Raw genomic sequence first — 228,205 nt, 5'->3', positions numbered from 1 at the left:
GATCTGTGGGGCAGCGCGACAATGCGCACGGCGGGCGAAGAATTCGCGATGGCGCTGCACCTGGCCGGTCTGAAACCGGTCTGGGACGCAGGATCGGGCCGCGTTTCCGGCGTTGAGGTGATTCCGCTGGCGTTGCTGGACCGCCCGCGCATCGACGTGACACTGCGGGTATCAGGGCTGTTCCGCGACACGTTCCCGGTGCTTGCGCAACTGTTCGAGACCGGTGCGGCGGCGTTGGCGGGGCGCGACGAGGCCTCGTCCGATAATCCCTATCTTGCGCGCGGCCCGCGCGTCTTCGGCCCCGAACCCGGTCAGTATGGCCTGGGGATGGGCGTCGCCGCCGGAACATTCACCGAAGCCGCGAGGCGGGCCGCCGCCGAGGCGTGGCTGGCGGCATCAAGCTGGGCGATCGGTCAGGACGGTGTGCCCCGCCGCGAACGCCCGGCTCTGGAAGCCAGGCTGGCACACGCCGACAGTTTCGTCCATGCGCAGGACCTGCCTGAAAGCGATCTGCTGCTGGCCGCCGACTATGCCGCGCACGAAGCCGGTTTTGCTGCGGCGATGGCCCGGATCGGCGCGGACGCGCCGGCGATGTATCACCTTGACACCACCCGACCGGACCGTCCCCGGGCCCGTGCCCTGACGGAAGAGATCGCCCGCGTGGTGCGCGCGCGGGCCGCCGATCCGCACTGGGCCGATGCAATGACGGCGCATGGGTTTCGCGGTGCCGCGGAAATCGCCGCGACGCTGGACCATATGGCGGCGTTTGCGCATCTGGCCCAGGCCGTGCCCCCGCATCTTTTCGACCTCTATCACGATGCAACGCTTGGCCGGGCCCGGATCGTGGCGTTCATGGCGGATGCCAACCCCGCCGCGCTGGCCGCCATGCGCGACCTGTTCCGTCGTCTGGCCGAGGCCGGTTTATGGGTCACACGGCGCAACTCCATCGCGGCCACGCTGGAGACCGGATCATGACGCCGATCAGGGGATGGTGTCCCGGAGCGCTGCGTCCGATGGAGTCAGGCGATGGCTGGGTGGTGCGGCTGCGGCCGCAAGGCGGGCGGCTGACATCGGCCCAGGCCGCGGGGATCGCACAGGCCGCGCGCCAGCACGGCAATGGCCTGATCGACCTGACCGGGCGCGCCAATCTGCAACTGCGCGGCGTCACGCCCGCCAGCCACACCCCGCTGGTGGCAAGGCTTCGGGCGCTGGAACTGATCGATCCCGACATTGCGTCCGAGGCGCGCCGCAACCTTGTCGTCACACCCTTCGCGGACGCCGAAACCGACCGGATCGCCGACGAACTGCAGGCCGCGCTGGCCTTGTGCGATCTGACCCTGCCCGCCAAATTCGGCTTTGCCGTCGATACCGGCCCGGCCCCGGTCCTGGCCGACACGCCCGCCGATATCCGGCTGGAACGTGGCGCGGATGGTTTGCCGATCCTGCGCGCCGATGGCATGACGCGCGGGCAAAGACTGTCCGGTGCGGCACAGGCCATCGCCATGGCCCGCTGGTTTCTGAGCCTGGGCGGCGCGGCTGATGGCCGGGGACGCATGGCGGCACTGATCGCGCGTGGGCCGCGCCCTGAGAATGCGGTACACGCCCCGGCTTTGCCGCGACGCGCCCCGGGTCCGGGACGGGTCGCGCAGGGCGTGCTGGTCGCGCCGGAGTTCGGCCAGATGACCGCCGACCTGCTGGAGGCGATTTCTGAACTTGGTCCGCTTCGCGTCACCCCGTGGCGCATGCTGCTGATCGAGGGGTTGGCGACCGTTCCGGCGCTGAGCGGCCTGGTTCTGTCTTCCGAAGATCCACGCCTGCGGCTGCGCGCCTGCACCGGCGCGCCCGGATGTGCGCATGCCTGTGCGCCCACGCGCAATCTGGCGCGACAACTGGCCCCCACGATACCTGATGGTGCGATTCTGCATGTGTCGGGCTGCGCGAAGGGCTGCGGATGGCCGCGTCCGGCCGATCTGACGCTGACGGCGACCCCGCAAGGTTTCGACCTGATCCGCAACGGTCGCGCGGGCGATGCCCCGCAGCAGTCCGGGCTGCGGCCCCATGAACTTCCAGGAATCCTGTGATGCGACATGTCTATGAAACCGACGGCGCCGCGATCTATCGCAGATCCTTCGCCATGATCCGGGCCGAGGCCGATCTGTCCCGCTTCAACGATGAAGAGGAGCCGGTGGTCGTCCGAATGATCCACGCGGCAGGCCTGGTCGGGCTGGAACGCAATGTCTGTTTCACCCCCGGCATGGCCGCCGCTGCACGACGCGCTTTGCAGGGTGGGGCGCCGGTGCTGTGCGACGCGCGCATGGTCAGCGAGGGGATCACCCGTTCGCGCCTGCCCGCAGAAAATGCGGTGATCTGCACGCTGCACGATCCTCGCGTCCCCGACATGGCGCGCGCGATGGCCAATACCCGCAGCGCCGCAGCGATCGAATTGTGGCGCCCCCATCTGGCCGGTGCGGTGATCGCGATCGGCAACGCGCCGACGGCGCTGTTCCACCTGCTGAACATGCTGGAGGACCCGGCCTGTCCCCGCCCCGCAGCCATCATCGGCTGCCCGGTCGGCTTCGTCGGGGCCGCGGAATCGAAACAGGCCCTGATCGACGCCGCGCCGGTGCCCGCGCTGATGGTCAGGGGGCGGCTTGGCGGCTCGGCCATCACCGTGGCCGCCGTCAACGCGCTGGCAAGCCGGAGGGAATAGGCGATGGGCAAGATCATCTGCGCGGGCCTTGGCCCCGGCGATCCCGACCTGATCTCGGTCCGCGCCGATCGGGCGATCCGGTCAGCGCGTCATGTCGCCTATTTCCGCAAGGCCGGACGACCGGGACAGGCGCGCCGCATCGTCGATGGAATGCTGGCATCGGGCGCCGACGAACACCCGATGGAATATCCGGTGACGACCGAACTGCCCTTCGACAGTCCCGCCTACAACAATCTGCTGGCGGCCTTCTATGACGACTGGGCGCATCGACTTGCGGCGCTGGCCGCCCACGAGGATATCGTGGTGCTGTGCGAGGGCGATCCGTTCTTCTACGGCTCCTTCATGCATCTCTATGTCCGGCTGCGCGACAGCGCCGCGATCGAGGTCATCCCCGGCATTCCCGGGATGGCCGGTTGCTGGAACGCCACGGGACAGCCGGTCACATGGGGTGACGATGTGTTGTGTGTGTTGATGGGTACCCTGTCCGAAGCGGATCTGACGCGGCACATGCAAGGCGCCGATGCGCTAGTGGTGATGAAGACCGGGCGCAACCTTCCCAAGATCCGGCGTGCGCTGGCCCGTGCGGGCCGATTGGATTCGGCGTGGCTGATCGAACGCGGCACCATGCCTGGTCAACGCGTCGCGCGGCTGGCCGAGATAGAGGACCGGGACTGTCCCTATTTCGCAATCGTGATGGTCCACGGCCAGGGGCGGCGTCCCATCCGATTGGCCGGGGCCGCGGAATGAGCGGCTGGATCACCGTCGCCGGAATCGGTCCGGGCGCCGAGGCGCAGATCACCCCCGAGGTCAGTGCGGCGCTGGCCGAGGCGACCGATATCGTTGGCTATGTTCCCTATGTGGCCCGCATCGCGCCGCGCCCCGGCCTGAGATTGCATCCATCGGACAATCGGGTCGAACTGGACAGGGCAAGATCGGCACTGGACATGGCCGCCATGGGCCGTCGCGTCGTGATCGTGTCATCGGGCGATCCGGGCGTCTTCGCGATGGCCTCGGCCTTGTTCGAGGCGCTGGAGGCGCATACCGGTCAGGAATCCGACATCCGCATCCTGCCTGGCATCACGGCGATGCTGGCCGCCGCCGCCCGCGCCGGTGCGCCGCTGGGGCATGATTTCTGCGCGATCAACCTGTCGGACAATCTCAAGCCATTCGCGATCATCGAACACCGGCTGCGCCATGCGGCACGGGGCGATTTCGCGATGGCGTTCTACAACCCCCGATCGGCCAGCCGGCCGGACGGTTTCGCCCGCGCGCTGGCCATTCTGCGCAAGGAATGCGGACCCGACAGGCTGATGATCTTTGCCCGCGCTGTCTCGACCCCGGCCGAGACGCTGCGCATCGTCACGCTGGCCGAGGCCACGCCCGACATGGCCGACATGCGGACCGTCGTACTGGTCGGCAACCGGGCCACGCGGCGCGTCGGGCGATGGGTCTATACACCGCGCAGCGATCGCGAAGGCCTCGTCTGATGCACCCAGTCCATCGCAGCTTCCGGGTTATCGACACTGGTGCATGGCGGCAGTGCCGGACGGTCGACCATCACGACCGGCAGGCCAAGTCGCCGTGCCGCGATCAGCTTGGCCTTGGCGCCGGTGCCGCCAGCGTTCTTGGTGACGATATGGGTGATCGCATGGTCACGCAGCAGCGCCTCGTCCGCGTCGGGCGTGAACGGGCCACGCGCGATGACAGCATGCGCGTTGCGCAAGGGCAGCGGGGCAGCGGGTGGATCCACCAGTCGCAGCAGCCAGTAATGCGGACGTTCCGCAAACGCCGCCAGATGTTGCCTGCCGATGGCCAGAAACACGCGCGCCGGTTCTTCGGGCAAAGCCTTCGCGGCTGCCTGCAAATCAGGCACATGCAACCAGTTGTCGCGGGCGTCGGGTTGCCATGGCAGGCGGTGCAACGACAGGATCGGAACCGTCGTGGCCTTTGCTGCGGCGATGGCATTGCGGCTGATCTGGTCCGCGAAGGGGTGCGTCGCGTCAATGACATGGCTGATCGCCTGCGCCCGCAGATAATCGGCCAACCCATCGGCACCGCCGAACCCGCCAATGCGGATGGGCAGCGGCTGATCCACCGGATACGTCGTCCGGCCGGCATAGGAATAGACCGCGTCCATCCCCGCATCGGCCAGCAACCGCGCCAGTTGGCCGGCCTCGGTCGTGCCGCCCAGAAGAAGGATGCGTGACATGGATGAACCCTGGCTGACCATCATCGGCATTGGCGAAAATGGCCTGTCGGGACTGCCGGATGCAAGCCGGTCGATGCTGTCGCGGGCCGATATCGTCTTTGGCGGTCCGCGTCACCTTGCGCTTGCCGAGGCGGGCGACAGGGGTCGGCAATGGCCGGTGCCGTTCGATATCACGCCGGTCCTGGCCGAACGAGGCCGCCGCGTCGTCGTTCTGGCGTCAGGAAATCCCTTCTGGTTCGGCGCGGGCGGCAGCCTGACGGCTCAGTTGCAGCCCGGCGAATGGCGCGCCCTGCCCGCGCCGGGCGTGTTCTCGCTGGCCGCCGCACGGCTGGGATGGCGGATCGAGGATACGACCTGCCTTGGCCTGCATGCCGCGCCGCTGGCCCGGCTGCGCCCCTATCTGTCGCGCGGTTGCCGGATCATTGCCACGCTGCGCGACGGTACGGCGCCACCTGGGCTGGCGCGGTGGCTTTCGGCGCAGGGTATGGGTGCGATGGGCATGGTGGTGCTGGAACGCATGGGCGGGCCGCAGGAACGGGTGCGCTTCACCCGTGCCGAAAGCTTTGGCGCGATCGGTGCCGATACGCCCGTCGCGGTGGCGCTGAACGGCGATGATCTGCCGCGAGAGATCGGCCTGTCCCGCGTGCCCGGCCGCCCGCAGGCGACATTCACCCATGACGGCCAGATCACCAAATCCGCCATCCGCGCGATCACGCTGGCCGCGCTGGGTCCACGCTCGCGCGAGATCCTGTGGGATATCGGCGGCGGGTCGGGTTCCGTCGCGGTCGAATGGGCGCTGGCTGGCGGACGGTCCTGGACGGTAGAGCCGCGCGAAAATCGACAGCGCAATATCGAGGCGAATATCAGGGCGTTCGGGATGGACAATCAGGTGACCCTGTGCCCGGGCGCCGCGCCTGAGGCGCTCGACGACCTGCCCGAACCCGATGCTGTCTTCGTCGGCGGTGGCGGCAGCCAGGCGCTGTTTCGCGATCTGTGGGCCCGGCTGCCGACGGGTGTGCGGGTCGTCGCCAATGCCGTGACGCTTGAAACCGAGGCTTTGCTGTTCGACCTGCAAGACCGCCACGGCGGCAAGTTGCAGCGGCTTGAGATCGCCGAAGCCGCGCCTTTGGGCCGAATGCGGGGCTGGCAGGCCGCCCGCCCCGTCACGCAATGGCAGGTGACGCGATGAGGATCGCGGGCATCGGGTGCCGCAGTGGTGCGTCGGCCAACGCGCTGCGCGATGCCTTGACCCAAGCCGAGGCGCGCGGCGGACCAGCCTGCGCGCTGGCGACCATCGACGCCCGCCGGACCGAGGTCGCCGCCTTGGGACGGCCCCTCCATCTGGTCGCCGTCGCAGGCATCACGACGCCCAGCCAGTCCCCGCGCGTCCTTGCGACCCATCGGACAGGATCGGTGGCCGAGGCCGCCGCCCTGGCCGCATGCGGTCCGGGCGCGCGGATCGTGGTCCCCCGCGTCATCAGCCGTTGCGGCAGCGCCACCGCCGCCATTGCCGAATCCCAGCCCGAAGGAACACGATGACCGTCCATTTCATCGGTGCCGGTCCCGGCGCCGCCGATCTGATCACGCTGCGCGGGCGCGACCTGATCGCCGCCTGCCCGGTCTGCCTTTACGCGGGATCGCTGGTCCCCGACGCGCTGCTTGCCCACTGCCCGCAAGGCGCGCGGATCGTGAATACGGCCCCCCTCAGCCTCGACCGGATCATTGCCGAGATTCGGGCGGCGGATGAAGCAGGCCAGGATGTCGCCCGGCTGCATTCGGGCGATCTGTCGATCTGGTCCGCGATGGGCGAACAACTGCGACGGCTGCGCGATCTGGGCATTCCCTGCCAGGTCACGCCCGGCGTCCCCGCCTTCGCCGCCGCAGCCGCCCTGCTGCAGACCGAACTGACGCTGCCCGGCATCGCGCAATCGGTCGTTCTGACGCGAACGCAGGGACGCGCCACATCGATGCCCGAGGCCGAGACATTGGCGAATTTTGCCAGAACCGGCGCGACGCTGGCGATCCATCTGTCCATTCATGCGCTGGACCGCGTCGTGTCCGAATTGACACCCCATTTCGGACCGGGCTGCCCTGCCGCTGTGATCTGGCGGGCAAGCTGGCCCGACCAGCGGGCGATCCGCGCGACACTTGAAACCATCGCCGATCGGGCACAGGGCATCGATCGGACCGCCCTGATCCTTGTCGGCCACGCGCTGGCGGCAGAAGGATTTGATGAAAGCCGCCTTTACGCCGCCGATTACGACCGCAGGTATCGCCCGGTCGGCCCCAGCCCGCGTTTTTCCGAATGACGCCGGGGCTGATGATATCGGCGCCGGCCTCGGGAACCGGCAAGACCACGCTGATGCTGGGGCTGCTGACCGCGCTGAGGGCGCGCGGCCTGTCGGTGCAGCCGTTCAAGTCGGGCCCGGACTATATCGACCCGGCCTTTCATCTGGCAGCATCGGGTCGCGCCTCGTTCAATCTCGACTCATGGGCAATGGGTGCCGCGCAGATCACATCTCATGTGGCGCTGGCGGATGATGCCGATCTTGCGCTGGCCGAGGGGTCGATGGGTCTGTTCGACGGGGTCGCGCAACCGGGCGAGACCGGCATCGGCGCCAGCGCCGAGATCGCGGCGCTGATGGGGTGGCCGGTGGTCCTGATCCTTGACGTGTCCGGTCAGGCGCAATCGGCAGCGGCGGTGGCACGAGGCTTTGCCTCGCTGCGGCCGGATCTGCCATTCGCGGGCGTGGTTCTGAACCGCGTCGCGTCGGTGCGGCACGAGGCGCTGATCCGCGAGGGCATGCAGGCGGCGGGTATCGCGGTTCTGGGCGTGCTGCCCCGGCAGGGCAATATCGATCTGCCCGAGCGCCATCTGGGCCTTGTGCAGGCCGAGGAAACCGCCGGTCTGGACGATATCCTGCAGCGCGCCGGCGACTTCATCGCGGCCCATTGCGATATTGACCGCATCGTCGCGGCGGCCGCCGCACGCGCCCTGCCCCCCTCCACCCCGCATCGCCCGCTGCCCCCGCCGGGCCAGCGGATTGCGCTTGCCCGTGATGCGGCCTTCAGCTTCGTCTATCCGCATCTGATCGCGGAATGGCGCCGCCAGGGCGCGACGATCCTGCCGTTCTCGCCGCTGGCGGACGAGCCTCCGGATCCCGGCGCGGATGCATGCTGGCTGCCCGGAGGTTATCCGGAACTGCACGCGGGCCGCATCGCCGCCGCGCAGGGGTTCAGAATGGGCCTGGCGAAGTTTGCGCAAACCCGGCCTGTGCATGGCGAATGCGGTGGCTACATGGTTCTGGGGGCCGGGCTGGTCGATGCGGCAGGCCTGCGGCACCAGATGACCGGATTGCTTGGTCTGGAAACCAGCTATCAGAAACGCCGGATGCATCTGGGCTATCGCCATGCCAACCTTGTGGCCCCGTTTCCGGGTCTGGCGCAAACTCTGGCGCTGCGCGGACACGAGTTTCACTATGCCTCGATCCTGTCGCAACCGGATGCGCCTTTGGCACAGATCCGCGACGCCAACGGCACGGTTTTGCCCGAGACCGGATCCTATCGCGCCACGTCGGACGGGGGCCATGTCACCGGCACGTTCTTTCACCTGATCGCCGGGGCGCAGAAGGCTTGACCGCAGGCAGGCTTTGCCGTCTATCTGACATTCTGATCGGTGCCCGACAGACGCAGGAAAGCGTCGGGCTTAATCGGGAATGGGGAAGGGCGGACCAAATCGCGGCGCCCGAAGCCCCAGCCGCCCCCGCGACTGTATGCGGCGAGCGTGGTTCGACATCGCCACTGGCCCGAAGGGGCCGGGAAGGCCGAACCTCACGCATCGACCCGCAAGCCAGGAAACCGGCCCTCAGCACGCAACCAGATGCCGTCGGGGATGACGGCAAAGGAGAAAGACATGCATATCGAACCCGGCGTCGTCAACGGCGCCAAGATCCTGCTCAGCTATGCGACCGCGGCCGGCGCGGGCGCATATACGATGAAACTGGCATGGGACGCGCTGCGCGAACGCGGTCCGGCGTCGCTGCTGATGCGCGGCGCGATCGCAACCGCGCTGGTCTTCGCGTTCTTCGAGATCCTGCCGCATTTCCCGGTCGGTGTCTCCGAGGTGCACTTCATCCTTGGATCGACACTGTTCCTGATCTTCGGCCCGGCCCCCGCCGCGATCGGACTGGCGCTGGGGCTGCTGGTGCAGGGGCTGTTTTTCGCGCCGTTCGACCTGCCGCAATACGGCATGAACCTGACCACGCTGCTGGTGCCGCTGTTCGCATTGCAGGCACTGGCCTCCAGGATCATCGCGCCCGGCACGCCCTATGTCGATCTGCGCTATGGTCAGGCGCTGGCGTTGTCCACGGCTTATCAGGGGGGCGTGGTCCTGTGGGTCGCGTTCTGGGCGATCTACGGTCAGGGACTGGCCGGGATCGATGGAATCGCGACTTTCGGCGCGGCTTACATGCTGGTCGTCCTGATCGAGCCGCTGGTCGATCTGGCTGTGCTGGCAGGCGCCAAATCATTGCGCGGGCTGCGCGACAGCGGCCTGGTGACACCGCGCCTATACGCCTGATCGAAACGGGGCGCCGCCGGCCATGATCACACTGACCCTGATCGGCATCGGCACCGGCAACCCCGATCACCTGACACTGGCAGCGGCGTCCGAGATCGCCGCCGCCGATCTGATCCTGATCCCACTGAAGGACGCGGGAAAAGAGGATCTGGCCGGACTGCGGCGGTCGATCTGTGATCGCCATGCCGGGCCGCGCACGGGAATCGTCGAATTTCCCCTGCCGCGTCGCGACAGCGACGACCCCGACTATTTTCAAGCGGTGGAGCGTTGGCACGATGCCATCGCGGTCGCGTGGCAGGACCAGATCACCGCGCATCTTCCCGACCTTTCGGGCCGGGTGGCGCTGCTGGTCTGGGGCGATCCGGCTTTGTACGACAGCACGCTGCGCATCGCCGACCGGCTGCGCCTGCCGGTCACGCGCCGCGTCATACCCGGCATCACCGCCATTCAGGCACTATGCGCCGCCCATGCGATACCCCTGAACCAAATCGGCGCGCCGGTTCAGATCACCACCGGCCGTCGCCTGCGCGACCATGGCTGGCCCGAGGGCGCGGACACTCTGGCGGTCATGCTGGACGGCGGCTGTGCCTTCCTGACCCTGCCCCCCGACGACCTGCATATCTGGTGGGGGGCATTTCTTGGCATGCCGCAACAAATCCTGGATCACGGACCCTTGCCCGAATGCGGTCCAAGGATCGCACGGACGCGTGCCACAGCCCGCGCGGCGCATGGCTGGATCATGGATATCTATCTGCTGCGCCGGGCCTGACCGGAACGTCCTGACAGGGATGCGCGTTCGAATAGGCTTTCGGGCTGACGGAAAGGAAATCCACCATGATGCGCCTTCTGGTTCTTGGGATCGGGCTGGCCGCCGCGGCTCCGGCGATTGCCGCCCCTGCGACCGATCCTTTCATAGATGATCGTTCTTCGGCCGAGCGTGTGGTCACATCGTTATACAACGCGATCGACCGGCAGGAATATCTGCGCGGCTGGAGCTATTTCTCGGAAAGCACCGCCCCGGCCTACGAAGAGTTTCGCGATGGATACGCGAACACCGAGGCCGTCGAACTTCGGATCGGCGAGGCGACCAGCGAAGGGGCTGCAGGGTCGATCCATTCGTCGGTGCCGGTCGCGCTGCGCGCCACGACGACCGATGGCACGACCACCGTCTATCAGGGCTGCTATCGCCTGACACAGGTTCAACCCGCGATTCAGGACGCACCGCCATACAGGCCGATCCAGATAGATAGCGGCGCGCTGACCCCGACCGACCAGCCATTCGACACCGCGATGGGGCAATGCGAATGACCAACGCGACCCGGCGCGGTCAGTACACGGCAGTCGGCGGGACGGCATCGGGGATCAGGATGAACTGCGACCCGCTGTTGAACGCATCGAAACTGTGGGTCCAGACATGCTGTGGCCACCAGACCTGCATCCGCCCCTCGGCCGGCATGTAGGCAGCGGTGTAAAGCGTGCCGAAGCCAGAGGCGAAGGCCGTGGAATACAAGGGTGGGCGCAGGAACACGCCAATGAAGCGATCCTGTGTCTCGGGGTGCATGGTCAGCCGGTTCAGCAGGAAACGCTGACGTTCGACCGTGGCGGTGAACCGGGCGTGGCTGGACCACTCCACCCGTTCCTGATGGTTCGTCGCAACCGGAGTGATCGAGATTATCGTCGGCCTGTCGGGCGTCAGATAGGCCGTGATGTATCGCCGGTGCCGGTCCAGAACCGTCACGTTATAGCTCATGTGGCAGGGTACGCGCTTCAGCACCGCTGCCGCCTCTTCCAGCGTTTCGCAGGTTTGCAGGATATAGCGCAGGATCAGCGGGATCCCGAACCCCTCACCCACCTCGCGTCGCCCGCCGAAAGTCAGCGACAGGCACAGCCCAGCATCGTTCATTCCGTCGATAAGGCCGAACATGCCATCGCTCATCCCGATGACGCGCCGGCCTTGCCAGCTGGTGGACAGAAGGATCGCATCGAACGCGGACGGGCTGTAATCGTAGTTCCTGACCAGCAGCGGGCGTTCGCCCTGCCAGATCGCCTGACTGCAGCCCGACAGATAGCGCGGCGGACAAAAGAAGCTGAGAAACCGCGCCTGGCTGTCACCGCCCCCCGCAAGCTCGCAAAGCTGTTCATAGAGGGGCAGGATCTCGGGCATGTGAGCCTTGAGCGCCAGGCGGCATTCGCGATAGGTCGGTCGCCCGGTCACCCCTTCCGAGGCCCACCATCGCCGGTAGGATGGCCAGAATGCACGGAAAAGCCCGGCCCATATGGGGCCGGGTTCGTCTTCGCTGATCGCTTTGAAATGCAGCGACATGAAACCTGCTACATGATCTTGAACGCGGGCGGTTCCAGCGCCTGTGCCGCAGGCAGCGGCCGGGCGGAATACGCGTTCTTGATGCCGTGGATCCATTTCTGCGCACGCTCGGTCAGCTTGAATCCGGTGGTCATCGAACGGCCGCGCATCACCAGGATGCCCAGATCGGCGCCCTCGTAGCGATAGTCATTGACGCCCGAGATACGCAGGAAGAACGCCTCGTTCTCGCTTTCGACCGCGCGGCGGTGGTAATCAAAGCGGTCGAAGACGACGCGCCCGTCCTCGAGCATCCGGTAGATCCCGCTTTGTGGTGCATCGGTGATGATGTCGACATTGTCGTCGGTATGCTTGATCACCATCTGCGACCAGCTGTCGATCATGTCGGGGTCTGCCCACCGCGCATTGATCTCGTCCACATCCAGCTCGAACGGTTTTTTCGAGAAGGCCAGCAGGTGGAACAGGAACAACGGCGCATCTGCATGCGCGAATGCCGCGTGATTGGTCATTGAACTGCAACCGGTGATGCGCGGGTTCAACTCGCCCAGCCACAGATCGCCGGTCTTCTTGTCGATCAGGAAGTCCAGTTCGAAATAGCCGCGATAGCCTTCCTTGCGCAGCTGTTCACCGAACTTGAACGTCAAGTCACGCGCCTGCTGACGCGCCTTGGGCGGGAATGATGTCGCGAAGATCTCGTTGCCGCACCAGCCGCCGCGATAGGGGGTCAGTTCCTTGAAGCCCACCAGTTCGGTCATCAGCGGACCGACGATGGTTCCGGCCTGCGTCACGCAGCCCTCGATCGCGGACCCACGACAATCGATCCGCTTCATGATCTTGATCTCGCCCTGTCCGACGATCTCATGCTCGTGCTTGCGGAAATCGGCCTCGGACTTGATGAAGAAGGTCGTGTGGCCGCTGTCGCCGAACGCCGACTGAAGCACCAGGTCATTGCCCAGACCGGCCTTTTCGCAGACCTTCTTCAGATGTGCGTAGTCCTTGACCTCGGACAGGGTGTTGGGAACCGACGGCACGCCGGCCTTGTTGCCGATCCGGACCGTCTCGATCTTGTTGTCGCAGCGCTCGCGCAGCTTCGCCTTGGGAAACCAGACCTCGCCGCCCAGTTCCTTGACCAGCATCTCGGTCTTTTCGTCGAACATCAGGAAGACGAATTTCGGCTTGCCGCCGCGCCGCTTGACCAGGTCGATGACCTCCTTGTGCTGAAGGAGATAGTTGTTGATATCCTCGATCGACTGGAATTCCTCATGCGGCATTTCCGAGGGAACGAACACGTTAGGGTGTCGGCCGTCGAAGCAATCCATGTAGCAGATATATTTGAAGTTCTTCACCCACTCGTCGATCCCCAGCAGGTTGAAGTTGGTCGCCGAGACGAAATAGATCGGGTCCTGATTCGTGTGGAAATAGCGCCGGATCTCTGAAATGTTCTTCAACATCTTCTTGGGCATTGGCGGTTCCTTCTCCCTGATTGTTTTTTTGTTTAGCCGTCCGCAGGGCGCCCCGATGGCACCTTGCGGCAGGTCGTTCTTGCCGTTTCCATCCCTGCCAGCCTTGCGCGCATCCGGGCGCGACGCAAGGGCGCAGTCTTGCCCCCGCGTCGCGGCGGATCATTCCTTTGTGCCCTGCGCCAGCGGGAAGGGCGCCAGATTATCGCGATATCCGGCACGGCCGAAGGCCTCGACCCGCGTCTGATCGGCGTTCTCCAGCGCGGTGCGGGGATCGGTGGATTGCAGTCCGGCCGCGGAACCCTGTACCGGCGTCACCAGCGGACCCAGCGTCTTCAGATAGGCGTCAACGCCGCTGTCGCGGTCATAGACCGAGAAATCGGCGTCCCGGTCGCGAAAGCTTTTCAGCACCTGCCCAAGGCCTTTCATGCCGGTTTCGCGCTGACGGCGAACCAATTCCAGATCGACCTCGATGGGGAAAATGTCTTCCTGCCCCGCAGACTGATGCAGGACCAGCGAAGACGGGTCCACGACCAGTGACTTGCCGACGCCGCCAGCGCCCAGTCCGTTCACATCGAAGACATAGCACTGGAACTGTGCCGCCGTCGCCCGCGCGATGGCCAGCTCGGCATCGCGGTCCGTCGTGCCTGTCAGGACGGGGTGCAGCAGCACCTCGACGCCCTGGCTGGTCAGTTGGCGGGTCGTTTCGGGGAACCAGATATCATAGCAGATCGACAGGCCGAAACGGCCCACCTCGGGCACGTCGAAGATGCAGAACTCGGTGCCTGCCGAGATGCCTTCCTCGTAGGGCCGGAACGGAAACATCTTGTCGTAGGTGGACACGATCTCGCCCTCGGGGTTGATCACCACCGAAGTGTTCATGATCCGCCCGTCCTGAAGCTTCTGAAACATCGAGCCGGGGATCAGCCACAGCTTGTATTGCCGGGCCTTTTCCTGGAACCGCTCAAGCGCCTCGTTCGGGAAGGGCTGGGCATAGCGATGCAGGGGACCATAGGGCGCCAGTTCGCTGAATAGCGCCATCTGGGTCCAGGGAAACCGGGCCATCAGGATATCGACGCGGTGCAGCATCGCCTCGACATTCGAGTGCAGCGCATCGACATGCATCTGGATGCCGGCAATCGCGAAGGGTGTCATTTTCGTTCTTCTCCAGTTTCGTCTCGCGCGTTGCGACCGCCGGGACGTGTTCATGCGTCGATTTGATGACGCTAGTTCTTGCCGGCCGCCGTCTCAAGCGCCGTTGTGGGGCGGGACAGCGGCGATCTCGGCCGACGATGCAACACCGCCCGAACCCATCCCGTTCCGCCAAGGCCGCTGCGTCCCTGAAACACGGCACCCCGCCGCGATGATGGCGGCGGGGCTGTGGGATCAGGCAAATGCGCGCAGGAACGGGGCGTTCAGATCAGGCTGCCGCCGCACGGGCGTCCTGCGCGGCCTTGGCGGCGCGCAGCGATTCGGACAGCGTCTCCAGCGCCTCGTCGAAGATCTCGTCCTCGATGGTGATCGGCGACAGGAAACGGATCACGTTGCCGTAAACACCGCAGGTCAGCAGGATCAGGCCGCGCGACATCGCCTCGTCGCGGACGGCGGTGGCCATCTGCGGCAGGGGCGTGCCATCCGCATCGATGAATTCGGCGGCAACCATGAAGCCCGGACCGCGCACATCGGCCAGTTCCGGCACTTCGTTTCTCAGCGAGGACAGCCGCGACTTCAGCGCATCGCCCAGTTTCTGGGCCCGCGCGCACAGATCTTCGTCGCGGATCACGTCCATGACCGCCAGCGCCGCGGCGATGCCAAGCGGGCTGCCGCCATAGGTCCCGCCCAGCCCGCCGGGCTGGGGCGCATCCATCACCTCGGCGCGGCCCACGACGCCCGACAGCGGATAGCCGCCGGCAAGGCTTTTCGCCATCGTGGTCAGATCGGGGGCGACATCGTAGTGCTGCATGGCGAACAGCTTGCCGGTGCGGGCAAAGCCGGTCTGCACCTCGTCGGCGATCAGCAGGATGCCGTGCTTGTCGCACAGCGCGCGCAGCGCCGTCATCAGTTCGGCCGGGGCCGGATAGAAACCGCCCTCGCCCTGAACCGGCTCGATGATGATCGCCGCCACGCGGGCGGGATCCACGTCGGATTTGAACAGCCCCTCGATCGCGGCCATCGAATCGTCTGCGGTGATGCCGTGCGGCGCCATCGGGAAGGGAACGTGCCAGACATCGCCCGGCATCGCACCGAAACCGGCCTTGTAGGGCTGAACCTTGCCGGTCAGCGACATTCCCATGAAGGTCCGGCCGTGGAACCCGCCGCTGAACGCGATGACCCCCTGCCGCCCGGTGAAGGCGCGCGCGATCTTGACCGCGTTCTCGACCGCCTCGGCACCGGTTGTGGCGAACAATGTCTTCTTGGCAAAATCGCCAGGCGCAGCGGCATTCAGCCTTTCGGCCAGCTCGACATAGTTTTCGTAGGGCGCGACCTGATGGCAGGTATGGCTGAAATGATCGATCTGTGTCTTGACGGCCTCGACCACGCGGGGATGGCTGTGGCCGGTGTTCACGACGGCGATGCCCCCGGCAAAGTCGATATAGCGATTCCCCTCGCTGTCCCACAATTCGGCATTCTTCGCGCGTTCGGCGAAGATCGGCGTGGCAACTCCCACGCCGCGCGCGATTGCGGCGGAACGGCGGGCGGAAAGTTCTGCGTTGGTCATGGCGTGACTCCTGAAATTCTGCTCAATATATTAATCACGGCGATCAGCGGGGCAAGATCTTTCGCGGCGTCGCACCAGGATGTGAGCTTTTCCCGCACCGCGACAGCGGCTCGGGAAAACCGGGTCGGACGAGGCAGGACATGAGCGATACGGATTTCGACATCGGCACGCGGCTGCGCCTTCTACGGCAGGACAAACGCCTGTCGCAACGCCAGCTTGCCGCCCGCGCGGGCGTCACGAACGGGCTGATCTCGATGATCGAACAGAACAAGATCAGCCCCTCGGTCGCCAATCTGAAGAAGATCCTGGACGGGCTGACGACCAGCATGGTCGATTTCTTCATGGAAACCGAAGAAGAGCCGCGCACCTTCTGGGCGCATGACGAACTGCCCGAGATCCGATCGGCAACCGTTCATGGCCCCGAGGCGACCGCCGCCAAGCTGTCGCTGCTGCGCATCGGTCGTGCGGATCGCAACAGCCTGATGATGCTGCACGAAACCTACGACCCCGGCGCCGATACGGGCGAGACGCTTTACAGCCACGAGGCGGAAGAGGCCGGGATCGTGATCGAAGGCCGGATCGAGATCACCGTCGGCGACGAGGTGTCGGAACTTGGACCGGGCGATGCCTATATCTTCGACAGCCGCCGTCCTCACAGGTTCCGCAACACTGGCAACACGCGCTGCGTGATCGTCAGTGCCTGCACGCCGCCCACATTCTAGGCCGCGCGCAGGACAGGCTCAGCCCTTTTCCTTTTCGACCCGCTTCAGTGCCTCGGCGGTGAAGACCCGCAGTCCAAGATCCGGCCGGTATCCATGGATCTCGCTGACATCCAGCGCCCGCATGAAGGTCAGGATTTCGCGGCTGATGACCTGACCGGGCACCAGGATCGGGAACCCCGGCGGATAGGGAATGATGAACGAGGCCGACACCAGTTCCTCGCCATTTTCCAGCTTTTCCTTCAGCGCCTGATCCAAGTCCAGATAGTCGCAATTGTCTTCGTCATAGGCCAGAAAGAACGCGCTGCGGATATCCCCCTCGGGTGTATCGCCGTCGCGGAACGCCGTGTGGAACCGGCTGAAATCGGGCAGCGGCGGAACCTGTTCGACAAGGCTGTGCACGCGCGCATCAAATGAACGACGTTCCATCTTGGACGCGTCGTCAAGCAGATCCTCGAGGTCCTTGGCGATGCTGACCAGCACTTCGATCAGATAGGCGATCGAGGATCGCGTCGTGCCGATATTGGTCATGAACAGCACGCTGTTGCGCGAGGTCTTGTTGATCTGGATGCCGTGCTTGTCCATCAGGATCTGGGTCTTGAACGTATCGCCGTCCCAGCCCGTGCCGCCGACGGCCAGCGTAACCTTGGTCGGATCAAGCACGAATTCGTCAGTCGCCCAGTGGTCCCAGCTGTCCTGCCAGCCGCGCTTTGAGTCGTAGTAGGCCTCCACCCCGCTTTCCCGATAGTCATCCGGGATCATGTCGGCCAGCGTCAGAACCTTGAAATACTTGGACAGCAACGGATGGGTGCCGATCGCGCGCCGCAGCGACATCGCACTTTCGATCTGGCGCTGGACGAATTCGTATCCCTCAAGCTCGACCTGACGGCGGCCGACATCCAGCGATGCGATGATCTGGTAGTTCGGCGAGGTCGAGGTGTGGGTCATGTAGGCTTCGTGGAAGGCCTGCTCGGTCTCGCCCTTGAAGTCCTGATCATAGACATGGATCATCGACCCCTGACGCAGCGAGGTCAGCGTCTTGTGCGTCGACTGCGTCGCATAGACCCTGACCCGCGCATCCGGGGGGGCGATCAGCCGCGTGTTCAACACCTCTTGGTCTTCGGCATCCTTCAGTTTTTCCTGTTGCGCTTCCCACGCATGCACGCGTTCCGGCGCGCGCAGGGCATGGCGCAGATTGGCAGCGGTGGCCATCGCGGTACGCTGACGGAACGCCGGATTGAAGCGCGCGAAGGCGAACCATGCCTCGTCCCACAGGAAGACGAGATCCTTCTTGATCGCCAGGCATTCCTCCATCACCCGTTCGACATTGTAGATCAGCCCGTCAAACGTGCAGTTGGTCAGCAGGACCATTCGGACCCGGTCCAGCTTGCCCTCGGCCTTCAGTTCCAGCAATTTGTGCTTGATCTCGCGGATCGGCACGGCACCGTACATGGAATACTGGTGCAGCGGATAGCTGTCCATGTAGACCACGTTCGCCCCGGCCAGCACCATGCCGTAATGGTGCGATTTGTGGCAGTCGCGGTCCACCAGCACGATGTCGCCCGGCCGGATCAGGGCCTGCACGACAATCTTGTTGCAGGTCGAGGTGCCATTGGTGGCAAAGAAGGTCTGCTTGGATCCAAAGGCGCGTGCTGCCGATTCCTGCGCCTTCTTGATCGGGCCGCGCGGCTCCAGCAGGCTGTCCAGGCCGCCCGACGTCGCCGAGGTCTCGGCCAGAAAGATGTTCGGGCCATAGAAGGCGCCCATGTCCTGAATCCAGTGGCTGCGGGTGATCGACTTGCCGCGACTGATCGGCATGGCATGAAAGACGCCGGTCGGCTGTTTGGAGTATTCCTTCAGCGCGGTGAAAAACGGTGTCTTGAAACGGCTGTTGACGCCTCGCAGGATGTTCAGGTGCAGTTCAAGGAAATCTTCCTGATTGTAGAAGACCCGCCGGCACCCGCCCAGATCCATCGCCGCGATCGTTTCGGCCGATCGGTCGGTGACCAGATATGTGTCCAGTTCGGGCCGGATACGATGGACCAGCCTGCATGTCTCGGCGCCGTATTCGTCGGGATGGAGGGCATCCACCTCTTCTTCGTCGCTGGCACGGCGCAGATATTTGTTCAGGATTTCGACATTGTTGCGCGACTTCAGCGCCAGCCCCGGGCGCACGACGACGGCTTGCACGTTGTAATTGAACAGAATGCCGATCAGCGCGTCTTCCAGGCTGGGGACGATGACCGGTTCATAGACAAAGGCATCCTCGGGGCGGCGGGCGCGCTGCAGGTTCGACCGCAGCCAGCGTTCCTGATGTTCGTTCAGATCATCGACGATCAGAACCTCGAAATACGGACGACCCAGCGCCCTGGCATCTGGCGACAGCGCGACTTCATCCTCGAAATCCTCGGCCTCGCCGTCTTCCGAGGTCAATTGAATCGTTCGCCGGCGATAGGCACCCGAAATCAGCGCCCGTGCGGCCCGCCGTACCGTATGCGAGAAATCGGGGATCTTTCCCTGATCCAGCAGCCGCCGCATATAGGCAAAGGCCGTCGCGCCGGGAAAGGCCCAATAGGTTTCGATCGGCGCCAATGCCTCGAACAGTTCCTCGGCCTCGGCAAGCCGTTTGCGTCCGCGCCGGCCTTCGACGCCATGCAGGGAAAGCTCTTCGGCGATGTCGCGCAACGCGCTCCAGCGGTCTGATCGCAACTGGGTGGCGCTGTAATAATCGCCGATGCGCGACAGTTTGTTGGCGATTGGCTTTGCCCCGTCGCGGTGTTGTTGGTCATTCATGTGCAGTTACCCCCGGGTCTTTCGCGTCATGCGCGGTCGGTGCTTTGGCACCTTGTTCACCAAGGATGGCCCACAAATACGGGAACACACAATCGCTAAAAACTTTGGCGCGACCGTGCGGCGCGGCAGCATGTTCAGTTTCGCGACGGGTAAATGCCCTCCAGCGCGATGATGAAGGTCACGCCAGGGACAAGGTCCGTCATGCGCGCGGCTGCTTGACCGGTCGATACCGGCTGCATCGGTCCCTGCTGTCTTGCGCCGTCACTGTCTGGTGCCTCGGCGGAGGGCCTCTGGCCTTCGGGATGCCGGCGCAGATCCGGCACTCCGAAGGTCTCGCGCCCGTCGCCGCCATGGGCCGTGCCAAGAAGGCTGTAGAGCAATTGATACCGCTCGATCGGCAGCAACCGTCCGTCGCAAGGGGCCCATCCGCGCGGCGCGAACGTCCCGGCGAACATCACGATTTGCCCGACAAGTGGTTCCATCGCCGCGCTCCGCACTCTGCCTATTGAAAGTCCCGCCGCATTCGGCGGCCAGTTCTGATTAATATGCAAGCAATCACGCTTCTGTGTCCCAGCGCACAGAAGCCGATCCTGTCTTGCACTAGCCTTATGGTTGAACCTGGGTCGGGCCCGAAGTTTCCCATTCGGCGCCATTAGCGGATCGGGTTCGATGTTCAGATGGGCCGGGGGTGCGGCCTGTCCGGTAAACGGTACTTTGACCTGCGGATTTTTCTGGGGCGCGGGTCGGCGGGCGGTCGTCGAAAGGCAACCGTCCGTTTCTTTTTGCGTCGTCACCGCGCTCTGACAGGAACTGAACCGTTTCTTTTCGCTTCACAAGCGTGCCCGATCTGGTCCATCTTGCCGCCAAGCTTCGATATTTTCACGATATTTATACAGACGGGGTCGAGATGTCTTCGCCACGCCAGAAAATCGCGATCATCGGTGGCGGAGTCGGTGCGATCACCGCGGCCTATGCCATCACGCAATTGCCGAACTGGCAGGATCGCTATGACCTGACCATCTATCAGATGGGCTGGCGGCTTGGCGGCAAGGGGGCCAGCGGTCGGAACGCGGAGATGGGCGAACGGATCGAGGAACATGGCCTGCATATCTGGGCGGGCTTCTATGACAACGCCTTCCGATTGATGCGCGACTGCTACGAGACGATGGCACGCGACGGTTTGCGACGGACCGACGCCCCGCTTGGCACGCTGGAGGCCGCGTTTCACGGACTGGACTATTTCTTTCTTGCGGAAGATGTGCAGCAACCTGACGGCACCATGGCGCTGCATCCCTGGCGCATCGACTTTGCGGCGAACAAAGAACAGCCAGGCAGCGGCGGGGTCGTCCCCTCTCCCTACACGCTGTTCCGGATGCTTTTGGACCGCATCGCGCAGCTTCTTGAGGGATCGGGCAGCCCGCTCTTCGGTGCATGCCAGGTGTCGACGCAGTTCCAACCCGCGTTCCGGGGGCGCGGACTGCCCCTTGTCGCGCCATCGCCCCTGCACCACCTGCGCGCTTATGCCGAAAGTCTTCCCACGGATGCGCGTCATCACAGCCGGTCCGAAAAGGCCGCTCTTGCGGCTTTGGTGGCCGAGACGCAGAACTGGCATGGCGACGTGTTGGCGCAGCTGCCCGAAGGCGACGCCTCGCGCCGGCTGCATTACCTGATCGACCTGTCGCTGGCCTTCGCGCGCGGCACGATTGCCAACGGCTGCTTTCTGCAAGGCTTCGACGCCATCGACGATTGGGAAATCAGCGCATGGCTGCTGCATTACGGGGCATCGCGGCAGTCGGTTTATTCCGCGGTCTTCCGGGGCTGCTACGATTATGTCTTCGGATATCCGGGCGGGGTCACGGATCACCGCAGCGTGGGGGCGGGCACAGCGATACGCGGCCTTCTGCGGCTGGCGTTCTGCTACAAGGGATCGCTGTTCTTCAAGATGCAGGCCGGCATGGGCGACACGATCTTCGCCCCCTACTATCAGGTCTTGCGCCATCGCGGCGTCAGGTTCCGGTTCTTCAATGCAGCAACCAGACTGGTGCTGAACCACGACCGCAGTGCGATCGATGCGGTCGAGATGGTCCGGCAGGCCAGCGTCGCCGGCGACGAATACCACCCGCTGCGCGACGTCGCAGGGCTGCCCTGCTGGCCGTCACAGCCGTTATGGGATCAGATCAGCGACTGGTCTGATCCCGATTTCGAATGCGAAAAATCGCCGCCACGCGGCCACGCCTATACGCTGCGGCGCGGGCAGGATTTCGACCAGGTCATCCTTGGTGCCTCCCTGGGATCCATGCCTTATCTGGCGACCGAGTTGCGTGATGCCTCGCCCCGCTGGCAGGCGATGATGGACAAGGTCCAGACCGTCGCCACCCATGCCGCGCAGTTCTGGACCGACAAGACGCCAAGGGAACTGGGGTGGAACGGGCTGGTGGCGCAGCACAATCCCGGCGACCAGACCCACCTGCAAACCGTCATCACCAGCTTTGCAGAGCCGCTGGACACATGGGCTGACATGTCCGACCTGCTGCCGCGCGAGACATGGCCGGATCCGCCGCCCAAGGCGATCGCGTATTTCTGCAGCCCCGCCCATGACGCCGGTGTCGACCATGGCACGATGGAACAGCGCAGCAGGGAATGGGCCGAGAGCCAGCTTGTCCGCATGTGGCCGGGCGCGCAGAAAGACGGGCGCTTCGACGGCCAGATCCTGCACAGCATCGACGGTGGCGATGACGATGCGCGTTTCGCCGCGCAGTATTATCGCGAGAATTTCTACGGCTCGGAACGCTATGTGCTTTCGGTGCCGAACAGCGTGCAATACCGGCTGCCGCCAGACGGATCGGGCTTCGAGAACCTGTATCTGGCGGGCGACTGGACGCGATGCGGCATCAACGCGGGATGCGTCGAGGCGGCGACGATCTCGGGGTTGATGGCGGCGCGCGGCCTGACCGGCGCGGATATCCAGATCACCGGTGAAGGTGATCTGGCACCTGATGCCGGGCCGGGCGACGCCGCGCGACTGGCCAGCCCCTATGCGCAGACCGCGCCCTGGCCCGTCACGCCGTTCTACGGCACGGGCAGTATCGATGGGTTCTTCAGCTTTCACGCGGTGGATTCCGCCGCCCTGCAAGCGGTGCTGCCGGACGGGATGCACCTGCTGCCGCAAGGCCTGACGCCACCGGGAACCCACCCGGTCGCCTTGCTGGCCAACCAGCAAGTCGGGGTGCGTATGTCGGTCCTTCCCCGCCTGCTGGGATATCGCGACTATTTCGAGGCGATCGTCGCGATCAACTGGGTGGGGATCGATGGTCAGGACGGCATCTTCAGCTATCTGCCGAACCTGTATCTGAACAGCCGCGCGCCGCAACTGGCCGGTGTGTGGATGTATGGCTTCAACAAGCGCATGGGCCAGCTTCGGATGGACAACAGCAGTTACCATGTCGCCTCGCCCCAGGCTGCGCCCATCTGGTCGGGACAATATCAGCAGCCGGGTTTCGCGCAGGCGCTGATGGATTCCCCCGAATGTGCTGCGGTCGAGGCGCTGTGTCAGCAGGTCGTGGTCAGCCAAAGCCGGTTCGGCGGTTGGCATTATTCGGCCTTCGACTTCAATCTCACCTCGGCACGCGTCGCACCGGTATCGGCCCTGATCACGGTGACCGATGCCACGCTGGCCAACCTGCCCGAAGGGGAAATGAGCGCCAGACCGTTGTCGATGCAGCCGGGCCCGGCGGCGTTTCGCGATCACGGGTTGCCCGGCGCCTTCCGCATCTGGACCAGCTGGACACTTTCGAATCCGTTCGACAGCCATCGCCTTGCGGTGCTAGAGGCAGAACGCTCCCGCTTGCCGTGACGCACGGGACGCGCGGGGGGGACAACATGCCGGCATCCGCCGATCCTGACATCCTGAACCGAAGAGGAGAGCGCCGTCAGGTGACGGCGATCTTCGTCGATGTGGTCGGCTTCAGCGATTTCGCCAGCACCGCCGACGCCGAGGATCTGCAGGACTGGCTGGACGGGTTCTATGGCAGCACCGGTCGGATCGTCGATGCGGGCGGCGGCGAGATCACCGAATTCCTTGGCGATGGAATCGTGGCGGTCTTTGGTCTGACACGGGCCGAGGAACTGGCCGCGCGCAAGGCCGTCGAGGCGGCCCTGGCGATCGCCCGCCTTCCCTGCTTCACCTTCCCCGACGGACGCAGCGTGGCATTGCGCGCCGGTGTCGCCACCGGCGAGGTCGCGACCCGGATGCGGTCCGCCAAGGGCACCGACGGTCCCTTGCCGCGCATGACCGGCATGGTGACCACCCTGGCGCAGCGGCTGCAATCCGCGGCCGCGCCCGGCGAGGTTCTGATCGCGGCGGAAACCCATGAACTGCTGCGCGGCGCGCTGCCTGCGCGCGCCCGACCAGATACCGTTCTGAAGGGGTTTGGCCCGATGACGGTCTATTGCGTCGATGCCGGACAGCAGACCGCGGGCGGCATGCCGGGCGAGGATCTGCGCGAACAACCGTTCATCGGCCGCACCCAAGAGCGGGACCGAATTCGTGACGCGACCGACCGGCCCTGCCTGCTGGTCGGGCCGGCCGGAATTGGCAAGTCGGCACTGGCGGGTACCTTTCTGACCGGCGACCAGCCCTGCGCGGTGTTTCAGGCCGATGCGCTGGAAGGCGGCGCGGGCCATGTTCCCTTCCGCCGCTGGCTGCGGTCGCTGTTCGGCGGCGCGCAGCCCGACTTCGGACAGCTGCGCGCGACCTTCTCACAACTGGATGACGATGCGGTTCTGGGGCTGGCGCTGATGCTGAACCTGCCGCAGGGCAACGCGCTGCTGGCGCGATTCGCCAGCGGCGCGCTTCGTGATCGGATCGAAGGCGCATTGTCTCAGGCCGTCCGGGCGCGGAACCCCTGTGGAATCCTGCTGTTCGAGGATCTTCACTGGCTGGACAGTGCCAGTTTCGGTGTGCTGCGCAGACTGCTGCGGGATATCCAGGGCGGACCGTGGCGCGTTCTGATGACCAGCCGCGAGACCAGCCTGATCGACCGCCACCTGTCAGACCTGTCGCTCGAAACCATCCGCCTCGATGCGTTCGACGCCGATGAATCCCGCGCCTATCTGGACGCGGTTCGCCCGGACGGGTTGTCGCCTGCCACGCGCGACGATGTGATCCGGCACGCGGGTGGCGTTCCGCTGTTTCTGGAACAGCTGATCCGCCACGCAGCCCAGCACAATCCCGCAGCGGGCGAGTTGCCGGCCACGCTCAGCGACCTGCTGACGGAACGGATCGACAATGCCGGACCCGCGCGGTTCGCGTTGCTGCAGGCCTCGGTTCTGGGTCGCGGCTTTTCGCAACGGCTGCTGCAGGCGCTGGCCGCCCCGGCGGATGACATACCGCAACTTCTGGCGATGGCGCACCGGGCCGATATCCTGCGTCCTGCGGGTCCGGATCGCTGGGTCTTCAGCCATGCGCTGCTGCAACGCGCCGCCTACCGGATGCTGCTGCGCGGCACGCGCATCGCGCTGCATGCCCGCGTCGCCGAACTGCTGCAAGGCACGTGCGCCGACCTGACCGAGGCCGGACCCGCCATGCTGGCCAATCACCAAAGCCGCGCACAGCTGCATCTGCCCGCCGCCCGCAGCTATCTTGCCGCCAGCCAGCAGGCCCTGCTGCGCGGCGCGTTCTCCGAGGCACAGGACCACGCGCAGTCCGCGCTGCGCATGTGTGCCGGCGTGGCGGTGGGGCAACCGGCGCGGGCGGACCTGGAAATCGCCGCCTATACCGCACTTGGTTCCACGCTGATGCAGTCGCAGGGCTATGCTGCGGCGCCGGTTCGTCGCGCCTTCGACCAGGTCATGCGACTGGCCAGCGACCAAGTCGCACCCGGTCACGAGAACGGCGCGGCACTGTTCGGCAGCTATGCCCACGCCATCATCGCGGGCGACCGCGCCGGCGCCGACCATCTGGGCCAATTGCTGCACCGGACGGCGGATGCCGCCGAGGCCCAGCTTCGGCCCGACCGGGTCGAGATCCGGCTGGCGGCCGAGGCCGCGTCCAATTGCGGCCGGTTCTATTCGGGCGAGTTCAGCGAGCAGTTCGACCATATCGCCCGCATCCGTGCGCTTTACGATCTTGAACGCCACGCGCCGATGATCGCGCAATACGGCATGGACATCTTTGCCGCCGCGCAGATGTTCGAGGTGCCCGCACGGGTTTTTTGCGGCGAGACCGACAGCCTGACCGCCCTTCTGGCCGAAACCGACGCCCATCAGCAGGCGCTGAACATTCCCGTCATGCAGCCATATGCGTTGATCTGGGGCAGCGTTCCGTTGCACGCCGCCGGGCGTGTCGACGAGGCGCTGGCGCGGCTGCAGCGCGGCATGGCGATCGCCGCCGAACAAGGCGCCGAATTCTGGGGGCTGATCGGCCAGTGCTGGCTGCACGTCATCCAGCCCACCAGCAGCGACAGCGTATCGGGACGCGAGGCGTTTGACGGCGCGATCCGCAGCCTGCGCGCGATCGGCGCGTTGATCGGTTTGCCCTATTTTCAGACCCATTATGCCGCGGCGCTGGCTCGGGCGGGCGAACTGACCCAGGCCTTCGATCTGTCCGCAGCCGCTGTCGAGGAGGGTCGGCAATCGCGACTGTGGTGCTGGCAGGCCGAGACAATGCGCCTGCATGCGGCCATCGCCCTGCGCCTTGGCCGGATCGAGGTGGCGCATCGCCATCTTCAGGACGCCGTGGCGCTGGCTGACCGCCAGGGTGCCCGGCTGTGGCAACTGCGCGCCGCGCTGGATCTGGCCGACCTGCCACAGGATGACGGCAGCGCGATGGCCGTCGCCCGCAGCTATTTCGCCACCGACTCGCACCTGCCCGAGATACGCGGCGCGCGTATCGCGCTGGCCGGTTGAGGTCTCGACATGGGACAGGCATTGCTGAGATATGATCTGCCGCTGCTGGCCGGGATCAGCGCCGAGGATCTGGACGCCCTGAATGTCCGCAGCCATGTCGTATCCCTGTCCGCCTGGGAAACCCTGTTCGAGCAAAGCGACGCCGCCTGTGATGTCTATTTCCTGATCTCGGGCGCGCTGATGGCGATCCACTGGACCGAGGACGGGAGAGAAATCATCTTCACCCGCTTTCAGATCGGCGATCACTTCGGGGAATTGTCCGCGCTTGACGGGGGCAGCAGATCGCTGGCCGTCGTGGCACGCGAGCCGTCGCAGGTGCTGGTGCTGGAACAGGCGTCGTTCCTGCGGATGCTGGATCGCCTGCCGCTGGTCCGGCAACGCATGTTTCTTTCCCTGACCGATCGCGTCCGCGTTCTGACCCGGCGTCATCTGCAGCTGGTGACGCAAAGCGTCGAGCAACGGGTCCGGTCCTATCTGGTCTCTTTCGCGTTTGAACGGGGCCTTCTGCATCCGGGCGCCGTGCTGACCGACATGCCGACCCATTCCGAAATCGCCGCGACCATCGGGGCCAATCGCGAGATTGTCAGCCGCGTGCTGTCGCATCTGCGCCGGCGGGGACTGATCCGCACCGGCCGCCGCCGGATCGAGATCATGCACCCCGGTGCCTTGGCCGAAGCCGAGATCTGACGGCAAACGCGAAAGCCGCAAGATCATGGCTGGGCCCGGCAAGGTTCCGACCATCGCCGGGCTTTCAAACCATCCGGGACGATGATAATGCGGCGACGCCCGCCCTGTCGGCGGGTCAGTTCGATGACCGGGCCCCTCTGGCGGATGCGGCGGCGCGTCCGTGATGTCGGCGTCGCAACTTTCCAGACGCCGCCGAGACATTCAATCATGCAGGACAACACCTCTTCCCCGGGCCGCCCGCCCAGTGATCACGCTGGAACCGGCGATGGCTCGACGCTTGGTTATTTTCGATGGGCCTTCATCGTCACCGCGCTGGGGCTGGCCCTGGGAGCGGTTCTTGGATGGCAGACGACAGGCAGCGCGGTCGGCACGCTGACAATCTTCTTCATCTGTGTGGTGCTGGCGGTTCTCGAGATCTCGCTGTCCTTCGACAATGCCATCGTCAACGCCAACAAGCTGAAGACCATGACGCCCGTGTGGCGGCGGCGCTTCCTGACCTGGGGCATCCTGATCGCGGTGTTCGGCATGCGGATCGTGTTCCCGCTGCTGATCGTGGTGATCGCCGCACGGATCGGGCCGTGGCAGGCAATGGTGCTGGCGGCAACCGAGCCGGGCGAATACGCACGGATCATGCATGACGCACATTTGCCGATTGCGGCGTTCGGCGGAACCTTCCTGATGATGGTCGGGCTCAGCTTCTTCTTCGATTACGAAAAGGACGTGCACTGGGTCCGCTGGCTGGAACGGCACATGGCCCGGTATGCCAGCATTCGCGGGGTAGAGGTCGCCATCGCCCTGATCGCCGTCATGGGCTTTTCGCGTCTGCAAGCCGATCCGGTTTCGCAGCAGGTGTTCCTGTCTGCCGCGATCTGGGGCCTGCTGACCTTTCTGCTGGTCGAGGTGCTGGGGGGTCTGCTGGACGACGCACAGAACACGCGCGCAAATGCCGCGAAGGGCGGGCTGGGCGCGTTTCTCTATCTCGAGGTGCTGGATGCATCGTTCAGCTTCGACGGGGTGATCGGGGCCTTCGCGCTGACGCAGAACCTGTTCATCATCGCCATCGGGCTGGGAATTGGGGCGATGTATGTCCGATCAATGACCATCATGCTGGTCGAACGTGGCACGCTGACCCAATACCGCTATCTGGAACATGGGGCGTTCTACGCCATCATTGCGTTGTCACTGATCATGTTCGTGCAGTCACTGGTGCATATCCCGGAAATCATCACCGGGCTGGGCGGCGCTGGCCTGATCGGGCTGTCGCTGTGGTCCTCGGTCCGGTCCAATCGGGCCGAGATGCAGGCAGCACAGTCAGACGCCGCCTGAACTGCAAGGCGGGTCGCGGCGTCAGGCGCGACCCGCAGCAGCCGACAGAAGCGAGGGGTCGATGCCCTGCGCCTTCAGCGCGGCCTGCCATTTCTCGTCATGATCATTGCCGAAGATCAGCTCTTCCGCGCCGTCGCCGGTCAGCCAGCCGTTCTGCAACATTTCTTCTTCCAGCTGGCCCGGCCCCCAGCCGGCATAACCCAGAGCCAGCACCGCAGATTCCGGGCCCTCGCCATGTGCCAGATCCTCAAGGATGTCGCGGGTCGTGGTCATCGCCAGCACGCCCGAGATCCGCAGCCGCCCTTCCGGATCTTCACCATGCTCCGGCACGTTGTGCAGAACGAAGCCGCGCCCCGGCTCGACCGGGCCGCCGAAGCGCACCTCGATCTGGCGGGCGGCATCATCCGCCTCGATCCCCAACTGTTCCAGCAGGTCCCCGAAGCCGATCTCCGGCAGCGGACGGTTCAGGACCAGCCCCATCGCCCCTTCGTCGGAATGCGCGCACACCAGCACCACCGACCGCTGAAAGCGCACATCCGCCATTCCCGGCATCGCGATCAGGATCTTTCCGGTCAGATTTCCGTCAACATGGTCGTCAGGCTGGTCGTCGGGGCTGCTGCTCATGGGGCCTCCTTTGTCTTCAAGATCGGCGCTTGGCGCGATTGTTGCAAGGCCCCCGCGCGTTTGTGACTTGGGCGCGCCCCCGGCTGCGGCTATCCAGCAAGGCATGAAACATCTGCCGGCCCTTGCATTCGTATTCCTGACAATCGGCGCATTGCCACCAATGGCGCAGGATCTGCCGCCGGGGCTGTCGTCGGCCAGCCTGCTGCCAGGCTGGACCGACCAGGACGGCAACCGGGTCGCGGCGCTGGAATTGCGGCTTGAGCCGGGTTGGAAGACCTACTGGCGCAGCCCCGGCGACAGCGGCCTGCCGCCCAGCTTTGACTGGCAAGGTTCAACCAATCTTGCCGGGATCACGCTGCACTGGCCCGCACCGCAGGCGATCAGTTCGGGCGGCGATCTGAGCCTTGGCTATCATGATCGACTCGTGCTGCCGTTCACGGCCCACCCCGCCGATCCTGCGCAGCCGATCGCCTTGCAGGCCGCCGTCGATTTCGGTCTGTGCGAGAATATCTGCGTGCCCGCCCATGTTGTCTTGCAGTCCGCCCCGGCGGCGGACAGCCCCGACCCCGTCATTCAGGTCGCCCTGACCCAGGCGCCGCAGTTGCTGGACACGAGGCCGCCCTGCCGCCTGACCAGCATCGACGACGGAATGCGCCTCAGCGCGGTGTTGCCCGATGAAGACCGGACCCAGGCGGCGGCGATGGAGCTGGTCGACCGGCCCGAGGTCTGGGTATCACAACCTGTCCTGACGCAGGACGGTGGCAGCGTTCGCGCGACGGCGGATTTCGTGGCGCCGTCCGGCGCGCCTTTCGACCTGCACCCCGAAAAGGTGCGGATCACGCTGGTCCGCGCTGACGGCGCGGTCGAGATGCAGGGCTGCGACCTGCAAGACTGACCGCGCCCGTCACCATCACCACCGCCAGCAACGCGCAGACATACCAGCCAAGTGCCGCCCAGATTGTGGGGGCCACGGGAACCCATTGCGGCAGCCCGACGCCAAGCGCCGGCAAAAGCGTCGCGGGCAGCAGGATCCCCAGGAACGACATTCCCGCAAGGCCTGTGCCAAGGCGCACCGGCCCACGCAGCGCGGGCGCGCGCAATCCCCGCCCAAAGCCCTGCCGCGATCGTCCGATATCCGCGCCGATCCCCAGCACTGCAGGCACGACCAGAAGCACGACGAACATTCCGAAGCCCAAGCCATAGGCCAGCGTCACCACGGTCGGCTTCAGAAACAGCGCCTGGGACGACCGTTCATACAGCAGCGGCGCCAGACCAAGAACCGTCGTCGCGGTCGTCAGCAGGACAGGTCGGAACCGGTTGCAGACGGCATCGACGATCGCAGGCCGCAGGCCTCGGTCGCGGGCGTATTCGTCGATGGTCGAGATCAGGACGATAGAATCGTTGATGATGATCCCCGACATGCCCAGCAGCCCGACGATCGAAAACATCGACATCGGCAGAGCCCAAAGATGGTGCCCCCAGACCGCGCCGACGAGGCCGAAGGGAATGACCGACATCACGACGAAGGGTCTGCTCCAACTGGCGAAGATCCAGGCCAGGACCATGTAGATGCCGGTCAGCGCCAGCCCGAAACCCAGCGCCGCGTCGCCCAGAAAGTCGCGTTCCTGTTCCGCAAGTCCGGTGGTCTGATAGTTGATGCCGTATTCCGCAGCGACCGCGGGAAGGATCTCGGACTGCAGAAGCGAGGTGATCTGGGCCGCGCGCGAGGGATCGTCGCCAGAGATATCGCCGGTGACCGAAATCATCCGTTCGCCATTCTCTCGGCGGATGATCGAGAAACCGGCCTCGGTCCCAACGGTCACGATGTCGCCAAGCGGCACCCATTGCCCGGACGATGTGCGCATCATCATCCGGTCCAGAAAATCTCCGCGGCGCTCATCCTCGGGCAGTTCCACGCGGATCGCCCCGGTTCGGGTGCCGACCGGATATGTCGCCGCCTCGATCCCCGCCAATCTCTGGCGCAGTTCTCGCGCCAGCATCTCGGTGGTGAAACCCAACGCCTTGCCCTGCGGGGTCAGTTGCAGCCCCAGTTCGTCCTTGTCATAGGACATGCTGTCTTCCAGCGCCGACACCTCGGGGAACGCGGACAGACGCAGCTTCAGCGCCTCGGCCGCGTCCTTCAGCCGCTGCGCCTCGGCACCGGTCATCCGCACCGAGATCGCGTCGCCGCCCGGCCCCGACATGAACCCGCGAAAGCTGATCGCCTCAAGCCTTGGATCGCTTGGCATCGCACGTTGCAGGGCTGCAACGAAATCGAAGCTGGAATAGGGCCGGAAATCGGGATCGATCAGCTCCAGCTGCACCGCGCCCAGAAGATCGGCGTCCTTGGTATCCGATCCGGGAAGCGGGCGGCCGGAATTGCTGCCGACCATGGTCATCGCATGCGTCACCGGGTTGACGCCGTATTCCGCCTCGTACTCGGCCGCCACATCGTCGACGGCGGCCTGGACCATATGCATGACACGGATCGTATCGTCGCGCGTGGCCCCCGGCAGCATCGCGAAATTCCCCGCCACGCTGCCCTGTTCGGGCGCATCGAAGAACCGCCACGGCACCTGCCCCATCATCAGCGCGGAAACCGACCAGGAAAACAGCACCACCGTTCCGGCCAGAACCGGATAACGCAGCCGCAGCACCCACACCATCAGCGGGCGCAGAACATGGCCGACCAGCCAGTCCAGCCCGCGGTTCACCACCCGCGAAGGCCGGTCATACCAGTTCCGCCGCGCCGCGCGCGTCAGGGCGTGGGACATGTGGTTGGGAAGGACCAGAAAACACTCGACCAGCGACGCGATCAGCACGAGGATCACCGTCATCGGGATATCCGCGATCATGTCGCCGAAACGCCCGCCGATGGCCATCAGCGCAGTGAAGGCGATGATCGTGGTCAGCGACGACGACACCACCGGCGCCGCCATGCGCCCCGCGGCACGCTCGGCCGCGACGACGGCCGGTTCACCCAGCTTCCGGGCGCGATAATCCGCGTGTTCACCCACAACGATCGCATCATCGACGATGATCCCCAGTGTCAGGATCAGCGCGAACAACGAGATCATGTTCAGCGTCATGCCCGCCGCATACATCAGCCCCACCGCCGCCAGCAGCGAGGCCGGAATGCCCGCAGCCACCCACAGCGCCGTGCGGGCGTTCAGGAACAGGAACAACAGCGCCAACACAAGCCCAAGCCCGACCACGGCATTGTCCAGCAGCAGTTCCAACCGCGCCGCGATCAGTTCCGCGCGCGCGCGGACCAGTTCGACACCCACCCCTTGGGGCAGGGTCGGCTGCATCTGCCCGACGACTTCCTCGACGCTGCGCTGCATGCCGATCGCATCACCCGATGCGCTGCGCTGCACCTGAACCATCACAGCAGGCTGCCCATCGACATAGTAGGCGGTGTTGCGATCCATGCCCGACAGGCGCACATCCGCGACATCGCCGACCGTCAACTGCGTGCCGTCCGGCAACGCCGTCAGCAGCAGGCCGGACACGGAGGCTGGATCGCGCGTCTCGACCCCCGTTCGGACCCGTGATGCGCCCGAGGCCACGTCTCCCGCAGGGCTGACCGAGGCCGCCGCGCCGACGACCGTCGCGATTTGTTCCAGCGTGATGTCATGGCGCACCAGATCGGCCATCCGCACCTCGACCAGAACCTCGGGGGCGGCAATGCCGGTGAGACTGAGCCTGGTGATTCCCTCGGCATAAAGCCGGTTGACGAAATCATCCGCAATCCGCGTCAATTGATCCAGTCCGACCGGCCCCGAGATGACCACGTCGGCGACCCGGTCGCGCCACGTGCTGCGCTCGATCTCGGGATCTTCGGCGGCCTCCGGCAGATCCCCCGCCCCGCTGATCGCGGTCTCGACATCGGACTTGGCACGCGACATGTCCCAACCGGGTTCGAACTCGACCTCGATGCGTCCGCTGCCCTGCACGGCGCGCGAGGTAGTCAGTGCGACGCCCTCGACCCCGATCAGGGCCGGTTCAAGAACCGCGATGATGGAATTGTCCACATCTTCGGGACCGGCGCCGTCCCATTGCACCCGCACGTCGATTTCCTGCACGACAGTATCGGGAAAGAACTGCGCGCGCAGTTGTGGCGCGGCATACAGCCCGCCCACCACCATCACCGCCATGACCAGATTGGCCAGCGTGCGGTGACGCGCAAAGACAGACAGCAGCCCGCGCCCCTCAGCCATTGCCCTTCCCCTGAGTGTTCAGGGCGCGCTGATCCTGTGCCGGGACGGGCGCGGCGGCATCGCGCACACGGATCCCTGTGCCAAGTTGCGGTGCGCGTTCGGCAACGATCCGTGCGCCCGCCAAAGCGGCTGGCACTTCGACGATCACATCGTCGCCCTGACGACGCAGCACGCTGACCGGCATGGCTGTCAGCCGACCCTCGGCATCGGCGACCAGAACTGATCCGTCATTGCCGACGGCAGCGGCGGGGAGCAGGGCGGCGTTCGCGATCTGCGGTTCGGATATCTCGACGCTGACGAAGTCGCCCGGCCGCAGGACGTCCGAATCGGACAGGATCCGGGCATAGACGATCCGGCCCGCCGACCCCTCGGCGACCGAGGCCGCGGCGCGGTCCAGCCGCGCCCGGGACGTCAGCCGACCGGCAGACCCATCCAGCACCACCATCGCGGGCAGATCCTGCAACCGGCCATTTTCCGTCAGAAGCCGCGCATATTGATCCAGCGACAACGGCACCTGGACCTCCAGTGACGCCGGATCGATGATTTCGGCCAGTTGTTCGTTCAGGCTGACCAGCCCCCCTTCAACCGCCGTGACCGAGGTCACGCGGCCCGCGAAACCGGCCCTGATTTCGGTATCTGCCAATTCGCGTCGCGCCTCGGACAGGTCGATTTCCGCGCGGCGCAGTGCATTCTGGGCCGCGGTGACGGCGGATTCCGCCGCGGCGAGGGCCGAGCGTCCTGCGATCACCGCCTGCTCGGCGGTCGAGACCGCCAGTTCGGCGGTTTCACGATCAGCACTGGTGCCAAGACCCCGGTCGGCCAGCGATTCCTGACGGGTCAGCGCCGCGCGGCGCAGTTCGGTCTGTCGCTCGGCCGCAGCCAGATCATCGGTCGCCACCTGCACGTTGCGTTCGGCATCGGCCAAGCTGGCCTGCGCGTCGTCCCTTGCGGCAAGCTGGTTGTCCAGCGCGGCTTGCGCAGCCGACGGATCGACACGGACCAGCAACTGACCCTGGCGGACCTGCCCGCCCTCCTGCATGGCGGGATCGAGATAGACGATCTGCCCCGCCGCGCCGGATCGCAATTGGAGCCGCCGCCGCGATTCGACGGTGCCAAAGACCTGCATGACGGGCTGAACCGCGCCCGGCGCGACGGTCAGCAGCCGGGCGGTGTAAACCTGTTCCTGTCCCTCGCGCGCCATTCCCCCGGATCCGCGCGACGACATCGCCTGAAACAGCTGAAAGCCCGCCACGAACAGCAGGCCGAAGGTCAGAAATGTGATGAACAGCCCGGACAGACTGCGGAAAAGAAAACGCATGCGACGGTTCCGTTAGGTGCCTGACAGGCTGTAGCCCATGATGCGGAAACGGAACCTAAACGGAAAGCCCGTCCAGCCGGTCGGCCAGCGACAGAAGGTCGCCCCATGCCTCGCGCTTTGCGACCGGGTTGCGCAGCAGATAGGCAGGATGGGTCATCGGCAGTGCCGGGCGCCCGAACGCCTGCGTCCACTGGCCGCGAAGCCGCAGGATGCCGCGCCGCCCCAGCGCCGCCTGACACGGAATATTCCCCATCAGAACGACAAGATCCGGGCCCGCCAGATCGATATGCCGCTTCAGGAACGGCATGCTCACAGAGATTTCATCGGCAGACGGATCGCGATTGCCCGGCGGGCGCCATGTCAGCACGTTCACGATATACAGCGCCTTTTCGGCATCGACCGCACTGCGCGACAGTCCGATCGCGTCGAACATGCGGTCCAGCAACTGCCCTGCGCGCCCCACGAAGGGACGACCCTGACGGTCCTCTTCGTCGCCCGGCGCCTCTCCCAGGATCAGGACGCGCGCCTTCGGGTTTCCGTCCGAGAAACAGAAATTGCGGGCGCCCTTCTTCAGCTCGATCCCGTCGAACGCCTCTTGAGCCGCTGCCAACGCGTCCAGACTGTCTGCTGCCGCCGCAAGCGCCTCGGCCTGGGCGATGCGGGCGGCTACGTCGTCGGCGGCATCGGCCAAAGGCGGCGCCGACCGAGCGGTTGCCTGCATCGGCAGGGGCGGCATCGGCGCGGTAGGCTTTGGCCGCGCAGCCAGTTCGAACCGGTCAACCGGGCTATCCAGAACCGGTTCGTCCACGCCCATCTCGACCTGCCATTCCAGCAGGGCCAGTGCGGTGTGGGCGTCCAGATCGATTCCCTGATATGTCGGATTTGCGTCCATCGGCGCGCAGGCTAGGCCGCGCGGGCAGGCGGGGCAAGATCAGTCAACTACCAGCATGTAGCCGGTGCCGCGTATGGTCTGCAGAAAACGCGGTTCCTTGGGATCTGTTTCGATCTTGCGGCGCAGCCGCGTGATCTGCACGTCGATCGCGCGTTCGGAATTTTCCGATTCATCGGCATTTCCGCTGCCCCGACCCAGGTCGTCGATCAACTCGGTGCGGCTGACCGGTTGGCCGTGACTTGCCGCAAGCCGACGCAGAAGGGCCTGTTCCGTCCCCGTCAGGCGCAGCAGCGCATCGCCCTGCCACAACTCGCCCTTGTCGGTGTCATAGCGCAGGTTGCCCATCGTCAGGAACTTTGGCTGGGCCATTTCCGCGACAGGCACCCGCCGCAGGATCGCGCCGATCCGCAACAGCAATTCGCGCGGCTCGAACGGCTTCGACAGGTAATCGTCCGCGCCGCTTTCAAGACCGGCGATCCGATCCTCGATTTCGCCCCTTGCGGTCAGCAACAGGATGGGGGTGTCCAGCCGCTCGCGCAGCGCTCGCGTCAACGAAATGCCATCCTCGCCCGGCATCATCACGTCCAGAACGATCAGGTCGAACTCCAGCCCCGCCAGAAGCCTGCGCGCCTGTGCCGCATCGCGCGCCATGGTGACCATGAAGCCGTTCTTGCGTAGGAACCTCCCCAGCAGGGCACGGATGCGTTCATCGTCATCGACGATCAGGACATGACTTTCCTGGCTGCTCATGGCGGGCCTCAATTCTCGTCGGGCAATTCCTTCATTGCCTGATACTGCGCGCGCGTCTCGGGGTCCATCATCGCTTCCAGCACCTGGCGAAAGCCGGCGACGGCTTGTGGCCCCGCGTTGCGATAGGCGGTGCGCATGCGCGCGCGCTGTGCCTCGGACAGGCGACGTTCAAGGGCTGTTCCCTTGTCCGTCAGGAACAGCCGGCGTTCGCGCCGATCGCGATGCCCGACCCTGCTTTCGACCAGTTGATCCTCGATCAGCGTCCGCAACACCCTGTTCAGCGATTGCTTGGTCACGCCCAGAACCGCAAGAAGCGACGTCACCGTCAGGCCCGGATCGCGGTTGATGAAATGCAGCGCGCGATGATGGGCGCGACCATAATCCATGTCCGCCAGGATCAGGTCGGGATCGGCGGTGAAGGCCCGATACGCGAAGAACATCGCCTCGATTCCGCGGCGCAGCTGGTCGTCGGTGAGGAACAGCAGATCCTCGCCAACCATCTGTTGGATGCGCGCCTTCTTCTGCATTCGGAATATCCTTTCGATGCTTCGCGCTTGATAGGGCAGCGTTGTTGACTTTCCAAGATTCGATTGCTAGCCGTCAAGTGCTTCGCGCAATAAAAGGGCCGGACTCGGGCGGACCCGCGCAAGATATGAAAAATCCCGATCCGAATGGAGACAAAAATGACGGCGGCTTACGACGATCGCGACGGCAAGATCTGGATGGATGGCGAACTGATCGAATGGCGCGACGCGAAGGTGCATATCCTGACCCATGCGCTGCACTATGCCAGTTCGGTATTCGAGGGCGAGCGCTGCTACAACGGCAAGATTTTCAAGAGCCACGAACATTCGCTGCGGCTGATTGAATCCGGTCGCCTGCTGGACATGCCGATTCCCTACAGCCCCGACGAGATCGACGCGGCGAAAGAGGCCGTTCTGAAGGCCAACGGCTTCGAGAACGCTTATGTGCGGGTCGTCGCATGGCGCGGGTCAGGGCAGGACATGGGCGTTTCGGCAAGCCGCAACCCGGTTCGCATGGCGGTCTGCGCTTGGGAATGGGGCAGCTACTACGGCGATGCAAAGATGCAGGGCGCCAAGCTGGACGTGGCCAAATGGAAACGTCCCAGCCCCGAAACCATCCCGACCGCAGCCAAGGCCGCCGGCCTTTACATGATCTGTACCATGTCGAAACATGCCGCCGAGGCGAAAGGCTGTTCCGACGCGCTGTTCATGGATTGGGAAGGATATGTCGCGGAAGCCACCGGGGCGAATATCTTCTTCGTCAAGGACGGAGAGATCCACACCCCGCTGGCCGACCGTTTCCTGAACGGGATCACCCGCCAGACCGTCGTGCAGATGCTGAAGGACAAGGGGCTGACCGTCCACGAGCGCCGCATCACCCCTGACGAGTTGGAAGGTTTTCAGGAATGCTTCCTGACCGGCACCGCAGCCGAGGTGACCCCGGTCGGGCAGATCGGTGACTGGCATTTTCAGGTCGGCCAGACCACCCGCGACATCGCCGAGGATTACGAACGGCTGGTCCGCAGCTGACACCGGCATATCTTCGCAGAAATGGAAAGGGCCGCAGCAAATGCGGCCCTTTTGCTGATCCGGCAGAACCATGTTCAGGCAAGCCGGTCACGTTCGATCCGCAGATATTCGGCGGTCTTGCGATTTTCCTGCCCGCGAGTCTGGGGGCGAGCGCGCAGCGCGGCGACCGCCGGATGGATGCCGGCCTCGCGTTCCTGCCGCGTGTATTCGCGCAGGCGTGTTCCGGCATGAGCGCGTGGCTGATCGCTGATATGCTTGGTCATCTTCGGCCCTCCTCTGGTCCTTGAGTCCCGAATATAGGTCCGAATCGGTCCGATTCAAAGACCTCAGGCGGCCTTGATTCCCTGCGCGGCAGCCAGAACGGCATGCAAAGCCGAGGGGTTGTCGTTGGCCCGCAACTTGCTGCGCAGGTCACCGTCGCGCAGCGTCCGGGATACTAGAGCCAAGGCCTTGAGGTGATCGACACCGCTGCTTTCGGGTGCCAGAAGGGCGAAGACCAGATCGACCGGCTGGCGGTCCACAGCGTCGAAATCCATGGGCTTTTCCAGTCTCAGGAACAGCCCAACCACCTTTTCCAGCCCGTGCAGCCTTGCGTGCGGCAGGGCCACGCCCTGCCCTACCCCGGTCGGGCCAAGGCTTTCGCGCTCTTGCAGGGCATCAAGAACTTCCGACGCGTTCAGCCGGTATTCGGCTGCCGCCAGATCGGCCAGTTCCTGAAACAACCGCTTCTTCGACGTGATCTGCCCTACCGAGCGCACGGCGCCGGGCTTCAGGATCTCGCTGAGTTGCATGTTTGCGCGTCTTCCCCAAGCTGTGCGCCCCCGGGCTTGAACCCGGGGGCGGCTCAGTTTCTGCTGGCGTGGCGGTTGGCGTCAGCCATTTCCGCGCGGATCGATCCAGCCCACATTGCCGTCTTCGCGGCGGTGGACGACATTCACGCCACCATGTTTCTCGTTGCGGAACACCAGAAGCGGCGCCCCCGCCAGTTCCATCTGCATGACCGCGTCACCGACCGACAATGTCGGCACACGGGATTCCATCTCGGCGATGATGATGGGCTGCAGTCCGCTGTCTTGCGTTTCCCATTCCTCCTCGTCGGCGGCCAGCACATATATCCCGGCCTGACCGAACACAACCGGTTCCGAGCGATCCTTGTGATGGTCCTTCAGGCGACGCTTGTAGCGCCGCAGCTGCTTGTCCATCTTCTCGCGGCAGGCTTCGAAAGCCGCATAGATCTCGGTCGCGACGCCCTTGGCCTGCACCGTCAGGCCGGTCGAAAGATGCACCACCGAATCGCACAGGAACTGATGCGCATCCTTGGAAAATGTCACCGTCGCGTCGGTCGGACGCTGCGAATACTTTGTCACCGTCTCGCCCAGCTCGGTCTCCACATGGGTACTGAGGGCATCACCGACATCAATGTGTTTTCCGCTGATGGTGTAGCGCATCGTCTTTCCTCTCCGGTTGCCCGTCCCTGCCGTATGCGCCGACCCGTTCAAGAAGCCGGCCTACGGCGGAAAACGGGGATGGCGGGGCACGGCGCGTCACCGCACCCGCGTAAGTCAATTTGGTGACAGCAAATCGGTTCTGTCAACGGGGGGCACGATTGCGTGAGCAGTTTCCGCATCCGGCGCAGCACACGATCAGACCATGCGAAAGCCTTCGCCCAGATAGACTTCGCGCACCTTCGGATCGGACACGATCTGTTCGGTGGTTCCCGACATCAGCACATGTCCGTCATGCAGGATATAGGCGCGATCCACGATCCCCAGCGTCTCGCGCACATTGTGGTCGGTGATCAGGACGCCGATTCCGCGCGATTTCAGATCGTGGACCAGTTCCCGGATTTCACCAACCGCAATCGGATCGACCCCGGCAAAGGGTTCGTCCAGCAGCAGGAATTTCGGATCCGACGCAAGGCATCGCGCGATCTCGACACGCCGCCGCTCGCCGCCGGACAAGGCCAGCGCCGGGGCGCCGCGCAGGTGCGTGATCGAAAAATCGCCCAGCAACTCCTCAAGCCGGTCGCGGCGATGCCGGGGATCGCGCAACGTCCCCTCCAGCACTGCCATGATGTTCTGCTCGACCGTCAGCCCGCGAAAGATCGACATCTCCTGGGGCAGATATCCGATGCCCATGCGCGCGCGACGAAACATCGGCAGGCGCGTCGCATCGCGGCCGTCGATCAGCACCTGCCCCGCATCCGGGGGCACAAGCCCCGCGATGCAGTAGAAACAGGTGGTCTTGCCCGACCCGTTCGGGCCCAGCAACGCGACGACCTCGCCGCGCGACAGCGACAAGGAAACGTCGTGGATGACCGGGCGATTGCGATATGATTTTCGCAGGCCCCGAACGATCAGGCCACCATCGCCCTGCTGTGAATCCCCGGTCATCAGTTTCCTTCAGGTTGCAGGACGGAACGGACCCGGCCATCGACCTGCGCGGTGCCGGAAACAAGATTGACCACCATCTTGTCACCCGTCAGCGCGTTGCGTCCCTGTGTCATGACGACATCGCCTGTCAGGGTGACATTGCCTGATTCCACGTCATAAACCGCCTCGCGCGCCTCGGCCGCATCCGCGCCCGATACCAACGTGACACTGCCGGTCGCGTGCAAGGACCGGATGCGGTTCTGCCCCCCCTCGGCGTATTCGACCGTGACGGTTTCCGCCGACAGCCGCATGTCGCCCTGTCCGATCACGACATTGCCAGTAAACACCGCGCTGCCGTCGGATTGATTGACAGACAGGCTGTCCGCGGCCACCTCGACCTGGGCCGAAGTATCGGCCTTTACACCACCGAAGGCGATATTCTGGGCCGTCGCCGGCGCAGCGGCCAGCAGCAAGGCGATGCTCAGGGGGCGAAGCATGGGTGGTCGGCTCCTTCGGCGGTTCATCAAGTGCTGGGGTTCAGGGTTGGTATATCAGACGGACATCGCCGGAGAAATTCAAGATTGCGGCCTCATCCGCGTCTGCTGCAGCACCGCCCTCTGGCAACAACTCCATCTTCTCGGCGGTGATACGCCCGAAGGGGGCGCTGGCATCAACGCCGTCACCGGCAGCCAGGCGCGATCGGTCCGTCGCCGCGTCCATCATTGGCGTTTCCAGCGTCCAGCCCGATGAAAGCGTCATCCGAACGCCACCCCGCAATCCGATCAGACCGTCGGTCAGCACCGCATCAGGGGCGGTCAGATCGGCGTTGAGACCGTCGGGACGACGCCAGTCCAGCCGCAGATCACTGGCATTTCCGTCAGATCCGTCATTTCCCGGCGTCGCCTGCCCGGCCTTCAGCGAGATCCGGGCCCCGTCACTGGTCACGCCGGCATATTCAGGCGCGATCACACGGGGACCGCGCGCCATGTTCTCGGCATCCACCTCGGCATAGGGAATCCGCGGCTCGGTGCCCGGCTGACGCGAAAACAGGAACATCGTCGACAGGATCGCAAGCGCAGCCAGCGGCAGAAGCACGCGCAGCCAGCGAACGATGCGGGTCCGATTCATCGCACTAGACCAGTCCCGCCCGCAGGCAGTCATGGATATGCAGGATGCCGCGCGGCGTGCCATTCTCGACGGCGAAAAGACAGGTGATCTTGCGATCCTGCATCTCGGCCAGCGCGGCTTCTGCCAAGGCGTCGGGTGTGATCACGCGCGGCTGTGGGGTCATCACCTCTGCGGCGCTGTGATCCAGCAGGCCCTGCATGTGACGCCGAAGATCGCCATCCGTGATGATGCCGATCAGATGCCCCGAACCATCCGTCACGCCGGTCACCCCATATCCTTTCTGGCTGATCACCAGAAGCGCGTCGGTCATGGGGGCATTCTCATCGACCAGCGGCATGTCGGCATGCATCAGGTCACCGACCTTCGACAACAGCGCACCCAGCTTGCCACCGGGATGGAAGGTGCGAAAATGTTCGGGCGTGAACTCGCGATGTTCCATCAGCGCGATCGCCAGCGCGTCGCCAAGGGCCAGCGTCATGGTCGTCGATGTGGTTGGAACGATCCCGTTTCCACAAGCCTCTTCGGCCGCGGGCAGGACAAGCGCAACGTCCGACTGCCTCAGCAATGTCGAATTCGGTCGCGACGCCACGCCGATCAAGGGGATCTGGAACCGCCGCGTATGCGCGATCAGGTCCGCCAGTTCAGGCGTCTCGCCACTGTTCGACAGAACCAGCGCCACGTCCGCACGTGTCACCATGCCCAGATCGCCATGACTGGCCTCGGCCGGATGAACGAACTGAGCCGGCGTCCCAGTCGAGGCCAGCGTCGCGGCGATCTTTCTTCCGACATGGCCCGACTTGCCCATACCGGATACGATCACGCGTCCTGTCGAACCAAGGATCGTCTCGACAGCCGCCAGAAATTCCGGGCCAAGCCCCGAGGCCAGCAGATCCAGCCCCCGGATCTCGGTCCGGATCACGCGCCGCGCGGTTTCGATGTAGTCGTTCAAGCCGAATGCCTCTTCTTCTTTGCCCAAATACCTGCCTGCAAACCCCCGCGGCATCGCGCCACGGTGCCACCTTCATCTAGTGATGAAAGATATCGTTTTCATCGCCCCAACCCAACAGGTCCAGATGCGCCCGCGCGGGCAGGAAATCGAAACAGGCCTGCGCCAGCCCCAGCCGGTTTTCGCGCTTCAGACGTTCTTCCAACGCATCTTTCAGCTTGTGCAGATGCAGCACATCGGATGCCGCGTATTCCAGCTGTGCGTCGGTCAGGTCAGGCGCGCCCCAGTCGCTGGTCTGCTGCTGCTTGCTGACATCGACGCCCACCAGCTCGTTCAGAAGATATTTCAGGCCATGACGGTCGGTGAAGGTCCGCACCAACTTCGAGGCGATCTTCGTACACCAGACTGGTGAGGTCACGACGCCGAAGGCGTTTTCCAGCGCCGCGATGTCGAAACGGCCGAAATGGAACAGCTTCAGCACCTTTGCGTCGGTCAGAATCCGGCACAGGTTCGGGGCTTCGGTCTGGCCGCGATCAATCTGGACCAGATGCGCGTCGCCGTCGCCCGAGGACATCTGCACCAGGCACAACCGGTCGCGACGCGGGTCAAGGCCCATGGTTTCGGTATCGATCGCCACCACTGAACCAAGGTTGACGTCGTCGGGAAGGTCGTTCTGATAAAGATGGATGCTCATTCTATTGCCTGCTTCTTCTGGCTCGCCCCCTCTGACCAGAAACCATTCGTTTGGTCCAGAACTAACGCCGTCGAAGCCGGGGTTTTGCCCACAACCGCATTGCCGCGGCAGGCCCGGGCTGCAAGGCGGACTTTCACCCGCGTTCCATCCTGTCTAAGGTCGCGGCAATTTCACGGGAACGGGCAGCATGAGCAGCAAGACCATCATCAGCGGCGATTCAGGCCCCAGGAAAGGCGCTCCGATCACGTCGCAGCCCAATCTTCTGATCGTTGCACAGGCGGGAAGGCTGGAATATCAGGCGCTGATCTTCATGGCCAGTCTGCGTCACGCGGCCCCGGACTGGACCGGGGGGGTCTTCGTCGCCGAACCGCAACCCGAGGGCGCATGGTCCGGCCACGACACCGCGATCACTGCCGAAACGCGCCAGGCGCTGCAGGATATGGGGGCGACGCTGCTGCCTTTCACCGCGCAGCATTTCGGTGCAGCCTATCCCTATGGCAACAAGATCGAGGCACTGCTGGCGTTGCCACCGCGCGAACCGTTCCTGTTTCTGGATACCGACACGCTGATCAGGGGGCCGCTTGACCGAATTGCCTTCGACGCCGCCCGCCCCTCGGCATCCATGCGGCGCGAAGGCACCTGGCCGATCCCGCCGCTTTACGGACCGGGCTTCGGCGGCATCTGGAAATCGCTCTATGACCGTTTCGGGCTGGATTTCGAAAGCTCTCTCGACACGACCCAGCCGGACGAACACTGGGAACGCTATCTCTACTTCAACGCGGGCTGGTTCTTCGGACCGGACCCTGCCGAATTCGGCAGGCGGTTCCTGAACTGGGCGATCGCGATTCGCGATCAGCCGGGCGACGAACTGGCCTGCCAAAGCCTTGATCCATGGCTGGACCAGGTCACGCTGCCGCTAGTGATCCATTCCTTCGGCGGCGGACGCCCCGGACCGGAACTGGCCGGGCTGGACGGTGACATCACCTGCCATTACCGCAACCTGCCGCTGCTTTATGCACGCGAGGAGGACGCGGTATTGGACGCGCTGGAAAGTGCTGTTGCCCCCAACCGGATCAAGAAATACCTGCGTGCATGGGAGCCGGCGAAGAAGCTTATCTACCAAGGCAAGGGTCGCGACAAGATACGGCCCATGTTCGACCAGACGAACCTGCCGACGAAGGAACAGCCGATTCGCAACCGGCTGAAGCACAAGGGCTGGTGGCTGGTCTAGACCTCAGCCCTCGCCCTCGCCCGCGCCCTCCGACGAACGTGCCCAGATATTCACGTCGCCCGAGGCCGACAATTCGTCGATCCGCGCCAGCTCTGCGTCGCTGAAATCGGTGTTGGACAAGGCCCCGACGCAATCCTCGACCTGCGATGGCCGCGAGGCGCCGATCAGCGCGCTGGTCACACGGCCGCCACGCAAGGTCCATGCCACCGCCATCTGCGCAAGGGTCTGGCCACGCTGTGCGGCAAGTTCGTTCAGGCCGTTCAGACGCGCAATCATGTCATTGGTCAGCCAGTCGGTCGCCAGCGACTTGCCCTGCGCGGCGCGGCTGTCCTGCGGAATGCCGTTAAGATACTTGTTCGTCAGCATCCCCTGCGCCAGCGGCGTGAACACGATGCTGCCCATGCCCAGATCGTCCAGCCTGTCCAGCAGCCCGTCATTCTCGACCCAGCGATTCAGCATGTTGTAGCTGGGCTGGTGAATCAGGCAGGGCGTGCCCAGATCCTTCAGGATCGCCGCAGCCTCGGCCGTGCGCTGGCTGTTATAACTGCTGATCCCTGCATACAGCGCGCGCCCCGACCGCACGATGTGATCCAGCGCCCCCATCGTCTCTTCCAACGGCGTCTCGGGATCGAAGCGGTGCGAATAGAAGATATCCACATAGTCCAGACCCATCCGCTTCAGCGACTGGTCGCAGGACGCGATCAGGTATTTGCGGCTGCCCCATTCACCGTAAGGGCCCACCCACATGTCGTAACCGGCCTTGCTGCTGATGATCAGCTGATCGCGATAGCCCGCGAAATCGGTCCTCAGGATCTCTCCGAACGCCTCTTCGGCGCTGCCGGGGGGCGGGCCGTAATTATTGGCAAGGTCGAAATGGGTGATGCCCAGGTCGAACGCCGTGCGGCAGATGTCACGCTTGGTCTGATGTGGGGTGTCATGGCCGAAATTATGCCACAACCCAAGGCTGATGGCCGGCAGCTTCAACCCCGACCGACCGCAGCGCCGATAGGTCATCCGGTCATAGCGGTCGCCGGCAGGCTGGTAACGCAGTTCTTCAACCATGGCTTAGCACCTCGTCGCAGCGGGCACAGACGCCCGGATGGCTGTGGCTGCCGACATCGGGCAGGATCTTCCAGCAGCGCTGGCATTTCTGACCTTCTGCCAGTTCGAACACGACGCCCAGGCCCGGCGCCTCGGACATGCGGAACGCCTCGTTCGGGGCGGGATCGGAGGTCAGCGCAAGATCCGAAACGATGCACATGTCGGTGAAGTTCACCGATTTCAGCGCCGCCAGCATCTCGGGATCCTCGACATGCACGATGGGCGCAGCCTCCAGGCTGGCGCCGATGGTCTTGTCGGCGCGCTTGACCTCCAGCGCCGCCGTCACCACGCGGCGCGCGCGGCGCACATGATCCCATTTCGCGGCCAGCGGCTCGTTCAGCCAATCGGCAGGCGTCACGGCAAAGTCCCGCAGATGGACGCTGTCGGATTCCGACGGGAACCGCGACAACCAGACATCTTCCATGGTGAAGGGCAGGATCGGCGCCAGCCACGTCACCAGACGGTGATACAGGATGTCCATGACCGTCCGCACCGCGCGGCGGCGGGTACTGTCCGGCGCATCGCAATACAGCGCATCCTTGCGGATATCGAAATAGAAGGCCGACAGATCGACGGTGCAGAACTGGAACAGGGTCTGGAACACACCCTGGAAGTCATAGGCGTCGTAGCCCTTGCGCACGGTGTGATCCAGCTGCGCCAGCCGGTGCAGGATGAACTGCTCCAGCTCGGGCATCTCGGCAGGGTCGATCTTCTCGGCGTCGTCGAACCCGGCCAGCGCGCCCAGAAGGAAGCGCAGCGTGTTGCGCAACCGGCGATAGCTGTCGGCCGTGCCTTTCAGGATCTCTTTGCCGATGCGGCTGTCGGCGGTGTAATCGACCTGCGCGACCCACAGACGCAGGATGTCGGCGCCGTATTGTTCGACGACCTCGGCAGGCAGGATCGTGTTGCCAAGCGATTTGGACATTTTCATGCCCTTCTCGTCCAGCGTGAAACCATGCGTCAGCACGGCCTTGTAGGGGGCACGCCCCTTGGTTGCACTGGCCTGCAACAGCGAAGACTGGAACCAGCCGCGATGCTGGTCGGTGCCTTCCAGACACAGATCGGAGATGCCATCCGGACTGCCGTCCTCGCGGTCGCGGATGACGAAGGCGTGGGTCGATCCGCTGTCGAACCACACGTCCAGCACGTCCATGACCTGATCATAGTCGTCGGGGTCGACGACGCCGTCCAGGATCTGCTCCTTGAACCCGTCGCGATACCATGCGTCGGTGCCGTCACGCTCGAACGCGGCGATGATGCGGTCGTTCACGCGCGGATCGCGCAGCAGGAAATCCTCGGCATCGGGCTTGGCGCCCTTCTTCACGAAGCAGGTCAGCGGCACGCCCCAGGCGCGCTGGCGCGACAGCACCCAGTCGGGTCGGTTCTCGACCATGGAATGGATGCGGTTGCGCCCGCTTTGCGGCGTCCACTTGACCAGCTTGTCGATCGAGGTCAGGGCGCGCGCCCGGATGGTGCTGCCATATTCGCCCATGCCGTCTTCCAGCGGCCTGTCGATAGCCGCGAACCACTGCGCGGTGTTGCGATAGATCAGCGGTGCCTTGGACCTCCAGCTGTGGGGATAGCTGTGCTTGATCTTGCCCTTGGCCAGCAAGGCGCCCGCCCAGGCAAGGTTCTTGATGACGCTGACATTCGCGGGACCATCCTTGCCGTCAGGCTGGATGATCGCTTCGCCGCCGAAGATCGGCAGATCGGTGCGATACGTGCCGTCGGGTTCGACGTTATAGGTCATCTTCAGACCGTGCTTCAGCCCAAGCTGATAGTCGTCATCGCCGTGGCTGGGCGCGGTGTGGACAAATCCCGTCCCCGCCTCGTCGGTGACATGGTCGCCAGGCAGCATGGGAACCGGATAGTTCCATTCACCGTCCGCGCCCTCTGCAGCGCTCAGCGGATGGGATAAAGTGAGACCATCCAACTCCGATACTGCTACATCACGCAGGCGGGTCCAGCCCTCGATCTTAGCAGCAGCTTGGACGCTGTCTGCAAGTGCATCTGCCAGCACGAGCAATTCGCCGGAAGTTGCAGTCGATGTCTCAACGAGAGAGTCAACTTGATAGAGGCCGTAGGAAATGTCTGGATTGTAGGCGACCGCCCGGTTCTGCGGAATCGTCCACGGAGTCGTGGTCCAGATGACAACTGAAGCATGGACCAGATCGCCCAAGCCTTCCGGAACCTGTTCGATGGTTGGTTGCGAAATATCAGCCGTTCCGCCTTCACCTTGAGCCAAGACACGGAACCGCACCCAGATCGTGTGGCTGGTGTGGTCGTGATATTCGACCTCGGCCTCGGCCAGGGCGGTCTTTTCGACCGGCGACCACATCACCGGCTTGCTGCCCTGATACAGGCTGCCGTTCATCAGCAGCTTCATGAACTCGGCCGCGATCACCGCCTCGGCGTGATAGTTCATCGTCAGGTAGGGATCGTCCCACTTGCCGTTGACGCCAAGACGCTTGAACTCGTCGCGCTGCACGTCGATCCAGTGATCGGCAAAGCGGCGGCATTCCTGCCGGAACTCGACAAGATCGACCTTGTCCTTGTCCAGGCCCTTCTGGCGGTACTGCTCCTCGATCTTCCATTCGATCGGCAGGCCATGACAGTCCCAGCCCGGCACATAGCGCGCGTCGCGCCCCATCATCTGCTGGCTGCGGACGATGAAATCCTTCAGCACCTTGTTCAGCGCGTGGCCGATATGCAGGTTGCCGTTCGCATAGGGGGGGCCGTCATGCAGGATGAAGGGCGCACGTTCCCCCGCCCCTTTGCGCAGGGTGTCGTAGATGCCGATTCGCGCCCACCGCGCCAGCCATTCGGGCTCGCGCGCGGGCAGTCCGGCCCGCATCGGGAAATCGGTCTGCGGCAGGAAGACGGTATCGCGGTAGTCTGGGGCGTCGGCGCGGGTATCGGCGCTCATCGGGGTGTTCCTTCGTCAATCGTTCGGACAAGACTAACCCGGCGGCGCAAGACCTCTTACGCCGCCGGGCCGCTAATTCGATGTCCGAACCCCGGAAATTCCATGCTGCTCTCTATAGAAAGCCGGGCAATCCGCTGCAAGCGCAAGGCAGGGATAAGATCGGATTATCCCCCAGAACATTGCCGACACGCCGCGCCTAGCCGCGTCCGCGATATCCCGGCACGGCCTGATCGGGCAGCCACAGCCCCGTGGGTGGCGTCCCGGTCTGCCAGAACACGTCGATGGGCATGCCGCCGCGCGGATACCAATAGCCGCCCATCCGCAGCCATGTGGGCGCAAGAAGGTCCACCAGTCGCCTGCCGATGCCGACGGTGCAATCCTCGTGAAACGCGCCGTGATTGCGGAAGCTGCCCAGATACAGCTTCAGCGATTTCGATTCGACCAGCCACGCATCCGGCACATAGTCGATCACCAGATGCGCGAAATCGGGCTGACCCGTGATCGGGCACAGGCTGGTGAATTCGGGCTGCGTGAACCGCACCGCATAAGTCTGGCCGGGCTGCGGATTCGCCACCCGCTCAAGGATCGCGGCATCGGGGTTGTCGGGCAGTTCGGCTTTCCTGCCAAGCTGGGTCAGCGCGTCGGTATAGTGGCTCATCTGATGCTCCTGTTTTGACCGGGTGGGCTGCGACCGGATGGCAAGCCATAGCAATCGCGCGCGATACGGCCAAGCCAGACGCGCGACATCCCGCCGCCTTGCAAACCGCCGCCCGGCACAGGATCCTGCGCCGATCATGATTGCCAGATTCGAGATCAGCTCTGAACAGATCGACTGCGTCGTTGCCGTGTTCTACGGCGCGGTACGGCGGCACGAGGTGCTTGGCCCGGTCTTCGCGGCCCATGTCACCGACTGGACCGGACACGAGGCCAAGATCGCCCGGTTCTGGAAACGCGCGATCCTGTATCAGCCGGTCTATGACGGCAACCCGATGCGGGCACATCTGCAGGCTGGCGACGTGATGCCCGAACATTTTTCGCACTGGCTGGCGCTGTTCGACGACACCTTGCGCCGGACGCTGAAACCGGAGCCCGCTGCGGCATGGTCGGCATTAGCCCATCGGATCGGTCGGGGGCTGCGCATGGGGGTCGAGGATATCCGCCCCGAAGTCGCCTTCGGTCCGCCGATCCTGCGCTGAGCGGTGCGATGCGATCAGCCGCGCGACCGGGGCGGACGCGGTCTGTAGACCGGCAGCCGCCATCCCCAGATCATGCTGCCCGCGCGCAGCACCCATGCGGCGGCCGCGCAGGCGATCAGCGCTTGGCTGGCCTGCAACCCAGCCCAGACCAGGATCACCGCGCTTGCCGCACCGCCGAACGCGGCAGTCAGATACAGTTCGCCCTGCTTCAGCACCAGCGGCACCTCGTTGCCGACCACATCGCGCATCAACCCGCCGAACGTGCCCGTGACGACCCCCATGATGATCACGATCACCGGACCAAGGCCGCTTTCCATCGCGACTCCGACCCCGGCCGCGACTGCCACGGCCAAGGCCACGCTGTCCAGCCAGACCAGCAGGCGGTAGCGGCTTTCGAAAAGATGCGCAGTCCAGAAGACCAGCAGCGCGGCGCCCGCCGCGATCAGCACATAGGCGGGCTGGGCCACCCAGAATACCACCCGCCCCAGGATCAGGTCGCGCAGCGTGCCGCCGCCAACCGCAGTCAGCGACGCCATGAAGACAAAGCCCACCGGGTCCAGCTGCGCCCGGCTGGCGACCAGCGCGCCGGTCAGCGCAAACACCAGGACCGAGCCATAGTCCAGCGCCGCGACCAGCGCATCAGGCGTCATTTGAACGGCGCCATCCCGGCGCGTGCAAGTTCGTCGGCGCGTTCATTCTCGGCATGTCCCGCATGGCCCTTGATCCAGCGCCATTCGACATCGTGACGCGCCTGCGCGTGATCCAGACGCTGCCACAATTCGACATTCTTGACTGGCTTCCTGTCGGCAGTGCGCCAGCCGTTCCGCTTCCAGCCATGGATCCACTGGCTGACCCCGTTCTTGACATAGGCGCTGTCGGTCACGATCACGATGCGGCTTGGTCGGGTCAGTGCCTCAAGCGCCGATATCGCGGCCATCAGCTCCATCCGGTTATTGGTCGTGGCCGCCTCGCCGCCCTGCAATTCGCGTTCCTTTACGACAGTCTCGCCGTCAAGGGCGCGCATCAGAACACCCCAACCACCGGGGCCGGGATTGCCGCTGCACGCGCCGTCGGTCCATGCAAACAGATCCGTCACGCGCGGCTGACCGCCAGTTTCAGGCCAAGTGCCGCGAAGGACGCCGCAAAGCCACGGCGCAACCAACGCATCGCGCGATCCGATGACAGGACCGCATCGCGGCCACTGGCGGCCAGCGCGGCGTAGCCGACAAACACCGCAAAGGTCATCGCCGCAAAGGCCAGACCCAGTTCCACCAGCGCGCCGGTCCCCGCCCCGGCGGGCAGGAATTGCGGCAGGAAGGCCATGAAGAACATCGGCAGCTTCGGGTTCAGCAGGTTCAGCATGATGCCGCGCCGGACGATGACACGTGCTGCCACACGATCGCCGGGGCGGAATTGCAAGCCGCCCTCAGCCTGCAGGATGCCCCATGCCATCCACAGCAGATAGGCGACGCCCGCGAACTTCACCGCCTGGAACAGCAATGCGCTGGCATGCAGCAACGCGGCCAGACCGGCCATCGCCATCAGCATGTGAAGGATCGGCGGGATGGTGCAGCCGATCGCCGCCCACAGCCCGGCCCGAAATCCGCCCGACAGCGTGGATGACAGCGTGTAGATGACGCCGACGCCGGGGGCGACACAGACGATGAAGGCCGTGAGAAGGAACTCGATGCTCATTGGTCCAGCCTTGTGAAACCGGGCATCCCCTCGACACGGGCCAGCCATGATGTGAGATCGGGAAATCTGGTCAGATCATAGCCGCCGCGCGTCCCGGCAGTGTGGGTATAGGCATACAGACACAGATCGGCCAGGCTGGCCGTCTGGCCGACCAGCCAGTCGCGCCCCTTCAACGCATCCTCCATCACCTGCAACAGCGCGTGACCGCGTTCCAGCAGATCGGCCAGCCTCTCGGGCGTCGCATCCGCGGCGCGGTGGGGATAGCTGACCAGCGCCTGACGGACGGCAATGACCGGTTCGTGATTGTATTGTTCCCAGAACATCCAGCCCAGCATCTGCGCGCGCAGCACGGCATCTTCTGGGATGAAGTCGCTTCCCTCGCCCAGATACCACAGGATTGCGTTGGATTCGCCCAGCACGCGGCCATCGTCCAGCAGCAGCGCCGGAACCTTGCCATAGGGCAGCGTTCCATCCGCCTTGGACCGCGCCAGCGCGTCCGAGCCGTATTCGCAATCGACGATCTCGGCGACGCGCCGGGTCAGAGCCAGGATCAGCCGGACCTTGTAACTGTTCCCCGAGGACGGCATCGAATACAGCCGCATGATCGCCCCTTTTCCCTGTCAGAACGGCCGAAGCCCGGTCTATGCCGGTTCGCGCAGCACGCGCGGAACCTTGAATTCAACGTTCTCTTGCGCGGTTTCCACCACTTCGACCGTCACATCGAAACGCGCGCGAAAGGCGTCGATCACTTCGGTGATCAGCACTTCGGGCGCGCTGGCGCCAGCGGTGACACCGACGGCGCGAATGCCGTCGATCGCGCGCCAGTCGATCTGATCGGCGCGCATGACCAGTTGCGAATAGGCGCAGCCCGAGGCCTTGCCCACCTCGACCAGACGCTTGGAATTGCTGGAGTTCTGCGCACCGATCACCAGCAGCGCATCGATCATCGGCGCCACCGCCTTGACCGCCGCCTGGCGATTCGTGGTGGCGTAGCAGATATCTTCCTTGGCCGGCCCTATGATCGAGGGGAAGCGCGCCTGAAGCGCTGCCACGATCCCGGCGGTGTCATCGACCGACAACGTGGTCTGGGTGATGAATGCCAGCCGGTCCGGATCGCGCGGGGCGATCTGCGCGACATCGGACGCCGTCTCGACCAGGATCACCTCGCCCTCCGGCAATTGTCCCATTGTTCCAAGGACTTCCGGGTGCCCGGCATGGCCGATCATGACCATCTGCAGCCCTGCGGCGTGGTGGCGTTCGGCCTCGACATGAACCTTGCTGACCAGGGGACAGGTCGCGTCCACGAACACCATCTCGCGCCTGCGTGCCTCGGCCGGGACGGCCTTGGGCACGCCATGGGCGGAAAAGATCACCGGCCGGTCATCGGGGCATTCATCCAGTTCCTCGACGAAGACAGCGCCTTTTTCACGAAGCGAATCAACGACATACTTGTTGTGGACGATCTCGTGCCGGACATAGACCGGGGCGCCCCATTTCTGCAGCGCCATTTCGACGATCTTGATGGCGCGGTCGACGCCGGCGCAGAACCCGCGCGGCGCGGCAAGATAAAGGGTCAAAGGCGGCTTGGCGTGTTCCATGCCGTTGACCTAGCGCGACCGGGCCATTTCGTCCAGCGTCAGGACGGTCACGATGCGTCCACCGCCGATGCACCGCGCGTGCACAGGCTGTACACAGCTGCCGGGCGTTGCGTGTTGCGTGTTGCGTCCCCGGGTCATGGGGCTTCGGGCAAGGAACAAGCATCGGATGCCACGGCCAGCAGCCCGGTGACATCCAGATGCGCCTCGAGATGGTCGGCCAGCCGGTCCAGCGTCGCCTCGACGCCCGCCTCGTAGCCCGGCTGTGATGTGGTGCCGAGCCGCGACAGATAGGCAGCGCGGAAGCCGTCATCGGAAAACAGCCCGTGCAGATAGGTGCCGGCGATACTGCCATCCGCGCTGATCGCGCCGTCAGGGGCAGGCATATGCGCGAAGGGTCGTGCGCAGTCGGGGCCGTGGCTGCGGCCCATGTGAATCTCGTAGCCGGTGACATTCCGACCCAGCGCGGTGCCCGAGACCCGTTCCAGCCGCTTGTCGGACGCCATGTCCGTGTCGATGCTCAGGAGACCCAGACCGGGCGTTTCGCCCGCGATGCCGTCGCGCCCCGAGGGGTCGCGGATCGTTCGTCCCAACATCTGATAGCCGCCACAGAGCCCCAGAACATGTCCGCCGCGGCGCACATGCGCGGCAAGGTCGATGTCCCAGCCCTGCGCACGCAGGAACGCCAAATCGCCAAGCGTTGACTTGGTGCCGGGAATCACGACCAGATCGGCATCGCCGGGAATCGGCCGTCCCGGCCCCAGCATCGTCAGGCGGACGCCGGGTTCCGCCGCCAGCGGGTCGAGATCGTCGAAATTCGCGATCCGCGACAGCGTCAGGCAGACGACATGGACCCCCTGCCCGGTCGAGGCGCGCAGATCCACCGCATCCTCGGCCGGCAGCCGGTGGGCGTCGGCAAACCACGGAACCACGCCGAAGCCGAGCCAGCCGGTGCGGTCGGCGATATGACGGTATCCGTCATCGAACAGGCGCGGATCGCCGCGGAACTTGTTGATCAGGAAACCGCGGATCATTGCCGCGTCGCCCGGGTCGATCACCGCCTGCGTGCCGACGATCTGGGCGATCACCCCGCCCCGGTCGATGTCACCGGCCAGCACCACCGGAACCCCGGCCGCGCGGGCGAACCCCATATTGGCGATGTCGCGGGGCCGCAGATTGACCTCGGCCGGGCTGCCCGCGCCCTCGACGATCACCAGATCATGCGCCGAGGACAGGCGATGAAAGCTGTCCAGCACCCCGGCCATCAGTCGTGCGCGCAGCGCCGCATAGTCGCGCGCCTCGGCCCGCGCGATGGCGCGGCCCTGCAGCACCACCTGTGCGCCGGTGTCCGTCTCGGGCTTCAGCAGGACCGGGTTCATGTCGGTCAGCGGATCAAGACCGCAGGCCCGCGCCTGCAGCGCCTGGGCCCGGCCGATCTCGCCGCCGTCGCGCGTCACGGCGGCGTTGTTCGACATGTTCTGCGGCTTGAACGGTGCGACCCCGATGCCGCGCCGCCGTGCCGCGCGGCAAAGACCTGCGACCAGCATCGACTTGCCGACATTCGAGCCTGTGCCCTGAATCATCACTGCCGGCATCACGGACACTCTGCTTGCCATCACCTGCATCGGTGACTAGATAGGCGCGTCCGCAAATGAAAGGCCGAATTCCGTGCAAAACGTCGTGCTGACCATCCACCTGATCCTGGCGGTGCTGCTGACCGGGGTCGTGCTGCTGCAACGGTCCGAGGGTGGCGGGCTTGGCATGGGCGGCGGCAGCGGCGGCGGCGTCATGAGCGGACGTCAGGCCGCCAATGCGATGACCCGGCTGACCTGGGTGTTCGGCATCGCGATCTTTTGCACGTCGATCGGGCTGACGGTGATTGCCGCCCGCGAGGCCTCGGACGGATCGATCATGGATCAGATTGGTGTGCCCGAACAGCAACAGGCCCCCGATTCGAACCTGCCGAACCTGCCGGCCTATACCCCGCCCCCCTCGACCGGCGGCGATCCGCTGACACCGCCGGCGCCGGATGCGCCCGCGGCCAGCGCACCGGCCCCTGCAGCGCCTGAAAACGAGGCGCCGGCAGCGGATGCGGTGACACCGCCCGCCGCCGAGGCACCGGCCGAAACCGCAGCCCCCGAGGCCGCGTCCGATCCCGCGCCGGAAGAACCAGCCGCCCCCGCGACGTCGAACTGACGCCATACAACAATTTGGGGCAGAATATTTCTGCCCTACATCAACTTGCGGTCCGTTGCGGCCACGGGGCGAATCGTCTATATCTTTAGTCCCGTGATGCAGACGCTTCGGCGGTCCGCAGATCATCGAATTTTGCACATCACGGGGTCTTCATGGCGCGTTACATCTTCATCACCGGCGGCGTGGTATCGTCCCTTGGCAAGGGGCTGGCCTCGGCGGCGCTGGGGGCGCTGTTGCAGGCGCGCGGCTTTACCGTCAGGCTGCGCAAGCTGGACCCCTATCTGAACGTCGATCCGGGCACGATGAGCCCGTTCGAGCATGGCGAGGTGTTCGTCACCGATGACGGTGCCGAAACCGATCTGGACCTGGGCCACTACGAACGCTTCACCGGCGTTGCGGCGCGCAGGACCGACAGCGTGTCCTCGGGGCGGATCTATTCCAACGTGCTGGAAAAGGAACGGCGCGGCGAATATCTGGGCAAGACCATTCAGGTCATTCCGCACGTCACCAACGAAATCAAGGATTTCATTGGCATCGGCGAGGACGAGGTCGATTTCATGCTGTGCGAGATCGGCGGCACGGTGGGTGACATCGAGGGCCTGCCCTTCTTCGAGGCGATTCGCCAGTTCACCCATGAACGCCCCCGCGGCCAGTGCATCCTGATGCATCTGACGCTGCTGCCCTATCTGGCGGCCTCGGGCGAGTTGAAGACCAAGCCCACGCAGCACAGCGTCAAGGAACTGCAGTCGATCGGCCTTGCCCCCGATGTGCTGGTCTGCCGGTCCGAGCATCCGATCCCGGAAAAGGAACGCGCCAAGATCGCGCTGTTCTGCAATGTCCGCCCCGATGCCGTGATCCCGGCCTATGACCTGAAATCGATCTACGAGGCGCCCCTGGCCTATCACCGCGCCGGGCTGGACCGCGCCGTGCTGGATGCCTTTGCGATCAGCCCCGCGCCGCGTCCGGACCTGTCGAAATGGGAAGACGTGATGGACCGGCTGGACAATGCCGAGGGACAGGTCAACATCGCCGTGGTCGGCAAATATACCCAGCTTGAGGACGCCTATAAGTCCATCGCCGAGGCGCTGACCCATGGCGGCATGGCCAACCGCGTCCGGGTCAAGGCCGACTGGGTGGACAGCGAACAGCTGGAAGGCGAAGGCGCGCATCTTCTGGACGGCTATCATGGCATCATCGTGCCCGGCGGCTTCGGTGAACGTGGCACCGAAGGCATGATCACCGCCGCGAAATACGCCCGCGAGAAGGACGTGCCCTATCTGGGCATCTGCCTGGGGATGCAGATGGCGGTGATCGAGGCGGCGCGGAATCTGGCCGACATGCCCGATGCCGGGTCCGAGGAGTTCGACCACGAGGCGGGCAAGACCCGCTTTACCCCGGTCGTCTATCACCTGAAGGAATGGGTGCAGGGCAATTATACGGTGCAGCGCAAGGTCGGTGACGACAAGGGCGGCACGATGCGGCTGGGTGCCTATACGGCGATGCTGGCCGAAGGGTCCAAGATCAGCGAGATCTATGGCGGCGCGACCGAGATGGAGGATCGCCACCGCCACCGCTATGAAGTGGACGCGAAATATCGCGAGGCGCTGGAGGCGGCGGGGCTGTCATTCTCGGGCATGTCGCCGGACGGCAAGCTGCCCGAGGTGATCGAGTATCGCGATCACCCTTGGTTCATCGGGGTTCAGTCGCATCCGGAACTGAAATCGAAACCCTTCGATCCGGCGCCCCTGTTCGCGGGCTTCGTGCGGGCCGCGATGGAGGAAGGGCGGCTGGTGTGAAGCTAGCCCGGCATCTCGACAGATCGGAGATGGCTTTCTCGAACCAGAGTTGTCGTGCACCAGCGTTGTGCTGCACATGCTCTTCCGAGCAGTAACGCAGTTCGTCATCGCTGGCGGCGCAGGAAAATTTTTCGACGTTAGCGATGGGAATCGAGATCAACGCTGACCTTCTATCCTGAGATAGATAGTTCAAGAGTTAGCTCTGTTCAGCTTTTGGTCTTTCTTTGACGGCCTGGCATATTCCTGCGGCGTCAGGTCAGCGAGGCTGGAGTGCGGGCGACAGTCGTGAAACGGAACCGCCGGAAACGTAGCTGGGGCGCAAAGTTCACCGCCGCCCTTCCGCCAATCGCTTCGCCTCCTGCATCCCGCGCAGCCGCAGCATCGCCCATGTGCCCACGACAGGCCCCGGCAGCAGGACGACAAAGGCCCATTGCCAGCCCCCCAGAAGTGCCGCGACCTGCGGCATCAGCCAGATCGCCAGAACGGTCAGCGCGAAACCGATGCTGACCTGCAACGTCAGGGCGGTGCCGATCAGACGGGGATCCGCAAGCTCGGTCACGGCGGCCGAGAACTGGGCGCTGTCGCCGATGATCGAGATACCCCAGATGACCGCGATCAGTGCCAGCAGCCAGGCGGGGCCGGTGAAGGCAAAGCCGATCAGCGCCGCACAGGTGCCGGACACCGCCATCATCCCGGCAGTCGTCAGGCAGCGGCCGATGCGGTCCGACAGCACCCCGCCAAGGATGCAGCCGACAACGCCCGATGCCACCACGATGAACGCAAAGAACGACGGTCCTCCGAACGGCATGACGCCGCTCTGCCCTGCCGCCGTCGCGAAGGCCAGGAACCACGCCCACATCGCATAAAGCTCCCACATATGCCCGAAATAACCGACATTGGCCAACAGGACCGGACGGTTGCGCAGGACGGCCAGCGCCTGACGCGGATCGAATGTCGCGCGACCGAAACCGTGCGGTCCCTCGCGCACCAGAAGCCCGAAGATCGCCGCCGAGCTGAGCGTGGCGGCGGTCGAGGCGATCACCACCACCCGCCAGTCGATGCCGCCGCCAAGGGCGCGAAACAGATGCGGCATCGACGATCCCAGCGTCAGCCCAGCAATCAGGAACCCCATCGCCAGCCCGCGTCCGCGCACGAACCATGTCGCCATCAGCTTCATGGCGGGCGGATACAAACCGGCCAGCGCCACACCGGTCACGAACCGCGCGGCAATCGCAGCCGCGAATCCCGGTTGAAGCAGCAGCACTGCGTTTGCCGCGGCGGCCAGCAGCGCCGACAGGGTGATCAGCCGCGTCATTCGCATGATGTCTGGCAGGTTCACCAGCGACGACGCAAGCGCGCCCAGGACAAAGCCGATCTGCACCGCGTTGGTCAGCCATCCCGCTTGAGCGGGGCTGAGGTGCCAGTCCCGGATCAGTTCGGGGATGATCGCGGTGGCGGAAAACCAGCAGGTCATCGCGCCGATCACGCCGGCGCAGATCAGCGCCAGCGCCAGCCAACGGTTTTCCGCGGCAGGGGTCAGGTCTCGGCCTGCTGAGGTTCGCGCGGGGGCCGGCCGATGATGTCGCGCAGGGCATCAAGTTCGATGAAGTTGTCGGCCTGACGGCGCAGATCATCCGCGATCATCGGTGGCTGCGACCGGATCGTGGACACGACCGAGACGCGGACCCCCTGACGCTGAAGCGACTCGACCAGCGGACGAAAATCGCCATCGCCCGAGAACAGCACGGCATGATCCAGACGCGGCGCAAGTTCCATGGCATCCACCGCAAGTTCGATGTCCATGTTGCCCTTGACCTTCCGCCGGCCCATGGCGTCGGTGTATTCCTTGGCGGGCTTGGTGACGACACAGTATCCGTTGTAGTGCAGCCAGTCGACCAAGGGACGGATGGGGGAATATTCCTCTCCGTCGATCAGGGCGGTGTAGTAATAGACGCGTGTCAGCTTGCCGCGGCGGTCGAATTCCTGCCGCAGTAATTTGTAATCTATATCAAATCCAAGCGATTTCGCGGCGGCGTATAAATTCGCGCCATCAATGAACATCGCCAGTCGATCATCCTTGTAGAACATTCGGTGTTGCCTTCAATCAGACTTCTTGTGTGTTATTTGCTTGGCGACGCGCAGTTTTTGTCCCAGCGACAGCTGGACCCGGGATGCGCATGTCGCAAGTGACAGGCTAGGATGGTTGGGCAGGCATGCGGAAGCTGTCTTTCGGTATCATATGTTTAGGCGCAAACCTGCCGTCGTCTGATCTTGGCGCAAGTGAGACGCTGCAATCAGCGGTAGGCATTCTGCATACTGAACCGGATATTTCAATAACCGCCGTCAGCAGAATCTGGCGGACCCCGGCGTATCCGCCTGGCTCGGGTCCGGATTACGCCAATGCGGCGGCGCTGATCCGAACGGCCCTGCAGCCCGAGGACCTGTTGGCGCGGCTGCACGCGATCGAGGCCCGCGCTGGTCGTGATCGCAGCACCGGACGCTGGTCGGCGCGCGTGCTGGATCTGGACCTGATCGCGCTGGACGACCTGGTGCTGCCCGACCCGCAGACGCATCGGCACTGGACCGGGCTTGATCCCGAACGACAGCGGCGCGAAGCCCCCGACAGGCTGATCCTGCCGCACCCGCGGATGCAGGACCGCGGCTTCGTGCTGGCCCCGCTGGCCGAGATCGCCCCGGACTGGCAACACCCGGTGACCGGGCGCAGCGTCGTGCAGATGCTGTGCGCGCTGCCGCCGGACGCGCTGGCCGGTATGGCACCGATGACGGCGGGCACGGCCACCTCAGCTTGACATTTCCCGGCTGCGCCATCACTACTCCGGTTTCGCCCCGGATACCCGATTCGCAAATGCACAGGTGACACATGGCCCGCGTAACGGTCGAAGACTGCGTCGACAAGGTTCCCAACCGTTTTGACCTGGTGATGCTGGCCGCGCACCGCGCGCGCGAGATCGCCTCGGGCAACGCGCCCACGGTGGACCGCGACAACGACAAGAACCCGGTCGTCGCGCTGCGCGAGATCGCCGAGGAAACCCAGCCGGTGGATGATCTGCGCGAGCGGATGATCGAATCGACCCAGACGCAGATCGAGGTCGATGAGCCAGAAGAGGACGCGATGGCGTTGCTGCTGGGGGCCGAGGTCGATCGGCCCAAGCCCGCCGACGAGGAATCCGAAGAGCGGATGCTGCGCATGATGCTGGAAGCCAACCAGCGCTAAGGCAGAACGGAAGAGGTCCTCGACAGGCATGATCGACGTCGAAGACCTCATTGCGCTTGTTCGCAACTACAACCCGCGCAGTGACGCGGAGCTGATCCGCGACGCCTATGAATACGGCATGCGGATGCATGAGGGGCAGTTCCGGCACTCGGGCGAGCCCTATTTCACCCACCCCATCGCGGTCGCCGCCATCCTGACCGAAATGCGGCTGGACGATGCCACCATCGTCACCGCCCTTCTGCACGATACCGTCGAGGATACCCGCTCCACCAAGGACGAGGTCTCGGCGATGTTTGGTGCCGAGATCGCCGAGCTGGTCGATGGCGTCACCAAGCTGACCAATCTGCAACTAAGCAGCGCGCAGTCGAAGCAGGCCGAGAATTTCCGCAAGCTGTTCATGGCAATGTCCCGCGATCTGCGGGTGATCCTGGTCAAGCTGGCCGACCGGCTGCACAACATGCGCACGATCCGCTCGATGCGGCCTGACAAGCAGGTGCAGAAGGCGCGGGAGACGATGGACATCTATGCGCCGCTGGCCGGGCGCATGGGCATGCAATGGATGCGCGAAGAGCTTGAGGATCTGGCCTTCAAGGTCATCAATCCCGAAGCCCGCAATTCGATCATCCGGCGTTTCGTCAGCCTGCAGAAGGAATCGGGCGATGTGATCGGCCAGATCACCGCCGATATCCGCGCCGAACTGGAAAAGGAACGGATCGACGCGGATGTGTTCGGCCGCGCGAAGAAACCGTTTTCCGTCTGGCGGAAAATGCAGGAAAAGCAGCTGGCCTTCTCGCGGCTGTCGGACATCTATGGCTTTCGGATCATCACCCGGAACGAGATGGACTGCTATCGCGCGCTTGGGGTGATCCATCATCGCTGGCGGGCGGTGCCCGGTCGGTTCAAGGACTATATCAGCCAGCCCAAGGCGAACGGTTATCGTTCGATCCACACCACCGTGTCGGGACGCGACGGCAAGCGGGTCGAGGTGCAGATCCGCACCCGGCAGATGCACGAGGTGGCCGAGGCGGGTGTCGCCGCGCATTGGGCCTATCGCGACGGCGTTCGCACCAAGAACCCGTTCGCGGTCGATCCGGCAGCCTGGATCGACAGCCTTGCCGACCGCCTGGACGGCGAGGATCACAACGAGTTTCTCGAGCATGTGAAGCTGGAGATGTATCAGGATCTGGTCTTCTGCTTTACGCCCAAGGGCGACGTGATGCAGCTGCCCAAGGGTGCGACGCCGATCGACTTTGCCTATGCCATTCACACGCGGCTGGGAAACAGCTGCGTTGGCGCCAAGGTGGACGGGATCCGCGTGCCACTGTGGACGCGGCTGAAGAACGGCCAGTCGGTCGATATCATCTCGGCCTCGGGCCAGCGTCCGCAGGCGACATGGCTGGACATCGTCGTGACCGGGCGGGCCAAGGCGGCGATCCGGCGGTCGCTGCGCGAAGAGGATCGCGACCGTTTCATCCGGCTGGGTCGCGAGCTGGTGCGCGTCAGTTTCGAACATGTCGGCCGCAAACCGACCGACAAGGCGCTGCGCACCGCCGCCAAACAGATGGGGTTGGCCAACGCCGATGACCTTCTGGCCCGGATCGGCAGTGCCGAGAATTCGGCCAAGGAAGTGCTGGACGTCCTGTATCCCGAACTGGCCGACGCGCCGCAGGATGAGATCGACCGCACGCGGCCCTTCGCGGGACTTGAGGCTGACGCGGAATTCCAGCGCGCGCCATGCTGCAACCCGCTGCCGGGCGAGCGGATCGTGGGCATCACCTATCGCGGCAGGGGCGTGGTCATTCACGCCATCGACTGTCCGGTGCTGGCCGAGTTCGAGGACAGCCCGGATCGCTGGGTCGATCTGCAATGGCGCGACGGACGCCATCCCGCCGCCTATTCGACCCTGCTGAATCTGACCATCCGGCATGATGCGGGGGTTCTGGGGCGCATCTGCGGGTTGATCGGGGCGCAGGGGGCGAATATCTCGAACCTCGAGTTCATTGACCGCAAGCCGGATTTCTACCGGATCGAGGTCGAGGTCGAGTTGCGGGACCATGAGCATCTGCACAACCTGCTGACCGCACTGGAGGCGGAAAGCGACGTGGCGCAGGTGGCACGGATCCGCGATCCGGCGCTGAAGCCGTAGGGCCGCGGTCGCGCGCCTTTGCGATAGATCGGGTGGGAAGTTGTTCAAGCGCCGCAAACCGCGCAGCTACGGCCAGATGGCCAGCGACATGATCTATCCGCGCGGCGGATGGCGCCGGGCGGGCACATATGTGCTGCACCGTGTGCGCAGGCTGCCGGATCAGCCGCACCGGATCGGCCGTGGCGTCGCGGCGGGCGTGTTCGTGTCGTTCACGCCGCTGTTCGGACTGCATTTCCTGTCCGGCGCGGCCTGTGCCTGGCTGATCGGCGGCAACATCCTTGCAGCTTTGCTGGCGACCTTTGTCGGAAATCCGGTCACCTTTCCCTTCATCGCCGTGCTGGCGGTCAGCCTTGGCCGGCAGTTGCTGGGCTTTGACGGCGATCTGGGCCCGCAGATGATCTTTGGCGAGTTCGCGCGCGCCAGCGCCGAGCTGTGGCACAATATCCGGTCGATTTTTGGCCCCGAAGAAGCCCATTGGGGCCATCTGGCCGAGTTCTTTCAACAGGTTTACTGGCCCTATGTCGTCGGCGGCACCATCATCGGGCTGGCGGTCAGCATCGCCGCGCATTACCTGACCGTGCCGGTGATCCGCGCCTATCACCGCAGGCGGCAGAAGAAGATGGCCGAACGGATCGCCAGGGTCACAGTGCATCGCCCGATCCAGACGACCGCGACGCCCGTGGCAACGCCAGACGATGACGATACGCGTCGCTGAGGGCTAGTATCCCTTCGTTCGGTCCACCAGATGCAGGATCGGCGCACCCGACATCGCGCGGCGCAGATTTTCGGCCACCACCGGGGCTGCGGTTTGAGGGCGCGTCTCGGCGGCGATGTGGGGGGTGACGGTCACGCCGGGATGGCCCCAGAACTGATGCGACGGCGGCAGGGGTTCGTCACGAAAGACATCCAGAACCGCGTGTCCCAGCTGCCCGCGATCCAGCGCGTCCAGAAGGGCGTCATCGTCGATCAACGTCCCGCGGCCTGGGTTTATCAGCCATGCCCCCTTGGGAAGATGCGCCAGCCGTGCCGCGTCCATCAGCCCGCGCGTGTCCGGGGTATCGGGCAGCAGCGTCACCAGGATGTCCGCCCGCTGCAATGCCTGATCCAGGTGGTCTCCGGGCAGGACCTCGACGCCGTCCACCGGTCGGCCCGACGCGCTGAATCCGGTCAACCGGAAGCCGATCGGCCGCAACATCGCGGCCACGGCACGGCCAAGTTCGCCCATGCCCAGAATCACGACATCGCGTTCCCGGGCCAAGGGCGGGATCTGACCGTTGCGCCAGTTCCCGTCCTGCAGATAGCGGTCCATCCCCAGATGCGCGCGCATGACCCAGCCCGTGCAGAATTCGGCCATGCCCTGTGCCAGCCCCGGATCGACCATCCGGGCCAGGGGTTGTGTCAGCGTCGGGTTGGTAACGATACGTTCGACCCCGGCCCAGAGGCTTTGGACAAGCCTTGCATTGCTGAAGGGGGACAGATCGTCGATCTCGCCGCCTGGGGCGTAGATGATGGCGTCGAAGCCTGCAGGGGCGCCGTCGCGCGCCAGATCCATCTCGGGGCAGGCCGACTGCAGGGCCGGCGCCCATTCGGACCACATCCTGTCGGGGGCTGCGAACAGGACCTTCATCGCGTCACCTTGGCCTGTGGACATGCGCGGACTGGACCATGCCGAAGCCCATCAGCAGGATCATCATCGCCGTGCCGCCATAGCTGACCAGCGGCAGCGGCGAGCCGACGACCGGCAGAAGCCCCATCACCATGCCCATGTTGATCGAAAAATAGACGAAGAACGTGCCGCTGATGCCGATGGTCAGCAGCGCGCCGAAACGGTCGCGGTTGGACAGCGCCGAGTAAAGACAGAAGCCGATGATCAGCGTGTAAAGCACCAGCAACGAGAACGCGCCAACGAAACCGAATTCCTCGGCCAGCACCGTAAAGATGAAGTCGGTCTGCTTCTCGGGCAGGAAGTTCAGCCGCGACTGCGTGCCTTGCATGAAACCGCGGCCCGACCAGCCGCCCGATCCCAGCGCGATCTGCGCCTGCGTGATGTTGTAGCCAGCGCCCAGGGGATCGACCGACGGGTCGATGAACGTATCGATGCGGCGGTACTGATAGTCCTTCAGCAACTGCCAGTCGGTTCCGCGGCTGGACATCACGGCATAGATCAGGCCACCGATCATGGTGAACACCGCGCCGAAATACCACAGCGACACGCCCGCCGCGAACATCAGGATTCCCCCCCCCGCGACCAGCATCAGCGAGGTGCCCAGATCCGGCTGCTTCAGCACCAGCGCGGTCGGCAGCAGGATCAGCGCCACCGGGATCAGCACCCAAAGCGGGCGGGACACACGGTTCACCGGCAGCATGTCGTAATAGGCGGCCAAGACCAGAACCAGCGCAATCTTCATCAGTTCCGAGGGTTGCAGCCGGATGGGACCGAATTCGATCCAGCGCTGCGCGCCCATGCCGATATCGCCGACCAGTTCCACCGCAACCAGCAGCAGAAGGCACAGCACATAGGAAAACACCGACACGCCGCGCCAGAACCACATCGGCACGAAGGCCAGCGCGAACATCGCCGCCATGCCAACGGCAAAGCGATACATCTGCGGTTTGGCCCAGGTGTCGGCCTGCCCGCCAGCGACGGAATACAGCATCACGAAGCCGAAACAGGCGACCGCCGACAGAAGGAACACCAGCGGCCAGTTCAGATGCAGGATCTTGCGCCACCCGGTCGGTGCCTGCGCAACCTGATAGTCAAGATAGGCCATCGCCGCCCCCTGTCACGCGCGGGTCCGGCCGGATTTCGGCGGATCGGGCGTGTAAAGATGCATGGCCTCGTGGCGCGCCTCCATCTCGGCGCGTTGGTCCGAGGGCACCGAATCCAGCGGCGGCAGCCCGCCTTCCAGCGCGAACAGCATGATGTCGCGGGCGATTGGTGCCGCGACCGCCGATCCGCCGCCGCCATGTTCGACGACCACCGACACGGCATAGCGGGGTGACTGAAACGGTGCATAGCAGACGAACAGCGCATGGTCGCGGCGATTCCACGGCAACTGTTCGTTGCGGACCACGCCCCGCGCGCGCTCGGCGGCGGTGATATTGCGGACCTGACTGGTTCCGGTCTTGCCGGCCATGCGCCAGTCGTCGCGCAGGATGCGGGACCGACGGGCCGTGCCATGAGCGCCGTTCATGACCGCGTCCATCCCGCCACGCGCCAGCCGCAGCCATGCCTCGTCGATCCCCAGCGGTTCTGCTTCGACCAGCGGCTGGGGAATACCGTCAAGCGCACGCACCAGACGCGGCACGATCACCCGGCCCGTTGCCACCCGCGAGGTCATGACCGCCAATTGCAGCGGCGACGCCAGCACATAGCCCTGCCCGATCGACGCGTTCAGACTGTCACCGATCTGCCATGGCTGGTCATAGCGGGCCTTCTTCCACGCCCGGTCAGGCGCGATCCCCTCGGCCACCGCCGACATCGGCAGGTCGTGCGTCACGCCGATCCCCAGCCGCCGGGCCATCGCCGCGATCCGGTCGATGCCGACGCGCTGCGCCAGTTCGTAGTAGAAGACGTCGCAGCTTTGTTCGAGGCTCTGGATCGGGTCCATCGAGCCGTGCCCGCCGCCCCGCCAGCAGTGGAACCGCCGGCCACCCACCTCGGTGAAGCCGGGGCAGTAGAAGCGCGACCCGCCATTGATCAGCCCCGCATCCAGCCCGGCCAGCAGCGTGACCATCTTGAAGGTCGATCCGGGCGGATAGACGCCCTGCACGGTCTTGTCGGCCAGCGGACGGTGATCGTGGCTCATCAGCGCGCGATAATCGGTACTGGAGATGCCGCGCACGAACTTGTTGGGGTCGAAGCTGGGCGAGGAACACATGGCCAGCAGATCGCCGGTCTGGACATCCATCACCACCGCCGCCGCGCTTTCCTGTCCCAGACGCTGCGCGGCATAGTTCTGCAACCGCGCGTCCACGGTCAGCTGCACCGTGGCGCCCTGTTCGCCCTCTTGCCGGCTCAGTTCGCGCATCTCGCGTCCGGCGCTGTTCACCTCGACCCGGCGGGCGCCGGCCTTGCCGCGCAGCACGCCCTCCAGCTTGGCTTCGGCACCGACCTTCCCAAGCTGGAATTCGGGCAGCATCAGCACCGGGTCCGGATCCTCGATCTTGGACAGGTCGTAATCCGACACCGGCCCGACATAGCCGACCACATGGGCCAGATCGCCGGCACGCGGATAGGCCCGCGACAGGCCGGATTCCGGCGTCACCCCCGCCAGCGACGGTGCGTTCACGGCGATCGAGCTGAACTGTTCCCAGCTCAGCCGGTCGGCCAACACGATGGGCGTGATCGCCGTGCGCCGGGAAAATTCCTCCATAAGCTCGGCCATGCGGGCGTCGCTGATCGGGATCAGCCGGGACAGTCGGCGCAGCACAGGCTCGACGTCGCCCCCAGCCTCTTCGCGGGTCAGGGTGACGCGGTAATTCTGTTCATTGCCCGCGATCACCAGTCCGTTGCGGTCATGGATCAGCCCGCGCGCCGGTGGCAACAGGCGGATCTTGATCGAGTTTCCGTCGGAGAGAAGGCGATATTCCTCGGCATGTTCCAGCTGCATCGACCGCAGCCGCAGCGCCAGCGTCGTCACCACCCCTAACTGGATACCGGCCAGCAACAGGCCCCGCCGACCGACCCGGCGGCTTCCGTCCTGCGTATCACGCGATGGTCTTTTCATCGGCTGTATCTCATCATTTCGGCCTCGGTCGCGGTGATCCGGCGCAGCCCGATCAGCCAGCGGGCCACGAACACCACCAGCGGATAGGCCGTCACCGTGGCGATCAGTTGCAGCATCACCTGTCCCAGCGGCGGGGGCTGCATCAGGAACAGCAGCAACACCACGCGATAGCCCAGCATCATCGCGCCGATCAGAATGGCGACGCGCAGCCATTCAACCATGAATGGCTGATCGCGCCAACGCCCCTCACGCAGCCGTGCGGCCTCGGTTCCCAGAAGAACCAGCACCGCCCACAACCCCAGCGGACGCAACAGCAGCACGTCTTCGGCCAGAAAGACCAGCGCGATCACCGGCGCGGCAAGTTGATCGGGGCGCCGCAGCACCCATGCGAAGGTCAGGCACAGCCCCAGATCCGGCCCCGGCCATCCGGTCAGGCCCGCCGACAAAGGCAGCAGCCGCACGAACAGCAGCGCGCCCATGCACAGCAAGAACAACGCCGTGCCGATCACCAGTTGCCGTCCCGGCGCCTCAATCATCTGCGCCCACCGAGGCCAGAGGGTCGGTAGCGCGGGCAGCCTCGACCGGCGAGGTCGGCAGTTCCGGCCCGATCAGGCCCTGATCGCCCGGACGGATGATCGCCCCGGAATCGACCACCGCCTCGGCGGGATGGGCGCGCAGCACGCGCAGAAACTCCAACCGGCCATAATCTGCTGCCATGCGCAGCCGCATCCGGCCATCGCTGGCCTGCACGACCTGTCCGACCAGAAGGCCGGGGGGAAAGACGCCGCCATCGCCCGATGTCACCACGCGATCGCCGGGTCGGACATTATCCGGCGCTTCGACGAAATCCAGCACCGGAAGCGGCGTGTTGTCGCCGTTCAGCAGCGCCCGGTCGCCCGATGGCTGGATCGTCACCGGGATGCGCGATGAAGGGTCGGTCAGCAGCACGACCCGGCTGGTCCGCTGCCCGACGCCCGAGATGCGCCCGACCAGACCCAGCCCGTCCATGGTCGCCCAGCCATCGACGATGCCGTCCTGCGCGCCCACGTTCAGAAGGACAGACTGGCGAAAGGCGGACCCGGAATCGACCATCACCACCCCGGTCACGCTGGTCAGGGCGGGGTCGATGCGGACATTGTTCTGCGCCAGCAGCTTGGAGTTTTCCTGTTCCAGCTGCACGGCGGCTTCTTTCCAGGCCTGCATCTTCTGCAGTTCGCGCCGCAATTCCTGGTTCTGTTCGTAGATGCGGGCATAGGACTGGAAACCCGCGACCATCTGGCTGAGCTGCGTGACCGGCGCGAAGGCCCATTCAAAGCTGGGCACGACACGGTCGATCAGCCCGGTCCGCATCCGTTCGGCACGCGGGCTGTCGATCCGCCAGAACAGGAACAATGCGATCAGCACAATCGCCAGCAGCGCGATCAGCACGCGCCTGACGGGTGTCGAGAAATCGGGTCCCTTGCGCGCCATTCAGGGCCTCCGCACGGGCGGCATCAACTGTCGTAGTCGATGACGTGGCGCAGTTGCTTTTCGAATTCAAGCGCCTTGCCGGTTCCCAGCGCGACGCAACTCATCGGCTGGTCGGCCAGGGTGATCGACAGACCGGTCTGCTCGCGCAGCGCCAGATCCAGATCGCCCAGCATCGCGCCGCCGCCGGTCAGCATCACACCGCGATCGACGATGTCGGCGGCAAGATCGGGGGGCGTCGATTCCAGCGCCACCATGACCGCCTCGCAGATGGCCTGCATCGGTTCGGTCAGCGCCTCGGCGATCATCGCCTGGCTGATCTCGATTTCCTTGGGGATGCCGTTCAACAGATCGCGACCGCGCACCATGATCGTGGCGCCCCGCCCATCGTCCGGCATCCGCGCGGTGCCGATCGAGGTCTTGACCCGCTCTGCGGTCGAATCGCCGATCAGCATGTTCTGGTTGCGCCGCAGATAGTTGATGATCGCCTCGTCCATGCGATCACCGCCGATCCGGACCGAACGCGCATAGACCACATCGCCCAGCGATAGCACCGCGACCTCGGTCGTGCCCCCGCCGATGTCGACGACCATCGACCCGGTCGGTTCGGTGATCGGCATGCCCGCGCCGATCGCGGCCGCGATCGGTTCGGCGATCAGGCCGGCCTTGCGGGCGCCGGCGGACAGGACCGACTGGCGGATCGCCCGCTTCTCGACCGGCGTTGCACCGTGGGGCACGCAAACGATGATCTTCGGCTTCGAGAAGGTGGTGCGCTTGAACACCTTCTTGATGAAATGCTTGATCATTTCCTCGGCGCTGTCGAAGTCCGCGATGACGCCTTCGCGCATCGGGCGGATCGCCTCGATGCTGCCGGGGGTGCGGCCCAGCATCAGCTTGGCATCCTCGCCCACGGCCAAGACCTGACGCTTGCCTTCCTTGACATGATACGCCACGACCGAGGGCTCGTTCAGGATGATGCCCTTGCCCTTGACGTAGATCAGCGTATTCGCCGTCCCGAGGTCGATTGCGATATCGGTCGAAAACAAACCGCCGAATGCCATGCCCGTATTCCTTTCGCGCCGGTTTCTCCGGCCCTGCCCGTTTCTGTAGCGCCCGATCAGGCTGTTGCCGTGCGGAATCGCCCGCGAAACGGCGTTGCCCCATATAGAAGGCTACGCGCCACCGGAAAAGCCCCGATGACGCGCGCCCCCACAACAAGGCCGCTCGCGCGCCGGATGTGCAACAGACCGCGCATGTCACGGGCGGTCCGTCGGTGATCGGCATTCGGTCAGTGCGAATACATGCTGATCTGCTTGTCATCGCGGCCCTGCTGCGCGCGCCGCACGATCAGATGGTTCAACGCACCGACATAGGCCTTGACGCTGGCCAGGATCGTGTCGGTGTCGGCGGATTGCCCGTTCACGATCCGGCCGTTCTCCTCCATCCGCACGCTGACGGTCGCCTGCGCATCGGTGCCCTCGGTCACGGCATGGACCTGATACAGCTGCAGCCGGGCGTCGTGCGGAAAGATCTGCTTCACGGCATTGAAACAGGCATCCACCGGACCGTCGCCGGTCGCATGAACGGTCTTTTCCTGCCCGTCCACGATCATCGTCAGGTCGGCAGACTGCCCGTCGCTGCCGCAGATCACGCGCAGATGCTTGACCTGCAGGTGATCGTCCTGGGTATTGGCGGTGGCGTCCTGCACCAGCGCCACGATATCCTCGTCATAGACCTCTTTCTTGCGGTCGGCCAAGGCCTTGAACCGCACGAAGATGTCCTTCAACTGGTTGTCGCCCACCTCGTATCCCAGGTCGGCCAGCTTGGCCCGCAGCGCGGCGCGGCCCGAATGCTTGCCCATCGCGATGTTGGTTTCGTTCAGCCCGATATCGGCGGGCTTCATGATCTCGAATGTCTCGACATTCTTCAGCACGCCGTCCTGATGGATGCCCGATTCATGCAGGAAGGCGTTCTTGCCGACGATCGCCTTGTTGAACTGCACCGGAAAACCCGAGACCTGAGCCACGCGGCGCGACAGGCCCATGATCTTCGTGGTGTCGATGCCGGTGTCGAAGGGCATGATGTCGTGGCGCACGCGCAGGGCCATCACCACCTCTTCCAGGGCGGTGTTGCCTGCGCGCTCGCCCAGGCCGTTGATGGTGCATTCGACCTGACGGGCGCCGGCTTCGACCGCGGCAAGGCTATTCGCCGTCGCCATGCCCAGATCGTTGTGGCAATGGGTGGCGAAGATGATGTTGTCCGCACCCGGCACACGCTCCAGCAGCATGCGGATCAGATCGGCGCTTTCGCGGGGGGCGGTATAGCCCACCGTGTCGGGAATGTTGATCGTGGTCGCGCCACACTTGATGGCGATTTCAACGACACGGCACAGGTAATCGTGTTCCGTGCGGGTGGCGTCCATCGGCGACCATTGCACATTGTCGCACAGGTTGCGCGCATGGGTCACGGTCTGTTCGATCCGCTCGGCCATCTGGTCCATGTCCAGATTGGGGATCGCCCGGTGCAGCGGCGAGGTGCCGATGAATGTATGGATGCGTGGACGCCTGGCGTGTTTCACCGCCTCCCAACAGCGGTCGATATCGGGGATCTGGGCGCGCGCAAGGCCGCAGACGACACTGTTGCGGCTTTGCCTTGCGATCTCGGAAACGGCGGCGAAGTCGCCTTCCGAGGCGATCGGGAAGCCTGCCTCGATGATATCGACGCCCATCTCATCCAGCATGGCGGCGATTTCCAGCTTTTCGGCATGGGACATGGTGGCGCCGGGCGATTGTTCGCCATCGCGCAGGGTTGTGTCGAAAATGAATACGCGGTTGTTGTCGGTCATGTGCGGGTCTTTCTTACGCAGAATGTCGTGTCGGGGATGATCCGGGCACTGACCTGACTGAGCGGCGGCCCGGAAGACCCGCTCAGCGCAGCGTAAGAAGCAGCAGACCGCGGAGTTGCACGGCCAGACACGCACCGAACGGTGCGGTCGAGGCGGTGGCGATATGGCGCATCCGAGTCATAGGGCGGAATATGCCGACCATGATCCGGTTTGAAAAGAAGAAAATGTCACAAGGCCATGCCCACGCAGCGCCGCGACCGCCTGCCTGCATCCCCTGCAACCCGCCAGCGAACCGTGCATACAACCCCGACAATAGGTGTCTTCACGGACCCGTCATGTTTTCCCTAGCCCAAACGGACTGACCGTGCCTATGATTTCATCACTGGCATAAGAAACAGAAAACACCACAAGGGGGTAACATGTCACGCAAGATCGTCGTCGGATTCGACGGCAGCGAAGCGTCACGACGCGCGCTGGATTTCGCGGTCAGTCGCGCAAAGGTGCTGGGCGATGCCATCGTCGTCGCTCATGTTCTGGAATGGTCACCTTACAGCTTCCTGACGCCGAACGAGATCGAAGAACGGCACAGGCGGCGCAACGAGGAGCTGCAGCGCGCCGAGCAGGCGATCATCGCGCCGGTCCTGAAGGCGGTCGAGGACGCCGGCGTTCCGGTCATCTCGGTGATGAAATACGGCCATATCGCCGAGACGTTGTGCAAGATCGCCGAGGATGAGGATGCCGCGCTGATCTTCATCGGGAGGATGGGCAATTCCGGCCTGTCCTCGCGCATCTTCGGTTCGGTCGCGGGCACGCTGGCGCAGGTCGCGCCGGTGCCGGTGACGATCGTGCCATGAACAACCGGAACAAGGAATCATCAGACATGAAAAATCATGCAAAGCTTCTGGCTCCGGCAACGCTGCTGGCCACACTGATCGGCGCCGCACCTGCGCTGGCGCAAAGTCTGGACGAGAGGGTGAACGAGGGCTTCGCCTGGGCCACCGGCTGGTTCGTCAACCTGATCTTCTATGCGATCCCGGTCAATGGAACCAACTTCAACCTGATCGTCGGCTGGCTGGTCATCGCCGCAACGATCTTCACGGTCTATTTCGGTTTCGTGCAGTTCCGCGCCTTCCCGCATTCCATCGCGCTGGTGAAGGGCGACTATTCCGACCCAAATGACGCGGGCGAGGTCAGCCACTTCCAGGCGCTGGCCACCGCCCTGTCCGGGACAGTGGGACTTGGCAACATCGCTGGCGTCGCAGTCGCGGTCGGCATCGGCGGGCCGGGCGCGACGTTCTGGATGATCGTCGCCGGCCTGATGGGCATGGCGTCGAAATTCACCGAATGTACGCTGGGGGTGAAATACCGCAACGAATACGCGGACGGCACCGTGTCGGGCGGTCCGATGTATTACATGACCAAGGGCTTTGCCGAACGCGGCGTGGGCGGCGGAAAGATCCTTGCCGTGCTGTTCGCGATCTTCTGCATCCTCGGCAGCTTTGGCGGCGGGAACATGTTCCAGGCGAACCAGGCACACGCCCAGCTTTCCAACGTGCTCGGCGAATACCCCGGCTGGATCACCGGCGTGATCTTCGCGGCGATCGTGTTCATGGTCATCATCGGTGGTTTGAAATCAATCGCCCAGGTGACCGAGAAGGTCGTCCCGTTCATGGGTATCCTGTATGTGCTGACCGCGCTGGTCATCATCCTGATGAATATCGGTCAGGTCGGGGCAGCGTTCGGACAGATCTTCGAGGGCGCCTTCACCGGACTGGGCATTGCCGGCGGGATGATCGGCGCACTGATCCAAGGCTTCCGCCGCGCCGCGTTCTCGAACGAGGCGGGCGTCGGTTCCGCTGCCATCGCGCACAGCGCCGTGCGCACCAAGGAGCCGATCACAGAAGGCTATGTCTCGCTTTTGGAGCCGTTCATCGACACCGTCGTGATCTGCACCATGACCGCGCTTGTCATCATCATCACCGGTCAGTTGATGGTGGACCCCGAAACCGGGCGCATGCTGCTGACCGAAGCGGGCGACGCCATCCAGACCGTTGATGGCAACACCGGTGTCGCACTGACCTCGGCCGCGTTCAGCAGCGCCTTTGGCGGCTTCCGCTACGTCCTGGCGATCGCAGTCATTCTGTTCGCGTTCTCGACGATGATCTCTTGGAGCTATTACGGCCTCAAGGCATGGACTTTCCTGTTCGGCGAGGGCCAGACCAAGGAGATCGCCTACAAGGTCCTGTTCTGCGTGTTCGTCGTCATCGGCGCGGCCGCCAATCTGGGCCCGGTGATCGACTTCTCGGATGCGGCGATCTTTGCGATGGCGATTCCCAACATCATCGCACTGTATGTCCTGATGCCGATCGTCAAGCGCGAGATGAGCAACTATCAGGCCAAGCTGCGTTCCGGCGAGATCAAGAAATACGTCTGATCCGGAATTGACAGGAAGCATTCGGGCGGGCGCAGTGATGCGCCCGCCCTTATTTACGCCTGAGGCACTGCCAGCGATAGCCGACGGTGCATTACCGTGCCAATATGCTGAAATTGATCGAGGTCTTGATCCGGGGGGAACAGAAAATGACCGAACGCCGCTTCGTGCACGCAGGCATGCGCATGCCCTTCATCCTGCTGGTCACCTGCTTTGCCGCATGGGGCGTCGCGGCCAACATGACCGACCCGCTGGTGCAGGTGTTTTCCCGGATCTTCTCGATGAGCACGCTGCAGGCGTCATTCGTGCAGTTTTCCTATTACGGCGCCTATTTCCTGCTGGCTTTGCCCGCCGCCTTCATCAACCGGCGCTTCTCGTACAAGACCGGCGTGCTGGTCGGACTTGGCTGTGCGATCTGCGGGGCGTTCATGTTCTATCCCGCCGCACAGGCGATGACCTTCGGGTTCTTCCTGATGGCGCTATTCCTGCTGGCCGGCGGGCTGTCGATCCTTGAGACATCGGCCAACCCGTTCGTGATCGCGATGGGGCCGGACGAGAACGCCACCCGTCGCCTGAACTTCGCACAGGCCTTCAATCCGGTGGGCACCAATATCGGCGTGCTGCTGGCCGCCACACTGATCCTGCCCAAGCTGAATACCGCCAGCGCCGAGGATCGCGCGGCGATGGCGCCCGAGGCGTTGCGCGCCGTCCAGCAATCCGAATTGCAGGCTGTGATGGTACCGTATGTCGGTTTTGCTTTCGTGCTGCTGGCGATCTGGGTCGCAATCGCGCTGATGCGGATGCCGACCGAGGCAGAGGTCGAACTGGAACCCGGTCACGAGGTGCATTTCGCGGCCACGCTGCGCCGGCTGATGCGCAACCGCCACTATGTTCTGGGCGTGATCGCACAGTTCTTCAACGTCGCCGCGCAGACCTGCACATGGACTTTCACCATCCAGTATGTGCTGGCCGCCACCGGCGGAACCGAGGCGCAGGCCGGCTGGTATCTGCAGGCCAGCCTGATCGTGTTCCTGATCTCGCGTTTCGTGATGGTCTGGCTGATGGGCTTTCTGCGCCCCGCAGCACTGCTGACGATCATGGCGCTGGCCGGCACCGGGCTGTGCCTGTTCGCGGTCTCCAGCCCCAATGTCGCGGGAATCTGGGCGGTCGTCATGCTGTCTGCCTGCCTGTCGCTGATGTTCCCGACCATCTACGGCATCGCGCTGCATGGGCTGGGCGAGGATACCAAGTTCGGCGCGGCCGGTCTGGTCATGGCGATCCTTGGCGGCGCATTGATGCCGCTGGTTCACGGCGCGGTTCTGGACGCACAGGGCGCGGCGCTGTCCTATATCGTGCCGGCGGCATGCTTTCTGGTCGTGGCGGGTTATGGCCTTTTCGACCTGAAGGCGAAGACGCGCCTTGGCCCGACGCCGGGCTAGGACCGGGCCAAGGCCGGAAAACGGATTGATCTGTCTTGCTTTTTTCGCGCCATGCACCTGCCGCAGGGCGGGGTTTCAGGATCGTCGCTTGTCTTGCGGGACGGCCGGTCCAAGATGGCGGGTATCGGGAGGACCAAACGAAGGAGACTCGCGATGCTTGGATATTACGCGATCTATGCCAGCCCGGCCGGACAGCGGATGATCCGCAACACCCAGGATGAAGGCGGATCAATCGGCCTTCTGCCGCACCAGATCGCCGCGCGGAACGCCGTGCCGAAGGGCGCGGGCTGGTTCGGCCTTCCGTTCATTCGTTACGCCAACCGCAACGCCTGACCGCGGTCTTGGGCGGCGCGTCCCGCCCCACCCTAATCCGTCCAGCGAACGTTTGTCAGGTCATTCGCCTGCGTCGGTGCGTTTTCCCAAAGCCCCTCGATTCGGGCGTCCGCCACGCCGGTCTTGGCAAGCTGGAACAGGAACGCGTTGACGAAATCCTCCGCGATCATCTGCTGCGCCTGCTTGTAAAGCGCGCTGCGCTGATCGGGGCTGACGGCTTGGTTCAATTCATCCATCAGGGCCACGAAATCCGGCTTGGCGTAGTGGAAATAATAGTCGGGACGGGCATAGATATCGATGTCCAGGGGCTCGGTATGGCTGACGATGGTCAGATCGAAATCGCCGCCCTTGAAGACCGTTTCCAGCCACTGCGCCCATTCCATATTGGTGATCTCGGTCTCGATCCCCACCGCGCGCAGCTGCGCCGCGACGATCTCGCCCCCGCGCCGAGCATAGCTGGGCGGGGGCAGCGCCAGGCGCAGCCTGACCGGCCCCACGCCCGCTTCTTCCAGCAGCTTTTTCGACAGTTCGGGATCATGCGCCGAGGTTGCGGTCAGATCGACATAATCGGGGTGGTGCGGTGCGAAATGGCTGCCGATGGGCGTGCCATAGCCGAACATCGCGCCGTCGATGATGTCCTGCCGGTTGACCGCATGGGCGATCGCCTGACGGATCTTGATATTGTCCAGCGGCGGCCTTGTGTTGTTCATCGCCAGGATCGTCTCGCCCTCGGTCGTGCCGACGATCACCTTGAAGCGCGGATCGGCCTCAAGCTGCGGCAGCGTCTCGGGGGCCGGGAAGTTCGGAAAGGCATCGACATCGCCCGCCATCATCGCCGCAAAGGCCGCCGTCGGGTCGCTGATGAAGCGGAAGGTCGCGCTTTTCAACGCAGGCGCTTCGCCCCAGTAGCCGTCATAGGCAGACAGAACCACACGGTCACCCTGTACCAGACGGTCGAATCTGAACGGACCCGTGCCCACGGGGTTGCTGGCCAGATCGTCGGCGCTGGCCGGATCGACCATCACCGCATCGCCCCAGGCCATCTTGAACGGGAAGTTCCCGTCCGGTGCCGTCAACGTCACCCGGACGGTCTGCGGGTCCACCGCGGCGACGCTTTCGATCCCCTCGAACAGCGTCTTCTGGGCATTGGTCGAATCTCCGGCCCGCGCGCGATCCAGCGTGAAGATCACGTCGTCGGCGTCGAACGCGCTGCCGTCATGGAAGGTCACGCCGTCCCGCAGATGGAAGACATAGACGCGGCCATCCTGTTCGACATCCCAGCTTTCGGCCAGCGCGGGCAGGATCGACCCGTCGGGGCCGAATCTGGTCAGCCCCTCGAATACATTGCCATAGACGACCTCGTCGATGGCCGCCGCCGCGCCGCCGGTCGGGTCAAGGTTCGGTGGCTCCAGCACCATGCCCAGTGTGATCGCGTCCTGCGCCGAGGCCGTCCCAGCCATCAAGGCAAGCGCCACCATGGATGATTTCAGTATGTCCGGCATTCCACCGCCCCCTGATCCCTGTTTGCGCCGGATCATCCGACGGAAAGGACCGTCAGGCAAGCATCAGCCGCGTCTGGGCATCAATTGCTGTGCCGGACCGGCCAGCAAAAGCCACAGCGATGTCGCAACCAACCCCCAGATCGCCCAGCTTGAGGGGTGAAAATCAACCCACGCAGCGCGGCCCGCGAAGATCACCCACAAGATCGCGACCGGCAACGAGATCGCACGCCAGCGTTCGGTGCGAACCGGGTGGATGAACTTGATGTTCGTGAACATCGCCACGGTCAGCGCGACCACGATCAGCAGTATGACGGTCCAGTGCGGCTTGGTTGCAAACAGCACCAGCACAACCATGTTCCAGCAGCCCGGAAACCCCGCAAAGGAATTGTCGGTGGTCTTCATCCGCGTATCGGCGAAATACACGACGCTGCCATAGGTAATGACGATGATCGCGAACCAGCCGGTCCAGCCGTCCAGCAGTCCCGACTGGAACAGCGCGAAGGCCGGGATGAACACATAGGTCAGATAGTCGATGATCAGGTCCATCAGGACACCATCGTAGTTCGACCAGTTCTTCTTGACATCGTATCGCCGGGCCAGAGGTCCATCGATGCCGTCAACAACAAAGGCAAAGACCAGCCACAGGAACATCAGCGACCATTCTTCCTTGACCGCCGCCAGCATCGCCAGCATGGACAGGACCGCGCCGGTGGCGGTCAGAAGATGGACGGACAGGGCCTTGTGACGCAACTGCATCCACCCGTTGTGTCAGGTCGGTGACGGCTGCGCAACACGCGCAGGAACCTTCAGCGCAGGATCGGCGGCCCATTCTGGCGTTTGGGTAACACCGGCACTTCGGCCGCGCCGAGATCGAAGCGCAGCGCAGCGGGCACCGGGGGCGCATCCGAAAAGCTGATATCAACGCCGCCTGGCTGCGCCGGCAGGAAGGCCAGCGTCTCGGACAGGGCCTTGGCGATGGCGTCCTGATGTTCCGGGGCTGCACCCACGATCACCAGCAGATGCGATGTTGCGCCGTCCACCCCGGCCAGCCAGGCGCCCGCAATCAGCCCGCGCATGTCGGCCAACCGCGCGCCCAAAGGCTCGGCCAGCGCCTCGACGGTCCCGGGCATGGGACCAGTCAGATGCAGTCGCGCCTGATCGATTCGGGGTGCGGCGGACAACGCCCCCGACAGCCAGTCCAGCATCGCGGCGTCCAGCAGCATCTCGGACCGGTGACCGGGATTGACCAGCAGCCCCGCCCCTTCCGTCCGCAGCAGTCCGGCCAGCACGCGGCCCGGCAACGCCGCATAGGCCACTGGCCCGCCAAAGAACCCCGCCAACCGATCCTCGGCGTCACAGGCCAGCGCGACAGGCCCGTGTTCCAATTGAAAAAGGCGCAGCTCGATCCTGTCGCCGATCGGTTCGTCGGTCAGCGCGACCGACAATTCGGTATCCGCCAGGCGCGACAACATTCGCGCGCGCAGGGGCGCGTCGGCGTCGTGAAACGGCGTGGCGGCAAGATCGTCAAGCGCGGTCATGGGCGATCCCCGGATGGCTGCTGGTGGCAACGGCCTATCCGCCCGGCACGGGACCGGCAAGCCCGCCCTGACGCAGCCGTGATTTCCGCCATCCCGCGCCCGCCCCCATACTCTGCGCCATGCTACGTCGAAACCTGATCCGCTGCGCGGCGCTGTCGCCCCTGCTGGCCGTGCCCGACATAGGGCGCGCCAGCCTGTCCCCGATCCTGTCCGAGGCCGCGGCGATGGACCGGTTGCGGGCCATCGCCGTCTGGCGCGACGGGGTCGAGATCGCGGCACGCGGCTATGGCGATTACACCCCTGACAGTCCGACGAACATCAAGTCCGCCTCGAAGTCGATCATTTCGGCGCTGGCTGGCATCGCCGTGGACAAGGGATATCTGCAAGGGCCGAATCAGCCCATCGCGCCGCTGCTTGAATCGGACCTGCCTGCCGAACCCGACCCGCGCCTGTCGCGTGTGACGCTTGGCAACCTGCTGTCGATGCAGGCGGGGCTGGAACGGCAATCCGGCGCAAATTACGGGCGCTGGGTCAGCAGCGGGAACTGGGTGCGCGCGGCGCTGGCCGCGCCATTCACACAGGATCCGGGCGGGCGGATGCAGTATTCCACCGCCTCGACGCATCTGGTGTCGGCGATCCTGACACGTGTCACGGGCCGGTCCACGCTGGATCTGGCGCGCGACTGGCTGGACCCGATCCCGGGCTTCCGGATCACCGGCTGGGAACGCGACCCGCAGGGCATCTATCTGGGCGGCAATCAGATGGCGATGAGCACGAGATCCCTGCTGGCCTTCGGGGCCGCCTATGCCACAGGCGGGCGCGCAGGCGGACGGCAGGTGGTGCCGCAGGACTGGATCGCGGAAAGCTGGCGGCGTCGCACCTCGTCGATCTTCAGCGGCCAGGGTTACGGCTATGGCTGGTTCATCGCCCGGATGGCCGGGCGCGATCTGCGCTATGGCTGGGGCTATGGCGGACAGATGATCTATGTCCTGCCGGCGGGCCGCGGCGCCCCGGCGATGGCCATCGCCATCACGTCGGACCCCGACCGGCCCTCGGCACGCACCGGATATCGCGATGACCTGCATCGGCTGGCAATGCGGATCGTCGAGGCGGGCTAGGGGCGGATGCCTGCGCCCCGTCGCCGGGCCGCAGCCGATCAGTCGATGAAGTCGCCAGCCTGGAAATTGCCCAGATTGCCAAGGATCTGGCGGATGAAGGACACTTCGGTCACGCTGCCCTCGGTCACGCGGCGCGACAGCACCACGACACGGCCGCGATCCAGGCCGAAGCGTTCGACATTGCTGACCCGCCCGGCGGGATCGAACGACACCGCGACGACTTCGCGGCTGATCTCTTCGGGTTCGTAGGCGCCGTAGTGCCGCCACCGCGACCCGACATAATACCAGCCCGATCCGGTCAGCAGACCCTGCGTCGAGGGACGTCCGATCAGTCCTTCCAGTTCGGCCATGCTGGTCTGACCGATCTGGATCTGCGACAAGTTTTCATCCGGTGGCACATAGCCGTGGTTGCGATAGACCGGCGAACACGCCGAAAGGCCCAAAACGGCCACGAAAGCCAGGATCAGAAGGTTCCTGATTGCAGCCATTTCAGCACTTCCTTTGCTCGGGCGGTTGACGCGGCCCGCCCGCCTTAGCAAACTCGGGCACCGCGCTCAAGAATATCCATCTTCGGCGGGGGCTTGCGCCTGATCCCGCCGACATCTTTTTTCGCGACAATATCCGAGGCCCGTCATGTCCGCCCCGTCCCCGCAGCCAGAACAGCCGCAGGCCACCCGCCTGCGCGTGGCCCATCTGAACCCGAACGCAGCCACGCCCTTCGCCCTGCAACCCGACGCCGAGACGCGTCAGGCCATCGCGCAGGAGCTGGGCATCGACGCCCTGCCGCGCCTTGCGTTCAAGGGCGAGGTCCGCGCGGCGCGCGGCGATGCCTGGACCCTGAGCGGCCGGTTGACGGCGCGCGTCGTGCAACCCTGCGTGGTGACGCTGAAACCGGTGCGCAGCGATCTGACGGATGAGGTCCATCGCCTCTATTCGCCGCATCTGCGCGAGCCTGAAGGCGATGAGGTCGAGATGCCGGACGAGACGCTGGAACCGCTTGGGCAATTCATCGACCTGTCCGCAGTCATGATCGAGGAGCTTGCCTTGGCCTTGCCCGAATACCCGCGGGCCGAGGGCGCGGACCAGGCCGGCGACGTGATCGAGGACGACACCCCCGATACCCGCCGTCCCTTCGCCGGACTGGACCGGTTGATCGGCGGCGACACGCCCGAGGATTGAGCTGCCGCTTCCGCTGCGACCTGCCGACCGGCTTGTCGCTCGGCGCTCTGCCGATCCGACGGCCGCCGCGGGCTGTGGCCCTGGCGCCCGATCTGCCGCAATTATTGCGGGATTGGCGTTGCCGGGGCTTGCGGGCGGTCGCTTCATCGCGTATCTGCGCGGTTCATTTGCGAATTCAAGACACACGGTGCCACGGCGTCCACGCGATGCGGCACCCCCTAACCGAGGTTGTGACATGGCTGTCCCTCAGAACCGCGTAACCCGCTCCAAGCGCAACATGCGCCGCGCGCATGATGCCCTGGTCGCCGGTAACCCGAACGAATGCTCGAACTGCGGCGAACTGAAGCGCCCGCACCACGTCTGCCCGTCTTGCGGTCATTATGCCGACCGCGAAGTGGTCGCGCAGGCCAATGAGATCGACCTGGACGACGACGCGGCCTGATTCAGGCCCGTAGCGTCACACGATGACCGTCGATTCCGCGACCAATCAGGAACCGCGCGCCCCCGAAAACCGGGGCAGCGTGGTGATTTCGGTTGACGCGATGGGCGGCGACCGTGGTCCGGCCGTCGTCGTCGCCGGCATGGCCGAAAGCGCGCGCAAGAACAACGAGATCCGCTTCGTGGTCCATGGCGACGAGTCCGAGCTGCGCCGTTTGATCAGCCGACGCCGCGATCTGTCCGACCGCTGCGACATCCGCCACGCCGACGGCGTGGTGACGATGGAGGACAAGCCCAGCCAGATCGTGCGCAAGGGCGCGGGCACGTCGATGTGGTCGGCCATCGAATCGGTCCGCAACGGCGAGGCCGAGGCCGCGGTCAGCTGCGGCAATACCGGCGCGCTGATGGCGCTGTCGATGCTGCGTCTGCGCAAGCTGCCGGGCGTGGACCGCCCCGCCATTGCCTGCCTGTGGCCGTCGCGGAACCCGCAGGGCTTCAACATCATGCTGGATGTCGGCGCGGATATCCGCGCGGATGCGCGTGACCTGCTGCAATATGCGCTGATGGGATCGTCCTATGCCCGCAACGGGCTGGGGGTCGCACAGCCCCGCATCGGCCTGCTGAATGTCGGCACCGAGGAGCACAAGGGCCGTGCGGAACTGAAGGAAGCCCACGACCTGATCGCCGCGCAAGCCGCCGAAGGCGGATTCGATTATGTCGGCTTCGTCGAGGGGGGCGATCTTCCGTCGTCGCGCGTCGATGTGATCGTCACCGACGGATTTACCGGCAATGTGGCCTTGAAGACCGGCGAAGGGACAGCCAAGCTGGTCGGCGAATTCATGAGAGCAGCTTTCGCCAATTCCATCATGTCCAAATTTGCCGCCGTTCTGGCGATGACATCCCTGAAGCGCCTGCAGAAGCGAATAGATCCGCGCCGGGTGAATGGCGGCATCTTCCTGGGTCTGAACGGCACGGTCATCAAGTCGCACGGATCGGCCGACGCAACGGGCGTTTCTGCGGCGATCAAGCTGGCCTTCACGCTGGCCAAATCCGGGTTCCAGGACAGGCTTGCCGCGCGCGTCGCGCAAGGTGCCGCAGCCGCCGCGGGCGGCGACGCGGAGACCGCATCTTGACCCGCCGTTCCGTCATCATCGGCACCGGCCATTACCTGCCCGAACGGGTCGTCGAGAACAGCTGGTTCGAGGACAAGCTGGAGACCAGCGACGAATGGATCCGCGCCCGCACCGGGATCGAAAGACGCCATTTCGCGGCCGAGGGGCAGACGACCAGCAACCTGGCGACGCGGGCTGCCCGCGCCGCGCTGGATCGCGCGGGACTGACACCCGACGATCTGGACGGAATCGTTCTGGCGACATCGACCCCGGATTTCACCTTTCCCGCCGTCGCGACGATGGTTCAGGCGGGTCTGGGCATGTCGCGCGGCTTTGCATTCGATGTGCAGGCGGTCTGCGCCGGGTTCGTCTTCGCCCTTGCCAATGCCGATGCGATGATCCGCGCCGGACAGGCCGACCGTGTTCTGGTGATCGGCGCCGAGACATTTTCGCGAATCATGGACTGGACCGACCGTTCTACCTGCGTGCTGTTCGGCGACGGTGCCGGCGCTGTCGTGCTGGAGGCGCAAGAAGGGGCGGGCGGGTCTGACGATCGCGGCATCCTTTCCAGCGACCTGAACAGCGATGGCCGCTATCGCGAGTTGCTGTATGTCGATGGCGGCGTGTCGACCACTGGCACGGCCGGTCAACTGCGGATGCAGGGCAATCTGGTCTTCCGTCACGCCGTGGACAAGCTGGCGAAGACGGCGCACACGGCGCTGACCAAGGCGGGGTTGTCCGCCGATCAGGTCGATTGGCTGGTGCCGCATCAGGCGAACCTGCGGATCATCGGGGCAACGGCCCAGAAAATGGGACTGCCGATCGAGAAGGTCGTGCTGACGGTCGCGGATCACGGCAACACCTCGGCCGCGTCGATCCCGCTTGCCTTGGCGGTGGCGGATGCCGAAGGTCGGTTCAAGCCCGGCGACGTCATCGTGACCGAGGCGATCGGGGGCGGGCTCAGCTGGGGCTCGGTGATTCTGCGCTGGTAGGCGCGCAAGCTATTTCAACTGCGAATCCTTGCTGGCGCGGCGATTGATCGCAGTCAGCGGCGCGCGAGACCTGTCCCGACCGGACTGGCATGCAACACACAGCTGAACACCCGGGATCGCGCGGCGGCGCGCCTCGGGGATGGGGTCGTCGCATTCGGCACAATATTCGGCCGAGGCTACTTGGGCGTTTCGTGCTGCACGCTGCCGCGCGCGGGCAATCGCCTCGGCCGTGCTGACCTCGATCTGTTCGTTCACCGCGTCGTCGCGGGCCCATCCACCAGCCATGATCCTCTCCTGCTTGCGACACAAAGATAGGTGCCGCAGCGTCATGTTTCAAATCCGAAAGGTTCCGGGCGTTTCAGTTGACACCCCGCGAACTGTTGGAAAGACTGCGGCATGAATGCAGGTGCAGAAAACGCGCCGCTGACCTTCGGGAGGGTCCACAACTTGCCGATCATTCGCCTGATCGACGGCATCAACGAGGTCGTCGGACGGATCGTGTCGATTGTCGCGATCGTCTTTGCCGGAATCATCATCTACGACGTCTTCATGCGTTATTTCATGGGCGAGCCGACAAGGTGGGCCTTTGATGTGACCAAGCAGCTTTATGGCTTCTATTTCATCATGCTGGGCGGCTATGCGCTGCGCCATCAGGCCCATGTGCGGGTCGATCTGGTGACCGAACGGCTGGGGCGCAATGCCCGCCGCTGGGTCGAGGCCGCAGGCTATGTGATCTTCTTTTTTCCCTTCGCGTGGGTCTTTGCCCGTCGCAGTTGGGATTTCGCGATGACCTCCTATGGGCAGGGCGAGGTGACCTATGGCGCCGTCCAACTGCCCGTATATCCGCTGAAAATGGCGATGTTCGTCGCGGCGGTCCTGTTGCTGATCCAGGGCGTCAGCGAATTCCTGAAGCTGGTCCTGAACAAGGCCGACCACCTCGAACCGATGGAGCCGCTGGATGTCCGGTGAATCGATTGCCTTGATCATGTCGGGCCTGCTGTTGCTGGGCCTGTTCATGGGACATCCGCTGGCCATGGTGCTTGGCGGCACCGCCGTCCTTGGCGCGATCATCGCCGGAAAACCGATGGTGCTGGGCATCGTCATCAACCGGATCTTCGGGGACGTTCTGGACAACTACGTCCTGATCGCCATTCCGCTGTTCGTGCTGATGGCGCGGTTCCTGTCCGACAGCGGCGTGACCGACCGCATGTTCGAGGCGCTGCGCCACCTGATGGCGCGGGTGACCGGCGGGCTGGGGCTGGCGGTCGTGTTCATTTCGATCCTGCTGGCGGCAACGACCGGGATCATCGGCGCCTCGATCACCGTCATGGGGATGATGGCGCTGCGCCCGATGCTGCAATACGGCTATGACAAGCGGCTTGCGACGGGGCTGATCGCCGCGTCGGGCTGTCTGGGCATCCTGATCCCGCCCTCGATCATGCTGATCCTGATGGCGTCCTATGCGCCGGGCCTGTCGGTCGGGCAGCTGTTCGCCGGCGCGATGATGCCGGGCGTTGTGCTGGGCGTCATGTATGCGATCTATGTCGCGGTGATCGCGTGGCTGCGGCCCGACTGGGCCCCGCCCGTCGCCGACGAGGAACAGATCAGCCGCGGCGCCATGTGGCGCATGCTGATCGTCGAGGCGGTGCCGCCGCTGGTCCTTATCCTTGGCATTCTTGGTTCGCTGCTGGCAGGCATCGCCACGGCGACCGAAGCCAGCGCCATCGGCGCGGTCCTTGCCCTGCTGATCGTGATCACCCGCGGGCGGTTCGAATGGAAAACCTTCTATTCCGCATTGCTGGAAACGGGGCGAACCAGTGCGATGATCCTGTTCATCGTCGTGGGCGCGACGGCATTCACCGGCGTCTTCAACATCACCGGCGGCCTGCGTGCCAGCCAGGATCTGATCCGCGGGCTGGCCGACGATCCTTATACGCTGGTCGCGGTGATGCTGCTGGTGGTGTTCATCCTGGGCATGTTCCTGGACTGGACGGGGATCGTGCTGCTGTCTTTCCCGATCTTCCTGCCGCTGGTCAGCGAAATGGGCATCGAGCCGCTGTGGTTCGTCGTGCTGATGGCCGTGGTGCTGCAGACCAGCTTCCTGTCGCCGCCATTCGGATACGCGCTGTTCTACATGCGCGCCATCGCCCCGCCCGAGGTGTCCACCACCGACATCATCCGCGGTGTCCTGCCGTTCATCGCGCTGATCATCGTCATGTGCGCGATGATCATCCTGTTCCCGGGTCTGGTCACCTGGCTGCCGACCACGCTGTATGGTGGCTGACCCTTCGTTCGCATTTCAAAGTCACTGAGGAGGTAGAACAATGAAACACCTGATGACGACCGCCGTTCTGGCGCTGGCCACCGCCGCGCCCGCAATGGCCGAAAACTGGACGATGACCAGCACCTGGCCGTCCAGCCTGGAACTGATCGAGATCGACAAGCACTGGGTCGAACTGGCCAACAGCCTGATCGACGACGACAAGCTGACCATCGAATTCTACGAAGGCGGCAGCCTGGTTCCGGCGGGCGAGGTGTTCGGTGCCGTCGAATCGGGCACCATTCAGGCCGGTGCCGACTGGCCGGGCTACTGGGCAGGCCGCGACAGCGCGTTCTCGCCGCTGGCGACCACCGCCAGCCTGTTCAACGCCGTGGACTATGTGAACTGGATCCAGGAATGGGGCGGCGCCGACCTTTATAACGAGGTCTATGGCAAGTTCGGCATGGTCTATCTGCCCTATGGCGTCACCAACAACGAATCCGGCTTCCGCACCGTGGACAAGCCCATCAAGACGATCGAGGACCTGAATGGTCTGCGCCTGCGCCTGTCGGGGCTTGAACAGGGCAAGCTTCTGGAAAAGCTGGGCGGCAACCAGGTCAGCATGGCCGGCGGCGAGATCTATCAGTCGCTGGAACGCGGCGTGATCGACGGGGCCGAATTCTCGACCCCGAACGTCGATTTCTCGGGCGGCTTCCAGCAGGTCACGAAATACTGGTCCACGCCGGGTTGGCACCAGTCATCCTCGGTCTTCGGGGTGATGATCAACAAGGCTGCCTGGGACGCGCTGGACGAAGAGACCCAGTCGCGGCTTGAGACCGCCGCAGACGCGACCATGCTGTGGTCGCTGGCCTTCACCGAAAAGCGCGCGACCGAAGCCTTCGCACAGTTCAAGGAAGCCGGGACCGAGATCAACCGCCTGGACGACGCCGCACTGGAACAGATCCAGAAGATGGCCAACCAGACCATCGAGGAAGTCGCCTGCGAGAACCCGCTGTCGGCCAAGGTCTATGCCAGCCAGATCGGCTATCTGCAGGACTATGCCAGCTGGCGAGACGCCTCGGCCCCCTTTAACCTGGGGCGCACTCCGAACGGTCCCGACCTTGCCAAGATCGAGGGCTGTGCGCAGTAATTCGCGCATTCCCTGATGCAAGTCACGGGCGGGGAACGATTTCCCCGCCCTTCTCGTTGACAGGGACCACATTCCGTCACATCCTTGCCGACACCAAAGAGGAAAGATCATGGGCGAAAAAACCCTGACCAGAATGGACCTGGCCGAAGCCGTGTTCCGCGACGTGGGGCTTTCGCGCCATGAGTCCGCTCAGTTGGTCGAAAGCGTCCTCGAACATGTTTCCGACGCGCTGGTGCGCGGCGAGCAGGTGAAGATCTCGTCGTTCGGCACGTTCAGCGTGCGTGACAAGAACGAGCGAATCGGCCGAAATCCCAAGACAGGGCAAGAGGTGCCGATCAAGCCAAGGCGGGTGCTGTCCTTCCGCCCATCGCATCTGATGAAAGAGCGCGTGGCCGCCGGCAACAAGCAGTAAGATGGCTCGACTGGCATGAAAAAGGGCGCTGACGCTTTCAGATCCATTGGCGAGGTCGCCAAGCTGATCGGCGTCGCCCCCCACGTCCTGCGTTACTGGGAAACGCAGTTTCCGCAATTGAAACCGATGAAGCGTCCTGATGGCCGGCGCTATTACCGCCCCGACGATGTGCGTCTGGTCGCCGGGCTGTGCGAGGTCCTGCGCGACGACGGAATGACGATCCGGGGCGCGAAGAAGATGATGTCGCGGGATCGCGGAGACGCTGTTCGCGCACGCGGGCTGGCACGCCTCGGCGACCGGCTGGAGGTCGCCGCGATGTCCTTGGACAGCGCGGCAGGCCGCGAGTCCGATGATTCCTTGCAGCAGATGACCGCCGAGGATGCCGGGCAGGCTGCGCCGCGCGCGAACGGCCCGGTCATCCGGACGGCCGCAGCCGATCACGACGACACCGTTCCGGAAGAGGAGACGCAGGACATGGCCGCCCACACGCCCCGCTCGCGGCATCGCCGCCGCGCTGCCCATGGCGTGGATCAGCGCGCGCTGCCCCTTTTCCCGGATCTGGACGGGGCCGATCGCGGATCGGCATGGTTGGCGCGGCTGGCCATGCTTGCCGACGCGCTACGCGATCTGCCCTCTGCCCCGACCACGCCGCCGATGTTGCCGCGCCGGCTTGCGGATTTGCGCGATCTGATCGCCTCGCATTACTAGATCGCCACGACCGATGCAGATTTCCGCTTCGCGGCCCTTGTGCAGCCCTCGTGCTTCGCTCTATATGGCCGGCGTCGGGCCGTGGCGCAGCCTGGTTAGCGCGTCCGTCTGGGGGACGGAAGGCCGCGAGTTCGAATCTCGCCGGCCCGACCATTCCGAAAACGCCCATCCCGTTTGCGGGGTGGGCGTTTCCATATCCGCCGACCGCTTGGGGAGGAAGGCATGAACGGTGTCCTGCCTGACAGCGAGATCCGCGATCTGATCGATCAGGGTGCGATCATCGCCGATCCGGCGATCACTCCCGAACAGATACAACCCGCCAGCCTTGACCTGCGCCTTGGCACGACCGCATATCGCCTGCGGGCCAGTTTCCTGGCCGGACGCGGCCGCCGGATCGCGGACCGGTTGGACGATCTTCAGATGCATCAGATGGACCTGTCCGGCGGTGCCGTTCTGGAACGCGGCTGCGTCTATCTGGTGCCGCTGATGGAACGGCTGACCCTGCCCGCCGGACTGACCGCGGTGGCAAACGCCAAATCCTCGACCGGCCGGCTGGACCTGCTGACCCGGCTTGTCACCGATGACGGAACCGAATTCGACCGCCTGCCCGAAGCATATGATGGCCCCTTGTATGCCGAGATCTGCCCGCGCAGCTTTTCGGTGCTGGTCCGCCCCGGCATGCGTCTGAACCAGCTTCGGCTGCGGCAGGGGCAGGCCGTGCTGACCGACGACGAATTGCGCGAACTGAACGCGCGTGAGCCGCTGGTCGGCGGTCCGGCGCTGATCGACCATGGGCTTGGCTTTTCGGTCGATCTGAAACCTTCCGGCGGCGATCTTGTCGGCTATCGCGCCCGCCCGCATAGCGGGGTGATCGATCTGGACCGGATCGGCGAGTATCCGGCGGCCGAATTCTGGGACGAGTTGCGCACCACCGAAGGCCGGCTCATTCTGGACCCCGGCGCGTTCTACATCCTTGTCAGCCGTGAATCCGTTGCAATTCCGGCCGATTACGCCGCCGAGATGGCCCCTTACCTGGCGATGGTCGGCGAATTTCGCGTGCATTACGCAGGCTTCTTCGATCCCGGTTTCGGAATCGGACGGGCCGGTGTCGGCGCGCGCGGTGTGCTGGAGGTGCGCTGCCACGAGGCGCCCTTCGTGCTGGAACACGGTCAGGTTGTCGGCCGGCTGGTCTATGAACGCATGTCCGCCCGTCCCGACCGGCTATATGGTGCCGGGATCAAGTCGAACTATCAGGGTCAGGGGCTTAAACTGGCCAAGCAGTTCCGGTAAGCGCGCCGCTATAGAGGCCCTGTCTGCCACAGGCGGACCTTCAAACCGCCATGCGCGATGATCGGTCCCGGCGGCTTCCACGGCAGGCCCGTCGCCCGGGCAAGTTGCTGATCGCTGGTCACGATGCCCACCGACCATCCCGCGAATCGTTCGCGCAAGACCTGCCCAAGTGCGGCGTGCAGGCCGAACAGGGGCCCCTTGTTGCCGATCCTCGCGCCATAGGGCGGGTTCACGATCACGATTCCCGCAGGTACTTCGGGCGGCTGCAGATCGGCGATCGCGCAGCAGTCGAACCGGGTAACGCCCGCAACGCCCGCGCGTTCGGCGTTCTGCTGGCTCATGCGGATCGCGCCCGCGTCCCGGTCGCTTCCGAAGAACATGGGCCGGGGATCGGGTTTGCTGTCCCGGCCCTGCCCGTCCCTGATCGCCCGCCACCCCGTCGCATCGAAACTGGCAAGAGACTGGAAGGCGAAATGCCGATCACGCCCGGCGATCAGCCCGGCAGCGATCTCGGCCGCCTCGATGACGAATGTCCCCGACCCGCACATCGGGTCCAGCACGGTCTGCTGGCCATCGAACCCCATCTCGCGCAGGAACATCGCCGCCATCGTCTCGCGCATGGGGGCCTTGGCGACGGCCTGCTTGTGACCGCGCTTGTGCAGCGATTCGCCGGTGGTATCGACGCTGATCGTCACCAGATCATCCTCGATCCGCGCCTTCACGACGATTTGCGCGTCCGCAGCGATCGGCGCACCCAGTTCCTCGCGGATGGCGCGTTCGATCCGCTGGGTCGCCGCGCCCGCGTGATAGATGCGGCTTGCCTTGCAGACCGTCTCGACCTTGACTGGTTGATCCGGGCGCAGAATTTCGGCCCAGGGAAACTTTCGCGCACGCTTGTCCAGCTGCGCCAGATGCAGCGCCCGGAAACTGCCCATCCGCGCCAGAACCCGCGTTGCACCGCGCAGCATCAAGTTGGCGCGCCAGACATCCTGCCAGCCGCCACGGATCGTCACCCCGCCCGTCTGCGGTTCAACTGCCCAGCCAAGCTCGCGCGCTTCGGCCGCCAGCGGCGCTTCCAGTCCCGGCGTCGCGACCAGGAATATGTCGAACTGTTCTGCAATCATCCGCGCAGCCCTAGCCGGTTCGACAAGGCTTGGCGAGGGTCATCCGCAGGGCACAGATACGGATCGGGAGGGCCGTGGCTATTCGTCCTCGAAAAGATCCTCGGCGGGCCCTTCCGCGTCACCCTCCTGATCTTCGTCGTCCGGGACGACAGGAACGGCCATTCCCTCGGCGGGCGGCCGCGATTCCAGCAACCCGGCGGCGCGCAGTTCGGAAAGCCCCGGCAGGTCGCGTGCCGATTCGAGGCCAAAGTGATCCAGGAACACCTCGGTGACGACGAATGTCGCGGGACGGCCCGGGGTCATCCGGCGCCGGCCCATCCGGACCCACTCCATCTCGATCAACTGGTCCAGCGTGCCACGGCTGACCGCCACTCCGCGAATCTCCTCGATCTCGGCCCGCGTGACCGGCTGATGATAGGCGATGATGGCCAATGTCTCGACCGCAGCGCGCGACAGGCGGCGCTGTTCGATCGTTTCGGTCTGCATCAGGAACGACAGGTCCGGGGCGGTGCGGAACGCATAGCCGTCGCCCAATCTCTCGACCGTGACACCGCGATCCGCGTAGCGGCGGCGCAATGCCGCCAGCGCCTCGGCCGGATCGCAACCCGCAGGCAGTCGCGCCGACAGATCGCGCACCGAAACCGGCTGTGCCGAGGCGAACAGGATCGCCTCGACCATCCGTTCCTGCTGGTCCATCGGCGGGGGCGGAAAATCCGGCGCCGACGACGATGCGTCGTCGTCATCTGTCCGGTCGGGCATGTCGTTTTGGGTCAGATCGGTCACGTCAGTTGTCGGCTGTGGGTTTGCGGCGGAAGCTGATCGGCGCGAATGTGTCGGATTGGCGTATCTCCAACCGACCCTGCCGCGCAAGCTCCAGCGAGGCGGCGAAGGTCGCGGCGGTGGCGGAACGACGACGCTTGCCGTCCGCCTCCCATCCATCGGGCAGAAAATCCGACAGGTCGGTCCATTCGCCCGCAAAGCCGATCATCCGGCGCATCCGATCCAGGGCCTGCTCCATGCTGAACACGTCATGCCGGTCGAATGCATAGGGGCGGAATTCGTCCTTGGTCTTCAGCCGCGCATAGGCCCGCATCAGGTCGATCAGCCCGGCCTGCCATTCGGTGCGGCGCTTGCGGGCGACGGATTCGGGGGCGCCGCGCTGAAAACGGCTGATGCCCAGCCTGTCCCGGCCCATCAGCCGGGCCGCTGCCTGACGCATCGCATCCAGCCGTTCCAGCTGAAACGCCAGATGCGCGGCCATGTCCTCGGCCGATGGTCCCTCGGCCTCGGGGTCGGGCGGCAGTAACAGACGCGACTTCAGGAACGCCAGCCAAGCGGCCATGACCAGATAGTCGGCGGCAAGTTCGATCCGCAGCTTGCGGGCCTGTTCGACGAAGACAAGATACTGCTCGGCCAGATGCAGGACCGAGATCTTCATCAGATCGACCTTCTGGCTGCGCGCCAGCGTCAGCAGCAGGTCCAGCGGACCTTCGTAACCATCGACATCGACAATCAGCGCCTCTTCCGCGCGCCGCGCGGCCACCGAATCCGCGTCGAAATCCGACGCAGCGGGCGGCGGCGCGTCCGGAACGGCACGCAGATAGGGAACATCTGTCGGATCTTTGGCCACAACAGCTCCGCTTCGGGTCAGGCTGTCAGCGTCCGCCTTCGGCAAGGGCAAGTCAAGCCGGGCTGCGTCTCAGGCGACCAGCACACGCCATTCGTCCAGCAGGGCAAGGCGGTCATGGTCCTTCGGCGACCGCCGCTGTTCCAGCGCCGCGGCGGCGCGACGCCGCGCGTCAACGCTTAGTGTGCCGGCGGCCGCGACAACCGGTTCCATGCTTGGAATCGTACCGTTGCAGTGCAGCACAATATCGCAACCCGCCGCGATTGAGGCAGCAGCGCGTTCCGCCTCGGTTCCCGACAGGGCGTTCATGGTGATGTCGTCGGTCATCAACAGCCCGTCAAAGCCGATCCGGTCGCGGATCAGCGCGATCATCCGCGCCGAAGCCGTGGCAGGCGCATCGTCCAGCGCGGTAAATCGGATATGCGCGGTCATCCCCATCGGCAGATCGTTCAGCGCCCGGAACGGCAGGAAATCCATATTCTCCAGCACATCCGGGGTGACCGTCACGGTGGGCAGGTCATGATGGCTGTCGGCGATAGCCCGCCCATGGCCCGGCATGTGTTTCATCACCGGCAGCACGCCCGCCGCCAGCAGCCCTTCAGCCGCAGCCCGACCCAGAGTCGCAACCGTATGCGGATCGGTGCCGAAACAGCGGTTGCGCAGGAACGGGTGGGTGTCGGGCTGCGCCAAGTCCAGGGTGGGGGCGCAATCGGAATCGATGCCCGCATCGCGCAGTTCCCGCCCGATCAGATAGTAACGCAGCCACATCGCGCGTGCGCCTGCCCCGGCCTGATCCAGCGGCGCGGGCCATTCGGCCCAGTGCGGCGCGCGCAAACGTTGAACCCTGCCGCCTTCCTGATCGATCGTGATGACCGCATCGCGGCCCACCGCGTCGCGCAGATCGCCCGTCAGACGGCGCAGCTGGTCGGGGGTATCGACATTGCGCCCGAACAGGATGAACCCCCATGGATCGGCCGACCGGAAGAAATCCCGCTCGGCCGCTGTCAGTTCGGTGCCTGCGATCCCGCCAAGGATCGTCGCGTTGCAGGCCATTACTGCGACAGCGCGAGGCAGTCCGTGCCGCCGGATTTCAACGCCGCGCAGAACTGCCGCGCTTCGCTGATATTTCCGAATCCCGCGACGCGCAGACGCCAGAAGGTGCGGCCATTCGAGTTATGCTGCTGGATCACCTGACCCTTGCCCGAGAACAGCGAGCCGAACTTGCCGGTCAGGCGGTTCCATTCGCCCGAAGCGATCGCGTTGCTGTCGAACGCGCCGATCTGAACCAGCGGACCGCTGGCAGAGGACGCCGCGGGTGCCGGTGCGGGTGCAGATGCCTCGGCCGGACGGGTTTCCGCAGCGGGTGCCGGGCGCGCGTCGCTGGCCGTCGTCGATGCGGAGGCCACGCGGGTCGATCGCGGGCGCGGCGCGGGTCGGTTGGACTGGGTCAGAACACCGGGATTCGCGGTAGCCTGGGCCTCAAGCAGCGCGGCGGTGATCGCGTCCGTCTGCGCCGGGGCACCGTTCTCGTCGGTCACGACCTCGTTCACCGGCCCCTCGGATGCGGGCGCGTCGATAATCGCGGCATTCTCGACGCTGCTGTTCAGCAGCGCCAGTCGCGAGGCCTCGGCGGCGGCTTCGGCCTCGGCAAGGGCACGGGCCTCGCTGTCCGACATCGGCGTGATCGGCTCTCCGTCGAAATTCAGCGGAGTCTCGGACGGGTTCACGGGCTCGCGCGCTGTTGCGCCCAGTTCACCCATCGCCACGTCTTCTTCGGTCAGATCGGTTGCCGAGGGCGCGATCGCCACCTGATCGGCTGGCTGCGGCTCTACCCCTTCGGCCACGCCGTTGACGGCATAGCCGGTATAGCTGGTCAGTTCGCCGCCCGGATCATCAGGCGTGGTGCGCGCCTCGCCCTGAATCGCCTTGATGACCGGCACGCCCGACACGTCGCGCGAGACAAGTTGCCAGCCCCATGCCATCAGCCCGACCATCAGCCCGACCGACGCCAGCGCGCCAAGATAATGCGTCAGCCGCGCGATTCTGGCCGAAAAGCCATCGGCGCCATCGGGATCGGCCGCGAACCGACGGTCATCCTGCGGCTGGCCCTGATCGTCCCAGCCGCCCTGATCGTAAGAGAACTCGCGCCGCACCTTGTGACGCGAGAACACATAGCCGCCTTCGCGGAAATCCATCACTGCCATAGCCTGCCTGCCTGCCGGTTGACCCGGTTTTACCGTTGATTGCTCGTTTTCGTCCGGCGGGGCACTTTATGAATCAGCGCATTTCCTCGACCGGAGTCACGCCAAGGATAGCGAGACCGGATGAAATGACAACGCCAACCGCCCGGACAAGCGCGATTTTTGCCTGAGAGGTTGCGGAATCGCCATCCTGCAGGAAGCGCAGCGAGGCGTCGTCATTGCCCCGGTTCCACAGCGAATGCAGGTCCGAGGCGATGTCATACAGGAAAAATGCGACCCGGTGCGGCTCGTGGGCGCGGGCGGCATGTTCGACAAGGCGTGGCCATTCGGCAACTTTCCGGGCCAAGTCAAGCTCGGCCTGATGGGAAAGGCTGGTCAGATCCGCCGCCTGAAGCGCCGCGTCCGAGACATCGATTCCCGCCTCGGTCGCGCGGCGCAGGACCGAATGGACGCGCGCGCTGGCATATTGCACATACCAGACCGGATTGTCCTTGGACTGTTCCAGCACCTTGGCAAAGTCGAAATCCAGTGCCGCGTCGTTCTTGCGCGTCAGCATGATGAAGCGGGTCACGTCGGCGCCCGCCTCTTCGACCACGTCGCGCAGCGTGACAAAGGTGCCCGCGCGCTTCGACATCTTGAACGGCTCGCCATTCTTGAACAGCTTGACCAGCTGGATCAGTTTGACGTCCAATGGCACGCGCCCGTTCGACAGCGCCTTCACCGCCGCATTCATCCGCTTGACATAGCCACCGTGATCGGCGCCGAACACGTCGATCAACTGGTCGAATCCGCGGTCGATCTTGTCCCAGTGATAGGCGATGTCGGGCGCGAAATAGGTCCATGCACCGTCCGATTTCTGGATCGGGCGATCCACGTCGTCGCCATGCGCAGTGGATCTGAACAGCATCTGTTCGCGCGCCTCCCAATCCTCGGGCAACTTGCCCTTGGGCGGTTCCAGCACGCCGCGATAGATCAGGCCCAGGCTGTTCAGCCGTTCGATCGCGGCTTCGATCTTGCCAGTGCCGTACAGCGCCTTTTCGCTGGAATACACATCCATGCGGACGCCAAGCGATGCCAGATCCTGCCGGATCATTTCCATCATCGCCTGGGTCGCGAACTCGCGGACATCCTCAAGCCAGTCTTCTTCGGGACGATCCAGCAGGCTGTCGCCATATTTGGCCTTCAGCGCCTCGCCCACCGGGATCAGATAGTCGCCGGGATACAGTCCCTCGCGGATTTCGGGTTCCAGCCCGTTGGCCTCGCGATAACGTTCATAGGCCGACCGCGCCAGCACATCGACCTGCGCGCCGCCGTCGTTGATATAGTATTCGCGCGTGACCTCGTGGCCCGAAAACGCCAGAAGATTCGCAAGCGCGTCGCCGAAAACCGCGCCGCGTACATGGCCCACATGCATCGGGCCGGTCGGATTGGCGCTGACGAATTCGACATTGACCTTCTGATCGCTGCCGATCGCCGAACGGCCGAAATCGCCGCCCGAGCCAAGCGCGGTCCGGACGACACCCCGCCAGACCGACGGCGACAGCCTCAGGTTCAGGAATCCCGGACCTGCGACTTCGGCCTTTTCGATCCGGGGATCCGTCAGCCGCGCTGCCAGCCGATCGGCGATGTCACGCGGCTTCATTCCGGCGGGCTTGGCCAGCACCATGGCAGCATTGGTGGCCATGTCGCCATGCGCTGGATCGCGCGGCGGCTCGACCGTGACATTGGCGTAATCGAGACCGGCAGGCAGCTCGTTCGCCTGCGTCATCTGGTCCAGCGCATCCACGACGACGCCGCGAAGATCGGTGAAAAGGTTCATATTCGGCTTCCTGACTGACCTGCGCGGGTTAACGCCTGCAACCGGTGAAGGTCAACAGCGACGCTTGCGATCCTGCATCCGGCACGCGCCCGTCAGGGCTTCTGGTTCTTCTTCTCGTCTGACGGCGCCTCGGCTTCCTCGTCGGTCAAGCCTGCGTCGGGATCGCGCTGTGGCGCATCTTCGCGTGGCGTCTTGCCGTCGCTTGCGTCGCCCTCGGTCTCGATCAGTTCGGGGTCGTCCTTCAGTTCCTCTTGCAGTTCCTCGGCCTGTTCCGTGGCGGCGCCGCCCTCGACGCTGCCATTGCCCTTGCCGCGCTTGACGGCCTCGGCCTCGGCGCGAGCCACTTGTTTCGCCTTCTGCTGTGGCTTTGCCTGCGCCTCGTTCTCGCGTTCGATCCTTTCCGCGATCTCGGGCGGCAGCATCGAGACGATGCGAATATCGGGCTTGTCGACCAGATCCTCGTCGCTGCCGACGAACCACATCTGGCCGCCTTGGACGACGGCCAACGGAATCGCCCCTTCCCGTGCTTCGCGCCAGTCGTCCAGCCGGTATTCCTCGGTCAGCCGCGTGGTGCGGAAGATCCAGCCCTCGGCCAGAAGATCCAGATACTGCGCCAGCGTCCGGTTTCCGTCGATGGTCTGTCCGCCAAGCTGCGTCGGCAAGGCGTGGCGGGCGCGATCCTCTTTGTGTCGGGCAAGCTGCCAGATATTTTCGCGCCCGAATTCAGGCGCAAGATCGGTGGCGACCAGCGTGTTATAGGCATCGTTGTCGGATGCGGCAAGGATCGCACCATAGGCGATGAATTCCACATTGTGTTCGGCCGCCTCGCCAAGGATGTCGCCATAGAAAGTCTGGATGCCGGCGGCGCGCGCGGTGCGCAGATGGTCCCGGTTGGTGTCGGTGATCAGCACGTTCACGTCGGCTTTCTCAAGCGCCTTCGCAAGGCTTGTGGCAAAAACCGATCCGCCCACGACCAGCAGGCCCGGCTTTTCGCCCGATGTCAGCCCCAGCCGCCGCGCGATAGGCGCCAGCGTGAAGCCGTGCAGCACGACCGTGACCAGCACCAGCACGAAGGCCAACGGTGCGATCAACGCCCCGTCGTCGATCCCCTCGGCCACCAGCCGTTCGGCAAAGATCCCTGACACGGCCACCAGGACCACCCCGCGCGGGCCGGTCAGCGCGATCAGCCAGCGTTCCTTCATGGGCAGGTTTGACCCGATCAGCGATGTCATGATCGTCAGCGGCCGGGCGACCAAGACAACCGCCGCGACGAACAGTCCCGCACGCAGCCAGTCCAGTTGCGCCAGCGTGTCGAATTCGATCCCTGCAGCCAGCAGGATGAAGACGCCCGACACCAGCAGGATGGTGGCATGTTCCTTGAACCGGTGCAGTTCGTGATAGCTGGGCAGATCGGCGTTCGCGATCACCAGCCCCATCACAGTCACGGCCAGCAGTCCGCTTTCGTGCAGCAGGCTGTCCGACCCCGCAAACACGCCCAGCACCGCGACGAACAGAAGCGGCACCTTCATGTATTCAGGCACCCAGCCGCGCCGGAATGCCTGCACCAGAAGATAGCCTGCGACAACGCCGATCACGACGGCGAAGCCGATGCCAAGCATCAGTTGCGCCAGCGCCTCGCCCCAGGTGACGCCGGTGTTGCGCACCAGCACGATCTCCAGCGCGACAACAGCAACCAGCGCGCCGATCGGGTCGTTGACGATACCCTCCCATTGCAATGTCTGGGCTGGGCGCGATGTCAGCTTGGCCTGTCGCAGCAGTGGCGCGATCACCGTCGGGCCGGTCACGATCATGATCCCGCCGAAGACGATGGCCGATTCCCAGCCAAGACCGGCGACGAATACCAGCGTCAGCGACGACAGCACCCAGCCAAGCGGCGCCCCGATATAGACCAGACGCCGGACAGCGGGACGGGCATCGGCCAGTTTCTTGAAGCTGAGCGTCAGCCCCCCCTCGAACAGGATCACGGCGACTGCCAGCGCGATCATCGGCGGGATGATGTCGCCGATGTCACGCGCCGGGACGAAGATGCCCGTCACCGGCCCCAGGAAAAGCCCGGCGGCCAGCATCAGCACGATCGCCGGCAGCCTGAAACGCCACGCCAGCCACTGCGCGCCAACGCCCGCGGCACCGACCACCGCAAAGGCCTGCATCGGGCTAAGCCCGCCGGTCAATTCTGTCGCCATCTCTGTCCCTGACTCGATCCTGTGATGTCGGAACCGGCCATCGCCTGACCGGTTCCCTGAAACATGTCATTTTGTTGAGGTTTTGTCCTGAAAGATTGACGTGTCGGCGGGTTTGGTCTAGGCGGTGCGTGGCCTGCATCCGGCAGGCCGACCGAAGGGGCGTGCGGAATTGCGTCCCATGACAGCCGCATAAGCGCCATACGGGCCCGCGGCATGGCACGCAACGCGCGATTGCGCGGCAATCTGGAAAGCCCCCGAATGACCAAATTTTCCGATCTCAAGCTTGATCCCAAGGTTCTCAAGGCCATCGTCGAGGCGGGATACGAGACCCCGACACCGATTCAGGCGGGCGCCATTCCCCCGGCGCTGGAAGGGCGCGACGTTCTGGGGATCGCCCAGACCGGCACCGGCAAGACGGCCAGCTTCACCCTTCCCATGATCACGCTTCTGGGACGCGGGCGCGCGCGCGCGCGCATGCCGCGTTCTCTTGTGCTGTGTCCCACCCGCGAACTGGCAGCCCAGGTCGCCGAGAATTTCGACATCTATGCCAGCCATACCAAGCTGACCAAGGCACTGCTGATCGGCGGCGTCAGCTTTGCCGAACAGGACAAGCTGATCGACCGCGGCGTGGACGTTCTGATCGCGACGCCGGGCCGGCTTCTGGACCATTTCGAACGGGGCAAGCTGCTGCTGACCGGCGTTCAGATCATGGTCGTAGACGAGGCCGACCGGATGCTGGACATGGGCTTCATCCCGGATATCGAACGCATCTTCCAGTTGACCCCGTTCACCCGCCAGACGCTGTTCTTCAGCGCCACCATGGCGCCCGAGATCGAGCGTATCACCAACACCTTCCTGCACGCCCCCGAGCGGATCGAGGTCGCCCGCCAGGCCACCGCAAGCGAGACGATCACGCAGCGCCTGATCGAGATCAGCCCGACGCGCAAGGACCAGACAGCCAAGCAGAAGCGCGAATTGCTGCGCGCACTGATCGACGCGGAAGGCCCCGAGACCGACAAGGGCGGCCTGAAGAACGCGATCATCTTCTGCAACCGCAAGACCGACGTCGATATTGTGGCCAAGTCGCTAGCCAAGCACGGATACGACGCCGCCCCGATCCATGGCGATCTGGATCAGAGCCACCGCACGCGCACATTGGAAAGCTTTCGCGACGGCACGCTGAAATTGCTGATCGCGTCGGATGTCGCGGCGCGCGGGCTGGACATTCCGGCGGTCAGCCATGTGTTCAACTTCGACCTGCCCAGCCACGCCGAGGATTATGTACATCGTATCGGTCGCACCGGTCGGGCCGGTCGCCAAGGCACGGCGATCAGCATCGCGACCCCCTCGGACGACAAATATCTGTCCGGGATCGAGAACCTGATCAAGCAGACCCTGCCGCGCGGCACGGTGCCCGAAGGTTTTGCGCCCTCCGAAGCCGCCGGTCAGGCGCCTCGCCGCGAACGCGAGGATCGTGGTGGCCGGGGCGGACGCGACAAGCGCCGTCGTGACCGGCGTGACGATGACGGCAAGGTGGACGCACAGGACGCGCAGACCTCGCGGAACGACGCCCCGCGCGCCAGCAAACCCGCCGAGCCCGAGGCACCGCGTCAGGAACGTCAGGAGAGCCGTGGAAATGATCGCCGCGACGACCGTCGCCGTGGCGGCGGGCGCGGGCGAGGTGACGACACGCGCGGTCCCGCCGTGATGGGGATGGGCGATCACGTGCCCGAGTTCATGCTGGTGAACCTGCGCCCGGCCGTCGACAGCGCGATCTCGACCGACAATGACGCGATCGAAGATGCCGCGGCGGCGTCTGTGGAAGACAGCAAGCCCGCGTCCGAGAAACCGGCCAAGCCAAAGCGCAGCCGGGGTCGCAGATCGGGCAAGTCCGCGCAGGACAAGGCCGCCGACGACCAGCAGGATTCGCAAGTCGCAGATACCTCGGCTCAGGACGACGCGCAGGAGAAACCGGCGCCGCAGGCAGAGCCCGAAGAAAAGGCACCGCCGAAACCCCGGCGCAGCCGTCGCAAGGCGACCGCCGAAAAATCGACCGAGCCCGAGGCAGATGCCGCCACCTCAGAGGCTATCAACGAGCCCGCGACCGAGGAAACGCCGAAGCCGCGCAAAAGCCGTGCCCGCAAGCCTAAGGCCGAGGAGACCAGCCCGGCTGACGCCGCAGCCGAGGATGCGCCAAAGCCCAAGCGGACTCGTCGAAAGAAGGCCGATGCTGCGCCCGCCGAAGCGGCTGATGCCGTCAGCGCGTCCGAGACGCCTGATGTGGCCAGTACCGAAAAAGCTGCACCCAAGCCCCGTCGAACACGGCGCAAGAAGGCCGACACTGCCGAGCCGTCGGAAGACCAGAAACCGGCCGGTCAGCCTCGGGACAATGCCGACGCCGAGATCTGATCCGGGCGATGCCTGACCGCACGCTTCCGCCACGATTGCACCACCGCCGACCGGGGATCACACGGCTGATACCCGATCTTGCCCTTGGGGCTGCAGCCGCCTTGGGCCTGCAGCCCTTCGGCGTGTGGGGCGCGACTCTGGCGGCCCTTGCCGTGATAATCTGGCGCCTTGCGCGGGCGCGCCCTGACGCGCTGCTCTGGCATGGTCTTGCCGCGGGGCTTGGTTGGTTCGGCCTTTCCCTGTCGTGGATCGTCGAGCCGTTTCTGGTCGAGCCCGAGATTTACGGCTGGATGGCGCCATTCGCGTTGTTCCTGATGGCGCTTGGCGGCGCGCTGTTCTGGGCGGTGCCGATCTGGCTGGCGGCGCGCGTGACACATGGCTGGCGCGCCCGCGCCGCGGCGATCCCGGCGGCGCTGGTTCTGTCGGACTGGCTGCGCGGCTGGATCTTCACGGGGTTTCCGTGGGCACGTATCGGACATGTCTGGGTCGATACCCCTGTTGCGCAGGGCGCGGCCTGGATCGGCGCGGTCGGGCTGAGCCTGATAACGCTTGGCCTTGCGTCGCTACCCGCGCTGGCATGGCGGCCGGGCAGACAGCGCGCGGTCGGCTTTCTGCCCGGTGCGGCGCTTGCCATTCTTGCGACCGGCGCAATCTGGGCAGCAGGTCTGTCACGCCTTGCGCAGCCCTTGCCGCCTGACCGCGACATCGTGCTGCGAATCGTCCAACCCAACGCCGAGCAGCGCCTGAAATGGGACCCGGAATGGTCGGCGGTCTTCTTTCGCCGGCTTCTGGACCTGTCGGCTGAACAGGGACGGCGCGATCTGGTGATCTGGCCCGAAACGGCGGTGAATTTCCTGCTGAACGACGCGGACGAGCTGCTTCCCATCATGTCCAATGCAGCAGGCGCGCCTCTGGTGCTGGGAATACAGAGACAGGAACGGGGACGTTTCTTCAACAGCCTTGCGCTGCTCTCCCCCGATGGATCGCTGCTGTCCAGCTATGACAAGTTCCACCTTGTGCCGTTCGGCGAATATATCCCGTGGGGCGACGCGATGGCCCGGATCGGCATCAATGCCTTTGCCGCGCAGCAGGGCAACGGCTATTCGCGCGGCACAGGACCTTCCATCATGTCGGTTGACGGGCTGCCGGATTTTCAACCGCTGATCTGTTACGAGGCAATCTTTCCGCAGCATCTGCGCGGACTGGACCACCGACCCGGCTGGATCCTGCAGGCCACGAATGACGGCTGGTTCGGACGCTTTTCCGGACCCTACCAGCATCTTGCGCAGGCGCGGCTGCGGGCGATCGAAACCGGCCTGCCGCTGATCCGCGCCGCCAATACTGGCGTCAGCGCGGTCATCGACGCACGCGGCACGATCCGCGACAGCCTGCCGCTTGGCGCCTCCGGCAAGATCGACGCGTCGCTGCCCGGCGCGCTGACCGCGACCTTCTGGCAGCAGACAGGACCGCTGCCGGTCGTGGCTTTTTCCCTGCTGGTCCTGTTCGGATCGATCCTGCTGCCGCGGCTTGGCCAGAGGGCCAGGAAAGGTCGCTAGATCGACGGCCTTTACCGCGCCTGAAGCCGCTGGTCAGTCGCGGAAATAGCGGCTGTCCTTGACCTGATCCCAGGCCCAGACCACCTCGGCCAGACGATCCTCGTCCGATCGGTCGCCACCATTCATGTCGGGATGCAGGTCCTTGACCAGCGACTTGTACTGCTTGCGGATCTCGGTCCGGGTCCAGCCGTCCTTGGCCTCGAGGATTTCCAGCGCCTTGCGCTCGGTCGGCGGCAGTTTCCGGGCAACCTTGGCGCGGGCCTCGGGCGAAGTGCCGTTCGCCCCCAGAATTTCGTGGGGATCCGCCACACCGTGCCGTGCCCAGGCCTGTTCCTGCGCCGCGCGGCTGAACGGCTTGACCGGCCGTTCCCACACCGTGGCGTTGTCCAGGAATTGCTGGAACTCTTCTTCGGACTGGCCCTGGAAATAGTTCCAGTTGGCGTTGTATTCGCGAACATGTTCCTTGCAGAACCAGAAATAGTCATCCAGATGCCGCGGGTTCTTGGGCGCACGGTATTGCCCAGGCTCATTACACCCCTCGCGGTCACAGATGCGCGTCGATGTCTCGAACGCGCCGGACATGCCTCGGCGGCCCTTGTTGCGCCGCTTCTTGTCCTTGGCGGCGGAAATGTCGAAACCGAACGGGTCGTTACTGCTCATGCTGGGGCACCTTTGCGACTCGGAGGCGGCAGTTTAGGCTATTTCACGCGACATGAAAGGTCTTGACGAAAGGATATGCGGATGATCGCGGACGAGATGCGGCAACGACTGGCCGAACTGCACCCCACCCGGCTTGAGGTGATCGACGAAAGCGAATCTCATCGCGGTCACGCCGGCTATCGCGAGGGCGGGCAAAGTCACTTCCGGGTGCGCATGGCCAGTCCGGACTTCGCGGGCACGGGTCGCGTTCAGCGACACAGAATGGTTCATGCGGCTTTGGGCGACATCGTGCCGCGGATCCATGCGCTGGCGCTGGAGCTGTCGGAAAGCTGAGCCGTTAGCGCCGTCAGGCTTGCCGCTCGTGGGGGGCACGCGTAGAAGCCGGTCAACGCAGTGGTAACGAGGGAAAAGGCCATGACCGCGCCGAAGGATTTCAATGATCGCATGCTGTCTCTGGGGCTGGCGCGCGTCAGCGAGGCGGCGGCACATGCTTCGGCCCTGCTGATCGGGCGCGGCGATGAAAAGGCCGCCGACCAGGCCGCTGTGAACGCCATGCGCGATCAGCTGAACATGCTGGACATCAAGGGCGTGGTGGTGATCGGCGAGGGCGAGCGTGACGAAGCCCCGATGCTGTATATCGGCGAAGAGGTCGGCAACGGAAACGGCCCCGAGGTCGATATCGCGCTGGACCCGCTGGAAGGAACCACGCTGACCGCCAAGGACATGCCGAACGCGCTGACCGTGATCGCCATGGCGCCGCGCGGCACGCTGCTGCATGCGCCCGATGTCTATATGGACAAGCTGGCGATCGGACCGGGCTATCCCAAGGATATCATCAGCCTGGACATGAGCCCCGCCGAACGGGTCACGGCACTGGCCAAGGCGCGCGGCTGCAAGGCCGGAGACATCACCGTCTGCATTCTCGAGCGTCCGCGCCACGAGGACATGATCGCCGAGGTACGCGAAACCGGCGCGGCGATCCGCCTGATCACCGATGGCGACGTCGCGGGCGTGATCCACACCGCCGAAGCCGAACTGACCGGTATCGACATGTATATGGGCTCGGGCGGCGCACCCGAGGGTGTGCTGGCGGCCAGCGCGCTGAAATGCATGGGCGGCCAGATGTGGGGCCGGCTGCTGTTCCGCAACGAGGATGAAAAGGGCCGCGCCAAGAAGGCCGGCATCACCGATCTTGACCGGATCTACGCCCGCGACGATCTGGTGACGGCGGATGTCATCTTCGCGGCCACCGGGGTGACCAACGGGTCCATCGTGGCGGGCGTCAAGCGCGAACCGGGCTATCTGCAGACCGAAACCATCCTGATGCGGTCTAAGACCGGATCGGTGCGTCGAATGATCTATCGCAACCCCATCAGGTAAGGGGGCGCGGCCCCCTCCCCTGCAGGGATGGCGGCAGGGTGTTTTTGAGAAAGAGGATGGCGTGGCGTTTCTGGGAATCGAGCAGTCGCTGAGCGGGCGACGCTGGATCGGCCCGGAGGCCGATCTGGAACGGCGGGCCGAAGGGCTGGCACAGAAGGCGTCCCTGCCCCTGGCGGTGGCGCGGGTTCTGGCCGAACGCGGCGTCGAGGCCGAAGCCGCCGAAGGATACCTGACGCCGAAGCTGCGCGATCTGCTGCCTGATCCCCTAAGCCTGCGAGACATGGGCGCTGCGGCCGAGCGCATCGTCGAGGCGGCGGTTTCAGGCGAGAAAATTGCGATCTTTGCGGATTATGACGTTGACGGCGGCAGTTCGGCCGCGCTGCTACTGGACTGGCTTCGTGTCCAGGGGCGCGACGCGACGCTGTATGTTCCCGATCGCATCGACGAAGGTTATGGGCCCAACGCGCCGGCGATATCGACGCTGGCCAAGACGCATGATCTGATCGTCTGTGTCGACTGCGGCACGCTTAGTCACGATGCGCTGGCCGCTGCCGGGGACGCCGACGTGATCGTACTGGATCACCATCTGGGCGGCGAAACGCTGCCGCCCGCGCTGGCCGTGGTCAATCCCAACCGCGCCGATGAAGATGGCTCGCTGGGGCATCTTTGTGCCGCCGGCGTCGTGTTCCTGACGCTGGTGCAGGCCGGACGGGTTCTGCGCAAGATTGGCCGGCCCGAACCCGACCTTATGGCGATGCTGGATCTGGTTGCGCTGGCGACGGTGGCGGATGTCGCGCCGCTGGTCGGGGTGAACCGGGCCTTTGTCCGTTCCGGCCTTTCGGTCATGGCGCGCCGCCAGCGGCCGGGCCTGGTGGCATTGTCGGATGTCGCCCGTCTGGACGGTCCCCCGAACGCCTTTCACCTGGGCTTTCTTCTGGGTCCGCGCATCAACGCGGGGGGCCGGGTCGGGCGCGCCGATCTGGGCGCGCTGTGCCTGTCGTGTCATGACGCCACCGCAGCCACCCGGCTGGCGGCCGAGCTGGACGATCTGAACCGCGACCGCCGCGCGATCGAGGCTGCCGTGCGGCAAGAGGCGCTGGCGCAGGTCGAGGCGCGCGGCGACACAGCCCTGTCATGGGCCGCCGGGGCGGGCTGGCATCCCGGTGTTGTCGGCATCGTCGCGGCACGGGTGAAAGAGGCGACCGACCTGCCTTCGGTGGTGATCGGTGTCGCGGGCGGGATCGGCAAGGGATCGGCCCGGTCCGTGTCCGGCGTTGATCTGGGCCGTGCGATCCAGCGGCTGGCGCAGGAAGGCATGCTGCTGAAGGGCGGCGGACACGAGATGGCGGCCGGGCTGACCGTCGAGGAGGCGAGGATCGAACCGGCGATGGCACGGCTGGCCGAATTGCTGGCCCGTGATCTTTCCAATCGCAGCGGCACCCGTGATCTTCGCATCTCGGGGCTTCTGGAAGGCGCGGGCGCGACACCGCAGATGTTCCGCCGGCTGGAAGATGCGGGTCCGTTCGGTCAGGCGGCCCCCGCCCCGCGCTTTGCCTTCGCCGATCAGCTGATCGACAGCGCCTCGACGATGGGCGACAGCCATCTGCGCCTGAACTTCCGCAGTCCGGGCAGCCCGCCGGTCGAGGCGGTGGCATGGGGGGCGATGAACGGCCCGCTTGGCCCCGGGCTGATCGGTGCCAAGGGGCGGCGCTTTCATCTGGCCGGAAAGCTGGAGCTGTCCACCTGGGGCGGGCGCGAAAGGCTGCGCCTGCGGCTGGACGATGCCGCCCCGGCCTGAGCGCGATCCGGCATCTGGTCAGCGCCGCGACGCACCGCTAGGCTGGCCGCGACATCCGATAGGAGGCAGCGATGAAACTGACCTGGCTTGGACATTCCGGCTTTCGCCTGGAAATCGAGAACGCGGTGATCCTGATCGACCCGTGGCTGTCCGGTAATCCCGTCTTTCCCGAAGACAGGCGTCAGGACGCGATCGGCGGCGCGACGCATATCCTGCTGACGCATGGCCACGGCGATCATTCGGGCGACACGCTGTCCATCGCCAAGGAACTGAAGATCCCCGTCGCCGGGATCTACGACCTGATCAACAGCTGGGGCAACCATCAGGGGATCGACGGCGTCGGCTTCAACAAGGGCGGCACGGTCGATCTGGGCGGCGCCAAGGTGACCATGGTCAACGCCTCGCATTCCAGTTCCCTCGATGGCGCGGACGGCCCGATCTATGCGGGACACGAATCGGGATACATGATCGCCGGGGAAGGTCGCGTGATCTATGTCAGCGGCGATACCGACATCATGGCCGACATGGCGTGGATGGGCGAATATCACCAGCCCGATATCGGCATCCTGTGCGCCGGTGGACATTTCACGATGGACATGCGGCGCGCGGCATTCGCGGCACGGAAGTATTTCGACTTCAAGACCGTCATCCCGTGCCACTACAAGACGTTCCCGCTGCTGGAACAGTCGGCGCAGGCGCTGATCGACGGCCTGCCCGGAGTCGACGTGATCGAGCCCGAGATCATGAAGGCGATCGAGTTGTGAGCTTTCAGTCCTTCGAGGATCCGGCAGGACAGGGCGACCACGCCGCCCGTCTGGCCGATCTGCGCAACCGCATGCGCGACATGGACCTGGATGCGTTCATCGTTCCGCGCGCCGACGCCCATCAGGGCGAATATGTCGCCGATGCCGATGCGCGGCTGGCATGGCTGACCGGGTTCACGGGCAGCGCGGGATTCGCCATCGTCACACGGGACCGCGCGGGCGTGTTCATTGACGGTCGTTATCGCGTGCAGGTCCGTCAGCAAATCGACACGGCGCATTTCACGCCCGTCAACTGGCCCGAAACGCGGCCTTCGGCGTGGCTGTGCGAGGCATTGCCCGAAGGCGGGCGGGTGGGCTTTGATCCATGGCTGCACACCCGCAAGGAAATCCTTGCGATGGAACAGGGGCTTGATGGCAGCGGCGTCGGACTGATCGGCGTCGATGCAAACCCGATCGATGCGATCTGGCCCGATCGTCCGGCCCCGCCAGTCGGCGCCGCCCGCGCCCATGACGATGCACTGGCCGGAGAGAGTTCGGCGCAGAAGCGCGCCCGGCTGGCCAAGTCCCTGCGCGACGACGGTCAGGCCGCGGCGTTCCTGTCGCTTCCCGACTCGATCTCATGGCTGCTCAACATCCGGGGCAGCGATGTACCCAAGAACCCGATCGTGCAAGGCTTTGCGGTCCTGTCGGATGACGGCCATGTCGCCTTGTTCGCCGACCCTGCGAAGTTCGATGGCGACCTGCGGGCGCATCTGGGCGACGAGGTTGCGATCCTGCACCCCGAAGGCTTGCCCGCGGCGCTTCTGGATCTGGAAGGCCCGGTCCGCATCGACCCCGCGACCGCACCCGAGGCTGCATTTCGCCTGCTGGAACGGGCCGGAACGGGCATCGCCCTTGCGCCGGACCCGGCCATCCTGCCCAAAGCCCGCAAGACCATGGCCGAACTGGACGGCATGCGCGCGGCCCATCGTCGAGACGGCGCGGCGATGGTGCGCCTTCTGGCATGGCTGGACGAACAGGATCCGACGACCCTGACCGAGATCGACGTGGTTCGCAAACTGGAAGCGCTGCGGATCGAACAGGGGATCATCGATATCAGTTTCGACACGATCATGGGTGCAGGCCCGAACGGTGCCATCGTGCATTACCGGGTGACCAAGGCCTCTGATCGCCGGCTGCAGACAGGCCAGATGCTGCTGATCGATTCAGGTGGCCAGTATCCGGACGGCACCACCGACATAACCCGCACCTTGCCTCTGGGCCAGCCTTCACTGGATACCATCGCACCCTACACAGCGGTGCTGCGCGGCATGGTCGCGGTCTGCCGCGCCCGGTTCCCCAAGGGTGTGGCGGGCGCCCATATCGACGCCCTTGCACGTCAGTTCCTGTGGCAGCAGGGGCTGGATTACGACCACGGCACCGGTCATGGCGTCGGCGCGGCCTTGTGCGTGCACGAAGGCCCAGTCCGGATCAGCCGCGCCAGCAACATCGCGCTGGAACCGGGTATGATCCTGTCGAACGAACCCGGCTATTACCGCGAGGGCGCGTTCGGCATCCGGATCGAGAACCTGATCGTGGTAAGGATAGTCGAGGCCGAGCAGGGGCGCGACATGCTGGGCTTCGAAACGCTGACGCTGTGTCCCATCGACATGCGGGCCGTTGATCGCACCGCGCTGTCGCGGGACGAGACCGCGTGGATCGATACCTATCACGCACGGGTCCGCGACGAAATTTCGCCGCTTGTCGATGCGGCGACACGTGACTGGCTTTTCAGGGCGACATCGCCGATCGGCTGACCGCGCTGGCCCTGTGACGACCGGATCGGCAGGGGGTCTGGGGGATGCAAACCCCCCAGCCATCGCGGGACGCAATGACCGGGCCTTGGGCCCGGTCCCTTACAGCGCCGCCAGGATGCGCGCGGCTTCGTCCTTGCAGGGCGTCAGCGCAGCGCGATCCTCACCCGGGAAGAAGCGTGCCCGAACGGCAGTTGGCATCGGTCTAGGTTCGGCGATCAGCACGCGCGGGCCGGTCCTGACCGTTTCGGCCTGCCAGCTTCGCGCCAGCGCGATCTGCGCCGCCTTGGTCGCGCCATAGGCGCCGAAGAACTTCTGCCCCGCGCGCGAATCGTCAAAGAACATCGCCGTGCCGTTGCGCGCCCGCAGAAGCGGCTCAAGCAGCGCGATCAGACCGCGCACGATCTCGACATTCACCAGCAGCGATTTCGCCCAATCCTTTCCGTCGATATGCGGCGCCGGCGACAGCGGGGCGGCATGGATCGCCGTATGCGCCCACAGGTCCAGCCCGCCCCAGCGTCCGGCGACCGCCTCGGCCAGTTGCTGCATGGCCGCCGCATCGGACGCATCCATCGGCGCCAGCGTGGCCGTCCCGCCCGCGGCCCGGATGCGATCGTCCAGCTCTTCAAGCCCGCCGACGGTTCGCGCCACCGCCAGCACATGATAGCCGCGCGCAGCCAATGCCTCGGCCAGTGCCGCTCCGAGGCCACGAGATGCGCCGGTGACCAGCGCCAGCCGGTTTCCCGAGCCAAGATCACGATCATTGTTCATGCCGGGTCCATGCCATCCGACTTCGGACTGCACAAGATACTACAACGCGGATCCTGCGGTTTTCGCCGTCTGACAAAGTTCTGTTCAGCCAACGCTTTTATTGTTAACATTAATTGTTAACAATAAAAGTGGCCATTCCGGACACGACAGCCAACAGAGGAACATCCATGCCTTCATTCCCCTTCTCGACCCTCCGCCCGATCCAACGCCTGCTGCCCGCGCTTGGACTGTTCACCGCCTTGATGGGCAGCGCCGTCCTTGCCGAGACCAAGGGCAACACGATCCTGCTGATCAACCCGAACTCGAACCAGACCGCGACACAGTCGATGACCGAACTTGCAGCCGAAGCCGCGGGCGAAGATGTCACTGTTCTGGGCAAAAGCAACAGCCAGGCTCCGGCCCTGCTGACCACGCCGCAGGACATGATCGACGCGGTGTCTGGCGTCGTGGCGATCGGTCAGGCGGCTGCCGAGGATCCTGCCATCGGCGCGATCATCGTCGCCGCCTTCAGCGATCCCGGCCTAGAAGAGTTGCGCAATGCGGTTGATCTACCGGTCTTCGGGATCGGCGAAGAAGTCTTTCACGAAGCCGCCCGTGACGGTCGCGATTTTTCGATCGTCACCGTCACCCCGAACGAAGACCTGATCGAATCATTCCGGCAGAAGGCTGCCTCGCTTGGCTATGAAGCACAGTACCGCGGGACCCGCGTAACCGAGGGCGATCCCAACGAACTGGTGCAGTCGCCCGAGAAACTGGACGCGGCCCTTGCCAAGGTGTTTCAGGTTGCGGTCGAACAGGACAATGCCCAAGCCGTCATCATGGGCGGCGGCCCCCTGTCCGCCTCTGCATTGCGGCTGCAACCCGACTTCGAGGTGCCGCTGGTGGTTGCGGTCAATGCCGCGGCACGCGCCGCCGCCGCCGCGATCGCGGCGCAGGACTGACCGAAAGCCCCCCAGGGCGCGAAAACAAAAGGGGGCCATACGGCCCCCTTTTGCATCAGCATTTGAGACATCAGGTTCAGCGCGCGCTGACATCCACATAATCGCGCTTGTCCGACCCGACATAAAGCTGGCGCGGACGACCGATCTTGTTCTGCGGATCGCTGATCATCTCTTTCCACTGTGCAATCCAGCCCACCGTGCGGGACAGCGCGAAGATCGGCGTGAACATCGAGGTCGGAAACCCCATCGCTTCCAGGATGATGCCCGAGTAGAAGTCGACATTCGGATACAGCTTCTTCGAGACGAAATATTCGTCCTCGAGCGCGATCTTTTCCAGCTCCTTGGCGACCTGCAGCGTGGGGTTGTCATGGATCCCAAGCAGATCCAGAACCTCGTCCGCCGATTCCTTCATCACCTTCGCCCGCGGGTCGAAGTTCTTGTAGACACGGTGTCCAAAGCCCATCAGGCGGAAGGGATCGTCCTTGTCCTTGGCGCGGGCGATATATTCGGGGATGTTTTCCACGCTGCCGATCTGACGCAGCATTTCCAGACATGCCTGATTGGCGCCGCCATGCGCCGGCCCCCACAGACAGGCGATGCCCGCCGCGATGCAGGCGAACGGGTTCGCCCCCGACGATCCCGCCAGACGCACGGTCGAGGTCGAGGCGTTCTGTTCGTGATCCGCATGCAGGGTAAAGATGCGGTCCATCGCCTTGGCCAGCGCCGGATCGACCTTGTATTTCTCAGCCGGGACCGAGAAGCACATGTTCAGAAAATTCGACGCGTAATCCAGTTCGTTGTCGGGATACACGAAGGGCTGACCGATCGAGTACTTATAGGCCATCGCGGCGATGGTGGGCAGCTTGGCGATCAGGCGGATCGAGGCAACCTCGCGCTGCCACGGATCACCGATATCCGTCGAATCGTGATAGAAGGCCGACATGGCGCCCACGACACCGACCATGGTCGCCATCGGATGCGCATCCCGACGGAAGCCACGGAAGAAATTGTGCATCTGTTCATGCACCATCGTGTGGCGGGTCACACGGCCTTCGAAATCGGTCAGTTGCTCGGCCGAGGGAAGCTCACCGTACAGCAGCAGATAACAGACTTCCAGATAGTGCGACTTGTCGGCCAGCTGTTCGATCGGATACCCGCGATACCACAACTCGCCCTTGTCACCATCGATATAGGTGATCGTCGAATCGCAGCTGGCTGTCGAGGTGAAGCCCGGATCATAGGTAAACACACCCGCCTGCCCATACAGCTTGCGAATGTCCAGAACATCCGGCCCGGCAGTCGGGCTGAGGATCGGCAGCCCGAACTCGGCATCTCCGACTAGCAACTTGGCGGTCTTGTTATCGGCCATCCAAAACGTCCTTTCCGGCTGAGCCGGGTCGATCACAAGGAAATGCTTGGGAACGACCCTGGCATGTGACGGCAGGCCTCAGCCTGCCAATTCCGTCTGGTCCTGAAGCCGGGCCAGCGATTCCTCGCGGCCTAGCGCCGTCATCATGTCGAACACGCTGGGGGTCGCGGTGCGCCCGGCCAGAGCGGCGCGCAGGGGCCCCGCAAGCTTGCCCAACCCGACGCCGTTCTCCTCGGCGACCTGCTTGGCCGCCTGCTCCAGCTCGTCTCGCGTCCAGCTAGCATGCTGCACCGCGGCAGTCAATGATTTCAGCATACCACGGGATACCGTGTCCAGATTTTTCGCCGCCTTCTCGTCCACATCGACGGGTCGTTCGACCAGTGCAAATCGCGCCTGATCCAGCAGTTGCGGCAGGGTCCGGGCCTTTTCCTTCAATGCCGGCAGCGCCGGCACAAGCCGTTGTTTCTGCGTGGCGGAAAGAGGCTGACCATCCGTTTCGGAGAGGTACAGTTCCAGCGCGGCCAGCAAGGCGGCGTCGTCCATCAGGCCGATATGATGTCCGCTGACATGTTCCAGCTTCTTGAAATCAAGACGGGCAGGCGCGCGCCCAATCCCTGACAGATCGAACCACTCGCGGGCCTGGGCATCGTCGAACAACTCGTCGTCGCCATGGCTCCAGCCAAGCCGTGCCAGATAGTTGCGCATGGCGGCGGCGGGATATCCCAGCGCCGCGAATTCGTGCAGCCCGACCGCTCCGTGCCGCTTGGACAGTTTCTTGCCGTCTTCGCCGTGGATCAGCGGGATATGGGCAAAGACCGGGCGCGGCCAGCCCATCGCGTCATAGATCTGGATCTGCCGGGCTGTGTTGGTCAGGTGGTCGTCGCCACGGATCACATGGGTCACGCCCATATCGTGATCGTCCACCACCACCGCCAGCATGTAGGTCGGCGTGCCGTCGCTGCGCAGCAGGACCATATCGTCCAGCTGATCATTTGCGACCCGGACCTGACCCTGCACCGCATCCTCGATCACCGTCTCGCCGCTGCGGGGTGCCTTAAGCCGGATCGCAAAGGGCGTGTCGGGCAGCTCAGTCGCGTCACGCCACGGGCTTTTGAACGGCTCGCGGGGATGCGCCTCGCGCCAAGCCGCGATTTCCTCGGTCGTCGAAAAGCACTTGTACGCCGCGCCCGCCGCCAGCATCTCGCGGGCCACCTCGGCGTGGCGTTCCTTGCGCGCGAACTGGCTGAGCGGCTCGTCATCCCAGTCCAGCCCCAGCCATTCCAGCCCCTTCAGGATCGCCGACGTCGCCTCGGCGGTCGAGCGCGCGCGATCTGTATCTTCGATCCGCAGCAGGAACTTCCCGCCCCGGCCACGCGCATACAGCCAGTTGAACAGCGCCGTCCGCGCCCCGCCGATATGCAGGTATCCGGTGGGTGACGGGGCAAAGCGGGTGACGATCTGGGCTTGGTCGTTCATGCGGGCCTTCCTGGTCGCGAATTCCGGGTCGGGCAGAACCGCGTTAACGCTTTGGTAAGCAGGTCGTGCCATGGTCGTGACGTAGAGATAGAGAAGCCCCTCAGAAAGGACAAGAATGACCGCCCCGGCCGGCAGCAGGTCAGTCCTGCCCGCAGCCACCACGGCGACAGCCGCGATGACGCCGCTGCCGGGATTTGCTCCGTCCCGTCAGCGCGCGGCACAGCCAGCGGCCGTCCGCCCTGCCCGCCCGGCCGCAGCAGGCCGGGCGGGACAGTTCGCGTGGGTCCCGGTCTGCCTGGCGGTCGGCATCGCGATCTGGTTCGTGCTGCCGGCGCGGCCCCTACTGTTCCAGTGGCTGGCCCTTGCTACGGTCGCAACCGTATCGCTTGGGCTGGCGCGCGCCGCGCTTCCGCTTGCCGAGGCCGGGCGCATCGGCTGGCAGGCGGCCGATGGCGCAAGACTGATCGGCCTGGCGCTGGCGCTGATTGCTGCCGGGATCGGCCTTGCCGGGCTGCGATCCGCTCAGGTCGCGGCACCGGTTCTGGAATGGCGCTACTATGGACCGATCGAGGGGCGGCTGGTCCAGATCGACCGTTCGGCCCGCGACCGGATCCGGCTAACGCTGGACCGCGTGGTGCTGCGCGACCTGGCGCCCGACCGCACGCCGGGCCGGGTTCGACTGTCGCTTATGGATGCGGCGGCGGATGCGCTGCCCGATCTGGGTCAGCGGGTCATGCTGACCGGCCATCTGGGACCGCCGCCGGGACCGGCCGCGCCCGGCAGCTTCGATTTTCGCCAGCACGCGTGGTTCGAAGGACTTGGTGCCGTCGGCTACAGCCGCACCCCGATCATGGCAGTCGGACCGCCGCAGGGCGGAATCTGGGGAATGCATCGCGCGCGCATGGCGATCAGCGCCGCGATCCAGACCCGCATCGGCGGACAAAACGGCGCGGTGGCCGCCGCGCTGATGACCGGCGACCGATCTGGCATCGAGGAAGCCACGAACGAGACGATGCGCGCGTCGAACCTGTATCACATCATTTCGATCTCGGGCCTGCACATGAGCATGCTGGCGGGCTTTGTCTATGCCGCATTGCGGCTGGCGCTTGTGCTGGCGCAGGGGCTGGGCGCCCCGCTGCCCCAGGCGGTGCACAAACTGGCCGCGTTCGGTGCGCTGGCGGCGGCTGCGGGCTATCTGTGGCTGTCGGGCGGCGGTGTCGCGACCGAGCGTGCCTTTGTCATGGTGGCGGTGATGCTGTGCGCGATCCTTGCCGACCGCCGGGCGATATCGCTGAGGACGGTGGCGCTGGCGGCGACGATCATCCTGATCTACAGCCCCGAGGCTTTGACATCGCCCGGTTTCCAGATGAGCTTTGCCGCCACGGTCGCGCTGATCCTGACCTATGGTCCTTGGTCGCGGATCTCTCCGCATCTGCCGTTCTGGCTGCGGCCGGTCATGATGCTGCTGATCTCGTCTTTCGTGGCGGCGATGGCGACGTCGCCGATTGCCGCGGCGCATTTCAACCGGATGGCCCAATACGGGCTTCTGGCGAATCTTCTGGCCGTTCCGGTGATGGGCACGCTTGTCATGCCGGCGGGGGTGATCGGCGCGGTTCTTGCCCCCATCGGACTGGCCGGGCCGGCATTGTGGGTGATGGGCGTTGGCACGGACTGGATGCTGCGCGTGGCCGAATTCGTCGCGGGGCTGGACGGCGCAGTCAGCGCGATCGCCTTGCCGCCTGCGCCTGTCCTGCCGCTGATCGGTTTCGGCGCCGTGCTGGCAGTGCTGTGCTGGCGACCGGGCAGCGGGCATCACCGTCTTTCCCCCATGACGGCGGGATTCGCCGCCGGTCTGGCCATGCTGGGCGCTGCGCTGGCATTGTGGCTGTCCGCATCGCGACCTAGCATCCTGATCGCACCCGAAGGCGAGGCGGTCGGCCTGATGACCGCGCAAGGGCGCGCGATATCGAAACCCGCCGGTGGCGCCTTCGTGGTCAGTTCCTGGCTGCTTGAGGATGGCGATACGGCAACGCAGGCCGCCGCTGCCGCCAGACCGGCGTGGTCGGGCGACGCACGAGACCGCCGGGCCGATTTGCCGCATGGCTGGCAGATCCTGCATTTCACCGGCAAAGGGTCAGGCGCGCGTGCCGCCGCGGCATGCCAGCCACGTCATATCGTCGTCGTCAACGAGGCTTTGCCCCCGACTGGCACCCCCGCGTCATGCCTGATCTTCGACCTGCGCCACCTGCGCAAGACAGGTGCCGTCGCCATCGACATGACGCCCGATGGGCCCGACATTGCCACCGTAACGGAACGTCACCGCGACTTGCGGTGACGCCATGCCAGCGCCGCGAGGCGTGCCCCGCTGCGATCAGGCGACCTCGGCAAAGACTTTGTTCAGCGCCTGTTCCAGCTTGTCGAACATCTCGTCCATCTGATCCTCGGTCAGCACGAAGGGCGGACACAACACGATCGACTGCCCCAGCGGGCGGCAGATCAGCCCCAGATCCGTGCAGGTGTTGGCGATGCGTTCGCTGACCGACAGATCCCCGTCAAAGGGGGTTTTGGTCGCCTTGTCCTTGACCGCCTCAAGTGCCCACATGAAGCCGATTCCGCGCAGTTCGCCGATATGATCGCTGCGATCCATGATCGCCCGCAACCCCGCCTCCATGCGCGGGGCAAGCCGCTGCACGTTCTCGGCGAGGCCCTCGTTCATCACCACGTCGATGGCCTTCAGCGCGATGGCGCAACCGACCGGATGGCCCGAGGCGGTGAAGCCATGCGGAAATTCCTCGATCTTCTCGATGGCGGCCTGCAGGCGTTCGGACAGATCCGGCCCCAGGATCACCGCGCCCATCGGGAACAGACCGGCGGTCAGGTTCTTTGAACTGATGATCGCATCCGGCGTGAAGTCATAGGTCTGGCACCCCCAGGTGTTGCCGGTCCGGCCGAAGCCGCAGATCACCTCGTCCGAGATCATCGGGATGTCGTGCTTCTTGAGAATCGGCAGGATCGCCTGGAAATAGCCGGTGGACGGCGGAATGACCCCACCTGCCCCCATGACCGGCTCGGCGAAGAAGCCGGCGATGGTGTCGGCACCCTCGCGTTCGATGGTTTCTTCCAGTTCGCGCGCCATGCGGGCGGTGAATTCGTCTTCGGTCTCACCCTCTTTGCCATTGCGCCAGTAATGCGGGCAGGTCAGGTGGATGAACCCGTCAAGCGGCAGGCCGAACACCTCGTTATAGGGCTTGCCGGTCATGCTGGCCGACACCACCGTCACACCGTGATAGGCATTCACACGGGTCAGGATCTTGCGCTTTTGCGGATTTCCCTCGCTGGCGTGCAGGAACCACAGCATCTTGACCATGGTGTCGTTCGCCTCGGACCCCGAGTTGGTATAGAAAACCTTGCCATTCGGGAACGGAGAGACCTCGACCAGCTTTTCCGACAGCATGACGGTCTGATCCGACATCCGCCCAAAGAACGCATGATAGCCGGGGAACTTGTCGTACTGGGCCTTTGCGGCCTCGGCCAGGCCCTTGTGATCGAAACCCGCGACCATGTTCCACAGCCCGGAATTGGCATCCAGATAACGCCTGCCGTTCACATCGACGACATAAGGCCCTTCGCCATGGGTCAGCACGACGGCGCCGCGCTTATGCACGCTTGGCAGGTCGGTAAAGCCATACAGCGAATATTCGTCGGCGCGGGCTTCCCAGCTTTGCGGTTTGTTCATCGTCATGCCTCCGTGGACGGATCTGAAGGCAAGCTAGCCGCGCCGCGAGAGGCGTTCAATGGGCGGCTTTCCCGCGCACACAAATTGCCAGCGTCCTGGCCGGTTTCGCGCCGGATCGCCCGTCGGACCAGACGAATTGCCGATTGCACGCCGCGGTCGGACCCGACTACGCTGGTGGGCAAGAGGTGAGATATGCGTAACGTCATCGCTGCGATGCTGCTTGCCGCCCTGCCCGCAACCACAGGGGCGCAGCAGGTCGGCATCCTGCCAGTCAAGCTGCTGGACACGTCCAGAGAGGCCCGCGATCAGCAGCAGGATCATCAGCGACGCATGGACATCCTGGCCGAGACGCTGCTGAGCGAGATCGACGGCGCGTCGCTGATCGCTGCCGATGCCGTGGCGACCTGTTCGCCCGAAACGACCGAATGCCTGCTGGGACTGGCGCGCGACAGCGGTGATGATCAGGCGCTGTTCATCGTCGCGCAGAAGACCAGCACACTGATCCTGCAATTGTTCGCCAATCTGGTCGACACCGAAAGCGGTGACCTGATCCTTAGCCGCAACCTGAATTTCCGCGGCGACAACGACGAGGCCTGGCGCCGCGCGGGCCGGTTTCTTGCCCGCCAGATGCGCGAGGCGGGCGAATGACCCCCTGACATTGCAGCGGCGCGGCTGATCCGGCTTCGCCTTTGCAATACCCGTGTTTTACTGTATCAGCGCGCGAACCCCAAGGACAGCGCCGATGACCGACGAAACCAGCACCACGGCTGTGAAAAAACTTTTCATCAAGACCTATGGCTGTCAGATGAACGTCTATGACAGCCAGCGCATGGCCGAGGCCATGGGCGCCGAAGGCTATGTCCTGACCGAGGATCAGGCCCAGGCGGACATGGTGCTGCTGAATACCTGCCATATCCGCGAGAAGGCAGCTGAAAAGCTGTACTCCGATCTGGGCCGCCTGAAGACGCTGAAAGCGGACAGGCCGGACATGAAGATCGGCGTCGCGGGCTGCGTGGCGCAGGCCGAGGGCGAAGAGATCATCCGCCGGATGCCGCTGGTGGATCTGGTCGTGGGTCCGCAGACCTATCACCGCCTGCCCGCGATGGTTCGGGGCGAGGCTCCGCGAATCGTCACCGACTTCCCGGAAGAGGACAAGTTCGACCACCTGCCCGCGCCGCGCGCGACGCGACGCGCACCGGCGGCGTTCCTGACCGTGCAGGAAGGTTGCGACAAGTTCTGCGCGTTCTGCGTGGTGCCCTATACCCGCGGGGCCGAGGTCAGCCGCCCGGTCGAACGCATCCTGCGCGAAGCCCGCGATCTGGTGTCGCGTGGCGTGCGTGAGATCACGCTTCTGGGCCAGAACGTCAACGGCTGGCATGGCGCGGGTGAGGACGGGCGCGAATGGGGATTCGGCCGCCTGATCCGTGCCCTTGGGGACATCGACGGGCTGGACCGCATCCGCTATACGACCAGCCATCCCAACGACATGGCCGACGACCTGATCGAGGCGCATCGCGACGTGCCGCAGCTGATGCCCTATCTGCATCTGCCGGTCCAGTCGGGCAGCGACCGGATCCTGAAGGCGATGAACCGAAAGCACACGTCGGACCAGTATCTGCGGCTGATCGACCGCATTCGCGCCGCACGCCCCGACATCATGCTGACCAGCGATTTCATCGTGGGCTTTCCGGGCGAGACCGATCAGGACCATGCCGATACGCTGCGTCTGATCGAACAAGTCGGCTTCGGCAGCGCCTTCAGCTTCAAATATTCACCTCGGCCCGGCACACCCGCCTATGAGCGCCCCGAGATCGATGCCGCGATCGCCGATGCGCGGCTGCAGGAACTGCAGGCCCTGCTGACACGGCAACAGAAGGATGCGCAGGCGGCCATGGTCGGGCGGACGCTTGGCGTGCTGTTCGAGAAAACGGGCCGGATCGCGGGGCAGATGGTCGGGAAATCGGACTATCTGCATTCGGTCTTCGTCGAGGCGCCGGATGCAAGGATCGGCGATCTGGCGCAGGTCCGGATCGTGGAAAGTGCCCCGAACTCGTTGCGCGGCGCACTGGTGGCCTGACCGCCTCGCCGCGGCGGAAGGATATTCCGCCGGCCCCCAGGAACGCGCGAACAATCGGGGACCGGCGTCTTTCGCACGGGCGCTGCCTTGCGAAAGTTCTTAGCCGGAAAACGGAACCTTCGGCCCCGCCCAGGCGATGACTTGTGCGGTCGCCCCCAGGAACGCGCGAACAGGACGGGGACGACCGCTTTCACGCCAAGTGGCAGCGTGAACCGGGTTGATCGGGCGGCTTACTCGCCGCCGCCCAGACCATGAACATATGCCGCGACCGCGCGGATATCGGCCTCGGACAGGCGCGACGACCATGCCGGCATGACGCCGTAAGGGCCTTCCTGTACCATCCGGCGGATCGTTTGCGGGTCGCTGCCATACAGCCAGACAGCATCGGCTAGGTTGGGTGCGCCTTGCGTGCGATCGCCGGTGCCGTCCTCCATGTGGCAGGCCGCGCAGTTGTCCTGAAACACCACCTCGCCCGCAGCTGCCGCCGTCTGGTCGTGCGGCAGATCGGACAGTGACAGGACATAGTCGACCACCTGGTCGATCTGCGTGCCATCCAGCAACTCGTCGCGGCCAAATGCCGGCATCTCGGAATAGCGAGTGTCCGGATCCTGCGGATCGCGAATTCCGTGCTGCAGGGTCAGGTGGATATCCTCCAGCGTGCCCCCCCACAGCCATGCGTTGTCCAGCAGGTTGGGATATCCGCGCGCTCCGCCGGCGCCCGATCCGTGACACTGCGCGCACCATGTTCTGAACACCGCGCCACCCGCATTCGTGGCATAGTTCATCAGTTCGGCATCGCCCGGGATCTGGTCCAGCTCGACCGATGCCAGACGCGTCTGCACGGCTGCGTTGGCCTGATCGAAACGCTGGATCTCGGCCGCGACCTGTTGGCGGGTGTTGGTCCCCAACAGGCCCTGCGTCGCCTGATTGACCAGCGGTATCGCCGGATAGGCGATGACATAGCCGATCGCCCAGATGATCGTCGCATAGAACGTCCACAGCCACCATCGCGGCATCGGGTTGTCATATTCGGTGATGCCGTCCCATTCATGCCCGGTCGAGGGTACCTCGGCCTGCACAGCGACACCGTGGCGACCCTTGCGCCGGTGGCGTGGCGCCTCGGGCGCGCCGGCGTCGCGGCGCGGCGGGATGTCGCCGGTCATCTTGGCTGCATGTTCGGCATCGGCGGCGGCGCGTTCAAGCCCGATCCGATCGTCGCCGTCCGGCGTCTTGTTCTTGTCGTCGGCCATCACCGGCTCTCCTTGTCGTCCGCCTCGGCGGGGCGGGTCTCGTGGCGAAAGATGCTTTCGGCGGCGTCTTTCTGGGCCCTGCGGGCGCCGGGGCGGAACACGAACAGAACGACCCCCACGAAGAACAGTGTCAGCAGCAGCAGCACCCAGCTGTCGGCCAGTTGACGCAGCAAAGAATAGGTTTCCATCTCAGCCTCCTCAGCGCGGCGCATCGGGATTGAAGGTCGAGAAATCGACCATCGTGCCCAGGACCTGAAGATAAGCCACCAGCGCATCCATCTCGGTCACCTGCGGCTGACGGTCGAAATTGCGCTGCTGCGCGCCGGGATAGCGGTCCTGCATTCCTGATGCGTCTGCATTGGGATCGGCCTGCGCCCGGAAATCCTCGACCGCGGCGGCGATCATGTCATCGCTATAGGGCACGCCGACCATGGCATCGGTTTCCAGCCTCTGCGCGACATGCTGCGCGCCGATGATGCGATCCGACAGAAAGCCGTATTTCGGCATGATCGATTCAGGCACCACCGATTGCGGGTCGGTCAGGTGGTCGACATGCCATTCATCCGAATAGCGCCCGCCGACGCGCGCCAGGTCGGGGCCGGTGCGTTTCGAGCCCCACTGAAACGGATGGTCATACATCGATTCGGCCGCAAGGCTGTAATGGCCATAGCGTTCCACCTCGTCCCGCATCGGCCGGATCATCTGGCTGTGGCAGACATAGCAGCCTTCGCGCACATAGATGTCGCGCCCGGTCAGCTCCAGCGGGGTATAGGGACGGACGCCTTCGACCTTTTCGATCGTGTTCTCAAGATAGAACAGCGGCGTGATCTGCACGATGCCGCCGATCGTGACCACCAGGAACGAGAACACCAACAGCAGCGAGGCGTTCTTTTCCAGGATCTTGTGCTTTTCCAGAATTGCCATCGTTCGCCCCCCTTATTCGGCCGGCACGGCGATAGCCGTGTGATACGCCTTGGGTTGTCTCGCGACGGTCGCCCAAAGATTGTAAGCCATGATCAATCCGCCAGCCAAGTACATCACCCCACCCAGCGCGCGGACCACATACATCGGGAACTTGGCGGCCACGGTGTCGGCGAACGCGTTCACAAGGAAGCCCTGGCTGTCGACCTCGCGCCACATCAACCCTTCCATGATCCCGGTCACCCACATCGAGGCGGCGTAGAGAACGATCCCGATCGTCGCGAGCCAGAAATGCCAGCTAACCAGCGACAGGCTGTAAAGCCGTTCGCGTCCCCACAGCCGCGGCACCAGATAGTAAAGCGCGCCAAAGGTGATCATTCCGTTCCAGCCAAGTGCGCCTGAGTGAACATGGCCGATGGTCCAGTCGGTATAATGCGACAAGCTGTTGACGGCCTTGATCGACATCATCGGACCTTCGAAGGTGGACATGCCGTAGAAACCGACGGCCACCACCATCATGCGGATGATCGGATCGGTGCGCAGCTTGTCCCAGGCCCCCGACAAGGTCATCAGGCCGTTGATCATGCCGCCCCAGGACGGCATCCACAGCATGATCGAGAACACCATCCCCAGCGTCGAGGCCCAGTCCGGCAGCGCCGTGTAATGCAGGTGGTGCGGACCCGCCCAGATATACAGGAAGATCAGCGCCCAGAAGTGGATGATCGACAGCTTGTAGCTATAGACCGGACGCTCGGCCTGCTTGGGGATGAAGTAATACATCATTCCCAGAAACCCGGCGGTCAGGAAGAACCCGACGGCGTTGTGGCCATACCACCACTGCACCATCGCGTCCTGAACGCCCGAGAACACCTGCACGGATTTCGAACCGAAGATGCTGACCGGGATGGACAGGTTGTTGACCACGTGCAGCATCGCGATGGTCACGATGAAGGCCAGGTAGAACCAGTTCGCCACATAGATATGCGGCTCTTTCCGCTTGACGATCGTGCCCAGGAAGACGGCCAGATAGACCAGCCAGACGGCGGTCAGCCACCAGTCCACATACCATTCCGGTTCCGCATATTCCTTGGATTGGGTGGCGCCCAGAATATAGCCCGTCGCCGCCAGAACGATCACCAGCTGATAGCCCCAGAACACGAACCAGGCGGCGTTGCCACCCCACAGCCGCGCGGCAGAAGTGCGCTGCACCACGTAGAAAGAGGTCGCGATCAGAGCATTGCCGCCGAAAGCGAAGATCACCGCGCTGGTGTGCAGCGGGCGCAGCTTGCCGAAATTGGTATAGCCCTGCGTCAGGTCGCTGAGGTTGAGGGCGGGAAACGCAAGCTGGAACGCGATCACCACGCCGACCAGAAATCCGACCACCGCCCAGAAGGTCGTGGCGATCACACCGGCCCGAACCACGTCGTCCATGTATTCATTTGGGTTGGGCGGCACGTTCGGTTCATCGATACGGCGAAGCGTCCAGACGAACATCCCCGCAGCGACCAGCATGACGGTCAGCGCGTTGACCATGTAGGCCGGGTCACGCGCCAGATTTGCGCCGATCGCAGCCGCAAGCGCGACCAGCCCAAGCAAGATCAGTTTGACATAATTCCACATGGTTTCCCGTGTCCCGTTCGATGAAGGCCGCACCACGATTGCTGCGAGTCGCGGCACTGGCGCCTGCGCTTCATCGTCAGGCAATACGAAGACTGCGGTCGCGAAACCTTGATCTGCGTCAAACTCGTCGCTTGATTCGGATCAAGGCGTCGTTCGCTCCGACGCGCCAGCGTGTCCGCAACCGAGGTGCAAGGAGGCTGAGATGGCTTACAAGACAATCCTGACCGTGCTGACCGAGAAACGGCAGACACCGCAACTGGACGCGGCGGCCGCATTGGCCGTGCGCGAGGACGCTCATCTGGATATCCTGTGTCTGGGAATCGATCACAGCCAGGCCGGATATTATTTCCCAGGCGGCACCCCCTATGCCTTTCAGGAGGCGATAGATGCCGCGATGGAGCAGGCCGAAACGCTGGAACAGGCCGTGCGCAGGCATCTGGTGTCCGCCGCCGATCTGCGCTGGTCGGTCGATTCGGCCGTCGCGCAAATCGGTGGTATCGCGAACCTGGTCGGAATGCGGGCGCGGTTCTCGGACCTGACCGTGCTGGGGCGTCCTTATGGCGGCGATGCGCCTGGCGATGCCGAGGCGGTGACCGAAGCAGCCCTGTTCGAAGGCGGCTGCCCCGTGCTGATACTGCCCGATACCGGGCTGCCCGACCAACCGCCACGCCGCATTCTGGTGGCCTGGAATCAGTCGGTCGAGGCGCTGGCCGCGGTGCGGCGCGCCCTGCCATTGTTGAAACAGGCCGAAACGGTCGAAATCACCGTCGTCGATCCGCGCCGCGGCGGACCGGAACGGTCCGATCCGGGCGGCGCGCTGACCCAGATGCTGACGCGCCACGGCGTGCGGGCCGAAATAGCCGTGCTGGCACGGACCGCGCCCGCCATTAGTGACGAGTTGATCCGACGGGCCACGGAGATCGACGCCGAGATGATCGTGATGGGCGCCTATGGCCACTCGCGCTTCCGCGAGGCGATCCTGGGCGGCGCGACCCGCAACATGCTGGAAAAGACGAACGTTCCGGTATTCATGGCGCGGTGAACCGCCAACGCCGCAGGATCAGTCCGATGGGCGCAAATCGTGATACCCATCAGGCCGGGCGCAACGCCGCGGCGCCGCCGTCCAGGGCAAGAAGGACCACGATCAATTCATGAAAAAGGGCGGCAAGAATGCCGCCCTTTTCCAAATTCCGGTCATTCAACCGAACGCTGTGTCCCGAAAAATTCGAAACGTCGTTCGATCGATCAGACGAACTGCAGGTTCGACGCCGATTCGCGACCGTCACGGCCGGTTTCGATGTCGAAGGTCACGGCTTGGCCGTCCTGCGGGTGGGGCAGACCCGAGCGCTCGACTGCCGAGATGTGCAGGAACACGTCGCGCTTGCCGTTTTCCGGCTGGATGAAGCCGAAGCCTTTAGTTGCGTTGAACCATTTCACGGTGCCGTTGGCCATCGTGATGTCTCCTTAGAAAATGCCGCCCGCGGAACTGCGGCGGCCCGGCTGGTCAGATCAAACTCGAAGACTGAAGCCGATTAGGGAGACAGATCGAAGCAGAGATAACGTAGCCAAGCCTATATAGGGCGTTCCGCGCGCGTTCGCAACTGGCCAACGCAAATAATGGCCCTATCATGGCTGGCCGGGCCCTAAGCGCGACCGGCAGCACGGCCCCCGGTGACCGATCCCGATGTTTCAGGCGATCCAGCCGCCGTCCGAATCGTCGCCCGATTCCCCGACCAGGCGCTCGAAATCCGGCAACAGGACGCCACGCTTGCCCTGCAATTCGATCACGCCTTCGCGTTTCAAAGCACTGATCTGCCGGCTGACCGTTTCCAGGGTCAGACCAAGATAATCCGCCATTGCCTCGCGGGTCAGGGGCAATTCGATCGTCATCTGCCCGCCCGGCTTGCTTTCCTGCAGCGACGCTTCGCGACGCGCGACGATCGCGATGAACGATGCGATCTTTTCCCGCGCGGTCTTCCGGCCAAGCAGCAGCATCCATTCACGCGCCGCGTCCAGTTCGTCCAGCGTCATCTCAAGCAGGCGTTGCGACAGATGCGGCATCGCCGTCATCATGTCGTCAAACGGCTTGCGCCGGAAACAGCACAGCACGACCCGGCTGATCGCGACCGCATCATAGGCGGCGCGATCCCGCCCCGGACGCCCCAGGAAATCGCTTGGCAGCAAAAGGCCGACCATCTGCGTCCGTCCGTCCTCCAGCGTCTGGGTCAGCGTTGCGACACCGCTGACGACCGAGGCGACGAAATCCATCCGGTCGCCGCCCCAGACGATCGGCTGACCGGGCTCGAAACTGCGATAGAACTTGATCTCTTCCAGCCGCGACAACTCGTCGGCTTCGCACCGCGCGCAGACGGCGCGGTAACGAATCGGGCACTCGTCGCAGGTGGTCGAGGCCTTCGTATCCGCTGGAACCTTGATATGCTTGATCTGGGTCAATGCTTGCGCGCTCATGTTGATGAAATGATACGTGCATGAGCACCATTTCGCAACTGAGACGACTGGGACTGTTTGACGCGCGCGCGCCGCGCTACACCAGCTATCCCCCCGCAACGCAGTTTTCGGCGGCCGTGGATTCGGCGCGAGTCGCCGGCTGGATCGACGCGGTTCCGGCGGGTTCCCAGATCTCGCTATACATCCATGTGCCGTTCTGCCGCAGGCTGTGCTGGTTCTGCGCCTGCCGCACGCAAGGCACGCAGAACCTTGATCCGGTTCACGCCTATGTCGCGACGCTGCTGACCGAACTGGCCCAGCTTCGCGACACGATGCCCGCAGGTGTCAGGCTGTCGCGGCTGCACTGGGGTGGCGGCACGCCCACATTGCTGCCTGCGAAACTGATACGGCAGCTTGCCGCGGCGATCTTCGACAGCTTCCCGATGGCGGCAGATGGCGAATTTTCGGTCGAGATCGACCCGGCCGAAATCGACGCGCCCCGCATGGCCGCGCTGGCCGAGGCAGGCATGAACCGCGCCTCGATCGGCATTCAGGATTTCGATCCGCTGATCCAGAAGACCATCGGACGCGATCAAAGCTTTCAGGTGACGGCCAGTGCGGTGCGATTGATCCGCAGCCACGGGATCGCCAGCCTGAATGCCGACATCCTTTACGGCCTGCCCCATCAGGATCTCGTGCGAATCTCTGACACCGTGCAGAAGGTCATGGCGCTGGGGCCCGACCGGATCGCGCTGTACGGCTATGCCCATGTGCCGTGGATGTCGAAACGTCAGGTGATGATCCCTGACCATGCCCTGCCCGACAATGAGACGCGGCTTGCCCTGTTCGATACGGCGCGCCGGCTGCTTCACGCCGACGGCTTCCTGAGCATCGGAATAGATCATTTCGCCCGTCCCACGGATGGGCTGGCCCGGGCGCGCGACCAACGGCGCCTGCGCCGGAACTTTCAGGGATATACCGATGATCGCGCCGAGCTGCTGATCGGATTGGGCGCATCCTCGATTTCGCGCTATCCGCAGGGTTATGCGCAGAACATCCCGGGCACCGGGGCCTATACGGCGGCAGTGCGTGCCGGCCGGCTGCCCGTGGCGCGCGGGCATGTCTTCTCGCCCGAGGATCGTTGGCGCGGACGCATGATCGAGACGCTGATGTGCGATTTCCGCGTCGATACCGCGGAAATGATGCGCGATCACGCGCTGTCTGCAGCGACGCTGCAAGACATTTTCCTGCCCATCGCCTCCCGTTTCGGCGGCATGGTCCGACTGGACGACGCGGGCTTTGCGATCCTGCCCGAAGGCCGTCCCCTGACGCGCCTGATCGCGCAGGCGCTGGACGGCTATGCCGCCACCGCCGGCAACCATTCCCCCGCCGTCTAGGACGCCTGGTCGCGCGCCGTCACCGCATCGTCGGCACAGGCATCGGGCTTCTCGATCTCGATCGTGGCGTGACCGACATCGAAATCGCGTCGCAGCACGTCCTTGGCGCGCAGCGTGATCTCCGCGAAATCGCCTGTCGCCACCACCAGATGAACCGAGGCGGCGCTGCGGCGTTCGTCGATCTGCCACAGATGCAGGTGATGGGCGTCATCGACGCCCGGCAGGTCGCGCAGCGCCGCGATTACGCGCGAAGGATCGCTGCCCTGTGGCGCGGCCAGCATCAGCATCCGGAACACCGGCCCGATCTCCAGCGCGATATGCCACAGGATCACCACGGAAATGGCCAGCGTCAGGATCGGGTCTGCCAGATTCCAGCCGAATGCCCAGATCAGCGCGCCGCCCAGGATCACCGCGACCGAAACGCCCGCATCGGCCAAGTTGTGCAGGAATGCCGCGCGGATATTCACGCTGTCCTTCGACAGCCGGAAGACCAGCGCGGCAGTCGCCAGATCGACGATCAGCGCAAATCCGGCCAGCGCCATGACCAGCCCGCCCGCCACCTGCGGCGGATCGGCCAGCCGTCCGAACGCCTCGATCGCCAGCCAGACCGACACGGCGATCAACGCCAGATAGTTGACGAAGGCCGCCACGATCTCGGCCCGGCCCCAGCCGAAGCTGAAATCGGGCGTCGCGGCACGACGCGCCAGACGGCGGGCACCGAAGGCCAGCACCAACGCCAGCGCATCCGACAGGTTGTGAACGCCGTCCGCAATCAACGCGGTCGAATCGGCGATCAGCCCGCCGAAGATCTGGGCCGCCGTCAGCGCCAGATTGACCGCAACCGCCCAGCCGATCGCGCCGTCACCGCCAAATGCATGGTGGTGGTGATGCCCGTGTGCGTGGCCATGTGCGTGGCCGTGCGAATGTCCCATCAATGCGCCTCGGCCCAGTTTGCCCCGCTGCCCGCATCAACATCCAGGGGAACCGACAGTTGCACGGCCGGTGCGGCGGCGTTTTCCATCACCCCGCGCGCGACCGCGATCAGGTCATCCACGGCGGCGTCTTCGACCTCGAAGACCAGTTCGTCATGGACCTGCAGCAGCATTCGTGCCGGCAGGTCGCGGATCGCTTCGGGCATGCGGATCATCGCGCGCCGGATGATATCTGCCGCAGCGCCCTGGATCGGCGCGTTGATTGCCGCGCGGCGCGCCCCGCCGGCAGCCGGCCCGGACTGGTTGATGCCGGGCGTATTGATCCGGCGCCCGAACAGCGTCGTGACGAAACCGGCCTCTTTCGCGTCTGCCACGGTCTTGTCCATATAGTCCCGGATTTCCGGGAAGCGTTCGAAATAGGTGTTGATGAAGTCCTGCGCCTCGGCACGCGGGATGCGAAGATTGCGCGACAGGCCATAGCCCGAGATCCCGTAGATCACCCCGAAATTGATCGCCTTGGCCTGACGGCGGATCATCGGGTCCATCCCCTCGACCGGAACGCCGAACATCTGGCTGGCGGTCATCGCGTGAATGTCGATGCCGTCCTTGAAAGCCTGTTTCAGCGCCGGAATTTCCGCGACATGCGCCAGGATCCGCAATTCGATCTGGCTATAGTCCAGGCTGACCAGCCGATGTCCCGGCGCGGCGACGAACGCCTCGCGGATGCGGCGGCCTTCCTCGCTGCGCACCGGGATGTTCTGCAGGTTCGGATCGGTCGAGGCCAGCCGACCGGTCTGCGCCCCGGCGATGGAATAGCTGGTATGAACCCTCCCCGTCTCGGGGTGCACATAGGTCGGCAACGCGTCGGTATAGGTGGATTTCAGCTTGGCTGTCTGACGCCAGTCCAGAACGCGTGCCGGCAGATCATGTTCGACGGCCAGATCCTCCAGAACATCGGCGCTGGTCGAATAGGCACCGGTCTTGCCCTGCTTGCCGCCTTCCAGCCCCATCTTCTCGAACAGGATCTCGCCCAGTTGCTTGGGGCTGCCGACATTGAATTTCTCGCCCGCAAGCTGGTGAATCTCATCCTCAAGCTGCGCCATTTTCTGGGCAAAGGCGTTCGACATCCGTTTCAGATGTTCGCCATCTACTCGAATTCCGGCCATTTCCATATCGGCCAGAACGGGCACCATCGGGCGTTCCAGCGTCTCATAGACGGTCGTCACCTTCTCGGACGGCAGCATCGGGGCAAAATGCTGCCACAGGCGCAACGTGACCTCGGCATCCTCGGCGGCATAGGGCGTGGCCTTGTCGATCGCGACCTGCGCGAAACCGATCTGCGACTTGCCGCTGCCGATCAGCTCCTTGATCGGGATGCATCTGTGGCCCAGGTAACGCTCGGCCAGTTCGTCCATACCGTGATTATGCGTGCCGGCGTTCAGCGCATAGGACATCAGCATCGTGTCGGCGATCGGTGCCATGCGGATGCCGTGCCGGGCCAGGATCTTCCAGTCATACTTGACGTTCTGGCCGATCTTCAGGATGGCCGCGTCCTCCAGCACCGGCCGCAGCGCCTTCAGGACCTCATCCATCGGCAGCTGCCCGTCGACCAGCGCGGCCGCGCCGAACAGGTCGTCACTGCCTGCGACATGGCCAATCGGGATATAGCAGGCGTGACCCGCATGGACCGACAAAGAGATACCGACCAGATCGGCCTGCATCTCATCCAGCCCAGTGGTTTCGGTATCGATGGCGACATGGCCCGCCTCGCGGATCTGCGCGATCCAGCGGTCCAGCGCGTCGCGGTCGCGCACGCAGTCATAGCCCGTCGAATCGATGGCGGGCCGTTCGGGCGCTGCGGGGGCCTCGGATGGTGGGGACGATGTCACGACCGGCGCTTCGGCGCCCAGCTTCTCGGCCACCCGCGCAGTCAGGGTCCGGAACTCCATCTCGGTCAGGAACCCCAGCAGCGCATCCGCGTCCGGATCGCGCACCTCCAGGCTTTGCAGGGTGAAATCCAGCGGCGTCTCGCAATCCAGCTGCACCAGCCGCTTCGAGATGCGGATCTGTTCGGCATGGTCGATCAGGGTCTGGCGACGTTTGGGCTGCTTGATCTCCTCAGCCCGCTCCAGCAGCGTCTCGAGATCGCCGAAATCGTTGATCAGCTGCGACGCGGTCTTGATGCCGATGCCCGGCGCACCTGGCACATTGTCGACCGAATCGCCAGCCAGTGCCTGCACATCCACCACCCGCTCCGGTCCGACACCGAATTTTTCGCGCACCTCGTCGGGACCGATCAGCTTGGCCTTGATCGGATCCAGCATGTCGACGCCGTCGCCGACCAGCTGCATCAGGTCCTTGTCGCTGCTGATGATCGTCACCGCACCGCCGGCGTCGCGCGCCTGACAGGCCAACGTCGCGATGATATCGTCGGCCTCATAGCCCTCGACCTCGATGCACGAGATGTTGAAGGCGCGGGTCGCCTCGCGCGTCAGCGGGAATTGCGGACGCAGATCCTCGGGCGGTTCGGGCCGATTGGCCTTGTAGAGGTCATAGATCTCATTGCGAAAGGTCTTGGCCGAATGATCGAAGATCACCGCCGCATGGGTGGGCGCGTCGCTGCCGCGTTCGTCGGTGACGTATTTCCACAGCATGTTGCAGAACCCGGCAACCGCGCCGACCGGCAGACCGTCGGATTTGCGCGTCAGGGGCGGCAAGGCGTGATAGGCGCGGAAGATGAAGGCCGAGCCGTCGATCAGATGCAGATGGCAGCCCTTGCCGAATTCGGGCGCGTCCTGGGTCATGGAGATCGGTCCTTTCGCGGTGTCGCGGACCGTTCTGGCAGAAAGCCTTGGCCGGCGCAAAGGGGCGCGGCGGCCTGATGCGGGTTCCGGGCGGCGCCAGCCGCCCAGCCTTGGCGATCCCCCTCGATGGGGGTCGACAAGGCTTCGCCGTCGCGGGACGCAACCGGCGTGACGGTGCCTTCAGTGGTCGTCGCCGGCGTGGTCGCGATCGATGACGAAGCGCTTGTCGCAATATCCGCAATCGACAAATCCGGTATCGGGCGAAATCGCCAGCCAGACGCGCGGATGTCCCAGCCCCGCGGCATCGTCCCCGTCGCAGGATACGCGCCACTTCGTGACCACCACCTCTTCCGGCGCGGGCAATTTCAGCTCGGCAAGCTCCTGTCCGGTCGACAGCGGGTTCTCTGGTAGCACATATTCGGTCATGGCTGGCCTTCTTGTGGCGGCTTGCATCATCTGGTCTAACCCCATTACCGCAGCGCACCCTGCCTTCGCAAGCTCCGCCAGGACCGATCCATGACCAACGCCATCGACATTTCCGGACTGCGCAAGACCTATCGCGCACAGGGCAACGCCCCCGCCAAGGAGGCCTTAAAGGGCATTGACCTGTCCATTCCCTCCGGCAGCATCTTCGGCCTGCTGGGACCGAATGGCGCGGGCAAATCGACGCTGATCAACATTCTTGCCGGTCTGGTCAACAAGACGGCGGGAAAGGTGACGATCTGGGGGTTCGATCAGGACGTGAACCCGCGGCAATCACGTGCCGCCATCGGGGTGATGCCGCAGGAACTGAACATGGACCCGTTCTTCACGCCCCGCGCCAGCCTGGAAGTGCAGGCCGGGCTTTACGGCGTGCCGAGATCCGAACGCTGGACCGACGAACTGCTGGAACTGGTCGGGCTGACCGACCAGGCCAATGCCTATGCAAGGAACCTGTCGGGCGGCATGCGCAGGCGGCTGCTTCTGGCCAAGGCTCTGGTCCACCGTCCGCAGATCCTTGTGCTGGACGAACCGACCGCCGGCGTGGACATCACCCTGCGCGAAATGCTGTGGAACAATGTCCGCAGGCTGAATCAGGCGGGGATGACGATCATCCTGACCACGCATTACCTCGAAGAGGCCGAACAGATGTGCGACGAGATCGCCATCATCAACCACGGCGAACTTATCGTCCGTCAGGGCACCCGCGAATTGCTGGGCCGCACCGACGGCAAGACGCTGATCATCGATTCGGGCGGGCAGACCCGCATCCCCGACCTGCCTGCGGGTGCGCGGGCCGAATGGCGCGATGACGGGCGGCTGGCGATCAGCTATCCGCCGTCGCGGATCCGGGCGGATCAGCTGTTGGACGCGCTGCGGGGCGCGGGCGTTCCGATCATTGATGTCGCAAGCGAGCAGCCCGATCTCGAGGATGTGTTCGTCGAGATGACGCGCGACTGAGATCTAGTCCCGCAACGCGATCATCGGCCCCATCGGCCTGCCACCCATGATATGCAGGTGGAAATGCGGAACCTCTTGCACGCCATGCGTGCCCGCATTGGTGATCGCGCGAAACCCGGCATTGCCGTCATCCAGCGACACGCCTTCCTTGGCGCAGACCTCGGCGCACAGCCGCATGAACCCGGCGATTTCGGCGTCCGGGGCATTGGCGGAAAAGTCGTCAAAGCTGACATAGCGGCCCTTGGGAATCACCAGCACATGGACCGGCGTTTTCGGGGCGATATCGCGGAACGCCAGCGCATGTTCGTTTTCGGCAACCGTGTCGTTGGGGATCTCTCCACGCAAGATCCTGGCGAAGATATTGCTGTCATCATAGTTGTATGCCATGGCCTCTGCCCTCGTCAGTCAGCGAAAAGATGTGATGTTGCGGCCAGATCCTGCGCGATTTCGGGCGATACTTCCAGAAAGCGTTGAAGGGACACCGCATTGCGGTCTTGGGGCGCGTCCGGCGTGATCGTCTCGAAACGCGCGAATCCCATATCCCGCAGAAGTTCGGCCTCATGATCCAGATCGTCGCGCACCACGGGCGCCAGTCGGCGCACGACCTCGTCGGGCGTCGTGGCAGCGATCAACCCGACACGCCCCATATGCCCACGCAGATAGTCATCGTCGAAGACCGTGTCGATGAACAGGATGCGAACCTCGGCGCGGTCGTTGGCGAAATCGCTGATCAGGCTCAGCGCCGAGGGATCGAGACACAGCACCAGATGCCGCGATTCGAACTGCTCGAACAACAGTCTGACCAGTGCGCGCCGATGGCGCTGTCGCTTGTCCACCGTCGACGCCACGCCCCCCATGTCGGGCAACCCAGCGTCGATCTCGTTGAAGATGTAATCCACCGCCGGGATCGGCGTCGTCTCGCGGATCCGCGCGGTCAGCCTCTTGGCGATGTGCCATTTCTTTGCAACGATCAGATGGACGACGCGCGCTCGCCCCAGACTGCTCTCGGCTTCCCAGAAACGCGGTGCAAAGCGCCGTCCGATCCGTCCGCGACCGGTCAGGAAGGTGAACAGCCGCGGCCCTTCGGCCGAAATGGGAAAATCGACGCCCTTCGCCTGCCAAATCTCACCCAGACGCGCGCGCAGTTGCAGCGCCTCGGCACTGATCTTGCGCGCGAACAGGAAATTCTGACGCAGCAGAAGATCATAGTGGTCGTTGTAGAACGTGACGGGCATGCCGTAATCGGTAAACATCAGAAACGTTGGCGAACTTGACCGGATGCGGTTCTTTGGCACGACATGAGCGACCAGGGTCTGAAAGAAGGTCTCGTCCGGAATCCACGTCGTTTTGAAGAAACGGATCAGTTGCGGTCGCGATCTGATCAGGTCCAGCACCGCCTCGACCGTCTGGCGTCTCAGACACCACCACTGCGACCCGATCATCATCTGCAGGCCTTCGGGCAGGCCGCGGCGCAGGCCAAGCCGCTTCTGCCAGTTCATGCTGGCATAGAACAACGCCTTCTGTGACCGTTCGTTGAACCAATGGCGATAGACCAGCCGTTCTTCCCGGATGCCGGTCTTGATCCAGTCGCTTTCGAAGAAATCGCAGGTCTCGATATAATCGCAATCCTCGGCGTCCAGAAAGGCCCGGGCATATTCGGCGGATTTGATCGGCATGCAATCGCCGGACAACAGATAGAAGTGCGATGCCTGTGGAAACGCCTGCTCGGCGGCCTGCAGGGCTTCCAACGTCGCAGCGACAAGCGACCATTCGCCCCAGCCGCATTTCAGTCGCCGCGCCGCAAAGGTAACCCGTGAGTTTCCACCCAGTGCCTCCCGGATCGCAGTGTCATGCTCGGGCGGCGCACTCCGGTCATAATGGATGGCGACGAAATCACCGGAGGCTGTCAGCCGCCTGGCCTGATCGATGACACCGCGCGGGTCCTTGTGGACCAGAAGGATGAAGGCGATACGGGCCATATGGGACGGAACTTCCACCGACTTCAGACGATCGAAGGGAAAACATTGAAAATCCCCTCGGCTTTTGATTTCTGTCTCTAAACATTTTCAGCGCGCGGGCAAGCCGGGCGAGTCAAGTCGCGCCATGCTGCGGTGCTGACGGAACGGAGTAATGGTGATGGGTTTTCCCGGCGTATGGATGACCGAAAGCGAAAGCATGATCTATCGGGTGGTGCCGAAATGCGCCTGTTCGACCATCGGCCAGATCATGTTCTATTCGGATCACGGGCAGTTTTTCGACGGCGACATCCATGATGCCAACGACGGTCTGCACAAATGGTCCCGAGAAGACAGCCAGCCCCTGATCAGCCATGCCGTGCGCGACCATTCCGCGCCGACATTCACCTGCGTACGCAACCCCTATGCGCGCATCCTGTCCTCGTTCTTCGACAAGATCGCCGGGATTCAGCGCAACGGCCGACGCTATCGTGGCAATCTGGTGCCGCAACTTGTCCAGCGATACGGGATCGATGTCGGAAGCCCCGAAAACGGGTTCGACTTCGATCAGGTCGCAAGCTTCCGCCGTTTCCTGCTGTTCGCCCGCGACACGATCCGCTTTCGCCGCCCGATGGAGCCGGACATTCACTGGTCGGCCATGTCAGGGCATATCTCGACCTTCATCGTCAACGGCGGTCGCTACGATCAGATATTCTACACCGAAACCTTCAATGACGGCATGCAGCAGGTTCTTGAAGCATGCGAAACCCCGGTCAGCATCGATCTGGCTCAGGTGCCCCGTTTCAACGAATCCGAAGGTCACGGGCCGAAGCGCGCCCACAAGGTCAGCGATTATTTCGACGATCTGTCGCGGCATCTGATCTGGGAAATCTACAAGGACGATTTCCAACTGTTCGGCTATGACTTCGACGATCCGGACAACAAGTTCCCGATCGGAGAGATCGATCTGGACGAGGTTCACGCCAAGTTGGGACGGTAAGCCCGGCTGCAACGGCCCTAGGCGAAGGATGGCACAAGCGCGCCTTCCTCCGCCTATGATGAATGGCCAGCGCTACGGGAATGGCGTCGCCGTGCGGCTCAGCAGATCACTCCAGATGGCTTTCCATGAACCAAAGATCCTTGTCGGCGGTTCTTGACGCCGCCGTCAGGATGTCGGCTGTGTCGGCGTCGCCTGCCTCGTCGGTCTTGTCGATTCCCTCACGCAGCTTGGCGCCGTGATCGCGCATCCGGTCGCAGATCGCGCGCAGATGATCCTCGGCCTTGGTCAAATCGGTCGGATAGGGTTCAAGCGAGGATTTCTTTGCGACCTCTTCCGCAGTTCCGACCGCGACGCCGTCCAGAATCTGGACACGCTCGGCCATCACGTCAATATGCTCTTGGTTATTGGCATAGACGGTGTCGAACAGCTCGTGCACAGCGATGAAGTTCTTGCCCTTCACGTTCCAATGCGCCTGCTTGATCGCCATACCCAGCGCCAAGGCGTCGGCAAGGCGCGCGTTCAATTCCGAGATCGCCGCTTTGCGGGCGTTATCCTTCAGTCCTTGCAGATTCACAGCCATTTCAAACTCCTTCCGGTTTGATGCGACAACACGGAAGCGCCCGACCGGGTTCCATCCATCACCGCAACGCCGACATGCGAAAACGGCGCCTTCCCGCAAGGGAAGACGCCGTCTGAAATGCCGTCGTCCAGAAACGCGTCGTCTTAGACCGCGCCCTTGATGAACGTGACCGCATCGCCGACAGTCTGAATGGTTTCGGCGGCGTCGTCCGGGATCTCGATACCGAACTCTTCCTCGAAAGCCATGACCAGCTCGACGGTGTCGAGGCTGTCTGCGCCCAGATCGTCGATGAAGGAAGCGGTTTCGACAACCTTGTCCTCGTCGACGCCCAGATGCTCAACCACGATCTTCTTCACGCGATCAGCGATATCGCTCATGTCATATCCTCATTCTCGCGGGCATCCGCCCAAGATTTGCGCGGGCATTGGCCCGGTTCGGCACAGGGCGGTTCCCCTGCTGCTAAAGGCGGGCATATAGCACCCATGAACGCTCATGCAACCTGTTTTCAACGGATTCTCGCGCCGCGTTGCAGCGTTGCAAAGTCGCCTCAGACCATTGCCATGCCGCCATTGACGTGCAGCGTGGCGCCGGTGACATAGCCCGCGTCCGGGCTGGCCAGATAGGTGACCGCCGCCGCGATGTCGCCCGGCGTGCCCATGGCGCCTGCGGGAATCTGCGTCAGGATCTTGCCTTTCTGGTCCTCGTTCAGCTTGTCGGTCATCGCCGTCTCGATGAAGCCGGGGGCCACGCAGTTGACGGTGATGCCCCGGCTTGCGACCTCGTAGGCCAGCGATTTCGACATGCCGACCAGGCCGGCCTTGGCCGCGGCATAGTTGCCCTGCCCCGGATTGCCGGTGGTGCCCACGACCGATGTGATGTTCACGATGCGACCCCAGCGTGCCTTCATCATGCCGCGCAGGACGGACCGCGACAGCCTGAACACACTGGTCAGATTGACCTCGAGCACCTGCGCCCACTCCTCGTCGGACATGCGCATGAACAGGTTGTCGCGCGTGATCCCGGCATTGTTGACCAGGATGTCGACAGACCCCATCGCCTCGGCCGCCGCTTTCGGCAGTGCGACCACCGCCTCGGCATCCGACAGATTCGCCGGCACCACATGCGCCCGCTCGCCCAGCCTGTCTGCCAGCTCGCGCAGCGGCGCCTCGCGCGTGCCCGACAGTGCGACGGTCGCGCCGGCGCCATGCAGCGCCTCGGCGATCGCGCCGCCGATGCCGCCCGATGCGCCGGTCACCAGCGCATTTTTTCCCGTCAGATCGAACATTGCTGCCCCTTCTTGTTTGCCCAAATACCCGGAAACGGGCGGTCTCAGCCCTTCAGCGCCAGAATATCCGCAGGCGTGCCGATATTCTTCACCGTCGCCTCTTTCGCGATCCGCTTGATCATGCCCGACAGCGCCTTGCCCGCGCCGATTTCCCAGAATTCGGTGACACCGGCCTCGGCAAGATTGACGATGGATTCGCGCCAGCGCACCGTGCCGGTGACCTGTTCGACCAGCAGCCTGCGGATCGCGCCGGGTTCGATCACCGCCTCGGCACGCACATTTGCGATCAGGGGCACGGCGGGCGGCTGGATGTCCACCCCGGCCAGCGCATCGGCCATCACGGCTGCCGCCGGTTGCATCAGCACGGAATGGAACGGCGCCGACACCGGCAGCATCAGCGCGCGCTTGGCCCCGGCCTCTTTCGCGGAGGCGGCGGCACGTTCGACCGCCTGCTTGTGTCCCGAAATGACCACCTGCGCGGGATCGTTGTCGTTCGCGGCCTGCACGACCTCGTCGCCGGCGGTGTCGCGCGCGATCCGATCGACGGTGTCGAAATCCAGCCCCAGGATCGCGGCCATCGCGCCCTGTCCGACCGGCACGGCCTCTTGCATGGCCTGTCCGCGCAGGCGCAGCAGCCGGGCCGTATCCTCAAGGCTCAGCGACCCGGCCGCGCAAAGGGCCGAATATTCGCCCAGCGAATGCCCTGCCACATAGTTCGCTTCCTGAATGCCCAGACCCTCGGCCTCCAGCGCACGGAACGCGGCCATCGAGGCAGCCATCAAGGCAGGCTGCGCGTTCTGGGTCAGGGTCAGGGTCTCGATATCGCCGTTCCAGATCAGATCGGACAGTTTTTCGCCCAAGGCTTCGTCCACCTGATCGAATACGTCGCGCGCGGCCGGATAGGCCTCGGCCAGTTCACGACCCATCCCGATGGTCTGCGCCCCCTGCCCCGGAAAGACGAATGCCCGCATTGCGGCCCCCTGAAAATATGTTCCCGATAAACGGCATACCTTGCACGGGGCCTTGCCGCAACTGACAGCACCAAGCCTAGCTGTCGGGAAAGCCCAGCCAGGGTTCCATGTCCTCCCAGGTGACGTCCATGGGATAGGCACGGCTCAGCCCCGGAATGCCGATATGACCGAAGATCGGTGACAACTGCCATTCCGCCGCCTCCTCGCCGCCGCCGGCGATTCCGGCGACATACAGCGCCGCGGCAAGCCCGGTCCGGTCAGCCCCGCCCATGCAATGGATCAACAGCGGCTTTGGCGCATCGCGCATGACCTGCAACAGGTCCTGAACCTGTGCGCGATCCAGCGATCGCGCCGCGGACATGCGAAAATCGATATGCCCGATGCCCAGACGCTCGGCCACGCCGCGCTCGGCCTCATACCAGTCGGCGCCGGCATTTTCCCCGCGCAGGTTCAGCACCGTGGCGATGCCGTGCTCGCGCTTCCAGCGCGCCAGCCGCTGCCCGTCCATCTGCGCCGCACGATACACCTCGCCCGCGACAACCGCATGAAAATTCCCGCTAAGCTGCAGATAGGCCAGATAAACGATCGCCGCCGCCAGCATCACGCCAACGCTAACAATGCAGCGCCTGATCCATCGCCACATGCCTATCTCCGATCCAGATCGCCCAACCGCGATAGCACCTTGGCGTCCGTTCAATAATAACAACAGCGAGAGCGCATGAAAAAAGGCGCCCCGTGGGACGCCTTTCCTGGATGCCGTATCGCGGCAGCTTAGCCGACCAGTTCAAGACCCGAGAAGAAGAAGGCAATCTCTTCCTTGGCGGTATCCGGCGCGTCCGACCCGTGGACCGAATTTTCACCAACCGACAGCGCGAATTCCTTGCGGATGGTGCCCTCGTCGGCATTTGCCGGGTTCGTGGCGCCCATCACTTCGCGGTTCTTGGCGATGGCGTTCTCGCCTTCCAGCACCTGCACCACGACCGGCTCGGACGCCATGAATTCGACCAGTTCGCCGTAGAAGGGGCGATCCTTGTGAACCTCGTAGAACTTGCCGGCCTGTTCGGGCGACAGCTTGATGCGCTTCTGCGCGACGATGCGCAGACCCGCGTCTTCGAACTTGGCGTTGATCTTGCCGGTCAGGTTGCGCTTGGTCGCATCGGGCTTGATAATCGAAAGGGTCCGTTCGGTGGCCATGTCTCTACCTTGTCTGAATGCGGCGGATCTGCTCCGCCCGCCTGTGAAATCCGCGCCCCGTTAGCAGGCTTGCCCCCCACGGGCAAGGACAAGCGCCAGTCCACCCCGACCCTTTCGCCTATCCCGAAACATGCTAGGAGTGACCCTGAACCGCGTCCGACAAGAAGGTGCCGCGATGTCCAGCCCCCGGCCCGACCGACCCGAACCGCCAGACCGCGCCGGCCGTTCCGGCCTGCACGACGTGCCATTCGCGACGATCATCGCGGTCTTTGCCATCGGCCTTCTGCTGGCAGCGATCTGGACATGGTCCAGCGTGCTTCTGATGGGCTTTGCGGCGATCCTTCTGGCGATTGCGCTGCGTGGCGGGGCACAGGTGCTGAACCGCCGCCTTGGCCTGCCGTTCAAACCGGGCGTGCTGCTGACCGCGCTGCTCGCCGCCGCGATCTTCGCCGGGCTGTTCACCGCAGCCGGCCCTGCCGTCTCGCAGCAATTCAACGAGCTTCTGAAAAGCCTGCCCGCCGCGTGGCGGCAGGTCAGCGACTGGCTGGAAGGCAGCAGCATCGGCCAGTTCATCGAACGGCGCATCGACCCCTCATCGGGCAACGGACAATCCTCGGGCAGTTCCGGCGGGATCCCGTCGATCTTCGGATACCTGACCGGAACCATCACAACGGTATTCGGCGGTCTGGCCAACCTGGTGCTGATGCTGACGATGGCCATCTTTCTGGCGCTGGATGCGCCCAGCTATCGCGGTGGTTTCCTGCGGCTGATCCCGTTGTTCTACCGCGACCGCGCGGCCGGAATCCTGGACGAATGCAGTACCGCATTGGCACGGTGGATGGGCGGACAAGCGCTGGACATGCTGGTGGTCGCTTTGCTGACAGGGCTGGGGCTGTGGCTGCTGGGTGTGCCGCTTGCCATGGTTCTGGGCCTGATCGCCGGGTTGACCAACATCATCCCGGTGATCGGCCCCTTCATGTCGGGGATCCCCGCGGTGATGTTCGCATTGACCCAGGGCGTCGATCAGGCCGCCTATGTCACGCTTCTGTTCGTGGTCATCCAGCAAATCGAGGGTAATGTCCTGATGCCGATGATCCAGAAATACGCCGCCCATCTGCCGCCAGTGCTGACGGTGCTGGCGATCGTCGCTTTCGGCAGCCTGTTCGGGCTGTTCGGCATCATCCTTGCGACACCGCTTCTGCTGGTCTCGATCATCCTGGTCCAGAGATTGTATATCGAGGATGTTCTGGGCGATTCCCTTCCCGCCCGAGACACACAGGACACGGATTAGGCAGGTGGACCGGAAAAACCGCTTCCAGACATTGCGCTTTCGCGGAAATGACACAACATCTGGCTAAGGCTTGGGCCAAGGCAACAGAGGCGCATCCGACATGCAGCCATTTCGCAGAGGCCGCTACCGGGCAAGGCTGGCAGAGACCCCAGAAGACATCGGCGCCGCGCAGCGACTGCGCTGGCTTTGCTTCGTCGCGCGCAACGGCGCGGCGGACGACGGATTGCAGATCGACGCCGACCGGCTGGACGACGATTGCCTGCACATGCTGATCGAGCTGGCGGACACCGGCCAGCTTGTCTGCTGCTATCGCTTTCTTCCGCTGTCCGGCGGGTCCGAGATCGCGCGCAGCTACTCGGCACAGTTCTACAACCTGTCGGCGCTGGAATCCTTTGACGGCCCCATGGTCGAAATGGGGCGGTTCTGCATCCATCCCGAATTCCGCGACCCCGACATCATCCGCACGGCATGGGCCGCCATGACCCGCCATGTCGATGAGACGGGAATCGAAATGCTGTTCGGCTGTTCCAGCTTCGTGGGCACCGAACCCGAAGACCATGCCGAGGCTTTCGCGATGCTGAAGGAACGCCACCTTGCCCCGCGCAGATGGTGGCCGCGGGTCAAGGCGCCCAAGGTCTTCCGCTTCGCGCGCGCCTTGCGCCTGCGCAAGCCCGACCCGAAACGCGCCATGGCTGCCATGCCGCCCTTGCTGCGCAGCTATCTGGCGATGGGCGGCTGGGTCAGCGATCACGCGGTGGTCGATCCGGCCCTGCGCACCATGCATGTCTTCACCGGCGTCGAGATCCGCGCGATCCCGCCCGCGCGCCGCAAGTTGCTGCGGGCGGTCTCTGGCTGACGCGGCGACAGCGCCCGGGCGTCCCGCCACGCAAGAACTGCCCGAAATACGGGCAAGTTGCGCCGATCATTTGCACTGACGGCATTCCTGCCCGCTATCCGGGCAGCGCCCGTCGCCTCGCGCATTGACCTTGCCCTGTGCGGGGCGCCCTCTCGCGCCATGTTCGACATACCCGCCCCCTCTCGGATCATGCAGCGCAGCAGCGGCCGCGCGAATGTCGTCATGGGACCGCGCGGCATCGTAGATCTGGCGCAATCGGGATCGGCCAAGGCGATGCTGCCGCGGATGACGGCGGGCCTGCCCGAAATCGTGTTCCTGAACACCTCGGGCGGGCTGGCATCCGGCGACCGGCTAGAATTCGGCGTCGATCTGCGTCCCCGCACGCGGGCGCTGGCCACCACCCAGACCGCCGAGCGCGCCTATCGCGCCGAAGCGGGTCCGGCCCGCGCCGCCGTGCATCTGCGGGTCGGTCAGGGCGCGTGGCTGGACTGGCTGCCACAAGAAACCATCCTGTTCGATGGCGCGCGGCTGACCCGCGAAACTCGGATCGATCTGGCGCCGGACGCGGGCTGCATGCTGCTGGAAACCGTCGTGCTGGGACGGCTGGCGATGGGCGAGCGCCTGGCCCGCCTGTCGCTGACCGACCGGCGCATCGTGCGGCGCGCGGGACGGGTGGTCCATCACGACGCGCTGGCGCTGGACGATGCGGCGCTGCCCCGCCTGGCCGGTGCGGCGATGCTGAACGGTGCCCGCGCGATGTCCACCCTGACGGTAATCGCGCCCAACGCCGCCGACCTTCTTGACCGCGCGCGCGGTCTGCTGGACGAACCCGGCGTCACCGCCGCCGCCAGCGCCCCGCCCGGACGACTGATCTTGCGCCTGCTGGCCGCCGACGGCTGGCCGCTGCGGCGACAGATCACCCGCCTTCTGGCCGGTTTGCGCCCCGATCCCCTTCCCCGTATCTGGCAGGTCTGAAGATGAATCTTTCCCCCCGCGAACGCGAAAAGCTGCTGGTCTCGGTCGCCGCCATGGTCGCCCGTGGCCGATTGCAGCGCGGCGTCAGGCTGAACCACCCCGAGGCGATCGCGCTGATCACCGATTTCGTGGTCGAGGGCGCACGCGACGGCCGTTCGGTCGCCGACCTTATGCAGGCCGGCGCGCATGTGATCACGGCCGGCCAGTGCATGGAGGGCGTGCCCGAGATGATCGAATCCGTGCAGGTCGAGGCGACCTTTCCCGACGGCACCAAGCTGGTGACCGTCCACCATCCCATCCGGCAAGAGGCCTGACATGAAGAATATCCCGCGCATCACCACAGCAGCCCTTCTGCTGCCGCACGCCGCACTGGCCCATCCCGGCCATGAACAGGGCCAGTTCCTTGGCGGGCTGTCGCATCCGGTCGGCGGCGCGGACCATCTGCTGGCAATGGTCGCGCTTGGCCTCTTGGCCGCGCAATACGGCGGCCGGGGGGTCTGGGCCCTGCCGCTGACCTTCGTCGGCAGCATGATCGCGGGCGGGCTGTCGGGCTATGCCGGGCTTCCCTTCCCGGGGGTCGAGCCGATGATCCTGGCCTCGGTCGTCATCCTGGGCGTGCTGGTGGCGATGGCCGCCCGCCCGCCGCTTGGCGTGCTGCTGCCGGGTGTGGCGCTGTTCGGCTTCGCGCATGGCTGGGCGCATGGCGCAGAAGGGCCCGCCAGCGGCATGATCCCTTATGCTGCGGGTTTCGCGCTGATGACGATCGGCCTTCATCTGGCGGGGATCGGCGCGGGCCGGTTGCTGCAGCGGGGCGCGCTGCTGCGCGGACTTGGCGGCAGCACCGCGCTGGCCGGTCTGGCGCTGGCCTTCGGGGGTTGACCATGATCCCCGGTGAAATCCTGCCCGCCGAAGGCCAGATCACGCTGAATCACGGCCGGGACCCGGTCACGGTCATGGTCGCCAATACCGGCGACCGCCCGATCCAGGTCGGCAGCCACTATCATTTCGCCGAAACCAACCCCGCGCTGGATTTCGACCGGGCCGCCGCGCGCGGCATGCGCCTGTCGATCCCGGCGGGCACCGCCGTCAGGTTCGAACCCGGCCAGTCGCGCGAGGTCCAGTTGATCCCCTATGCCGGCGACCGCGTCGTCCAGGGATTCCGCCAAGACATCATGGGGGCGCTGTAGCATGGCCCAGACACTCAGCCGCGCCGACTATGCGGCGCTTTACGGCCCGACCACGGGCGACCGGATCCGGCTTGCCGATACGGAATTGCTGATCCAGGTCGAACGCGACCTGACCGTGCCGGGCGAAGAGGTGAAATTCGGCGGCGGCAAGGTCGTGCGCGACGGCATGGGCCAGTCCCAGATCACCCGCGAGGGCGGCGCGATGGACACGGTCATCACCGGCGTCGTCGTCTTCGACCATCAGGGCATCGTCAAGGCCGATGTCGGGCTGAAGGACGGGCGCATCGCGGGCATCGGCAAGGCGGGCAATCCCGACACCCAGCCGGGCGTCACCCTGATCATCGGACCGGGAACCGAGATCATTGCGGGTGAAGGCCGCATCCTGACCCCCGGCGGCTTCGACTGCCATATCCATTTCATCTGCCCGCAGCAGGTCGATCACGCGATCCATTCCGGCGTCACCACCATGCTGGGCGGCGGCACCGGCCCCGCGCATGGCACGCTGGCCACGACCTGCACCCCCGGCCCCTGGCATATCGCCCGGATGATGGAGGCCTGCGCCGACCTGCCCGTCAATATTGGCATCGCGGGCAAGGGCAACGCATCGCTGCCCGCGCCGCTGCAGGAACAGATCCGCGCGGGCGCCTGCGCGCTGAAGCTGCACGAGGACTGGGGCACCACCCCCGCTGCCATCGACAACTGCCTGACGGTCGCCGATGCGATGGACGTGCAGGTGATGATCCATACCGACACGCTGAACGAATCGGGCTTTGTCGAGGATACGATGGCCGCCATCGCCGGCAGGACGATCCATGCCTATCACACCGAGGGCGCGGGCGGCGGCCATGCCCCCGACATCATTCGCATGGTCGGCATGTCGAACGTGCTGCCATCGTCCACCAACCCGACGCGGCCCTATACCGGCAATACCATCGAGGAACATCTGGACATGCTGATGGTCTGCCACCATCTGGACCGGCGCGTGCCCGAGGATGTGTCCTTCGCCGAAAGCCGCATCCGGCGCGAAACCATCGCCGCCGAAGATATCCTGCACGATCTGGGGGCCTTCAGCGTCATTTCGTCGGACAGTCAGGCCATGGGTCGCGTGGGCGAGGTGATCATCCGCACCTGGCAGACCGCGGACAAGATGCGCCGCCAGCGTGGTCGCCTGCCCGGCGAACAGGGTCAGAACGACAACCTGCGCGCCCGCCGCTATATCGCCAAATACACAATCAACCCGGCGATCGCGCATGGCGTCTCGCGCCATATCGGCAGCATAGAAGGTGGCAAGCGCGCCGATCTGGTCCTGTGGTCGCCCGCCTTCTTCGGCGTGAAGCCTGAAATGGTTCTGGTCGGCGGCCAGATCGCGGTGGCGCAGATGGGCGATCCGAACGGCTCGATCCCGGTGCAGCCGGTCTTCAGCCGCCCGATGTGGGGACATACGGGCCGCGCGTCGGCGTTGTTCGTCAGTCAGGCGGGGCTGGATGCGGGGGTGGGCGACGGTCTGTCAAAATCGCTGATCGCGGTCGAAAACACCCGCGGCATCGGCAAGGCCGACATGGCGCTGAACGACGCCATGCCCGAAATCGAGGTCGATCCCGAAACCTACGAGGTCCGCGCAGATGGTCAGTTGCTGACCTGCGAACCCGCGACCGAGCTGCCGATGGCGCAGCGTTATTTCCTGTTCTGAGGCCGAAAGATGACACTTCACTGCCACAGCATCATCCGCCAAGCCCACGGCCCCTTCGCGGGCGAGCTGCGTCTGGACTACGAATCCCGCCTGCTGCGCCGCAAGCGGCTGACCTTCGATGCGGGGGATTTCCTGCTGGATCTGCCCGAGGTCACCAGCGTCGAGGATGGCGACGCGTTCCTGCTGTCCGACGGCCGCCGGATCGTCATGCGCGCTGCGCCGGAACCAGTGCTGGTCGTGACCGGCGATCTGCCCCGGCTGGCTTGGCATATCGGCAACCGCCACACCCCCTGCCGGATAGAAGCCGCCCGCCTGATCATCCGCCAGGACCATGTACTTGAAGCCATGCTGCGCCAACTTGGCGCCACGGTCGAACGCGCCGATCTGCCGTTCAGCCCCGAAGGCGGCGCCTATGGCCATGGCCGCACCTTCGGACATGATCACGGCCACAGCCACGATCACGACGCCGGTCACGATCACGGCCACCGCCATGACCATCATCACGACCACGCCTGAAGCCGCGCGGCTGCGGCTGGCGCAATATCTGTCGCCCGCCTTTCCGGTGGGCGGTTTTGCATGGTCGCAGGGTCTGGAACACGCGATGGACCGGCACGCCGTGACACGCAGCACCCTGACTGTCTGGCTGACCGACTGGCTGGAACATGGCGCGGGATGGACCGACGCCGTGCTGATCGCGCTGTCGCTGCACGACGATGCCGATCACGCCGGGCTGGACGATCTGGCCCGCGCTTCCTGCCTGACCTCGGAGCGGCTGACCGAAACGCTGGAACAGGGCGCGGCCTTCGCCGCCAACGTATCTGCGATTGATCGGCCACTGCCCCCCTCCGCACTGCCGGTGGCTTTCGGACGGGCCTGCGCGGCGATGCCCCTGCCCCGTACCGAACTGATCGCGGCCTGGCTTCAGGCGCAGGCCGCCGCGCTGATCAGCGCGGCGGTGCGCTTTCTGCCGCTGGGCCCGGTCGAGGGACAGGCCATGCTGGCCGCCCTGCAACCCGCGATCCTGCGCACGGCGGCGCGCGCCGCGGCGGCCTCTCACACCGATCTTCACAGCGCCACATGGGGCGCGGACATCGCCGCCATGTGCCACGAAACCATGCAGACAAGGATTTTCCGATCATGAGCCTGCCCCCGCCCACCAGTCACGGCCCCTTGCGCGTCGGCATCGGCGGCCCCGTCGGCGCCGGCAAGACCACCCTGACCGAACATCTGGCGCGCGCATTGTCACCGCGCCTGTCGATGGCCGTCATCACAAACGACATCTATACCCGCGAGGATGCCGAGGCGCTGATGCGCGCGCAGGTTCTGCCCGCCGAACGCATCCGGGGCGTCGAAACCGGCGGCTGCCCGCATACCGCGATCCGCGAGGATGCCAGCATCAACCTGGCCGCCATCGCCGATCTGAACGCGGCATTTCCTGACCTGCAGCTGATCCTGATCGAATCGGGCGGCGACAACCTGGCCGCGACCTTTTCGCCCGAACTGGCCGATCTGACGATCTATGTCATCGACACCGCCGCGGGTCAGGATATCCCGCGCAAGCGCGGACCCGGCCTTGCCCGGTCCGATCTGCTGATCGTGAACAAGACCGATCTGGCCCCGCATGTCGGCGTGGACCCGGTGCTGCTGGAATCCGATGCGGTCGAATCCCGTGGTGCCCGCCCGGTGATCATGGCCGCGCTGCGCCATGGAATCGGCGTCGATCGGATCGTCGAATTCCTGATCCGGCAGGGTGGGCTGACGCCCGAACCGGCCTGAAGCTGCCCGATTGTCGGGCAGCGCGGGCCGGCTCTGCCGCCTGGCCGCACAAACCCTGCCCGGCTCGCGCCAAGGTTGCTCGAATCCTGTCCAACTGCCTCTTTTTCCGCTCTTTCTGCATCTGCGAAGGCGCGATCCTTCCACGACATAACAACAGGGACACTGGCCAGCGGGTCAGGCGGAAAGGGCGACAATGAACACTGTCACGAAGATGCTGATGCTGAGCAGCGCGATCGCGCTGGCCAACGGCGCATGGGCGCAAGAAGGAGAACCGATCAAGATCGGCGTCCTGCATTCGCTGTCCGGCACGATGGCGATTTCCGAAACGACGCTGAAGGACACCGTCCTGATGATGGTCGAACAGCAGAACGCCAAGGGCGGGCTTCTGGGCCGCCCGATCGAGGCGGTCGTCGTCGATCCGGCCTCGGACTGGCCGCTGTTTGCCGAAAAGGCCCGCGAATTGCTGACCGTCAGTGACGTGGATGCGATCTTCGGTTGCTGGACCAGCGTCAGCCGCAAATCCGTGCTGCCGGTGATCGAGGAACTGAACGGCCTGCTGTTCTATCCCGTGCAGTACGAGGGCGAGGAATCCTCGAAGAACGTCATCTATACCGGAGCCGCCCCGAACCAGCAGGCGATCCCGGCGGTGGACTACATGGCCCAGGAACTGGGCGTCGAGAAATGGGCCCTGCTGGGAACCGACTATGTCTATCCGCGCACCACGAACAACATCCTGGAAAGATACCTGACCGACAACGAACTGGCCGACGGCAAGATCTTCGTGAACTACACGCCGTTCGGCCATTCCGACTGGTCCAAGGTCGTCTCGGACGTCGTCGCACTGGGGGCAGACGGCAAGAAGGTCGGGGTCGTGTCGACCATCAACGGCGACGCGAATGTGGGCTTCTACAAGGAACTTGCGGCGGCCGGCGTCAGTGCCGACGACATTCCGGTGATGGCCTTCTCGGTCGGCGAAGAGGAACTGTCCGGGCTGGATACCGCCAATCTGGTCGGTCACATGGCGGCCTGGAACTATTTCGAAACGGCAGACACGCCCGAGAACGCCGCCTTCATCGAGGAATGGCACAAATTCACCGGCGACGACAGCCGGGTGACGAATGACCCGATGGAAGCCACGATGATCGGCTTCAACGCATGGGTTGCGGCGGTCGAGAAGGCCGGTACGACCGATGTCGATCCGGTGCTGGACGCGATCGTGGGGGTCGAGGTGCCGAACCTGACCGGCGGCACCGCCACGGTCCTGCCGAACCACCACCTGACCAAGCCCGTGCTGATCGGCGAGATCCGCGAGGACGGCCAGTTCGACATCGTCAGCCAGACCGATCCCGTGCCGGGCGACGCCTGGACCGATTTCCTGCCGGAATCGGCGGTCCTGGATGCCGATTGGCCGGGCAAGTCCTGCGGCATGTGGAACACCGAAAGCAACAGCTGCGTGCAGGTTCAGTCGAACTACTGATCCGCGCGCCGCGAAGGGGCGGATCCGCCCCTTCGCCCCCAGCCCAGGGAAGATGCCATCGTGACCCATGCCGCCCGCCCGCTGATCGTTCTGTTGCTGACGGTGCTGACATTGCTTTCGGCCCTGCCGGCCGCTGCCAATCCGGCCCTGCGCGCCGTAATTGCCGACAATCTGGATCAGATCGAACGCCCCTCGCGCACGACGGTCGGCCCGCTGATCGACCAGATCGCCGCGACCGGCCCCGAGGGAACGGCACTGCTGGCGGCATGGGCCGACCGCAGCCTTGGCCTGACCGATGACCGACGCCTGCTGATCGTCGATGGCGACGTGATGACGGACGCGGCGACAGGCGCACCGGTCAGTGGCGCCGACCCCGACATGCTGCGCCCCAATTCAGGTGTGAGGGGGCTGATCGAATCGGCCCTTGTCGCCAGCCAGATTTCCGACCCTGACGCTGCGATGCGCGCACAGGCGCTGGACTCGATTGCGCGGGCCGGAACTGCCGATCACCTGAAGGCGCTGCGCAATGCGCCGCCCGATCCCGACCCCGCGTTGCAGGCCCGGCGCGACCGCTTGCAGACGCTGCTGACCATCCAGCACGACCCCGATCCCGCGTCCCGGATCGCCGCGATCCAGGCGCTCAGCGGCGATGTCGGGCTGGATTTCCGCGCGGCCCTGAACCCGCTGCTGGTCACCCGCAGGATCGCCGCGACCGATCAGCCCGGCGATGCCAATATCGCCCGCGAACTGACGCCCGGCGGCGATCTGCTGTCCCGCGATGCCGCCTATGACCTGCTGAAGGCGCAGGATCTTGCACAGCCGCGCCTGACACCGGCCGCGCAGCGCGACAGCCTTGCCGCCCACATCGCCGATGGCAAGGTCGGCGGCGTGCCGGTTGCCACGCTTGGCGATCCTGCAGCCCGCGACCGTGCATATGACGCGCTGGAAGCCGCCGGCACGGTCACCCCCGCCGCCACCGAATCCGAGGCACAGGCGGCCATCGACGCCCATCGCTATTTCGAGGTCTATGCAGAACCCGACAGCGACGTGACCGATGCCGCGCGTGCCGCGCAACGCAACGCGCAGCTGCGGCTTTCGGCGATGAAGGGGATTGATCTGGGCCTTGATGCGCTGTCGCTGGCCTCGATCTATTTCCTCGCCGCGATCGGGCTGGCGATCACCTTCGGGGTGATGCGCGTCATCAACATGGCGCATGGCGAATTCATCATGATGGGCGCCTATACCGGCTATGTGACGCAAACGCTGATCGCGGATCGTACCCTGTCGCTGATCGTCGCTCTGCCGCTGGCCTTTGCAGTGACATTCGCGGCCGGGGTGGTCCTTTATCGGCTGGTGATCCGGCATCTGGCGCATCGCCCGCTTGAAACGCTTCTGGCGACCTTCGGCGTGTCCATCGCGCTGCAGCAGATCGCCAAGAACGTCTTCGGCACCCAGGCCCGCCCGCTGACCTCGCCCGCCTGGCTGGAAGGGGCGATCACCGTCAATGACGTGATCTCGATTTCGACCATCCGGGTGGCGATCTTCGTGCTGGCGCTGCTGTTTCTGGGCCTGTTCCTGTTCATCATGAAGCGCACCCGGCTGGGGCTCGAGGTGCGCGCGGTGACCCAGAACCCGGGCATGGCGGCCAGCATGGGCATCAACCCCGACCGGATCGCGATGATGACCTTCGGCCTCGGCTCGGGGATCGCCGGCATCGCGGGGGTCGCCATCGGCCTGTTCGCCAAGGTCACGTCCGAGCTTGGCCAGGACTACATCGTGCAAAGCTTCATGACCGTCGTGGTCGGGGGCGTCGGAAACATCTGGGGGACGCTGGCGGGGGCCGGGCTGATCGGGGTGCTGTCGAAGGTGATCGAATCCTTCAATCCCTCGAACACGCTGGCCGCGCAGACCTTCATGATCCTGTTCATCGTCATCTTCATCCAGTTCCGGCCGCGCGGCATCATTCCGCAGCGCGGGCGGGCCGCCGAGGCCTGATATGCAACGCAAACCCTTCATCCTGCAGAACCCCTCGACCCTGATCGTGCTGGCGGGGCTTGCGGTGTTCACCGTCGCCGTGACCGCGCTCAGCCAGGCCTACGGGACCGGCGCACTGCCGACCTCGATGGTCAAGGTGCTGGGCAAGACGCTGTGCCTTGCGCTGGCGGCGGTCGCGATGGATCTGGTCTGGGGCTATCTGGGCATTCTCAGCCTTGGCCAGATGGCGTTCTTCGCGCTTGGCGGCTACATGATCGGGCAATGGCTGATGTATGCACGCACCGAAGCCATCGTCGCCGCCTCGATGGCCAACAACGCCATTCCTCCGACGCCGCTGGAACTGCAGGAAGGCGTGGCGAACCAGATCTTCGGGGTTGTCGGTTCCGCCGATCTGCCGCTGGTCTGGTCCTTCGCCCATTCGCTGCCCCTGCAGATGCTGCTGGTGCTGGCCGTGCCGGGGCTGCTGGCACTGGTCTTCGGCTGGCTGGCGTTCCGCAGCCGGGTGAACGGCGTCTATCTGTCGATCCTGACCCAGGCGATGACGCTGGCGCTGGCGCTGTGGCTGTTTCAGAACGACAGCGGCTTTCGCGGCAATAACGGGCTGTCGGGTCTGCAGAACATTCCCGGCCTCGACACCGTGTCGCAGGCCCGGCTGTCGGTCTGGTTCCTGTGGGCCTCGGCCGTCGCGCTGGGTCTGGGCTATCTGCTGGCCGCATGGGTGGTCAGCGGCAAGTTCGGCAGCGTCATCCGCGCCATCCGCGATGACGAGACCCGCGTGCGTTTCCTTGGCTATCCGGTCGAGGGGTTCAAGCTGGTGGTCTTCACGCTGGCCGCGATGATCACCGCCATCGCGGGGGCGCTGTATTACCCGCAGGCGGGCATCATCAACCCGGCCGAACTGGCGCCCATCGCCTCGATCTATCTGGCGGTCTGGGTGGCCATCGGCGGGCGCGGCAGGCTGTATGGCGCGGTGATCGGCGCGGTGGTCGTGTCGCTGCTGTCCAGCTGGTTCACCGGCGGCCGCGCGCCCGACCTGTCGTTGCCGTTCTATACCATCAAATGGGTGGACTGGTGGCTGGTCGCGCTGGGGCTGTCCTTCGTTCTGGTGACGCTGTTCGCGCCCAGGGGGATCGCCGGTCTGTTCGACTGGCTGGGGCGCGCGGTGTCGCCACGCCGCCAGGGCCGTGATCTGGGCCCCGATCACGGCGCCCTGCAGGAACAGGAGGCCAAGGCATGAGCTCGCTTCTGGAGGTGGACGGCGTATCGGTCAGCTTCGACGGCTTCAGGGCGATCAACAACCTGTCCTTCAATATCGGTGATGCCGAACTGCGCGCCGTGATCGGCCCTAACGGGGCGGGCAAGACCACCTTCATGGACATCGTGACCGGCAAGACCCGCCCGGACGAGGGGCGCGTCCTGTGGGGCGAGCCGCCGCGTTCCCTGTTGAAGATGAACGAGGCACAGATCGCCCGCGCCGGAATTGGCCGCAAGTTCCAGCGCCCCACCGTGTTCGAGGATCAGTCGGTGGCCGACAACCTGACCATGGCGCTGAAGAACAACCGCAGCCCCTTTGCCGTGCTGGGCTGGCGGCCGTCATCGTCGTCGGACGAACGGGTGCAGGAATTGGCGGCCGAGGTCGGGCTGGCCGATCAGACCGGCCGCAAGGCCGGCGAACTGAGCCACGGTCAGAAACAATGGCTGGAAATCGGCATGTTGCTGGCGCAGGAGCCGCGCCTGTTGCTGGTCGATGAACCCGCCGCCGGCATGACGCTGGCCGAACGCGAACAGACCACCACGCTGCTGCGTCGGCTGGCGGAAACGCGCGCGGTGGTGGTGGTGGAACACGACATGGATTTCGTGCGACGGCTGGATTGCAAGGTGACGGTGCTGCATCAGGGCTCGGTGCTGGCCGAAGGGTCGCTGGACCATGTGACCCGCAATCCCGACGTGATCGAAGTCTATCTGGGGCGATGACATGCTGAACGCGACGAACCTGACCCTGCATTATGGCGGCAGCCAGATCCTGCACGGCATCGACATCGCCGCGCGGCCCGGCGCGGTGACCTGCGTGATGGGCAATAACGGCGTGGGCAAGACCTCGCTGATGAACCTTCTGGCGGGCCGCCATCCGCGATCCGGCGGCACGATCAGTGTTGATGGCACCGAACTGGGCCGAATCAGCGCGCAGCAGATGGCCCGCCTTGGCGTCGGCTACGTGCCGCAGGGTCGGGCGATCTTTCCGATGCTGACCGTGCGCGAGAACATGGAGACGGGTTTTGCCTGCCTGCCGCGCGCCGAACGCGCCATCCCCGACGAGATCTTCGACAGTTTCCCGGTGCTGGCCGAGATGGCGCACAGACGGGGCGGCGACCTGTCCGGCGGCCAGCAACAGCAGCTTGCCATCGCGCGGGCGCTGATCACACGCCCCCGTGTCCTGCTGCTGGACGAGCCGACCGAGGGCATCCAGCCCAACATCATCGCACAGATCGGGCGGGTGATCGCAGCCCTGCGCGACCGGGGCGACATGGCCATCGTGCTGGTCGAGCAGTTCTTTGACTTCGCGTGGGATCTGGGTGACGAATTCCTGGTCCTTGAACGCGGTCGCGCCGTCATGCAGGGTCCCAAGCAGCAGTTGCGGCGCGAGGCATTGCACGCCCGTCTGGCCGGTCACGCCGAGGCGGCCTGAACGCCGCCGCTAGTCGGACCTTCCGGCATGGGCGCGCAACCCGCCCGCCGCCGCGGCCAACGCCAGCGCCAGCGTCGCGGTCGCGACCATCGGGCGAAACCCCGCGGCCTCGACCTCGACCAGGTTCAGCGACAGCACGCCCCGTCCCAGCCGCGCGGCAACGCCCGGATCGGCGATGGCGACGATTTCCGCGCCGCAGCCGCGCAGGTCGGCGCAGAATGCCAGCGTCTCGGGCATCGCCGGCGAAAAGGACACGACCAGAACCGCGTCGCCTTCGCGCACCGAGGCAGCACCGCTGATCTGGCCGAACGCACCATGCAGCAGCGCCGGAACCTCGACCCGCTCAAGGATATAGGCGGTATGGGCCGCGGCGGCGAAACAGCGGCCGTGGCCGACCACATGCACAACGGCGGCGCGTGACAGGATGCCGGCGGCCCGGTCGAAATCCGAACTGTCGACCGACGCGATCATTCGTTCCAGCGACATGCGACCCGCCTCGGCGAAGGTCGCCAGCAGACCGGCGGGCCGGCTGTCGCCATACTGGCTCAGCTGCTCCAGGCGCGCGGCATAGTCGCTGCGGGGCAATTCGAACGGGCTGCGGAACAGATCCCGCATCTGGGCATAGCCCGAAAATCCCATCGCCTGCGAAAACCGCACCACGGCCGACGCGGGCACTCCGGCACCACGCGCGAACTCGGCAACCGTGGCCTGCGCCATCCGCGCCTGCTGACGCGCGGCATATTCCGCGCATTGCCGCAGCCGGCGTGGCAGGCTGGCATGCATCTGCTGGATGCGGGCGATGAATTCATCCGTGCTATGGGGGGCGCCGTCTTTCATGATTCGGGCTGAACTCACCAAACTGACCGAATTGGATGATGCCGACTGATTCGGAAATATTCCACGGCAATCTCAGCAACTTGGCAGTGAATATCGGACCTCGGGACAACCGGAGGACGCGCCGGGTTCCGGTGCCGCGACGCTGGCCTGCAAAGCTGCAGGATGCACGATCGGACGGCTTGCGATGTCCTGGTCCCGGCGGCACTGTATCGGCGTTGGAATTTGATGAACGAGGGCGGCATGGCACTGGAAGATGCGAAGACCCAGGTCGATCAGGCCTTCACCCGCGCAGACCCGCGCGGCCTGTCCTACGAAAATGCCTTCGGCGGTGCGACCAGCTTTCTGCGCCGCCGCTACTCCAAGGATCTGGCGGGGGTCGATGTCGCCGTGACCGGCATTCCGTTCGACCAGGCTGTGACCCACCGTCCCGGCGCGCGGTTCGGCCCGCGCGCGATCCGCGAGGCATCGGCCCTGCAACCCTATGACCCGCCCTATGGCTGGGGCTATGATCCGCTGTCGGTGCTGCATGTCGTCGATTACGGCGACATGGCCTTCGATTACGCCAACACGCGCGAGGTACCGGACCGCATCGAGGCGCATATCGGCGCGATCATGGATGCCGGCGCGGCGCCCGTCACCCTTGGCGGCGATCATTTCATCACCCTGCCGATCCTGCGCGCGGTCGCTGCGCGGCAGGGTCCGGTCGCGCTGATCCAGTTCGACGCCCATTCCGACACCTGGGTCGATGACGACCCGGACCGGATCGACCACGGCACGTTTCTTTACAAGGCGATCCGCGAGGGCGTGGTCGATCCTGCGGCCAGCGTCAGCGTCGGCATACGGACCGAGAATCCCGACACGCTGGGGGTGACCATCCTCGACGCCCCCTCGGTGCATCAGGACGGGGTCGAGGCGACGCTGTCACGCATCCGGGCGGTCATCGGCGATCGGCCGGCCTATCTGACCTTCGACATCGACGCGCTGGACCCGGCCTTCGCCCCCGGCACCGGCACCCCGGTCTGGGGCGGTCTGGCCTCGTGGCAGGCCGCGGCGCTGCTGCGCGGGCTGGCGGGCACAAGGTTGATCGGCGGCGACGTGGTCGAGGTATCGCCGCCCTATGACACGACCGGGGCCACTGCCATCGCCGGCGCACATGTCGCGATGGACCTGATCGCCCTCCTTGGCTGGTCCCGGCGCTGAGGGCTGCGTCCCGCCCCCTTGAGGGGGCATTTCGGCAATGGAAGACACCCAGCTGGCCGCTTGCCCACCCGGCGCGCGCAGAGTAAGCGATCCGGATGCTGCCAGAAGACCGCCTTGCCCAGATCACCCAGCGTTTCGAGTTTCTCGAGGCGCAGCTGAACGCCGGTGCCGAACCTGCCAGGATTGCCGCGATCAGCCGCGAATACGCCGAACTGAAGCCCGTCGTCGAACAGATCGCCCGCTGGCGCGCCGCGCGCGACGGGATCGACGAGGCACAGGCCATGCTGACCGATCCCGAGATGCGCGCCCTTGCCGAGGAAGAACTTGCGCGGCTGCGCGACCAGATGCCGGGGCTGGAACAGGATCTGCGCATCGCCCTGCTGCCCCGGGATGCTGCCGACGCCCGTCCCGCGATCATCGAGATCCGCCCCGGCACCGGCGGCGACGAGGCCGCGCTGTTCGCGGGCGACCTGCTGGCCATGTATCGGCGCCACGCCGAGGCGCAGGGCTGGTCCTTCCAGATGCTGGAACTGACCGAGACCGAACTGGGTGGCGTCAAGGAAGCCGTTGCGCGGATCGAGGGGGACGGCGTCTTCGCGCGGCTGAAATACGAATCGGGCGTGCATCGCGTCCAGCGCGTGCCCGAGACGGAATCGGGCGGGCGCATCCATACCAGCGCGGCGACCGTCGCGGTGCTGCCCGAGGCGGCCGAGGACGCCCAGATCGACATTCCCGCAAGCGACGTGCGGATCGACACGATGCGCGCATCCGGCGCGGGCGGCCAGCACGTCAACACGACCGATTCGGCCGTGCGGATCACCCACCTGCCCACCGGGATCGTGGTGACCAGTTCGGAAAAATCGCAGCACCAGAACCGCGCCAACGCGATGGCCGTGCTGCGCGCGCGCCTTTACGACATGGAACGGCAGAAGGCCGATGCCGAACGCGCCGCCGACCGCAAAAGCCAGGTCGGCTCGGGCGACCGCAGCGAACGCATCCGCACCTATAACTTCCCGCAGGGCCGGATGACCGATCACCGGATCAACCTGACGCTTTACGCGCTGGACCGGGTCATGGCCGGCGATCTGACCGAGATCATCGATGCGCTGACCGCCCATGATCAGGCGGCGCGGCTGGCGGCCCAGGAATGAAGCTTTCGCAGGCGCGGGCGCGTGCCACCGCCGCCCTGCGCGACGCCGGGATTGGGGCCGCGCCGCGTGACGCCGACCGGATCCTTGCGGCGATCCTGGGGGTGGCGCCGGGCCTGCTGCGCACCGCCGATGACCGCGACCTGAACGCCGAACAGCTTCGGCGCCTTGATCAGGGCATCGCGGCACGTGCGGCGCGCCAGCCGGTCGCCCAGATCGTCGGTTTCCGCGATTTCCACGCCCACAGATTCCGGGTCACTCGGGACACCCTGGATCCGCGCCCCGAGACCGAGACGCTGGTCGATGCGGCGCTGGACCTGCCATGGCGCAGCGTTCTGGATCTGGGGACCGGCACCGGCGCGATCCTGATTTCCTTGCTGGCGGCGCGACCGGGAACGGCGGGAACCGGCACCGACATCTCGGCCGCGGCCCTTGATGTGGCGCGCGAGAACGCCCAGATCATCGGTGTGACGGCGTCCTTCACGCAGGCTGACTGGTATGACGGCGTGACCGGCCGCTTCGACCTGATTGCATCGAACCCGCCCTATATTGCGCAGCAGGAAATGGCGGGTCTTGCCCCGGACGTTCTGGACTGGGAACCGCATTCGGCGCTGACCGACGGTGCAGACGGGCTGACCGCCTATCGCATAATTGCGTCCGGTGCCCGCGACCGGCTGTCACCGGGCGGGCATGTTCTGGTCGAGATCGGCCCGACCCAGGGTGATGCGGTCTCGGCCCTGTTCCGCGACCAGGGCGCAAAGACGCGCCTGATCCGCGATCTTGATGGGCGGAATCGTGTCGTTCTGGCCGATTTCGGGGGATAAAAACCCGCTTTCGGCAGGGAAATGCCGCCAAGGGACAACTTTTCCCTTGTAAGCCCCGGTCCTGCGTGGTTAGTCAGCGACGTGCCGGGGCCGCAGGGCCACCGCACGGGTCAGCCTGACAAAGCCGAAACCGACCGGGTGCGCGACGCGCGCTGAAAGGTGCAAGGCGGGGCTGCACGGCAAGGCGCGGATTTCGCCGCGATGCCGCCCGAAACGCCGTCCAGACCAACCTGGAACCTACAGACAGACAGACTGATGAGATCATCCAAATCCCGTTCGCGTAACAAGTCGAACCGCCAGCGCTCGCTGGGGAATATCGTCAACCGTGTCTTTGACAGCTCGGGCCCGGAAGGCAAGGTCCGCGGTACGCCGCAGCAGATCATCGACAAATACCTGACCCTGGCCCGTGACGCGCAGCTGTCCAACGACCGCGTGGCCGAGCAAAGCTTTCTGCAGCATGCCGAGCATTACACCCGGATGCTGGGCGAGGCGCAGCGCGAAATGGCCGAGCGCCAGCAGCAGCACAACCAGAATCAGCGCCAGGGCGACGACGACAACGCGCAGCCGCGCGACGGCAACGGCCAGAACGGCGGTCAGAACGGTCGCGATAACGGCAATCGGGACCACGGCAACCGCGATTTCGGCAACCGTGACCACGGCGCCCGGGATCAGGGTGGTCGGGATCAGGGCGGTCGTGATCAGGACAGCCGTGACCAGAACGGTCGTGGCCAGGCCCGTCGCGACACGCCGGCCCAGGACCCGCAGCCGCGGCGTCAGGATGAAGGCACCCGCGACCAGCGCCGCAACGATGCGCCGGTCGCAACCGATGCCGGGTCTGCCGATCAGCCCCCCGCAGCAGAAAAACGCGTTCGGACGCGCCGCCAGCAACCGCCAGCGGCCGAGACGCCGCAGGGCGACGGCCTGCCCGACGCGGTGGCATCCGACGAAGGCGACAGCGCCGCGCCGGTGCCCACGCCCGAAACCGAGGCGAAGGACAGCAAGCCCAAGGCACCGCGTGCCCGGGCACCGCGCAGCACCACGACGCGCAGCCGTCGCAAACCCGAACCGGACGCCGGGGATGCCGAATCGGCGGCGCCCGAACAGCGCGCCGACACGGCCGAGGGCGGCGCCGGGCAAGGCTGAACCGCGCCTCTGCCGACGACATGACAAACGGGCCGCGCAAGCGGCCCTTTTTCATGATCCACACGCCTTCTGCTTTCACGTCCCATGCTGAACGCGGCGCGATCGGCATTGGCCCGTCCGTTGCTTTTGATCCGCGGCGATCAGCCCTGAAGACGCGCGGCGGCCAGGCCGCGGGCCAGCGCGCAGAACCGTTCCAGGTCGATCTCCTCCGCGCGGGCGGTGGGCGCGATGCCCGCCTGTTCCAGCAACGGTTCGATCTGCGGATGCAGGCCACGCAGGCTGGCACGCAGCATCTTGCGCCGCTGATTGAACGCCGCAGCCGTCACCTGCGACAGCACTGCCGGATCGGCGGGAAAGCGCGGCTGTTCCAGGGCGGTCAGGTGAACGACCGCCGAATGCACCTTGGGGGCGGGCACGAAGGCCTCGGGGGGCAGGGTCATCACGATCTGCGCGTTCGCCCGCCACTGTGCCAGCAGCGCAAGGCGGCCATAGGACTTGCCACCCGGACGCGCGACGATGCGATCGGCCACCTCTTTCTGGAACATCAGCGTCAGCGACTGCCAGAACGGCGGCCAGTCCGGCGGCGTCAGCCAGCGGATCAGCAATTCGGTCCCGATATTATAGGGCAGGTTCGCGGCCACCCTGATCGGCGGCGTCAGGTGCTGCAGCGGATCGATCTTCAGCGCGTCGCCGTTGATGACTGACAGCCTTCCGGGATAGGCCGAGGCGATTTCGGCAAGCGCCGGCAGGGCCCGCGGATCCTTTTCGATGGCCAGAACATGCCGCGCGCCTTCGGCAAGCAGGCCACGGGTCAGCCCGCCGGGGCCGGGGCCGATTTCCAGCACGTCGCATTGCGACAGATCGCCCGCCTGCCGGGCGATCTTGGCGGTCAGGTTCAGGTCCAGCAGGAAATTCTGGCCAAGCTGCTTCTTGGCACGCAGTTCATGCCGCGCGATCACCTCGCGCAGGGGCGGCAGATTGTCGATCCCGGTCATTGCGGGTCCGATCGCGGTATTGCGTCCCGCGACGGGCGGGGGGCCAGCCCCCCGCACCCCCCGGCCATGGGGTGTCCCACCCCCTGGCGACCCCGGTCGCAACACTGCCTGCGTGATCGGGTCATCGGCGCTGATCTGCCATTTGCCGGGCCATGCGCAGCGCGGCGATGGTCGAGGCCGGATCGGCGCGGCCCGTGCCCGCGATGTCGAACGCGGTGCCGTGATCGGGCGACGTGCGGATGAACGGCAGCCCCAGCGTGACATTCACCCCGCCCGCGAAATCCAGCGTCTTGATCGGGATCAGCGCCTGATCGTGATAGGCACAGATCGCCGCATCATAACGGCTTCGCGCGGGCGCATGGAACATCGTGTCGGCGGGCAGCGGACCGGCGATATCCAGCCCCTCGGCGCGCAGCCGGTCCAGCAACGGCCTGATGCGGTCAACCTCTTCGCGGCCCATCGTGCCGCCCTCGCCCGCATGGGGGTTCAGCCCGGCCACCGCGATGCGCGGCACCGGAAGACCGAAATCGCGGATCAACGCGGCGTGGGTGATGCGGATCGCCTGTTCCAGCGCCTGATCGCTCAGCGCGGCGGGTACCTGCGTCAGCGGGATATGGATTGTCGCAGGCACCACGCGGCAGGGCGGCGTCACCGTGGTCGAGGCCAGCATCATCGCCACCGGCGCGCCCCCCGCCAGATCGGCCAGGTATTCCGTATGGCCCGGAAAGGCGAAGCCCGCGCCTTCCTTCAGCGCCTGCTTGTTGATCGGCAGCGTCGTCATCCCCGCCGCCTCGCCGCGCATCAGCAGATCGACGGCACGCGCGATCACCTCGATCACGCCGGCGGCGTTGGCCGGATCGGGGCGGCCGGGTGTGGCGGGGGCCGCGAAATCATGCGCCAGGACCGGCAGACGCCCCGCCGGAACCGGGTCCGTGGGCGCGCTGACCAGATCGAAGGCGGTGCCATCGGGCAGATGTCGCGGATCGCCGATCCAGACGAAATCGACGCCCGACGCCAGCGCCAGCGGCGCCAGTTCAGGCCCGATCCCGGCAGGCTCGCCGCAGGTCAGAAGGATGCGCCGGCTCATTTGAACCGCATCACGGCCGCCGGATCACCGCATCGGCGCGCAGTTCCGCCAGATAGGCGTCGGCGGCGTTGCTGGCCTTGCGGTTGAACAGCTCTTCGCGCACCACCTCGCGGTCGGGAAGGGCCTGTGCGTCGGGCACGGCGGCCTCGACCCCGTCATCGGGCAGCGCTGTCGTGGCCACATTGTTCTGTGCCTCGGCCAGAATCGCCGGCTGGCGCGAACACAGCATGACCAATTCCGCCGCGTTGCCATAATTGACCACCGCCGCCTCGTTGTCGTCCAGCGAGGCAAGCTGCGTGGCGATCAGCGTCGGGATCGCGTTCTGCGATTGGGTCTGACGCTGGATGGCGCCTGCGGCGCTGCCGGCCTCGGAATACAGCGTGTCGCAGCTGCGCGCCCGCGCCGCCAGCTGCGCCGCCTCGGTATACGAGGCAAACCGCAGCGTCATGTAATCCAGCACCTGTTCCCTTGCGCCTGGGCGCAGCGTGCCCTGGGTGTCACGCAGGTGAAACAGCACCACGGCACCCGGCACGTTCAGCGGCTGAGTGGTCTGTCCGGGACGCAGCGACAGGATCACCGGCCGCAACGAGGGTGGCAGGTTCTCGATCGCCAGCCAGTTCAGCTGTCCCCCGGACGACGCCGTGCCCGAGGCCGAATATTGCCGGGCCGCCGCCGCGAACTGGGCCTCGGACGGGTTGCTGCCGGCAATCGACCTGGCGCGGTTCATCGCCGCCTGCTCCTGCCCCTCGGGCGCGGGAATGATCAGTTCCGACAGCAGCACGCGGGTCACGATCGGTGTCTCGACCTGACGTTTCAGTTCCTGATCCACCTCGGCGTCGGATACGTCCACCTGCGGCAGCAGCCGCGCCCGGATCACGCCGCGCCAGGCGATGCCCGCCGTCACGAAATCGCGATAGACCTGCGGTTCGACCCCGGCACGTTCCAGCGCGGCGGTGAATTCGGCCGCCGACAGGCCGGCGCGGCTGGCGAATTCCTCAAGCCCGGCCTGAAGCCCCTCGTCGGTGACCTCGATCCCCAGCTGGCCGGCGGCAAACATGCGCAGTCGGTCGTCGATCAGCGCCTGTTCGGCCGTCGCCGTATCCGCAGGAGAGCCAAGCACCTCCATGAACCGCATGCGCTGCTGCAGTTCGTATCGGGTCACCGCCTTGTCATTGACATAGACGATCGGTTCGAACGGGTTTTGCGCGGCGGCCGGGGCGGCTGCGCCGATAAGCAGGCTCGCCACCAAGGCTATGCCGGAAAGGATGTGCCGCATCTGCTGCCCCCAATGATTTTCTTCGGCCGAAGACTAGCGCATGCAACTGCGCCGCGCCACCGTGCCGGGACCGTCTTTCTGGCTGCCGAACCCACCCAGGCGAACCGACAGATCGAAGCTGGTTTCGGGCCGGACGCTGTCAGAGTCGGTGAACCGACGCGACAGGCCCATTTCCAGCGTTATGCATTCGTTGCGATAGGTGACCTCCAGCGCCGCCTTCTGCGCGCGGTCGGCCTGAAAGTCATAGCGTGTCTCGGCATTGCCCCACCAGCCCTCGGCGATCTGCCAGCCGACATTCGCGGTCAGTTCGCTGATGTCCAGATCGCGGCTTTCGTTCTCGTCGCTGTTGATCCACAGATGGCCCGCCGACAGTTGCAGGTCGGGACGCAGCCAGCCCACCCGCAACTCGTTCCGCGAGACATTGAACGAATCGTCGAACAGGGCACGATTGGCGATGGCCAGCCCGGTGCCGCTGTCGTAATTCGCGGCCAGCAGCCAGTCCGAACGCCGCCCGCCAAGCGGCGAGGCGTCGGCGAACGCATCGTCGTCGCGCGCCCGCAGCACCCGCCCGCCAGTCAGTCCCAAGGACCAGCCTGCGGGGTCGATCCGGGTCCAGCCGACGCCGATATTGGCCCGCAGGCCGGTTTCGCGCACGTCATAGCCGGGAAAGCGATTATCCGAGAACAGGTTGCCTTCGTCGAATTCGATCAGGCGGCTGTCCTCGTTGGGGATATCGTCGTCCTGTCCGCTCGGCGACCACAGGATCTGCGCGACCGGTTCGACCAGATGGGTCGCGCCCCCGGAACTGCCCGCCAGCGGCCAGCGCAACTCGACACCGACCATCGGATCGACGCGGCTTTCGACGTCGTCGAAACGGTCATCCTGGGCGATCCGGTACAGGTCCGCGTCCAGCCCCGCCAGCGCCGCGCCGACCAGCCCGCCGGGCAGGATCTCGGTGCGCCGCCAGTCCAGCCCGACGGATCCGCGAGCCACGTCGCGACCCACGATATCGGCATCAGACGGGCGGCGATGGGCGTGGATCGACCATTCCATCAGCCCCTCGCCCCCGATCAGGCGCGGCGTGAAACGGCGCTGCCACAGCGCGTCGGCCACCTGCGCGGGCGACGTGTCATTGTCCTCGTCGTCGCGCAGTGACCGGTAATTGCCGACACGGCCGAAGAACAGCTTGTCGCGGGTCACCCTTTCCAGGGTCACCCCGCTCCACAGCCGGTCGGCATCGGTGATGTCATAGTCCAGCAGATAGCCACGATCAGAGGCCAGTTGCAGCTGCAGCCCAAGCCGATAGTCGCGCGGCAGATCGACCAGCGCGTTGCCGAACAGATAACCGCGCGTGTCGCCCGGCTCGATGTCGTCGCGGCTGATCGCGCCGTTCCATTCGGTGACCGCATTGCGCCAGGCCTGACGATACCGCGCCTCCAGCGTGCGGGTGCGGTTGACCGACACATAGGGCGTCAGGGTCAGGTCGGCATGATCGCCCAGCGTCTGGAAATAGGGCAGCTTGACGCCGAACCCCAGCCCGGACGTGGTGCGGATCTCGGGGCGCAGGAAACCGGATTTGCGTTCGACCGTGGGATCGGGCGCGGTGATCGTGAACGGCACCGCGGCGACCGGCACGCCAAAGGCGCGCATCTGCGGATGGTCGAAGGTCAGCAGCCGCGTTTCCGCGTCATGGGTGATGCTGCGGGCGCGGATCTCCCACAGCGGCGTGGGATTCGTGGCGCAGACCTGGCAGCTCGAGGCGACGACATGGGTCAGCCGCGTCATCCGGCCGTTGCCGGTGCGGGTCAGTTCCGTGGCGGCAAGCTGCAATTCGCGGGCGATCACCAGCCGCGCGCCGCGGATGATGCCATCCTGCAATTCGCGGTCCAGCTGCGCCGAATCGGCGATCAGAACGGCCTCGTCGTCGGGATTGCGGGCGCCGGGGCGCGACAGATGCACCGGACCCTCGATGGTCAGATCGCCGCTGGCGCCGTCCACGATCAGACGCGAGGCGACCAGCCGCGCACCCTGGTACCAGACGACGACACCGCCCGCTGCGATCAGCGTCCGGTCGCCCTGCAGGACCATCGTGTCGGCCAGAACCGTGGCGGCGTCGCTGCGATCACCGGGAGCCGCGCGGTCCGGCAAGGTGACGTCGGCATCCGGTTCGACCGCCTCCAGCCGCGCGGCGGCGGGGGTGCGGTCGCTGATGATCCCGAAACCCAGCGGCCGCGCCTGGGGTGCCAGCGCCGCCTGCCCGGTGCCGGTGGCCAGCGGCGCGCCGGGCATCTGCGGGCCGATCATCGCGTCGCCATCGTTGCCGAACAGCGTCTCCTGCGCCAGCGCGGGCAGCACGCCCACCCCGGCCATCAGCGCGGTCGCCGCGGCCCACCCGGCCAGGCATCCACCGGTCTTGCGCGCCCAAGGCGCGATCGGTCGGGAACGCTTCATCCATCCTCCCGCTGCAGGATCAGCGCCACCGCCAGCAGCGCGCCCACCAGTGGCGGCGTCCATGCGGCCATCGCCGGCACGACCTGCCCGTTATCGCCCAGAACCTGCGCCAGATTGCGCAGGAAGAACAGCCCGATCCCGGCGCCGAAGGCCAGAAGTACCGCGACGCCGGTATTGCGGCCACGGATATGGCGCATGGTGAAGGCCGCCGCGATGAAGATCATCGCCGCCATCAGGAACGGGCGCGCCAGTTCCATCTGGAACCAGACCCGGTGCCGCGCGGCCGAGAACCCGGCGCGTTCCAGCCCCGCGATGAAGGACGGCAACTGCCAGACCGGCACCGCCTCGGGACGGCCGAACCCATCGCGGATGCGCTGCGCCGTCAGGTCCGAGGCAAGGCTCAGCGTTTCGCCGGCCACCGCCTCGGCTTCGGGATTGGGGCGGTCCAGCCGGTAATCGCGCACCCCGGACAGATGCCATTCGCCCGGCTCCAGCCGCGCCTCGCGCGCTTCGATCCGCCGGGCAGGGCCGCTGTCCTGATCGAAGACCAAGAACGTCGCATCATACAGCGTCGTCGCGTCGGGGCTGGTACGGCTGGCGCGGATCACCACCTGACCGGCTTCCTTGCCATCCTCGATGACCGCCTGCCGCAGCCACAGCGCGCTGTCGCCGACCGACACGGTCTGCTGGCCATCGCGCTGGATCTCGGCCACGGCCTCGTCATAGCGCTGCCCGGTCACGGCGACCATCGGGTTCAGCAGCGCGACGGCCAGTGCGCCGACCAGACCGGCCGTCACCGCCGGTGCCGTCACCACCTTCAGCGCCGACCGCCCCGAGGCGCGGATCGCCACCATCTCGGAACTGCGCGCCAGCCCAAGGAACAGCGCGATCCCGGCCAGCACCGTGATCAGCGGCAGGATCGAATAGAAACTGCCCGCGACATTCAGCGCCGCCAGACGCGCCGCTCCCGACACACCGATATCATCGCCCGAAAATCTGCGGATCATCTCGATCATGTCGATCAGCAGCAGGATCAGCAGGAACACCGCCGCCACCGTCAGCAGGCTGCGCAGGAACCGGTTCGAGACATAGCGCGCCAGGATCATGCCGCCGGCCCCGTCACGGACGCCGCGCGCAGCCGCCTTGGTCGCGCCGCCAGCCATAACAGCAGCACACAGATCACCGCGCCGACCACCGCCGGCAGATACAGCAGCGGCCACATCTCGGGGTCGCGGCCGGCCCGGTCGGCGGCGGCGTTGGTCAGGAACTGCACCACGATCAGCCCCAGTACGGCCCACAACACCTGCCGCCAGACGCCGAATCGCGAATAGCCGCCGATCAGCAGCGTCGCGAAGCCGATCATCGCCGCCACCGGCGACAACAGGGGCTGGGCGATCCGCTCATGCGCCTCGCGGCGCGCATCCGCCGCGCTGGCGCCGGTCGCCGTCAGCAGTGCCTGGCCCGGGCGCAACAATTGCAGGGTGCCATAATCGCGCAGGTCGCGCCCCTTGCGGCCCGAACCGCCGATCATCGCCCCGATATCATAGCTGAGTTCGTCGAATCGCGTCACGGCAAGGTGCTGCCGGTCGTCGCGACGGCTCAGGTTCTGGGCCATGCCGTCCAGCAGGATCAGCACCGGGCCGCTGTCCTTGCGCACCACAAGCGCCTCTTCCGATGTGTAGATGACCTGATCGGCGGGATCGCGCCGGTCCTCGATAAACAGATCCAGCAGCCTGCCATCGGTCGCGATGTCGCGGATGAACAGCGTGATGTCATCGCTGGGATACTGGAAACTGCCGGGCCGCAGGAATTGCGCGGTGACGTTCTGCGCGATCTCGGCCTGCCGGTCGGCAAGCCGCGCCCGCGCCATCGGCACCAGACCGTGCACCAGCACCGCGACCATCACGCCCACGAACACCCCGAAGATCAGCACCGGCCGGGCCAGCCGCCACGGCGACATTCCCGCCGACTGCATCGCCACCAGCTCGGATTCGTTGGACAGCCGGTTGGTGCCATAGGCGGTCGCCGTGAACGCCGCCACCGGCAGCACCACCGAAATCACCAAGGGCAGCGTCAGCGCGGTGAATTCCAGAACCACCAGCGCGGTCTGTCCGTCGTTCAGCAGATCGTCGAACAGGCTGACGGCGCGGTTGATCCAATAGACCGACACCAGCACCAGCGCGAAAAAGCCGAACAGCGTCAGCATCTGCGCAAGAATGTATTTGTCGATCCGGGGCATCGGGGGCGTCTGGTCCTCGCGGGCGGGTTTCATCCTGATAGCCGTTGGTGCGGCTCTGGAAAAGGCCCGGCAGCGGGTCTAGGGTCGGCGCCAACCAGATGTGAGGAGCGCGAAGATGACCCAGCCCGTGCAGATCAGCTTTACCGAAACCGCGACCGACGGACTTGCCGGGCACCAGGGGCGCATCGCGCTGATCGTGCCGTCGGGGGGCCGCCTGCCTTCGGGTCTGCCGCGCGCCGCCCGCGATGCCGCGCGCCGCGCGCTTGATTCCGGCGCCGGGCAAAAGCTGAAAGCCGGTGACTCGCTGGAACTGGCCTTCCCTGCGGGCATGACCGCCGAGGCGCTGCAACTGATCTCGCTGCCCGGCAATGCCAGCGTGGCCGAGGCTCGCAAGGCCGGGGCCGCGATCGGCGCCAAGCTGGGCAAGACCCATACGCTGGTGCTGGCAGGCGGACACAGGCGCGCGAACGACATCGCTCTGGGGATCGCGTTGCGCGGCTATGATTTCTCGGCCTATCGGACGGATGCGGGCAAGGACGACGACAGCGACGCAGGCGGCGACGGCGACGCCAAGGGATCGGATGCGGCGTCGGATCAGCCGCGCGTGACTTTCATGGCCAAATCACCCGAGGCGCTGGCCAAGGCGGCACAGGACGCCGCGGCAGTGGCCGAGGGGGTGTTCTTCACCCGCGATCTGGTCAACGAACCAGCCAATATCCTGACCACCACCGATTTCGCAGACCGCCTGCAGGCGATGGAGGAACTGGGCCTGACCGTCGAGGTGCTGGACGAAGATCAGCTGCGCGACCTGGGCATGCGCGCGCTGCTGGCCGTCGGACAGGGCAGCGCCGCGCCGTCCAAGGTGGTCGTGATGCGCTGGAACGGCGGCGACAAGGACGCCGCGCCGCTGGCGCTGGTCGGCAAGGGCGTGGTGTTCGATTCGGGCGGCATCTCGATCAAGCCCTCGGCGGGGATGGAAGAAATGACCATGGACATGGGCGGCGCGGGCGTCGTGGCGGGCGTGATGCGCACGCTGGCCCTGCGCCGCGCCAAGGCCAATGTGGTGGGTCTGGTCGGCCTGGTGGAAAACATGCCCGACGGGCTTGCACAGCGTCCCGGCGACATCGTGCGTTCGATGAAGGGCGACACGATCGAGGTCGTGAACACCGACGCCGAAGGCCGCCTCGTGCTGGCCGATGTGCTTTGGTATGCGCAGACCCGGTTCCAGCCGCGCGCCATCGTGGACCTGGCCACGCTGACCGGTGCGGTCATCGTCGCGCTGGGTCACGACAATGCCGGTGTCTTCTCGAATGACGACAAGCTGGCCGACGGCATCCTGTCGGCGGCGAAGGCCGAGGGCGAAGGCGCGTGGCGGCTGCCCCTGGGGCCGGGCTATGACAAGCTGATCAAGTCGCGGCTGGCCGACATGAAGAACAGTGGCGGTCGGGCGGCCGGGTCGATCACCGCGGCGCAGTTCCTTCAGCGCTTCATCCGCAAGGATCAGCCTTGGGCGCATCTGGACATCGCCGGAACCACGCTGCCGCCTTCGGCCACCCAGCTTGCGCCCAAGGGTGCGACCGGCTGGGGCGTGATGACGCTGGACCGGCTGGTGCGCGACCGGTTCGAGGACGAATGATCCGCGCAACGCGCGCAAGCGGTGTACGCGCTGTACACGCCCTGTGCACGCGCCGTGCACGCGCTGTGCGGCCTGATCGCCAGCGTTTGCAGGGCTTTGAACGGCGCGCCCCCCGCCTGCATGCACACGCAACGCACGCTGCTGTTGCGCAACATCCGGGTGGGCCGGGCTGATGGGCAACGTGCTGTTCTACCATCTCACCCGCCAGCCGGTCGAACGGCTGCTGCCGATGCTGATCGGCAAGTCGCTGAAGGCCGGCTGGCGGGTCGAACTGCGCGGCACCGATGCCGAACGGATGGATTGGCTGGACCGCGAATTGTGGCTGGCCGAGGGGTTTCAACCACATGGGCTTGCCGGCGGACCACATGACGCGCGCCAGCCGGTCCTTCTGACGCTGGCGGGCAGCCAGCAGGCCACGAATGACCCCGCCTGCCTGATGGCGCTGGATGGGGCCGAGGTCACCGCCGATGAGGTCACGGCGCTGCAACGCGCCTGCATCCTCTTCGACGGCGGCGATGCCTCGGCGGTCGATCGCGCGCGCCAGCAATGGAAGGCACTGACCAGCGGCGGAGCGGTGGCGGAATACTGGTCCGAAGAAGATGGAAACTGGCAACGCAAGCGTTAGGTCGGGCCGTCGTGATCCGACCTCGTGCGCACACCCAAAACCTTGGTCACGCATCAAAAACGGCTAGTCCGGCCGACAGACCTCGCCCGCCGCGATGGCGCGCGCGGTGCGCCACAGAAGCGCCGCGATGATCGCGACCAGCACACCCAACAGCGCCATCCCGATATCGCGGTGCATGTCGGACGACACGGTTTCGGCGTGCAGCAGGCTGGCCACCGACAGCGCCGCGACCGGAAAGCTCAGCGCCCAGAACGACAGCGCGAAGGGCAGCCGCAGGATCCGCGGCAATTGCGTGGCGACCAGCGCGGCAAACACATAGCCAAGGCTCAGCAGGATCTGCGCGAAGGCATCACCGCCGCCGGTCAGACGAACCCAGGCGATATAGGCCAGTGCGGGCGGCGCGATCAGGATGACCAGCGTCGGCTGCAACCGGCCCGGCAGCGGATCGTGAAAGATCAGCCGGTTGAACACCAGCGTCAGCAGCACGATCCAGAAGATCATCCCGGCCGAAAAGAACAGCCAGCTGGTCTCGGTCCAGCCAAGCTGCGCACCCGCGACCGGCACGATCACGTTGCCCACCGCCGGGATGAACCACGCCGGCGAGATATGGCCGTGTTGAAAGCTGCGCGCCCCGATCCAGCCCGAGATCACGGCCAGTGTCAACACCCCCTGCCCCAGCATGCCCACGACCCACATCGCCTGCGACAGCAATGGCAGAACCGGCAGCGCGGCAGTGGCAAGGATCAGCAGCGAGATCGTCATCGTGGGAAAGAACGCCAACCGGACCGGATGCTGCCACTCGGCCGCGACGCTGGCGGGGCGCAGCACCAGCTTGGCCAGATACAGGATCGACACGCCGACGAAGACCAGTGCGGTCAGCCCCAGCGCCGTAAGGAACATCGCGGACTGCACGCCAAAGCCCGCCCGCAACCCCAGCGCCAACCCGCCCAGCCCCATCGTCGTGGCGAAGAAGGTGATCGGGAAATGCGCCAGCCAGTCATCCGGCGCGGCGGCCTGTCCGGGAATTGATGCAACCATCGGTTTTGTCCTTCGGCAGGGGCAACGGTGCCGGTGCGGAACCAGATATCGCTTTTTCTGCATGTACATTCAATGCGAAGCCGCTAGGGATGGCCAGGATCAAAGGTCGCACCCGGCGGTGCGCACCCCCGAATCACCTTGCAACTGCAGCATTTGCCGCTATAAGGCCCCATCCTTCCGCCGAGTTATTGCAAATCGCGCAACCTCTCGTGGCGGGTGCGGAAGGTCTGATCCCGCCTATGAAGTGCGCCCGATGATGAAAGGATCGCCATGCCTCTGTACGAGCATGTGCTGATCGCCCGTCAGGACCTGTCTAACACGCAGGCCGAAGGGCTGATCGAACATTTCTCGACCGTTCTCGCCGATAACGGCGGCAAGGTCGTGGACAATGAGTACTGGGGTGTCCGCACCCTCGCCTACAAGATCAACAAGAACCGCAAGGGCCACTACGCCTTCCTGCGCACCGACGCCCCGTCGGACGCCGTCCAGGAGATGGAGCGACTGGCACGGCTGCATGACGACGTGATGCGCGTGATGACCATCAAGGTCGACGAGCATCAGGAAGGCCCTTCCGTGCAGATGCAGAAGCGCGAAGAACGTGGCGACCGCCGCGAACGCCGCGACCGGAACTGAGGAGATCTGAACCATGGCGAACAAACCGTTCTTCCGCCGTCGCAAGGTCTGCCCGTTCTCGGGCGAGAATGCGCCGAAGATCGACTACAAGGACACGCGTCTGCTGCAGCGTTACATTTCGGAACGCGGCAAGATCGTGCCGTCGCGCATCACCGCCGTCTCGGCCAAGAAGCAGCGTGAGCTGGCCCGCGCCATCAAGCGTGCCCGCTTCCTCGCCCTGCTGCCCTATGCCGTGAAGTAAGGAGGACAGAACATGCAAGTCATCCTGCTGGAACGCGTTTCCAAGCTGGGCCAGATGGGCGAAGTGGTGAAGGTGAAAGAGGGCTATGCCCGCAACTTCCTGCTGCCCCAAGGCAAGGCGCTGCGCGCCTCGGACGCGAATATCGCGGCATTCGAGGACCGCAAGGTGCAACTGGAAGCCCGCAACGCGGAATCCAAGGCCGAGGCCGAGAAGGTCGCGCAGAAACTTGACGGCGAAACCTTCGTCATCATCCGTTCGGCGTCCGATTCCGGTGCGCTTTACGGTTCTGTGACCACCCGCGACGTGGCAGATACCGCCACCGAGTCCGGCTTCACGATCGAGCGCAAGCAGATCGTGCTGGGCAACCCGATCAAGGAACTGGGCCTGCACACGGTCACCGTGGTCCTGCACCCCGAGGTCGAGGCCGAAATCACGCTGAACATCGCACGGTCCAACGAAGAGGCTGAACTGCAGGCGCAGGGCAAGTCGATCCAGGATCTGGCGGCCGAAGCGGATGCGGAAGCCGAGTTCGAGATTTCGGAACTGTTCGACGACATCGGTGGCGCGTCCTCGGACGACGATGGCGCCCCGGCCGACGATCGCAACTGATCCCGGCAAACCATGCCGAAAGATCTGGAACCGCGCCGGCCCTTGCCGGCGCGGTTTCCATTTGAGCCACCAGGATCAAGCCGCTTGTCGGCAGACCTGGCCCGCGTGTCTTTCCCCTGCATGTTGAAGCAGCATCCTCGGGGCCGGAGATGATAGGATTTGACGCGCTTGCCGTGCTGTGAGACAGCCCCGCAACCTGCAAGCGAACCGCCCGAGGATCACGATGCACGACGCCCTGACCCGCCTTCTTGCCGAACGCGACTGGCTGCTGGCCGATGGCGCAACGGGGACCGCGCTGTTCAACATGGGGCTTGCGGCGGGCGAGCCTGCGGAAATGTGGAACATCGACCGCCCCGATGCGATCCAGACCCTGTATCGCGGCGCGGTGGACGCGGGCGCCGACCTGTTCCTGACCAACAGCTTCGGCGGCAACGCCAGCCGTCTGCGGCTGCACGGCGCGCAGGGCCGCGTGGCGGAACTGAACCACGCCGCCGCGGAACTGGCACGCGAGGTTGCAGACACGGCACCACGCAAGCCTCTGGTCGCCGGCAGCATGGGCCCCACGGGCGAAATCATGGCCCCCCTGGGCGCCCTCAGCCACAATGCCGCGGTCGAGATGTTTCATCAGCAGGCCGATGCGCTGAAGCAGGGCGGGGCAGACCTGTTGTGGGTCGAGACGATCAGCGCGGTCGAGGAATTCCGCGCCGCCGCCGAGGCCGCGTTTCTGGTGGACATGCCATGGTGCGGGACGATGAGCTTCGACACCGCCGGGCGAACCATGATGGGTGTCGCCCCGGCGCAGCTTGCCGCGCTGGTCGAAAAACTGCCCAATCCGCCAATCGCCTTCGGGGCCAATTGCGGCTTGGGCGCGTCAGACCTTTTGCGAACCGTCACGGCGCTGCTGGCGTCCGGCAATGAACGCCCGCTGGTTGCCAAGGCCAATGCCGGGATCCCGCATTTCGAGGCCGGTCACGTCCAGTATGACGGGACGCCCGAACTGATGGCCGATTATGCCTGCCTGGCCCGCGATCTGGGTGTCAGGATCATCGGCGGATGTTGCGGCACCATGCCGCGGCATCTGCGCGCCATGCGCGAGGCGCTGGAAACCCGTCCACGCGGCGATCGTCCCACACTGGAAATGATCGCCGACCGCCTTGGCGGTTTCAGCTCGGGCAGCGACGGCGCCGATCGAGGCGGGACGACAAGCGGCCGCGGCAGACCCTGAGGTCATGCGCCCGTGTCAGTCCGCCGCATTCCAACTGCCAACTGGCGGCCCTAGCCATGGGGCATCTTCTTCAGGCACACGGGACGGACCGATGACCGAGACACGCGACGGCAAGACGGCGATCATGCGGGGACTGTTGAATCGTTGCCCGAACTGCGGCAAGGGCAAGCTGCTGCAAGGCTATCTGACGGTGCCGGCCGAGTGCGGAACATGTCACGCGCCCGTCGGCCGCTATCCCGCCGCAGACGGTCCCGCCTTCTTCGCGATGACCATCATGCTGTTGCTGCTGATCCCGCTGATCGGGTTCACATGGGTTCTGTTCCGCCCCAGCCCGGCGATGCTGCTGCTGATCACCGGGCTTGTCACCACAGTCATGACGCTGATCCTGCTGCGCCTCGTGAAGGGCGCCTTCATTGGCTATCTCTGGGCCAAGAACGAACAGGATCGCGGCGCCTAGAACAGCGACAACTGATCGCCGGACCGGGGCGGCGGTCCGAAGCGCGAACAATCCAGCGGCGCGAAGCCGTCACGGTATCCCAGCCGCTTCCGCGCCAGCCGGAATCGTTTCAGGGCCAATTCCGCCTCGATGCCCTCGCCACGGAAACGGCTGCCGAAACGCGGATCGTTGTCCCTGCCGCCGCGCATCGCCTGGACCCGGTTCATCACATGCGCGGCCATGCCGGGACGGTGGCGTTCCAACCAGTCCCTGAACAGCGGCGCGACCTCGTGGGGCAGGCGCAGCGGGATCATGCTGGCGGTGGTTGCGCCGGCCTCGTGCGCGGCGGTCAGAATACGCTCGATCTCGGGTTCGGTCAGCACCGGGATCACGGGCGCGACCATCACCCGCACCGGCACGCCAGCGCGCGAAAGCTCGCGGATCATCCGCAGCCGTGTCTGCGGCGTCGGAGCGCGCGGTTCCAGCGCGCGCGCAAGCTCGGCATCCAGCGTGGTGACGCTGATGCCCACCGCCGCCTGATCCTTGGCCGCCATTTCCGCCCACAGGTCCAGATCGCGCAGCACCGTCTGACCGCGCGTCACCAGTGTCGCGGGATGGTTCCAGTCGCGCAGCACCCGCAGGATGCCCGGCATGATCGCCAGCCGCGATTCAACCGGCTGGTAGGGATCGGTATTCGTGCCCAATGCGATCGGCGCCGGCTTGTAGGACGGCCGCGCCAGTTCACGTGCCAATAGCCGCGCGGCATCGGGCTTGGCGGTGATCTTCGTCTCGAAATCAAGGCCGGGCGACAGTCCCAGATAGGCGTGGCTTGGCCGCGCATAGCAATAGATGCAGCCATGTTCGCAGCCGCGATAGGGGTTGATCGAGCGATCGAAGGAAATATCGGGCGATGTGTTGCGCGTGATGATGCTGCGCGGTGTTTCCGAGACCACCTCGGTGCGCAACAGTGTGCTGTCTTCGGGAATGTCCCAGCCATCGGCTTCGCGCACGCGGCGATGCGTCTCGAACCGACCCTCGGGGCGCGTATCGGCGCCACGGGCCTTCAAGGTCTGGTCGGGATCACGGGGCGGCAACATGACGCCAGAATAGAACATATCAGGAACAAACGCCATCGATTCGCGACACTGGTGCATGGATGCACAGGGGATCTGCGGCTTGCAGATGTTGAAACCCGCGCGCGCCCCGCACATGTTTCCCAGGAACACGTCGAACAGGAACACAGGACAGGACATGAACGACACCTATATTCCGCCGAAGGTCTGGACATGGGAGACCAAGAACGGCGGCGAGTTCGCCAGCATCAACCGCCCCGTCGCGGGCCCGACCCATGACCGCGAACTGCCGGTCGGCAAGCATCCGCTGCAGTTGTATTCCCTCGCCACGCCGAACGGCCAGAAGGTCACGATCATGCTTGAAGAGCTGCTGGCGATCGGCAAGCCGGCAGAGTATGACGCCTGGCTGATCCGCATTGGCGATGGCGATCAGTTCGGCAGCGGCTTTGTCGAAGCGAACCCCAATTCGAAGATCCCGGCGCTGATGGATCATTCCGCCAACCCGCCCCGGCGGGTTTTCGAATCCGGTTCGATCCTGCTGTATCTGGCCGAAAAATTCGATGCATTCCTGCCGCACGATCCCGTGGCGCGGACCGAGACCCTGAACTGGCTGTTCTGGCAGATGGGCGCCGCGCCCTATCTGGGCGGCGGGTTCGGACATTTCTATCACTATGCGCCGGTCAAGATCGAATACGCCATCGACCGCTTCACGATGGAGGTCAAGCGGCAGCTTGACGTGCTGGACCGGCACCTTGCCGACCATCAGTTCATGGCGGGCGACAGCTATTCCATCGCGGATATGGCGATCTGGCCGTGGTACGGCCGCATGGTGAAGGGCGGCGTGTATGGTGATGCCGCGACCTTCATCGACGGCCCAAGCTATCGCAACGTCGCACGGTGGCAGGCCGAGATCGCGACCCGACCGGCAGTGCGTCGCGGCATCATGGTGAACAGCACATCAGGCGATCCCGCCAGCCAGCTGCACGAGCGCCACGACACGTCGGACTTTGACACCCGCACTCAGGACAAGCTGCAGGGGTGACACACCGCGTGGCGGCGGCATGGGATGGGGACATCGCGCATCGCCGAACGGCGCAGCAGGCTCAGCCGTCTCGGTTGCCGTGCCCCATCAGGTCCGCGGTCGCCGCGCGGGCCGAGGCCTCGTCCTCGGCCCCTGCGCCCCGTTCGACGATCTCGCGGGCGTCTTCCTCTTCATCATCCTCGATCGACGGCGGCTCGTCTCCGGCAAGGAAGTTGCCGAACTTCTCCCACCCCGGAACATGTTCGGCCAGCACCCGCAGGACCACCAGCACCGGCACCGCGATCACCATGCCAAGGACCGACCACAGCCACGCCCACAGCGCCACGGCAAGAAACACCACGACTGTGTTCATCTGCAAGCGGCGCGACACGAAATAAGGGGTGATCAGCTGCCCTTCAAGCGAGGTCAGCATCAGATATGTTCCCGCGACCATGGCCGGCCAGAACAGGCCCTCCATCACGACCAGCGCCACGATCGCGGCGATCCCCACACCCGCGATCGCGCCCAGATACGGAATGAAGTTCAGCACGAATGCGCCAAGCCCGAACAGCAGCGCCCCCGGCATTCCCCATGCCCACATCGCCAACCCGATGCTGAGACCCAGGCACGCGTTGATGACGGTGATCGCACCCAGATAGCTGCCAAGCGAATCCTCGATCTCGCGCAGGGCCAGATAGGCACTGCGCTTTTCGCGCATGCTGTCGAAGCTTTGCACGATCTTCAGATACAGAAGATCGCCCGAGGCGATCATGAAGAACATCAGGATCAGTGTGAAGACGACCTGCGCCAGAAGCTGAGGTGTCAGCTTCACCACCGTCTCGAAGGTAGATTCTCCGTCCTCCTCGACCTTGATCGTCGCGGCTTCGCTTGCGTCTTCCGCTTCAACGGTCTGTGCCTCGTCGATCTTCTGGGCGGCCTGTCGGAAATCCTGCATCGACTCGCGGACCCGCTGAAACTTCTGCTCAAGCTGGGTACTGATCGTCGGGATGTGCTGGGACGCACGGTTGATCGGGCCGCTGGCGGCATAGGCCAGCGCCGCCACCAGCGTCAGGATGGTCAGCGTGACCACCGCGGCGGTCAGCGCATCGGGGATGCCGCGACGCCGCGCGAACCGACGCAGCGGGGTGAACACAAAGAACAGCAGGATCGCCATGGTGACCGGCATCAGGAAATCCCGCGCGGCCGCGATGGCGGCGAAGGCGAGGATCAGAAAAATGCCGATGACGGCCCAGTTTGCGATCCGACTGCTGCTTACGCCCTGTCCGCCGCCAAAGCGCGGAAAAATGTGCCCTTCCCGACCGGCCATGATGTCCCCCCATAAGCGCCCCGCGAATATCGCGAACAGACGCTGCGCAAGAACGCGAAGGGCGAACCGATCGTTCCGGTTCGCCCCCAAGACTTGCTGATTGTCAATCGCGCGGAGGCGGCGATCCTACAGGGGATGGTCGCCGGTCGCGTCGATGACGCGGGTGGGCAGGCCCATTTCGCCCAGAAGCCCAAGGAAAGGCCGCGCCGGCAGATCCTCGACATTCACCATCTTCTTGATGTCCCAAGTGCCCCGCGCGATCAGGATGGCTGCTGCAACCGGCGGCACACCGGCGGTATAGCTGATCCCCTGACTGCCGACTTCGCTATAGGCATCCTTGTGATCGGCGACGTTATAGACGAAGACCTCGCCTTCCTTGCCGTCCAGGCTGCCCTTGACCAGATCACCGATGCAGGTCTTGCCGGTATAGTCGGGCGCAAGGCTGGCGGGATCCGGCAGCACGGCCTTGACGACCTTCAGCGGCACGACTTCCTGCCCCTCGGCGGTCTTGACTGGATGTTCGGACAGCAGGCCCAGATTCTGCAGAACCGTGAAGACGTTGATGTAGTGATCGCCGAATCCCATCCAGAACCGAACATCCGCATCCTTGTAGCGTGCCGACAGGCTGTGCACCTCGTCATGGCCCGACAGATAGGCGGTGCGCTTGCCGACAACGGGCAGATCCCATTCGCGACCTACCTCGAACATCTTGTTCTCGCGCCATTCGCCGCCCTGCCACGAATACACCGTGCCGGTAAATTCTCGGAAATTGATCTCGGGATCGAAATTGGTGGCGAACCAGCGGCCGTGGCTGCCGGCATTGATGTCCACGATATCCACCGAATCGATCTTGTCGAAATACTCATCTTCGGCAAGGCGGGCATAGGCGTTCACCACGCCCGGATCAAAGCCCGCACCCAGAATTGCCGTGATGCCTGCCTTGGCAACGTCATCGCGACGCTTCCATTCATAGTTCGCGTACCATGGCGGAGTTTCGCAGACCTTCGCAGGGTCTTCGTGGATCGCCGTGTCGATATAGGCGGCGCCGGCGCGAATGCATCCTTCCAGCACGCTCATGTTGATGAAAGCGGTGCCTACGTTGATGACGATCTTCGCATCCGTCTTCCCGATCAGCGCCTCGACGGCAGCCGGGTCCATCGCGTCCAGCGCGTGGCTGGTGAAGGGCATCTTGTGGCCCTTTTCGCGAAGGCTGTCGATGATTGCATCGGCCTTTGCCTTGGTGCGGTTGGCGATATGCAGATCGCCGAATTCGTCCGCCCATTGCGCGACCTTGTGCGCGGACACTTGCGCGACGCCACCCGCGCCGATGATCAGGATATTCTTCTTGGCCAATTCTGACTCCTTTCACAGGGGAAAGATGGGCGCCTTAGGACAGGCTGGATTTGTAGTCATCATACGAGAAACTGCGAACGGTCCGGATGCTGCCATCCTCTTCGCGGATGGCGATGCTTGGCATGGCGACGCCATTGAACCAGTTCTTCTTCACCATCGTATAACCCGCCGCATCCGCGATGCTGATCCGATCGCCGATCCGCAGGGGCTGGGCGAAACGTGCATCACCGAAGATGTCGCCCGCAAGGCAGGTCTTGCCGGCGATCTGGTATTCATGGCTGCCGTCCTGCGGTAGCTTGGCGGTTTCGCGATAGATCAGCAGGTCCAGCATATGCGCCTCGATGCTGCTATCCACGATGGCGACCTGCTTGCCGTTATCTATCAGGTCCAGCACGCTGACCTGCAGCGTGGTGGATTTCGTGATGCTGGCCTCGCCGGGTTCGAGATAAACTTGGACACCATGCTTCTGGCTGAAGGCCGCCAACCGGTCTGCCAATCTGTCCAGCGGATATCCCTCGCCGGTGAAATGGATGCCGCCGCCAAGGCTGACCCAGTCCAGCTTTTGCAGGATGTCCCCGAACTCGGTCTCGATCCTTGTCAACTGATGGTCGAACAGATCGAAATCACCGTTCTCGCAATTATAGTGGATCATCACGCCGCTGATCCGGTCCATCGCCGCGTCCAGCCGCGCGATGTCCCATTCTCCCAACCGGCTGAAGGGTCGCGCCGGGTCCGCCAGATCGAACCCGCTGGTCGAAAAACGGGGGTTCAGGCGCAGCCCGCGCGTGATGCCGGCCGCCTTGTCGCCAAAGCGGTCAAGCTGGCCCAGGCTGTTGAAGATGATCTTGTCGGCATAGGAAACCGCCTCGTCGATCTCGTGATCCGCCCAAGCGACTGAATAGGCGTGGGTTTCCTTGCCGAATTCCTCGTGCCCAAGCCGCAATTCGAACAACGACGAAGACGTGGTGCCGTCCATGTAGTCCCGCATGAAATCGAAAACCGACCATGTCGCGAAACATTTCAGCGCCAGCAGGGCCTTGGCGCCTGATCGTTCGCGCAGTCGGGCGACTTTTTCCATGTTGCCGCGCAGCAGGGATTTGTCGATCAGATAGCAAGGCGTTTGCGGGTGGGTCATGCGGTTCCTTGGTGCGAGGACGGTGGACACAAGGGCGAAGGGGTCGATATAGCGACGCCGACCACTTTTCGCAAGAAACGGTAACGGACGCATGACGTCGTGCGGTCAGCCCTGCGCCTCAAAGGCGAAACGCCTGAACTCCCGCTTCAGAAGCTCCATCTCGGCGCGCAAAGCCGAAAGCTCGGCCACCAGATCCTGATCCAACGGCTTGCCGGTGACCAGTGACTGATGGTGCAGATGGATCGCGTCGGCACCAACCGGATCACCGGGCCCACCCTGATCGGCCACCAGCACCAACGTCACGATGCCGTCCGAGATCAGCGACCCAGGCAAGTCCACCCGGACCTGATGACCGCCGTCGGCGTCGTCGGCCAAAGCGGCTTCGGCGATGACTTCGCCCATACAGGTCACACAGACCCGCGCGGGGGGCGGCATGTCGCGCAGCCGCCCGCTCCAGACGCCACCCTTGATCCCGTGATTGTCGAAAACCGGCATGATCGTCCTTATATCTCTGCCCTTGGATGACGCGACAGGACCGCATCGCTTATCGTGACGGCATTCATGTAGGGCGCCTCGAACAGCAGGTCCAGCCAGACCTTGTCCACCGGGCGCTGCGACAGGTCCGCATATCCCAGATCGAATTCCGCCTCGCGCGTGCAGTCGCGGCCTTCAATGGGATGGCCAAGCTGGCGCAAGATGGTTTCGGTGTTCGGCCCCTGCGCGATATTCAGCCGTCCATAAATCTTGATCGCCCTTTCCGAATGCAGCTTGATGTCCAGCCGAACAATATGATTCCGGCTGAACCGGTCCCGGAATTCGGGCGGTATGGCAAGTGACAGGGCAAGATAGCTGCCCGAGAATCCCAGCATCTCCAGCGTCAGGGAATAGGGCGACAGATCGGTTGCGCGGCGATTGCGGCGCTGACACAGGATCAGCGCCCGATGGCGGCAGTCATGAAACAGCGTGACATCATCGCCCAACATCTGGCCGTCTTGCGGGGCGGACAGGGTGTCGGGCATCATCCGGCCGCGCAGCATCATGGGGCACCAGTGCCAGTCTGTACCCGGCGGCAGGTCGATCAGATAGGCGTTGCTGCCCCCGCGGGGCAGGCGCGCATCCGACAACTGCAGAAACCGCGTCAGGGACCGATGCAGTTCCACAGCCTCGTCGCGGATCTCGGGCGGCGGGACACGGTTGCTTTTCCCAAGCGCGGCGGCCTGCGCCGCCCATTGCCGCGCAACCCTTTCACGGATGTGCCGTGACAGCCAGTTCTGGGATCGCCCTACCATCCTGCGTCACTGATCCATGTAGATATGCGTTTCCTTCGCAGCACCGGGATGGGTCACCGCGCCCCAGCGGGCACCGCCTACAAGCTGCGCGTATTTCCACAACGCGCCCGACGCATAATCGGTCTTGCGCGCTCCCGCCCACTCGGCCTTGCGCGCGGCAAGCTGTTCCTCGGACAGATCCACGCTGATCTCGCCCCTGACCGCGTCTATGGTGATGACGTCGCCGGTCTCCAGCAGCGCGATCGGTCCGCCATGCGCGGCTTCGGGTCCGACATGGCCGACGCAGAAACCGCGGGTTGCGCCCGAAAAGCGGCCATCGGTGATCAGCGCGACCTTCTTGCCCATGCCCTGCCCCGACAGCGCAGCGGTGGTGGCCAGCATCTCTCGCATGCCGGGGCCGCCTGCCGGGCCTTCATTGCGAATGACGATCACCTCGCCCTCGCGATACTCGCGGCGCTGGACGGCGGCAAAGGCCTCTTCCTCGCTTTCGAAAACCCGCGCCGGTCCGCTAAAGACCTGATCCTCGGCCTTGATCCCGGCGACCTTCACGATAGCGCCGTCAGGGGCCAGATTGCCCTTCAGACCGACGACGCCGCCGGTCTGCGACAGCGGCGTGGCGACCGGATGAATCACCTTGCCGTCCACCTCGCGATCGACCAGGTCCAGTTCCTCGCCGATGGTCCGGCCGGTCGCGGTGATGCAGTCCTCGTGGATCAGCCCGGCCCGGCGCAGTTCGCGCATCACGACCGGCACGCCACCGGCTTCGTACAGATCCTTGGCGACATATTCGCCGCCCGGCCGCAGATTCACGAAATAGGGCGTATCCCGGAAGATGTCGCAGACATCGAACAGGTCGAAATCGATCCCCGCCTCGTGCGCGATGGCCGGAAGGTGCAGCCCGCCATTGGTCGACCCGCCCGTGCAGGCCACGACGCGGGCGGCGTTTTCCAGAGATTTGCGCGTCACCACGTCGCGCGCGCGGATGTTCTTCTCGATCAGCCGCATCACCGCCTCGCCCGAGGCCATGCCGTACTGATCGCGGGATTCGTAGGGCGCCGGCGCCCCCGACGAGTTGGGCAGCGCCAGCCCGATCGCCTCGCTGACACAGGCCATCGTGTTGGCGGTATATTGCCCGCCGCAGGCCCCGGCACTGGGACAGGCGACGCGTTCCAGAATGTCCAGTTCCGCATCCGTCATGTTGCCGGCCTGATGCTGGCCCACGGCCTCGAACACGTCCTGCACGACGACGTCGCGCCCGTTCAGCTTGCCCGGCAGGATGGACCCGCCATAGATGAAGACCGACGGCACGTTCAGCCGCACCATCGCCATCATCATGCCGGGCAGCGACTTGTCGCAGCCCGCCAGCCCCACCAGCGCGTCATAGCAATGTCCGCGCATGGTCAGTTCGACCGTGTCGGCGATCGCGTCACGGCTGGCAAGGCTTGACCGCATCCCCTCGTGCCCCATGGCGATGCCGTCGGTCACGGTGATGGTGGTGAATTCGCGCGGACAGCCGCCGCCCTTCTTGACGCCCTGCTTGACCGACTGGGCCTGGCGATTCAGGGCGATGTTGCAGGGCGCGGCCTCGTTCCAGCAGGTGGCCACACCGACCCATGGGCTGTGGATTTCCTCTTCGGAAACCCCCATCGCGTAGAAATAGCTGCGATGCGGCGCGCGGGCCGGCCCCTCGGTGACATGGCGGCTGGGAAGCCTGGATTTGTCGAAACGAGCGTTCTTCATCTTGTCCCCCCGGTGGCTGCGGTACCCTTGGGATAAACCGCGCCATCCCGAGGGACAAGCAGTCAGGCGACCAGTGCGTCCAGCCTGGCCGCGCAGATGAAGTCGTTTTCGGTCAGCCCGCCTGCCTCATGCGTGGTGAACGTGATCTGGCAATAGCCGAAGCCGAAGGCGATGTCGGGGTGATGGCCCTGCTTGTTGCCCAGCCACGCGGCCAGATTGGCCATCTCGACGGCCTTCAAAAATCCCTTGAAATCGAACCGGCGCTTGATCGAGGTCGCGCCATCGGAAAGCTGCCAGCCGTCAAGCTGGTCCATCATCTTCGCGGCCTCGTCGGCGCCATAGGGCGCGACCCCACCCCTGCAGGGCTCGCAGGTCTTGTCGGCCAGATCACAGGTGGTCATGTCTTCCTCCTTAAGCGGCGTCCTTGGGCGGATATTTGGGGTCATGCAGCCCCAGAGACCGCGCCTGCCGAATATCCTCCAGCAAATCGCGCTTTGCCGCCGCAAACAAGTCGTCCAGATTGTCGATCACGAAATAGACCGGCTGATGAATGTCGATCCGGTAGGGCGTGCGCAGGATGTCGATGACATCGAAAGGCCGATGCTCGGCCTGATCCGACAGCGACCACGGCAATTCGGTGACCGAACTTGCCAGACCCGACCCCAGTGCCTTCAACTGGCCGTCTTGGTGCATCAGCCCGAACTCGATGGAAAACCAGTAAAGCCGGATCAGCCAGCTGAAATCGGCCTTGTCGCAGCGCGTCCCGGCCTCGCCGATGGCCTGGCTGAACGCGGCGAAGGCGGGATCGGTCAGCAGGGGCGTGTGGCCGAAGATCTCGTGAAAGATGTCGGGCTCTTCGATATAATCGAAATGCTTGCGCTTGCGGATGAAGCTGGCGGCGGGAAAAGTGCGGTTGGCCAGCATGCCGAAAAACTTGCCAAAGCCGATCAGTGCGGGCACCGGCTCGACCCGCCATCCCGTCAGATCGCCAAGCCGGGCAGAGATTTCAGGACATTGCGGCACGCGATCGATGGGCATGTCCAGCAGATCCAGCCCGCGCAGATAAGGACGCGCCATGTGTTGCCGCACTGCGGGCAACTGGCGGGTGATCAGGTCATGCCAGACCATGTCCTCCTGGGCGTCATAGGCGATGAAACCGTCGGCGTCGGGTGTCTTGGCCTCGTATTCGGTCGATTTGGGCATGTTCTCATCCTCCTTGAGCCTAATTTTACCGCGAGACACTGGAAAATCTTGCCGAAGACGCGCGATATCGTCATTCTGCAGGCAGGATTTTCCGCGAAATGAACGCATCCGGCAAAAACATGCCCGAACTTGACGACACGGACCGGCGTATTCTGCGCTTGCTGCAACAGGACAGCACACTGTCCACGCAGGCGCTTGCCGAAAAGGCGGGGCTGTCCGCTTCGCCCGCATGGCGTCGGGTGCGCCGGATGATCGAAAGCGGCATGATCCGGCGACAGGTGGCACTGATCGATCCGGCGCAGGCGGGCCTGCACGCGATGGCCTATGTGCAGGTCTCGTTGCTGGATCATACCGAACAATCGCTGGCCCGGTTCGATCGTTTCGTGCAGACAGAAGACCAGATCATCGAATGCGCCACCATCACGGGCACCTCGGATTATCACATGAAGATCATCGCGCCCGATCCGGAGGGCCTGGAGGACTTCATCATGCGCCGCCTGCTGGCTCTGGGCATCGTCCGCGGAACGGTGACGAATTTCGTGCTGCGCCAGACGAAATACACGACCGCGATGCCGCTATAGCAGCGGTGAAGCCAGGGCCAGCAGGTTGTTTCTCAGCCGCCGCAGCAAACTCCAGTTGCGCACCTCATCCAGCGTCAGTTCGCGGGCGCGGTCCACATAGCTGGCCTGCCGCGCGTCGATCCGGGCGATCAGCGCCTCGTCGAACAGCGCCATGTTGACCTCGTAGTTCAGCTCGAAGCTGCGGCGGTCCAGATTGGCGCTGCCGACCATCGCCATGCGCCCGTCCACGGTCATGATCTTTGCGTGCAGCAGGCCTGGCTGGAACAGCTGCAGCCGCACGCCCGCCGCCAGAAGCCCGTAGTAGAATCCCTCGCTGGTCGCGCCGACCACGAAGGAATCGTTGCGCGCGGGCAGGATCATCGTCACCTCGACACCACGCCGCGCCGCCGCGCGGATGGCGGCGTCCAGTGCCGCGTCAGGGACGTAGTAGGGCGTGGTAATGACCACGCGGTGCCGCGCCGCATGCAGCATGCCGCACAGACAGTCCGATATGCTGCCCGCCCGCCGGTCCGGCCCCGTCGCCACGATCTGCGCGGCGACGCCCGGCTCGTCGACGCCATCGACCAGTTGCAGCATGTCGCCCAGATCGCGGCCCGTGTAACTCATCCAGTCGCCCAGAAAGACCGACTGCAACTGCCGGACCGCCGGACCCTCGACAGCAAACAGCACATCGACCCAGGGCGCGAAGCGCGGCTTGATCGCGAATGCCATGTCGGCGCAGTTCCGGCTGCCGGTGAACGCGATGCGGTTGTCCACGACCAGGATCTTGCGGTGATTGCGCAGATCAAGCCTGCGGAACAGCACGCTGATGAATGGCAGACCCCAGGGGAAGGCCGTGACGCATTCCACCCCGGCGTCCTGCAACTGCCGCCAATAGGCCGACCGCACCAATCCGCGCGATCCAAGCGCATCGACGATCACCCGGCAGGCGACACCGCGACGCGCCGCCCGCTCGACAGCCTCGGCCACCTTTGCGCCGCTGTGATCGGGCAACCAGATATAGAAAAGGATGTGAACATGATCGCGGGCCTGGTCGATTGCCTGGACCAAGCTGTCCACCGCATCATCGCTTTCCTCCAGAAGCCGGATACGGTTGCCTTGCAGCGCGTCCATGCCCCCGACTGCCGCGTTTGCCGCGACCACCGGCCGCGCGAAATTGGGCGGATCGGCAAGAAGGTCGGGGCTGGGCGTGCGCAGCCCGGTCAGCCGGTCACGCACATCGGCCATGCGCTGCACCTCGGCCTGGTTCATGCGAACCTCTCCGAACAGCAGGTAGGCGACGATCCCGGCCAGCGGCACCGCCTCGATCACCATAATCCAGGCCAGCCGCACGGACGGGTCCAGCCGCGGCCGGATCAGCACCCGTGCGATGAACCCCAGCGTCAGCGTCGTATGCAAAAGGATCAGAAAGGATGCCCACATGTCCCGCATCATTCCTGCCCGCCGCGACAATTGCAATTCCCCCCCGCGCGGCCTATCTGGGGGCCTGACACAGTCAGGGACACCCGCGATGAACTGGATCACGAACTATGTCCGCCCGCGCATCAACTCGTTGTTCTCGCGCCGCGAAGTGCCCGAGAACTTGTGGACGAAATGTCCCGAATGCGGGACCATGCTGTTCCACCGGGAACTGTCCGACAATCTGAACGTCTGCACCAATTGCGATCACCACCTGGCGATCACCCCGCGCGACCGTTTTGCCGCGCTGTTCGATGGTGGCGCCTTTGTCGAGGTCAAGGTGCCCGATCCCGTCGCCGACCCGCTGCAGTTCCGCGATCAGAAGAAATATCCCGACCGGATGCGTGCCGCGCAGAAATCCACCGGCGAGAAAGAGGCGATGCTGGTCGCCGAAGGCGAGATCGGGCGCACCCCGATCGTGGCCGCCGCGCAGGATTTCGGCTTCATGGCCGGCTCGATGGGCATGTATGTCGGAAACGCCATCATCGCCGCGGCAGAGCGCGCCACAAAGCTGAAACGTCCTTTGGTACTGTTCTCGGCCGCCGGCGGCGCACGGATGCAAGAGGGCATTCTCAGTCTGATGCAGATGCCGCGCACCACCGTCGCCGTCGAGATGCTGCGCGAGGCTGGTCTGCCCTATATCGTCGTGCTGACCCACCCGACCACGGGCGGGGTGACCGCGTCCTACGCCATGCTGGGCGACATCCAGATCGCCGAACCGAACGCGCTGATCTGCTTTGCTGGACCGCGCGTGATCGAGCAGACCATTCGCGAGAAACTGCCCGAGGGATTTCAGCGTGCCGAATACCTGCTGGAACACGGCATGCTGGACCGGGTGACGCACCGCACCAAGCTGCGCGACGAGCTGGTATCGATCCTGCGCATGATGGGCCGGATGCCCGCGCCGACAAAGGCCGATCTGCCCGCGCCGACGCCCACCGCCCCGGCGATCGAGGCGACGCCCGACCCGGCCGCCCCCGAGCCCGCGCCGGCCAAGGCACCGAAATCCTCCTGACGGCGTCTCACTTGTCCAATTATCCCGGAGGTCCGGGGCTGGCCCCCGGCTGTTCGCAGATGAGCCATTCCGACGCCATCCTCGACCGCCTCATGTCGTTGCACCCCAAGGTGATCGACCTGTCGCTGGACCGAATGCACCGTATCCTTGAGGCGCTTGGCAATCCGCAGCACCGGATTCCGCCGGTCGTTCATATTGCGGGCACCAACGGCAAGGGCAGCACCCAAGCGATGATCCGGGCAGGGCTGGAAGCTGGCGGCGCCAGTGTCCATGCCTATACCTCGCCCCATCTGGCCCGTTTCCACGAACGCATCCGCGTCGCAGGCGATCTGATCGCCGAGCCCGATCTGGCCGCCGCGCTGGAGGAATGCGAGGCTGCAAACGACGGCCAGCCGATCACCTTCTTCGAGATCACGACAGCGGCGGCATTTCTGGCGTTCTCCCGCACGCCTGCGGATTACACCCTGCTTGAGGTCGGACTTGGCGGCCGGCTGGACGCAACCAACGTGATCGATACGCCAGAACTGACCGTCATCACGCCGGTCAGCATCGATCACACGCAATATCTGGGCGAGACGCTGCCGCTGATCGCCGCCGAAAAGGCAGGCATCATCAAACCCCGCGTGACATGTGTGGTCGGACCGCAACAGGACGACGCACTGCGCGTGATCGAGGCGCGGGCCTCTGGGCTGACCGCACCGATCTTCGCCTTTGGCCAGCACTGGATGGCCGCACCCGACCGGGACGGGATGATCTATCAGGATGACCACGGTCTTTGGGATCTGCCACGGCCCGGACTGATTGGCGCACACCAGATCCAGAATGCGGGGGTCGCGCTGGCCGCGCTGCGGCAGTTGGGTGCCAGCCACGCGCAGGCCCGCGCCGCCGTCACCCGCGCAGACTGGCCCGCGCGGATGCAGCGCCTTGTCCGCGGCCCCCTGTTCGATACCGCAGGGGACCAGGCCGAACTGTGGCTTGATGGTGGCCATAACCCGGCGGGCGGGCAGGCACTTGCGGCGACACTGGCCGACCTGCCGACGCGTCCGACCCATCTGGTCTGTGGGATGCTGAACACCAAGGACATAGATGGCTATCTGCGCGCCTTGGCCCCCCATGCCGACAGCCTGACCGCGATCGACATTCCCGGCGAACCGAACACCCTGCCCGCGACCCAGACGGCACGCGCGGCGGATGCGGTCGGGATGGATGCCATGACCGCCTCAGGCGCCGACGAGGCGATCCGGCTGATCGTTGGCAGAACGCCACGCGCCCGGATCCTGATTTGCGGATCGCTGTATCTTGCCGGCAGGATCCTGCGCGACAACGGCTGACGACCACCCGCAACCTTACGTTGTCTTTTTGGTCAGGTAACCGCTTGGAACCGCGAAATATGCTTCGTATGGGAAATACTACCGACTAGGAGGAATTCATCTTTGTAGATATTTTAGCCGGTGGTTATTCGAGTGCCCCGCCATGCCAGCCGTTTCAATTACGCTGTTCCAGACCCCAGTTTCAGAAGGTGTCGCATCTGCGGATTCGACCCGCATCGCGCTGACGTTCAATGACCTGAACCACGATGACATCATCAACAGCACGGAATGGCAAAGCCACACGGGCAACCTGAGCGGCCAGATCCCGGGCGACACCGGTCCGGTCAGCCTGTGGGACGGTGATACGGAAAGTCGGGACAGCGGCCGCACCGGAACGCTTTACACGTCAACACCCCTTCGTGGCGGCGACAGTGTGTCGGCACTGATCGACAATACCCGGTTGTCGAACGTCCGACCCACCGTCGCGGCACTGAATGTCTGTTTTCTGGCCGGCACGATGATCGAAACCCCATCCGGCGAAGTGCCGGTCGAAATGCTGCGACCGGGCGACATGGTCCTGACGCGCGACCACGGCGCGCAGCCTCTGGTCTGGACCCACGCAACGCGCGTCACCTCCGCGCATCTTGATCTTGCGCCAAACAAGCGTCCGGTGCGGATCGAGGCGGGCGCGCTTGGGGACGGGCTGCCGCGGCGCGATGTCGATGTCTCGCCGCAGCATCGGGTTCTTGTGACAGACGCTGAAGGCACCGAATATCTGATCTCGGCCCGGCATCTGATGATGGCGGGCACTCCCGGTGTCGCGTTGCGTCCGTCGGAAGGTGATTTTCAGCTTGTCCACATTGCCTTCGGCGATCACGAGGTGGTCGTTGCCGAAGGGTCGCCGATGGAATCGTTCTACACCGGCAAGATGGCCGTGCGGGCGCTGTCCGTGCCGCAGCGACTTAGCCTGATCGCCTGCTTTCCCTGCATCGCTGACGGCGACAATCCGATGAGTCCGGCACGCCCGTTCATCAAGCACTGGGAATACGCGCGCATCCGCGCAGCGTTCACCGCGGAATGACCCTTCAGCCCTGATCGGGCGGCTGCGTCCCCCAACCGGCGTCCTGCATTTCGCGCAGACGACTGGCTGTGCGTTCGAACTCGAAGCTTCCTTCGCCTTCGTTGTAAAGCTGCTCGGGTTCGTCCGCCGCACTGGCGATCAGCCGCACCTTAGCCTCGTAGATCGCGTCGATCAGGGTCACGAAGCGCTTCGCCTCGTTATAGTTCGACATCGACAGGCGCGGAATGCCATCGATCATCAGCACATGAACCTCGCGCGCCAGCGCAAGGTAGTCGGCCGGTCCCAGCGGACGCCCGCACAGTTCCCAGAACCCGGATCGGCCAACCCCGTTCGCGAAAGCGGGCAGTTCCACCTGCCGTCCGCGGACCGCGACCTGATGCGGCTCGGGCGCGGCACCGGATGTCAGGTCGTCCCAGATCGCGTCCATCGCCGCGCGCGCCTCGGCATCGGCGGGGGTGAACCAGACCTGTCCACCACCCACACGTCCCTGCCTGTGATCGGTCTCGCTGTCCAGGCAGACGGTCTGCATCCGTTGACGGATCAGGTCGATGAACGGCAGGAAAAGCTGCCTGTTCAGCCCATGCTTGTACAGATCCTCGGGCTTCCGGTTCGAGGTGGTGACGACGACGACGCCCTGATCGAACAGGACCTGAAACAAGCGGCCCACGATCATGGCATCGGCGATGTCGGTGATCTGCATCTCGTCGAAGCACAGCAGCCGGACCTGCCGGGCCACCTCCATGGCCACTGGCTTTACCGCATCCTGTTCGTGCCGCTTGCGCGCGGCCTCAAGCCCGGCCTGGATCTCTTGCATGAACTCGTGGAAATGAACCCGTCTCGTGCGCGCGCGATCCGGTGCCGCCTCGGCCATCAGGTCCATCAGCATAGACTTGCCGCGCCCGACGCCACCCCACAGATACAGCCCCTGCGCGCCGGGCTTCGGGCTGGCGGGCGCCGTGTTGCCGACACCAAGGAACGCCCGCCATGCGGAACGTGGCTTTTCCGGTGCCGCATCGGGCGCAGCCGCCAGGTCATCCAACACCCGGTCCAGATCCGGCAGGACGGCCTCTTGCGCCGCGTCTGACTGGATCCGCCCCTCGGAAACGCGCTGATTGTAAAGTTCGCTGACCTTGCCCATCCTCAGGCAAGTGCCACAGGCGCCAAGCCCGCCGCAAGATGGCATCGCGTCGGCTTGACCCTTACCCCAAGCCGTTGTCACCTGCGCGCATCACAAGACAGGATGCGCCATGCAGGAACCGCCCCGCCCTCAGACCATCGCCGGAATCCCGATCCTGTTCGTGATGGCCGCCGAAGCCGAATACGGCCCGGCGTTGCGCGCCCGCCTCACGCCGCTGATCACTGGCGTCGGCCCGGTCGAAGCCGCGGTCCAGTTGACCGCCGCGCTGGCAGGGATGCCGGAACCGCCCGGACTGATCGTGTCTCTGGGATCGGCAGGATCGAACCGGCTGGCGCAGACCGAGATCTATCAGGTCGGCGCTGTCGCCTATCGCGACATGGACGCATCGGCACTGGGGTTTGAACGCGGCCGGACGCCGTTCCTGGACCTTCCGGCCCGGATCGAACTGCCCCACCGAATCCCGGACCTGCCAACCGCAAGCCTGTCCACCGGGGCGAACATCGTCAATGGCAACGCCTATGCCGGCATCGCCGAAGACATGGTGGATATGGAAACATTTTCTCATCTGCGCGCGGCCCAGCATTTCGGCATCCCGCTGATCGGATTGCGCGGCATCTCGGACGGGGTTGCCGAGTTGCGCGAATTGTCGGACTGGACAGAATATCTGCACGTCATCGACGAAAGACTGGCGCAGGCTGTGGACGCGCTGGCGAACGCGCTGCGCGACGGGCGGCTGACCCCATAACGGCCCGCGCCTTGTCCTTCCACGCCCCAGCGCCTAAACCTTGGCCGGGGAGACATTCAAGAACAGGCAGATATGGCACGCGGAACGCGCACCCTTGAAGACAGGCCCGCCAGCAAGAAGGTCGGGGCGCTGCGGGCGTTGTGGCCCTTTGTCCGGCCCTATCGCATTCAGGTCACGCTGGCGCTGGCTGCACTGATCGTCACGTCGGGGATCAGTCTGATCCTGCCTCTGGCGGTGCGCCGGGTCGTGGACAATTTCGACGACGGCGCAGGCCTGCTGGACAAATATTTCGGCGCCGCCCTGGCCATCGTCGCATTGCTGGCGCTTGGCACAGCGGCCAGATACTATTTCGTGACGCGGCTGGGTGAACGCGTGGTCGCAGACATCCGCAAGGCGGTCTTCGCCCGCGTCATCACCCTCAGCCCCGGCTTTTTCGAGCGCGTGATGACTGGCGAGATCCTGTCGCGCATCACGACCGACACGACCCTGATCCAGTCGGTCATCGGATCGTCGCTGTCGATCGCGCTGCGCAACATGCTGATCCTTGCCGGGGGGATGGCGATGCTGGCCTTCACCTCGCTGAAGCTGATGGGGCTGGTCGTGCTGATCGTGCCGGCGATCCTGGTGCCGATCATCGTGCTGGGCCGCCGTCTGCGGATGCTGTCGCGTGCCAATCAGGACTGGATCGCGACCTCGTCCGGCGCGGCGTCCGAAAACCTTCTGTCGGCACAGACAGTGCAGGCCTATACCCACGAAGCCCGCAGCATCGCGCAGTTCGACCATGTTACCGAACAATCCTACGATGTCGCGCTGACCCGGATCGGCACGCGGGCACTGATGACCGCGATCGTGATCTTCCTGATCTTCGCCGGGGTGATCGGCGTGCTGTGGATCGGCGCGCGGGACGTGCGCGAAGGCGTGATGACGGCAGGCCAGCTGGTCCAGTTCGTCATCTATGCGATCCTTGTCGCCGGATCGACCGGGGCCCTGTCGGAAATCTGGGGCGAGTTGCAACGTGCCGCCGGCGCCACCGAACGACTGGCCGAACTGCTGACCGCGCGCGACGCACTCAGCGACCCGGCCGATCCGGTCGCCCTGCCCCGACCGGTGCGCGGCGAAATCGCGCTTCAGAACGTCAGCTTTCATTACCCGACACGACCCGACGCCTCGGCGCTGGAGGGGGTGGACCTGACCATCCGTCCGGGCGAGACCGTTGCCCTTGTCGGTCCGTCAGGCGCAGGCAAGACGACCGTGATCCAGTTGATCCAACGGTTCTGGGATCCCGGCACCGGCCAGGTCACGCTGGACGGGATCGATCTGCGCGACATGCGCCGCGACGATTTCCGCAAGGCGCTGGCGCTGGTGCCGCAGGATCCGGTGATCTTTGCCGCCTCGGCACGCGAGAATATCCGTCTTGGCCGCCCTGACGCCCCGGAATCCGAAGTCGAGGCCGCCGCGCGCGCTGCCCACGCCCATGATTTCATCGTCGCATTGCCGCAGGGTTATGACACGAAGCTGGGCGAACGGGGCGTGATGCTGTCCGGTGGGCAGCGCCAGCGTATCGCCATCGCCCGCGCGATCCTGCGCGACGCGCCCGTTCTGCTGCTGGACGAGGCCACCAGCGCGCTGGACGCGGAATCCGAGGCGCTGGTGCAAGCCGCCGTCAACCGCCTGTCCGAGGGGCGCACGACAATCGTCATCGCGCACCGGCTGGCGACTGTGAAGAAGGCGGACCGGATCGTGGTCCTGGATCACGGCCGCATCATCGCACAAGGCAGTCACGACGATCTGGTGGCGGAAGGCGGCCTTTACGCGAGGTTGGCGAGGATGCAGTTCACCGACGGCACCGAACTGGAACGTCCCGCCGCGACGGCGGTCGCGGGGTAACGCCCCTATTTCGGCGCGGCATAGATCGCCGACCAGTATCGCGTCCGGCCATCCGAACCGATGGCCTGACCGATCCCGTAGTCGCGCACCTGCGGAATGTTGATATTGTCCAGATGCCCTTGCGAGGCATTCCATTCGGACAGGACGCGGGGCAGGTCGAAGGGTCCGGCCGCAATATTCTCGGCCGTCAGGCGCGGCGCGTAACCACGGGCCTTGACGCGAGGGCCGGGGCCGGATGTCTTGCTGCCGCGATGCGTCATCACCCCGCGCTTTGCCATGTCGCAGGCATGCTGCGCGGCCACGTCGGCCAGCAGCATGTTCGACCTGACCGGGGCAAGGCCGCTGCGCGTTCGCGCAGCGTTCGTGGCCCGCGCGCCTGCGGCGTTCTGCGCGGCGGTCGTCGCGACACAGGTCGCCTTGCCGGGCGCAGACGCCTGCACATCACCCGGATCGCGCGGTTGGGCAACCTGCGTGCTGTCACCACAGGCGGCCAGTGCCACGCACGCCAGCATCGGTGCCGCGAGGCGTTTCCAGTGAACCATTTTTTCCATCCGAACAATCCTGTCTGTGGTCAAGCCTAGGGTCGCCACCCCGATGCAGCAACCTCAGGTTGAAAAACACTTTAGTGATCGGCGATGCCTTGCCGCGAGGCGTCTTGACCAGACGCTGCCATTCTGCGCCCCTGTAGGAAACATAACCCGCAGAGGAAGACACACATGGCGATCTGGGATTTTGTCAAGGATGCCGGGAAATCCATCTTCGGAAAAGCCGAGGCGGCGACTCCCTCGACGCCCGCGGAGGAAAAGCCTGCAGGCGAATCGGCAAAGGCCGATGACACCAAACGCAAGGTGGCCGCATTGAAGGCCGAATTGCGGGCGCTGGATCTTGATTCAGATGACGTCCACCTGACGCTGAAGGGCGACACGGTCAAGATCGAATCCCGGGGCGCAGACCGGGCCACCATGGAAAAGCTGATCCTTGCCGTCGGCAATATCGAAGGGATCGCCAAGGTCGAAGCCGATCTTCCGCAGGAACAGGCCGCACCGGTGTTTCACACCGTCAAGAAGGGCGAGACGCTGTCAGGCATCGCCAAGCAGCATCTGGGCAGCGCCAACAAGTATCACGCCATCTTCGAGGCCAACCGCCCGATGCTGAGCGATCCGGACAAGATCTATCCGGGCCAGGTCCTGCGAATCCCGCAGGACGCCTAGTGCGGTCGATCTGACGCCGCGTTTCACAGGGCGGGGCGGGCTGGACCCTTGCCCCGTTTCCCACCTTTGTCTCATGGTACGCCGATGGGAACAGGCACCCGACGGGTCCTGAAGGGAGGGATAGATGAGCCGTTTCAGCAACTACGACGACCGGGATCGCGTTCAAAACGAGATGCCGTATGAGCAGCGCGATCTGCCCAAGACGATTCACGGCTTCCTGACCCGGACCGCCGAACGTTTCCCCGACCGCCCCGCGATCAGCTTCCAACTGCTGTCAGGGCCGCGCGATCATGCCACCACGCTGACCTGGCGTGAGGTGCTGGAACGGGTCACCGAAACTGCCAATCTGTTCCGCAGTCTTGGCGTGGGACCGACCGATACGGTCGCCTATCTGCTGCCCAACAGCATCGAGACTCCGATCGTGCTGCTGGCCGGCGCCACCGCGGGCATCGTCAACCCCATCAACCCGCTTCTGGACGCCGAGCATATCGCCGGCATCCTGCGCGAGACCAATGCCAAGGTGCTGGTGACGCTGAAGGCCTTCCCGAAATCGGACGTCGCCCAGAAGGCCGCGGCCGCCGTGGCCCAGGCCCCGAACGTCAGCCATGTCGTCGAGATCGACCTTCGGCGGCATCTGCGCGGACCCAAGCGCCTGCTGGTTCCGCTGCTGCGCCCGAAGGTCAAGACACGGCATCACGCGAAGATCCTGGACTTCGAGGCCGCCACCAGCGCCCAGAAGCATAACCGCCTGATGTTCGACGACCCCCAGCAGGACCGGGTCGCGGCCTATTTCCACACCGGCGGCACCACCGGCACACCCAAGGTCGCGCAGCATAAATACAGCGGCATGATCTATAACGGCTGGCTTGGCGGGACATTGCTGTTTGACGAAACCGACGTTCTGATGTGTCCCCTGCCGATGTTCCACGTCTTTGCGGCCTATCCGGTGCTGATGTCGTGCATCGCCTCGGGCGCGCATGTGGTGATGCCGACGCCGGCAGGCTATCGCGGCGACGGCGTCTTCGACAATTTCTGGAAGCTGATCGAACGCTGGCATTGCACGTTCCTGATCACCGTTCCGACCGCGATCTCGGCTCTGATGCAGCGACCTGTGGATGGCGACGTATCGACGCTGCGGACCGCGATCTCGGGGTCGGCGCCGCTGCCGATCGAGCTGTACAATCGCTTCAAGGCGGCGACCGGCGTCGAGATCGCCGAGGGCTATGGGCTGACCGAGGCGACCTGCCTTGTCAGCTGCAATCCCGTCGATGGAATGAAGAAGGTCGGCTCGGTCGGAATTCCGCTGCCACATACGCATGTGCGGATCCTCAGGCATGACGATGCGGGCAACGTCCATGATTGCGGCATCGACGAGGTGGGCGAGATCTGCATCGCCAATCCGGGAGTCTTCCCGGGTTCGACCTATACCGAAGCCGACAAGAACCACCGGCTTTTCGCCGAGGACATCTATCTTCGGACCGGCGATCTGGGCCGTCTGGACCCCGACGGATACCTGTGGATCACCGGCCGCGCCAAGGATCTGATCATCCGTGGCGGCCACAATATCGACCCCGCCGAAATCGAGGAGGCGCTGTTGTCGCACCCCGCCGTCGCCTTTGTCGGCGCGATCGGGCAGCCGGACAGCTTTGCCGGTGAATTGCCCTGCGCCTATGTCGAACTGGTCGAAGGCGCCGAGGTGACGGTCGAGGAGCTGGCCGACCACGCCCGCACTCATATTCACGAACGCGCCGCCGTCCCCAAGCATCTCGAGATTCTGGCGGAACTTCCCAAAACCGCGGTTGGCAAGATCTTCAAGCCCGACCTGCGGCGCATGGCGATTCGGCGTGTCTATGACGCCGCGCTGGAAGGCACCGGCGCGCATGTCGTCGAAGTGATCGAGGACAAGAAGCGCGGTCTGGTCGCCTGCCTTGCTCGCACGGATGGCGCAGACAGTTCAGAGATCGCGCGGCGCCTCGGCGAATACACCCGCCCTTGGGAGTGGGCGGAATGACACCTGATTCTCAGAGAAAGCATTGCATCCACAGGACTTTGAATGTGATGGTCACGCAGCCCGGATTTCGACCCGCACTGCAGGAATACGCAACCCATGCCGAACCCCGAAGACGACGAAATCGAGACCTTCGACGGATCGGAAGGTGAGATTGCACCCGAGCCTTGTCCGTCTTGGCTGCGTGATTTGCGTCGCTCTAACCATCGCACGGGGTTCTATCAAGCGCTTGGCAATCACGCGCTGGTGTTCGTCGATCGCGACTCCGCAAACCTGATCGTCAGCTTCGACAACCTATCATCAGTCCGCGATGATGTAGTCGATCGGGATCCTTGGGGCTATGGTTTCGCATCCAAATTCGGCTGGTCACATCTTGGGGTAATGGCTTTTCGGCCTGACTGGTTCCGCGATCCGAAGTTGTTTCGGGAGATGCGGCGTCTTGCCGATGAAGGGTTTTTCCGTCGGTTTCGCGACGTTACCCTGACGGGCACCTCAATGGGCGCCTATGCTGCATGCGCGTTCGCATCGCTGGTGCCGGATTGCAAGGTGATTGCCTATTCGCCACAGTCCACGCTTAAGAAAAAACTGGTTCCTTGGGAAAAACGATTCTCGTCTGGCCGCAAAGCCGACTGGTCGGGCCCCTTCGCAGACGCGGCGGCAGAAATCGGGGCGGCGGCGCAAGTCTGGTTGGTCTATGATCCTTTTCTTGAGGAGGACCGAATCCATGCGGAACGGTTCTCAGGAAAGAACGTGCGATTTATGAGAATGCGCCATGCAGGTCACAAGACAGCGCTGACATTTCGTAGGGCCGGGCTTCTCAGCGATGTAACCCGAGACGTCGTTGAAAACAGAATGACCGACGCCCGCTTCTATGCCGCCTATCGCGCCAGCCGTCGCGTTCCTTGGTTCTTGAACGAAGTTGCAGACCGCGCCGCGGCGAGGGGTCGGCCAGACCTCATCGCCCGGCTGGTGCTGTTTCTGAGGCGCAATGGCCAAGGATTTGCCGCGCATGGCATTCGAAAGCGGTATCTTGTGGGTACACCTGACGATCCGATACAGACTTGATCGCATCTACATCCGCATCTGAGCGGGCGCTTCCGAGGATTTCTTTTGCTACTTGAACTTGATAACCCGGTCGACAATCTCGTTCGCATCACTGACGGGCTAGTCGTTCCGCCCCAAGCACAGACAGGTGCGCGGCAGTTGCCGTCGGGTGTGCTGACGCCGCATGGACACTTCGTTGAACAGTCGATCAGTTGGAGCAACTCGACGACGCCGGTCAACAGCGCGCCGACCCTGCCGACCAATGCGGAAATCCGGGATTTGCCAGGCAGCTATATCTTCGGCGGCATCTACTATGGCCACTTCGGTCATTTCATTGTTGAGTCACTGGCTAGAATCTGGGCGCTGGACGCAGTCGGACATCGCGTGGACGGGATGATTTTTACCCCGAAGACCCCCCGTATCACTCAGCATCATGTCCAGCATTATCGTCAGGTTCTGACCTCGTTCGGAATCGAGCTGCCGATCGAGATCGCCCATGAAGTCACGCGGATCGAGAATCTGTATGTCCCTCGCCAGGGTTTCGGCATGTTTGATCTGATTGACGGCAGCCCTGAGTTCCGCGACTACATCAACCGCCATGCAGGCCAGAACGTGCCCGCTGAGGGGCCCGAACGGCTATATGTTTCCCGCTCTCTACTGCCCACTCATCGAGGCAGCATTCTGGGGGAATACAAGGTCGAAGAATATCTCGCTGCGGAGGGTTACGAGATCTTCCATCCGCAGAAGTCTTCGCAGAACGAACAGATCGCACGGTATCGCGCCGCGAAATACGTCATCGGCACGGATTGTTCGCCACTGCACTTGCTGGGATATGTCGGGAATTCTGGGCAGAAGGCAGCGGTTCTGACCAGACGCAGCATGGAAATCGGAGCCTTTCTTGTAAGGCAGCTGAAGGTCTTCAAGGGCATGCAGGCAAGCGAGATCAACTGTCTTTTGAATGACTGGATGCCACAACCCGGATCGCGACCAAGCCGCTCGTCGTGGGGAGAAGTGGATTTTCCGCGCATGCACGCCGAACTTCTGGTTGCGGGTCTTATCTCAAATCCGACGCCGTGGCCCGCTCTGACGCGTGCCGAACGTGATGCCGAGATCAACAGACTGGAAGAATCGCATCGGACCACGTTCAAACCCTTCCGTCCCGAGACATGAGCCAGGACGGGGATATCCCCGTCTGTCCGCTTTGCGGAAGACCGATCCCGCCGGGCGTGCCGCAAAGCCGCCATCACCTGACGCCGAAGCTGCGCGGCGGGAAAGGCGGACCGACAGTTCTGTTGCACCAGGTCTGTCATTCGACCATCCACAAGACCCTGTCGGAAACAGAGCTGGCGCGCCGTTATAACAGCGTCGAGGCGCTGCGCGGCCACCCGGATCTGGCGCGTTTCTTCGCCTGGGTCGCCGGACGGCCGCCGGCATGGAAGGGCAAGATACGCTAGCCGGCCAGCGTCTTGCGGGCGCGGCCGATCAGATCGCGCATCTCCTTCAGGGAAAGTTCACCAAAGATGCCTTCATCGCCGGCGATAAAGGTTGGTGTCCCGACCAGCCCCATGTGGTCGGCAAGCTGGAATGACAACGAGATGTGGTCGGCGACACGCTGGCTGTCCATGTCACGGCGCAGTCGCGCCTCATCCAGTCCGACATCGCGCGCCGCGCGCATCACCGTCGCCTCGGCCGCGCGGCCCTTCATCGCCATCATTGCACTGTGGAACTGCCAATACTTTCCCTGATCCAGCGACGCCAGCGACGCGCGCGCAGCAAACTCGCTGTCCGGCCCGAAGACCGGCCATTCGCGGTAGACAACGCGCAACTGCGGGTCTGACGACACCAGTTTCTGCACCGTTCCCACCATCTTGCGGCAGAACGGACAGTTATAGTCGAAGAACTCGGTCAGGGTGATATTCCCATCCGGATTTCCCAAGACAGGTGCGTTCGGGCTGCGTTCCAGAGCCTTGCGCAGTTCCTCAGGCATCGGGTTTGCGCGCTCTGATCCCTGACCCAGCGCGGGCACACCGGCGGTGACTGCGACGGCCGCAGCCGAGATCAGCATATGGCGGCGATTGGGCATGATCGTCCTTTCGGTCCTGTGCAAAGCTTTCTGGTTATATTCGTAGGTGCGTATGCGACCAGGGAACAGTCACGATCTGGTGCAATCGCGTGCACCGGTCGGCGGTTTTCCTTTGAGATTTGCCGATTCGGTCGCATCCTGTTCACTCGACCAGACCGTGAAAGGAGCTTCCATGACAGGCCGTATCCTCGTTCCGCTGGCGCTTGCCGCATTCATGGCCACACCAGGTCTTGCGCAAAACGCCGACTCAAGTGTTCCCGTGATCCAGGCACCCGAGGCAGAAAAGGCACCGCAAGCGACGGACACCAGGTTGCAGTCCAAGCCTGCGACGATCACGCCGGCGCGCAAATCCGATTGCGGCTATCGCAAGCAGGTCATGTCCTGATGACCGCCTTGCGGTGAGCCTGATCAATTCGACAAACGCTGCCCGACCTCGCCCTCGGCGGAAGGGCTTTGCTGCGCCGCGCCCGCAAGGCCCGCGAAGTTTTTCGATGGTCGGACGGCGCACATCTATTTCGACGCATCTATCGTAATCCTTCACTGATACCCTGTTTTTCCACCTGATCTTGCGCAACCGGCACCTTTCGCGCAAAGGTCGTTGAAATTGGACCTTCAGTGATCGAACGATGAGAAATTCCCTTGCCGCCATGCTTGCCATCGGCCTTGCCGGGCTTCAGTTCGTGGCGGTTCTGGCGGTCGTATTCTCGTCCTATCTGACTTCGCAGCAAGTACTTCTTGATCACGCAAGAAGTCTTCTCAGCGATGTCGGCCACACCACGGCCGAACATTCTAAGGGGTTTCTGAACCCGGCTCAGGGCGCGGCCGAACTGGCCGCCAGGCTGGCACAGCACCGGGTCGTTTCCGCCGAAAATCCGCAGATGCTGGAACAATTCCTGTTTCAGCAACTGCGCATCACACCTCAGTTCTCGGGACTGTATTTCGGCGGCGCGGATGGCAGCTTCGTCTATGTGATGCGCAGCAACGACGGCCCGGCGCCATTCAGATCGAAGCTGATCACCTTCGAGGATGGCGTCCGGAAGGTCGAATTCATCTGGCGGACGGAAAATTTCGCTGTGGTGACGCGGAACGTGGATCCCACCGACACCTTCGATCCGCGCAGTCGGCCTTGGTACAAACGCGCGAATGATCAAAGGTCCACGATCTGGACCGAACCCTATATATTCTTCTCGTCGCAGCAGCCGGGCATCACGCTGGCCGCTCCGGTTCGTGGCGGGGTCTCGACGCTGCGTGGTGCGGTGGGCGTCGATATCGAGATCAGCAGCATATCCGACTTTCTGTCGCGGCTGCAGATCGGCGAAAGCGGAAAGGCGCTGATCGTCAACAGCAATGGCGACGTCATCGCGCATCCCGACGAGTCATTGATCAAGACTGAAAGCAGCGACGGGACGTTAAGCTTTGTCAACATCACCCAGTTCGGCGATCCGATCGCCCGCGAGGCATTCGCCGAAATGGGCGAGAAATTCGACCTGCCCGTTAGCCGGGAAGTGTATTCAGAATTCACCTATCGGGGCGCCAACTACATCGTCAACGTTCTTCCCCAGATCAGCGAGCAGCTGCCCTGGACGATCGCCGTCTATGCACCACGTGACGACTTCATCGGCGAAATCAGGGAAAACCGCACGACGAATATCTGGATCGCCGTTGCCGTCGCAGTCGTGACCGGACTGATCGGGCTGCTGCTGGCGAATTATATCTACAGGCCGGTTCGCGCGTTCGCGGTACGCTCGGCGCTGATTTCTCAGGGAGAAGCAAGCCCGACCGATCCACTGCCGCGGACCTACAGGGAACTGACCCACGCGAACGAAGCGCTGATGCAGGAGATTGTCGCCCGCAAGAAGGCCGAACGCGAATACGGCCAGACTTTCGATCTGTCGTCACGGGCGATGGCGCAGATCTCGCCCGATACGGGGCGCTTCCTCAAGGTCAACGCCAAGCTGTGCGAGATCACCGGCTACACGGTGCATGAATTGCTGTCTATGCGCTATACCGACCTGACCCCGCCACAAGACCCGCATCTGTTCCTGCCCTCGGCCTTTGCCACAGACGACGCGTTCACAAGCAACCGGGAAGCACGGATCCTGCACAAGGACGGCCATCCGGTCAGCCTTGCGGTCAACGCCATCCTCATTCGTGACCATAACGGCGAACCGCTGCACGCCGTGGTGACGCTTGACGACATCACGCAGATGAAAGCCCGCGACAGCGAGATCGCAAGGCTCAACCGCGATCTGTCACATCTGGCGCGTGGCAATACGATGGGCCAGATGGCAGCCGGGCTTGCGCACGAGTTGAATCAACCGTTGTCCGCCATCGCGCAGAACGCCGATACCGCTTTGCTGATTGCCGAACAGGCCCAGAACAGCGCCCCCGAACTGCGCGAGATCCTGAGCGAGATCGAAGGCCAGTCACTGCGCGCGGGCGAGATCATCCGGGCATTGCGCGGCTTCATCAGCAAGGACGGGGCGCAGGCAACCGTGTTCGATTTCGCCGAGTTGCTGGAGCAGACGCGCCGTCTTGTTCAACCCGAGGCGGTCGAGGCAGATGTCACGATCATCGCGGACCTGCCGAACCTGCCGCCCGTGCGCGCCAACCGCATCCAGATCGCTCAGGTCCTGGTCAATCTCATCCGCAACGCGATCGAGGCCATGTCCGGGGCGCATTCCCCCACCAGACGCGTCATCATCAGCGCCGAAGGTCAGGACGAATTCATCCAGGTCACGGTCGAGGACACCGGGCCGGGCATCGACCCAGGCATCAACCTGTTTTCGCAGTTCGAGACGACCAAACCGGCTGGAATGGGGTTGGGTCTTTCGATCTGCCGGTCCATGATCGAGGCGAATGACGGGGAACTGCACCTGGACAGGGACTATACGGGCGGCGCCCGCTTCCGATTTACGCTGCGCCGTGCCCCGGTCGCGGAAGCCATTGCCCCGGCGACAGCCTGACGTGGAATGGGCTACACTTCGACAGAACGAATGATACGGGTTTGCGCCGTTCTACAACGGCGCTGAACAAGGGAGAAGCGGGCAATGACTGACGACGATGGCGTGCGAACGGTCTTCATCGTGGACGATGACCCTGCCATACGTTCATCGCTGACCCGCGGACTGCACCTGCGCGGCCTGGACTGTGAGGCCTTCGAATCCGCCGAGGCCTTTCTGGCAGCCTATGACGAAACACGCCTGGGCTGTCTGATCCTTGATTACGGAATGCCGGGCATGAACGGCCTGGAACTGCAGCAGCATCTTCGTGATCGCGGCATCGCCATCCCGATCATCTTCATTACCGGCCATGGCGGAATCCCTGAATCCGTGCAGGCGATGAAGGGCGGCGCGATCGATTTTCTGGAGAAGCCCTTCCGGCAGACGGATCTGATCCAGCGTATCCATGCGGCAATGGAAATGGCCGAAACGATGCGCCGCGAAGGTCTTGCCACGCGCCAGATCAAGGAACGCCTTGCGCGCCTGACGCCCCGCGAACAGGAAATCGTCGATCACATGCTGGCGAACCCGGCCGAGGTTTCCAGCAAGGAAATCGGTCGCTATCTGGATATCAGCCCCCGCACCGTGGATCACCACCGCGCCCGCATCCTAGAGAAGCTTGACGTTGGATCGGTTGTAGAGCTGATCGACATGGTGTTGCGCGCACAACGCTGAACCGCGCGGTTCCGGCGCCCAACCAAAAAAAGCCGCCGAATCCGCATGGAATATGCAACGGATTCGGCGGCATTAAAAAAACTGCCTTAAAACAGCTTGGTCAAGGCCGTTACACTCATCACCCGTACAATCTGACCCGCGCGATCCTGACGGCCCAAAATCCCGACCTTGAAATGGTCGCCAACTGCTTCGCTGACGATGTGTTAACTATGCCTGAACAGGTTGCCGAAGTGTATTCGTGCGATTGCGTAGGCAAGACTGCCCAAGGGCGTGCAAGGCAGCAGGAGATTCGGTTGAGGGCAAGGCGATCCCGTAGCGGTTCGCCTTGCCGCGCGCTTGCGCCTGTTCGACGCGAGGATCCGATCAGCGGGTGAATTTCTTGTATTTCACGCGCTTCGGTTCGATCGAATCCGGACCAAGGCGGCGAACCTTGTCTTCTTCGTAGGCCTCGAAATTGCCTTCGAACCATTCGACATGCGCATCCCCCTCGAACGCGAGGATATGGGTGCAAAGGCGGTCAAGGAAGAAGCGGTCGTGGCTGATAATGACCGCGCAGCCGGCGAAATCCTCCAGCGCGGCTTCCAGTGCCTGCAGGGTTTCGACATCCAGATCGTTGGTCGGTTCGTCAAGCAGCAGCACGTTGCCGCCGGATTTCAGCAGCTTGGCCATGTGGACCCGGTTGCGTTCGCCGCCCGAAAGCTGACCGACCTTCTTCTGCTGATCGCCGCCCTTGAAGTTGAAGGCGCTGCAATAGGCGCGGCTGTTCATCTGCGTGTCACCCAAGACGATCTGCTCGGCCCCGCCGCTGATTTCCTCCCACACGGTCTTGCCCGATTCCAGCGCATCGCGCGACTGATCCACATAGGACAGATGCACGGTGTCACCATAGGTGATCTCACCCTGATCCGGCTTTTCCTGACCGGTCAGCATGCGGAACAGCGTCGATTTACCGGCGCCGTTCGGGCCGATCACGCCGACGATGCCGCCCGGCGGCAGGCTGAAATCCAGCCCTTCGATCAAAAGCTTGTCGCCCATGGCCTTTTTCAGGCCCTCGACCTCGATCACCTTGTTACCCAGACGTTCGCCGTTCGGAATGATGATCTGGGCGCGCGACAGCTTTTCACGTTCGGACTGACCAGCCATTTCGTTATAGGCATTGATCCGCGCCTTGGATTTGGCTTGCCGCGCCTTGGCACCGGCGCGGATCCATTCCAGTTCGCGTTCCAGCACCTTCTGCTTGGACTTGTCCTCGCGCGATTCCTGCTCCAGTCGCTTGGCCTTCTGTTCCAGCCATGCGGAATAGTTACCCTCGTAGGGGATGCCGCGGCCGCGATCCAGTTCCAGGATCCAGCTGGTGATATCGTCCAGGAAATAACGGTCGTGGGTGACGATCAGGATCGTGCCCTTGTATTCGATCAGGTGCTTTTGCAGCCAGGCGATAGTTTCCGCATCCAGATGGTTGGTCGGTTCGTCCAGCAGCAGCATGTCCGGCGCTTCCAGCAGCAGCTTGCACAGCGCGACGCGGCGGCGTTCGCCGCCTGACAGGGTGGACACGTCGGCGTCATCGGGCGGACAGCGCAGCGCCTCCATGGCGACATCGATCTGGCTGTCCAGATCCCACAGATTCTCGGCGTCGATCTCGTCCTGCAGCTTCGCCATCTCTTCGGCGGTCTCGTCCGAGTAGTTCATCGCCAACTCGTTGTACCGCTCCAGCTTGGCCTGCTTGGCGGCGACGCCCAGCATCACGTTCTCGCGGACGCTGAGGCTTTCATCCAGCTGCGGTTCCTGCGGTAGATAGCCGACCGTAGCGCCCTTGGCGGCCCAGGCCTCGCCGGTGAAATCCTTGTCCCAGCCGGCCATCACGCGCAGCAGGGTCGATTTACCGGCGCCGTTGACGCCGACGACACCGATCTTCACGCCGGGAAGAAAGTTCAGCCGGATGTTCTCGAAGACCTTCTTGCCGCCGGGATAGGTCTTGGACACGCCGTCCATGTGATACACGAACTGATAGGACGCCATCGGAATCTCCTCAAGGTTTGGCGGCTATGTAGGGGAAAGCACGCCCCGGTGAAAGGTCAGCGCAGATCGGCCATGAATTCGGCAGACATGGTCGCGCCAAGATAGTCGAATTGCGGCTCCAGCTTGGCGCGCAGTGCTGCGCGGGCCGGATCGGGCACCGACAGGCCACTCGGTGCCGCAAAGACCTTCTTGTGCAGACCCTGATAATATGCGGCAGGCAAGTTCAGAAACGCCTCGATATCACGCATCAGGGCGTGCGGGTCGCGGGCGATCCGCCCGAACGGCAGAACCAGCAGACGGTCGTCGCCGAACCGTTCCCGCCAACGCGGCAGATAGGTCGCATAGTCGCCGCGATCCATCAGCACCGGGTCTTCGATCTCGGCCAGCCAGTCATCAACGGTCACCGGCTTGCGGCCCTTGCGCCTGAGATTCATCTTCAACTGGGATATGGCCCGATCCACAGGATGGCGGATGACATAGATGAACTGCGCGTTGGGCAGGAAGTCACGAATATAATCCACGCCCTCGGCGGGAAGGGTCGAATACTCGGGCGTGATGTCGATGGGTCGCGACCCCTGCGGCGCGGGCGCGAAAACGCTGCGATACCAGCGTTCGGTGAACATCTCGCCCTGGGTGATCTCTGACAGATAGACCGCCATCTCGGGCGACATCGGAATGCCCTTGGCGACATGGCGACGGACGATGTTTTCCTTGCTGCGCCGGAAATGCCAAGGAAGCCATTTGCGATGTTCGGGCACGAAACGGTGGTTGAAAAACTGCACCTCCTTGAAGGGCGGTGTCCAGATCCTCGGATGCTGGGCCAGGCTCTCACTCAGCCAGCTTGTCCCAGCCTTCTGCGCCCCGATGCCTACGATGCGGGGCTTGCGTGGCTGACCGTCAGCGTCCCACGCGGGCTGCCCCAGATCGTTCAAAGTCGCCCCCACAGGTCGTATTCACCGGCCTCATCCACTGTGACGCTGACGATATCGCCCGATTTCAGCGTGTCGAATCCGTCATCGATGAACAGGTTTCCGTCAATCTCGGGGGCATCCGCCTTGGTCCGGCAGGTCGCGCCCTGTTCATCGACGTCGTCCACGATCACCTCGATACGCTGGCCGACCTTCGCAGCCAGCTTCGCCTCGCTGATCTTCTGGGCCTTTTCCATGAAACGGTCGAAACGGTCCTGCTTGATCTCGGGTGCGACATGGTCGGGCAGGTCATTTGCCCGCGCGCCCTTGACGTTCTCGTACTGGAAGGCACCCACGCGGTCCAGCTGCGCCTCGTCCAGCCAGTCCAGCAGGGTCTGGAACTCGGCCTCGGTCTCGCCCGGATATCCGACGATGAAGGTCGATCGCAGGGTGATGTCGGGGCAGACGCTGCGCCACGCCGCAATTTCATCCAACGTTCGTGCCGCCGCCGCAGGCCGGGCCATGCGCTTCAGCGTGTCCGGATGCGCGTGCTGGAACGGGATATCCAGATAGGGCAGCACAAGCCCGTCGGCCATCAGCGGAATCAGGTCGCGGACATGGGGATAGGGATAAACATAGTGCAGACGCACCCATGCGCCGAGGCTTCCAAGATCGCGTGCCAGATCGGTGATATGGGCACGGTGGCCCCGTTCGGTCTGGTATTTGCGATCGACGCCATAGGCGCTGGTATCCTGGCTGATGACCAGCAGTTCCTGCACGCCCGCCTGAACCAGTTTTTCGGCTTCGCGCATCACGGCATGTGCCGGGCGGCTGACCAGTCGTCCCCGCATGTCAGGAATGATGCAGAACTTGCATTTATGATTACAGCCCTCGGAAATCTTCAGATAGCTGTAGTGCCGTGGGGTCAGGCTGACGCCCGAAGCGGGAAGCAGGTCGATGAAAGGATCGGGGCTTGGCGGCACCGCGCCATGCACGGCATCCAGGACGGATTCGTATTGATGCGGTCCGGTCACGGCCAGAACCTTGGGATGCGCGCCGGTAATGTATTCGGGCTCGGCACCCAGGCAACCGGTCACGATCACCCGACCGTTCTCGGCCAGGGCCTCGCCGATCGCGTCCAGCGATTCCGCCTTGGCGCTGTCCAGAAATCCACAAGTATTCACGATCACCGCGTCCGCGCCCGCATAGTCGGCGCTGATCGCATAGCCTTCGGCCCGCAGCCGGGTCAGGATGCGTTCGCTGTCGACCAGCGCCTTGGGGCAGCCAAGGCTGACCATGCCGATGGTCGGCTGGCCATCGCGGCGCTGGTCCGGGATGCGGGCGCGGGCAAGGTCGGGGCGCAGATCGGGCGGGTTGCTGTGCATCCTGCGCAGATAAGCGATTCGCGGACGCCAGGAAAGGGCGTAGCGATAGGACGATTGCCGATGGCCGGGACACATGCCCAAACATCAGCCCCGGTCATCGCCCTCTCAGAACTCGGTCGCAACCACCAGCGACACGGTTCGACCCGGCTCTTTCAGCGTGCCCACGACATCGAATTCGCCGCCATAGGTCGCTCGGTCGGCATAGTCGCGGTCGAAGAGGTTGTTGATTTCGGCGCGGATGGTGACGTTGTGGTATTGCGGTGGCAGATATTCGGCAAACAGGTTCAGCACCGCATAGCCGGACAGGTCGCGGTCGGCGGATTCCGGCATCCGGTAATCCAGTGCCGCCTCGACCGTGCCGCCCAGGCGCAAGCCTTGCCAGGGTGTCTGCTGTTCCATCTCCAGCGCCAGCACTGTTCCCAGAGGCGCCCCGAAGTCCAGCGCCTCATAGCCGTCGGCATCTGCGCCATCAACCTGAACATCGCTGTGCGAGAGGGTGAACCGCGCCGATCCGGTAGCCCAGCCATATTCCGCCCCCCAGGTTGAATCCGCGGCTTTCGAAGTCGAAATTGCCGACTCCGCCGCGGGCATCGTCGATCCGGGTCACGAACACCTCGCCGCCCAGTTTCAACTGGTCGGCCTGCCAGTCCAGACCGATCGTGGCGTTTTGCGCCCGCGCGGCCCGCAACCCGGCATAGGTCCAATCCGGCAGGAATGTGTAGTTGTCTTCGATATCGACACCGCCGAAGATCGAGGACATACCGCCTCGCAGGGTCAGCCGATCTGAAAGAGCGTAGGTCAGCGACGCGTTGCCCGAAACGCCCGAATGCGTGTTCTTGCTGCCATCCACGCCTTCAAAGCGCTGCCGGTCCGCCCGCAGCCCGGCAGACAGCCGCGCCTGCGGCGTCACTTGAAGCCGCGCTTGGGCAAAGATCCCAAGATTGTGTGATTCCTCGCGCAGGTAGCTGTCGAAATCCGGGCTGGAATATTCACCAAACCGGCGCTGCCAGTCGATCCCCGCAACGATGCTGTCTTCGGCGCCAATATTGAAACGGTTCTGAATCCTGGCCGACCATGTGCCCGAAAGGCCGTTGCTGTCCCAGGGTTCCGGCACGACGATGTCGCTTTCGGAATAACCCAGATGGATCTCGGGATCCCACATTCCGTCGGCCAGTATGTGTTCGTAATGCAGGGAATAGCTTTCGCGCGTCGTGTCATAGACCCGCAGCACGCTGTCATCACCACCGAAGCTGCCGAAATTCGCGCGGAACTGGCGCAGCGAGTTGTCGCGCAGCCGCTGTCCGGACAATTCGACCCGATGTCCGGTCTCGTCCTCATAGGCCAGCTTCAGCAATGTGCTGGTCAGGTCGGCGCGCGTTCCCAGCATCCGCTGACCGCTGCCGCTGTCGTAATCCTCGCCGGTGGCGCGCTTGCCATAGGCCAGCCACGAGAATCCTCCAGACTGCCCCGCCATGGTCAGCGCGCCTTGTGCGGTGCCGCCGTTGCCGGCGTAACCCAGCCTGACATTGCCGCCAAAGGGATCGCCGGGATCAAGAATATCCTCGGGATCGACGGTTTCGAAGACGACCGAACCGGCCAGCGCATATGGTCCCGCGTCGGCGGGCGAGATTGTAGCATCAGCCCTGACCTGCTTCAGCAGGCCCGGATCGATCGCGTTGGCCGAGACGTGGTGAAAGGCGCGGTTGTTCTGCGCGGTGCCGTCGATGGTCACGCCCAGATTCAGCATGTCCACGCCATTGACATAGATCTTCTGCGTCAGCGGCAATGCGCCCCCCACAGAGACCGACGCGATACCCGAGAAAAGATCCTTCAGATCGCCGGTGCGCGCGCGCTCGATCTCCATTCCTGTGGCATACGTGCTGGTGGCCCGGTCAGCGGCGCCGAAATGGGGATCGACCGATTCCAGGTAGATCGGATCAAGCTGGTAGACGCGTTCCTGTGCGTGGACGGCTGCGGAACCGCCCAGCACGGCAAACAGGGTGGCAAGGGGCAAGGCAGGTGGGATCGGCAGGGGGCGCAGCTGCATGAAAGGTCTCCGTCGCGCGACGTTCGGCTGGCTGGGCACGAGACCTTGCTGATTGACCAAGACGCTATCCGAACCGATCGTTCCGTTCAAGGGAACGTGATCGGGCGGGCCGCTTCGCCGGATCGTGACTTTCCTCTTGGTCGTCCGCCGGTCAATATCCGCGTCATGAGTGCCCGAATCCGATCCGCATTGTCCGTCCTGCTGTTGTCGCTGCCGCTTGTGCTGTCGCCGCCCGCAGGTCTGGCCCAGGCCCGCAAGAACCATATCGACATCGTCAACGACAGCGGCGGGAACGTCCTGCAGATGATGCAGCGGCGGAATGATCTGGCGCGATCGGGCAAGACGATCCGCATTCGGGGATATTGCAGATCGGCCTGCACGATGCTGATTACCTTGCCCAATGCCTGTCTGGGACCAAGGGCAAGGATCGGCTTTCACGCACCGCGCATTCCGAACACCACGATCATCCCGCCCTATGTCGACCAGATCATGGGCAGCACCTATCGCGGCGAAATCAAGCAGCGCTGGTTCGCAGGCTGGAACAGGTCGATCGAGATGCAGGTGATCACGGCCCGCGAATATGTCAGGCTGGACCCGCAGACCCGGATCTGCCCCAGCCTGACGAAGAAGCGTCGGAAGAAAGGCTAGGTCATTCGCGCAGCCGCCAGCCGGTCGCAAAGATCCAGCGGATGATGGCAAGGCAGACACCGACCATGATTGCCACTGCGACCAGGGAAACGCCGACCGGTACATCTGCCAGCCCGAAGAACGACCAGCGGAAACCCGAAATCAGGTACAGAACCGGGTTCAGCTTTGCGACGCCTTCCCAGAAGGGCGGAAGCATGCTGGCCGAATAGAAAGCGCCGCCCAGAAAAACCAGGGGCGTGATGACCATCATCGGGACCAGTTGCAGCTGTTCGAACGACTTGGCCCACAATCCGATGATGAACCCGAGAAGACTGAACCCAAGCGCGGTCAGGAACAGGAAGGCCAGCATCCAGAACGGATGCAGGATATGGACACCCACGAAGAAGAAGCTGGTCAGCAGGATCACCAGCGCGATCATCATCGACTTCGCCGCTGCCGCGCCGACGAAACCCATCGTCACCTCTATCCAGCCGACGGGCGAGACCAGATATTCAAAGATCGTGCCGCTGAACTTGGGGAAATAGATCCCGAAGCTGGCATTGCTGACAGATTGCTGCAGGATCGTCAGCATCATCAACCCCGGCACGATGAAGGCGCCATAGGGCACACCCTCGACCGACTGGATGCGGCCACCGATGGCCGCGCCGAAGACCACGAAATACAGCGTGGTCGACACGACGGGCGACAGCAACGATTGCATGATGGTTCGGAAGAACCGCATCATCTCGTGATGAAAGATTGCCCACACACCGGGCCAGTTGATTGCCGTCATCATGCAGCATCCTCCGCAGCGCTATTCTTGTCGCCGTCATCGACCAGCGAGATGAAGACTTCTTCCAGGCTGGATTGCTTGGTCGAAACGTCGCGCACTGTAATCCCCTGCGCCGCCAGATCGCCCAGAAGCCGGGCAATCCCGGTCCGGTCGGCCCGCGTGTCATAGTCATAACGCAGATGCCGACCGTCCTGCGCGAGTTCGAGGCCGCGCCCCGCAAGAGCGGACGGAATGGCGTCCAGCGCCGTGTCCAGTTCGATGGTCAGGGTCTTGCGCCCGAACTCTCCCATCAACTCATCCTTGGGTTTCACCAGAAGCAGACGACCGTGATTGATGACGCCGATCCGGTCAGCCATTTCCTCGGCTTCTTCCAGGTAGTGCGTGGTCAGGATGATGGTCACGCCATCCTTGCGCATTCCTTCGACGACCTGCCACATCTCGCGGCGCAGCGCGACATCGACACCGGCAGTCGGCTCATCCAGGAACAGAACCTTCGGACGATGAGCCAGCGCCTTGGCGATCAGCACGCGGCGTTTCATCCCGCCGGACAGTTCCTTGGTCATCGCATCGCGCTTGTCCCACAGGGCAAGGCTGCGCAGCACCTGTTCGATATAGGCGTCGTCGCGCCCTTCCCCGTAAAGGCCGCGGGTAAACCGCACGCAGTTCATGACCGTCTCGAACGGCTCCAGCGCGATTTCCTGCGGCACCAATCCGATCATCCGGCGCGCCGCGCGCCAGTCTGTGCGGATGTCGTGGCCGCCCACGCGCACGGTGCCGCCGGTCGGCACGACCAGCCCGCAGATGATCGAGATCAGCGTGGTCTTGCCCGCGCCGTTCGGACCAAGCAGGGCGATGATCTCGCCTTCCTCGATATCCATCGACACATCACTGAGCGCGCGCGTGCCGCCGCCATATTGCTTCGACAGATTGTCGATCTGGATGATTCCGGCCATGTCCGGCTCCTTCTTTGGCCGTTACTGACTGCGCAGCGGCCGGGTCGCATGAGGGGTTTGCCGACGCAACGCCAACGTCAGCAGAAAGGCCAGCGCCACGAAGGCGAAGGCGCCGACGCGAAACGCGCCGGAATAGCCCAGATGGGTGGTCAGCGGCTGAGATGCCAGAGGCGACAGGAACTGTCCCAGAAAAATCGCCGCCGTGATCAGGCCGGTGATCAGCCCGCGATGCCGCGCAGGCGTGACGTTCAGCGCGGTGGTGATGAAGGTGGGCATGCAGAAACCCAGCCCAGCCCCGATCAGCGCGGTCGACAGCATCGCAAGGCCAAGCGAATGTCCGATGGACAGTCCGGCAAATCCCGCCGCCAGCGACAGGTAACCCGTGACCGGCGTTCCGATCCGCCCCAGCCATGGCCGAATCCAGCCCGAGATCACCGACATCACCGCAGCGGCGAACATCATCGCCCCCATCACGATGCCCGCGTCACGGGGATCGGTCAGCCCTTCGTTCTGCAGGTGATAGGGAACCTGCGTCGGCACCGCGTAGAAGATCACGAAGGTCAGCCCCGCCGCCGCGGCCATGATCGTGACGGTCAGTTGCCAGCCCGGTTCGGCATTGTCGGCCACCGATCCTGTGCCCGGCTGCGACGCAAATCGTGGCGGTTCGGGCAGAATCGCCGCCAGCAGCGGAAACAGCAGCGCGGCAAGGCCGTAGATAAGGAACGGCAGCCGCGGATCCGAGGCCGCCAACGCCCCGGCGACGGTGACGAAGACCAGCCCGCCGATATTCGTCGCGGCCATCTGATATCCCATCAGGCGTCCGCGCGCCGGACCTTCGAAATAGTCCCCGACCAGCGCCGCTTGCGAGGTCATGATCGCGGCCACACCCAGACCCAGCGCCAGCCGGCTGGCCAGAATCGCCTCCAGCGTATTGAGATACAGGCCCGCCGTCCCGGCCACGGCGTAGATCACCAGCCCGGCCAGCAGCGGACGCCGCCGTCCCAGACGGTCTGTCAGCCCCCCCGCAAACGGCGCGACAATAGCCACCAGCAACGAGGGCGCGGTGATCAGCAGCCGCGTCAGGATCGGCGCCAGCGGATCATCGGCAAACGCCGCCTCCAATCCCGGCAGCGACGGGGTGATGGTGGCGTTCGACATGATCGTCAGCATCGACGCCAGCATCAGTCCCCACGACCGCCAGTCCTTCAGCAGCGGATCCATGTCAGCCATCCTCTCGATCATAGGGTCGCGCACCGCGCGCATCCGACAGCGCGTCAGCCCACCAGCGCAGCCGATGGGCGAACACCGCCATCGCTGCCTCAGCGGCGGCGCGATCATCGGGGTCGGTGATCCGGCCCTCTTCGTCAAAGCGACGCCAGGGCGATGCAAAGCTGAGCGTGTCGCGGATCGTGACCGTATGCAGTTCGGCCAGGATGATGCGCAGCGCCTCGATCGCCCGCAGGCCGCCCGAAATACCGCCATAGCCGATCAGCCCGACCGGACGTGCCCACCATTCGGATGTCACCGAATCGATCAGCGTCTTCAGATGTCCCGGCTCGGCATGATTGTATTCGGGCGTGACGATCACGAACCCGTCGGCACCGTGCATCTGTTCGCGCAGCCGCGCGATGGCCGCCTGATCGCCGATCTGCAGCGGCAGCAGATCCGGGTCGGCGGGATCAAGGATTTCCGGCGCGAAACCGTGCAGACGCAGCTGGCCCGCCACCCAGGCCGCGACCCGATCGTTGATGCGCCCTTCGCGGATCGAACCCAGGATCACCACGATCCGATTGCCCTCAGTCATCCCGTCTTCCTTGCCATTCCGGTCCAGGCTTGCCACCCTAAGACCTTAACCAAAGTTCAGGACAAGCTGAAAATGTCCCGCGATATCAATGACAATGCAGCATCGACCCCAATCATGTCGGTCGGTGCGCTGTCTCGCCGAAGCGGTATATCCGTCTCGGCCATTCACTTTTATGAACGCGAAGGGCTGATCCGGTCCACCCGCAATGCCGCAAATCACCGGCGTTATTCGCGGGCCAGCCTGCGCGTTCTGGCCATCATCAAGGCCGGCCAGCGCGCCGGTCTTCCGCTTTCCGAAATCCGCACGGCCCTGACCCCGGCACTGACCGGAAAGCCGCTGAACCGCGAGGAATGGCAGCGTATCTCGGAAAGCTGGCGCGACGATCTGACCCGCCGGATCCGCGTGCTGGAACAGGTCCGCGACCAGCTTGCCGGCTGCATCCGCTGCGGATGTCTGTCGCACGAGCTGTGCGTCCTGTTCAACCCCGCGGACCGCGCCGCCGCGGAAGGTCCGGGCGCGCAGGGGCTGGAACCCGTCCCTGTCGATGACATGCCGCGCGAGGGCTGAGTCTCGTGCCCATGTCGTCGGTCCTGACATCTTGCTGGCGGGGTTGCGCGACGGGCCGCGACGGCGGATGCTGGGGCAGCTGCAGATGCCGAAAGTCAGATGTTCCCGATCCGCGATCACAATCCGTCCCAGCGCACCCCGATCGTGACATGGGCGATCATCGCATTGAATATCGTGATGTTCGTCCTGACCCTTCCCGGTTCGGATGCGGGGGCGGCACTTTGGGTGCGGCTGGCGCTGTATCCGCTGGCGATCATGCACGGCGAATATCTGTGGGGGCTGGCCAGTCACATGTTCCTGCATGCGGGACTGCTGCATCTGGGCGGCAACATGCTGTTTCTGTGGATCTTCGGCGACAATCTTGAAGAACAGATGGGGCGGCCCGGCTTTTTGTTGTTCTACCTGGCGACGGGGCTTGCCGCCGCGGCCGCGCAGATCGCCGCCGATCCGGGATCGACCGTGCCGATGGTCGGCGCATCCGGCGCGATCGCAGGCGTCATGGGGGGCTATCTGCTGATGTTTCCCCGCGCCCGCGTGGATGTGGTGGCGATCTTCATCATCTTCTTCAAGGTCTTTACCGTACCCGCATGGCTGATGCTGGGTGCATGGCTGGGGTTGCAGTTGTTCGGCGGTTTCACGGTCACGGGCGACCAGGGAGGCGTCGCCTATTGGGCCCACGCGGGGGGCTTCATCGCCGGCGTCGCACTGTGCGTGCCGTTGTTTCTGCGTCGGGGCGGCCCCCGCTTCTGGCAGGTGACCCATGGCCACCCGCCGCATCCCGAAGCCACTTACACGCAGACACGCATCCCGCGCGTCACACGCTAGGCCCGTGCGCGACTGTGTCTGTGTCGGTGTCGGTCATGCCGTCGCGCAGCCGCCCCACGCTCATGTGCCGCTTGCGCCCGAAACCGGGCCGCCGCTGGACCGCGAAACCGGCTTCCTCCAGCGCGCGCCGGACATGCCCGGCGGCGGTATAGGTCGCAAAACCGGCCCCGGCCGCGCTGTGCCGCCCGACCTGCGCCATCAATTCGGCTGACCACATCTCGGGGTTCTTGGCGGGCGAGAACCCGTCCAGAAACCACGCATCCGCGCGCCCCGGCCACGCGGGCAAGGTGCGCCGCACATCGCCGATCACCAGCCGCAGATCGACCGGGCCGACCTGCAACCGGGCGGCGCCCCATCCCTGGCGCAGTTGCGAGGCCAGCCCGGCCAGCTCGGGGAACGCCGCATGCGCCAGGGCCAGCTGGTCCACGGTCATCGGATAAGCCTCGAAGCTTGTCATGACCACGGGGACGCGCGCGACCAGCGCCAGCGCCAGTGCGTTCAGCCCGGTGCCGAAGCCCAGCTCGGCCACATGGAACCCCGGCCGCAGCCGCGCCGGCAGGTCGTTGCCATCCAGAAACACGTGCCGTGTCTCGGCCAGACCGCCCGCAAGGCTGAAATAGGGATCGTCGAAACGGGTCGAGACCGGCACTCCGCCCTCGCGCCACGCCAGCTGTGGCTGGCCGCCATCCATCTGATCGGCTAGATCGTTCATGGTCGCAGCTAGGCGAAGGGCGGGCGGTTTGACAAGCATCACCATCATCGGCGGCGGCATCCTTGGCCTGTCCTGCGCGTGGGAGATCGCGCGCCGCGGCGCGAAGGTCCGCGTCATCGAGGCGGAACGGATCGGCGCCGGATCGTCGGGCGGCAATGTCGGCGCGCTTGCCCCCCACGCCCCCGAGCAATGGAACGACAAGAAGGCGTTCCAGCTGGACAGCCTGCTGCTCGCCTCGGCGTTCTGGGCCGAGGTCGAGACGGCCTCGGGCCTTTCCAGCGGTTATGGGCGCACCGGTCGCCTGCAACCCGTCCCGGACATGGCCACGGCGGAGCGGCTGAAAGAACGCTTGGCAGGCGCTGATGCACGATGGCCCGCCACCATGCCGATGCGGCTGACGCAAAACCCCGGATCGCCGCTGGTGCCCTACAGTCCGACGGGGATCTGGCTTGAAGACCGGCTGACGGCCCGGCTGAACCCTTGCCTGGCGCTGGCCGCGCTGGCTGCCGCGATCAGGGCAAGGGGCGGGCAGATCGTCGAAGGCCAATCAGCACGACCAGACGCGTCCACAGGTCCGACGCTGTGGGCCACCGGCGCAGCGGGCCTTCAGATGCTGGGCGACGATCTGGGCAGATCTGTCGGAAAGGGCATCAAGGGCCAGTCGGCGCTGCTGGATTTCCCGGCACCCGGCGCCCCGCAGGTCTTCGCCGACGGGCTGCATATCGTGCCGCATGCGGATGGCACGACCGCCGTCGGCTCTACCTCGGAAAATGATTTCGACCATCTGGCCCCCGACCTGATGCTGGACGACCTCGTCGCCAGCGCGCGCATGATCTGCCCTGCCCTCGCCCAGTCACGGATCGTCCAGCGTTGGGCCGGGATTCGGCCCCGCGCGAAATCGCGTGCACCGCTTCTCGGCCAGTGGCCGGGACGGCCGGGCCATTACATCGCGAATGGCGGGTTCAAGATCGGCTTCGGAATGGCGCCGGGGATCGCCCGACTGATGGCCGATCTGATCCTGGCAGGTCAGGACCGGCTTCCCGACGCATTCCGCCTGGCCTGAGACCTCTTCTTTGCCAGAATACCCGCTGCGCCCCGGCCTTCACCCGTCATCAGCCGGGCAAGGGCGAGACACCCACAACGACCGGGTGCAGCAGGACGAGTGCGATCCACAGGCCGACGGCCGCCAGTATCCGCAAGACCGAGGGTCGGAACACGCGCGGAAACCCTGACCGCATCAATCCCGTTCCCGCAAAGACCAGCATTCCGCCGAACAGGATCGCATGCGCCAAATCCCCGTTCGCAACCAGATGCGCGGCCGCCCAGATCGCAAAGGCCATCAGCAGGCCCGACATGCCCGCCGCCAGCGCGGCGGTCAGAATCGCTACGGGCATCGCCAGATTGACAATCCAGCGACCGCCCGCGCCCGCCTGCCACAGCCCGATATAAGGTGCGCCCGACGATGCCCGCACCAGCCAGATCAGCAGCGCGATCGAAACAAGGCTGAAGACCAGAAGATAGCCCCGCCGCCCCAGTCGCGCGATCAGCAGGCCGCGCGGCCCCGGCGCCGCCGGAACAATGTGCGCGGCCAGAAAGCACATCCAGGCCAGCAAGTATTCGCTCCATCCGTTCATCCACCCGCAGATAGCTGCTTGCAGCCTCCCCCGCCAGCGGGTCAGACTGCGACAAAAGGAAAGGACGCGCATGACCACCCGGCTCGACCACGCCTTCGCCAGCATCGACGCGGCAAACGCCCAGGACCCGAACCTGGAAGACGGAACACCTGCCAACCTGTTGTATGGCCAGCGCATGACAGCCGAACAGCAGCGGCTGTTTCCCGATGCCTCGGACCCGTTGCGGATCGCCTGTCGCGGCCAGCATATCGAACGATGGACACTGCCACGCGACGCCTATCCGATGGATCGGGCCGGTTACCTGCAATGGCGGCAGGAACAGGGGCGACGCCACGCCGACCGAATCGCCGGGATCATGCAGCAGGCGGGCTATGACGACGCAGATATCGACGCGGCGCGCAGGATGCTGACCAAGCAGGGCCTGAAGCGCGACCCCGAGGTGCAGGCCCTGGAGGATGTGATCTGCTTCACGTTCATCCGCTGGTATCTGGGCGATTTCATGGCCGAGCAGCCGGATGAGAAAATGCCGCGCATCATCGAGAAGACCGCCAGAAAGATGTCCGCTGAAGGGCGCGCGCGGGCGCTGTCCGAATTCGACATGCCGGACGCCTTCGCGCAATATTTTCGCGACTGATGACAAACCCTATCAGCAAAGCCGTCATCGTCTCGCACGGTCAGCCGGGCGATCCCGAACCGCAGGAACAGGCGATCCGCGACCTTGCCGCGCGCGTCGCCACAGAAAATCCCGGCTGCGAGGTCAGGGGCGCGACATTGGCGATGCCGGGGGCGCTGGCCGATGCCTGCGACGATCACAGCCTGATCTATCCGATGTTCATGGCCGAGGGGTGGTTCACCGGCACGCAACTGCCGCGCAAGCTGGCCGAGGCAGGGGCCGCGAACGCCCGCATCATGCGCCCGTTCGGCACCGATCCGGCGCTGCCGCCGCTGATCGTTCGGCTGGCGCACCGCGCTGCCGCCGAACAAGGCTGGGCCCCGAACGACACGACACTTCTGTTGACCGCCCATGGCTCGGGGCGGTCGCAGGCCAGCTTCAACATCACCTCGGCGCTGGCAGACCTGATCGCTCCGCATTTCGCCCGCGTGGTCACCGGCTTTGTTGAGCAGGATCCCTTCATCGCCGAGGCGGCGCAGGGGCTGGCACGGGCGGTCAGCCTGCCTTTCTTTGCCCTCAGGGCCGAGCATGTGACCGATGACCTGCCGCAGGCGCTGGACCAGGCAGGGTTCGATGGACCGCGCCTTGAGCCGATCGGTCTGGCGTCCGAGGTGCCCGCGATCATCGCGGATGCACTTCGAAGGGAAATTTTAAGCTTGAAATAATATCTGCGTCGTGCCAGCTTTCCGATAACAGGAGGTGGCACGGCATGAAGATTCTCTGCCTCGGCGGCGGCCCTGCGGGCCTGTACTTCGCGATCTCGATGAAACTGCGCGATCCCGCGCATCAGGTCACGGTCCTGGAACGCAACCGCGCCAATGACACCTTCGGCTGGGGTGTCGTGCTGTCGGATGACGCGCTGGAACGGATGCAGCGCAACGATCCGCAATCCACGCAGGCGATCCGCGACAACTTCATCTATTGGGACGATATCGCGGTCATTCGCGACGGCCATCGCGATGTGTCAGGCGGGCATGGTTTTGCCGGGATCGGGCGAAAGAAGATGCTGACGCTGCTGCAGGACCGCGCGCGCGAACTGGGCGTGGACATGCAATTCGAAACCGAGTTTGGCAGCGCCGAAAGCTACGCAGGGAATTACGATCTGGTCGTCGCTTCGGACGGGCTGAACAGCAAGGTCCGGACCGAGTTTCAGGACGTGTTCAAGCCCGATATCGACATGCGCCTGTGCAAGTTCATCTGGCTGGGCACGCATCAGAAATTCAACGACGCCTTCAACTTCATCTTCGAGCGGACCGAACACGGCTGGCTATGGGCACATGTTTATCAGTTCGACGACGACACGGCGACCTTCATCGTCGAATGCAGCCAGCAGACCTGGGACAGCTTCGGCTTCGAAGCGATGACGAAGGAACAGATCGTCGAAACTTGCCGGGCTGTCTTTGCGGATCATCTGGACGGGCATGATCTGATGTCGAACGCGGCGCATCTGCGCGGCTCGGCGGTCTGGATGAACTTCCCCCGCGTGATCTGTGAACGCTGGTACCAGGGCAACGTCGTGCTGATGGGCGACGCGGCGGCGACGGGGCATTTCTCGATCGGTTCGGGTACACGGCTGGCTTTCGACAGCGCCATCGCACTTGCCGAATACCTGCATTCCGAACCCACCATGGAACGAGCATTTGCACGCTATCAGGAAGAACGCCGGCTAGAGGTGCTGCGCTTGCAATCGGCAGCCCGAAACAGCCTTGAATGGTTCGAAGAGGTTGAGCGTTACTTCGACCTGCACCCGATCCAGTTCACCTATTCGCTGCTGACCCGCAGCCAGCGGATCAGCCATGAAAACCTGCGCCTGCGCGATCCCGACTGGGTGCGCCGGGCCGAGGACTGGTTTCAGGGACAAGCCGGCGGCCAGCCCGGCCGCGCGCCGATGTTCGCCCCCTTCAAATTGCGCGAAATGCAGCTGAAGAACCGCATCGTCGTGTCGCCCATGGCGCAATACAAGGCGGTCGATGGCAAGCCCGTGAACTGGCACCTTGTTCATTATGGCGAACGTGCCAAGGGCGGCGCGGGACTGGTCTATACCGAGATGACCTGCGTCTCGGCCGAAGGCCGGATCACGCCCGGCTGCCCCGGGCTGTATGCGCCGGAACACGAGGCCGCATGGCGCGAGATCACCGATTTCGTGCATGAGGAAACCGATGCCCGCATCTGTTGCCAGATCGGCCATTCGGGCCGCAAGGGCAGCACCCGCATCGGATGGCAGGGCATGGATCAGCCGCTTGCCGACGGAAACTGGCCGATCATGTCGGCCTCGGCCCTGCCATGGTCGGCCGGGAATGCCGTGCCGCAGGAAATGACGCGGGCACAGATGTATCAGGTCCGGGATCAGTTTGTCGCCGCGACCCGCATGGCCGAACGCGCCGGCTTCGACATGATCGAACTGCACGCGGCCCATGGTTACCTGATCAGCAGTTTCATCTCGCCGGTATCGAACCGGCGCGCGGATGAATATGGTGGGTCTGTGGAAAACCGGATGCGCTGGCCGTTGGAGGTATTTGCCGCGATGCGCGCGGCGTGGCCCGAAAGCAAGCCGATGTCCGTTCGAATCAGCGCCAATGACTGGGTCGGCACTGACGGCGTCACGCCAGAAGACGCGGTGCAGATCGCCCGGCTGTTCCGTCAGGCCGGGGCCGATATCATCGATGTTTCGGCCGGTCAGACCACACCTGACGCCCGCCCCGTCTATGGCCGCATGTTCCAGACCCCTTTTTCCGACCGTATCCGGAACGAGGCCGGGATCGCGACCATGGCCGTCGGCAATATCTACGAACCCGACCATGTGAACTCGATCCTGATGGCGGGGCGGGCCGATCTGGTCTGTCTGGCGCGACCCCATCTTGCTGACCCTTACTGGACGCTTCATGCCGCCGTGGCCCTGGGGGATGAGGCGACCGAATGGCCGCTGCCGTATCTGGCGGGCCGCGATCAGGCGCGCCGCCTTGCCGAGCGTCAGGCCGAGGAAATCCGGGCGTGACCCGCGTCCTGATCACCGGCGGCGGCAGCGGCACCGGGGCCGACATGGCCCGCGCCTTTGCCGATGCCGGGCACGAGGTGATCATCACCGGTCGTCGCATGGACAGGCTGGCGCACGTGGCGACAGGCGGCATCCGCGCCGTTGCGGGCGATATCAGCGACCCGGATCAGGTCCGCGCGATGTTCGATCGGGCCGGTCCCTGCCAGATCGTGATCGCCAATGCCGGCGTGGCCGAAGCCGCGCCGTTTGCCAAGGTCGATCTGGAACACTGGAATCGCATGATCGCCACCAATCTGACCGGCACCTTCCTGACGTTTCAGCACGGACTGGCACAGATGCAGACCGGCGGCCGCCTGATCGCCGTGGCCTCGATCGCGGGGCTGCGCGGGGCGGCCTATGCCGCACCCTATGCCGCCAGCAAACACGGCGTCATGGGGCTGGTGCGGTCACTGGCCCATGAGGTCGCGAAGAAGGGTATCACCGTGAACGCGATCTGTCCGGGCTTTCTGGACACCGACATGACCCGCCGCAGCATCGCCAATATCATCGACAAGACCGGTCGGGACGAGGCAGAGGCGTTGGCATCCCTGACGTCCAGGAACCCGCAGGGACGTCTGGTTGCCCCATCCGAGGTGACGGGCACCGCGATGTGGCTGGCATCACCCTCGGCAGCCAGCGTCAACGGCCAGGCGATCATGCTGGACGGAGGCGAAAGCGCATGAGCGATCTGTCCAAGCGGCGCCTGAAGACATGGATCCGCCTTCTGGGCGTGACCCGCGCCGCGGAAAATCGTTTGCGCGACTATCTGCGCCGCGAACATGACACCACCCTGCCCCGCTTTGACGTCATGGCCGCGCTGTGGCGGCGGCGCGAGGGGGTGACGATGTCGGAACTGTCACGGATGCTGCTGGTGTCGAACGGCAACGCAACCGCCGTGGTGGACCGGCTGGAAAAGGACGGGATGGCCCGGCGCGAGGCCGAAGACGGCGACCGCCGCCGCATCCGCGTGCGCCTGACGCCGGACGGGCTGACCGCGTTCGAGGCCATGGCGACCGGCCACGAGGCCGAGGTCGATGCAATCTTTGCCAGCCTTGGCGAAACCGATCTGGACTTGATGCGCGACATTCTTGCGCGCGCCGGGAGGAACGAATGAAACCGATCCGCATGGCGAACCTGACGCCGCAGCATTTCCACTGGCAGGTCTCCGACCGGATCGCCGTGATCCGCCTGAACCGCCCCGAGCGCAAGAACCCGCTGACCTTCGACAGCTATGCCGAACTGGGCCGCGCCTTCCGCGACCTGGCGCATGCCGATGATGTCGATGTCGTGGTTTTGGCCAGCAATGGCGGGAATTTCTGTTCGGGCGGCGATGTCCATGACATCATCGGCCCGCTGGTCGCGATGGAAATGCCGGAACTGTTGGCCTTTACCCGCATGACGGGCGAACTCGTCAAGGCGATGATCCATTGCGGCAAGCCGGTGATCGCCGCGGTCGAGGGGATCTGCGTCGGCGCGGGCGCGATCATGGCCATGGCCAGCGATCTGCGGCTGGCCGCGCCCTCGGCCAAGGCCGCGTTCCTGTTCACCCGCGTCGGGCTGGCTGGCTGCGACATGGGGGCCTGCGCCATGCTGCCCCGTATCGTCGGCCAGGGCCGGGCGGCCGAACTGCTGTATACCGGACGCGTGCTGCGCGCCGAGGAAGGCGAGCGCTGGGGATTCTGGAACAGCCTGCATGAGGATGTCGAAACCGCCGCGATGGAACTGGCCCGCAGCATCGCCGCGGGGCCTACATGGGCGCATGGGATCACCAAGACGCAGCTGAACCAGGAATGGAACATGGGCCTGGATCAGGCGATCGAGGCCGAGGCGCAGGCGCAGGCGATCTGCATGCAGACGCGCGATTTCGAACGCGCCTACCGCGCCTTCGTCAACAAAGAGCAGCCAGTGTTTCAAGGCGACTGACCTGCTTTCCCTTGGGTATTTGGACAAAGAAGAAGATGGACCGAAGCTTTCTGAACTGGCCATTTTTCGAGGATCGGCACCGCGAATTGGCGGCGGCGCTGGACGATTGGGCCAGGGCCGCGCTGCCGGTCGATCATGACGACGTGGACGCGGCCTGCCGGGGGCTGGTGCAAGATCTGGGCGCCGATGGCTGGTTGCGCCATTCGGGCGGCGACGCGCTGGATATCCGCAGCCTGTGCCTGATCCGCGAGACCTTGGCGCGCCATGACGGCCTGGCGGATTTCGCCTTTGCGATGCAGGGTCTGGGCATGGGTGCCGTGACGCTGTTTGGAACGCCCGCGCAGCGCGCATGGCTGGATCGGACGCGGGCGGGTAAGGCGATCTCTGCCTTCGCGCTGACCGAGCCGGGATCGGGCTCGGATGTCGCCCGCACCGCCACCACCGCGCGGCGCGACCACGGCGGCTGGGTGCTGGATGGCGAAAAGACCTACATCTCGAACGGCGGGATCGCCGATATCCATGTGATCTTCGCCCGCACCGGCGAAGCGCCGGGGGCGAAGGGGCTGTCTGCCTTTCTGCTGCCTGCCGATACGCCCGGTCTGACGGTCGTGGACCGGATCGAGGTGATGGCGCCGCATCCCCTGGCGCATCTGCGGCTGGAAGGTGTTCACCTGCCTCAGGATGCGCTGATCGGCGAGGCCGGATCTGGGTTCCGCATCGCCATGACGGTTCTGGATCATTTCCGTCCGACCGTCGGGGCCGCCGCCCTGGGGTTCGCACGTCGGGCGCTGCAGGAATCCGTCGCACGGGTGCGTGAACGGCAATTGTTCGGCGCGCCGATGGCCGAACTGCAGATGGTTCAGGGACATATCGCCGATATGGCGCTGAAGATCGATGCCGCCGCGCTGCTGGTCTATCGCGCCGCCTGGACCAAGGATATGGGCGCCCCCCGGATTACCCGCGAGGCGGCGATGGCCAAGCTGTATGCAACCGAAGCGGCGCAAGCGGTCATAGATCAGGCGGTGCAGCTGTGGGGTGGCGACGGCGTGCGGCGCGGCACCATGGTCGAAAGCCTCTATCGAGAGATCCGGGCCCTGCGCATTTATGAGGGCGCCAGCGACGTTCAGAAGCTGATCATCGCCCGCACCGTTCTGGAGGGGGCATGAGCTATCACCGCAGCATCGCCATCGAATTCTGCCACTGCGACCCGGCGGGCATCGTTTTCTATCCGCGCTATGCCGAGATGGTGAATTCGGTCGTGGAAAACTTCATGGCTGACGAGGTCGGCTATCCGTTTTCGCAGATGATCGCGGAGGGCTTCGGCATGCCGACCGCGCGACTGGAGGTCGATTTCCGCAAGCCCTCTCGGCTTGGGGACCGGCTGGACTGGCATCTGAGGATCGAACATCTGGGCCGCACCAGCGCGCGGTTCCTATTGACGGCAGATGACCGTATCGAGGCGCGCCCCACCGTCGTCTGGATGGATCGCGACTTCCGTCCCGCTCCATGGCCGACACATATCCGTCCCAGATTCGAGGCCCATCATGCATGAACAGTTGCATCCCGCGAACTGGAAACGCGCCGTCGGTTACGCCAACGGCATCGCCGCGCGCGGCCGGATGATCTTTACCGGCGGGTTGGTCGGCTGGGACGCCGATCAACAGTTCCAGACCGACGATTTCGCCGGTCAGGTCCGGCAGGTTCTGGAAAACATCATCGCGGTTCTGGCCGAGGCGGGCGCCGGGCCGGAACATCTGGTGCGGCTGACCTGGTATGTCACCGACAAGCAAGAATACCTGGCCGCGCTGCGCGAGGTCGGGACCGCATATCGCGACGTGATCGGACGGCATTTCCCGGCGATGGCGCTGGTTCAGGTCGCCGGGCTGGTCGAGGACCGCGCCAAGGTCGAGATCGAGGCCACAGCGGTCGTTCCGGACTGAAACGAACAGGAACGGCGAACAGGAGAGGTCGATGCATAAACTTGGACCCAGCGGGCATTCGGACAGCTTTGCCCGTGACAACCTGCCCCCGCCCGAGGCGTGGCCCGCGATCGACCTGTCGGGCTTCGACTACCCGGACTGGATCAACGTCGCAGCCGAACTGACCGACCGGATGGTCGAACGCGGCTTCGGCGACCGCAACGCGCTGGTCGGTAACGGGCGCGCGCGGACCTACAAGGAACTGGCCGACTGGACCAACCGGCTGGCAGGCGCGCTGGTGCAGGATTACGGGGTCAGGCCCGGCAACCGGGTCATGATCCGGTCCGCGAACAATCCGGCGATGGTAGCCTGCTGGCTTGCGGCGACGAAGGCGGGGGCGGTGGTGGTGAACACCATGCCAATGCTGCGGGCCGGGGAATTGGCGAAGGTCATCGACAAGGCCCAGATCACCCACGCACTGTGCGACACCCGACTGATGGACGACCTGGTCGCGGCGGCGAAGACGTCGGACCATCTGGAAACCGTGGTCGGCTTCGACGGCACGGCCAACCACGATGCCGAACTGGACCGCGCGGCGCTGACCAAGCCGGTCAGGTTCGATCCCGTCAGGACGGGCCGTGACGACGTCGCTTTGCTGGGCTTCACCAGCGGCAGCACCGGCGAGCCGAAAGCAACCATGCATTTCCACCGCGATCTACTGATCATCGCGGACGGCTATGCCAAGGAAGTTCTGGGCGTCACGCCGGACGACGTGTTCGTGGGCAGCCCGCCACTGGCCTTCACGTTTGGGCTGGGCGGGATGGCGGTGTTTCCGCTGCGCTTCGGCGCCTCGGCGGTGCTGCTTGAAAATGCGTCGCCGCCGAACATGATCGAGATTATCCAGCAGCATCGCGCTACGATCTGCTTTACCGCGCCGACCGCCTATCGTGTCATGCTGCGGGCCATGGAAGAGGGTGCCGACCTGTCCAGCCTGCGCGCCGCCGTCAGCGCGGGCGAGACGCTGCCCGGCCCGGTGTGGCAGGAATGGCGCGACAAGACCGGCAAGCCGATGCTGGATGGAATCGGATCGACCGAGATGCTGCATATCTTCATCACGAACCGCTTCGACGACAGCCATCCTGCCTGCACCGGGCGACCCGTGGGCGGCTATCGCGCGCGGATCGTGAACGAGGACGGCGCTGAATTGCCGCGCGGCGAACTGGGCCGGCTGGCGGTGATCGGACCGACCGGCTGCCGGTATCTGAACGATCCGCGCCAGGCCGACTATGTCCGAGATGGCTGGAACCTGACCGGCGACACGTTCTGGCAGGACGAAGACGGGCGTTTCCACTTTGCCGCACGGTCCGACGACATCATCCTGTCGGCGGGCTACAACATCGCGGGCCCCGATGTGGAAGCCGCCCTGCTGTCCCATGACGATGTGCTGGAATGCGCGGTCATCGGCGCACCCGATCCCGAACGCGGACAGATTGTCCAGGCGCATGTCGTCCTGGCACCGGGCATTGCCGCCGACCAGGCCACGGTCGAACGTCTGCAGCGGCATGTGAAGGACACGATCGCGCCGTTCAAATATCCGCGCAGCATCGTCTTTTGCGACGCGCTGCCCAAGACCCAGACCGGCAAGATTCAGCGTTTCAGGTTGAAAGAATGAGCTACGACCCAACTGATGAAGGTGCGCGCATGTCGTTTCAGGGGCATATGTCCTATGGCGACTATCTGGGGCTTGACGCGATCCTGACCGCGCAGCATCCGAAGTCTTCGGCCCATGACGAAATGCTGTTTATCATCCAGCATCAAACCAGCGAGTTGTGGATGAAACTGGCGCTGCACGAAATGTCGGCAGCCCGCGACAACATCGCAGCAGGCGATCTGCAACCGGCGTTCAAGATGCTGACCCGCGTGGCGCGGATCATGGAACAGCTGAATTCGGCGTGGGACGTCCTGCGCACCATGACCCCCAGCGAATACACGCAGTTCCGCGACACGCTGGGGGAAAGCAGCGGCTTTCAGTCCTATCAGTACCGGATGATCGAATTCGTGGCCGGCAACCGCAACATGGCGATGATCCGACCGCACGAACACCGCGCGGAACTGGCCCATCCGCTGCTGGCCGAGGTCAAGCGCCCATCGCTGTACGACGAGGTTCTGGCGCGGCTACGCGCGGCCGGGTTCGACCTGCCGGCACGCGAACGGCTGGACCAGCCGCATCAGCCCGACGCCATGGCGCGCGCCGCATGGGCCGAGATCTATCGCGACCCGCGCCGCTACTGGGAACTGTATGAGCTGGCCGAGAAGCTGGTCGATTTCGAGGATTATTTTCGCCGTTGGCGCTTCAATCACGTCACGACCGTCGAACGCATCATCGGCTTCAAGCGCGGTTCGGGCGGCACGACGGGCGTCAATTATCTGCGCCGGATGTTGGATGTGGTGCTGTTCCCCGACCTGTGGGAATTGCGCACAGAACTGTGACGGCTCAGACCTGCATGGCCGATCACGGCTTTACGAAATAGGCGTATCCGCCTGCATCTCTGAACCCAAGACCGTGGTAGAGGCCGATGGCCGGGGCGTTCGCCCGCGTCACCGCAAGCGCCAGCCGATCCGCACTGTTTTCCCGTGCCCAGACAGCGGCGCGCCGCATCATCCACCCGGCCAGCCCCTTGCGGCGCCAGTCGGGCAGGATCTCGATCCCGTGGACCATCGCGACGCCCGAATGGATCGCCACGAAACCGGCGCCGGCCGCACGATCCTCGATCCGCCCCAGAAGCGCAGCTTTCGGACCGACAACGCGCTGCATCACGGCCTGGCGTTCGGGGCCGATCTCGCCCGCCATCCAGATATCCCGCTGGATCGCCAGAGGCGGCCAGACCGCGAAAGCCATGACCGGCGGAATCCGGCGGTCGGTCAGCGCACTGACATCCGCCTGCATGACGACGGTGGGCGTGGTGCGCTGAAATCCGCGGTCGGTCAGCGCCGCAATAAGGCGCGTCTCGTCGTCCAGCACTCGAAACGCCGCCACCTGCCGCCAGTCCGACTGGATGCGCAACACATCGTCGATGTCTGCCGGCGACCAGCTTTGGACCGTGCATGCAGAATTGACACGACGCCCGGCCCCCGTCGCGCGCCCGATGCGAAACCCGCCGGCATCGGCATATTCTGCGGCGGGCCAGGTCGCCTCGAACGCCTCGGCTATCGCCGGGTCCTTCACAGCGCCAGCCGCCGCTTCAACTCGTCCATCGCAAGGGACACGCGGGAATCGTCAAGGCCGCGCACAACCAGATTGGTGCCCCAGCCGCGCTCGTCGTGATAGGGATAGGAACCCAGCGACAGATCCGGAAATTCGGCCGCGATGGCGCGCAACTCCTCGGCCACGTCGCTTTCGCCGCGGCGCACCTCGACGGTCCGCGACTGGACAGGACGGCCCGACGCCAGCCGCGGGATCAGCCAGTCCACCATGCCGCGGAACACTTCGGGCACCCCGGCCATTACATGCGTATGCCCGATCGAGAATCCGGGCGCGCCGGACACCGCGTTGTCGATCAGCGTGGCACCGACGGGTATCCGGGCCATCCGCAGACGGTTCGGGGTCAGTTCCGTGCCCATCCGATCACAGCGCGCCTGCAACACTGCACGCGCCTCGGGGTGGATCTCGACAGTCGTGCCGTGTGCTGCCGCCACGGCATCGGCGGTGATGTCGTCATGGGTCGGGCCGATGCCGCCGCTGGTAAACAGCAGATCCCAGGCGCCGCCAAGGCTGCTGTCCAACGCCCGGACCGCCGCGACGATCTGATCCTGATCGTCCGCCACCACACGAATCTCGCGCAGATCGAAGCCGGTCGCACACAAGACTTGCGCCAGATGATGCGCATTGCCCTCGCGGGTGCGGCCCGACAGGATCTCGTCCCCGATCACCAGAATCGCCGCCGTCGGATTGTCCGTCTGCATCTGTTCCCGCGCCCCTCGCTGCCTCTGCCTTCTTCTATGCGCACGCGCGGCACTGGAACAAGTGGCGCGACGCGTCTATCTATGCGGTCAGACGAAAGGATCAGCGATGGACGAAGACAGCCGCATCACCAAGGAAGGCATCCGCATTCACGGACGCGAGGATTTCGCGGGCATGAGCAAGGCGGGCGCATTGGCCGCGCGGATCCTGGACGAGGTGGGGCCGCTGGTTCAGCCCGGCGCGACGACCGGCATGCTGGACGATTTCATCCGCAGCCGCATCGAAGAGGCCGGTGCCACCTCGGCCACGATCGGCTATCGCGGTTATCAGCATGCAAGCTGCATCAGCGTGAACCATGTCGTCTGCCATGGCATCCCCGGCGAGAAGCTGTTGCAGAACGGCGATATCCTGAACATCGACGTGACCGTGATCGTCGATGGCTGGTATGGCGACACAAGCCGCATGTATGTCGCGGGCAAGCCGTCGATCAAGGCGCAAAGGCTGATCCAGGTCACGCACGATTCGCTGATGAAGGGGATCGAGGCGGTGCGCCCCGGCGCGACGTTCGGCGATATAGGTGCCGCGATCCAGCAATACGCCGAAGGCCACCGCATGTCGGTGGTGCGCGATTTCTGCGGCCACGGTCTTGGCCGGGTATTTCACGCGCCCCCCAATGTCCTGCATTTCGGACGACCCGGCAAAGGTCCAATGCTGGAAGAAGGAATGTTCTTCACCATAGAACCCATGATCAATCTTGGCCGACCGGAGACCAAGGTTCTTGCCGATGACTGGACGGCGGTGACTCGCGACAAGTCCCTGTCCGCGCAATTCGAGCATTCGCTTGGTGTCACGGCTGACGGGTTCGAGATCTTCACCGGATCGGATCTGTTCTTCCCGACATTCGACTAAGGCCCGACCGCGAACCGGTCGGGCGATCAGCGGCATCGCAACTCCGAATTGTCAGCAAGTCATCTCAGG

218 protein-coding genes, 1 tRNA gene, 2 pseudogenes and 1 riboswitch (1 of these 222 only partly in view) are annotated in these 228,205 nt (G+C 64.7%); of the genes and pseudogenes, 115 read left to right on the top strand and 106 right to left on the bottom strand.

All coding sequences use genetic code 11. The features are described from left to right. The 5 genes in view from cobN to cobJ are tightly spaced (at most 3 nt apart) and all read left to right on the top strand, a layout consistent with a single transcriptional unit that may run on beyond the window. On the top strand, positions 1-975 hold the final stretch of the coding sequence (cobN, locus tag MU516_RS02670; RefSeq protein ID WP_260275637.1) for a cobaltochelatase subunit CobN. It extends 2,259 nt beyond the left edge of the window; only the last 975 of its 3,234 coding nucleotides appear in the window; its start codon lies beyond the left edge, outside the window; the stop codon is at positions 973-975. Next, positions 972-2,081 carry a precorrin-3B synthase gene (gene cobG / locus MU516_RS02665; protein ID WP_260275636.1) on the top strand — a complete coding sequence of 370 codons (1,110 nt, stop codon included), beginning with the start codon at positions 972-974 and terminating at the stop codon, positions 2,079-2,081. Before cobN ends, cobG begins: the two co-directional genes overlap by 4 nt. Next, positions 2,081-2,710, top strand: coding sequence for a precorrin-8X methylmutase (locus tag MU516_RS02660; RefSeq protein WP_260275635.1), 630 nt, complete (start codon positions 2,081-2,083; stop codon positions 2,708-2,710). The genes cobG and MU516_RS02660 overlap by 1 nt, the downstream gene beginning before the upstream one ends. Positions 2,711-2,713: 3 nt before the next feature. Then, entirely contained in the window at positions 2,714-3,457 is a 744-nt protein-coding gene (locus MU516_RS02655) for a precorrin-2 C(20)-methyltransferase (RefSeq protein WP_260275634.1), read from the top strand. Further along, entirely contained in the window at positions 3,454-4,197 is a 744-nt protein-coding gene (cobJ, locus tag MU516_RS02650) for a precorrin-3B C(17)-methyltransferase (RefSeq protein ID WP_260275633.1), read from the top strand. The genes MU516_RS02655 and cobJ overlap by 4 nt, the downstream gene beginning before the upstream one ends. On the opposite strand, the gene MU516_RS02645 is transcribed toward cobJ, so the two are convergent. Continuing rightward, the gene (locus tag MU516_RS02645; protein ID WP_260275632.1) at positions 4,161-4,919 is read right to left on the bottom strand and encodes a cobalt-precorrin-6A reductase; all 759 of its coding nucleotides are present in this window, start codon (positions 4,917-4,919) and stop codon (positions 4,161-4,163) included. The two genes, cobJ and MU516_RS02645, sit on opposite strands and share 37 nt — an antisense overlap. Between MU516_RS02645 and cbiE the strand changes: the two genes are divergently transcribed. From cbiE to MU516_RS02610, 7 genes are all read left to right on the top strand, one after another. After that, positions 4,918-6,108, top strand: coding sequence for a precorrin-6y C5,15-methyltransferase (decarboxylating) subunit CbiE (cbiE, locus tag MU516_RS02640; protein WP_260275631.1), 1,191 nt, complete (start codon positions 4,918-4,920; stop codon positions 6,106-6,108). The genes MU516_RS02645 and cbiE overlap by 2 nt on opposite strands. Beyond that, positions 6,105-6,458 (top strand): cobalamin biosynthesis protein, encoded by a 354-nt coding sequence (locus MU516_RS02635; protein ID WP_260275630.1) that lies wholly within the window; start codon positions 6,105-6,107, stop codon positions 6,456-6,458. Before cbiE ends, MU516_RS02635 begins: the two co-directional genes overlap by 4 nt. Next, on the top strand, positions 6,455-7,228 hold the full coding sequence (cobM, locus tag MU516_RS02630; protein ID WP_260275629.1) for a precorrin-4 C(11)-methyltransferase: 774 nt from the start codon (positions 6,455-6,457) through the stop codon (positions 7,226-7,228). Before MU516_RS02635 ends, cobM begins: the two co-directional genes overlap by 4 nt. Before the next feature lie 11 nt (positions 7,229-7,239). Beyond that, a complete protein-coding gene (locus MU516_RS02625) occupies positions 7,240-8,556 on the top strand; it encodes a cobyrinic acid a,c-diamide synthase CobB (protein ID WP_260275628.1) in 1,317 nt (438 codons plus the stop codon). A 19-nt stretch (positions 8,557-8,575) separates the two neighbouring features. Further along, positions 8,576-8,800, top strand: a riboswitch (cobalamin riboswitch). Positions 8,801-8,832: 32 nt separating this feature from the next. Continuing rightward, positions 8,833-9,498 (top strand): energy-coupling factor ABC transporter permease, encoded by a 666-nt coding sequence (locus MU516_RS02620; protein ID WP_260275627.1) that lies wholly within the window; start codon positions 8,833-8,835, stop codon positions 9,496-9,498. Between the two features lie 22 nt (positions 9,499-9,520). Next, a complete protein-coding gene (gene cobF / locus MU516_RS02615) occupies positions 9,521-10,267 on the top strand; it encodes a precorrin-6A synthase (deacetylating) (protein ID WP_260275626.1) in 747 nt (248 codons plus the stop codon). A gap of 65 nt (positions 10,268-10,332) precedes the next feature. Then, positions 10,333-10,806, top strand: a complete 474-nt coding sequence (locus MU516_RS02610; RefSeq protein WP_260275625.1) for a hypothetical protein — start codon at positions 10,333-10,335, stop codon at positions 10,804-10,806. Between the two features lie 19 nt (positions 10,807-10,825). On the opposite strand, the gene MU516_RS02605 is transcribed toward MU516_RS02610, so the two are convergent. The 4 genes from MU516_RS02605 to MU516_RS02590 form a co-directional block, all read right to left on the bottom strand. Further along, positions 10,826-11,821, bottom strand: coding sequence for a C45 family autoproteolytic acyltransferase/hydrolase (locus tag MU516_RS02605; RefSeq protein ID WP_260275624.1), 996 nt, complete (start codon positions 11,819-11,821; stop codon positions 10,826-10,828). Between the two features lie 8 nt (positions 11,822-11,829). Further along, positions 11,830-13,281 carry a biotin carboxylase gene (locus MU516_RS02600; RefSeq protein WP_260275623.1) on the bottom strand — a complete coding sequence of 484 codons (1,452 nt, stop codon included), beginning with the start codon at positions 13,279-13,281 and terminating at the stop codon, positions 11,830-11,832. A gap of 159 nt (positions 13,282-13,440) precedes the next feature. Next, the gene (locus MU516_RS02595; RefSeq protein WP_260275622.1) at positions 13,441-14,433 is read right to left on the bottom strand and encodes a carbon-nitrogen hydrolase family protein; all 993 of its coding nucleotides are present in this window, start codon (positions 14,431-14,433) and stop codon (positions 13,441-13,443) included. 265 nt (positions 14,434-14,698) lie between these two features. Next, entirely contained in the window at positions 14,699-15,997 is a 1,299-nt protein-coding gene (locus tag MU516_RS02590) for a 4-aminobutyrate--2-oxoglutarate transaminase (protein WP_260275621.1), read from the bottom strand. A 140-nt stretch (positions 15,998-16,137) separates the two neighbouring features. Here MU516_RS02590 and MU516_RS02585 point away from each other — a divergent pair, with 140 nt between their 5' ends. Further along, positions 16,138-16,719 carry a cupin domain-containing protein gene (locus MU516_RS02585; protein ID WP_260275620.1) on the top strand — a complete coding sequence of 194 codons (582 nt, stop codon included), beginning with the start codon at positions 16,138-16,140 and terminating at the stop codon, positions 16,717-16,719. Between the two features lie 18 nt (positions 16,720-16,737). On the opposite strand, the gene MU516_RS02580 is transcribed toward MU516_RS02585, so the two are convergent. Both MU516_RS02580 and MU516_RS19420 read right to left on the bottom strand, forming a co-directional pair. Then, positions 16,738-19,509 carry an aminotransferase class I/II-fold pyridoxal phosphate-dependent enzyme gene (locus MU516_RS02580; RefSeq protein WP_260275619.1) on the bottom strand — a complete coding sequence of 924 codons (2,772 nt, stop codon included), beginning with the start codon at positions 19,507-19,509 and terminating at the stop codon, positions 16,738-16,740. Between the two features lie 134 nt (positions 19,510-19,643). After that, complete coding sequence (locus tag MU516_RS19420; protein ID WP_260275618.1) at positions 19,644-19,991, bottom strand: phage tail protein; 348 nt, start codon at positions 19,989-19,991, stop codon at positions 19,644-19,646. A 425-nt stretch (positions 19,992-20,416) separates the two neighbouring features. On the opposite strand from MU516_RS19420, the gene MU516_RS02570 reads away from it, so the two are divergent. The 4 genes from MU516_RS02570 (at position 20,417) to MU516_RS02555 (ending at position 28,428) form a co-directional block, all read left to right on the top strand. Then, positions 20,417-23,362, top strand: coding sequence for an NAD(P)-binding protein (locus tag MU516_RS02570; RefSeq protein ID WP_260275617.1), 2,946 nt, complete (start codon positions 20,417-20,419; stop codon positions 23,360-23,362). A 26-nt stretch (positions 23,363-23,388) separates the two neighbouring features. Beyond that, positions 23,389-26,415 (top strand): ATP-binding protein, encoded by a 3,027-nt coding sequence (locus tag MU516_RS02565; protein WP_260275616.1) that lies wholly within the window; start codon positions 23,389-23,391, stop codon positions 26,413-26,415. Between the two features lie 9 nt (positions 26,416-26,424). Further along, on the top strand, positions 26,425-27,102 hold the full coding sequence (locus MU516_RS02560) for a Crp/Fnr family transcriptional regulator (protein WP_260275615.1): 678 nt from the start codon (positions 26,425-26,427) through the stop codon (positions 27,100-27,102). 207 nt (positions 27,103-27,309) lie between these two features. Next, positions 27,310-28,428: a DUF475 domain-containing protein gene (locus MU516_RS02555; protein WP_260275614.1), complete on the top strand. Its 1,119-nt coding sequence runs from the start codon at positions 27,310-27,312 to the stop codon at positions 28,426-28,428. 21 nt (positions 28,429-28,449) lie between these two features. Here MU516_RS02555 and MU516_RS02550 read toward each other — a convergent pair whose 3' ends face one another. Next, entirely contained in the window at positions 28,450-29,052 is a 603-nt protein-coding gene (locus tag MU516_RS02550) for a YqgE/AlgH family protein (protein WP_260275613.1), read from the bottom strand. 103 nt (positions 29,053-29,155) lie between these two features. Here MU516_RS02550 and MU516_RS02545 point away from each other — a divergent pair, with 103 nt between their 5' ends. Beyond that, a complete protein-coding gene (locus MU516_RS02545) occupies positions 29,156-29,947 on the top strand; it encodes a protein-disulfide reductase DsbD domain-containing protein (RefSeq protein ID WP_260275612.1) in 792 nt (263 codons plus the stop codon). On the opposite strand, the gene MU516_RS02540 is transcribed toward MU516_RS02545, so the two are convergent. Genes MU516_RS02540 through MU516_RS02520 form a run of 5 tightly spaced genes read right to left on the bottom strand, consistent with a single transcriptional unit; the run spans position 29,889 to position 36,759 of the window. Beyond that, positions 29,889-33,272 carry an efflux RND transporter permease subunit gene (locus tag MU516_RS02540; protein WP_260275611.1) on the bottom strand — a complete coding sequence of 1,128 codons (3,384 nt, stop codon included), beginning with the start codon at positions 33,270-33,272 and terminating at the stop codon, positions 29,889-29,891. The two genes, MU516_RS02545 and MU516_RS02540, sit on opposite strands and share 59 nt — an antisense overlap. Continuing rightward, positions 33,265-34,590, bottom strand: coding sequence for an efflux RND transporter periplasmic adaptor subunit (locus MU516_RS02535; RefSeq protein WP_260275610.1), 1,326 nt, complete (start codon positions 34,588-34,590; stop codon positions 33,265-33,267). Before MU516_RS02535 ends, MU516_RS02540 begins: the two co-directional genes overlap by 8 nt. Positions 34,591-34,645: 55 nt before the next feature. Beyond that, the gene (locus MU516_RS02530) at positions 34,646-35,482 is read right to left on the bottom strand and encodes a uracil-DNA glycosylase (protein WP_260275609.1); all 837 of its coding nucleotides are present in this window, start codon (positions 35,480-35,482) and stop codon (positions 34,646-34,648) included. Positions 35,483-35,521: 39 nt separating this feature from the next. Continuing rightward, on the bottom strand, positions 35,522-36,232 hold the full coding sequence (locus MU516_RS02525) for a response regulator (RefSeq protein WP_260275608.1): 711 nt from the start codon (positions 36,230-36,232) through the stop codon (positions 35,522-35,524). An 8-nt stretch (positions 36,233-36,240) separates the two neighbouring features. Next, positions 36,241-36,759: a MarR family winged helix-turn-helix transcriptional regulator gene (locus tag MU516_RS02520; RefSeq protein WP_247740082.1), complete on the bottom strand. Its 519-nt coding sequence runs from the start codon at positions 36,757-36,759 to the stop codon at positions 36,241-36,243. Between the two features lie 156 nt (positions 36,760-36,915). Between MU516_RS02520 and MU516_RS02515 the strand changes: the two genes are divergently transcribed. Continuing rightward, positions 36,916-37,785, top strand: coding sequence for a branched-chain amino acid aminotransferase (locus tag MU516_RS02515; RefSeq protein WP_260275607.1), 870 nt, complete (start codon positions 36,916-36,918; stop codon positions 37,783-37,785). A gap of 74 nt (positions 37,786-37,859) precedes the next feature. Here the strand turns inward: MU516_RS02515 and MU516_RS02510 are convergent, their stop codons facing one another. The 8 genes from MU516_RS02510 to MU516_RS02475 all read right to left on the bottom strand — a co-directional run bounded on the left by MU516_RS02510 (position 37,860) and on the right by MU516_RS02475 (position 42,925). Then, on the bottom strand, positions 37,860-38,048 hold the full coding sequence (locus tag MU516_RS02510; protein ID WP_260275606.1) for a hypothetical protein: 189 nt from the start codon (positions 38,046-38,048) through the stop codon (positions 37,860-37,862). Positions 38,049-38,111: 63 nt separating this feature from the next. Continuing rightward, positions 38,112-38,576, bottom strand: a complete 465-nt coding sequence (locus MU516_RS02505) for a PTS sugar transporter subunit IIA (protein ID WP_209054506.1) — start codon at positions 38,574-38,576, stop codon at positions 38,112-38,114. A gap of 81 nt (positions 38,577-38,657) precedes the next feature. Further along, the gene (hpf, locus tag MU516_RS02500; protein WP_209054507.1) at positions 38,658-39,233 is read right to left on the bottom strand and encodes a ribosome hibernation-promoting factor, HPF/YfiA family; all 576 of its coding nucleotides are present in this window, start codon (positions 39,231-39,233) and stop codon (positions 38,658-38,660) included. Between the two features lie 195 nt (positions 39,234-39,428). Then, complete coding sequence (lptB, locus tag MU516_RS02495) at positions 39,429-40,178, bottom strand: LPS export ABC transporter ATP-binding protein (protein WP_260275605.1); 750 nt, start codon at positions 40,176-40,178, stop codon at positions 39,429-39,431. Continuing rightward, positions 40,178-40,654, bottom strand: coding sequence for a lipopolysaccharide transport periplasmic protein LptA (gene lptA, locus MU516_RS02490; protein ID WP_260275604.1), 477 nt, complete (start codon positions 40,652-40,654; stop codon positions 40,178-40,180). The genes lptB and lptA overlap by 1 nt, the downstream gene beginning before the upstream one ends. 40 nt (positions 40,655-40,694) lie before the next feature. Beyond that, positions 40,695-41,285, bottom strand: a complete 591-nt coding sequence (locus tag MU516_RS02485; protein WP_260275603.1) for a hypothetical protein — start codon at positions 41,283-41,285, stop codon at positions 40,695-40,697. 4 nt (positions 41,286-41,289) lie between these two features. Further along, entirely contained in the window at positions 41,290-42,234 is a 945-nt protein-coding gene (locus MU516_RS02480; RefSeq protein ID WP_425606794.1) for a KpsF/GutQ family sugar-phosphate isomerase, read from the bottom strand. Positions 42,235-42,310: 76 nt separating this feature from the next. After that, entirely contained in the window at positions 42,311-42,925 is a 615-nt protein-coding gene (locus MU516_RS02475) for a ribonuclease D (RefSeq protein ID WP_260275601.1), read from the bottom strand. Between the two features lie 187 nt (positions 42,926-43,112). Between MU516_RS02475 and MU516_RS02470 the strand changes: the two genes are divergently transcribed. Beyond that, positions 43,113-44,156 (top strand): hypothetical protein, encoded by a 1,044-nt coding sequence (locus MU516_RS02470; protein WP_260275600.1) that lies wholly within the window; start codon positions 43,113-43,115, stop codon positions 44,154-44,156. A 3-nt stretch (positions 44,157-44,159) separates the two neighbouring features. Here the strand turns inward: MU516_RS02470 and mgrA are convergent, their stop codons facing one another. From mgrA to queF, 3 genes are all read right to left on the bottom strand, one after another. Beyond that, a complete protein-coding gene (gene mgrA / locus MU516_RS02465; protein ID WP_311319094.1) occupies positions 44,160-45,206 on the bottom strand; it encodes an L-glyceraldehyde 3-phosphate reductase in 1,047 nt (348 codons plus the stop codon). A gap of 4 nt (positions 45,207-45,210) precedes the next feature. Then, entirely contained in the window at positions 45,211-48,183 is a 2,973-nt protein-coding gene (gene ileS / locus MU516_RS02460) for an isoleucine--tRNA ligase (RefSeq protein WP_260275598.1), read from the bottom strand. Positions 48,184-48,379: 196 nt separating this feature from the next. Further along, positions 48,380-48,841: a preQ(1) synthase gene (gene queF / locus MU516_RS02455; protein ID WP_260275597.1), complete on the bottom strand. Its 462-nt coding sequence runs from the start codon at positions 48,839-48,841 to the stop codon at positions 48,380-48,382. Positions 48,842-48,977: 136 nt separating this feature from the next. Between queF and MU516_RS02450 the strand changes: the two genes are divergently transcribed. Then, a complete protein-coding gene (locus MU516_RS02450) occupies positions 48,978-49,379 on the top strand; it encodes a group III truncated hemoglobin (RefSeq protein ID WP_260275596.1) in 402 nt (133 codons plus the stop codon). A gap of 14 nt (positions 49,380-49,393) precedes the next feature. Here the strand turns inward: MU516_RS02450 and MU516_RS02445 are convergent, their stop codons facing one another. From MU516_RS02445 to MU516_RS02420, 6 genes are all read right to left on the bottom strand, one after another. Continuing rightward, complete coding sequence (locus MU516_RS02445; RefSeq protein ID WP_260275595.1) at positions 49,394-50,029, bottom strand: trimeric intracellular cation channel family protein; 636 nt, start codon at positions 50,027-50,029, stop codon at positions 49,394-49,396. After that, positions 50,026-50,475: a ribonuclease HI gene (rnhA, locus tag MU516_RS02440; RefSeq protein WP_260275594.1), complete on the bottom strand. Its 450-nt coding sequence runs from the start codon at positions 50,473-50,475 to the stop codon at positions 50,026-50,028. Before rnhA ends, MU516_RS02445 begins: the two co-directional genes overlap by 4 nt. Further along, positions 50,472-51,074: a LysE family translocator gene (locus tag MU516_RS02435; protein WP_260275593.1), complete on the bottom strand. Its 603-nt coding sequence runs from the start codon at positions 51,072-51,074 to the stop codon at positions 50,472-50,474. The genes rnhA and MU516_RS02435 overlap by 4 nt, the downstream gene beginning before the upstream one ends. Then, positions 51,071-51,676 carry a glutathione S-transferase family protein gene (locus MU516_RS02430; protein ID WP_260275592.1) on the bottom strand — a complete coding sequence of 202 codons (606 nt, stop codon included), beginning with the start codon at positions 51,674-51,676 and terminating at the stop codon, positions 51,071-51,073. The genes MU516_RS02435 and MU516_RS02430 overlap by 4 nt, the downstream gene beginning before the upstream one ends. Before the next feature lie 39 nt (positions 51,677-51,715). Further along, positions 51,716-52,672 carry a 4-hydroxy-3-methylbut-2-enyl diphosphate reductase gene (gene ispH, locus MU516_RS02425; RefSeq protein WP_260275591.1) on the bottom strand — a complete coding sequence of 319 codons (957 nt, stop codon included), beginning with the start codon at positions 52,670-52,672 and terminating at the stop codon, positions 51,716-51,718. Between the two features lie 134 nt (positions 52,673-52,806). Next, a complete protein-coding gene (locus tag MU516_RS02420) occupies positions 52,807-54,264 on the bottom strand; it encodes a cobyric acid synthase (protein ID WP_260275590.1) in 1,458 nt (485 codons plus the stop codon). Between the two features lie 73 nt (positions 54,265-54,337). Here MU516_RS02420 and secG point away from each other — a divergent pair, with 73 nt between their 5' ends. Continuing rightward, positions 54,338-54,865: a preprotein translocase subunit SecG gene (secG, locus tag MU516_RS02415; protein ID WP_260275589.1), complete on the top strand. Its 528-nt coding sequence runs from the start codon at positions 54,338-54,340 to the stop codon at positions 54,863-54,865. A 152-nt stretch (positions 54,866-55,017) separates the two neighbouring features. Continuing rightward, the gene (gene pyrG / locus MU516_RS02410) at positions 55,018-56,661 is read left to right on the top strand and encodes a CTP synthase (RefSeq protein ID WP_209054523.1); all 1,644 of its coding nucleotides are present in this window, start codon (positions 55,018-55,020) and stop codon (positions 56,659-56,661) included. Positions 56,662-56,986: 325 nt separating this feature from the next. On the opposite strand, the gene MU516_RS02405 is transcribed toward pyrG, so the two are convergent. Together MU516_RS02405 and MU516_RS02400 are read right to left on the bottom strand one after the other, a co-directional pair. Then, on the bottom strand, positions 56,987-58,147 hold the full coding sequence (locus tag MU516_RS02405; RefSeq protein WP_311319088.1) for an MFS transporter: 1,161 nt from the start codon (positions 58,145-58,147) through the stop codon (positions 56,987-56,989). Positions 58,148-58,197: 50 nt separating this feature from the next. After that, entirely contained in the window at positions 58,198-58,749 is a 552-nt protein-coding gene (locus MU516_RS02400) for a LabA-like NYN domain-containing protein (RefSeq protein WP_260275588.1), read from the bottom strand. Positions 58,750-58,874: 125 nt separating this feature from the next. On the opposite strand from MU516_RS02400, the gene folK reads away from it, so the two are divergent. The 4 genes from folK to MU516_RS02380 all read left to right on the top strand — a co-directional run bounded on the left by folK (position 58,875) and on the right by MU516_RS02380 (position 62,757). Next, entirely contained in the window at positions 58,875-59,471 is a 597-nt protein-coding gene (gene folK, locus MU516_RS02395) for a 2-amino-4-hydroxy-6-hydroxymethyldihydropteridine diphosphokinase (RefSeq protein ID WP_260275587.1), read from the top strand. A gap of 71 nt (positions 59,472-59,542) precedes the next feature. Further along, positions 59,543-59,896 (top strand): DNA-directed RNA polymerase subunit omega, encoded by a 354-nt coding sequence (gene rpoZ / locus MU516_RS02390; protein ID WP_209054528.1) that lies wholly within the window; start codon positions 59,543-59,545, stop codon positions 59,894-59,896. 28 nt (positions 59,897-59,924) lie between these two features. After that, the gene (locus MU516_RS02385) at positions 59,925-62,042 is read left to right on the top strand and encodes a RelA/SpoT family protein (RefSeq protein WP_260275586.1); all 2,118 of its coding nucleotides are present in this window, start codon (positions 59,925-59,927) and stop codon (positions 62,040-62,042) included. 40 nt (positions 62,043-62,082) lie between these two features. After that, the gene (locus MU516_RS02380) at positions 62,083-62,757 is read left to right on the top strand and encodes a DUF2062 domain-containing protein (protein WP_260275585.1); all 675 of its coding nucleotides are present in this window, start codon (positions 62,083-62,085) and stop codon (positions 62,755-62,757) included. 3 nt (positions 62,758-62,760) lie between these two features. On the opposite strand, the gene MU516_RS02375 is transcribed toward MU516_RS02380, so the two are convergent. From MU516_RS02375 to MU516_RS02345, 7 genes are all read right to left on the bottom strand, one after another. Then, a complete protein-coding gene (locus MU516_RS02375; RefSeq protein ID WP_260275584.1) occupies positions 62,761-63,669 on the bottom strand; it encodes a 2-hydroxyacid dehydrogenase in 909 nt (302 codons plus the stop codon). Between the two features lie 4 nt (positions 63,670-63,673). Next, positions 63,674-64,813 carry a rod shape-determining protein RodA gene (rodA, locus tag MU516_RS02370; RefSeq protein WP_260275583.1) on the bottom strand — a complete coding sequence of 380 codons (1,140 nt, stop codon included), beginning with the start codon at positions 64,811-64,813 and terminating at the stop codon, positions 63,674-63,676. A gap of 12 nt (positions 64,814-64,825) precedes the next feature. Beyond that, positions 64,826-66,772, bottom strand: a complete 1,947-nt coding sequence (gene mrdA, locus MU516_RS02365; protein WP_260275582.1) for a penicillin-binding protein 2 — start codon at positions 66,770-66,772, stop codon at positions 64,826-64,828. Then, complete coding sequence (locus MU516_RS02360) at positions 66,769-67,308, bottom strand: rod shape-determining protein MreD (protein ID WP_260275581.1); 540 nt, start codon at positions 67,306-67,308, stop codon at positions 66,769-66,771. Before MU516_RS02360 ends, mrdA begins: the two co-directional genes overlap by 4 nt. Beyond that, positions 67,301-68,242: a rod shape-determining protein MreC gene (mreC, locus tag MU516_RS02355; protein ID WP_260275580.1), complete on the bottom strand. Its 942-nt coding sequence runs from the start codon at positions 68,240-68,242 to the stop codon at positions 67,301-67,303. Before mreC ends, MU516_RS02360 begins: the two co-directional genes overlap by 8 nt. A 23-nt stretch (positions 68,243-68,265) precedes the next feature. Further along, positions 68,266-69,300 carry a rod shape-determining protein gene (locus tag MU516_RS02350; RefSeq protein WP_209054536.1) on the bottom strand — a complete coding sequence of 345 codons (1,035 nt, stop codon included), beginning with the start codon at positions 69,298-69,300 and terminating at the stop codon, positions 68,266-68,268. A 227-nt stretch (positions 69,301-69,527) separates the two neighbouring features. Further along, positions 69,528-71,084 (bottom strand): 2-isopropylmalate synthase, encoded by a 1,557-nt coding sequence (locus MU516_RS02345; protein WP_260275579.1) that lies wholly within the window; start codon positions 71,082-71,084, stop codon positions 69,528-69,530. Between the two features lie 419 nt (positions 71,085-71,503). On the opposite strand from MU516_RS02345, the gene MU516_RS02340 reads away from it, so the two are divergent. The 4 genes from MU516_RS02340 to MU516_RS02325 all read left to right on the top strand — a co-directional run bounded on the left by MU516_RS02340 (position 71,504) and on the right by MU516_RS02325 (position 75,287). Further along, positions 71,504-71,938 (top strand): universal stress protein, encoded by a 435-nt coding sequence (locus MU516_RS02340; RefSeq protein WP_260275578.1) that lies wholly within the window; start codon positions 71,504-71,506, stop codon positions 71,936-71,938. Between the two features lie 26 nt (positions 71,939-71,964). Next, complete coding sequence (locus MU516_RS02335; protein ID WP_260275577.1) at positions 71,965-73,518, top strand: alanine/glycine:cation symporter family protein; 1,554 nt, start codon at positions 71,965-71,967, stop codon at positions 73,516-73,518. A gap of 146 nt (positions 73,519-73,664) precedes the next feature. Then, the gene (fucP, locus tag MU516_RS02330; RefSeq protein ID WP_260275576.1) at positions 73,665-74,954 is read left to right on the top strand and encodes an L-fucose:H+ symporter permease; all 1,290 of its coding nucleotides are present in this window, start codon (positions 73,665-73,667) and stop codon (positions 74,952-74,954) included. 153 nt (positions 74,955-75,107) lie between these two features. Continuing rightward, a complete protein-coding gene (locus MU516_RS02325) occupies positions 75,108-75,287 on the top strand; it encodes a hypothetical protein (protein WP_260275575.1) in 180 nt (59 codons plus the stop codon). Between the two features lie 32 nt (positions 75,288-75,319). On the opposite strand, the gene MU516_RS02320 is transcribed toward MU516_RS02325, so the two are convergent. From MU516_RS02320 to MU516_RS02310, 3 genes are all read right to left on the bottom strand, one after another. Beyond that, on the bottom strand, positions 75,320-76,789 hold the full coding sequence (locus MU516_RS02320; protein ID WP_260275574.1) for an ABC transporter substrate-binding protein: 1,470 nt from the start codon (positions 76,787-76,789) through the stop codon (positions 75,320-75,322). Positions 76,790-76,852: 63 nt separating this feature from the next. Then, positions 76,853-77,545 carry a CDP-alcohol phosphatidyltransferase family protein gene (locus MU516_RS02315; protein ID WP_260275573.1) on the bottom strand — a complete coding sequence of 231 codons (693 nt, stop codon included), beginning with the start codon at positions 77,543-77,545 and terminating at the stop codon, positions 76,853-76,855. A gap of 50 nt (positions 77,546-77,595) precedes the next feature. After that, complete coding sequence (locus MU516_RS02310; protein ID WP_260275572.1) at positions 77,596-78,327, bottom strand: SseB family protein; 732 nt, start codon at positions 78,325-78,327, stop codon at positions 77,596-77,598. A 119-nt stretch (positions 78,328-78,446) separates the two neighbouring features. Here MU516_RS02310 and MU516_RS02305 point away from each other — a divergent pair, with 119 nt between their 5' ends. Then, positions 78,447-79,445, top strand: coding sequence for a serine hydrolase domain-containing protein (locus MU516_RS02305; protein WP_260275571.1), 999 nt, complete (start codon positions 78,447-78,449; stop codon positions 79,443-79,445). 38 nt (positions 79,446-79,483) lie between these two features. Here the strand turns inward: MU516_RS02305 and MU516_RS02300 are convergent, their stop codons facing one another. Then, complete coding sequence (locus MU516_RS02300) at positions 79,484-79,933, bottom strand: outer membrane protein assembly factor BamE (protein WP_260275570.1); 450 nt, start codon at positions 79,931-79,933, stop codon at positions 79,484-79,486. 145 nt (positions 79,934-80,078) lie between these two features. On the opposite strand from MU516_RS02300, the gene MU516_RS02295 reads away from it, so the two are divergent. From MU516_RS02295 to MU516_RS02280, 4 genes are all read left to right on the top strand, one after another. Beyond that, positions 80,079-80,624, top strand: coding sequence for a YceD family protein (locus tag MU516_RS02295; protein ID WP_260275569.1), 546 nt, complete (start codon positions 80,079-80,081; stop codon positions 80,622-80,624). Positions 80,625-80,859: 235 nt separating this feature from the next. Then, complete coding sequence (gene rpmF / locus MU516_RS02290; RefSeq protein ID WP_209054548.1) at positions 80,860-81,066, top strand: 50S ribosomal protein L32; 207 nt, start codon at positions 80,860-80,862, stop codon at positions 81,064-81,066. A 22-nt stretch (positions 81,067-81,088) separates the two neighbouring features. Next, a complete protein-coding gene (gene plsX, locus MU516_RS02285; protein WP_260275568.1) occupies positions 81,089-82,195 on the top strand; it encodes a phosphate acyltransferase PlsX in 1,107 nt (368 codons plus the stop codon). After that, positions 82,192-83,166 carry a beta-ketoacyl-ACP synthase III gene (locus MU516_RS02280; protein ID WP_260275567.1) on the top strand — a complete coding sequence of 325 codons (975 nt, stop codon included), beginning with the start codon at positions 82,192-82,194 and terminating at the stop codon, positions 83,164-83,166. The genes plsX and MU516_RS02280 overlap by 4 nt, the downstream gene beginning before the upstream one ends. Before the next feature lie 9 nt (positions 83,167-83,175). On the opposite strand, the gene MU516_RS02275 is transcribed toward MU516_RS02280, so the two are convergent. Further along, positions 83,176-83,451, bottom strand: a complete 276-nt coding sequence (locus MU516_RS02275) for a DksA/TraR family C4-type zinc finger protein (RefSeq protein ID WP_260275566.1) — start codon at positions 83,449-83,451, stop codon at positions 83,176-83,178. 111 nt (positions 83,452-83,562) lie between these two features. On the opposite strand from MU516_RS02275, the gene MU516_RS02270 reads away from it, so the two are divergent. The 7 genes from MU516_RS02270 (at position 83,563) to MU516_RS02240 (ending at position 88,986) form a co-directional block, all read left to right on the top strand. Then, entirely contained in the window at positions 83,563-84,135 is a 573-nt protein-coding gene (locus tag MU516_RS02270) for a TRAP transporter small permease subunit (RefSeq protein WP_260275565.1), read from the top strand. Continuing rightward, positions 84,125-85,450, top strand: coding sequence for a TRAP transporter large permease (locus tag MU516_RS02265; RefSeq protein ID WP_260275564.1), 1,326 nt, complete (start codon positions 84,125-84,127; stop codon positions 85,448-85,450). The genes MU516_RS02270 and MU516_RS02265 overlap by 11 nt, the downstream gene beginning before the upstream one ends. Before the next feature lie 40 nt (positions 85,451-85,490). Beyond that, on the top strand, positions 85,491-86,576 hold the full coding sequence (gene dctP / locus MU516_RS02260; protein WP_260275563.1) for a TRAP transporter substrate-binding protein DctP: 1,086 nt from the start codon (positions 85,491-85,493) through the stop codon (positions 86,574-86,576). Positions 86,577-86,685: 109 nt separating this feature from the next. Further along, a complete protein-coding gene (ihfA, locus tag MU516_RS02255; protein WP_209054555.1) occupies positions 86,686-86,988 on the top strand; it encodes an integration host factor subunit alpha in 303 nt (100 codons plus the stop codon). A 15-nt stretch (positions 86,989-87,003) separates the two neighbouring features. Beyond that, positions 87,004-87,696: a MerR family transcriptional regulator gene (locus tag MU516_RS02250; protein ID WP_260275562.1), complete on the top strand. Its 693-nt coding sequence runs from the start codon at positions 87,004-87,006 to the stop codon at positions 87,694-87,696. A gap of 75 nt (positions 87,697-87,771) precedes the next feature. Next, a tRNA-Pro gene (locus MU516_RS02245) sits at positions 87,772-87,849 on the top strand. A gap of 69 nt (positions 87,850-87,918) precedes the next feature. Further along, positions 87,919-88,986 (top strand): 2'-deoxycytidine 5'-triphosphate deaminase, encoded by a 1,068-nt coding sequence (locus MU516_RS02240; protein WP_260275561.1) that lies wholly within the window; start codon positions 87,919-87,921, stop codon positions 88,984-88,986. An 8-nt stretch (positions 88,987-88,994) separates the two neighbouring features. Here the strand turns inward: MU516_RS02240 and MU516_RS02235 are convergent, their stop codons facing one another. The 7 genes from MU516_RS02235 to MU516_RS02205 all read right to left on the bottom strand — a co-directional run bounded on the left by MU516_RS02235 (position 88,995) and on the right by MU516_RS02205 (position 97,961). Then, a complete protein-coding gene (locus tag MU516_RS02235) occupies positions 88,995-90,110 on the bottom strand; it encodes a THUMP domain-containing class I SAM-dependent RNA methyltransferase (RefSeq protein ID WP_260275560.1) in 1,116 nt (371 codons plus the stop codon). A 78-nt stretch (positions 90,111-90,188) separates the two neighbouring features. Beyond that, positions 90,189-90,869, bottom strand: a complete 681-nt coding sequence (gene scpB, locus MU516_RS02230; RefSeq protein ID WP_260275742.1) for an SMC-Scp complex subunit ScpB — start codon at positions 90,867-90,869, stop codon at positions 90,189-90,191. 25 nt (positions 90,870-90,894) lie between these two features. Beyond that, positions 90,895-91,710: a segregation and condensation protein A gene (locus MU516_RS02225; RefSeq protein ID WP_260275741.1), complete on the bottom strand. Its 816-nt coding sequence runs from the start codon at positions 91,708-91,710 to the stop codon at positions 90,895-90,897. Between the two features lie 99 nt (positions 91,711-91,809). Next, positions 91,810-92,790 carry a glycoside hydrolase family 3 N-terminal domain-containing protein gene (locus tag MU516_RS02220; RefSeq protein ID WP_260275559.1) on the bottom strand — a complete coding sequence of 327 codons (981 nt, stop codon included), beginning with the start codon at positions 92,788-92,790 and terminating at the stop codon, positions 91,810-91,812. Continuing rightward, complete coding sequence (locus tag MU516_RS02215) at positions 92,790-93,941, bottom strand: SPOR domain-containing protein (RefSeq protein ID WP_260275558.1); 1,152 nt, start codon at positions 93,939-93,941, stop codon at positions 92,790-92,792. The genes MU516_RS02220 and MU516_RS02215 overlap by 1 nt, the downstream gene beginning before the upstream one ends. Positions 93,942-94,014: 73 nt before the next feature. Further along, positions 94,015-95,757: an arginine--tRNA ligase gene (argS, locus tag MU516_RS02210; RefSeq protein ID WP_260275557.1), complete on the bottom strand. Its 1,743-nt coding sequence runs from the start codon at positions 95,755-95,757 to the stop codon at positions 94,015-94,017. A 92-nt stretch (positions 95,758-95,849) separates the two neighbouring features. Next, positions 95,850-97,961 carry a cation:proton antiporter gene (locus MU516_RS02205; protein WP_260275556.1) on the bottom strand — a complete coding sequence of 704 codons (2,112 nt, stop codon included), beginning with the start codon at positions 97,959-97,961 and terminating at the stop codon, positions 95,850-95,852. Between the two features lie 258 nt (positions 97,962-98,219). On the opposite strand from MU516_RS02205, the pseudogene MU516_RS02200 reads away from it, so the two are divergent. Together MU516_RS02200 and lnt are read left to right on the top strand one after the other, a co-directional pair. Next, positions 98,220-99,767 (top strand): annotated as a pseudogene (locus MU516_RS02200) (DEAD/DEAH box helicase); the annotation flags it as partial. 611 nt (positions 99,768-100,378) lie between these two features. Then, positions 100,379-101,926 carry an apolipoprotein N-acyltransferase gene (gene lnt / locus MU516_RS02195; protein ID WP_260275555.1) on the top strand — a complete coding sequence of 516 codons (1,548 nt, stop codon included), beginning with the start codon at positions 100,379-100,381 and terminating at the stop codon, positions 101,924-101,926. A 33-nt stretch (positions 101,927-101,959) separates the two neighbouring features. Here the strand turns inward: lnt and MU516_RS02190 are convergent, their stop codons facing one another. Next, positions 101,960-102,586 (bottom strand): J domain-containing protein, encoded by a 627-nt coding sequence (locus MU516_RS02190; RefSeq protein ID WP_260275554.1) that lies wholly within the window; start codon positions 102,584-102,586, stop codon positions 101,960-101,962. 81 nt (positions 102,587-102,667) lie between these two features. Here MU516_RS02190 and MU516_RS02185 point away from each other — a divergent pair, with 81 nt between their 5' ends. The 5 genes from MU516_RS02185 (at position 102,668) to MU516_RS02165 (ending at position 108,324) form a co-directional block, all read left to right on the top strand. Continuing rightward, positions 102,668-102,919 carry a BolA family protein gene (locus tag MU516_RS02185; RefSeq protein ID WP_209054566.1) on the top strand — a complete coding sequence of 84 codons (252 nt, stop codon included), beginning with the start codon at positions 102,668-102,670 and terminating at the stop codon, positions 102,917-102,919. 81 nt (positions 102,920-103,000) lie between these two features. Then, entirely contained in the window at positions 103,001-103,966 is a 966-nt protein-coding gene (glpX, locus tag MU516_RS02180; RefSeq protein ID WP_260275553.1) for a class II fructose-bisphosphatase, read from the top strand. Positions 103,967-104,027: 61 nt separating this feature from the next. After that, positions 104,028-105,764: a single-stranded-DNA-specific exonuclease RecJ gene (gene recJ / locus MU516_RS02175; RefSeq protein ID WP_260275552.1), complete on the top strand. Its 1,737-nt coding sequence runs from the start codon at positions 104,028-104,030 to the stop codon at positions 105,762-105,764. Between the two features lie 71 nt (positions 105,765-105,835). After that, a complete protein-coding gene (locus tag MU516_RS02170) occupies positions 105,836-106,528 on the top strand; it encodes a metal-dependent hydrolase (protein WP_260275551.1) in 693 nt (230 codons plus the stop codon). Continuing rightward, positions 106,525-108,324: an aminopeptidase P family protein gene (locus MU516_RS02165; RefSeq protein WP_260275550.1), complete on the top strand. Its 1,800-nt coding sequence runs from the start codon at positions 106,525-106,527 to the stop codon at positions 108,322-108,324. The genes MU516_RS02170 and MU516_RS02165 overlap by 4 nt, the downstream gene beginning before the upstream one ends. Before the next feature lie 99 nt (positions 108,325-108,423). Here MU516_RS02165 and MU516_RS02160 read toward each other — a convergent pair whose 3' ends face one another. Next, positions 108,424-109,092: an SDR family NAD(P)-dependent oxidoreductase gene (locus MU516_RS02160; RefSeq protein WP_260275549.1), complete on the bottom strand. Its 669-nt coding sequence runs from the start codon at positions 109,090-109,092 to the stop codon at positions 108,424-108,426. Positions 109,093-109,259: 167 nt separating this feature from the next. Here MU516_RS02160 and MU516_RS02155 point away from each other — a divergent pair, with 167 nt between their 5' ends. Then, entirely contained in the window at positions 109,260-110,033 is a 774-nt protein-coding gene (locus MU516_RS02155; protein ID WP_260275548.1) for an aspartate/glutamate racemase family protein, read from the top strand. A gap of 76 nt (positions 110,034-110,109) precedes the next feature. Here the strand turns inward: MU516_RS02155 and gltA are convergent, their stop codons facing one another. Beyond that, positions 110,110-111,402: a citrate synthase gene (gltA, locus tag MU516_RS02150; RefSeq protein WP_260275547.1), complete on the bottom strand. Its 1,293-nt coding sequence runs from the start codon at positions 111,400-111,402 to the stop codon at positions 110,110-110,112. Positions 111,403-111,480: 78 nt separating this feature from the next. Next, positions 111,481-112,878: a glutamate--tRNA ligase gene (gltX, locus tag MU516_RS02145; RefSeq protein ID WP_260275546.1), complete on the bottom strand. Its 1,398-nt coding sequence runs from the start codon at positions 112,876-112,878 to the stop codon at positions 111,481-111,483. Between the two features lie 115 nt (positions 112,879-112,993). Here gltX and MU516_RS02140 point away from each other — a divergent pair, with 115 nt between their 5' ends. Further along, entirely contained in the window at positions 112,994-115,213 is a 2,220-nt protein-coding gene (locus tag MU516_RS02140; protein WP_260275545.1) for a ComEC/Rec2 family competence protein, read from the top strand. A gap of 36 nt (positions 115,214-115,249) precedes the next feature. On the opposite strand, the gene MU516_RS02135 is transcribed toward MU516_RS02140, so the two are convergent. Next, a complete protein-coding gene (locus tag MU516_RS02135) occupies positions 115,250-116,614 on the bottom strand; it encodes an aminotransferase (protein ID WP_425606793.1) in 1,365 nt (454 codons plus the stop codon). A 192-nt stretch (positions 116,615-116,806) separates the two neighbouring features. Between MU516_RS02135 and MU516_RS02130 the strand changes: the two genes are divergently transcribed. Continuing rightward, entirely contained in the window at positions 116,807-117,262 is a 456-nt protein-coding gene (locus MU516_RS02130) for a DUF2380 domain-containing protein (RefSeq protein ID WP_260275543.1), read from the top strand. Between the two features lie 94 nt (positions 117,263-117,356). Continuing rightward, positions 117,357-118,691: a tRNA (N6-isopentenyl adenosine(37)-C2)-methylthiotransferase MiaB gene (gene miaB / locus MU516_RS02125; protein ID WP_260275542.1), complete on the top strand. Its 1,335-nt coding sequence runs from the start codon at positions 117,357-117,359 to the stop codon at positions 118,689-118,691. A gap of 230 nt (positions 118,692-118,921) precedes the next feature. On the opposite strand, the gene ccoP is transcribed toward miaB, so the two are convergent. The 4 genes from ccoP to ccoN are packed head-to-tail and all read right to left on the bottom strand — an operon-like array spanning position 118,922 to position 122,482. Then, a complete protein-coding gene (ccoP, locus tag MU516_RS02120) occupies positions 118,922-119,941 on the bottom strand; it encodes a cytochrome-c oxidase, cbb3-type subunit III (protein WP_260275541.1) in 1,020 nt (339 codons plus the stop codon). Further along, positions 119,941-120,129 carry a CcoQ/FixQ family Cbb3-type cytochrome c oxidase assembly chaperone gene (locus MU516_RS02115; RefSeq protein WP_260275540.1) on the bottom strand — a complete coding sequence of 63 codons (189 nt, stop codon included), beginning with the start codon at positions 120,127-120,129 and terminating at the stop codon, positions 119,941-119,943. The genes ccoP and MU516_RS02115 overlap by 1 nt, the downstream gene beginning before the upstream one ends. Positions 120,130-120,139: 10 nt before the next feature. After that, positions 120,140-120,865, bottom strand: a complete 726-nt coding sequence (ccoO, locus tag MU516_RS02110) for a cytochrome-c oxidase, cbb3-type subunit II (protein ID WP_209054578.1) — start codon at positions 120,863-120,865, stop codon at positions 120,140-120,142. 12 nt (positions 120,866-120,877) lie between these two features. After that, positions 120,878-122,482, bottom strand: a complete 1,605-nt coding sequence (gene ccoN / locus MU516_RS02105) for a cytochrome-c oxidase, cbb3-type subunit I (protein WP_260275539.1) — start codon at positions 122,480-122,482, stop codon at positions 120,878-120,880. A gap of 202 nt (positions 122,483-122,684) precedes the next feature. On the opposite strand from ccoN, the gene MU516_RS02100 reads away from it, so the two are divergent. Then, on the top strand, positions 122,685-123,524 hold the full coding sequence (locus MU516_RS02100; protein WP_260275538.1) for a universal stress protein: 840 nt from the start codon (positions 122,685-122,687) through the stop codon (positions 123,522-123,524). 203 nt (positions 123,525-123,727) lie between these two features. Here MU516_RS02100 and MU516_RS02095 read toward each other — a convergent pair whose 3' ends face one another. Then, entirely contained in the window at positions 123,728-123,934 is a 207-nt protein-coding gene (locus tag MU516_RS02095) for a cold-shock protein (protein ID WP_209054581.1), read from the bottom strand. 237 nt (positions 123,935-124,171) lie between these two features. Then, positions 124,172-124,936, bottom strand: a complete 765-nt coding sequence (gene fnrL, locus MU516_RS02090) for a transcriptional regulator FnrL (RefSeq protein WP_425606792.1) — start codon at positions 124,934-124,936, stop codon at positions 124,172-124,174. Between the two features lie 35 nt (positions 124,937-124,971). On the opposite strand from fnrL, the gene hemN reads away from it, so the two are divergent. Further along, entirely contained in the window at positions 124,972-126,327 is a 1,356-nt protein-coding gene (gene hemN / locus MU516_RS02085) for an oxygen-independent coproporphyrinogen III oxidase (RefSeq protein ID WP_260275537.1), read from the top strand. On the opposite strand, the gene MU516_RS02080 is transcribed toward hemN, so the two are convergent. The 3 genes from MU516_RS02080 to MU516_RS02070 form a co-directional block, all read right to left on the bottom strand. Further along, positions 126,324-127,259, bottom strand: coding sequence for a cation diffusion facilitator family transporter (locus MU516_RS02080; protein ID WP_260275536.1), 936 nt, complete (start codon positions 127,257-127,259; stop codon positions 126,324-126,326). The genes hemN and MU516_RS02080 overlap by 4 nt on opposite strands. Then, complete coding sequence (gene polA, locus MU516_RS02075) at positions 127,259-130,063, bottom strand: DNA polymerase I (RefSeq protein WP_260275535.1); 2,805 nt, start codon at positions 130,061-130,063, stop codon at positions 127,259-127,261. The genes MU516_RS02080 and polA overlap by 1 nt, the downstream gene beginning before the upstream one ends. A 180-nt stretch (positions 130,064-130,243) precedes the next feature. Beyond that, the gene (locus MU516_RS02070; protein WP_209054965.1) at positions 130,244-130,432 is read right to left on the bottom strand and encodes a zinc-finger domain-containing protein; all 189 of its coding nucleotides are present in this window, start codon (positions 130,430-130,432) and stop codon (positions 130,244-130,246) included. Between the two features lie 147 nt (positions 130,433-130,579). Between MU516_RS02070 and MU516_RS02065 the strand changes: the two genes are divergently transcribed. Further along, positions 130,580-131,503, top strand: coding sequence for an ABC transporter ATP-binding protein (locus tag MU516_RS02065; RefSeq protein ID WP_260275534.1), 924 nt, complete (start codon positions 130,580-130,582; stop codon positions 131,501-131,503). 3 nt (positions 131,504-131,506) lie between these two features. Here the strand turns inward: MU516_RS02065 and MU516_RS02060 are convergent, their stop codons facing one another. Together MU516_RS02060 and MU516_RS02055 are read right to left on the bottom strand one after the other, a co-directional pair. Next, on the bottom strand, positions 131,507-131,890 hold the full coding sequence (locus tag MU516_RS02060) for an HIT domain-containing protein (RefSeq protein WP_260275533.1): 384 nt from the start codon (positions 131,888-131,890) through the stop codon (positions 131,507-131,509). A gap of 14 nt (positions 131,891-131,904) precedes the next feature. Next, positions 131,905-133,482, bottom strand: coding sequence for a DUF5928 domain-containing protein (locus MU516_RS02055; protein WP_260275532.1), 1,578 nt, complete (start codon positions 133,480-133,482; stop codon positions 131,905-131,907). A gap of 157 nt (positions 133,483-133,639) precedes the next feature. On the opposite strand from MU516_RS02055, the gene MU516_RS02050 reads away from it, so the two are divergent. Beyond that, complete coding sequence (locus MU516_RS02050) at positions 133,640-134,458, top strand: sulfotransferase family protein (RefSeq protein ID WP_260275739.1); 819 nt, start codon at positions 133,640-133,642, stop codon at positions 134,456-134,458. 106 nt (positions 134,459-134,564) lie between these two features. Here the strand turns inward: MU516_RS02050 and dps are convergent, their stop codons facing one another. The 6 genes from dps to ndk all read right to left on the bottom strand — a co-directional run bounded on the left by dps (position 134,565) and on the right by ndk (position 138,488). After that, positions 134,565-135,038, bottom strand: a complete 474-nt coding sequence (gene dps, locus MU516_RS02045; RefSeq protein WP_260275531.1) for a DNA starvation/stationary phase protection protein Dps — start codon at positions 135,036-135,038, stop codon at positions 134,565-134,567. Positions 135,039-135,181: 143 nt separating this feature from the next. After that, complete coding sequence (locus MU516_RS02040; protein ID WP_136856302.1) at positions 135,182-135,415, bottom strand: acyl carrier protein; 234 nt, start codon at positions 135,413-135,415, stop codon at positions 135,182-135,184. A gap of 170 nt (positions 135,416-135,585) precedes the next feature. Continuing rightward, entirely contained in the window at positions 135,586-136,323 is a 738-nt protein-coding gene (gene fabG / locus MU516_RS02035; RefSeq protein WP_260275530.1) for a 3-oxoacyl-ACP reductase FabG, read from the bottom strand. 44 nt (positions 136,324-136,367) lie between these two features. Next, positions 136,368-137,294, bottom strand: coding sequence for an ACP S-malonyltransferase (fabD, locus tag MU516_RS02030; RefSeq protein WP_260275529.1), 927 nt, complete (start codon positions 137,292-137,294; stop codon positions 136,368-136,370). A gap of 76 nt (positions 137,295-137,370) precedes the next feature. Next, a complete protein-coding gene (locus tag MU516_RS02025; RefSeq protein WP_260275528.1) occupies positions 137,371-137,937 on the bottom strand; it encodes a tyrosine-protein phosphatase in 567 nt (188 codons plus the stop codon). A gap of 128 nt (positions 137,938-138,065) precedes the next feature. Then, entirely contained in the window at positions 138,066-138,488 is a 423-nt protein-coding gene (gene ndk, locus MU516_RS02020; RefSeq protein WP_260275527.1) for a nucleoside-diphosphate kinase, read from the bottom strand. A gap of 175 nt (positions 138,489-138,663) precedes the next feature. Between ndk and MU516_RS02015 the strand changes: the two genes are divergently transcribed. The 15 genes from MU516_RS02015 (at position 138,664) to urtE (ending at position 152,421) form a co-directional block, all read left to right on the top strand. Further along, positions 138,664-139,779, top strand: coding sequence for an AI-2E family transporter (locus MU516_RS02015; protein ID WP_260275526.1), 1,116 nt, complete (start codon positions 138,664-138,666; stop codon positions 139,777-139,779). Between the two features lie 100 nt (positions 139,780-139,879). Continuing rightward, positions 139,880-140,635, top strand: a complete 756-nt coding sequence (locus tag MU516_RS02010) for a GNAT family N-acetyltransferase (RefSeq protein WP_260275525.1) — start codon at positions 139,880-139,882, stop codon at positions 140,633-140,635. A gap of 159 nt (positions 140,636-140,794) precedes the next feature. Further along, positions 140,795-141,610 carry an urease accessory protein UreD gene (locus tag MU516_RS02005; RefSeq protein ID WP_260275524.1) on the top strand — a complete coding sequence of 272 codons (816 nt, stop codon included), beginning with the start codon at positions 140,795-140,797 and terminating at the stop codon, positions 141,608-141,610. Between the two features lie 2 nt (positions 141,611-141,612). Further along, positions 141,613-141,924, top strand: coding sequence for an urease subunit gamma (locus tag MU516_RS02000; RefSeq protein ID WP_260275523.1), 312 nt, complete (start codon positions 141,613-141,615; stop codon positions 141,922-141,924). 1 nt (position 141,925) lies between these two features. After that, positions 141,926-142,489 carry a HupE/UreJ family protein gene (locus MU516_RS01995; protein ID WP_260275522.1) on the top strand — a complete coding sequence of 188 codons (564 nt, stop codon included), beginning with the start codon at positions 141,926-141,928 and terminating at the stop codon, positions 142,487-142,489. 2 nt (positions 142,490-142,491) lie between these two features. After that, positions 142,492-142,797, top strand: a complete 306-nt coding sequence (locus MU516_RS01990; RefSeq protein ID WP_260275521.1) for an urease subunit beta — start codon at positions 142,492-142,494, stop codon at positions 142,795-142,797. Position 142,798: 1 nt separating this feature from the next. Further along, positions 142,799-144,487, top strand: coding sequence for an urease subunit alpha (ureC, locus tag MU516_RS01985; protein WP_260275520.1), 1,689 nt, complete (start codon positions 142,799-142,801; stop codon positions 144,485-144,487). A 9-nt stretch (positions 144,488-144,496) separates the two neighbouring features. Next, entirely contained in the window at positions 144,497-145,003 is a 507-nt protein-coding gene (locus tag MU516_RS01980) for an urease accessory protein UreE (RefSeq protein WP_260275519.1), read from the top strand. Beyond that, positions 144,906-145,628 carry an urease accessory protein UreF gene (locus MU516_RS01975; protein WP_260275518.1) on the top strand — a complete coding sequence of 241 codons (723 nt, stop codon included), beginning with the start codon at positions 144,906-144,908 and terminating at the stop codon, positions 145,626-145,628. Before MU516_RS01980 ends, MU516_RS01975 begins: the two co-directional genes overlap by 98 nt. Continuing rightward, positions 145,625-146,263 (top strand): urease accessory protein UreG, encoded by a 639-nt coding sequence (gene ureG, locus MU516_RS01970; RefSeq protein ID WP_260275517.1) that lies wholly within the window; start codon positions 145,625-145,627, stop codon positions 146,261-146,263. The genes MU516_RS01975 and ureG overlap by 4 nt, the downstream gene beginning before the upstream one ends. 217 nt (positions 146,264-146,480) lie before the next feature. Next, complete coding sequence (gene urtA, locus MU516_RS01965) at positions 146,481-147,740, top strand: urea ABC transporter substrate-binding protein (RefSeq protein WP_425606801.1); 1,260 nt, start codon at positions 146,481-146,483, stop codon at positions 147,738-147,740. A 60-nt stretch (positions 147,741-147,800) separates the two neighbouring features. Further along, on the top strand, positions 147,801-149,735 hold the full coding sequence (gene urtB / locus MU516_RS01960) for an urea ABC transporter permease subunit UrtB (protein ID WP_425606791.1): 1,935 nt from the start codon (positions 147,801-147,803) through the stop codon (positions 149,733-149,735). Position 149,736: 1 nt separating this feature from the next. Further along, on the top strand, positions 149,737-150,972 hold the full coding sequence (gene urtC / locus MU516_RS01955; protein ID WP_260275514.1) for an urea ABC transporter permease subunit UrtC: 1,236 nt from the start codon (positions 149,737-149,739) through the stop codon (positions 150,970-150,972). Further along, on the top strand, positions 150,969-151,709 hold the full coding sequence (gene urtD, locus MU516_RS01950) for an urea ABC transporter ATP-binding protein UrtD (protein WP_260275513.1): 741 nt from the start codon (positions 150,969-150,971) through the stop codon (positions 151,707-151,709). Before urtC ends, urtD begins: the two co-directional genes overlap by 4 nt. Before the next feature lies 1 nt (position 151,710). Continuing rightward, positions 151,711-152,421 (top strand): urea ABC transporter ATP-binding subunit UrtE, encoded by a 711-nt coding sequence (gene urtE, locus MU516_RS01945; RefSeq protein WP_260275512.1) that lies wholly within the window; start codon positions 151,711-151,713, stop codon positions 152,419-152,421. Between the two features lie 9 nt (positions 152,422-152,430). On the opposite strand, the gene MU516_RS01940 is transcribed toward urtE, so the two are convergent. Next, a complete protein-coding gene (locus tag MU516_RS01940) occupies positions 152,431-153,258 on the bottom strand; it encodes a MurR/RpiR family transcriptional regulator (RefSeq protein WP_260275511.1) in 828 nt (275 codons plus the stop codon). Positions 153,259-153,498: 240 nt separating this feature from the next. Here MU516_RS01940 and speB point away from each other — a divergent pair, with 240 nt between their 5' ends. The 4 genes from speB to MU516_RS01920 all read left to right on the top strand — a co-directional run bounded on the left by speB (position 153,499) and on the right by MU516_RS01920 (position 157,573). Then, positions 153,499-154,458, top strand: a complete 960-nt coding sequence (gene speB, locus MU516_RS01935) for an agmatinase (protein ID WP_260275510.1) — start codon at positions 153,499-153,501, stop codon at positions 154,456-154,458. 95 nt (positions 154,459-154,553) lie between these two features. Beyond that, positions 154,554-155,609, top strand: coding sequence for a peptide chain release factor 1 (gene prfA / locus MU516_RS01930; protein ID WP_260275509.1), 1,056 nt, complete (start codon positions 154,554-154,556; stop codon positions 155,607-155,609). Then, positions 155,606-156,430: a peptide chain release factor N(5)-glutamine methyltransferase gene (gene prmC, locus MU516_RS01925; protein ID WP_260275508.1), complete on the top strand. Its 825-nt coding sequence runs from the start codon at positions 155,606-155,608 to the stop codon at positions 156,428-156,430. The genes prfA and prmC overlap by 4 nt, the downstream gene beginning before the upstream one ends. 255 nt (positions 156,431-156,685) lie before the next feature. Then, complete coding sequence (locus MU516_RS01920; RefSeq protein WP_260275507.1) at positions 156,686-157,573, top strand: DUF4167 domain-containing protein; 888 nt, start codon at positions 156,686-156,688, stop codon at positions 157,571-157,573. Positions 157,574-157,713: 140 nt separating this feature from the next. Here MU516_RS01920 and rsmA read toward each other — a convergent pair whose 3' ends face one another. From rsmA to lptF, 6 genes are all read right to left on the bottom strand, one after another. Next, complete coding sequence (gene rsmA, locus MU516_RS01915) at positions 157,714-158,568, bottom strand: 16S rRNA (adenine(1518)-N(6)/adenine(1519)-N(6))-dimethyltransferase RsmA (protein ID WP_260275506.1); 855 nt, start codon at positions 158,566-158,568, stop codon at positions 157,714-157,716. Positions 158,569-158,689: 121 nt separating this feature from the next. Then, the gene (gene pdxA / locus MU516_RS01910) at positions 158,690-159,655 is read right to left on the bottom strand and encodes a 4-hydroxythreonine-4-phosphate dehydrogenase PdxA (protein ID WP_260275505.1); all 966 of its coding nucleotides are present in this window, start codon (positions 159,653-159,655) and stop codon (positions 158,690-158,692) included. A 10-nt stretch (positions 159,656-159,665) separates the two neighbouring features. Beyond that, positions 159,666-160,931 (bottom strand): peptidylprolyl isomerase, encoded by a 1,266-nt coding sequence (locus MU516_RS01905; protein WP_260275504.1) that lies wholly within the window; start codon positions 160,929-160,931, stop codon positions 159,666-159,668. Positions 160,932-160,964: 33 nt separating this feature from the next. Next, positions 160,965-163,382, bottom strand: coding sequence for an LPS-assembly protein LptD (locus MU516_RS01900; RefSeq protein WP_260275503.1), 2,418 nt, complete (start codon positions 163,380-163,382; stop codon positions 160,965-160,967). Then, positions 163,379-164,488, bottom strand: coding sequence for an LPS export ABC transporter permease LptG (lptG, locus tag MU516_RS01895; protein WP_260275502.1), 1,110 nt, complete (start codon positions 164,486-164,488; stop codon positions 163,379-163,381). The genes MU516_RS01900 and lptG overlap by 4 nt, the downstream gene beginning before the upstream one ends. After that, a complete protein-coding gene (gene lptF, locus MU516_RS01890; protein ID WP_260275737.1) occupies positions 164,485-165,621 on the bottom strand; it encodes an LPS export ABC transporter permease LptF in 1,137 nt (378 codons plus the stop codon). The genes lptG and lptF overlap by 4 nt, the downstream gene beginning before the upstream one ends. 115 nt (positions 165,622-165,736) lie before the next feature. Here lptF and MU516_RS01885 point away from each other — a divergent pair, with 115 nt between their 5' ends. Together MU516_RS01885 and MU516_RS01880 are read left to right on the top strand one after the other, a co-directional pair. Further along, positions 165,737-167,257, top strand: a complete 1,521-nt coding sequence (locus tag MU516_RS01885; RefSeq protein WP_260275501.1) for a leucyl aminopeptidase — start codon at positions 165,737-165,739, stop codon at positions 167,255-167,257. Between the two features lie 172 nt (positions 167,258-167,429). Further along, on the top strand, positions 167,430-167,882 hold the full coding sequence (locus tag MU516_RS01880) for a DNA polymerase III subunit chi (protein ID WP_260275500.1): 453 nt from the start codon (positions 167,430-167,432) through the stop codon (positions 167,880-167,882). A gap of 63 nt (positions 167,883-167,945) precedes the next feature. Here MU516_RS01880 and MU516_RS01875 read toward each other — a convergent pair whose 3' ends face one another. Next, positions 167,946-168,920, bottom strand: a complete 975-nt coding sequence (locus MU516_RS01875; RefSeq protein WP_260275499.1) for an SLAC1 anion channel family protein — start codon at positions 168,918-168,920, stop codon at positions 167,946-167,948. 270 nt (positions 168,921-169,190) lie between these two features. On the opposite strand from MU516_RS01875, the gene rpsF reads away from it, so the two are divergent. The 5 genes from rpsF (at position 169,191) to MU516_RS01850 (ending at position 172,085) form a co-directional block, all read left to right on the top strand. Then, on the top strand, positions 169,191-169,553 hold the full coding sequence (gene rpsF, locus MU516_RS01870; protein WP_209054622.1) for a 30S ribosomal protein S6: 363 nt from the start codon (positions 169,191-169,193) through the stop codon (positions 169,551-169,553). A 13-nt stretch (positions 169,554-169,566) separates the two neighbouring features. Continuing rightward, the gene (gene rpsR, locus MU516_RS01865) at positions 169,567-169,794 is read left to right on the top strand and encodes a 30S ribosomal protein S18 (RefSeq protein WP_085867363.1); all 228 of its coding nucleotides are present in this window, start codon (positions 169,567-169,569) and stop codon (positions 169,792-169,794) included. A gap of 12 nt (positions 169,795-169,806) precedes the next feature. Beyond that, entirely contained in the window at positions 169,807-170,403 is a 597-nt protein-coding gene (gene rplI / locus MU516_RS01860) for a 50S ribosomal protein L9 (RefSeq protein ID WP_260275498.1), read from the top strand. A 223-nt stretch (positions 170,404-170,626) separates the two neighbouring features. Next, positions 170,627-171,628, top strand: coding sequence for a betaine--homocysteine S-methyltransferase (gene bmt / locus MU516_RS01855; protein ID WP_260275497.1), 1,002 nt, complete (start codon positions 170,627-170,629; stop codon positions 171,626-171,628). 91 nt (positions 171,629-171,719) lie between these two features. Next, positions 171,720-172,085 (top strand): DUF983 domain-containing protein, encoded by a 366-nt coding sequence (locus tag MU516_RS01850; RefSeq protein ID WP_260275496.1) that lies wholly within the window; start codon positions 171,720-171,722, stop codon positions 172,083-172,085. Here MU516_RS01850 and MU516_RS01845 read toward each other — a convergent pair. Next, positions 172,082-173,179 (bottom strand): PA0069 family radical SAM protein, encoded by a 1,098-nt coding sequence (locus MU516_RS01845; protein WP_260275736.1) that lies wholly within the window; start codon positions 173,177-173,179, stop codon positions 172,082-172,084. The two genes, MU516_RS01850 and MU516_RS01845, sit on opposite strands and share 4 nt — an antisense overlap. Positions 173,180-173,315: 136 nt before the next feature. On the opposite strand from MU516_RS01845, the gene yghU reads away from it, so the two are divergent. After that, on the top strand, positions 173,316-174,179 hold the full coding sequence (gene yghU / locus MU516_RS01840; RefSeq protein WP_260275495.1) for a glutathione-dependent disulfide-bond oxidoreductase: 864 nt from the start codon (positions 173,316-173,318) through the stop codon (positions 174,177-174,179). 61 nt (positions 174,180-174,240) lie between these two features. Here the strand turns inward: yghU and MU516_RS01835 are convergent, their stop codons facing one another. From MU516_RS01835 to phhA, 8 genes are all read right to left on the bottom strand, one after another. Then, positions 174,241-175,485, bottom strand: a complete 1,245-nt coding sequence (locus tag MU516_RS01835; protein WP_260275494.1) for an AI-2E family transporter — start codon at positions 175,483-175,485, stop codon at positions 174,241-174,243. A 126-nt stretch (positions 175,486-175,611) separates the two neighbouring features. After that, complete coding sequence (locus tag MU516_RS01830) at positions 175,612-176,838, bottom strand: saccharopine dehydrogenase family protein (RefSeq protein ID WP_260275493.1); 1,227 nt, start codon at positions 176,836-176,838, stop codon at positions 175,612-175,614. A 34-nt stretch (positions 176,839-176,872) separates the two neighbouring features. Further along, positions 176,873-177,973 carry a carboxynorspermidine decarboxylase gene (gene nspC, locus MU516_RS01825; protein ID WP_260275492.1) on the bottom strand — a complete coding sequence of 367 codons (1,101 nt, stop codon included), beginning with the start codon at positions 177,971-177,973 and terminating at the stop codon, positions 176,873-176,875. Positions 177,974-178,078: 105 nt separating this feature from the next. Next, on the bottom strand, positions 178,079-178,468 hold the full coding sequence (locus MU516_RS01820) for a hypothetical protein (protein WP_260275491.1): 390 nt from the start codon (positions 178,466-178,468) through the stop codon (positions 178,079-178,081). Positions 178,469-178,476: 8 nt separating this feature from the next. Beyond that, positions 178,477-179,262, bottom strand: coding sequence for a DUF6478 family protein (locus MU516_RS01815; RefSeq protein ID WP_260275490.1), 786 nt, complete (start codon positions 179,260-179,262; stop codon positions 178,477-178,479). 6 nt (positions 179,263-179,268) lie between these two features. Next, positions 179,269-181,002 carry a dihydroxy-acid dehydratase gene (gene ilvD, locus MU516_RS01810; protein ID WP_260275489.1) on the bottom strand — a complete coding sequence of 578 codons (1,734 nt, stop codon included), beginning with the start codon at positions 181,000-181,002 and terminating at the stop codon, positions 179,269-179,271. Between the two features lie 62 nt (positions 181,003-181,064). Next, positions 181,065-181,403: a 4a-hydroxytetrahydrobiopterin dehydratase gene (locus MU516_RS01805; RefSeq protein ID WP_260275488.1), complete on the bottom strand. Its 339-nt coding sequence runs from the start codon at positions 181,401-181,403 to the stop codon at positions 181,065-181,067. Between the two features lie 10 nt (positions 181,404-181,413). After that, the gene (gene phhA / locus MU516_RS01800) at positions 181,414-182,205 is read right to left on the bottom strand and encodes a phenylalanine 4-monooxygenase (protein WP_260275487.1); all 792 of its coding nucleotides are present in this window, start codon (positions 182,203-182,205) and stop codon (positions 181,414-181,416) included. Between the two features lie 98 nt (positions 182,206-182,303). On the opposite strand from phhA, the gene MU516_RS01795 reads away from it, so the two are divergent. Beyond that, a complete protein-coding gene (locus MU516_RS01795; protein WP_260275486.1) occupies positions 182,304-182,786 on the top strand; it encodes an Lrp/AsnC family transcriptional regulator in 483 nt (160 codons plus the stop codon). On the opposite strand, the gene cls is transcribed toward MU516_RS01795, so the two are convergent. Next, a complete protein-coding gene (gene cls, locus MU516_RS01790; protein WP_260275485.1) occupies positions 182,781-184,208 on the bottom strand; it encodes a cardiolipin synthase in 1,428 nt (475 codons plus the stop codon). The two genes, MU516_RS01795 and cls, sit on opposite strands and share 6 nt — an antisense overlap. A gap of 88 nt (positions 184,209-184,296) precedes the next feature. Here cls and accD point away from each other — a divergent pair, with 88 nt between their 5' ends. From accD to MU516_RS01775, 3 genes are all read left to right on the top strand, one after another. Then, complete coding sequence (gene accD, locus MU516_RS01785; protein WP_260275484.1) at positions 184,297-185,259, top strand: acetyl-CoA carboxylase, carboxyltransferase subunit beta; 963 nt, start codon at positions 184,297-184,299, stop codon at positions 185,257-185,259. 59 nt (positions 185,260-185,318) lie between these two features. Beyond that, positions 185,319-186,590 (top strand): bifunctional folylpolyglutamate synthase/dihydrofolate synthase, encoded by a 1,272-nt coding sequence (locus tag MU516_RS01780; protein ID WP_260275735.1) that lies wholly within the window; start codon positions 185,319-185,321, stop codon positions 186,588-186,590. Between the two features lie 142 nt (positions 186,591-186,732). Further along, on the top strand, positions 186,733-187,650 hold the full coding sequence (locus MU516_RS01775) for a Hint domain-containing protein (RefSeq protein WP_260275483.1): 918 nt from the start codon (positions 186,733-186,735) through the stop codon (positions 187,648-187,650). 4 nt (positions 187,651-187,654) lie between these two features. Here MU516_RS01775 and zapE read toward each other — a convergent pair whose 3' ends face one another. Then, positions 187,655-188,788, bottom strand: a complete 1,134-nt coding sequence (zapE, locus tag MU516_RS01770; protein WP_260275482.1) for a cell division protein ZapE — start codon at positions 188,786-188,788, stop codon at positions 187,655-187,657. Between the two features lie 109 nt (positions 188,789-188,897). Between zapE and MU516_RS01765 the strand changes: the two genes are divergently transcribed. Then, positions 188,898-189,533, top strand: coding sequence for a 5'-methylthioadenosine/S-adenosylhomocysteine nucleosidase (locus tag MU516_RS01765; protein ID WP_260275481.1), 636 nt, complete (start codon positions 188,898-188,900; stop codon positions 189,531-189,533). A 72-nt stretch (positions 189,534-189,605) separates the two neighbouring features. Further along, entirely contained in the window at positions 189,606-191,420 is a 1,815-nt protein-coding gene (locus MU516_RS01760; protein ID WP_260275480.1) for an ABC transporter transmembrane domain-containing protein, read from the top strand. A gap of 5 nt (positions 191,421-191,425) precedes the next feature. Here MU516_RS01760 and MU516_RS01755 read toward each other — a convergent pair whose 3' ends face one another. Continuing rightward, entirely contained in the window at positions 191,426-191,971 is a 546-nt protein-coding gene (locus MU516_RS01755; protein WP_260275479.1) for a CAP domain-containing protein, read from the bottom strand. Positions 191,972-192,136: 165 nt separating this feature from the next. On the opposite strand from MU516_RS01755, the gene lysM reads away from it, so the two are divergent. From lysM to MU516_RS01730, 5 genes are all read left to right on the top strand, one after another. Further along, entirely contained in the window at positions 192,137-192,631 is a 495-nt protein-coding gene (lysM, locus tag MU516_RS01750) for a peptidoglycan-binding protein LysM (protein ID WP_260275478.1), read from the top strand. Between the two features lie 124 nt (positions 192,632-192,755). After that, positions 192,756-194,642 carry an acyl-CoA synthetase gene (locus MU516_RS01745; protein WP_260275477.1) on the top strand — a complete coding sequence of 629 codons (1,887 nt, stop codon included), beginning with the start codon at positions 192,756-192,758 and terminating at the stop codon, positions 194,640-194,642. Between the two features lie 96 nt (positions 194,643-194,738). Further along, the gene (locus MU516_RS01740) at positions 194,739-195,704 is read left to right on the top strand and encodes a hypothetical protein (protein WP_260275476.1); all 966 of its coding nucleotides are present in this window, start codon (positions 194,739-194,741) and stop codon (positions 195,702-195,704) included. 45 nt (positions 195,705-195,749) lie between these two features. Further along, on the top strand, positions 195,750-196,853 hold the full coding sequence (locus MU516_RS01735; protein WP_260275475.1) for a glycosyltransferase family 61 protein: 1,104 nt from the start codon (positions 195,750-195,752) through the stop codon (positions 196,851-196,853). Then, positions 196,850-197,137: an HNH endonuclease gene (locus tag MU516_RS01730; RefSeq protein WP_260275474.1), complete on the top strand. Its 288-nt coding sequence runs from the start codon at positions 196,850-196,852 to the stop codon at positions 197,135-197,137. The genes MU516_RS01735 and MU516_RS01730 overlap by 4 nt, the downstream gene beginning before the upstream one ends. On the opposite strand, the gene MU516_RS01725 is transcribed toward MU516_RS01730, so the two are convergent. Then, positions 197,134-197,766: a DsbA family protein gene (locus MU516_RS01725; protein ID WP_209054647.1), complete on the bottom strand. Its 633-nt coding sequence runs from the start codon at positions 197,764-197,766 to the stop codon at positions 197,134-197,136. The genes MU516_RS01730 and MU516_RS01725 overlap by 4 nt on opposite strands. 172 nt (positions 197,767-197,938) lie before the next feature. Between MU516_RS01725 and MU516_RS01720 the strand changes: the two genes are divergently transcribed. The 3 genes from MU516_RS01720 to MU516_RS01710 all read left to right on the top strand — a co-directional run bounded on the left by MU516_RS01720 (position 197,939) and on the right by MU516_RS01710 (position 201,443). Beyond that, positions 197,939-198,151 carry a hypothetical protein gene (locus tag MU516_RS01720; protein WP_260275473.1) on the top strand — a complete coding sequence of 71 codons (213 nt, stop codon included), beginning with the start codon at positions 197,939-197,941 and terminating at the stop codon, positions 198,149-198,151. Between the two features lie 241 nt (positions 198,152-198,392). Beyond that, positions 198,393-200,732, top strand: coding sequence for a cache domain-containing protein (locus MU516_RS01715; RefSeq protein ID WP_260275472.1), 2,340 nt, complete (start codon positions 198,393-198,395; stop codon positions 200,730-200,732). An 84-nt stretch (positions 200,733-200,816) separates the two neighbouring features. Continuing rightward, positions 200,817-201,443: a response regulator transcription factor gene (locus MU516_RS01710; RefSeq protein WP_260275471.1), complete on the top strand. Its 627-nt coding sequence runs from the start codon at positions 200,817-200,819 to the stop codon at positions 201,441-201,443. Positions 201,444-201,806: 363 nt separating this feature from the next. Here the strand turns inward: MU516_RS01710 and ettA are convergent, their stop codons facing one another. The 4 genes and pseudogenes from ettA to MU516_RS01690 form a co-directional block, all read right to left on the bottom strand. Continuing rightward, entirely contained in the window at positions 201,807-203,462 is a 1,656-nt protein-coding gene (gene ettA, locus MU516_RS01705) for an energy-dependent translational throttle protein EttA (protein WP_260275470.1), read from the bottom strand. 56 nt (positions 203,463-203,518) lie between these two features. After that, positions 203,519-204,394: a sulfotransferase family protein gene (locus MU516_RS01700; protein ID WP_260275469.1), complete on the bottom strand. Its 876-nt coding sequence runs from the start codon at positions 204,392-204,394 to the stop codon at positions 203,519-203,521. After that, complete coding sequence (gene rimO / locus MU516_RS01695; protein ID WP_260275468.1) at positions 204,391-205,755, bottom strand: 30S ribosomal protein S12 methylthiotransferase RimO; 1,365 nt, start codon at positions 205,753-205,755, stop codon at positions 204,391-204,393. The genes MU516_RS01700 and rimO overlap by 4 nt, the downstream gene beginning before the upstream one ends. Positions 205,756-205,860: 105 nt before the next feature. Next, positions 205,861-207,802 (bottom strand): annotated as a pseudogene (locus MU516_RS01690) (TonB-dependent receptor plug domain-containing protein). Positions 207,803-207,967: 165 nt separating this feature from the next. Between MU516_RS01690 and MU516_RS01685 the strand changes: the two are divergent. Further along, the gene (locus MU516_RS01685) at positions 207,968-208,450 is read left to right on the top strand and encodes a hypothetical protein (protein ID WP_260275467.1); all 483 of its coding nucleotides are present in this window, start codon (positions 207,968-207,970) and stop codon (positions 208,448-208,450) included. Position 208,451: 1 nt separating this feature from the next. Here the strand turns inward: MU516_RS01685 and MU516_RS01680 are convergent, their stop codons facing one another. Genes MU516_RS01680 through MU516_RS01665 form a run of 4 tightly spaced genes read right to left on the bottom strand, consistent with a single transcriptional unit; the run spans position 208,452 to position 211,979 of the window. After that, positions 208,452-209,222 carry an ABC transporter permease gene (locus MU516_RS01680; RefSeq protein ID WP_260275734.1) on the bottom strand — a complete coding sequence of 257 codons (771 nt, stop codon included), beginning with the start codon at positions 209,220-209,222 and terminating at the stop codon, positions 208,452-208,454. Further along, positions 209,222-210,175 (bottom strand): ABC transporter ATP-binding protein, encoded by a 954-nt coding sequence (locus MU516_RS01675; RefSeq protein WP_260275466.1) that lies wholly within the window; start codon positions 210,173-210,175, stop codon positions 209,222-209,224. Before MU516_RS01675 ends, MU516_RS01680 begins: the two co-directional genes overlap by 1 nt. A gap of 21 nt (positions 210,176-210,196) precedes the next feature. Continuing rightward, positions 210,197-211,396 (bottom strand): MFS transporter, encoded by a 1,200-nt coding sequence (locus tag MU516_RS01670; RefSeq protein WP_260275465.1) that lies wholly within the window; start codon positions 211,394-211,396, stop codon positions 210,197-210,199. 1 nt (position 211,397) lies between these two features. Continuing rightward, positions 211,398-211,979, bottom strand: coding sequence for an NADPH-dependent FMN reductase (locus MU516_RS01665; RefSeq protein WP_260275464.1), 582 nt, complete (start codon positions 211,977-211,979; stop codon positions 211,398-211,400). A 72-nt stretch (positions 211,980-212,051) separates the two neighbouring features. On the opposite strand from MU516_RS01665, the gene soxR reads away from it, so the two are divergent. Continuing rightward, positions 212,052-212,546, top strand: coding sequence for a redox-sensitive transcriptional activator SoxR (soxR, locus tag MU516_RS01660; protein ID WP_260275463.1), 495 nt, complete (start codon positions 212,052-212,054; stop codon positions 212,544-212,546). Between the two features lie 99 nt (positions 212,547-212,645). Next, positions 212,646-213,371 (top strand): rhomboid family intramembrane serine protease, encoded by a 726-nt coding sequence (locus MU516_RS01655; RefSeq protein WP_260275462.1) that lies wholly within the window; start codon positions 212,646-212,648, stop codon positions 213,369-213,371. Here MU516_RS01655 and mnmC2 read toward each other — a convergent pair. Then, a complete protein-coding gene (gene mnmC2, locus MU516_RS01650; protein ID WP_260275733.1) occupies positions 213,361-214,062 on the bottom strand; it encodes a tRNA (5-methylaminomethyl-2-thiouridine)(34)-methyltransferase MnmC2 in 702 nt (233 codons plus the stop codon). The genes MU516_RS01655 and mnmC2 overlap by 11 nt on opposite strands. Before the next feature lie 49 nt (positions 214,063-214,111). On the opposite strand from mnmC2, the gene MU516_RS01645 reads away from it, so the two are divergent. Continuing rightward, positions 214,112-215,146, top strand: a complete 1,035-nt coding sequence (locus MU516_RS01645; RefSeq protein WP_260275461.1) for an NAD(P)/FAD-dependent oxidoreductase — start codon at positions 214,112-214,114, stop codon at positions 215,144-215,146. A 49-nt stretch (positions 215,147-215,195) separates the two neighbouring features. Here MU516_RS01645 and MU516_RS01640 read toward each other — a convergent pair whose 3' ends face one another. Then, complete coding sequence (locus tag MU516_RS01640; protein ID WP_260275460.1) at positions 215,196-215,717, bottom strand: NnrU family protein; 522 nt, start codon at positions 215,715-215,717, stop codon at positions 215,196-215,198. Positions 215,718-215,787: 70 nt separating this feature from the next. Here MU516_RS01640 and MU516_RS01635 point away from each other — a divergent pair, with 70 nt between their 5' ends. The 11 genes from MU516_RS01635 to kynA are packed head-to-tail and all read left to right on the top strand — an operon-like array spanning position 215,788 to position 225,756. Further along, on the top strand, positions 215,788-216,351 hold the full coding sequence (locus MU516_RS01635; RefSeq protein WP_260275459.1) for a DUF4202 domain-containing protein: 564 nt from the start codon (positions 215,788-215,790) through the stop codon (positions 216,349-216,351). Further along, positions 216,351-217,055, top strand: coding sequence for a sirohydrochlorin chelatase (locus MU516_RS01630; RefSeq protein WP_260275458.1), 705 nt, complete (start codon positions 216,351-216,353; stop codon positions 217,053-217,055). Before MU516_RS01635 ends, MU516_RS01630 begins: the two co-directional genes overlap by 1 nt. A 44-nt stretch (positions 217,056-217,099) precedes the next feature. Continuing rightward, positions 217,100-219,385: a bifunctional salicylyl-CoA 5-hydroxylase/oxidoreductase gene (locus MU516_RS01625; RefSeq protein ID WP_260275457.1), complete on the top strand. Its 2,286-nt coding sequence runs from the start codon at positions 217,100-217,102 to the stop codon at positions 219,383-219,385. Continuing rightward, complete coding sequence (locus tag MU516_RS01620; protein WP_260275456.1) at positions 219,382-220,107, top strand: SDR family NAD(P)-dependent oxidoreductase; 726 nt, start codon at positions 219,382-219,384, stop codon at positions 220,105-220,107. The genes MU516_RS01625 and MU516_RS01620 overlap by 4 nt, the downstream gene beginning before the upstream one ends. After that, on the top strand, positions 220,104-220,538 hold the full coding sequence (locus MU516_RS01615; RefSeq protein ID WP_260275455.1) for a MarR family winged helix-turn-helix transcriptional regulator: 435 nt from the start codon (positions 220,104-220,106) through the stop codon (positions 220,536-220,538). Before MU516_RS01620 ends, MU516_RS01615 begins: the two co-directional genes overlap by 4 nt. Continuing rightward, positions 220,535-221,347: an enoyl-CoA hydratase family protein gene (locus tag MU516_RS01610; RefSeq protein WP_260275454.1), complete on the top strand. Its 813-nt coding sequence runs from the start codon at positions 220,535-220,537 to the stop codon at positions 221,345-221,347. The genes MU516_RS01615 and MU516_RS01610 overlap by 4 nt, the downstream gene beginning before the upstream one ends. Before the next feature lie 35 nt (positions 221,348-221,382). Beyond that, complete coding sequence (locus MU516_RS01605) at positions 221,383-222,513, top strand: acyl-CoA dehydrogenase family protein (RefSeq protein WP_260275453.1); 1,131 nt, start codon at positions 221,383-221,385, stop codon at positions 222,511-222,513. Beyond that, entirely contained in the window at positions 222,510-222,899 is a 390-nt protein-coding gene (locus MU516_RS01600; protein ID WP_260275452.1) for an acyl-CoA thioesterase, read from the top strand. Before MU516_RS01605 ends, MU516_RS01600 begins: the two co-directional genes overlap by 4 nt. Beyond that, a complete protein-coding gene (locus MU516_RS01595) occupies positions 222,892-223,287 on the top strand; it encodes a RidA family protein (protein ID WP_260275451.1) in 396 nt (131 codons plus the stop codon). The genes MU516_RS01600 and MU516_RS01595 overlap by 8 nt, the downstream gene beginning before the upstream one ends. 31 nt (positions 223,288-223,318) lie before the next feature. Further along, positions 223,319-224,938, top strand: coding sequence for an AMP-binding protein (locus tag MU516_RS01590; RefSeq protein ID WP_260275450.1), 1,620 nt, complete (start codon positions 223,319-223,321; stop codon positions 224,936-224,938). Next, complete coding sequence (gene kynA / locus MU516_RS01585) at positions 224,935-225,756, top strand: tryptophan 2,3-dioxygenase (RefSeq protein WP_260275449.1); 822 nt, start codon at positions 224,935-224,937, stop codon at positions 225,754-225,756. The genes MU516_RS01590 and kynA overlap by 4 nt, the downstream gene beginning before the upstream one ends. A 22-nt stretch (positions 225,757-225,778) precedes the next feature. Here kynA and MU516_RS01580 read toward each other — a convergent pair whose 3' ends face one another. Together MU516_RS01580 and MU516_RS01575 are read right to left on the bottom strand one after the other, a co-directional pair. Further along, positions 225,779-226,492 (bottom strand): GNAT family N-acetyltransferase, encoded by a 714-nt coding sequence (locus MU516_RS01580; protein WP_260275448.1) that lies wholly within the window; start codon positions 226,490-226,492, stop codon positions 225,779-225,781. Next, a complete protein-coding gene (locus MU516_RS01575; RefSeq protein WP_209054672.1) occupies positions 226,489-227,229 on the bottom strand; it encodes a competence/damage-inducible protein A in 741 nt (246 codons plus the stop codon). Before MU516_RS01575 ends, MU516_RS01580 begins: the two co-directional genes overlap by 4 nt. Positions 227,230-227,335: 106 nt before the next feature. Here MU516_RS01575 and map point away from each other — a divergent pair, with 106 nt between their 5' ends. Next, the gene (gene map / locus MU516_RS01570; protein WP_260275447.1) at positions 227,336-228,136 is read left to right on the top strand and encodes a type I methionyl aminopeptidase; all 801 of its coding nucleotides are present in this window, start codon (positions 227,336-227,338) and stop codon (positions 228,134-228,136) included. Positions 228,137-228,205 lie beyond the last annotated feature (69 nt).

This window comes from Paracoccus maritimus (assembly GCF_025195095.1).
In the GTDB taxonomy this organism is placed as follows: Bacteria; Pseudomonadota; Alphaproteobacteria; order Rhodobacterales; family Rhodobacteraceae; genus Paracoccus; species Paracoccus maritimus.
This window is presented reverse-complemented; position numbering and strand designations above follow the sequence as displayed.

Bases quoted from the DNA above. Each gene is read 5' to 3' on its own strand.
- rpsF (WP_209054622.1), top strand. From the start codon at position 169,191: ATGCCTCTGTACGAGCATGTGCTGATCGCCCGTCAGGACCTGTCTAAC.
- MU516_RS01875 (WP_260275499.1), bottom strand. From the start codon at position 168,920: ATGGTTGCATCAATTCCCGGACAGGCCGCCGCGCCGGATGACTGGCTG.
- MU516_RS02160 (WP_260275549.1), bottom strand. From the start codon at position 109,092: ATGAACAATGATCGTGATCTTGGCTCGGGAAACCGGCTGGCGCTGGTC.
- MU516_RS02505 (WP_209054506.1), bottom strand. From the start codon at position 38,576: ATGCAACTCAGCGAGATCCTGAAGCCCGGCGCCGTGCGCTCGGTAGGG.
- MU516_RS02430 (WP_260275592.1), bottom strand. From the start codon at position 51,676: ATGCGGCTGTATTCGATGCCGTCCTCGGGGAACAGTTACAAGGTCCGG.
- MU516_RS02600 (WP_260275623.1), bottom strand. From the start codon at position 13,281: ATGCCCAAGAAGATGTTGAAGAACATTTCAGAGATCCGGCGCTATTTC.
- MU516_RS02345 (WP_260275579.1), bottom strand. From the start codon at position 71,084: ATGACCGACAACAACCGCGTATTCATTTTCGACACAACCCTGCGCGAT.
- MU516_RS01880 (WP_260275500.1), top strand. From the start codon at position 167,430: ATGGGCAACGTGCTGTTCTACCATCTCACCCGCCAGCCGGTCGAACGG.
- MU516_RS02585 (WP_260275620.1), top strand. From the start codon at position 16,138: ATGAGCGATACGGATTTCGACATCGGCACGCGGCTGCGCCTTCTACGG.
- nspC (WP_260275492.1), bottom strand. From the start codon at position 177,973: ATGACCCACCCGCAAACGCCTTGCTATCTGATCGACAAATCCCTGCTG.
- rpoZ (WP_209054528.1), top strand. From the start codon at position 59,543: ATGGCCCGCGTAACGGTCGAAGACTGCGTCGACAAGGTTCCCAACCGT.
- MU516_RS02645 (WP_260275632.1), bottom strand. From the start codon at position 4,919: ATGTCACGCATCCTTCTTCTGGGCGGCACGACCGAGGCCGGCCAACTG.
- rpsR (WP_085867363.1), top strand. From the start codon at position 169,567: ATGGCGAACAAACCGTTCTTCCGCCGTCGCAAGGTCTGCCCGTTCTCG.
- MU516_RS02060 (WP_260275533.1), bottom strand. From the start codon at position 131,890: ATGGCATACAACTATGATGACAGCAATATCTTCGCCAGGATCTTGCGT.
- bmt (WP_260275497.1), top strand. From the start codon at position 170,627: ATGCACGACGCCCTGACCCGCCTTCTTGCCGAACGCGACTGGCTGCTG.
- MU516_RS02220 (WP_260275559.1), bottom strand. From the start codon at position 92,790: ATGGCCTGCAACGCGACGATCCTTGGCGGGATCGCAGGCACCGAACTG.
- cbiE (WP_260275631.1), top strand. From the start codon at position 4,918: ATGGATGAACCCTGGCTGACCATCATCGGCATTGGCGAAAATGGCCTG.
- MU516_RS02590 (WP_260275621.1), bottom strand. From the start codon at position 15,997: ATGACCAACGCAGAACTTTCCGCCCGCCGTTCCGCCGCAATCGCGCGC.
- mreC (WP_260275580.1), bottom strand. From the start codon at position 68,242: ATGGCGCGCAAGGGACCCGATTTCTCGACACCCGTCAGGCGCGTGCTG.
- MU516_RS02170 (WP_260275551.1), top strand. From the start codon at position 105,836: ATGAAACTGACCTGGCTTGGACATTCCGGCTTTCGCCTGGAAATCGAG.
- MU516_RS02610 (WP_260275625.1), top strand. From the start codon at position 10,333: ATGATGCGCCTTCTGGTTCTTGGGATCGGGCTGGCCGCCGCGGCTCCG.
- MU516_RS02360 (WP_260275581.1), bottom strand. From the start codon at position 67,308: ATGATTGAGGCGCCGGGACGGCAACTGGTGATCGGCACGGCGTTGTTC.
- MU516_RS01900 (WP_260275503.1), bottom strand. From the start codon at position 163,382: ATGAAGCGTTCCCGACCGATCGCGCCTTGGGCGCGCAAGACCGGTGGA.
- MU516_RS02475 (WP_260275601.1), bottom strand. From the start codon at position 42,925: ATGAGCATCCATCTTTATCAGAACGACCTTCCCGACGACGTCAACCTT.
- MU516_RS02135 (WP_425606793.1), bottom strand. From the start codon at position 116,614: ATGAACAAACCGCAAAGCTGGGAAGCCCGCGCCGACGAATATTCGCTG.
- yghU (WP_260275495.1), top strand. From the start codon at position 173,316: ATGAACGACACCTATATTCCGCCGAAGGTCTGGACATGGGAGACCAAG.
- MU516_RS01720 (WP_260275473.1), top strand. From the start codon at position 197,939: ATGACAGGCCGTATCCTCGTTCCGCTGGCGCTTGCCGCATTCATGGCC.
- MU516_RS02450 (WP_260275596.1), top strand. From the start codon at position 48,978: ATGATTGCCAGATTCGAGATCAGCTCTGAACAGATCGACTGCGTCGTT.
- MU516_RS01710 (WP_260275471.1), top strand. From the start codon at position 200,817: ATGACTGACGACGATGGCGTGCGAACGGTCTTCATCGTGGACGATGAC.
- MU516_RS01640 (WP_260275460.1), bottom strand. From the start codon at position 215,717: ATGAACGGATGGAGCGAATACTTGCTGGCCTGGATGTGCTTTCTGGCC.
- hpf (WP_209054507.1), bottom strand. From the start codon at position 39,233: ATGCGCTACACCATCAGCGGAAAACACATTGATGTCGGTGATGCCCTC.
- MU516_RS01905 (WP_260275504.1), bottom strand. From the start codon at position 160,931: ATGCGGCACATCCTTTCCGGCATAGCCTTGGTGGCGAGCCTGCTTATC.
- MU516_RS02235 (WP_260275560.1), bottom strand. From the start codon at position 90,110: ATGATTGCAGAACAGTTCGACATATTCCTGGTCGCGACGCCGGGACTG.
- ileS (WP_260275598.1), bottom strand. From the start codon at position 48,183: ATGAGCGCCGATACCCGCGCCGACGCCCCAGACTACCGCGATACCGTC.
- MU516_RS02420 (WP_260275590.1), bottom strand. From the start codon at position 54,264: ATGCCGGCAGTGATGATTCAGGGCACAGGCTCGAATGTCGGCAAGTCG.
- cobG (WP_260275636.1), top strand. From the start codon at position 972: ATGACGCCGATCAGGGGATGGTGTCCCGGAGCGCTGCGTCCGATGGAG.
- pdxA (WP_260275505.1), bottom strand. From the start codon at position 159,655: ATGAGCCGGCGCATCCTTCTGACCTGCGGCGAGCCTGCCGGGATCGGG.
- MU516_RS01745 (WP_260275477.1), top strand. From the start codon at position 192,756: ATGAGCCGTTTCAGCAACTACGACGACCGGGATCGCGTTCAAAACGAG.
- MU516_RS02445 (WP_260275595.1), bottom strand. From the start codon at position 50,029: ATGACGCCTGATGCGCTGGTCGCGGCGCTGGACTATGGCTCGGTCCTG.
- urtC (WP_260275514.1), top strand. From the start codon at position 149,737: ATGCAACGCAAACCCTTCATCCTGCAGAACCCCTCGACCCTGATCGTG.
- MU516_RS02215 (WP_260275558.1), bottom strand. From the start codon at position 93,941: ATGGCAGTGATGGATTTCCGCGAAGGCGGCTATGTGTTCTCGCGTCAC.
- pyrG (WP_209054523.1), top strand. From the start codon at position 55,018: ATGGCGCGTTACATCTTCATCACCGGCGGCGTGGTATCGTCCCTTGGC.
- zapE (WP_260275482.1), bottom strand. From the start codon at position 188,788: ATGGGCAAGGTCAGCGAACTTTACAATCAGCGCGTTTCCGAGGGGCGG.
- MU516_RS02435 (WP_260275593.1), bottom strand. From the start codon at position 51,074: ATGAGCATCGAGTTCCTTCTCACGGCCTTCATCGTCTGTGTCGCCCCC.
- MU516_RS02635 (WP_260275630.1), top strand. From the start codon at position 6,105: ATGAGGATCGCGGGCATCGGGTGCCGCAGTGGTGCGTCGGCCAACGCG.
- rsmA (WP_260275506.1), bottom strand. From the start codon at position 158,568: ATGACCGGGATCGACAATCTGCCGCCCCTGCGCGAGGTGATCGCGCGG.
- MU516_RS02005 (WP_260275524.1), top strand. From the start codon at position 140,795: ATGTTCGACATACCCGCCCCCTCTCGGATCATGCAGCGCAGCAGCGGC.
- ettA (WP_260275470.1), bottom strand. From the start codon at position 203,462: ATGGCGTCCTATCAGTTCGTGTATCACATGGACGGCGTGTCCAAGACC.
- MU516_RS01760 (WP_260275480.1), top strand. From the start codon at position 189,606: ATGGCACGCGGAACGCGCACCCTTGAAGACAGGCCCGCCAGCAAGAAG.
- MU516_RS02320 (WP_260275574.1), bottom strand. From the start codon at position 76,789: ATGCCGGACATACTGAAATCATCCATGGTGGCGCTTGCCTTGATGGCT.
- cobF (WP_260275626.1), top strand. From the start codon at position 9,521: ATGATCACACTGACCCTGATCGGCATCGGCACCGGCAACCCCGATCAC.
- MU516_RS01815 (WP_260275490.1), bottom strand. From the start codon at position 179,262: ATGGTAGGGCGATCCCAGAACTGGCTGTCACGGCACATCCGTGAAAGG.
- MU516_RS01665 (WP_260275464.1), bottom strand. From the start codon at position 211,979: ATGACTGAGGGCAATCGGATCGTGGTGATCCTGGGTTCGATCCGCGAA.
- MU516_RS02010 (WP_260275525.1), top strand. From the start codon at position 139,880: ATGCAGCCATTTCGCAGAGGCCGCTACCGGGCAAGGCTGGCAGAGACC.
- MU516_RS01730 (WP_260275474.1), top strand. From the start codon at position 196,850: ATGAGCCAGGACGGGGATATCCCCGTCTGTCCGCTTTGCGGAAGACCG.
- rodA (WP_260275583.1), bottom strand. From the start codon at position 64,813: ATGGCCTATCTTGACTATCAGGTTGCGCAGGCACCGACCGGGTGGCGC.
- dps (WP_260275531.1), bottom strand. From the start codon at position 135,038: ATGGCTGTGAATCTGCAAGGACTGAAGGATAACGCCCGCAAAGCGGCG.
- MU516_RS01670 (WP_260275465.1), bottom strand. From the start codon at position 211,396: ATGGATCCGCTGCTGAAGGACTGGCGGTCGTGGGGACTGATGCTGGCG.
- MU516_RS02185 (WP_209054566.1), top strand. From the start codon at position 102,668: ATGATCGCGGACGAGATGCGGCAACGACTGGCCGAACTGCACCCCACC.
- MU516_RS02115 (WP_260275540.1), bottom strand. From the start codon at position 120,129: ATGGAAACCTATTCTTTGCTGCGTCAACTGGCCGACAGCTGGGTGCTG.
- MU516_RS02520 (WP_247740082.1), bottom strand. From the start codon at position 36,759: ATGCAGAAGAAGGCGCGCATCCAACAGATGGTTGGCGAGGATCTGCTG.
- cls (WP_260275485.1), bottom strand. From the start codon at position 184,208: ATGTGGGCATCCTTTCTGATCCTTTTGCATACGACGCTGACGCTGGGG.
- lptF (WP_260275737.1), bottom strand. From the start codon at position 165,621: ATGCCCCGGATCGACAAATACATTCTTGCGCAGATGCTGACGCTGTTC.
- fucP (WP_260275576.1), top strand. From the start codon at position 73,665: ATGACCGAACGCCGCTTCGTGCACGCAGGCATGCGCATGCCCTTCATC.
- MU516_RS01740 (WP_260275476.1), top strand. From the start codon at position 194,739: ATGCCGAACCCCGAAGACGACGAAATCGAGACCTTCGACGGATCGGAA.
- speB (WP_260275510.1), top strand. From the start codon at position 153,499: ATGGCACTGGAAGATGCGAAGACCCAGGTCGATCAGGCCTTCACCCGC.
- glpX (WP_260275553.1), top strand. From the start codon at position 103,001: ATGACCGCGCCGAAGGATTTCAATGATCGCATGCTGTCTCTGGGGCTG.
- fabD (WP_260275529.1), bottom strand. From the start codon at position 137,294: ATGCGGGCATTCGTCTTTCCGGGGCAGGGGGCGCAGACCATCGGGATG.
- MU516_RS01885 (WP_260275501.1), top strand. From the start codon at position 165,737: ATGACCCAGCCCGTGCAGATCAGCTTTACCGAAACCGCGACCGACGGA.
- MU516_RS02095 (WP_209054581.1), bottom strand. From the start codon at position 123,934: ATGGCCAACGGCACCGTGAAATGGTTCAACGCAACTAAAGGCTTCGGC.
- MU516_RS01595 (WP_260275451.1), top strand. From the start codon at position 222,892: ATGCATGAACAGTTGCATCCCGCGAACTGGAAACGCGCCGTCGGTTAC.
- MU516_RS01775 (WP_260275483.1), top strand. From the start codon at position 186,733: ATGCCAGCCGTTTCAATTACGCTGTTCCAGACCCCAGTTTCAGAAGGT.
- MU516_RS01630 (WP_260275458.1), top strand. From the start codon at position 216,351: ATGACAAACCCTATCAGCAAAGCCGTCATCGTCTCGCACGGTCAGCCG.
- MU516_RS02315 (WP_260275573.1), bottom strand. From the start codon at position 77,545: ATGCAGTTGCGTCACAAGGCCCTGTCCGTCCATCTTCTGACCGCCACC.
- map (WP_260275447.1), top strand. From the start codon at position 227,336: ATGGACGAAGACAGCCGCATCACCAAGGAAGGCATCCGCATTCACGGA.
- MU516_RS02025 (WP_260275528.1), bottom strand. From the start codon at position 137,937: ATGTGGCGATGGATCAGGCGCTGCATTGTTAGCGTTGGCGTGATGCTG.
- ccoO (WP_209054578.1), bottom strand. From the start codon at position 120,865: ATGGCAATTCTGGAAAAGCACAAGATCCTGGAAAAGAACGCCTCGCTG.
- MU516_RS02400 (WP_260275588.1), bottom strand. From the start codon at position 58,749: ATGTTCTACAAGGATGATCGACTGGCGATGTTCATTGATGGCGCGAAT.
- accD (WP_260275484.1), top strand. From the start codon at position 184,297: ATGAACTGGATCACGAACTATGTCCGCCCGCGCATCAACTCGTTGTTC.
- MU516_RS01615 (WP_260275455.1), top strand. From the start codon at position 220,104: ATGAGCGATCTGTCCAAGCGGCGCCTGAAGACATGGATCCGCCTTCTG.
- MU516_RS01940 (WP_260275511.1), bottom strand. From the start codon at position 153,258: ATGAAAGACGGCGCCCCCCATAGCACGGATGAATTCATCGCCCGCATC.
- MU516_RS02270 (WP_260275565.1), top strand. From the start codon at position 83,563: ATGAATGCAGGTGCAGAAAACGCGCCGCTGACCTTCGGGAGGGTCCAC.
- MU516_RS01845 (WP_260275736.1), bottom strand. From the start codon at position 173,179: ATGTTCTATTCTGGCGTCATGTTGCCGCCCCGTGATCCCGACCAGACC.
- MU516_RS02190 (WP_260275554.1), bottom strand. From the start codon at position 102,586: ATGAGCAGTAACGACCCGTTCGGTTTCGACATTTCCGCCGCCAAGGAC.
- ilvD (WP_260275489.1), bottom strand. From the start codon at position 181,002: ATGAAGAACGCTCGTTTCGACAAATCCAGGCTTCCCAGCCGCCATGTC.
- rpmF (WP_209054548.1), top strand. From the start codon at position 80,860: ATGGCTGTCCCTCAGAACCGCGTAACCCGCTCCAAGCGCAACATGCGC.
- cobJ (WP_260275633.1), top strand. From the start codon at position 3,454: ATGAGCGGCTGGATCACCGTCGCCGGAATCGGTCCGGGCGCCGAGGCG.
- MU516_RS02340 (WP_260275578.1), top strand. From the start codon at position 71,504: ATGTCACGCAAGATCGTCGTCGGATTCGACGGCAGCGAAGCGTCACGA.
- MU516_RS02510 (WP_260275606.1), bottom strand. From the start codon at position 38,048: ATGACCAAGCATATCAGCGATCAGCCACGCGCTCATGCCGGAACACGC.
- MU516_RS01920 (WP_260275507.1), top strand. From the start codon at position 156,686: ATGAGATCATCCAAATCCCGTTCGCGTAACAAGTCGAACCGCCAGCGC.
- MU516_RS02130 (WP_260275543.1), top strand. From the start codon at position 116,807: ATGCGTAACGTCATCGCTGCGATGCTGCTTGCCGCCCTGCCCGCAACC.
- MU516_RS02625 (WP_260275628.1), top strand. From the start codon at position 7,240: ATGATATCGGCGCCGGCCTCGGGAACCGGCAAGACCACGCTGATGCTG.
- MU516_RS02055 (WP_260275532.1), bottom strand. From the start codon at position 133,482: ATGGCCCGTATCGCCTTCATCCTTCTGGTCCACAAGGACCCGCGCGGT.
- MU516_RS02530 (WP_260275609.1), bottom strand. From the start codon at position 35,482: ATGGACGCAAATCCGACATATCAGGGAATCGATCTGGACGCCCACACC.
- kynA (WP_260275449.1), top strand. From the start codon at position 224,935: ATGAGCTACGACCCAACTGATGAAGGTGCGCGCATGTCGTTTCAGGGG.
- urtD (WP_260275513.1), top strand. From the start codon at position 150,969: ATGAGCTCGCTTCTGGAGGTGGACGGCGTATCGGTCAGCTTCGACGGC.
- queF (WP_260275597.1), bottom strand. From the start codon at position 48,841: ATGAGCCACTATACCGACGCGCTGACCCAGCTTGGCAGGAAAGCCGAA.
- MU516_RS01780 (WP_260275735.1), top strand. From the start codon at position 185,319: ATGAGCCATTCCGACGCCATCCTCGACCGCCTCATGTCGTTGCACCCC.
- MU516_RS01625 (WP_260275457.1), top strand. From the start codon at position 217,100: ATGAAGATTCTCTGCCTCGGCGGCGGCCCTGCGGGCCTGTACTTCGCG.
- plsX (WP_260275568.1), top strand. From the start codon at position 81,089: ATGACCGTCGATTCCGCGACCAATCAGGAACCGCGCGCCCCCGAAAAC.
- MU516_RS01655 (WP_260275462.1), top strand. From the start codon at position 212,646: ATGTTCCCGATCCGCGATCACAATCCGTCCCAGCGCACCCCGATCGTG.
- MU516_RS02550 (WP_260275613.1), bottom strand. From the start codon at position 29,052: ATGAGCAGCAGCCCCGACGACCAGCCTGACGACCATGTTGACGGAAAT.
- ccoN (WP_260275539.1), bottom strand. From the start codon at position 122,482: ATGTGGAATTATGTCAAACTGATCTTGCTTGGGCTGGTCGCGCTTGCG.
- MU516_RS02660 (WP_260275635.1), top strand. From the start codon at position 2,081: ATGCGACATGTCTATGAAACCGACGGCGCCGCGATCTATCGCAGATCC.
- MU516_RS02050 (WP_260275739.1), top strand. From the start codon at position 133,640: ATGGGTTTTCCCGGCGTATGGATGACCGAAAGCGAAAGCATGATCTAT.
- MU516_RS02000 (WP_260275523.1), top strand. From the start codon at position 141,613: ATGAATCTTTCCCCCCGCGAACGCGAAAAGCTGCTGGTCTCGGTCGCC.
- ccoP (WP_260275541.1), bottom strand. From the start codon at position 119,941: ATGGCCGACGACAAGAACAAGACGCCGGACGGCGACGATCGGATCGGG.
- ndk (WP_260275527.1), bottom strand. From the start codon at position 138,488: ATGGCCACCGAACGGACCCTTTCGATTATCAAGCCCGATGCGACCAAG.
- MU516_RS02605 (WP_260275624.1), bottom strand. From the start codon at position 11,821: ATGTCGCTGCATTTCAAAGCGATCAGCGAAGACGAACCCGGCCCCATA.
- MU516_RS02385 (WP_260275586.1), top strand. From the start codon at position 59,925: ATGATCGACGTCGAAGACCTCATTGCGCTTGTTCGCAACTACAACCCG.
- MU516_RS02155 (WP_260275548.1), top strand. From the start codon at position 109,260: ATGCCTTCATTCCCCTTCTCGACCCTCCGCCCGATCCAACGCCTGCTG.
- MU516_RS01765 (WP_260275481.1), top strand. From the start codon at position 188,898: ATGCAGGAACCGCCCCGCCCTCAGACCATCGCCGGAATCCCGATCCTG.
- scpB (WP_260275742.1), bottom strand. From the start codon at position 90,869: ATGCCCGACCGGACAGATGACGACGACGCATCGTCGTCGGCGCCGGAT.
- urtA (WP_425606801.1), top strand. From the start codon at position 146,481: ATGCTGAGCAGCGCGATCGCGCTGGCCAACGGCGCATGGGCGCAAGAA.
- MU516_RS02515 (WP_260275607.1), top strand. From the start codon at position 36,916: ATGACGGCGGCTTACGACGATCGCGACGGCAAGATCTGGATGGATGGC.
- prmC (WP_260275508.1), top strand. From the start codon at position 155,606: ATGAAGCTTTCGCAGGCGCGGGCGCGTGCCACCGCCGCCCTGCGCGAC.
- folK (WP_260275587.1), top strand. From the start codon at position 58,875: ATGCGGAAGCTGTCTTTCGGTATCATATGTTTAGGCGCAAACCTGCCG.
- MU516_RS01680 (WP_260275734.1), bottom strand. From the start codon at position 209,222: ATGACGGCAATCAACTGGCCCGGTGTGTGGGCAATCTTTCATCACGAG.
- MU516_RS02275 (WP_260275566.1), bottom strand. From the start codon at position 83,451: ATGGCTGGTGGATGGGCCCGCGACGACGCGGTGAACGAACAGATCGAG.
- MU516_RS01605 (WP_260275453.1), top strand. From the start codon at position 221,383: ATGGACCGAAGCTTTCTGAACTGGCCATTTTTCGAGGATCGGCACCGC.
- MU516_RS02300 (WP_260275570.1), bottom strand. From the start codon at position 79,933: ATGGCTGCAATCAGGAACCTTCTGATCCTGGCTTTCGTGGCCGTTTTG.
- MU516_RS01725 (WP_209054647.1), bottom strand. From the start codon at position 197,766: ATGCCCAATCGCCGCCATATGCTGATCTCGGCTGCGGCCGTCGCAGTC.
- argS (WP_260275557.1), bottom strand. From the start codon at position 95,757: ATGAACCTTTTCACCGATCTTCGCGGCGTCGTCGTGGATGCGCTGGAC.
- MU516_RS01835 (WP_260275494.1), bottom strand. From the start codon at position 175,485: ATGGCCGGTCGGGAAGGGCACATTTTTCCGCGCTTTGGCGGCGGACAG.
- MU516_RS02310 (WP_260275572.1), bottom strand. From the start codon at position 78,327: ATGACCGCGCTTGACGATCTTGCCGCCACGCCGTTTCACGACGCCGAC.
- lnt (WP_260275555.1), top strand. From the start codon at position 100,379: ATGCCTGACCGCACGCTTCCGCCACGATTGCACCACCGCCGACCGGGG.
- MU516_RS01755 (WP_260275479.1), bottom strand. From the start codon at position 191,971: ATGGAAAAAATGGTTCACTGGAAACGCCTCGCGGCACCGATGCTGGCG.
- MU516_RS02525 (WP_260275608.1), bottom strand. From the start codon at position 36,232: ATGAGCAGCCAGGAAAGTCATGTCCTGATCGTCGATGACGATGAACGC.
- MU516_RS02555 (WP_260275614.1), top strand. From the start codon at position 27,310: ATGCAGGACAACACCTCTTCCCCGGGCCGCCCGCCCAGTGATCACGCT.
- MU516_RS02470 (WP_260275600.1), top strand. From the start codon at position 43,113: ATGAGCAGCAAGACCATCATCAGCGGCGATTCAGGCCCCAGGAAAGGC.
- fabG (WP_260275530.1), bottom strand. From the start codon at position 136,323: ATGTTCGATCTGACGGGAAAAAATGCGCTGGTGACCGGCGCATCGGGC.
- MU516_RS02350 (WP_209054536.1), bottom strand. From the start codon at position 69,300: ATGGCATTCGGCGGTTTGTTTTCGACCGATATCGCAATCGACCTCGGG.
- MU516_RS02305 (WP_260275571.1), top strand. From the start codon at position 78,447: ATGCTACGTCGAAACCTGATCCGCTGCGCGGCGCTGTCGCCCCTGCTG.
- ispH (WP_260275591.1), bottom strand. From the start codon at position 52,672: ATGGAACACGCCAAGCCGCCTTTGACCCTTTATCTTGCCGCGCCGCGC.
- MU516_RS02375 (WP_260275584.1), bottom strand. From the start codon at position 63,669: ATGAAGGTCCTGTTCGCAGCCCCCGACAGGATGTGGTCCGAATGGGCG.
- MU516_RS01820 (WP_260275491.1), bottom strand. From the start codon at position 178,468: ATGCCGGTTTTCGACAATCACGGGATCAAGGGTGGCGTCTGGAGCGGG.
- ihfA (WP_209054555.1), top strand. From the start codon at position 86,686: ATGGGCGAAAAAACCCTGACCAGAATGGACCTGGCCGAAGCCGTGTTC.
- polA (WP_260275535.1), bottom strand. From the start codon at position 130,063: ATGACCCAGGACGCGCCCGAATTCGGCAAGGGCTGCCATCTGCATCTG.
- MU516_RS01805 (WP_260275488.1), bottom strand. From the start codon at position 181,403: ATGACCACCTGTGATCTGGCCGACAAGACCTGCGAGCCCTGCAGGGGT.
- lptA (WP_260275604.1), bottom strand. From the start codon at position 40,654: ATGCTTCGCCCCCTGAGCATCGCCTTGCTGCTGGCCGCTGCGCCGGCG.
- MU516_RS02325 (WP_260275575.1), top strand. From the start codon at position 75,108: ATGCTTGGATATTACGCGATCTATGCCAGCCCGGCCGGACAGCGGATG.
- rimO (WP_260275468.1), bottom strand. From the start codon at position 205,755: ATGCACAGCAACCCGCCCGATCTGCGCCCCGACCTTGCCCGCGCCCGC.
- MU516_RS02620 (WP_260275627.1), top strand. From the start codon at position 8,833: ATGCATATCGAACCCGGCGTCGTCAACGGCGCCAAGATCCTGCTCAGC.
- MU516_RS01600 (WP_260275452.1), top strand. From the start codon at position 222,510: ATGAGCTATCACCGCAGCATCGCCATCGAATTCTGCCACTGCGACCCG.
- hemN (WP_260275537.1), top strand. From the start codon at position 124,972: ATGAGCACCATTTCGCAACTGAGACGACTGGGACTGTTTGACGCGCGC.
- MU516_RS02655 (WP_260275634.1), top strand. From the start codon at position 2,714: ATGGGCAAGATCATCTGCGCGGGCCTTGGCCCCGGCGATCCCGACCTG.
- MU516_RS02250 (WP_260275562.1), top strand. From the start codon at position 87,004: ATGAAAAAGGGCGCTGACGCTTTCAGATCCATTGGCGAGGTCGCCAAG.
- MU516_RS01635 (WP_260275459.1), top strand. From the start codon at position 215,788: ATGACCACCCGGCTCGACCACGCCTTCGCCAGCATCGACGCGGCAAAC.
- MU516_RS01610 (WP_260275454.1), top strand. From the start codon at position 220,535: ATGAAACCGATCCGCATGGCGAACCTGACGCCGCAGCATTTCCACTGG.
- ureG (WP_260275517.1), top strand. From the start codon at position 145,625: ATGAGCCTGCCCCCGCCCACCAGTCACGGCCCCTTGCGCGTCGGCATC.
- prfA (WP_260275509.1), top strand. From the start codon at position 154,554: ATGCTGCCAGAAGACCGCCTTGCCCAGATCACCCAGCGTTTCGAGTTT.
- MU516_RS01575 (WP_209054672.1), bottom strand. From the start codon at position 227,229: ATGCAGACGGACAATCCGACGGCGGCGATTCTGGTGATCGGGGACGAG.
- MU516_RS01715 (WP_260275472.1), top strand. From the start codon at position 198,393: ATGAGAAATTCCCTTGCCGCCATGCTTGCCATCGGCCTTGCCGGGCTT.
- soxR (WP_260275463.1), top strand. From the start codon at position 212,052: ATGTCCCGCGATATCAATGACAATGCAGCATCGACCCCAATCATGTCG.
- MU516_RS02545 (WP_260275612.1), top strand. From the start codon at position 29,156: ATGAAACATCTGCCGGCCCTTGCATTCGTATTCCTGACAATCGGCGCA.
- MU516_RS02205 (WP_260275556.1), bottom strand. From the start codon at position 97,961: ATGGCGACAGAATTGACCGGCGGGCTTAGCCCGATGCAGGCCTTTGCG.
- MU516_RS02100 (WP_260275538.1), top strand. From the start codon at position 122,685: ATGGCTTACAAGACAATCCTGACCGTGCTGACCGAGAAACGGCAGACA.
- mnmC2 (WP_260275733.1), bottom strand. From the start codon at position 214,062: ATGGATGGCGGCCAGCCACAGCTGGCGTGGCGCGAGGGCGGAGTGCCG.
- MU516_RS02065 (WP_260275534.1), top strand. From the start codon at position 130,580: ATGACCAACGCCATCGACATTTCCGGACTGCGCAAGACCTATCGCGCA.
- MU516_RS01850 (WP_260275496.1), top strand. From the start codon at position 171,720: ATGACCGAGACACGCGACGGCAAGACGGCGATCATGCGGGGACTGTTG.
- MU516_RS01685 (WP_260275467.1), top strand. From the start codon at position 207,968: ATGAGTGCCCGAATCCGATCCGCATTGTCCGTCCTGCTGTTGTCGCTG.
- lptG (WP_260275502.1), bottom strand. From the start codon at position 164,488: ATGATCCTGGCGCGCTATGTCTCGAACCGGTTCCTGCGCAGCCTGCTG.
- MU516_RS02080 (WP_260275536.1), bottom strand. From the start codon at position 127,259: ATGGGACATTCGCACGGCCACGCACATGGCCACGCACACGGGCATCAC.
- MU516_RS02485 (WP_260275603.1), bottom strand. From the start codon at position 41,285: ATGAATCGGACCCGCATCGTTCGCTGGCTGCGCGTGCTTCTGCCGCTG.
- MU516_RS02240 (WP_260275561.1), top strand. From the start codon at position 87,919: ATGAACGGTGTCCTGCCTGACAGCGAGATCCGCGATCTGATCGATCAG.
- lysM (WP_260275478.1), top strand. From the start codon at position 192,137: ATGGCGATCTGGGATTTTGTCAAGGATGCCGGGAAATCCATCTTCGGA.
- MU516_RS02560 (WP_260275615.1), top strand. From the start codon at position 26,425: ATGGGACAGGCATTGCTGAGATATGATCTGCCGCTGCTGGCCGGGATC.
- MU516_RS02535 (WP_260275610.1), bottom strand. From the start codon at position 34,590: ATGCGTTTTCTTTTCCGCAGTCTGTCCGGGCTGTTCATCACATTTCTG.
- mrdA (WP_260275582.1), bottom strand. From the start codon at position 66,772: ATGAAAAGACCATCGCGTGATACGCAGGACGGAAGCCGCCGGGTCGGT.
- lptB (WP_260275605.1), bottom strand. From the start codon at position 40,178: ATGACCGGGGATTCACAGCAGGGCGATGGTGGCCTGATCGTTCGGGGC.
- MU516_RS02140 (WP_260275545.1), top strand. From the start codon at position 112,994: ATGACCGCCCCGGCCGGCAGCAGGTCAGTCCTGCCCGCAGCCACCACG.
- rplI (WP_260275498.1), top strand. From the start codon at position 169,807: ATGCAAGTCATCCTGCTGGAACGCGTTTCCAAGCTGGGCCAGATGGGC.
- MU516_RS02570 (WP_260275617.1), top strand. From the start codon at position 20,417: ATGTCTTCGCCACGCCAGAAAATCGCGATCATCGGTGGCGGAGTCGGT.
- miaB (WP_260275542.1), top strand. From the start codon at position 117,357: ATGACCGACGAAACCAGCACCACGGCTGTGAAAAAACTTTTCATCAAG.
- MU516_RS02595 (WP_260275622.1), bottom strand. From the start codon at position 14,433: ATGACACCCTTCGCGATTGCCGGCATCCAGATGCATGTCGATGCGCTG.
- MU516_RS19420 (WP_260275618.1), bottom strand. From the start codon at position 19,991: ATGGAACCACTTGTCGGGCAAATCGTGATGTTCGCCGGGACGTTCGCG.
- ureC (WP_260275520.1), top strand. From the start codon at position 142,799: ATGGCCCAGACACTCAGCCGCGCCGACTATGCGGCGCTTTACGGCCCG.
- gltX (WP_260275546.1), bottom strand. From the start codon at position 112,878: ATGAACGACCAAGCCCAGATCGTCACCCGCTTTGCCCCGTCACCCACC.
- MU516_RS02040 (WP_136856302.1), bottom strand. From the start codon at position 135,415: ATGAGCGATATCGCTGATCGCGTGAAGAAGATCGTGGTTGAGCATCTG.
- MU516_RS01795 (WP_260275486.1), top strand. From the start codon at position 182,304: ATGAACGCATCCGGCAAAAACATGCCCGAACTTGACGACACGGACCGG.
- MU516_RS02565 (WP_260275616.1), top strand. From the start codon at position 23,389: ATGCCGGCATCCGCCGATCCTGACATCCTGAACCGAAGAGGAGAGCGC.
- MU516_RS01975 (WP_260275518.1), top strand. From the start codon at position 144,906: ATGGCCGCACCTTCGGACATGATCACGGCCACAGCCACGATCACGACG.
- MU516_RS02015 (WP_260275526.1), top strand. From the start codon at position 138,664: ATGTCCAGCCCCCGGCCCGACCGACCCGAACCGCCAGACCGCGCCGGC.
- MU516_RS01675 (WP_260275466.1), bottom strand. From the start codon at position 210,175: ATGGCCGGAATCATCCAGATCGACAATCTGTCGAAGCAATATGGCGGC.
- MU516_RS01980 (WP_260275519.1), top strand. From the start codon at position 144,497: ATGACACTTCACTGCCACAGCATCATCCGCCAAGCCCACGGCCCCTTC.
- MU516_RS02295 (WP_260275569.1), top strand. From the start codon at position 80,079: ATGTCCGCCCCGTCCCCGCAGCCAGAACAGCCGCAGGCCACCCGCCTG.
- MU516_RS02335 (WP_260275577.1), top strand. From the start codon at position 71,965: ATGAAAAATCATGCAAAGCTTCTGGCTCCGGCAACGCTGCTGGCCACA.
- MU516_RS01995 (WP_260275522.1), top strand. From the start codon at position 141,926: ATGAAGAATATCCCGCGCATCACCACAGCAGCCCTTCTGCTGCCGCAC.
- MU516_RS02580 (WP_260275619.1), bottom strand. From the start codon at position 19,509: ATGAATGACCAACAACACCGCGACGGGGCAAAGCCAATCGCCAACAAA.
- MU516_RS02265 (WP_260275564.1), top strand. From the start codon at position 84,125: ATGTCCGGTGAATCGATTGCCTTGATCATGTCGGGCCTGCTGTTGCTG.
- MU516_RS02540 (WP_260275611.1), bottom strand. From the start codon at position 33,272: ATGGCTGAGGGGCGCGGGCTGCTGTCTGTCTTTGCGCGTCACCGCACG.
- phhA (WP_260275487.1), bottom strand. From the start codon at position 182,205: ATGCCCAAATCGACCGAATACGAGGCCAAGACACCCGACGCCGACGGT.
- MU516_RS01590 (WP_260275450.1), top strand. From the start codon at position 223,319: ATGCATAAACTTGGACCCAGCGGGCATTCGGACAGCTTTGCCCGTGAC.
- urtE (WP_260275512.1), top strand. From the start codon at position 151,711: ATGCTGAACGCGACGAACCTGACCCTGCATTATGGCGGCAGCCAGATC.
- gltA (WP_260275547.1), bottom strand. From the start codon at position 111,402: ATGGCCGATAACAAGACCGCCAAGTTGCTAGTCGGAGATGCCGAGTTC.
- MU516_RS01990 (WP_260275521.1), top strand. From the start codon at position 142,492: ATGATCCCCGGTGAAATCCTGCCCGCCGAAGGCCAGATCACGCTGAAT.
- dctP (WP_260275563.1), top strand. From the start codon at position 85,491: ATGAAACACCTGATGACGACCGCCGTTCTGGCGCTGGCCACCGCCGCG.
- cobM (WP_260275629.1), top strand. From the start codon at position 6,455: ATGACCGTCCATTTCATCGGTGCCGGTCCCGGCGCCGCCGATCTGATC.